Source organism: Aeromonas sp. sia0103, from assembly GCF_963895295.1.
GTDB classification, from domain to species: Bacteria; Pseudomonadota; Gammaproteobacteria; order Enterobacterales; family Aeromonadaceae; genus Aeromonas; species Aeromonas encheleia.
Window position 1 is genome coordinate 57120 of record NZ_CAWQKG010000022.1, and the last position, 226936, is coordinate 284055.

Consider the following 226936-nt stretch of genomic DNA (forward strand, 5'->3'; position numbering starts at 1 on the left):
CAGGTGACCAACCGCATGCCGGCGACGGTGCCGAGCCGCAGCAATGACGGCGGCGCCCCGGTCAGCAGCGTCAGCGGCGGATCCGGCGCCGGGGTGATCAAGCCCTATTCGGTGGCGTCCAAGGAGCCGAGCGTGCCGGTCACCAGCGCGCAGAGCAACGACAAGTCCAAGATGATCCGCCACGTGGTCACCCGTGGCCAGAGCCTCTCCCGTCTCGCCGAGAAGCACGGAGTGAGCCAGGCGAAGCTGGTCGAGATCAACAAACTCAAGTCGCGGGACATCCAGATTGGGCAGGTGATCTATATCCCCCAAGGATAAGAATCGGGAGCCAGCGATGGCGATCCCTATTTTGGCCTCCATTCTGGCCAAGCAGATTGCCACCGGCGAGGTGGTCGAGCGGCCAGCCTTCGTTGTGAAGGCGTCTGGATCCCGCAAGATGAAACGTCAGGAGTAAACGATGCCGATCCGTATTTTGCCGCCGATCCTGGCCAACCAGATTGCCGCCGGCGAGGTGGTGGAACGGCCCTCCTCCGTGGTGAAGGAGCTGGTGGAGAACAGCCTGGATGCGGGCGCCGACCGGATCGAGGTCGACATCGACAAGGGCGGCGCCAAGCTCATCCGCATCCGTGACAACGGCAGCGGTGTGCCCAAGGACGAGCTGGTGCTGGCGCTCTCCCGCCACGCCACCTCCAAGGTGGCAACCCTGGATGATCTCGAGGGGATCAACAGCCTCGGCTTTCGGGGGGAGGCGCTCGCCTCCATCAGCTCAGTCTCCCGCCTCACCCTGACTTCCCGCACCCAGGAGCAGACCGAAGCCTGGCAGGCCGAGGCGCAGGGGCGCGAGATGAACGTCACCGTCAAGCCGGCGGCCCACCCGGTGGGCACGACTGTGGAGGTGGTGGATCTCTTCTTCAACACCCCGGCCCGGCGCAAGTTCATGCGCAGCGAGAAGACCGAGTTCGCCCACATCGACGAGCTGATCCGTCGCATCGCACTCTCCCGCTTCGACTGCACCCTGATCCTGCGCCACAACGGCAAGGTGGTGCGCCAGTACAAGTCCGCCAACACGGTGGCGGAGCAGGAGCGCCGCCTCGCCGCCGTCTGTGGCACCCCCTTCATGCACCACGCCCTGGCGGTGGAGAGCGAGCACAGCGACGTGCGCCTGCGGGGCTGGCTGGCGCTGCCGGCGGGGGCCAGGCCGCAGAACGATCTGCAATACACCTACGTCAATGGCCGCATGATGCGCGACAAGCTGATCAATCACGCCATCCGCCAGGCCTATGACGAGCTGCTGCCGGCCGACCGCTTCGCCGCCTATGTGCTCTACATAGAGCTGGATCCGCACCAGGTGGATGTGAACGTCCACCCGGCCAAACACGAGGTGCGCTTCCACCAGGCCCGCCTGGTGCACGACTTCATCTTCCAGGCTCTGTTCACCGCCCTGCGCCGCGAGGCCCCGGCCGCCGAGGCGCTGGCCGAGAGTCAGGTCGAGCTGCCAGCCAGCCCGCAGATAGAGTACCCCGGCCAGGCGCCCCGCCCTGAGTGGTACGGCGCCGAGCACAGCTACCGAGCCCCAGCGCGGGAGGTGCGGGAAGGGGGCGCGGCTCGCGCCGGCAGCTATCAGCCGCCCGAACCCCCCGGCCGGGAGGCGATGCGCGGCATGGGCGCCCTGCTCACCACCCTGCCGACGGCCGGTGACGCGGCTGTGGCGACGCCGACCGCCGGCGCCACGACCAGCCCGTCGCCGCAGGGTTGCCGCGCCCTGACCCTGGTGGAGCAGGCCTACCTGCTGCTGGAACGCAACGGCCAGCTGGCGCTGCTCTCCCTGGTACGGGCCGAGCGGGTGCTGCTGCGCCACTGGCTGCTGGAGGCCTGGGGCCAGGGGCTGGCGGCGCAACCCTTGCTGCTGCCGGTCTCCTTCAAGTTGCCGAAAAACCTTATTGTGCTGGTGGAGGAGCAGGAACGTTTGCTCAAACGCATCGGGCTGGAGTTGAAAAGCGGTGGGCGCGACACCATGATCCTGACTCGGGTGCCGGCGCTGTTGCGCCAGACCGATCTGGTTAGTCTCTTACCCGAATTGCTGCAGTTAATCGAGAGCGGATCTGACAGTGATGGCAGCCAGCTGGCCGAGGTAGTATGCCAATGGCTGGTAGAGCAGGGCATAAGCTCTGAAAAAATATATGATTTTTCAACGGCCAGTCGTTTGCTGACGGAACTTGTGACCGATTTCAGTGACCAACTGGCAGACATTCGCATGGTGCGCCCCCTGTCGTTGGCGACCGTGCTGGAGGGATTTGCCCATGGCGTCTGATTCGCCACGGGCCAACGCCTTCACACAATGGCTAGTTATCGCACCCTGTGCCTGTTGTTGTGGGCAGACGTGTTAGAGGAACCTAAACGTGGCTGACTTGCCGAACGCAATTTTTCTGATGGGGCCGACGGCCTCCGGCAAGACGGATCTCGCCATCGCCCTGTGTCAGGCGCTGCCCTGCGACATCATCAGCGTGGATTCCGCGCTCATCTATCGCGGCATGGATATCGGCACCGCCAAACCGAGTGCCGCCGAGCTGGCCCAGGCGCCTCATCGGCTGATCGACATCCTGGATCCGGCCATGAGTTATTCGGCGGCGGATTTCTGCCGCGACGCCCTGCGCGAGATGGACGAGATCGCCAGGCGTGGCCGCATTCCGCTGCTGGTGGGGGGCACCATGCTCTACTTCAAGGCGCTGCTGGAGGGGCTCTCGCCACTGCCGCCTGCCGACCCGGCCATCCGCGCCGTGCTGGAAGAAGAGGCGGCCCGCCTCGGCTGGCAGGCCCTGCACGATGAGCTGGTGCGCATCGACCCGGTCGCCGGGGCGCGTATCCACCCCAATGACCCGCAGCGCCTGAGCCGGGCCCTGGAGGTCTATCGCATCAGCGGCAAGACGCTAACCGAGTTGACCCAGGTGCAGGGGGAAGGATTACCCTACCGGGTGCACCAGTTTGCCATCGCGCCCTCCGATCGCGCCGTGCTGCATCGACGTATCGAGCAACGCTTCGATCTGATGCTGCAAAACGGCCTCGAGCAAGAGGTGCGCGCCCTGTTTGAGCGGGGGGATCTCACCCCCGACCTGCCTGCTATTCGCTGCGTTGGCTACCGCCAAATGTGGGACTACCTGGCGGGGGAAGTGGGATATGATGAGATGCGTTATCGTGGCATTGTTGCCACCCGCCAATTGGCCAAGCGTCAGATGACCTGGTTGCGCGGTTGGCCCAACCTGACCTGGTTGGAATCTGGTGAGTCTGGCAATCTGGCAAGGGTCTTAGCCTGTGCTGGTGCGGCTTGACACTCCCTGTATAATCAGGTTGTTATATTGATATCCGGTGTTTAAAAACAACAAACTATAAGGAAAAGAAAGATGGCTAAGGGGCAATCTCTCCAAGACCCGTTTTTGAATGCGCTGCGCCGTGAGCGGATTCCTGTTTCTATTTATTTGGTCAACGGCATCAAACTGCAGGGTCAGATCGAATCGTTTGACCAGTTTGTCATTTTGCTGAAGAACACCGTGAGCCAGATGGTTTACAAGCACGCCATTTCCACAGTGGTGCCGGCCCGCGCCGTCAACCATCACCAGCCCGCCCCGGGCGCCGCCGGTGAAGAACAGGGTGAAGCCGAGGCGTGATATCCCGCGGCGAGCCGACTCGCCAACTCAGATTCATCATGAGACCCGTTAAGGAGCAAGCGCTTGTTTGACCGTTACGAAGCTGGTGAACAGGCCGTTCTGGTACATGTCAACTTCAGCGATGAGGGTGAGCGGGAGGATCTGGAAGAGCTCAAGATGCTGGTGAGCTCGGCCGGGGTGAATGCGCTGGGGGTGGTGACTACCAGCCGCAGCGCTCCCAGTGCCAAATTTTTTGTCGGTAGCGGCAAGGCTGAAGAGATCGCGTCCCAGGTACAGATGCTGGGTGCCGACGTGGTCATCTTCAACCATGCCCTGACCCCTGCCCAGGAGCGCAACCTGGAGCGTCTGTTCCAGTGCCGGGTGGTGGACAGAACCGGCCTGATCCTGGATATCTTCGCCCAGCGCGCCCGTACCCACGAAGGCAAGTTGCAGGTTGAACTGGCCCAATTACGTCATCTTTCTACTCGCCTGGTGCGAGGCTGGACCCACCTCGAACGTCAGAAGGGCGGGATCGGTCTGCGCGGCCCGGGTGAAACTCAGCTTGAAACCGACCGACGCCTGCTGCGGGAACGCATCAAGGCAATTCTGCGTCGACTCGACAAGGTGGCGAAGCAGCGTGAGCAGGGCCGTCGCGCCCGCAACCGCAACGAGGTGCCGACCGTTTCTCTGGTGGGCTATACCAACGCCGGAAAGTCCACTTTGTTCAACCAACTTACAGATGCCAGCGTGTATGCTGCCGACCAATTGTTCGCAACTCTGGATCCCACCCTGCGTAAATTGGTGATCCAGGATGTGGGTGATGTGATCCTGGCGGATACAGTTGGATTTATTCGACACTTGCCCCATGATCTGGTCGCGGCCTTCAAGGCGACGCTGCAGGAGACCCGCGAAGCGGACCTGCTGCTGCACGTCGTGGACTGTGCCGATGAGCAGATGCAGGAGAATGTCGATTCGGTGCAGACAGTCTTGGCCGAGATCGAGGCGGACGACCGTCCCCAGCTGATGATCTGTAACAAGATAGACAAGCTGACCGATCGTCCGGCCGGCCTGGAGCGGGATGACGAGGGTCGTCCACTGCGGGTCTGGCTGTCGGCCCAGACCGGTGAGGGGAGCGAATACCTGTTCGCGGCCCTGACCGAATTGCTGGCCGGATCCATGGTCCATCACACCCTGCAGTTGCCGCCCTCGGCCGCGAGATTGCGCAGTGCGCTCTATCGGCTGAAAGGCATCGAGCAGGAAGGTTTCAGTGAGGAGGGGGATTTTGTCCTGGAGGTGCGCTTGCAAGTGGCCGACTGGAACCGCCTCATGAAACAAGAAGGTGAGAGTTTACAACGCTTTATCAGGCATTGATGGTCGATGAAGATGAAGGCTTAGCGGCTTCGTCAACGATCGATGGCCCGGTAGAGATGATATCCATCCGCATGTATTAATGGAGACGCTGATGGCTTGGAATGAGCCTGGAAACAACGGCAAAGACCGTGACCCTTGGGGGAATAACGGCAAGAATCAGGGACCCCCTGATCTGGATGAAATGCTGCGTAAGGTGAGCCGTCGGTTCGGTGGCCTGTTCGGTGGTGGCAAATCGGGTGGTGGTGATGTAGGCAAGTTTGGCCTCTCCATCGCACTGGTTGTGGCTGTGGTGGTGTGGGTCGTCAGCGGCTTCTACACCATCCGTGAAGCCGAACGCGGGGTGGTACTGCGCTTTGGGGAGTATTCCCATAACGTGGATCCCGGTCTGCGCTGGAAGCCGACCTTCATCGATCGGGTGATCCCGGTGGACGTCGAGTCTGTACGCTCCCTGCCGGCCTCCGGCTTCATGTTGACCCAGGATGAGAACGTGGTCCGGGTCGAGATGGACGTGCAGTATCGCGTGGTCGATCCGGAGCAGTATCTGTTCAGCGTCACCAATGCCGACGAGAGTCTGAGCCAGGCCACCGACAGCGCCCTGCGCTACGTGGTGGGTCACACCAAGATGGATGACGTCCTGACCACGGGTCGGGAAAAAGTCCGTCAGGAGACCTGGCAGGTGATCGATGGCATCATCGAGCCCTACCAGATGGGTCTGCAGATCGTCGACGTCAACTTCCTGCCGGCTCGTCCGCCAGAAGAAGTGAAGGACGCCTTCGATGACGCCATCTCCGCCCAGGAAGATGAGCAGCGCTTCATTCGTGAAGCGGAAGCCTATGCCCGTGAAGTGGAGCCAAAGGCCCGCGGCTCGGTCAAGCGTCTGGAACAGGAAGCCGAAGGCTACAAGTCCCAGATCGTGCTGAAGGCCAAGGGTGAGGTCGCCCGCTTCAACGAGCTGCTGCCCCAGTATCAGTCTGCCCCCGAGCTGACTCGCGAGCGTATCTACCTGGAAACCATGGAAGAGCTCTATCAGCAAGCCAACAAGGTGCTGGTCGACATGCCTGCTGGCAACAACAGCATGATCTACCTGCCGCTCGACAAGCTGTCTGGCAAGGCGAATGCCGTGCAACCGGCACGTCCGGCGGGCACACCTGCGGTGGAGCCGGCCCAGCCGTCCAACGAAGGGGCTAATTCCACCCCGACGCCGCTGCGTGGCGGTGACCGTTTCAGCACAGGGAGAAACTAATAGATGAAAAAAATAGCTATTGGTGTCATCGCTGTGGCCGCCATGGTCTGCTTCTCTTCCGTCTTCATCGTCGATGAAGGGCAGAAAGGGATAGTCGTGCAGTTTGGCAAGGTGAAGCGGGTTGACTCTGGTGAGCCCCGCCTCTTCGAGCCGGGTCTGCACTTCAAGGTGCCGGTGATTGACCAGGTTCGCAAGATGGATGCTCGCATCCAGACTCTGGAAGGTCAGGCGGATCGCTTCGTCACCTCGGAGAAGAAAGACCTCATCATCGACTCCTACGTGAAGTGGAAGATCGAGGACTTCTCCAAGTACTATCTGGCAACAGGTGGTGGCAACAAGATCCAGGCCGAAGACCTGCTCAAGCGCAAGATCAACAACGGTCTGCGTTCCGAGATCGGTAACCGCACCATCAAGGACATCGTCTCCGGTGAGCGCAGTACCGTGATGGAAGATGCCCTGATGAAGATGGCGCGCTCCTCCGAGCTCGGTATCAAGGTGGTGGATGTGCGGATCAAGCAGATCAACCTGCCGGTGGAAGTCTCCAGCTCCATCTATCAGCGGATGCGTGCCGAACGGACCGCCGTTGCCCGTGAGCATCGCTCCCAGGGCCGCGAGCAGGCCGAGATCCTGCGTGCCGACATCGACCGCAAGGTGACCGTCATGATCGCAGACGCCGAGCGTAACGCGCGTCAGCTGCGTGGTGAAGGGGATGCCGAGGCCGCCAAGATCTATGCCGACAGCTACAAGAAAGACCCCGAGTTTTTCAGCTTCGTGCGTAGCATGGAGGCCTATCGCAAGAGCTTCGCCGGTGGCAACGACCTGATGGTCCTGAAGCCGGACAGCGAGTTCTTCCGCTACCTCAAGTCGCCTCACGGCACCAAAGAGTAAGACCAGAGGGCCTGAGCATTCAGGCCCTTTCGCATTATGGCGCCAAGCCACCTGCCGAGCGGGTGGCTTTTTTTGTGCAAGGAGAGAGGATGCTGACATCCATGCTGATGGGATTGGGGCTGCTGCTGCTGTTTGAAGGGCTGGGCCCCTTGCTGATGCCGAGGGCCTGGCAACAGATGCTGCGCCTGCTCGGCGATCAGCCGCCGGAGCAGCTGCGCCGCATCGGTGGCTGCCTGGTGGTGGCGGGGGCCGTGATCCTCTGGGCGCTGGCGCATTGAGCCGCCGAAACGGAGGCTGTGCCGAAGCGCAGCGCATAAAAAAGAGGCCGATGGCCTCTCTTTTCATTCGCTGTTGAATGCTGACTCAGGCGCTGCGCTGAACCGCCATCTGGGCCAGGGTGGCCAGCGCCTGCTTGTGCTCTGAATCCGGCAGGATGGCAAGCGCGGCTATGGCCTTGTCGGCCTCTTCCCGGGCGCGCTGGCGGGAATATTCGAGGGCGCCGGTGCTGTCCAGGATGGCCAGGATCCGGTCAAGGTGGTCCATGCCGTTGCGGTGCTCGATGGCATCGCGGATGAGTTGGCGCTCCTCGGGCGAGCCCACCGCCATGGCGCGCAGCAGCGGCAGGGTCGGTTTGCCCTCGGCCAAGTCATCGCCGACGTTCTTGCCCATCTCGTCGCTCTGGGAGCAGTAGTCCATGACGTCATCGATGATCTGGAAGGCGGTGCCCAGGTACTTGCCGTAGTCGGTCATGGCCTGCTCGACGGGCTCTGGCTGATGGGTCAGCACGGCGGCGAGGCGGGTGGCCGCCTCGAACAGCTTGGCGGTCTTGCAGTAGATGACCGTCATGTAGCTCTGTTCCGTGGTGTCCGGATCGTTGCAGTTCATCAGCTGCAACACTTCCCCCTCGGCGATGGTGTTGGTGGCATCCGACAGGATCTCCATCACCCTCAGGTTGGAGAGCTCGCTCATCATCTGGAAGGCGCGGCTGTAGAGGTAGTCGCCGACCAGCACGCTGGCGGCATTGCCAAACAGCGCGTTGGCGGTCTCCCGACCGCGGCGCAGGTCGGATTCATCGACCACGTCGTCGTGCAGCAGGGTAGAGGTGTGAATGAATTCGATGATGGCAGCGAGCTTGAGATGATCCTGACCTTGGTACCCCAGTGCGCGAGCGGCCATCACCGTCAGCATGGGGCGCATCCGTTTCCCGCCTGCACTGACAATGTAGAAACCCAGCTGGTTGATCAGGCTGACATCGGACTGAAGCCTCGCCAAGATCAGTTCATTGACCGCCGTCATGTCGGCGGCACAGAGCGCACGGATAGTCTGTTGGTCCATAAGTCTCGTAACGTGACGGCAGCAATTACTGCGTTTTTAGCAATGGCGGGGATTCTACACGATTTCACAATGGGTTACAGTTAAGCGTTTATTCACGGCGGCAGATATGCGCACAAAATAAACTTTTTGCGAAATTGGCCTTGCCTGAGCAAATCGATTTGCGTAGAATGCCGGCCCATTGTTATAGGTTTTTGCGCGTGTCTGGCCTTGAGCAAAAGACACGCCTTTACGGAGTTAATCAAATGTACGCGGTATTCCAAAGCGGCGGAAAACAACACCGTGTGGCCGAAGGTCAAATCGTTCGTCTGGAAAAGCTGAACGTTGAGACTGGCGCTACCATCGACTTCAACGAAGTTCTGATGGTTGCTGCAGGCGACACTTTTAAAGTAGGTGCTCCTTTCGTTGAAGGTGGCAAGGTTATTGCTGAAGTTGTGGCTCACGGCCGTGGCGAGAAAGTGACTATCGTCAAGTTCCGTCGTCGTAAGCACCATCGCAAGCAAGCGGGCCACCGTCAGTGGTTCACTGAAGTCAAAATCACTGGCATCAGCGCTTAATTCGAGAGGAATCTGAAAAATGGCACATAAAAAAGCTGGCGGTTCATCCCGTAACGGTCGCGACTCAGAAGCCAAACGCCTCGGCGTGAAGCGCTTCGGTGGCGAAACTGTACTGGCAGGCAGCATCATCGTTCGTCAGCGTGGCACCAAGTTCCACCCTGGCACCAACGTTGGTCTGGGCACAGATCACACCCTGTTCGCGAAAGCGACTGGCAAGATCCTGTTCGAAGTTAAAGGTCCGCTGAATCGTAAGTACGTTAGCATCGTTGCTGAGTAATTACGGACCGCAAGGATCCGAAGCCCCGCCAACAGGCGGGGCTTTTGTTTTTCTGAAGAGTTTGACGAAAAAACGGCACGCTGATGAGCCGGCGTTGACAGGCCTTATCGCCTAGATGCGTCTCGCCCCCAGGGGTCTGTACCACTATAATTGCGTATCGGTTTTTCGAATTAAGGGTGACGGTTACCTATGAAGTTTGTTGATGAAGTCCAGATTCGAGTCGATGCCGGTGACGGTGGTAACGGTTGTGTGAGCTTTCGTCGGGAATTGTACATTCCCAACGGTGGGCCGGATGGCGGTGACGGTGGTGACGGCGGTGACGTCTATCTGGTTGCCGACGAAAACCTGAATACCCTGATCGACTACCGTTTCGAGCGTTTCCACGCCGCCGAGCGCGGTGAGAACGGTCGAGGTTCCAACTGTACCGGTCGTCGCGGCAAGGACAGGGTCCTGAAGGTACCGGTTGGTACCCGTGCCAGTGATGAAGATACCGGTGAACTGCTGGGGGATCTGACCAGTCACGGCCAGAAGCTGCTGGTCGCCAAGGGCGGTTTCCACGGTCTCGGCAACACCCGTTTCAAGAGCTCGGTCAACCGTACGCCCTATCAGAAGAGCAGCGGTACGCCGGGTGAAGTGCGCACCCTGAAGCTGGAGCTGCTGCTGCTGGCCGACGTCGGAATGCTGGGTCTGCCCAACGCGGGCAAGTCTACCTTCATCCGCGCCGTGTCTGCCGCCCGTCCAAAAGTGGCCGATTACCCCTTCACCACCCTGGTACCCAACCTGGGTGTAGTGCGTGGTGAGAACTCCCGCTCCTTCGTGATCGCCGATATTCCGGGTCTGATCGAGGGTGCCGCCGAGGGTGCCGGTCTGGGTATTCGCTTCCTGAAGCACCTGGAACGCTGCCGTGTGCTGCTCCACCTGGTGGATATCTGCCCGGTCGATGACTCGGATCCTGCCGAGAATGCCGTCACCATAGTCCGCGAGCTGGAGAAATACAGCCCGGAACTCGCGGCCAAGCCGCGCTGGCTGGTGTTCAACAAGATGGATCTGATCCTGGAAGAAGATGCGGTTGAGGTGATGGAGCGGGTCAAGACCGCGCTGGCCTACGAAGGTCCTGTCTACCAGATCACCGCCATCAGCAAGGAAGGCACCAAGAAGGTGTGCTACGACATCCTGGATCTGCTGGATACCATGCCCCGTCAGCTGGAAGCCGACGCCAAGGCCGCCATCGAGAAGGTCGAGTTCAAGTGGGACGACTACCACAAGAACCAGCTGGCCCAGGCCGAGGCGGACGCCCTGGCAGCCTCTATGGCCTTTGATGATGGCCTGGAAGACGATGACGATCTGGACGATGAAGACGACGACGGCGTCGAAGTCATCTACGTCCGCGACTGATCTTCATCTGCTTCGCTGAGAAACCGGTGCCTGGCAACAGGCGCCGGTTTTTTTATGGGAGGATCGACCGGATCACTCTATAGATATATTTCTCATGCCACTTATTGCCTGCCAACCGCAACTGATTATACTGCGCACCTGAACTTAACCTGTATGAAACAATATGCTAACCAATTGAATTGAATTGATATGCATGTCTGTTTCTGGTTGTTCTTATGGACGGTTTGCCTGATAAAATACTTATGCTTGAAATAATCCATTTAAAGCTTGTTTGTGCATTTTTTTGGGTTATTCTTGCGCCCGTTTGCCGGGCGAGGGCATGAATATGCAGGTGGCCTGGCTGAAGGAAAAGTAACATTAAGGCTGTAGATCATGTTGGAAAAGACCCTGCAGGCACCGGCGATCCATACCCGCCGCAACGTGCTGATGTTCCTGGTCCCGTCACTCATCGGGATCCTGCTGTTTATGACCCCCGTCATCTATGACGGCAATGTCACCATCCCCGTCGCCGTGCTGGCGAAGCTGGTGCAGACGGTGTTCGCCGATCATCTGGTGGCCATGGTCAGTGGCATCATTACCACCACCATGCTGATGACCCTGGTCACCTGGCTGTTCAAGCCGGCGATCCTGGTGAGGCGCCCCTTCCTCAACAGCCTGTTCAACGTCTCCCCCTTCTGGGCCTGCGTACGGGTGCTCGGCGGCGTCTTCGTGCTGCTGACCTTCTTCGAGGCCGGTCCCGAGGTGCTGCGCTCCGGGGCGACCGGTGGCCTGGTGCTGCACGATCTGCTGCCGGTGCTGTTCTCGGTGTTTATCTTCGCCGGCCTGTTGTTGCCGCTGCTGTTGGACTTCGGCCTGCTGGAGTTTGTCGGCACCATGATGACCCGCATCATGCGCCCGGTGTTCCGCCTGCCGGGGCGCTCTGCGGTGGATTGCTTCGCCTCCTGGCTGGGGGACGGCAGCGTCGGCATCCTGCTGACCAGCAAGCAGTATGAAGGCAAGTTCTACACCCAGCGTGAAGCCGCCGTCATCGGCACCACCTTCTCCGCGGTCTCCATCACCTTCTGTCTGGTGGTGATCTCCCAGGTGAAGCTGGAGCACATGTTCGTGCCCTTCTACCTGACCGTCTGCCTGGCCGGCGTGGTGGCCGCCGTCGTGGTGCCGCGCCTGCCCCCGCTCTCCTGGAAGAAGGATGTCTATAGCGACGGCACTCCTCTGTGCCGCAAGCAGGAGGCGATTCCCCATCAGCACAGCGTGCTGAGCTATGGCTATCAGCGCGCGCTGACCAAGGCCGACAGCATGACGGATCTCGGCGCCGTGGCGCGGGAGGGGGTGAAGAATGCGCTGGACATGGTGTTTGGCGTACTGCCGGTGGTGATGGCGATCGGGACCTGTGCCCTGATGCTGGCCGAGCATACCCCGGTCTTCAACTGGCTGGGGGCCCCCTTCGTCCCCTTGCTGGAGCTGCTGCAACTGCCGGAGGCCGAGGCGGCCTCCAAGACCATCATGGTCGGCTTTGCCGACATGTTTATCCCGGCGGTGCTGGCCTCGACCATAGAGAGCGACATCACCCGCTTCGTGATCGCCGCCATGTCGGTCACCCAGCTCATCTATATGTCGGAAGTGGGCGCCCTGCTGCTGGGCAGCAAGATCCCGGTCAAGCTGTGGGAGTTGTTCGTCATCTTCCTGCTGCGCACCCTGGTCACCCTGCCGGTGATCGCCGGGGTGGCGCATCTGCTGTTCTAAGCCCCGCTTAGGCGATAAAACGGTCAACCTCGGTTGGCCGTTTTTTATGGGCGCTGATTAGGCCGGCTCCACCAGCAGGCTCTGGCTATTGACCTCATCCAGCTGTTCCGGTGCCAGGAAACGCTCGGCGTAGTCCCGCCAGATGCCGCTGTCGACAAACAGGGTAAACAGGGCGGGATCTATGTGTTGATCCTGTGCCATGTGCCGCATGATGGCCAAGGACTGGGACACCGTCTTGCCCGACTTATAGGGGCGATCGCTGGCGGTCAGCGCCTCGAAGATGTCGGCGATGGCCATGATGCGGGCGGGGATGCTCATCTGTGCCCCATGAAGCTGACGGGGATAGCCCTTGCCATCCATCCGCTCATGATGACCACCGGCGATCTCAGGCACCTTGCGCAGATGATGAGGGAAGGGGAGCCGCTCCAGCATGCGGATGGTCTGGATGATGTGATCGTTGATCTTGTAGCGCTCCTCCTCGGTGAGGGTGCCGCGACCGATGGCGAGGTTGTAGCGCTCCCCCCGGTTGTAGAGATAGGTGGGGACCTTGACCTTGAATCCCCAGGGGTTGTGCGCCGCAATATTGTCCTGGGTGGGGCGAGGGATGAGGTGGGTGGGCTTGTCGGCCAGCAGCGGCTCGCGGCAGGGCAGCGGCGAGGCCGGTTCGTTCTCATATCGCCTGAGCTCCTCCCGGCTGATGCCGAGCCTGTCATCCAGGGTACGCAACCAGCTGCGACTGGCGATGGCATCGAGCCGCGCCAGCTTCTCCGGCGCCATCCATTCCCCCCCCAGGTTGCACTCGGCGACGAAGGCAAACTCCTGATCCAGGATCGACCAGAGCGGTGCCACCGCTTCCCGGCTCGCCATCCTCTCCTGCTCAGGCAGGCGGGCCGCCAGCGCCTCTATATAGGCATCGCGCTTGAGCACCTCGAAGCGGGTGCGGATCTCGTGGATCCGATCGTAGATCGTCTCCAGCTTGGTGGCCTTGTCGACCACGAACTCCGGCGTGGTGACCTTGCCACAGTCGTGCAGCCAGCTCGCGATATGGATGGCTTCCCACTCCTCTTCGCTGAGTCTGAAGTCGCTGAAGGGGCCCTGCTGCTGGGCACAGGCCGCCTCGGTCAGCATGCGGGTCAGCTCGGGGACGCGCTGGCAGTGGCCACCGGTATAGGGGCTCTTGGCATCGATGGCCCCCGCGATCAGCTCGATGAAGGCCTCCAGCAGCTGTTTCTGCTCCTCCAGCAGGCGCTGGTTCTCGATGGCGGAGGCGGACATGCCCGCCAGCGCCTCGATCAGGCTGATGCGCGACGCCAGCTCCTGTGACGAGCAGTTCGGCAGGATCAGCAGCAGACAGCCGATCAGCTCCTGGCGATGGTTGTACAGCGGCTCCGCCAGCAGCTGGCGGGGGCCCGGAAAGGGGCCCCAGTCGGCCAGATATTGCTGCCAGTGGTCTTCATCGAGCGGCAGGCTGAGGCGCTCGGTGTGATAGAGGCCGCCGAGCAGCTCCTCCTGCCAGTGCACCTGTTCGCAGGCCAGGGGCTGTTGCCGCCAGATGGCCTGTACCGCCGTCATGTGCTTGTCCTGCGCCAGGTAGAGACAGCCCCCTTCCGCCTGCGCGGCCGCGACCGTCTCGTGCAAGATGCGATTGAGCAGGGAGTCGAAGCGGCGCTCGGCCGCCAGCGCCCGCCCCATGCTCATGAAATTGCCGAGGGTCTGCCGCATGCCGGACATGGTGCGGGCCAGATCGTCGATCTCGCGGATCGACGAGTCGGGCCACTCGCTCTCGTCAAAGTCGAAGTGCTGGATCCGCTCCGCCTCCCGGGTCAGCGCCAGCAAGGGGGCTGCGGTACGCCGCGCCACCAGCCAGATGACGGGCAGCAGCAACAGCAGGCCGGCCAGGGCCCAGGCAAGGTTGACCAGCGCTTCGTGACGGGCCTGTTGGGTGAGAATGTCTGCCGGCATCAGCAGGGCGATGTAGAAGGGGGAGCCTTCGTCCAGGGAGGAGAGGTTGACCAGCCAGTCGTTGCGATCCTCCGCGGTCAGGGTCAGCTCGGTCGGCCCGTGCAGCAGGGTGGGCTGGGTCGCTATCCGTTGCTGCAACTGGGTCAGTATGGGGTGCTTGAGCACCGACAGCGTGGGCAACCGGCTCAGTTGCTCGAAGCTGGGCAGCCGCTTCGGATCGGTCGCCAGCAGGGTGCCTAATTCGTCGAACAGCACCAGCTGGCAGTGGCTGGGCAGGGGCAGCTCGCCGATGAGGGCGGAGAGCCCCTCCACGCCGGCATCCAGCCCGAGCACAGCCCGGCGATCGTCGCTCTCCACCGCCAGCGTCATGCCCGGCTCCTTGGTGGTGAAGAACAGATAGGGGTGGGTCACTATGATACCCGTGCGCCAGCGCGCCTCCTTGTACCAGTCACGGCTGCGGGGATCGAACCTGTAGTCCGGCATGGGCCGGCGCTCGAGCAGATGCAGCCGCTTGTCGAAATAGAGGAACTCTCCCTGGCCCTGACTCAGGCTCTGCACCAGCAGGTGGCTGGCGGGGGGAGGGCTGTCCAGTAGCGCCTTGGCTCTGTTGGTCAGCTTGCGCACCAGGAAGAAGTCACCGTCATCGTAACCGGCATAGATGGCGCCATAGCTGGCGCTGTTGGCCAGCACCTCGGCCAGTTGGGGCAGGTAGCTGAGGCGAGCGTCCAGGCTGGTCATCGCGGCCAGCTGGCCGCTGCGCAGCAGGCTCAATGACATGCGGGCCGGGCGCTGGTTCAGCTTGAGGGCCAGTGCCAGCTGTTCCCGATACTGCAGGAAGCTCTGGCGCTCGTGTTCCAGTCCCTGCTGCATGCCCTGTTGAAACTGCAGCAGGATGAGGGCGCCCCCCAGCACGGAGAACAGCAGAATGAAGAGCGTGGCGATGTGTACGTAAAAGGGTCTACGGCTGAGGCTAGCTTTTGTCATGGACGCATCCTTGTCCCACGGGCGATCGCCGTGATGATTCCCTCTCAGTGTGCTCACAGGGCGACAAAAAGCACAATTATCCGGTCGGGATTATTAGCGAGTCAAAACAGGGCTCCTTAAGGAGCTTTATTCGCTAGGGCTGAATGGCCAAGGCGGTGTCCTGGATGATGGGGTATCGAGTGTGCCATTCAGGTATCTCATGCTACATTGCCCCCCAGGTTATTGAATTGTGAAGCAATGGAGTGTCCCATGTCCGCCATCCCCTATTCCGTCCTCGATCTGGTGCCCGTCCCCGAAGGGTCTGTACCGGCCGAGTCGTTTCGCCGCTCGCTGGATCTGGCCCAACACGCCGAGCGGTGGGGTTATCACCGCTACTGGCTGGCGGAACACCACAACATGCCGGGTATCGCCAGTGCCGCCACCTCGGTGCTGATAGGTCATCTGGCTGGCGGCACCAGCACCCTGCGGCTGGGTTCCGGCGGCATCATGCTGCCGAATCACTCCCCCCTGGTGATCGCCGAGCAGTTTGGCACCCTGGCCTCGCTCTATCCGGATCGGATCGATCTGGGGTTGGGGCGGGCGCCCGGTACCGATCAGCGCACCATGCAGGCACTGCGTCGGCAACGCAGCGGCGAGGTGGATGATTTTCCCGCCGATGTGCGCGAGCTGATGCGCTATTTCGGCGATCAGCCGGGAGCCGTGCAGGCCGTGCCTGGACAGGGACTGGAGGTGCCCGTCTGGTTGCTGGGCTCCAGCCTCTACAGCGCCCAGCTGGCGGCGGCCATGGGGTTGCCGTTTGGTTTCGCCTCCCACTTCGCGCCCGGCTTGCTGTTGCAGGCGCTGGCGCTCTATCGCAGTCAGTATCAGCCTTCAGCCCGCTGGCCCAAGCCCTATGCCGTGGTGTGCATCAACATGGTGGCGGCCGACACCGAGCGGGAGGCCCGCTTCCTGTTTACTACTGTGCAGCAGCAGTTCCTGCGGCTCTATCGGGGGGATGCGGGCAAGTTGCCGCTGCCGGTGCAGGAGCTGGGGGAGGAGTGGTCGGCGCGGGAGCTGATGGCGATGGAGCAGACCCTGGCCCGCTCCCTGGTGGGAGATCGAGACAGAGTCCGCCATGGCTTGCAGGCGCTGCTGGCCGAGACCGGGGCTGACGAGCTGATGTTCAACGGCCCCATCGTCGATCATGAGGCGCGGCTGCGCTCGTTCGAGATTGCGGCCGAGCTGATGCAAAGCCTGTGAGTCCTGGCTGCTCGGTGCATCATCGGCAGCGAGCTGTCCCTTAGCCCTGCCGGGACGGCAGCAGCAGGTTTGGATGCCGCCCTACCGATCAGGCCCCTGATGATGTTTTGCTGTTAATGCATTGATATTTAAGGAAAGTCAGGTTGATGTCAGGCCTTTGTCGTGTTGCCTTCATCCGCTCGGCCCTATGCTGGCCCTGTCCATAACCACGAGGAGCCGATGATGATAGTCAGGAAATTGAGATTGCAGCGAGGCTGGTCCCAGGAGCAGTTGGCTACCCTGTCTGGTCTGAGTGTGCGCACCATACAGCGGATCGAACAGGGGCAACCACCCGGACTGGAATCCCTCAAGGCCCTGGCCTCCGTCTTTGAGCTCGATGTGACTCAACTGCAGGAGAGCGAGATGAAAGGAAATGAGATCGACAGTCAGGGGACTGTGCATGTGGCCAGGGATGAGCGGGAGGCGATGAAGTTCGTCGAGGGGCTCAAAGGCTTCTACGGCCACCTCATCAGCTATGTGCTGGTGATCGGCGGGCTCTTCGTCATCAACTACCTGAGCAACCCGGATTACATCTGGGCCTGGTGGCCCATGCTGGGCTGGGGGTTGGGCCTGATGTCCCATGCCATCAACCTGTTCCAGCCGTTCAAGCTGTTCGGACCGGAGTGGGAGCGGCGTCAGGTCGAGAAACGGCTGGGCCGCAAGCTGTGATCTGACAGGCACCACATAAAAAACGGGCCCGGCAATATGCCGGGCCCGTCGCATTATCGATACCGCCGCTCAGCTGGCATGGGTCGGGCAGGGGGTCGCTATCAGGGCATCGTCCTCGTAGCGCCACAGGGTGAGGCTATTGCCCCACACGCAGCCGGTATCCAGCGCCTTGATATCGGCCTTGCCGGTCGCGCCCATCAGTGCCGCCCAGTGGCCGAACACCAGTATGGGGTCATCCACATGGTGCTCGCGCTGCTCGAACCAGGGGCGCAGGCCTGGAGTGGACTCCGTGGGCCCCTTCTTGCACTTGAACTCGAGCCGGCCGTCAAAGTAGCAGAAGCGCATGCGGGTGAAGCTGTTGATGATGTAGCGGTAACGCTCTATCCCCACCAGATCATCCTGCCAGCTGTCCGGTTGATCGCCGTACATGTTGTGCAGCAGCCACTGGTATTGATCGCCGCGCAGCAGGCTCTCCACCTCACGGGCACAGTTGCGGGCGGTGCGGGCGTCCCAGGCGGGGGAGAGGCCGGCGTGCACCATCATGATGGGCAGCTCCGGGTGTTCCGCCAGCAGGGGGCGCTGGCGCAACCACTCCAGCAGATCGTCCCGATCCGGGGCCTCCATCAGGGCCTGCAGCTTGTCTTTCTTCTTGAGCGGTGCGACCCCGTTGGCGACTGCCAGCAGGTGCAGGTCATGGTTGCCGAGCACGGTGACGGCACGTTGCCCCAGCGACTTGACGAAACGCAGGGTGTTGAGAGAGTCCGGGCCACGGGCGACCAGATCGCCGCACAGCCAGAGCATGTCCTTGTCGGAGTCGAATTCGGCAAGATCCAGCAGACGGCGCAGATCGTCGTAACAGCCCTGGACATCACCGACGAAACAGTTCGCCATGAAACCTCAGTTAATTATGTGGGGAACGGCCAGCGTGAAGGGGGCGATGGGGGCCTCGAACTGCTGCCCCGACTCGTCTTGCAGGGTATAGCTACCCTCCATCACGCCGAGCGGAGTGGCGAGGGGAACGCCACTCTGATAGCTGAAGGTCTCACCGGGGGCGATGAAGGGCTGCTCACCCACGACCCCGGGGCCTTCCACTTCCAGCATCTTGCCATTGGCGTCGGTGATGAGCCAGCGCCGATGCAGCAGCTGCACCGTACCCGGCCCCAGATTCTCTATCTCGATGAGATAGAGAAAATGGTAGGGATCCTGGGTGCCGGCCACATAGCTGGGGTGCGGACGGATCACTATCCGGGACGATGCCATGGGATCAGGCCTGCTGCTGGTCGGCCAGCCAGTTGGCGATCATGACAAACTGCGCGAGGGAGAGATTCTCCGGGCGCAGGCTGCCATCGATGCCAAGCTCGGTCAGCTGAGCGTCAGTGATGAAGTTGGAGAAGCTGTTGCGAATGGTCTTGCGGCGCTGGCCGAAGCCCTCGGTACAGACGCGGCTCAGGCAGCGCAGATCCTTCGCGACTATGGTCGGGTTCTGGTGGGGCACCAGTCGCACCACGGCCGAATCCACCTTGGGGGCCGGCTTGAAGGCGCCAGGGCCCACTTCCAGCACCGGGATCACCTGGCAGTAGTACTGGACCATGACGCTCAGGCGGCCATAGGCCTTGCTGCCAGGGCCAGCACACATCCGCAATACCACTTCTTTTTGCAGCATGAAGTGCATGTCTGCGACCCGGTCGGCAAACTCGCACAGGTGGAAGATCAGCGGGGTGGAGATGTTGTAGGGCAGGTTGCCGAAGATGCGCAGCGGCCCCTTGCCTTCTCCCATCAGGGTGCCGAAGTCGAAGCGCATGGCATCGGCCTCGATCACCGTCAGTTTGTCTTTGAGGGTGGGGTGCTCGCGCAGGCGTGCGGCGAGATCCCGGTCCAGTTCGACCACCGTCATCTTGTCCATCTGGGATGCGACCGGCTCGGTCAGCGCGGCCAGACCCGGCCCGATCTCCACCAGGTTCTGACCCGGTTGCGGGTTGATGGCGGCCACTATCTGATCGATCACATAACGGTCGTGCAAGAAGTTCTGACCGAAACGCTTACGGGCCGTGTGGCCCATGTGCACCTTGTTGCTCTGCACCTTACTGCTCATAGCTTTTTTTCTCTACCATCTGAATGGCGTGGTTAATCGCGGTGATCAGGCTCCCCGAGTCCGCCAGGCCTTTGCCTGCCAGATCCAGCGCGGTGCCGTGATCCACCGAAGTGCGGATGAATGGGAGTCCAAGGGTGATATTGACCGAACTGCCGAAGCCCTTGTATTTGAGCACGGGCAGCCCCTGGTCGTGGTACATGGCGAGTACCGCATCCGCATCCTTGAGGTATTTGTCCTGGAACAGGGTATCGGCCGGCAACGGGCCGACCAGATCGATCCCCTCCTGGCGCAAGCCAGCCAGGGCGGGTTCGATCACCTCGATCTCTTCCCGACCGAGATGGCCCCTTTCCCCGGCATGGGGATTGAGGCCACAGACGTAAATACGGGGCTGCTGAATGCCAAACTTGGTCCTGAGATCCGCATCCAGGATGCGGATCACCTTGCCGAGGCGGTCCTCGGTGATGGCCCCGGCCACATAGGCGAGCGGGATATGGGTGGTCGCCAGCGCCACCCGCAGCCCCTCTGTCGCCAGCAGCATCACCACGTCGGCGGTGCCTGACTGCTGGGCGAAGAATTCGGTGTGGCCGCTGAACGAGACGCCGGCCTGGTTGATGATCCCCTTGTGCACCGGGCCGGTCACCACGGCGGCAAACTCGCCGCTCAGGTTGCCGTCACAGGCCCGTTGCAGGGTGGCCAGCACATAGGCGCCGTTGTCCTCATCCAGCTCACCCGGCACCACGGGGGCGCCGAGTTCGACTGGGCAGAGGGTCAGGGTGCCGGCCCGCTGCGGGTGGGCAGGGGCGCTGGCATCATAGGGTTCCAGCACTATGGGCAGCCCCAGCAGGGCGGCCCGCGCCAGCAGCAGGGCGGGATCGGCGATCACCACCAGCTGATGGGGCCAATCCCGCTGGGCTATCTGCAGCACCAGATCCGGACCTATGCCCGCCGGTTCACCCGGCGTGATGGCGAGACGACGACAGCTCATCTGCTTTTGGACTCGATCTGGATGCTGGCTGTTCATCTGCTCATCGCCCATTAATTGGGTTCGATCTGGATGTAGGCCTCATCGCGCAGCTCATCCAGCCAGGCCTGTGACTCTTCGGTGAAGCGGCGGTTGAAGATGAGTTGGTAGGCGCGCTGCTCCTGGGCCTTGCCGGTGGCGTCCTGGCTGCGACGCTCTTCCAGCTGCACTATGTGCCAGCCGTGGCTGGTACGGAAAGGTTCGCTCAGCTCACCCGGCTGGAGGCGGTTGACCATGTCGCGGAACTCCGGCACATAGACGTTGGGGTCGGACCAGCCGAGTTCCCCGCCTTGCACCGCAGAGCCCGGATCTTCGGAGTATTTCTCTGCCATGCTGGCGAAGCTGGCCTTGCCGCTCTTGATGTCGTGCAGTATGCCGTCCAGGGTGCTCTTGGCCTTCTCCTCACTCAGGATGATGGAGGGTTTGATCAGGATGTGGCGAGCGCGCACTTCGGAGATCATGACCTGCTGCTGACCCTTGGTGTCGAAGATCTTGATGATGTGCAGGCCGGCACCGGAGCGCAGCGGGCCGACGATGTCCCCCTTGCTGGCACCCTGTACCGCCTCGGCCATGAGCGTCGGCATCTCCTGCGGGCTCATCCAGCCCCAGTCACCCCCTTCCAGCGCCTTGGGACCGTTGCTCTCGGCGATGGCCAGTTTGCGGAAGTCGGCCCCCTCTTTCAGGGCGGCCAGGATGCGCTCAATCTTGCTCTTGGCGGCATTGAGCTGCTCGGCGTTCGGGTTGTCCGGCAGGGAGACCTGAATATGGCCGACATGGAACTCGGTCTGTTGCTGGCCCTGCTTGTGCAGTGCCTCGACCACCTGCTTCACCTCCTGCTCGGAGATGTTGATACGGCGGCGAACCTGGCTGCGACGCACCTCGTTCATCAGGATCTCGCGGCGCACCTCTTCCCGGTACTGGGCATAGGAGATCCCTTCCCGGGCCAGCTGGGCACGCAGCTGATCCAGATTCATCTTGTTGTCGGCGGCGATGCTCTGGATAGCCTGCTCCAGCTGGGTATCGCTGATCTTGAGGCCCTGGCGATCCGCCAGTTGCAGCTGCAGGCTCTCCTGGATCAGTCGATCCAGCGCCTGCTTGCGCAGGGTGGCGTCATCGGGCAGGGACTGGCCGCTCTCCTGAGCGGAAGCCTTCACCTTCTGCACCAGGGCTTCCTGCTGGCTGGCCAGCACCACGTCCTTGTTGACCACGGCAAGCACCTTGTCCACCAGCTCGGGGGCGGCGAGGGCACCCTGGCTCATGACTCCAAACAGGCCTGCCGTCAGCAGGGAAATCAACGTCTTCTTCATATCCATCTCTCAAGGCGTTTGCCAGACCGGTTATTGGTCTCGCAGGTTAAACGGACGAATGTAAGGTAGTGCTTCGGTGTCAAGGGAGGTGCCCTTGGAGCCGGTACCCACGCTACCCAATCCTTTCATTTCAAACTGAATACCCAGACTGCGCTCGGAGCTGGGCTTGTAACTGACGTTATCCGGATCGTTGACCCACTCCATGTTGAAGTTGATGCTCCAGCAGCAGGAGTCGTATTTCAGTCCCACCTTGCGATCCACTTTGACCCCTTGATCGAGTTCGTAATAGTAACCGCCATAGAGGCGCCACTGAGCGTTGAGCGGAGTGGTCAACAGCATGCCGATCTGGTTGAGGTCTGTGATCTCTTGGCCCTTGCTGTCCAGGTCGTAGTTGGCATCGCGGATGAAGCGATGGCTCAGCTGGCTGATCAGCTTATCGCGGCGGTACTCCAGCGCGCTGTTGGCCGAGCTGATACGATTTTGCTCCATATCATATTGTGCCCCGGCATGGGCAAACCACTGTTCATTGATCTTGGCATCCCCTTCGAATGACAGGGGGGAGCGGGTATTGATGCTGGCTTCGTCACTGGGATAGAGAGTGACCTTGGGGGCCACGAAGTCGAATGCTTGGGCAACGGCCAGCCGAATTCGTTCATCACCGGCCGGATCGTAGATGCGGGTGGTGAGACCGAGGGAGAGCCGGTTGGAGTCGCTGATGCGGTCGAGACCGGCGTAACGACGGTCACTGAACAGGCTGTAGTAGTCCTGGCGCATGGTGGTGGAGTCGTAAATACCTATGTTGTCCTGATCCTTGTAGGGGACATAGAGGTATTGGAACTCGGGCTCCAGGGTCTGGCTGGCGCTCTCGCCAAACCAATCCTGCTGGCGATCGAAGGTGAGGCCGCCCTTGAGACGAACTGAGGGTAGTACCCGGGTGACCTGCTCATCGAGTTCGGTCAACCCTCGGTCACGGTAGTAGGCGGTGAGTTTGCTGGCATCCGGTACTTCCTGATTGTAATGGGTATACATCAGCTTGTACTGGCTATCCAGATAGTAACCGGCAGCATTGATGAGCGGCACCGTCAGAGTGGGCGCAGTGTAGAGACGGGTACCTGTGTAGACCTCACCTATGGTGGATTCGTCGTTGTCATAGCCAAACTTGGTCAGTTCGGTGTTCCAGGCCAGATCGTACCAGTTGCCCTGCTGGTAATAGTTGTGGTCGATGCGCGGCAACATGGAGTGAGGCTGTTGAGCCCCCGCCAGCAGGATCTGATAGGTTCTAACCTCAGTTTTAAGGTTCCAGTTCTGCTGGAAGTAACCGGCCGTCAGGGATTGCTGCAACTGGTTGTCGACCTGAGTGCCCACGCTGGGATCGAAGTCGTTGAAGTAGTTGTAGTCATTGTCCCGCACCTTGGTGTAGTCCACCGACACCTGCAGGGCATTGTCGATGAACATGGAGGTGTGGCGGGCATTGATCAGATAGCGATGACCGTCGGACAGGTTGTCATGCAGACTGGCCGTCTCGTCGTACTGTTTGTCGTTGTCCAGATTCTCGAAATAGAGGCTGCCGACATGGGCCGGATCCGGCATGTAGCGGAACTCGACCTGGTTCATCAGGCCCCGTCTGTCCATGAAACGGGGGGTGATGGTAGCGTCGTAGTTGGGGGCTATGTTCCAGTAAAATGGCTGGGTGATCTCCATGCCATTGTCGGAACTCTGCTTGTAATAGGGGTAAAGCAGGCCGGTCTTGCGCTCATCCTTGATAGGGAAATTGATGTAAGGGGTGTAGAAGACCGGATAGTCATAGAGCCAGAGGGTTGCGTTATAGGCCTCCCCAAACACTTCGGTCTGATCGATATCGATGCTGCCCGCTTTCAGGGTCCAGGCCTCCTGGCCAGGTGGGCAGGTGGTGTACTGAGCCCCTTCCAGGGTGATGTTCTGGTTGTTGTTGGTCATGGTCACCTTGTCGGCGAAGCCGCGCACCGGTGAGCCGTGGACCTGATACTTGCCCTCTTCCAGCTCCGAATCCTTGGTATCCAGATTGGATTTGAGGGTCTTGTCGCTGGTGACCGTGATCTGACCATCGTTGTAATAGATGTTGCCGATGGCGATCACATCCCGGCTCTTCTGATCCAGCTGGGCATAGTCGGAATCGAATTTGCGCACGCCCTGGCGAACCTTGACATCACCCTCATAGACAGCGGTGCCACCTTGCTTGGCCTCCAGGCGATCGGCATCCACCTCGACCGGCAGGGCGTTGGCATCCTGATCCGCCTTAGGTTTCTCGATCTTGGGGACATAGTCATAGCAGAGGCTGTCTAGGATCCCGGTGGCCGGTGGCGCGTTGAGTGGCGCAGCCTGCACCATGATCGGACTCAGGGCAGGAACAAGGCTGATGCTCAGGGCGATGGGATAAGAAGATCCCAGTGTCCATTTTGTCATGTGAAAGGCTCGCGCAATCCGTGGTAAAAACGGTTGATTCAGGGCATGCATTTTATGTCAGGATCCATCGAGTTGACATTGCATGTCATTGCTTTATGTTAGCCGGCAATGATAAAGCATTATTGCGGCCAGGGCTAACAGCCAAGTGCTGCTTTCCAATTTGGTCCCCGACTCATGCATGATCGCAATTCCCTGTTACTGCAATGGGCGCGCCGGATATCCGGTGATGCCAACCTTCAATTGACCCTGATCTCCGGTGACGCCAGTTTTCGCCGCTACTTCCGTGGCGGCGGCCTGGTGTGGGTGGATGCTAATCCGAAAACCGAAAAAAATCATGAATTCGTCCGCAATGCCGCCGCCCTGCACGCCATGGAACTGTTGGCCCCCGAGGTCAGGGCGGTGGACTATGAGCAGGGCCTGCTGGCGGTGACGGACCTTGGCGATACTCAGCTCATCGGCTGCCTTGACGCGCACAGCGTGCAGGCCTGGTATGGCAAGGCCATAGCGCTGCTGCCCCGGCTCTGCGCGGTCGAGCTGGCGCTTGAGCCATTCGATACCGTCTTCATGGCCCGTGAAGATGCCATCTTCCCCGAGTGGTTGCTCGGTCAGCACCTGCAACTTGTCCTGAGCGAGGACGAGCAACAGCTGCTGGACGATACCTTCGCCTGCCTCACCGCCAACAACCTGGCCCAGCCCCAGGGGGTGATGCACCGGGACTTCCACAGCCGCAACCTGATGGTCTGCGGTGAGCCGACCCCGGCTGGCAGCACGCTTGCCATCATCGATTTTCAGGACATGGTCATAGGTCCCCTCAGCTATGATCTCGTCTCGCTGCTGAAGGATTGCTACGTGCGCTGGCCCGATGAAGTGATCGAGCAGGGCATGCGCCAGGGTTACGACGTTCTGAGTCAGGCCCGGCTGCTCGGCGGGCTCGATTATGCCAGCTTCCGTCGCCATGCCGATCTCACCGGCATGCAGCGCCACCTGAAGGCGGCGGGCATCTTCACCCGGCTCTATCATCGCGATGGCAAGTCAGGTTACCTCAAGGATATCCCCCGTACTCTGGGCTATGTGGTGGAGGTGTGCGAGCTGCACGGCGCCGACTATCCGGTGCTGGCCCGCTTCGGCGCCTGGTTGCGGCAGATAGTGCTGCCGGGCCTGGCCCAAGTGGCAGAAGCACGAGCCGCCGGGGAGCAGCCATGAAGGCGATGATCCTGGCCGCGGGCCGTGGCGAGCGCATGCGCCCGCTGACCGACGCGCTGCCCAAGCCGCTGCTGGCGGTGGGGGGCAAGCCGCTCATAGTGCACCATATCGAGAGGCTCAAGGCCGCTGGCGTGACAGAGTTGGTCATCAACCACGCCTGGCTCGGCTACAAGCTGGTGGAGGCGCTGGGGGACGGTAGCCGATTCGGGGTGAGCATCCAATGGTCGGCCGAAGCGAGTGCGCTGGAGACCGCCGGTGGCATAGTGCAGGCATTGGCGCTGCTCGGCCCCGAGCCTTTTCTGGTGATCAACGGCGATACCTGGCTCGATCTGGATTATCGCACCCTGGTCAACCAACCGCTGGGGGAGGATCTGGCTCACCTCTGGCTGGTACCTAATCCAACGCAACATCCTCAGGGCGATTTCTCCCTGCAAGCCGGCCGGGTGCTGGATACACCGGCGCTGACCTTCAGCGGCGTCGGGCTCTATCGGCCCGCCGCCTTTGCCGGACTGGCAACCGGGGCGCGCAAACTGGCGCCCCTGTTGCGCGACTGGATGGCGCAAGGCCGGGTCGGCGGTGCCCTGCTGGCCGGCGAATGGCGGGATATCGGTACCGTCGATCGGTTGCGCGAGCTGGATGAACAACTGCAAGTGCAAGGACGCACTCATTAACATCATGAGGTCTTGAACCATGCGTATTTGGGGTAAGGTGCTGGGCGCCTTCTTCGGTTTTCTGCTCGGCAACATCTTCGGTGCCCTGCTTGGCCTCTGGATTGGTCATCGCTTCGATCGGGGCATGGGTATCCAGGGGGCGTTTAGGCGTGCACCCAGCCAGCAACAGCAGGCGGTGTTCTTTCACGCCACCTTCGCCGTCATGGGTCACATCGCCAAGGCGAGCGGCCAGGTCACCGAGCATGAGATCCGGGTGGCGTCCAATCTGATGGACAGGATGCGGCTCTCCGGCGAGCAACGGGTGCGGGCACAGGAGTCGTTCCGTCAGGGCAAGGAGAGCGGCTTCCCGTTGCGGGAGACCCTGGCCGAGTTTCGCCGGGCCAGCCTCGGCCAGCGCGACATACTGCGTTTCTTCCTGGAGGTGCAGCTGCAGGCCGCCTTCGCCGATGGCAGGGTCGAGGCCGATGAGCGCGCCATACTGCAGACCATCGCCGATGAGCTCGGCTTCAGCCGCATCGAGCTGGGCCGCATCCTGGCCATGGCCGAGGCGCAGATGAACTTCTTCCACCGCCAGCAGCAGGGCGGCGGGCAGCAGCAATACCGGCAGGAGGCCCCCTCGGCGGATCGTCTCAAGGATTCTTATCAGCTGCTGGGGGTGAGCGAGAGCGACAGCGATCAGGACATCAAGCGCGCCTATCGCAAGGAGATGAGCAAGCACCACCCGGACAAGCTGGCCGCCAAGGGGCTGCCGCCGGAGATGATGGAGATGGCGAAGGAGAAGACCCAGGAGATCCAGCAGGCCTGGGAGTGGATCCGCGAGGCGCGCGGCATCCGCTAACCAGCCGGGTCATTGCGCGTCAGCCATAAAAAATGCCAGTCGAGAGACTGGCATTTTTGTTTGCGTCATCGGCGCTTAGTGGGCGTCGATCCAGACGAACTTCAGCACGAACAGCAAGGCGACCACCAGCACGCATGGGTTGATCTCGCGCCAGCGACCGGTACCCGCCTTCATCACGCAGTAGGAGATGAAGCCCACGGCGATCCCCTCGGTGATGGAGAAGCTGAACGGCATCATGACAGCGGTCATGAAGGCCGGCACCGCCTCGGTCAGGTCTTCCCACTTCACCTTGGTCAGCTCGGAGCACATCAGCACGCCCACGTAGATGAGGGCGCCAGCCGCGGCATAGGCCGGCACCATGGCGGCGATGGGGGAGAAGAAGATCGCCAGCAGGAACAGCACGCCTACGACTATAGCGGTCAGGCCGGTGCGACCACCGACGGCGACGCCCGAGCTGCTCTCGATATAGGCGGTGACGGAGGAGGTGCCCATGAAGGCACCACCCACCGAGCTGATACTGTCGACCACCAGCGCCTGCTTCATGCGCGGGAAGCGGCCCTGCTCATCGGCCAGCTTGGCGCGGGTGGTGACCCCGATCAGGGTGCCGGAGGAGTCGAACAGGTTGACCAGCATGAAGGAGAAGATGATCCCCGCGAGGCTGATGTCCAGCGAGCCCATCAGATCCAGCTGACCAAACACCGGGGTGATGCTCGGCGGCATGGAGACGAAGCCCTTGAAGGTCACGTCGCCAAACAGCCAGCCCAGGGTGGTGGTGACCACGATGGCGATCAGCACGGCGGAGTGCACGCCGCGGGCGGAGAAGATGCAGATCAGGAAGAAGCCGAGAAAGCCCAGCAGGCAGGGCAGGGAGGTGAGGTTGCCCACCGTCACCATGGTGGCCGGGCTCGCCACCACTATGCCGGCGTTGTGCAGACCGAGCAGGGCGATGAGCAGGCCGATACCGGCGGTGATGCCGACCCGCAGGGTGAGCGGAATGTTGGCGATCAGCCAGTAGCGCACCCGCAGCAGGGTGAGGATCAGCAGACCCAGCGCGCCCCAGAAGATGGTGCCCATGCCGACCTGCCAGGAGTAGCCCATGCCCGCCACCACCACGAAGGCGAAGAAGGCGTTGAGGCCCATGGCGGGGGCCAGGGCGATGGGCAGGTTGGCCAGCAGGCCCATCAGGATGCTGCCGATGCCGGCGATGAGGCAGGTGGTGACGAACACCGCCTGGGTATCCATGCCCGCGTTGGAGAGGATCTGCGGGTTGACGAATACGATGTAGACCATGGTCAGGAAGGTGGTGATGCCGGCGATGACCTCGGTGCGGGCCGTGGTGCCATGGCCTCGCAGGGCAAACAGGCGCTCAAGCAATCCTTGCCCGGCGGCCTGGCTGGCAGCTTGGTGTTGTTGATTCATGTTGGATTCCAATGGGTGACGTGAAATAAGCAGCAGGCGAACGGCCAATCCCATCCATGAGGGGTAAATGGCCCTGTTTCTGGCGACTGAGTGACCAGACTCGTCCTGATACCGTGACAGCGCGCACATTTTCACACAGGCGGCGCCGTTTACAAACCCCGGATCTGCGAGACGGATCAATGAATAGAGCAAAAATTCAAACGTTTGCTATTTGAGCGAAAAAAATGGAACTCGATAGAGGCCGTTTGCCATCGGGGGAAGGTTCAGAGCGTCTTGAAGTAGCGCTCGACCAGCTGGGCCAGCATGGCATCGCTGCGCTCCTGCAGAGCGGCCAGGGTCAGGCCCATGCGCTGCAGCAGCAGGCTGGCCTGCGCCTCGCTCAGCTTGCGCCCCTCGAAGAGGAACTCCTGCTCGGGCAACTGCTTGTCATGGCGCGGCAGCAGCACCCAGCTCAGTCGCTCGGGCTCGAGGGCGGCGAAGACCCGGCCGGCGGCGGTGCAGAAGGTATCTATGTGTGCCTTGCCATCCGGCCCGAGGCAGCCGGGTTCGATCCGGATCTGGATGGTGAGTCTCTTCGCGGTAGGGCTGGTCTGGGTCATCGGTTGGCATCGGTAGGGGGAAGCGGGGAGATTGTAAGCAAAAGGCAGCAAAAAGGGGAGCCTGGGCTCCCCTTGTCACGCGTTCTGATGCACTTGTATAGCTGGAGCTGTGCGGTTGGGCCACCTCGCTCCATCACAAGGCTCACTTACTTGGTGATGCGTTTGTACTTGGCTCGGTGTGGTTGCACCGCATCGGCACCATAGGTCTTCTTCTTCCACTCTTCGTATTCGGTGAAGTTGCCTTCGAAGAAGGCAATCTTGCCCTCGTCCTGGTAGTCCAGGATGTGGGTGGCGATACGATCGAGGAACCAGCGATCGTGAGAGATGACCATGGCACAGCCCGGGAACTCCAGCAGGGCGTTCTCCAGGGCGCGCAGGGTCTCGATGTCCAGATCGTTGGTCGGTTCATCCAGCAGCAGCACGTTGCCGCCGGTCTGCAGCAGCTTGGCCAGGTGCAGACGGCCACGTTCGCCACCGGACAGCTCGCCGACCCGCTTCTGTTGATCGGCGCCCTTGAAGTTGAAGCGGCCGATATAGGCGCGGCTCGGGAACTCGTAGCTGCCGATGCGCAGGATATCCTGACCGTCGGCCACTTCCTGGAACACCGTCTTCTTGTCGTCCATGCTGTCGCGGAACTGATCCACCGAGGCCAGCACCACGGTATCACCCAGGGTGATGGTGCCGGAGTCCGGCTGCTCCTGACCCGACATCATGCGGAACAGGGTGGACTTACCGGCCCCGTTCGGGCCGATGATGCCGACGATGGCTCCCTTCGGAATGGAGAAGGAGAGATCGTCGATCAGTTGCCGATCACCGTAGGACTTGCACAGGTTCGCCACGTCCACCACCTTGTCGCCGAGGCGGGGTCCGGGCGGAATGAACAGCTCGTTGGTCTCGTTGCGCTTCTGGTAGTCGTTGGTGTTGAGTTCCTCGAAGCGCGCCATACGAGCCTTGGATTTGGCCTGGCGGCCCTTCGGATTCTGACGAACCCACTCCAGCTCTTTCTCGATGGACTTGCGACGAGCCGCCTCTGAGCTGGCTTCCTGCGCCAGACGCGCATCTTTCTGCTCCAGCCAGGAGGAGTAGTTGCCTTCCCAGGGAATGCCCTCGCCGCGGTCCAGCTCCAGGATCCAGCCCGCCACGTTGTCGAGGAAGTAGCGATCGTGGGTGATGGCCACCACGGTGCCCTCGTAGTCGTGCAGGAAGCGCTCCAGCCAGGCTACGGATTCCGCATCCAGGTGGTTGGTCGGCTCGTCCAGCAGCAGCATGTCCGGCTTCTCCAGCAGCAGGCGGCACAGGGCCACGCGGCGGCGCTCACCACCTGAGAGGTGCTGGATCTTGGCGTCCCAGGCCGGCAGGCGCAGGGCATCGGCCGCGCGCTCCAGCTGGTTTTCCATGTTGTGACCGCCCTGGGCGGCGATGATGGCCTCCAGCTCGCCCTGTTCACGGGCCAGCTTGTCAAAGTCGGCATCCGGGTCGGCGTAGGCCGCATAGACCTCGTCCAGGCGAGCCATGGCGCGTTTGACGTCGCCGACCGCCTCTTCGACCGCTTCGCGGACGGTCTGCTCCGGATCCAGCTTGGGCTCCTGGGGCAGGTAGCCGATCTTGATGCCGGGTTGCGGACGGGCTTCCCCCTCGATCTCGGTGTCGATCCCCGCCATGATGCGCAGCAGTGTTGATTTTCCAGACCCATTCAGGCCCAATACGCCAATCTTGGCGCCCGGGAAGAAGGAGAGGGAGATGTTCTTGAGAATATGACGCTTGGGCGGCACGACCTTGCCGACCCTGTTCATGGTGTAAATAAATTGAGCCATTGGCTAATTCTCTTCCTTTTCAGCAGCTTAATGTCTTGGCATTAACAGACTGATGTCGTGGTGGGGCCTGGTCGGCGCAGGCCAACCCGGTTCCAAAAAACCTGTCGATTGTAAACCAATGGGAAGGGGGCGGCAAAGTGGCCAGCCGGTTGCCCCTCCCGGGCGGGAGAGCCCGGGGCAGGGGGAGGGGGAGTGCCACTGTGGCGGGTAGCTCGCTGGGAAAGGGGTCTGGAGCACCGGCTTAATTTTTCCTTAAGCCTAGGTCGATAGGATTCGGTCTGGACTGTGGAGTCTCTCTCCGGATGGGGCTGCCCGCGCCAACGAGAGTCATCAGCGTGGCGCTCGCGCCTCCTTGGGTTGCTTGTGTCCGGAGTAATAGAGCACCCGCTGCACATACTCCTGAGTCTCCTGATAAGGGGGGACGCCACCGTAGCGGACCACGGCCTGTTCACCGGCGTTGTAGGCGGCGCTGATCCTGACCCAGTCGGGGCCGAACTGTTTCTCCAGCCATTTCAGATAGATCATGGCGCCCCGGATGTTTTGCTCCGCATCGAACGGCCGGGTCACGCCGAAGCGTTGCTGGGTCTCGGGGATGAGTTGCATGACGCCCTGCGCCCGTTTGGGTGAGACGGCGAGGCTGTTCAGATTCGATTCGGCGATGGCGATGGCCAGTGCCAGCTGGGGATTGACCTTGTGGCGGTGAGCCGCCTGACGGATGAGAACCGCCAGCCGCTGTTTGGTGATGGACTGCCTGGCCAGGTAGCTATCCTGATCGAAGGGGGTCGAGGGGCGTATCCAGGGGGCACCCCCGCCGCCACCGACGCCGCAGGTGCCGAGCGGCGCATTACCCACCCGCTCGTTGTAATAGCGGGCGGCCTGCTGGTTGCCGAGGCGCATGGCCATGGCGAGGTAGGCATTGGCGTGGCGGGTGTTGCGGATGTCCTGTGGTCCGCGGGCCAACAGGCGGCCGATGCGAAAGTAGGCTTCCGGGTTGCCGAGGCTGGCGGCGGTGCAGTAATAGGCGATGGCCTGCCGCGGGTTGCTGCGTTCCATGGCGGCGCCCTGGCGCAAGGCGCCCATCGCCTTGGGGGCCTGGCGAAACGACTCGGCATGGGGTGCTGTCGTGGTCAGCAGCATCAGGAGTCCCCAACCCCAAGTGCAGAGTCTCTGCATGATGGATACCTCGTATTGGCATCCGGAAGATATAGGTCCGATATGGGGTGACCGCCAGCCAGGGGATGGAACATGTGGTTATGTGCTCAGTCATCAGAGATGAAAACGGTATGGAACTTTTAGCTAAGAGGAAAATACCTGATCGGGTTGTGCCATGACGGGCAGCTAGGCCGGCCCGATGGTGGAAATCATGTTGCTTTATTCGAGTTGATGGATTTATCAGTTCTGGGGTAATAAACTGCCATCATTGCCCTCTAACACCTTGTATTTACATGATGTTAACTAAGCTGTTGAGACAGTTTGCACAGTGCAGGCAACAGCATGGGTTGCATCCTTTGTCATAGTCGGGAAGCTCATATGGTTGATTCAATCGATGTATCTGTAGTGGTGCCCGCCAAGGATGAGCGGGACAATCTGGCTCCCCTCATCGGTGAGATTGATGCCGCTCTGGCAGGGAAATACGACTACGAACTGATCTACGTGGATGATGGCAGCGAGGACGACAGCTATGCCGTCCTGTGTGAGCTGAAGGCGCGCTTCCCCCGGTTGCGGGTGGTTCGCCATGGCAAGGCCGTCGGCCAGAGCATGGCGGTGCTCAGTGGCGTGCGCCATGGTCGCGGTGACTGGCTGGTGGTGCTCGACGGGGACGGCCAGAATGATCCGGCCGACATCCCCGCCATGCTGGAGGAGGCCAAGCGCCGTTTCGCGGCAGACAAGAACCAGGTGGGGCTCATTGGCCACAGGGTCAATCGCCGTGATGATTGGGTCAAGCGGCTCTCCTCCAGGCTGGCCAACGGTTTTCGCGATCTGCTGCTGCGTGACGGCATCCCGGATACCGGCTGCGGTCTCAAGGTGGTGCGACTCGAGTGGTATCTGCGTCTGCCCGGCTTCAACCACATGCACCGCTACATTCCGGCCCTGATCCAGGCCCAGGGGGGCCGCATGTCACCCTGGCCGGTCAACCACAGGCCGCGCCAGGCGGGCGTCTCCAAGTATGGGGTCTGGAACCGGCTCTGGGTCGGGCTGGTGGACGTGGTCGGCGTCTGGTGGCTGCAACGCCGCTCCAAGGTGGTCGAGGTAAGGGAGATCCTCGAGTGATGGCTACCTTGTTCTTCATGTCGTTGGGCTGGTGCAATGGGTCCAGACCGCATCTGGCCGTCATCAATCATCGTGTGCAAGGGTGGCTGATATGATCGATGCCCTGCTCTCGATGCCATTGGACTGGCTGGACTGGACCGGCCTGCATGTCACCGGCTGGAAGATCATCGGCTACACGGGGGCGCTGATGTTTGGCGGCCGCTGGCTGGTGCAGTTCGTCGCCTCCAAACGTGCCGGCCGACCCGTCATCCCCCGGATGTTCTGGTACATGAGCGTGCTCGGCAGTCTGATGACCCTGAGCTACTTCGTCTTCTCGCCCAAGCAGGACTCCGTCGGCGTGTTGCAGAATCTCTTCCCCACCTTCACCGCCCTCTACAGCCTCTATCTGGATATCCAGCACCGGGGCTGGAAGCGGGACAAGCTCGTCAACGACAATGAGATCCGCCATGGTAAATGACCGCTCACTGCTCAATCAGAGCTCCCTCGGCTGGCTGCTGCTGATCGCCCTGATCGTGCTGGGGGCCGGCCTCGGCCTGCGGGACCCCTGGCCCGCCGACGAGCCGCGCTTCGCGCTGATCGCCAAGGAGATGGTGGAGAGCGGCCAATGGCTCTTCCCCATGCGTGGCGGCGAGATCTACCCGGACAAGCCCCCCATGTTCATGTGGGGGATAGCGATAGGGTATTTACTGACCGGCTCCATCAAGGTGGCGTTTCTGCTGCCCTCCCTGCTGGCGGGTCTGTTGACCATACTGCTGGTGTGGGACATGGGCCGCCGTCTGTGGAATCCGGCGACGGGCTTCATGGCCGGGCTGCTGCTGCTGTTCACCGTCCAGTTCACCCTGCAGGCCAAGACGGCCCAGATCGATGCGCTGGTGACCTTCTTCATCACCCTCGGAGTCTACGGCTTCGTCCGCTTCCTGCTCTGTGACGGCGGCTGGCGCTGGTACTGGCTCGGCTGGTTTGCCGCCGGGCTCGGCATCATAACCAAGGGGGTGGGGCTGGTGGCCCTGCTAATCCTGCTCCCGGCAATCTGGACCCACAGGGAGAAGATCCGCGCCGCCTCCCGTGCCGACTGGCTGAAGGCACTAGCGGGGCCGCTGTTCATGCTGCTGGCCATCGGCCTGTGGCTGGTACCCATGCTGCTCGCCGTGGCCCAGAGCGGGGATCCCATACTGCAGGCCTATAGGGACAACATACTGCTGCGCCAGACGGTGACCCGCTACGCGAACGCCTGGCATCACGTCAAACCCTTCTGGTACTACCTCACCTCGGTGATCCCGCCGTTCTGGTTGCCGCTCTCCCTGTTGTTGCCCTGGCTGGTGCTGGAGTGGCGCAAGGCGGTGCAGGGGCAGGACAAGCGCATCATACTGCTGCTCGGCTACCTGGTGCTGGTGGTGCTGTTCTTCTCCCTGTCGCCAGGCAAGCGTGGTGTCTACGTCACGCCGGGCACCCCGGCGCTGGCGCTGCTGACCGCCCCCTTCATCGGCACTCTGCTGACCCGGGTCTGGCCGGGTCGCCTGTTGGGCGGGCTCGGCTGGCTGCTGGGGATAGTGGGGCTGGGTGGCGCGCTGGCACTGGCCTTCAGTGACAAGCTGGCGAGCAAGCTGGGCGAACTGGGGCCCGCCCCCTGGATCCCCCTGCTGGCGCTGGGGGTGGCACTGCTGTTGATCAACGCCCTGCTGCGGCGGGCGCCGCTCAGCGCCATCCTCTGCTCGCTGGCGGTGGGTTGGCTGATCTACTCCACCTGGATCTGCGTGCGGCTCAACGACATGCGCACGCCGCAAGGGGTGATGGCACTGGCGGCCCAGAAGGTGCCGGCGGGCGACGAGCTGCTGCTGGCCGGCTTCAAGGAGCAGCACCTGCTGTTCAGCCAACAGCCGCTGCGCCACTACTCCTATCAGATGCCGGATGGGGAGCAGGCCCGCGAGGCGGCGGCCTGGGTGGCGGCCGCTCCCGGACGCTGGATATTGGGGGCCGCCGATCTGATGGTGCTGTGCTTCGAGCCCAACAAGATGGAAAACCTCGGCAATCGCCATCGCACCGATTGGCTGCTGGCGGGCGCGGACGCCATCAAGCCGGCATGCCAGGGGTTGACCCCCAAGCTGGAACCGTTCAGCTATCCCTGAGGCCGGGACCCAGCAAGAGGGGCTGCCAGTGGCAGCCCCTCTTCATTTTCAGCCCGTTGATTCGCGGTCAGACCCCATAGTAGGCCTTGTACCAGTCGACGAAGCTGGCGACCCCCTCAGGCAGTGCCACGCGGGGCCTGTAGCCGGTGGCATCGAACAACGCCTCGGTGTCGGCCCAGGTCGCCAGCACATCCCCGGGCTGCATGGGCAGCAGGTTGCGGATGGCCCGCTTGCCGAGCGCCGCCTCGATGGCCTCCACGAAGTCGATGAGCCGCACCGGGCTGCCATTGCCGATGTTGAAGAGGCGGTAGGGGGCCGGGCTGGCGTCAGCCGCCCCCTGCCAGCTCGGGTCGCCCTGGGGAGGCCTGTCCGCGACCCGGATCACCCCCTCCACTATGTCGTCGATGTGGGTGAAGTCCCGGCTAAGCGCACCCTGGTTGTAGATGTCGATGGGCTCATCGCTCAGGATGGCGCGCACGAACTTGAACAGCGCCATGTCGGGCCGTCCCCAGGGGCCGTAGACGGTGAAGAAGCGCAGGCCAGTGGTGGGCAGGCCATAGAGGTGGGAGTAGGAGTGGGCCATCAACTCGTTGGCCTTCTTGCTCGCCGCATAGAGGGAGACGGGGTGATCCACCCCGTCCGAGGTCTTGAACGGCATCTGCTCGTTGAGGCCATAGACCGAGCTGGAGGAGGCGTAGACCAGGTGCTGCACCCCGTGATGGCGGCAGCCCTCGAGGATGGTGAGGGTGCCGTTCAGATTGCTGTCGGCATAGGCAAAGGGGTTGTCCAGCGAATAGCGCACCCCGGCCTGGGCCCCCAGATGGATCACCCGATCGAATCTCTCGTGGGCACTCTCGCGGGCAAACAGGGCCGCGATGGCAGCGCGATCGGCGAGATCGCACCGCTCGAAGCGAAAACCGGGCAGTGGCAGCAGCAGTGCCAGCCGTGCCTCCTTCAGGCTCACTTCGTAGTAGTCGTTGAGGTTGTCGATGCCGACCACCTGATGGCCGTCGCGACAGAGCCGCTGCGCCACATGGAAGCCGATGAAGCCGGCGGCGCCGGTGACCAGATACTTCATCGTGTCTGCTCCAGGCTGTCGCCCCGGCCGATGGCATAGTAGGTGAAGCCGCGCTGGCGCAGGCGGGCCGGATCATAGAGGTTGCGGCCGTCGATGATGACGGCCTGCTTCAGGGTACGCTGAACAAGCTCGAAGTCCGGGGCGCGGAACTGCTGCCACTCGGTGCAGATGAGCAGGGCGTCCGCCCCCTTGAGCGCCGCCTCCTGGGTGCCGCACAGGGTCAGATCGTCGCGCAGGCCATAGAGGTGCTGGGCCTCGGTCATGGCCTGGGGATCGAACGCCTGCACCTTGCCGCCGGCGGCCCAGATCGCCTCCATCAGCACCCGGCTCGGCGCCTCCCGCATGTCGTCGGTGTTGGGCTTGAAGGCCAGTCCCCAGAGGGCGAAGGTGCGCCCCGTCAGATCGGCGCCGAAGTGCTGCTGCAGGCGCTCGATGAGCTTGTGTTTCTGGCGATCGTTGACCCGCTCCACCGAGCGCAGCAGGGGCGCATCACAGCCGATCTCGCCCGCGGTGTGGATCAGCGCCTTGACGTCCTTGGGGAAGCAGGAGCCGCCGTAGCCGCAGCCGGGATAGATGAAGTGGTAGCCGATGCGCGGATCGGCACCTATGCCCTTGCGCACCGATTCGATGTCGGCCCCCAGCTTTTCCGCCAGATTGGCCATCTCGTTCATGAAGGAGATCTTGGTGGCCAGCATGGCGTTGGCGGCGTACTTGGTCAGCTCGGCGCTGTGCAGGTCCATGTGGATGATGCGATCCCGATTGCGGTTGAAGGGGGCGTAGAGCTCTTCGAGCAGGGAGAGGGCATGGGCCGAGTCGGTGCCTATGATAATGCGATCCGGCCGCAGGCAGTCAGCCACCGCGGCCCCCTCCTTGAGGAACTCCGGGTTGGAGACCACCTCGAGCGGGAAGTCGACGGCGCGCTCACGCAGTATGCCGGCGATATGCTGGCGCACCCGGCTGGCGGTGCCGACCGGCACAGTGCTCTTGTTGACCACCACCTTGCTGCCCTGCATCAGGCGGCCTATGGTGCCGGCCACCGCCAGCACGTGCTGCAGATCGGCCGAGCCGTCCTCATCCGGCGGGGTGCCAACAGCGATGAAGATAAGCTCGGCGAAGCCCACCCCCTCGGCCACATCCGTGGTGAAGTGCAGGCGGCCGGCCTGATGGTTGGCCTGCACCATGGGGGCGAGGGCCGGCTCGAAGATGGGAATGATGCCCTCTTTGAGGCGCTCGACTTTGGCCGCGTCCACATCCACACAGGTCACCAGGTGACCCATCTCGGCCAGCACGGCGGCCTGAACCAGCCCCACATAACCTATCCCGAATACGGCGACTCTCATCTGCTGTTGCTCCTTGATGCAGGCAGTTGCAAGGCATCCATTCTAGAACGATTCGGGGCGTCGGGCAGCGGCTTGTGTCTGGTTTTTCAGGCTGGAGTCAGGCTCGGGCAGGGGAGTGGGAGATTTTGGTGCAAGGGTTGTAACGCAGCGCTGACGCGCACCACTTTGGGGCGTCCGAGCCCGCTCTTGTGATCTGGCTCACTCAAAATGGACACTGTGGCCATAACGAAGCCCTGACCACTGGGCTCGCGCCCGCCAGACAGGGCCAGAAGACACTCTTTTCACTTCGCTATTGGACACCGGTTATGGATAACACCCCCCGCTCCGTGCATCCGCTCTATGAGGATGTGCTCGCCCTGCTGACCGCGGCAGGCTTCGTCTCACTCGGCATCTTCCTGTTTCACCAGGTCGGGCTGCTCACCGGCGGCACCGCCGGCCTGGCGCTGCTGCTGCAGCAGGTCACCGGCCTCAGCTTCGGCCTGCTGTTCTTCGGCATGAACCTGCCGTTCTATGCCCTGGCCTGGCTCAGGATGGGGCCACGCTTCACCCTCAATACCTTCGCCTCGGTGGCGGCGGTCTCCTTCATGACGGATCACCTCAACGCCGTGCTGCAGATCGGCAAGATTGACCCCGCCTACGCGGCGTTGATCGGGGGTACCCTGATCGGCATGGGGCTGCTCATCATGTTCCGCCACAAGTCGAGCCTGGGTGGCTTCAACATCCTGGCGCTGTTTATCCAGGACAAGTGCGGCATCCGGGCAGGCAAGCTGCAAATGGGGCTTGATTGCACCATAGTCATCGCCTCCTTCTTCGTGGTCTCCCCCTGGCTGCTGGGGCTCTCCGTGGTCGCGGCCATCATCTGTAACCTGGTGTTGACACTCAATCACAAGCCGGGCCGCTATCAGATCGCCTGATCAGGCACCAAGGCAGCGGCACTCCGGTGCTGGCGTGTAATGACAAGCCGGGTCGTCACCAGATCGCCAGAGCGGCACCATCAGCAGAAACAAACAGAGCGCCCATGGCGCTCTGTTTGTTTCTGCATTTCGCTGGCCATTCGCGGTCACACCACCATGGGCAGGCCGGTGTCCGGGTGGTGCAGCACCTGGGCCGGGTAGCCATAGAGACGGGCGATAAGCTCGGGGGTGAGCACCTCGGTCGGGGGGCCGTCCGCCATCAGCCGCCCTTGCTCCAGCATCACCAGCCGATCGGCGTAGCGGGCCGCCAGGTTCAGATCGTGCAGCACCACCAGTACGGCGGTGTTGCGGCCGGCGAGGGCGCGCGCCATGGTGAGCAGCTGATGCTGGTACTTGAGATCGAGTGCCGAGGTGGGCTCGTCGAGCAGCAGCAGGCGGGGGGCCTGTGGCTCGTCCGGCGCTTGCCAGATCTGGGCCAGCACCCGGGCAAACTGCACCCGCTGGCGCTCCCCGCCCGACAGGCCGGGATAGAGGCGACCGGCCAGGTGTTCGACCCCCGCATGGGTCATGGCGGCCTGCACTATCTCGTCGCGACGGGCGCCGGGTTCGGCGTGGGGCAGTCGCCCCATGGCCACCACCTCCTCACACAGGAACGGGAAGCTGAGGGACGAGCTCTGGGGCAGCACCCCGAGCCGGTGGGCCAGTTCGGTGCCGGCCCAGGCCTGCCGCGCGCGGCCAAACAGGTGGATCTCGCCGTCATATTCCAGCTCGCCGGTCAGGCACTTGAGCAGCGAGCTCTTGCCCGCCCCGTTCGGGCCGAGCAGGGCGGTCAGGGTGCCGGACTGCAGCGACAGGCTGAGCCTGTCCAGGATGGGGCGCCCCCCCCGGCACAGGCTGACATCCTGGCAGTCGAGCAGGGGCGATGGGGATGATCCGGGCAAGATGACGATCTCCTGTTACAGCGTCTGGCGACTCTTGACCAAGAGCCAGATGAAGAAGGGGGCGCCGAGCAGGGCGGTGATGATACCGACCGGCAGCTCGGCCGGGGCCAGCAGGGTGCGGGCCAGCATGTCGGCCCCCAGCAGCAGGGCGGCACCGAGCAGGGCCGAGAGCGGCAGCAGCCGGACGTGGTTGGGGCCGGCCAGCAGCCGCACCAGGTGGGGAACCACCAGGCCGACGAAGCCGATCATGCCCGCCACCGCCACCGCCACGCCGACCCCGGCGGCGGTGAGCAGGATGAGCCGCCGCTTGAGGGATTGCACGTTCACTCCCAGGTGGCGCGCCTCGCCCTCGCCCAGCAGCAGGGCATTGAGGGGGTTGGCGTCGCGCATGAACAGCAGCAGCAGCGCGACCAGGGTCGCCAGTGCCAGCGCCACGTCCATCGGCTTGCCGGCGGCCAGGGAGCCCATCTGCCACAGGCTGAGGTTGCGCAGCATCTGATCGTCGGCCAGGTAGGTGAGCAGCCCGATCACAGCACCGGACAGGGCCGTGATGGCGACCCCCGCCAGCAGCATGACGGTGACCGAGGTGCCTCCCTCGCGGGTGCCCAGCAAATAGACAAGCGTGGTGGTCAGGGCGCCGCCGAGGAAGGCGAGCAGGGGCAGCAGACCGAGGCCGAGCAGGCTCTGCAGCTGTTGACCGAGGGGGGCCAGCAGCACTATGGCCAGGGCGGCGCCCAGCGCCGCACCACCGGAGACCCCTATGATGCCGGGATCGGCGAGGGGGTTGCGAAACAGCCCCTGCATCACGGCGCCACAGAGACCGAGAATGCCCCCCACCGCTATGCACAGCAGGGTGCGGGGCAGGCGGATCTCTTGCACTATCAGCAGCTTGTGCGCCTCTATCCCGCTCCCTGAGCCGGCGAACAGGGCCTGCAGGCTCTCGGCTAACGACAGGGACATGGGCCCGGTCGCCAGGGAGCCGACCAGCAGTAGCGCCAGGGCACCGCAGGTGAGGCTGAGCAGCCAGGGCAATGGCAGACGCATCATGAACCCTGCCGGATCCACTGGGCTATCTGGTTGGCCTGTTGCAGGGAGCGCAGGCTGAGGCCCCCTTGCAGGGCATGACCGTCGATGGCGTGAATGGCCCTGTTCTTGCCTGCCGGGGTGGCGGCCAGCGCCGGCACCTGGGCCAGCACGCTGTCGACATTCTGATATTGTTGCCAGTCACGGCCACTCACCAGCACCAGATCCGGCTGCAGCTCGATCAGGGATTCGGTGGAGACTGGCTTGTAGTCGTGCAGCTGGGCCACCGGGTTGACGCCGCCGGCCAGGGTCACCAGGGCGCTGGCGGTGGTGTTGCCCCCGGCTATGCTGGTGGGTTGGCCCTTGTGCAGCAGCAGGAAGGCGACCCTGAGCGGCTTGTTCTGTCTGGCCTGGGCCGCCAGCTGGTCGCTCTGGCTGGCGATGTCGGCCTTCAGCTTGGCCCCCGCGGCCGGGTTGCCCAGCAACTGGGACAGGGTATCGATCCGCTGGTTGAGGTTATCCAGCGTCGGCGCCGTGGCCATGACCTCGACCTTGACGCCGGCGCGGCGCAGCTGATCCAGTGTAGAGTTGGGGCCCATCTCGTCGCTGCCGACCAAACGGGTCGGTGCCAGACTCAGGATCCCTTCGGCGGCCAGGGCACGGTGATAGCCGACCTTCGGCAGTCCCTTGGGCTCGGGGCTGCTGACATCGGTGGCGATCAGGCTGGACTCGCCGCCCAGCGCCAGGATCAGCTCTGTGGTGGCCGGGCCGACGCTGACGATGCGCTCTTGCGCCATGGTGGACAGGGAAAGGGTGGCGCAGCTCAGCAGGCTGAGTGCGAGGGCAAGGCGACGGCCCATGCGACCTCCGAAGGGTAAATGAAGTGGAATTGCCGCCGAGAATATCAAGCCTAGATAGAAAATGCACTGATAATGAAAGCGATTATCAATTGTATTTGGGGCTCTGCTTTATTACAGTATTCGCCGCGAGACTGAGCACAAGAATCAGATCATCCAAGGGAGAACCGATGAGCATTGCACAACGCATTCATGAGCTGCTGGCACAAGATCCCGGCGCCCATCCCTCCAGCATCGCCGCCCAGCTGGCGGTCAGCGAATGGGAGGTGGTGCGCCACCTGCCCGCCGAGCTGGTGACCCTGGTACCGGGCGAGCAGGCCGAGGCCCTGCTGGCGGATCTGGCCAGCTGGGGCCAGGTGACCACCATCGTCGAGTCCGACGGCTCCATCTTCGAGGTGAAGGCGCCTTTCCCCAAGGGCAAGACGGCCCGTGGCTACTACAACCTGATGGGCCGCGATGGCGAGATGCACGGCCACCTCAAGCTCGACAACGTGGTCCAGGTGGCCCTGGTCAGCAAGCTGTTCATGGGCAAGGAGGGGCACTCCTTCCAGTTCTTCGGCCACAGCGGTCGCTGCATTTTCAAGGTCTATCTGGGACGTGACGAACAGCGCCAGCTGTTGCCGGCTCAGGTGGAGCGTTTCATGGCCCTGCGCCGCCAGTATCAAGAGGAAGTCAAAGCATGAGTGAACGTCAGGAACGTCTGCAGAACCGTCTGCAACCGGAGATCCGCGAGTTTCGTGACGGTTGCCGTACCCTGCAGCTCGCGACCGTGGACAGCGAAGGCAACCCCAATGCCAGCTACGCCCCCTTCGTGCTGCAGGAGGACGGTTACTATGTGCTGATCTCCGAGATCGCCCGCCATGCCCGCAACCTGCAACAGGTGCCCAAGGTATCGCTGATGCTGATCGAGGACGAGACTGGTGCCCGCGAGCTGTTCGCCCGCAAGCGTCTGACCTTCGATGCGGTGGCCGAGGTGGTGGCGCGGGATGACGAGCGCTGGAGCCAGGCGATTGCGGCCCTGGAGGGGCGCTTCGGCGAGATCGTCAAGGGGTTGTCCAACCTCAAAGACTTCGTGCTGTTCCGCCTCAAGCCCGAGCAGGGCCTGTTCGTCAAGGGCTTCGGCCAGGCGTTCCGGGTCTCCGGCGACGAGCTGGTGGACTTCGTACACCTGGTGGAAGGCCACAAGCGCGTCGACAACGGCGCCGAGCTGACCAGCGAGACCGACGCACCGGTCTGATGCTGGACTCACGAGATGCAAAACGGGCAGCCTGGGCTGCCCGTTTTTTTATGGGTTTGAACCGTGCTGACTCAGTCTTGCCAGGAGGCCAGATTGGGGAAGCCGAGCCGATCGGCCTGGGTGGCGGTCTCGTTGCACTCGCCCCGGATCTTCCAGGAGGTCTGGCTGAGGACTATGTAGCCACTGTGGCAATACTTGCGCTCGGCCAGCGTCTCGGTCAGCTGCTCGTCCTGCAGGGCCTCGCGGCGCTCCAGCAGGCTCTTGCTGTTGCGGCTGAGCCGGCTGTCATCGTCCTGCAACCGGCTCGGCAACTCCTCGAACGGGGCGGCCTCGAAGGTGAAGCGCTTGCTCCCCTCTTCGTTGATATGGGTGCGAAACAGGGGCGCAGGGCCATCCGGTGCCACCCCCGGCAATCCGGAGCAGGCCGTGATCGCCGGTAACAACAGCACAAGGGCAACGGCAGACAATAGACGCACACAAGACTCCAATCAGGTGATCACTTCAAGGCGGGCAGCTTAGCACGCCAGCGCAGGCTGAGCCGCCTCGAGCAACTGATCCGTGGTGAGCAGGGTCACGCTTCTGCCCTCTGGCAGGCTGAGGTGCTGCCACATCCAGTTGTGGTGCTCGATGATCTGGGCCGCGCTCAGGTGGGGACGATCGGCGGTGGTGTGACCATCGTTCAACACCAGCACCTCAAAGCCATGAGCCGCGGCACTGCGTACCGTGGTATCGACGCAAAAATCGGTGTTGCTGCCACAGAGGATCAGCCTGTCGACGGCCTGCTCGGCCAACAGGAAGGCCAACTCGGTCTCGAGGAAGCTGTCGCACGCGGTTTTGCGTACCCGGCTATCCCCCTTGGCGGGTTGCAGACCCGGGTGAAGTTGCCAGCCGGGGCTACCGGGCTCCAGCTCGTCCCCTGGCAGGTCGTCATGCTGGATGTAGATGACCCGGCCATGATGCTGTCTGACATGGGCCGCGGCCCGGTTGATGTTGGCCAGTACTTGTGGTTGCTGGTGATGGGTCGCTTTCATGACCCCTTGCTGCACATCGATGATCAGTAACACATCCATATTTTACCCGCCGTATCCTGGAAGATTAGGGTTGCAGCCATTGGCTGCAGTCACGGCTGCGGGATTGATGCAGCGCACCCATATCTTGCTTCATTTCATCGGCATTTAGCCAGCGTTCCGGCAGGGGAGAGATCTTGACCCTGATCTCGGCGCTGCGCCCGGCGGGAACCTTGTCATCCGGTTGCGATCCTGTCTCCGGCACTATGAGCGCCACCTTGAGCGCCGGGTTGCGGCTGGCGATGCGGCTCGCGATCCCGAGCCCCCCCTCCACGTGGAAGTTGCCGGCGATGTGCATGATGCGCCGACCCTGATGCTGTTTGAGGTAGTCGACCATGCTCTCGGCCATGGTGTCGTCCCAGCTGGTCTGGGCGGCGAAGCGGCGGGCGTTGCCGTCGGCATCCCCATGATGCATCGAGGCCATAAATTTCTGGCGGTAGGGATCATCGCTGAGCGTGAGCTCGCGGGCGAGCTGGCTGCGACGGTTGGCGGGGAGCTTGTCGAGCCACTGTGGCCCCTCCTGACCGACACAGCTGACCAGCGGCTTGGGGGCGTTGGCTGCGATGACGCTCAGGCGCTGCGCCTTGGCGAACTCCACCAGTGGGCGATAGTCGCTCGGGTAGTTGGGCCAGGCGTGGCCCTCGCGGATCAGCGTGGACTCACCGATGCGCCCGGCCAGATAGGCATCCAGCACGGGTTGATCGGCGCGGCTGAACTGCTCCATGGAGAGCACCAGAGCCCGACCATCGGCCCGGGATGTCTCGGCCAGACCCGCCAGCAGGTTTGCCTGCAACAGGTGCACGGCCGGGTGGGTATGCAGTTCGCCCACCAGCACTATGTCGGCGTCAGCCACCCGCTCCAGCGCCTGCGCCAGGCTGAGTGGCTGCTCGCTCTGCCCTTCGCTGAGTTGATAGTGATAGAGGGTCCGGGGCGCCTCGCTCTGCGGCGGGGTGGCGCAGGCGGCCAGCAACAGGGGCAGGGCGAGCAGGGGCAGTCGTCGAGTCATGGCAATCTCACAGTGGACGAGGCGCTGTGCCATACGATGGCAGCATGGCGAGCAGGAAAAAAGAGGGGGCCAGTGTAAAACCTAACTGAGACAAAGTGAAATGAGAATGATTCACTTTATTATTGATCTTTATCGCTGGCTGAGTAATATGCCCACGGTTGATAATAATTCTCAATAAGGACTTTGCAGTGGCGCACAACAACACCCCCTCACTAATTGCCCTCGCCGTGGCGGCCGGCCTCGTTTCCCCGGCCTTCGCCGCAGACAAGAAAGCCGATGAAGTCATGGTCGTCAGCGGCTCCAGGATGGAGCAGAAGCTGGAAGATGTCTCAGGTCCCATCGCCGTCATCACCGCCGAACAGATCGAAGAGCAGGTCGTCAGCAACGTCGCCGACTTGTTCCGCTACGAGCCGGGTGTGAGCGTGCAGGGTGGGGCGGGGGATGCCCAGACCTTCACCATCCGTGGCATGAGCGAGAACCGGGTCAAGGTAGTGCAGGATGGGGTGCGCCAGAACGACGCCTACAAGAACGGCGGGGTCGGCCAGACCTATTTCGATACCGACATGATCAAGCAGGTCGAGGTGGCCAAGGGGCCGGCCTCCGCCGCTTACGGCTCGGATGCGCTGGGTGGCGTCATCGCCATCACCACCAAGGATGCCGGCGACTTCCTCAAGGGCAGGGACAGCTATCTGGATGCCACCACTGGCTATGCCTCCAGCAGCCACCAGAACATGGCCGGCTTCACCGGTGCCCTGCGCACCGGCGAGTTCGAGAATCTGCTGCGCTACACCTGGCGTGATGGCGGTGTGACCCAGAACTATGACGGTGACAAGGACGAGTTCGACATCCTCAGCCAGGCCGTGCTGTTCAAGAGCAAGTGGAATGTCAGCGACGATCAGTTCCTGAAGCTGACCGTCGACTACTTCACCGAAGGGCAGGATCCGGATGCCGTCGACCTGACCAAGGTGGGCTCCATCTTCAAGCAGCCGATCACCGACAAGGACACCGACAACCTCTCCCTGGTGCTGGATCACGGCCTGGCCCTGAACACCGCCTGGGCCGATCGCATCGACAGCAAGCTCTATTACACCCGCACCAAGCAGACCCTGGATCAGTACGCCTCCTCCAAGTACCCGGTCAAGCCGAACAACCCCTATGTGACCAAGACCTCCCTGGATCACAACGGCTTCAAGCAGGAGAGCCTGGGTGCCCAGGTGAAGTTCAGCAAGGCGCTCGACAGCCAGCGCCTGGCCTGGGGTGTCGAGTATGAGCACACCGACAACGAGCGTACCCGCTTCAAGGCGCCGGCCACCCCGGGCGACTTCGTCGGCTACAGCGAGCTGAGCTTCCCGTCCACCACCAGCGAGCGCAGCGCGCTCTGGGCCTTCGACGAGATCAAGTTTGGCGAGCGCTGGGTGCTGACCCCGGGTGCCCGTTACGACTACTACCGGATGACCCCGGACGAGGATCCTGCCTACACCGGCGAGAACCTGCAGAAGATCTCCGAGGGAGAGTTCTCCCCCAAGCTGGGTCTGGTGTTCAAGGCGCACGAGGCGGCCAACCTGTTCGCCCAGTACAGCCACGGCTTCAAGGCGCCCATGTATGACAGCGCCTTCTCGACCCTGAACCATCAGGCGTACGGCTATCGCATCGAGCCGAACCCGAACCTGAAACCCGAGAGCAGCGACGGCATCGATCTGGGGGTGCGTGGCAGCGCCGGCGGCTTCAGCTACGAGGTGGCGACCTTCTACAACAAGTTTGACGACTTCATCGAGATGGTGCAGATCGGCTCTGAAGGCCGTACCGCCATCTACCAGTACCAGAACCTGGACAAGGCGACCACCAAGGGGGCTGAGGTCAAGGCCGATTACTGGTTGAACGACGTGGTCAACCTCTGGGGCAACCTGGCCTATATCGACGGCAAGGACGGGGATGGCAACTACATCAACAGCCTGAGCCCGCTCAACGGCAGCCTGGGTGTGCGACTGGAGCAGCCGAACTGGAACATCAACACCGCCCTGCGCTTCGCCGACGACATGGACAAGGTGCGCAAGGATGCCAGAGGCAACGACAACATCAAGAGCGCCGGCTGGGGCGTGGTGGATATCTTCGCCCAGTTCAAGCCGATGGAGGATCTGCAGCTCAACGTCGGGGTCTTCAACCTGTTTGACAAGGAGTACGCCAGCTACGAGAGCATCACCGGCCTGAGCGCCACCAGCAGCACCAGCAACCTGACCGAGCCGGGCCGCAACCTGAGCGCCCGCGTCAAGTACGTGTTCTGATACGCAAAGTGACAGTGATGAAGAAGGGGCCGGATGGCCCCTTTTTTTATGAACGAAAACGGCGCCGTGCCCGCCACAAAAAAGAAACCCGCACGAGGCGGGTAGAAGGATTGCAACACTAACCAGGAGGAGGTGTTATTCAGTAGACCGGGGTATGTGACAAAGGTTCAACTTTATTGATATTTATGATTTTTACTGCCCGCTACCCCAGGGGATCCCCGCGCCAAAATCGGTTATCATTTGTCCCCCATGCACCTTGGTCGAGTCCCTATGCCCGCCTTCTCCTGGTTAGCCCTGTTCTTCGGCGCCTTCTACTTCGTCTACGGCGCCTATCTGCCGTTCTGGTCGCTCTGGCTGGAGGGCATAGGGGTGAGCGCCGAGCAGATCGGACTGTTGCTGGGGGCCGGGATGGCGATCCGCTTCGCCGGCAACCTGCTGGTGATGGGCCAGATCAAGGGGGCCAGCCACCTGCTGCCGGTCACCCGGCTGCTCTGTCTGCTGAGCCTGCTGGCCTTCCTCGGCTTCTACCTCAGTCACAGCCTCTGGTGGCTGGTGCCGCTGACTCTGGTGGCGAACTTCATCTACCCGACCCTGATGCCGGTGGGGGAGGCGCTGGCCACCCGCATGGTGGTGCAGGCCCACCTCGACTACGGCAAGGTACGGCTGTGCGGCTCCTTTGCCTTCATCGTCGCCTCCACCCTGGTCGGCGCCCTGGTGGGCAACTTCGGCAGCGACTGGGTGTTGCACTCCATGGTGGCGGGGCTGCTGGCGATGCTGGTGCTGAGCTGGTTGCCGCTGCAGCCGTCGCCCCAGGATCGCCAGGGAGAGCGGGCCAAGGCGTCGCTGCGGGACACGCTGCGATCGGCTCCCATGCGCCGCTTCCTGCTCATCACCGCCCTGCTGCAGGGCAGCCATGCCGCCTATTACGGCTTCAGCGCCATCTACTGGAAGGCGGCGGGCTACAGCGGCACCACCATCGGCTATCTGTGGGCGCTGGGGGTGGTGGCGGAGATCGGCATGTTTGCCGCGGACAAGCGCTTCCTCAACCGCTTCGGGGCCCAGACCCTGTTCCTGGTGGGGGCCGTCGGCTGCGTGGTGCGCTGGAGCCTGCTCGGTGCCTCCAGCGAGCTGCTGGTGCTGGTGCTCGGCCAGCTGCTGCACGCGGTCACCTTCTGCGTCAGCCACCTCGGCGCCGTGCGCTTCATGACGCGCCAGTTGCCCGCCGAGCAGCTGATCCCCGCCCAGGCACTCTATGCCGCGCTCGGGCTCGGCATGACGGTGGCGGCGCTGATGACCCTGTGCGGCCTGCTGTTCGAGCCGCTGGGGGGCGGCATCTTCTTCATCATGGTGCTGGTGGTGCTGCCGGTCTTCGTCCTGCGCCTGCGCGGGCCGGCCGAGGGGACGCCGGCATGAGTGACGCTCGCCGCGGAGCATGACAGGGGCCCGCCGTCTCTCTAGACTGGCGGGGCTTTCAACACATCTGGACAAGGGAATTATGTAGATGCACCAAGGATGGCTGCTGATCGGGTTGTCGCTCGCCTATCTGGGATTGTTGTTCCTGATCGCCTTCGTGGCGGACAAGAACAAGCGCCGTCGCCTCAAGGGGCAGCCCCTGCTCTACAGCCTGTCGCTGGCGGTCTACTGCACCTCCTGGACCTTCTTCGGCACCGTCGGCCAGGCCAGCGAATCCCCCTGGTCGCCGGTGCCCATCTACCTCGGCCCCATGCTGGTGTTCCTGTTTGGCTGGCGCCTGCTGGCCCGCCTCATCCTGGTGGCCAAGCGCGAGCACATCACCTCCATCGCCGACTTCATCGCCGCCCGCTATGGCAAGTCCCAGCGCCTCGCCATGGTGATCAGCCTGATCGCCATCATGGGGATACTTCCCTACCTGGTGCTGCAGCTCAAGGCGATCGTCACCGGGCTGGATCTGCTGATGGCCAACTCTGTGCCCGTCGGTACCCTGGGGTCGACCGCCAGCAGCAGCGCCGGGCTGGCCCTCGGCGTCGCCCTGCTGCTGGCGCTGTTCAGCATCTTGTTCGGCACCCGCAACCTGGATGCCACCGAGCATCACCGCGGCATGGTGGTGGCCATCGCCTTCGAGTCCGTGGTCAAGCTGCTCGCCTTCATGGGGGTGGGGGGCTTCGCGCTCTGGCTCATCATCGCTAAGCCGAGCCCGGTCCGCAGCCAGGTGATCGACGATTTTCTCGATGCCGTGGTGGCGGTCACGCCGGGCAGCCTGCTGGAGCTCGCCATCTATACCCTGGTCGCCATGTGCGCCGTCATCTGTCTGCCGCGCCAGTTCCATGTGACTGTGGTGGAGAACAACCAGGGTCAGGATCTGCACTGGGCACGCTGGCTGTTCCCGCTCTACCTGTTCCTGATGGGGCTCTTCATCTGGCCGCTGGCGCTGGCGGGCAAGCAGTGGGTCGGGGCCGGCATGGCCTCCGATACCTATGTGATCAGCCTGCCGATGTCGCTCGGCTACGACGGCATGGCGATGCTGGCGTTTCTCGGCGGCACCTCGGCGGCCACCGGCATGGTGATCGTCTGCACCATCGCCCTGGCCATCATGGTCAGCAACGATCTGGTGCTGCCGGTGCTGCTGCGCCGCTTCTGGCAGCAGGGGCGGGACGAGCGGCTGGTGCGCCTGCTGCTGCAGGTACGCCGTGGCGCCATACTGCTGATCCTGCTGGCGGCCTGGACGCTCTACCTCTGGCTCGGGGATCTCACCAGCCTGTCGCGCATCGGCTACCTGTCGTTTGGCGCCGTGGCCCAGTTCGCCCCGGCGCTGTTGCTCGGTCTCTACTGGCGCCACGGCAACCGCAAGGGGGTCTACCTTGGCCTCGCGCTCGGGGTCAGCCTCTGGTTCATCACCCTGCTGGCGGAGAGCGGCCTGCTGGCGGGCTCACCGCTGGAGGCGCTGCTGGCGCCCCCCGATTGGCCCGCGTTCCGGGATCTGAGCCTGGGTGCCTGGTGCATCTTCCTGAGCCTGCTGCTCAACCTGCTCGGCTACGTGGCGGGCTCCCTGCTGTCGCGGGCGGCGGTGAGCGAGCGGCTGCAGGCGGCGAACTTCGTCGGCAAGCCGAGCCGGGATACCACTGCGCTCTATCAGGCGCGGGTCTCGGTCAAGGAGCTGGAGATGCTGGCGGCCCGCTTCGTCGGCTCGAGCCGGGTCAAGCGCGCCTTCGGTCGCTTCGCCGGCGAGCGCGGCGGCACCCTGGCGCCCCAGATGCAGGCGTCGGCGGAACTGATCGCCCACACCGAGCGGCTGCTGGCGGGGGTGTTCGGCACCTCGTCCGCCCGGCTGGTGCTGGCCTCGGCCCTGCAGGGGCGCAACATGCAGCTCGAGGAGATTGCCACCATAGTGGACGAGGCCTCAGACGTGTTCCGCTTCAACCGGGGGCTGCTGCAGGGGGCCATAGAGCACATGGGACAGGGCATCTCGGTGGTGGACAGGGAGCTCAAGCTGGTGGCCTGGAACCGGCGCTACATAGAGCTGTTCCACTACCCGACCGGTCTCATCCAGGTGGGGCGCTCCATCGAGGAGATCATCCGCTACAACGCCGAGCAGGGGCTGTGCGGTGCGGGCGAGATCGAGGCCCATGTGGCGCGGCGGGTCGCCTTCATGCAGCGTGGCAGCCCTCATGTCTCGGCGCGGGAGCGGCCGGATGGGCGGGTGATCGAGATGCAGGGCAACCCCATGCCGGCCGGCGGTTTCGTGATGACCTTTACCGACATCACCCCGTTCCGGGCGGCGGAACGGGTGCTGCGCGAAGCCAACGAGCACCTGGAGGCGCGGGTGGCCGAGCGTACCCACGAGCTGTCCGAGCTGAACCGCCAGCTGCTCTCGGTGAACCAGCAGGTGGAGCGGGCCAATCACTCCAAGAGCCGCTTCCTGGCGGCGGTGAGCCACGATCTGACCCAGCCGCTGAACGCCGCCAAGCTGTTCACCTCCTCCCTGCTGGAGATGCTGCCCCAGGCGGGGGAGCAGGCCCGCATCGCCCGCCACATCGACGATGCCCTGGGGGCGACCGAGGATCTCATCACCGATCTGCTCGACATCTCGCGGCTAGAGGCGGGCAAGTTCAAGGCCAGGAAGCTCGATTTCGCCCTGAGCGACGTGTTCGACAACCTCAAGGCGGAGTTCGGGGTGCTGGCCCAGGCGAGCGACATCCAGTTCTCGGTGGTGGAGAGCAGGCTGGCCGTGTACAGCGACGTGCGCCTGCTGCGGCGGGTGCTGCAGAACTTCCTCACCAATGCGTTTCGCTACAACCCGGCCGGCCGGGTGCTGCTCGGCTGTCGCCGGCTGGGGGACAAGGTGCGCATCGAGGTGTGGGACAACGGCCCCGGCATTCCCGTCGACAAGCAGGAGGCCATCTTCGACGAGTTCTCCCGCCTCGATCACTCGCGCACCGCCAGGGAGCAGGGACTGGGGCTGGGGCTCGCCATCGCCCGCGGCATCTCGCTGGTCCTGGGCCACCCGCTCTCCCTGCGCAGCTGGCCGGAGGCGGGCTCGGTGTTTGCCATCACCCTCAACCTCGCGACCCGGCCTGTGACGCCCGTGCTGGTGGCGGCGCCCGCCCCGCGCGACAGTCAGCTGGAGGGGGTCAGGATCCTCTGCATCGACAACGAGGACGATATTCTCACCGCCATGCACTCCCTGCTGGGGCGCTGGGGCTGCGAGGTGCGCTGCGCCCAGAGCCTGGTGCAGGCGGAGGCGCTCATCACCGATGGCTTCCAGCCCCAGCTGGTGCTCTCCGATTATCACCTGGATGACGGCAAGACCGGGCTGCAGGCGCTGCACATGATCCGGCTGGCCCATGGCAACGGCATCGGCGGCATCATCATCAGCGCGGATCGCAAGAGCGAGTTGCAGGCGCAGATCCGCGAGCACGGTTACGGCTATGTCAGCAAACCGGTCAAGCCGCTCAAGCTGCGGGCGCTGATGAACAGCTTGCTGTTACCTGTACGCTGATCAGATTGTCGGGGCCAGGACAGTGAGCCAACTCACAGAATTAATCGCCGACAGGCCGAGTCGGGAGTAATCACTTCATCTACTTATTGGGGGTGTTGCGGGCGGTTCTCTGCATAATCGCGGCCAACTAGCAATAGTGAGTCCCATTCACTGTCATTTTTACTAGGTGGCGCGGGTCACGCGCTCATCTATAGTCATTCGGCGATTATTTTCATCGCAAATCAAGTTGTGCAAAAAAGGCAAACCGGATGAAAGTCCGGGACGCAAAGCCTCCGGTCTAAGGGTCAGAGTACCTAGGATAGCGGGGCCACCACAGGTTGTTTCGTCCATGGGCCAAGCCATGGTGCGATGTCGTCTGCGTTACCTGGCCGGTTGCGTTGCCTTTTTTCGTTGTTTATTCCAAAAACGAAAAAGGATGTTCACCTATGTTAAGTCCAAAACCTTCCCTGCTGGCGCTCCTGGTCGGGGGGCTCTGCACCACCTCCGCCTTTGCCGCGCTCCCCGGTAAACCCACCATCGGCTGGGGCGAAACCAAGTTCGCCATCGTCGAGGTGGATCAAGCCGCCACCTCCTACAACAAGCTGGTCAAGGTCCACGCCGATGGCGCCCCGGTCAGCGTGAGCTGGAACCTCTGGTCCGGCGAGCTGGGCCAGACCGCCAAGGTGCTGCTCGATGGCTACGAGGTCTGGTCCGGCGCGGCCTCTGCCGCCGGTACCGCGAACTTCAAGGTGACCAAGGGGGGGCGTTACCAGATGCAGATCGCGCTCTGCAACGCCGAGGGTTGTACCCTCTCCGACAAGAAAGAGATCCTGGTGGCCGACACCGACGGCAGCCACCTGGTGCCGCTCAAGGCGCCGCTGCAGGAGAACAACAAGCCTTACGCCAACAAGTCCGGCAAGGTGGTCGGTGCCTACTACGTGGAGTGGGGCGTCTATGGTCGCAAGTTCACCGTGGACAAGATCCCGGCCCAGAACCTGACCCACATCCTCTACGGCTTCACCCCCATCTGCGGCGGCAATGGCATCAACGACAGCCTCAAGGAGATCTCCGGCAGCTTCGAGGCGCTGCAGCGCTCCTGTGCCGGGCGGGAGGACTTCAAGGTCTCGATCCACGATCCCTGGGCCGCCATCCAGATGCCGCAGGGCAGCCTCTCCGCCTTTGACGAGCCCTACAAGGGCAACTTCGGCAACCTGATGGCGCTCAAGAAGGCCAACCCCGATCTCAAGATCCTCCCCTCGGTGGGGGGCTGGACCCTGTCCGATCCCTTCTTCTTCTTCGGTGACAAGAGCAAGCGCGACCTCTTCGTGGCGTCCATGAAGGAGTACCTGCAAACCTGGAAGTTCTTCGACGGGGTGGATATCGACTGGGAGTTCCCGGGCGGCCAGGGGGCCAACCCCAGCCTGGGTGGCCCGAACGATGGCGCTACCTATGTGGCGCTGATGAAGGAGCTGCGCGCCATGCTCGATGAGCTGGAGGCCAGCACCGGCCGTCAGTACGAGTTGACCTCGGCCATCAGCGCCGGTGGCGACAAGATTGCCAAGGTCGATTATCAGGCGGCCCAGCAGTACATGGACCACATCTTCCTGATGAGTTACGACTTCAGCGGCGCCTTCGACCTGCAGAATCTGGCCCACCAGACCAACCTGTTCGCATCCAGCTGGGATGCCAACACCAAGTACACCACCGACAAGGGCGTCAGGGCGCTGCTCGGCCAGGGGGTCACCCCGGGCAAGATAGTGGTCGGGGCGGCCATGTATGGCCGTGGCTGGAGCGGGGTGAACGGCTACCAGGCCGGCAATCCCTTCACCGGCAGTGCCACCGGCCCCATCAAGGGCACCTGGGAGAATGGCGTGGTGGATTACCGCGACATCGTCAACAACCGCATGGGCGCCGGCTGGGAGCAGGGCTATGACGAGACGGCCGAGGCGCCTTACGTCTTCAAGGCCAGCACCGGCGAGCTCATCAGCTTCGACAACGACCGCTCGGTCAAGGCCAAGGGGCAGTATGTGCTGGCCAACCAGCTCGGCGGCCTGTTTGCCTGGGAGATCGATGCCGACAACGGCGACATCCTCAACGCCATGCACGAGGGGCTCGGCAACGGGGACGGCGGCACCCTGCCACCGGTCAACAAGCCGCCGGTGGCCAATGCCGGCAGCGATCTGAGCGCCACGGGTCCGGCCGAGGTAACGCTCAATGGCAGCGCCTCTCATGATCCGGAAAGTGGCGTGCTGACCTACAGCTGGAAACAGGTCTCGGGCCCGCAGACCAGCCTGCTCGACGCCACTCAGGCCAAGGCCCGGGTGGTGCTCGATGGGGTCAGCGCCGACATCAACCAGGTGTTCGAGCTGACCGTCACCGACGATCAGGGCCTCAAGGCCAGCGATCAGGTGGTGCTGACCAACAAGGCGCCGCAGCCGAACCTGCCACCCGTGGTAACGGTGCAGGACAAGGTCTCGGTGCAGGCGGGCAAGCAGCTGAGCATCAGCGCCAGCGCCACCGATCCCAACGGTGACAGCCTGAGCTATCAGTGGACTGTGCCGGCCGGTCTCAGCGCCAGTGGCCAGAACAGCAAGACCCTGGTGGTGACGGCCCCGAGCGTGACGGCCAACACGGATTACGAGCTGATCGTCACTGTGACCGACGGCGCCCTGGACAGCCAGGGTCAGATCCGCCTCACCGTGACCCCGGTCAGCGGGGGCGGCGAGTGCAATGCCACCGACCCGGACGCGGTCAACTGGCCCGCCTGGAAGGCCGCGACCACCTACAACGGGGGGGAGAAGGTGAGCCACAACCAGCTGGTGTGGCAGGCCAAGTACTGGACCCAGGGCAACGAACCGAGCCGCACCGCGGATCAGTGGAAGCTGATCAGCCAGGTACAGCTCGGCTGGGATGCCGGCGTGGCCTACAACGCCGGAGACCTGACCACTCACAACGGTCACAAGTGGAAGGCCCAGTACTGGACCAAAGGCAATGAGCCCGGCAAGCACGATGTCTGGCTGGATCAGGGCGCAGCCAGCTGCCCTTGATCCACAAAGGGGCGCGCGCCGCGCGCCCCTTTTTCCCATCGCAACGAGGAGGCGGTTCGCCATCGGCGGACCGGCTGCGTTGCGCCGCAGGCACCAGGGTGCGCTGCGGTCGAAATTGAAGGATGTATGCAATGATAAAAACAAGAAAAATGAACAGCCTGGCGCTCGCCATGCTGGCCGTGGGAACCGGCGCTATGGCACAACAGAATTCCATCACCGGGGAGTGGCGCATGGATCAGGCGCCACCACGGATCTACAACCAGCAGGCCTGGGTCAATAACTTCGCCCTGCAACTGCCGCTCGGGGCGACCTTCGCCCCCCACATGACCGCCTGGGACGAGAACGATGGCGATCTCAGCGCCCGTATCAAGCAGCTCGGCACAGTGAACACCCAGCAGGTCGGCAACTATCTGGCCAAGTACGAGGTGCGCGATAACGGCTTGCCCGATGGGAATGGTTATGTGGGTGTGGGGGCAGGCACCACCACGTTTTCATTGCCCGTCACCGTCTATGATCCCGCCGTGGCCATCCCGAGCGAAACCCAGCAGTTGGGTACCCTCTGGCAGGAGGCCGCCATGGCCGCGGGCATCCTGAAGTTTGGCCCCGGCCAGAGCCTGAGCCGGGACATCAAGGTGGCCTCGTCCGGGCATCCCCTGAGTGGGGGTGCGCTGGAGATCACCCTGTTCAGGGTGCAGGAGGGGCTCTGGGGCGGCAACAACCGTCAGTTCAGCCTGCGCCTCACCGACAAGGAGAGCGGTGAACTCGCCTACGAGGGCGGCATCCTGCTCGGTTCGGGCAAGCAGTTGACCCCGACCGCCCCCATCAAGCTGCGGGCCGATCGGGACTATGAGTTCCGCCTGACCTATGTCTCCGGCCCGAGCGAACAGGGCTTTCGTGCCAACGAGGAGAACGAGCTCTGGTTGACGGCCGAGGGGCAGCAGACGCGGGAGGCGAACCCCTATGCCCAGGTGCTGCCCGATCCGGCCAACAAGCTGGCCTTCGACCCGGGCTTGGGCTCTGACATGAAGCAGAAGCTGCTCAGCAGCCGGGGCGAGCCGGAGGCGCTGTTGATCGGCAAGGTGCCGGGCCCGCAGCCGGTGACCCTGAGTTATCGCATCGCCAACCTCGCGCTGGCGAGCCTGCAACTGGTGCAGGGCGAGACCCAGGATCGGCTGCAACTGCAGGGGCTGGCGGCGGGGGAGACCTGGCTCGAGATCCTGGCAGATGATCGGCTGGTGGAGCAGGTGCGGCTGTTCATCACAGCCCCCAAGGAGGTCAGCGTCTCCTACAGCTATATCGCCTTCCCCGGCGAGCGCCAGAGCCACCTGTGGGACGACGGCGCCACCATCATGGCGGACATGAGCCGCCGCTATGCCCCCTACAACATCAGCCTCAGCTGGGTAGACAACGGCGTGCTGGTGCACGAGTGGGACAAGAATGGCAATGGCCAGTCCAACGAGGCCGACCGCTCGGAGAAGGAGGCCCCATTTAATGAGGGCTGGATCCCGAATGCGGATCGGGTCTTCTCCAACCTCTATGTGCTGCGCGCCTACAAGGATGACGCCAGGGTGTGCAGCAGCATGGGAGGGGCCTCCTCCATCGGCATGGGCGCCGACAGCGGTGCGCCGCGCGCGGGCTACCGGAGCGCCTGCCCTGGCAACCATGCCGTCTATGGTCAGTCGATCACCCTGAGCCACGAGCTGGGCCACAACCTGGGGTTGTGGCACACGGGAGACGAGCCTTATCGGGAGAGCAACCTCATGACCGGAGGCCGCTTCGAGGGGGTCTTCTTCGGTTACCAGTGGCGCACCATGCACCAGACCATAGAGGCCAGGATAGCGGCCGGCGATGCCGGGGTGAGCGAGCGCAATGACGAACCCGAGCTGCCGCCACCCGCCACCAATCAGCCCCCCTTGGCCAACGCCGGTGGCGATATGAGCACCACGGGCCCAGCCGAACTGGTGCTCGACGGTGCCGCCTCCTTGGATCCGGAGAACGGTGCCCTGCGCTACCACTGGCAGCAGGTCGCCGGCCCGCAGGCATCGCTGAGGGATGCCGAGCAGGCGCAAGCCAGGCTGAGCCTGGGCACAGTCGCTCAGGATACCCAGCTGGCGTTCGAGCTGCGCGTCACCGACGAGCAGGGGCTGGCGGCCGTGGATCGCATGGTGGTGAGCCACCAGGCGCCACCGCCTAACCTGCCGCCCGTGCTGGTAGCGCTGGCACCCGCCTCGGTGCAGGCGGGCCAGCAGCTGAGCCTCACCGCCAGCGCCACAGATCCCAACGGTGATGCGCTCAGCTACCAGTGGACTGTGCCGGCCGGCCTCAGCGCCAGCGGCCAGAACAGCAAGACCCTGGTGGTCACGGCCCCGAGCCTGAGTGTGGCGACCGAGTATGAGCTGACCGTCACTGTGACCGATGGCGCCCTGGATGCCCAGGGTCAGACCCGGCTCACCGTGACGCCGCTCGGCGGTGGCGGCGAGTGCAATGCCTCCGATCCGGCCGCGGCCAACTGGCCCGCCTGGCAGAGCGGCAAGGTTTACAACGGCGGTGACAGGGTGAGCCACAACCAGCTGGTGTGGCAGGCCAAGTACTGGACTCAGGGCAACGAACCACGCCGCGCCGCCGATCAGTGGGCGCTGCTCAGCCAGGTACAGCTCGGCTGGGATGCCGGCGTGGCCTACGGCGGGGGAGAGCTCAGCACCCATAACGGCCGTAAATGGAAAGCCAGGTACTGGACCAAGGGCAACGAGCCCGGCCGGCACGCTGTCTGGCAAGATCTGGGGGCGGCCAGCTGCCCCTGATCCCCAGGGGGTGTGCGCCGCACACCCCTTTCCCCACCGTGGCATCCCGGCAAGAGCGCCCTCAGGCCGCTCCCGCACGGGGCACGGATGTGGCGGGTGACCCCTTCGCTTGCAAGATTCCTACAACAGGGCATGTGGACATGCCCCATCACCATGAGCACCACGACAATGAAAATAACCCACATAGCCAGCCTGATCATGACGACGCTGGCGAGCGGCCCCCTGCTGGCCGCGGTTCAGGCTCCTACCGTTCAGGCACCCACGGTTCAGCTATTCAATACCCAGCCCGCGCTCAACGATCTGCAAGGCACGCTGGCGGCGCAGGTGCAGTTTGCCCAGAGCCAGATCCTGCCGTCTCATGCCGTCGAGGGGGACAACCAGCCAAGGCTGACGGCCCAGCGCAAGAGCCTGCTGCTGGTCAGACCCCAGCAGGCCGAGAGCGGCGTGCCGATGACGGTGACGGCGCGAGATGGCGCGGGGCAAACGCTCGGCACCCTGGCCCTCAACCCGCCTGAGCAGTTGCCGAAGACGGCCTATTACCTCGACGGTTCGCCGGAGGAGGGGGTCGACTTCACCCCTGGGGCCGGCACCACCAATGTCATTCGCAGCAGCGCCGAGCTGGCCCGGCTGAGCGATCCGGCCGGGGCCTTGCTGCTCGAGCGGTTGGGGCAACACGCCCTGGTGGAGATCCAGACCGCCGACGGCCAGTGGGTCAAAGAGATGCGGCTGCCGAGCGGGGCGGCGCTGGAGGGCAAGATGGTGCGCACTCGCTCCAATGCCGGTTATAACTCGACCGTCTATTACAGCGGTCGCCAGGTGACGCTCTCCCGTGGCCAGACCCTGCAGTTCAAATTCGTCGGGGGCCAGTGGATCCGGGACGGGGAGCTTGAGAACAACGGCATCCGCTATGCGAGCGACGCCTGGAGCGCCGTGCTGCCCGCCGACTGGATCCGGCCAGGCCTGGCCTTGCAACTCAGCCAGGGGACTCTCAGTGGCGAGCTGACGGATCTGCAGATCGGGGCCCCGAGTGAGCTGATCATTCACACCATAGACCTCGGCATGCTGACCACACCGCGCGACCAGTTTGCCTTCGCCAAGGATCCCGAGGCCCATCGCGAGTACTTCCAGACGGTGCCCACCAGCCGGCTGATCGTCAGCCAGTATGCCCCCTTGTCGCTGCCTGAAGTCATGCTGCCGGATGGTACCCTGCTCACCGATTTCGATCCCAGTCAGGGCGGCTGGCACGAGGGCACCATGCGCCAGCGCATCGGCAAGGAGCTCATCTCTCTGGGCATCGACAACGCCAACTACGGCATCAACAGCACCGCCGGCGAGGGGGAGAGCAGTCATCCCTATGTGGTGGCGCAGCTGGCGGCCCACAACAGCCGCGGCAAGTACGCCAACGGGGTGCAGGTGCACGGTGGCTCGGGCGGGGGCGGCATAGTCACCTTGGACAGCTCGCTCGGCAACGAATTCAGCCACGAGGTAGGCCACAACTATGGCCTCGGCCACTATGTCGGCGGCTTCCTGGGCTCGGTGCACAGAAGCGCGGACGCGGTCAACTCGAGCTGGGGTTGGGATGGGGATCGCAACCGCTTCATCCCCAACTTCGGGGTCGCCCGCACCGGCCAGAGCACCTGCCTAGACGGTCAGTGCCAGGCCCCCTTCGACGAGCACCCGTTCGGCTTCGACGCCATGGCGGGTGGGGCGCCCTTCTCCAGCTTCAACCGCTTCACCCTCTACAGCCCCAACTCGGCCGCCATCATCCAGCGCTTCCTCGAGAGCAAGGCGGTGTTCGATGCGGCCTCGCCGACCGGGTTCAGCAAGTGGAATGCCGCCACGGCCAATATGGAGCCCTACCAGCACAGGGTCGATCTGCTGGAGCAGATCACCGCGCCGGTCAGCGACTTGAGCGAGGCGAAGCTGACGGCCCTGCTGGCGGAGTACGATCTGGTCAGGGTCGCCATGGGGGATGGCAACTGGACGCGCAACATCCAGATGCCGCCCGCGGCGACCGGGAATGCGGGCCGCATCCTGACCGTCGAGCACGGCGCCGCTTACAACAGCACCCTCTTCATCAACGGTCAGCAGATCACCGTCTCCCGTGGCTTCAAGAAGAGCTACACCTCGGATGGCAGCCGCTGGAACGAGGGGCCGCTGGTGGATCTGCGGGTGCCGCGCAAGCCGCAGGCATTCGGGGTGCCGGTGACCACCCTGGTGGGTTATTACGATCCTCGCGGGCTCTTGCCCAGCTATATCTACCCGGCGCTGCACGGCGCCTATGGCTTCAGTTATGGCGATGACACGGGGCGGGTGGCGGAGCGCGACTGCCAGCTGCAGGTGGAGACCCGCGATGGCCTGCTGCGCTTCCGGCTGGCCAATCACCGCCTCAATGGCGGCGTGATGAACAAGTTTCACATCAACCTGCCCACGGCCAGCGAGCCGAGCAGCGCCGCCGTGATCTGCGCCGGCCAGGTGCGGGATCAGGCGTCGATCCCGGCGGCGGGCGAGGCGCTCTCCTTCACCGTCAACGGGCGTCCTCTCGAATGAGGCGCATCTCCCTCGTTCCCGTGGGGATCTGCCTGTGTCAGCGGCGCTGTCGATGTGCATGCCCGTGAAATAAAAAAGGCCCGTCAGGGCCTTTTTTCATGGGGGAGGGGATGCGCTTAGAGCGGCTTCTGCCACAGGCCCAGCAACACATCCTGCTCCAGCTCATCCGGTCCCTGATGGGTGAAGGCGTGGCGCTGCTCACCGCCGGCCCGCCAGCCGAGGCGGCTGGTTTCCAGGATGTGGCCGCGCAGGCCCTGATCCATGGTCATGGAGAACTGGCAGCGCTGCTGCTCAACCGGGTTGAGGCCCGCCAGGGTCGGCCAGCTGAGGGGATGCTCCATGCTCACCGGGTTGAGGCTGACCCTCAGCTGCCACTGGTGGCGGGGGCCCGGCTGCAGGTAGAGCAGATAGCCGCCCGGCGCCAGCCAGCTGACCAGCTGCTCGGTCTTGACCTTGAGATCGTTGACCAGCAGCACCTGGGCCGTGCCGGCTTGCAGCGGGGCGCGGGCCGGATCGGCGATGACGAAGTGGCCGTCCGGCTGCGCCTTGTTGGCGGCGAAGATGGCGTTCTTGGCGAGATCGATCCCGCCGAAGCGCCAGCCGGGCAGGCGCTCGGCCAGGGCGCGGCAGTAATAGCCCTCGCCGCAGCCGAGGTGGATCAGCTCATGAGTGCCGAGCGGTGCCAGCAGGGCACTCATCGCCTCGATCAACGGCAGTTGGTGGCCCTGTTCCAGGAAGTGGCGCTTGGCCCGCATCAGCATGCGGCTGTCGCTGTCCTTGGGATCCTTCTTGCCGGGGATGAGGTCGAGATAACCCTCGGGCGCCGGGTCAAAATGGTGTTTGTTGTCGCAATAGACCCCGCGGGAGGCTTCGTGAAGATGCAGGGGGCTGCGGCACAGGGGGCATTGAAGATGCATAGGCGTAGGTACTCTCTTGGCGAAGGCCATGAAACGGGAGGGCGTTCGGGATTATAGGGGAAGATGATCGAAAAAGGCTGCCGTGGCAGCCTTTTATCTGACGGCTCTGGACGGAGCCTTGGATCCGATCAGCGGGTACCAAACACCACTATGGTCTTGCCGTGGGCGGAGATGAGCTCCTGCTCCTCCAGCATCTTGAGGATGCGGCCGACGGTTTCGCGAGAGCAACCGACGATCTGGCCGATCTCCTGGCGGGTGATCTTGATCTGCATGCCATCCGGGTGGGTCATGGCATCTGGCTGCTTGGCCAGGTTGAGCAGGGTCTGGGCGATCCGGCCGGTCACGTCCAGGAAGGCGAGGTTACCGACTTTCTGGCTGGTGTGCTGCAGGCGCTTGGCCATCTGGCCGGAGAGGCGCAGCAGGATATCCGGGTTGACCTGGATCAGCTGGCGGAATTTCTTGTAGGAGATCTCGGCGACTTCACAGGCTCCCTTGGCACGTACCCAGGCGGAACGTTCCGGATTCTCGTTCTCTTCGAACATCCCCATCTCGCCCAGGAAATCCCCCTGATTCAGGTAGGACAGGATCATCTCCTTGCCCTCGTCATCCTTGATCAGGACGGCGACTGTCCCCTTGACGATGTAGTAGAGGGTTTCCGCTTTCTCACCGGCGTGGATCAGGGTGCTCTTGGCGGGATACTTATGAATGTGGCAATGCGACAAGAACCACTCCAGGGTGGGATCGCTTTGCGGTTTGCCAATGATCATGAGACTTCCTCTGTAGTGTCTTTTTTATGGACTCGTGCGTCCAGGCAAGTTGCCAGTCTTGCCATTCCTTGTTTGGGTCGCAGTAGGATAAGAGCCTTTGTCTGTGCTGACAAGGCTTTGGGGACTTTTGCCCGTCGCCCTTGCTTCGTTCTGCTGCGCCATCCCGGTCATTCTAGGCAAGATGAGGGGGCTGGATGTTGATTTCGATCTATTTACGACAGGGTCTGTCGAGCTTTCGGCGCAAGCTGCGATCTGACGAGAGATCTGACCCTGTGCAAGAGAATCGACTGTGCCACTCGGACCCTGGCTGAGGTATGCTATGAGCGTTAGAACCGTTGTCATTGAGAGGAAATGTGAGATGAAAGCCAAGGTCAGCTGGGTGGAAGGCATGAAGTTTGTGGGCGAGAGCGAGTCCGGTCATCAGGTGACTCTGGACGGCGCCAACCCGGGCGAAGGTGCCAGCCCGATGGAGATGATCCTGCTGGCGGTCGGTGGTTGCAGCTCCATCGATGTGGTCTCCATTCTGGAGAAGGCCCGTCAGTCCGTGACCGCCTGCCACGTGGAGCTTGCCGGGGAGCGGGCCGAGTCAGTGCCCAGGGTATTCGAGAAGATCCATCTCAACTTCGTCGTGACCGGCAAGGGGCTGGCCGAGAAGCAGGTGGCCCGCGCGGTCGACCTGTCGATGGAAAAGTACTGCTCAGTTTCCCTGATGTTGGAAAAAGCGGTCGAAATTACTCATAGTTATCAAATTCTTGAAGCTTGATAGTTGTAGTTTGTCCCGTCGATAACGCCATGACATAAGGAAAGTGCGATGAAAAAGATGATAATGTTGCTTCCCCTGTTCGGACTGGCCGCCTGCAGCATGCCGCAGCCGACCCAGTATCAATACAGTCAGTATCAGTGTGGGGAAGAGATGTTGGCCATCACCTATGATGCCCAGGCCGACATGGTGCAGTTCCCTTACGCCGGGGTGTATCACAAGCTGGGCCGCATCGAGTCGGCCAAAGATACCGCCAGCTATTCCGATGGGGTGACCACCTTCTCCCATCAGGACAAGCATGCCACCCTGGTGCAAAAAGGCGTGACGCTGCTCAGCTGCGATCTCAAGTAACCGTCATCGGTATCAGCCAGTGTGTGCCAACAACGGCCTGCAACATGCAGGCCGTTGTGCTATGAGGCGAACAGCATCAGCGGGTGGGCAGGGCGCCCAATAATTGCTCGGCCAATTGCTGGCTCAATTGCTGGCGGGTCGCGTCGTCGATGGGGGTGTCGCTGGCGAGCTGGATGGCGCTGCTCCACAGCGTCTGCTGGGTCTGCCGATCGAGCAGCATGATGGCCAGGGTGCCCTTGTGTGCATCGGCGCCGGCCTGCAGGCCCGGTGTCATGCCGAGGCGGGAGAAGATCTCGCCATCGCTCATGTCCTTGCTGCCCGCCACCCCGATGGCGACCCAGACGTCGGCCTCATCGAGTGGCACGCTCTGCCAGCCCTTGCCGTTGAGATCCCGGCTGACGGCCTGCTGCACCGGCTCCAGCCAGCCCGCGGCACTGTTGCTCGCATACTGGAACTGCTCGGCCAGCGCATAGCGCGGCGTCGCCCCGTAGCGCCAGTTGTCCGCCGGGCGCACCACCATGGTGCCCGTCTCGACGGCGGGGGCGGCGGGGCCCGTACTGCAACCCGCCAGCAGGCTGGCCAACATGAATGAAAGAAGTGCACCGCGCATCGTAAGCTCCTTGGCTCAGGTGATCTTGCCGGTTTCTAACAGCTGCTGGATCAGGGGGCGCAGGATCAGCTCCATCGCGAAGCCCATCTTGCCCCCCGGCACCACTATGGTGTTCATCCTGGACATGAAGGCGCCATCGATCATCGACAGCAGGTAGGGGAAGTCCACCTGCTTGATGCCCCGAAACCGGATCACCAGCATACTCTCGTCCAGGCTGGGTATCACCTTGGCGCTGAAGGGGTTGGAGGTATCGACGGTCGGTACCCGCTGGAAGTTGATGTGGGTGCGAGAGAACTGCGGCGTGATGAAGTTGATGTAGTCATCCATGGAGCGGACGATGGAGTCGGTGACCGCCTCGCGGGAGTGGCCGCGCTCCGAGGTGTCGCGGATGAGCTTCTGGATCCACTCCAGGTTGACGATGGGCACCACGCCGATGAGAAAGTCCACGTGGCGTGCCACGTTGTGCTCGCCGGTGACCACGCCGCCGTGCAGGCCCTCATAGAACAGCAGATCTGTCTCCCCCGGCAAGTCCTGCCAGGGGGTGAAGGTGCCCGGCATCTGGTTGAAGGGCACCGCCTCGTCGAAGCTGTGCAGATAGCGCCGATACTGGCCGCTGCCGCTCTGGCCGTACTCCTGGAAGAAGGACTCCAGCAGGCCGAAGTCGTTGGCCTCCGGGCCGAAATAGCTGATGTGGCGCCCCTGCTCGCGCGCCTTGCGGATCGCCACGTCCATCTCGGGTCGGGTATAGCGATGAAAACTGTCCCCCTCGACCACGGCCGCCTGATAACCCAGCTGATGAAACATGGATCGGAAGGCATTGGTGGAGGTGGAGGTGCCGGCCCCGGACGAACCGGTAACCGCGATGATGGGATGCTTGGCCGACATAGCGTTCTCTCTTCCTTGGGAGTTCCGTTATAAGGGCAGGGCCGGAGTGCGGTCAAGTGCGCCTTCGATGCCCGGCCGCAGGCATTGGCCGCCCGGGGTCGCCAGTTGGTGGCTTCCTGGCCGTGGCAATGGAGTCAGGGGTTGTCGCAGCCTGCGCCGGGCATGGCCCGCTCCCGGCGTCGGCAGGGTATCATCCCCGGTTTGACATCAAGCCTCCGCTGCCTGCCTCCATCCATGTCCCGGTTGAGAACAGGATAGGCGTTATTCCGGGTAGTCTTCCCGTGGTGCACCGCTCAGGGTCGCCTTGGGCACGACGTTGACACTCTCGTGCAGCTCGCTGTAGACGAGCACGGCACTACCTTGTAGTAATTGTTGTCTGACCTCATCAACCTTGTCGGCCAGGCTGACATCTTGTTCACCGTATTCGGTGCCTTCTTGCAAGACAAAATGCTCGAGCAGGTTGTTGAGGGTATCTGGATCCAGCTCTTGCCAGGGGATAATCATGGTTTCATCTTCAGTGACGCGCGTGTGGATATTGTCTGCGTCTCACCCGCAATCGCAAGGGATTTGTGTGGCCAAAAGCGGGAGTGTCTATGCTATCTGCTGAACAGCGCCGCCTCTCCAGTCATTTCGATCAGCACCTGAACGAGGCACGTCGGCGCGCCCTGAAAGCCGGGCTGCGCTGGTACTGGGTCATCAATCTGATCGCCATCCTGTTCTTGCTGACCCGTTTCTACATTTTTCGGGATGCTCACCTGTTGCTCGTCAACGCCCTTCCCTGGTCCTATGAGTGGCAGCTCATCACCATGGCTTGCGTATGTCTGCTGCTACCAATGGGGTGGCTATGGCTCTCCCGACAACCTCATGCCGTCTGGCAACCCTCTCTGTGGGTCTGCGGCCTGTGCTGGGGTATGGCTTGGGCGTCGGTGGGGTATACCATCTCGATCGTCGACTTGAAGGGGGGCTTCAACCTTATCTTCAACATGATCAGCCTGCTGCTGCTGACTGGCCTCATCGCCTCTTATTGCGATGTGCGGCTGTTCTACACGCTGGCGGCGGCCCCCTTGTCTTTTCTGTTGGCACGAGCCTCATGGAGCCCCGAACAGTTCGTCATGCTCAACTTTATTGTGGTCGGGGTGCTGCTGATCGTGCTGGAGACCGGGCGACGGATGCTCAACAGCTGGTTCGAGCTGGCGGTGTCGCGGGAGCATGAGAATCTGGTGCTGGCGCGCAAGCTGGATGCCATGGCCAATCGGGACCCCCTGACCGGGCTCGCCAACCGCCGTCACTTCGATCGGGTCTGCAAGAACGCCATCGCACAAGGTACGACCCTGGAGACGCCGCTCACGCTGATCCTGCTCGACGTGGATTTCTTCAAACGTTACAACGATCACTACGGTCACCAGGCCGGGGATGAGTGTCTGATCCTGGTGGCCGAGTGTCTGGAAGAGAGCGCGCGGGAGTCCGGCGATCTGGTGGCCCGTTACGGCGGAGAGGAGTTTGTGGTGTTGCTGCAAGACACGGATCTGGCGGGCGGCGAGCGGGTCGCCGAGCGCATCCGCCATACCCTGGCGGCTCGCGCCCTGCCCCACGAGGGGTCAGCGGTGGCGCCCCATCTCACCCTGAGTCAGGGCATAGCCCAATGGCGCCAGGGAGAGAGCCTGGTCATGCTGCTCGAGCGGGTGGATGGCGCCCTCTATCAAGCCAAGGGGGAGGGGCGCAACCGCTACCGGCTCGCGCCCTGAGTCTGTTCCCGCAGCCACAGGCTGATCCGCTCCTCCAGCCAGAAGCGGGGACGCCAGGGGGTGCCGTGCAGGAATCCCACGTGGCCGCCGCGCCGGCTCAGCTCGTAGCGCACCATGGGGGAGAGTTGCTCAGGTTGCGGGATCACCGCCTGGGACATGAAGGGATCGTCGGCGGCATGGAGCACCAGGGTCGGGATGGGGATGCTGGCCAGCAGGCTGAGGCCGGAGCAGGTCCGGTAGTAGTGATCTGCACTGTCGAAGCCGTGCAGGGGGGCGGTGACCTGCTCGTCGAAGTCGCGCAGGGTGGCGATGCGACTCACCTGCTCAGGCTGCCAGCGGGCGCCGGCGGCGCCCTGGTGGCGGATCTTGCTCTGCAGGTTGGCGCGCATGGTGCGCAGCAAGTAGCGCTGATACACCCGTGAGAACCCCTGATTGACCCGATCGGCGCAGCTGGCCAGCTGCAGCGGCGCCGAGATCACCACAGCGGCCGTCAGCTCGCCCGGGCAGCCGCGCGCCAACAGATTGACCAGCATGTTGCCCCCCAGGGAGTAGCCGATGGCGATCATCGGCTTGCCGGGGAAGCGACGACCGAGCTCGGCGATCAGCGCCTGCGCATCCTCGATGGCACCGGAGTGATAGGCTCGCAACAGCCGGTTTGGCTCGCCGCTGCAGCCACGGAAATGCATCAGTACCGCCTCATCCCCCTGCCGCTGCAGGTGGGCAAACAGCCCCTTGGCATAGTGGGAGTGGATGCTGCCCTCCAGGCCGTGAAACAGCACCAGCAGCGGCCGGGTATCCTGGCTGATGGGGCCGCTCCAGGCGAGATCGACGAAGTCGCCATCCGCCAGCTCGAACCGCTCAGCGGTGAAGCGCGCCGGCGTGCGGCGCAGCCACTTCGGCAATATGGTCTGCAGATGGGGATTGCGGGCCCACCAGGGGGCGTGGAAGTGGCTTTCTGTCAGCATGGAACGGCTCTGGCTCTAAGTAGCGGGCGGCGAGCCTCTGCTCTCTGCTCGCCGCAGTGGTCAGGCGGGCAGGCGGTCGTGGTGTTCGGCGCCGCGCAGCATGGCCTGGATCAGTTCGTTGGCCTCAAACTTGGTCAGCGCCTCATGGGCTCCGACCTGATGGGCCCGCTCCACGCTGATCTCGCTGGAGAGGGAGGTGTGCAGGATGATGTAGGCCTCCGCCAGCTTGGCGTCGCTCTGCACCTCGAAGGCCAGCTCGTAACCGTCGAGCCCCGGCATCTCGATGTCGCTCACCAGTATGTCGATGGGGCTGCCCTGGCCGACCCTGGCCTGCATCAGGCTGAGGGCATCGCGCCCGTTGGTGCACACCTCGTAGGGAATGTTGATGTAATCGAGGGCCGCCATCAACTGGCGGCGGGCGACGGAGGAGTCGTCCACCAGCAGGATACGCATCGGCTTGAGCCGCTCACGCTGCACATCGGTCAGCACGGGATAGAGATGGCTGGGATCGTCCGGATAGACCCGGGACAAAATCAGCTCCACGTCCAGCAGCTGGATCAGCTGCTCGCCCACCTTGGTCACCCCGGTCACGAACACGTTCTGGCCGAGGGAGGGGGGCGGCGGCTCTATGTCACGCCAGTTGCACTCGGTGATCTTGTCGATGCCGCGCACCAGGAAGCCCACCAGGGTGCGGCGGCAATCGGTGATGATGATGAAGCACTGCGCCATCTCTTCCCTGGCGATGCGCCTGTAACCCACCGCCATCGCCATGTCGATCACCGGTATGGTGGTGCCGCGCATGCTGGCGGCACCCAGCACGGTCGGGTGCGAGTGCGGCATGGCAGTGAGCTGGGTGTAGGGAACTATCTCCTTCACCTTGAGGGTACCGATGGCGAAGGATTGTCGGGCAGAGAGGTGAAACAGCAACATGCCCTGGGATTGGTTGGCCTTGCTCGTCATGGCGGATGTCCTGTTGAACTAAACGGTGGCGGTCGGCTTGGCATTCAGCATAGAGGATGATGAAAGCGATGAGCTGCCTGTTATTAACGGCCGTTGGCCATGAAACTGGATCGCTTTCACCATTATTTGTTTCCTCATCCGGCTCACTGGGCGGGCTGCTGCGACAGGGTGTCGAGCGCCAGCCCGAGCCAGCGTTGGCAGGCGCCGTCCAGCGCCGTTTCATCCTCATAGCCGAGCTTGGCCAGCACCTGAGCGGGCTTGCTGCCGCTTCTGAGCAGACGCACCGCCTGCAGCAGCTGCCACTGGGGGCGCAGGGCATCGGCCGCCAGGGCCGGATCCTCAATGCCGCGCTGGGCGAGACAGGCCTGCCAGGCCGCGTCGCCGTCCGGTTGCCCACTCGCCAGCGCCCGCCAGGCGGCCTGCAGCGGCTGATCTGACTGCGACTGGATGGGGCAGTATTGCAACTCGTCGAGGATGACCTGCAGGCGATGACCGTGGGCGCCCTGCCAGTCGATGGGCCTAGACCAGCTGGCCAGGCTGTCCAGCAGGGCATCCATCAGCGGGGTAGGCTGCAACCAGCCCGCCTGGGCGGGTTGGGCCACTCGCAGGGAGCAGGTCAACCGATCGTAACGGCAGCCCGCCAGCGGCGTGAAGGCGGCGAGGGCATCGGCGCAGAGCCAGAACTGCTTGCCCGCCGTCAGCAGCAGCTCATGGGAGCCGAGTCTCAGCAGCGCCGCTCCCTGGGTGACGCGCAGAAACTGACCCAGGGGGGAACGCTTGCGGGCACCGACCTGCAGATGAGGCGTGGAAAAATGCTGATATTCGATGGCGTGATGCATGTAAAAACCCTGATATGATGCTGCCTGGAGGTAACGCAAATGGAAACCAGACGTAAAAAGCGCTTCATTGCCGGTGCAGTTTGCCCGGCGTGCGGCAAGATGGACACCATGATGCTGTATATGGAGCATGGAGTCGAGAAGGTGACCTGTGTCGACTGTGGGGATACCCAGGTGCAGACCCAGGCCGAGGTAGACAAGGCCACCCGCGAGGCCGAGCAGGTGATAGGGGTGTTCCGCCCCGAGTAAAGGCGAGCCGGATGGCCGGAGTGGCCGAGGCCATCCGCGAGGCCAAACCTGGGCTCTGGCTGTTGAGTCCCGAGTGAGGGGCTTCCTTATATACCCGGGGTGCGACGAGGCTCGTTTTGGACTGCTGACTTTTTCAGCATGCCGGAGCGGGGCAGATCATATGCTTGGCCACCTTTTTGAGGTATTCTGGGCCCGTTTTTTTCTATCCGCAGGATCCCTGACATGAAAGTAGCTCCCCTGAGCGTGGTTACGCTGGAATACACGGTCACCGACGAACACGGTGAAGTCATCGACACCACTGTCGGTAAAGAGCCTCTGGTGTATCTGCACGGTACCCGTTATCTGGTCGCCGGCCTCGAAGCCGAGCTGGAAGGTCGCAGTGTGGGCGAGGCGTTCGACGTCACCCTGACGCCGGGCCAGGCCTACGGCGAGTATGACGAGACTCTGGTGCAGGAAGTGCCCGGCGAGCTGTTCGATGGCATGGAAGTGTCTGAAGGGGATACTTTTGTTGCCGAGACCGACGATGGCCACCGTCCGGTGACCGTCATCGAGGTCTCCGAAGAGTTCATCAAGGTGGATGGCAACCATCCGCTGGCCGGTGTGACCCTGGGCTTCAAGGTCGAGATCCAGGACGTGCGTGCCGCGACCGCCGAAGAGCTGGCCCACGGCCACGTTCACGGTGCCGGTGGCTGCGGTCACGATCATGGCCATGACCACGATCACGACCACGGTGATGACCATGGCCACGGCGGTTGCTGCGGTGGTGGCCATGGCCACGATCACGGTCACGACCATGGTGAGGAGAAGGGCCACGGCGGTTGCTGCGGTGGTGGCGGTTGCGGTGGCAAGGGTCACCAGCACTGAGTTCAGCCTCTGGCTCGATAAAAAAACCCGCGTCTATCGCGGGTTTTTTTATGGGCCGGCAGCGGCTCAATAATGGGGTGGTGGCGTCTCTTCGGCCATGCTGGCGATCTGGCTGGGTTGCACGCTCTGCAGCTTGTCCACCAGCAGCTGGATCTGGTGCTTGAGCCGATCGAGTTCACGGCCCTGGGTGGTCACCTCCTCATTGAGTTGCTCCACCGTGTATTCGGCATAGGCGAGACGGCTTTCCAGGGTCTCGAGGCGATCGTTAAGTTGCTGACTCATGGGCCTTTTGGTCCTTACTTGATTGTCCAGATTTCGGCCAGGCCACTGGAACTGGCGCTGACGAGGTGACTATTGTCGCGCAAAGCCACGCCGTAGACCACAGCGCTCGGCGGTTTCACCTTGGGATGGGGGGAGACGCGCCAGCTCTGCAGCAGGCTGCCGTTGCTGACCCGCCACAGGGAGAGCTGGCGGGAGGGGGCGCCGGTGATGAGCCAGTTGCCGTCGTTGGCGAAGCGGGCGCTGGTATGGACCTCGAAGCGGTGATCGAATCTCAGCCGGCTCTGCTCCTTGCCGGTCTTGAGATCCCAGATGCTGGCCTGGCGGCTGTCGGCGGTGAAGGCGAAACGCCCGGCGGGATCTAGCCTGGCCATCACCACCCTGCCGCCGTGGTTGAAGCGCCACACTACTTGCCCGGAGCGGGTGTCCCACAGGTAGGCGCTGTAGTCGTTGCCGCCGGTGAGGGCGTAGCGGCCATTGGCGGAGAGATCCACGGTATTGACCTGCTCGGTGTGGCCGAGAAACTGGATCCTGCGCCCGCTCTGGGTATCGATCAGCTCGGCCTTGCCATCTTCGCGGCCGATCAGCACCTGGCGACCGTCCGCCGAGAGTGCCGCATCCCTCAGGTTGGATTCAGGAAGCGAATAGTAGCCTTGGGACTGGCCATCTTGCAGACGCCAGATGGCGAAGCGGTGTTGGGAGGCGGTGATGGCATGGCTGTCATCCGGTGAGAAACGGGTGAGGGTGACGAAGTCGTTCTGGTCATCGGACTGGCGCCAGCGCCAGAGTTCCTTGCCCTGTTCCAGGTCCCAGACGACGGTGCCCTGGCTCAGGCTGGAGACGATGGCCAGCTTGCCGTCAGCGGTCAGATCCGCACTCAGCAAGCCCTGGTTGGCGACGCGGATCTGCTGGCTAGGAAGGGGGCTCTGTTCGCAACCTGTCAGCATCAGACAAATAGCGATGAGATAAATGGCACTTTTGATCATTTTTCCTGTCTCATGCTTTCGTTACCTGCGATCACGGCGTTAGTATAAGGCGCTTATCACGATAAACCTCTCATTTCACGAAGGAACCGAGAGCGGTATTTAGAGTTTTGGAGAAACTGATGAACAATTTTCTGAAGGTGTCCCTGTTGGCTGCGGCCGTTGCCGTAGGTCTGACTGCTTGCCAAAAAGATGAGAAGCCCGCTGCGAACACCGCAGAGGTCAAGGCAGAAGCCAGCAAGCCGGCAGAGGCCCCCAAGGCTGAAGCCAAGAGCTTTGAAGAGCAATCCGGCTATGCAATTGGCCTCTCCATGGGTCGTTATATCGCCAATACGCTGGAGCGCCAGCAGGAGCTTGGCATCAAGCTGGACAACTCCGTCATCCTCAAGGGTGTGACCGACGGTCTGGGCAAAGACGCCAAGATGACTGACGAGGAGATCCAGAAGGTTCTGCAGCAGTACGACGCCAAGATCAACGAGTTGACCAAGGCCAAGGCTGACAAGGATGCAGTGGAAAACCAGAAGAAGGGTGAAGAGTACCTGGCCGCCAACGCCAAGAAAGAAGGCGTGAAGAGCACCGAATCCGGCCTGCAATACCTGGTCGAGAAGATGGGTGACGGCGCCAAGCCGAAGGCCACCGACATCGTCAAGGTGCACTACACAGGTACCCTGACCGATGGCACCAAGTTCGACAGCTCCGTCGACCGTGGCGAGCCGGCGACCTTCCCGCTGAACCAGGTGATCCCGGGCTGGACCGAAGGCGTGCAGCTGATGCCGGTCGGTTCCAAGTTCAAGTTCTTCCTGCCGTCCAAGCTGGCCTATGGCGAGCACGGTGCTGGTTCCATCCCGGCGAACGCCGTGCTGGTATTCGACGTCGAGCTGCTGGCCATCGAGAAGCCGGCTGCCGAAGCCGACAACACCAAGAAATAAGCAGGATACTGCACAAAAACGGCTCCTCAGGGAGCCGTTTTTACTTGTGTCGCTCGCCGTCGGCGGGAGAAAGAGGCTGGCCGCGGCTTGAGTGTGTGGCGGCTAGCCCCCAGAATAGACAACAAAATCAATCGCAAGGATGGATCCCGTGGCTGAAAGCAAACCTCGCGTCCTGCTGGTGGAAGACACCCGCAGTCTGGCTGTCGTCTATGAACAGTACCTGGCCCAGGATGGCTATGAGGTGCTGCTGGCCGACTGTGGCCAGCAGGCGCTGGCGCAGCTGCTGGCCAGCCCGCCGCCGGTGGTGCTGCTGGATCTGGAACTGCCCGACATGTCCGGCATGGAGATCCTGCAGCAGATCACCGAGCAGCAACTGCCTTGCTCGGTGGTGGTGATCACCGCCCACGGCTCGGTGGACGTGGCGGTGGAGGCGATGCGCCACGGGGCCTTCGACTTCCTGACCAAGCCGTTCGACAGCAAGCGGCTCTGTGCCACCGCCCGCAATGCCCTGACCCATCAGCAGCTGAGTTCGCTGGTGGCCCAGTACAGGGAGAACTTCGAGCGCAGCTCCTTCGCCGGCTTCATCGGTGCCTCCATGCCGATGCAGGCGGTGTATCGCATCATCGAGAGCGCGGCGCCGAGCAAGGCGACCGTGTTCATCACCGGCGAGAGCGGGACCGGCAAGGAGGTGTGTGCCGAGGCCATTCATCAATGCAGCCCGCGCCGGGAGCAACCCTTTATCGCGCTCAACTGCGCCGCCATCCCGCACGATCTGATGGAGAGCGAGATCTTCGGCCACGTGAAGGGCTCCTTCACCGGCGCCCAGGGGGATCGCAAGGGGGCGGCCAGCCTGGCCGACGGCGGCACCCTGTTCCTCGACGAGATCTGCGAGATGGATCTCGACTTGCAGAGCAAGCTGCTGCGCTTCATCCAGACCGGCACCCTGCAGCGGGTTGGCAGCGGCAAGCTGGAGACGGTGGACGTGCGTTTCGTCTGCGCCACCAACCGGGATCCCCTGGTGGAGGTGAAGGCGGGGCGTTTTCGGGAGGATCTCTACTACCGCCTGCACGTGATCCCCCTAAGCCTGCCGCCGCTGCGCGAGCGCGGCGAGGACATACTGCTGCTGGCCCGCGATCTGCTGCTGCGTTATGCCAAGGAGGAGAACAAGCGCTTCCGGGATTTCGATGGCGATGCGGTGCGGGTGCTGCTCGATTACCCCTGGCCGGGCAACGTGCGCGAGCTGCAGAACGTGGTGCGCAACATAGTGGTGCTCAACGACAGGGAGTGGGTGAGCACGGACATACTGCCGCCGCCCCTCAACGGCCGTCGGGGCGGCCCGGTGCCGCTGGTCACCGCGACCCAGGCAGACGCGAGCGTCCCCATGCCGCTCAATGCCCCCATCCGCCCGCTCTGGCTGGTGGAGAAGGAGGCCATAGAGCAGGCCATCGCCAGCTGTGATGGCAACATTCCCAAGGCCGCGGCCCTGCTGGAGATCAGTCCCTCCACCATTTATCGCAAGAAGCAGAATTGGGAAGAGGCGAGCATAGCCTGAGGCGGGGGCGGGATGGCATCCGTCATCCTGGGCAGATGCGCTTGTGTGCGGGGCGGCCAACTGACCGCCCCGCTGTGTTATTGCTAGAGCTTGGCGAGGCGCTTGAGCCTGGCCAGCCGCTCTGCCTCTTTGGCCTGCAGCCAGCCATCCTGTGACAGCAGAAACCAGGCGCGGGCAAAGTATTCGGTCACCGCAGGATCATTCAGCGCCAGCGCATTCTCCCCCAGTTCTTCAAACACATAGCCATCCTCGGGGACGCCGGCTGCGGCCATGTCGTCCCGCAGTTGCGTCAGCTCGGCCATGGCCCGCTCATGTTGGTCCTGGGCCCGACTCAGCCGCGCCAGGCTCCAGCGGGCGATGAAGGCCTTGGCCTGGTTGTTGTGCTGCTCGTGCCAGGCCAGGCATTTTTGCTGGCAGACGATGGCCTCGTCAATGCGGCCCAGCTCGAACAGGGTCCAACCCTGATTGTTGTAGAGGGTGGCGAGCCAGCCGCGCACCCGCTTGTCCTGGCTGCGCTCGGCCAATGCCATCGCCAGCTGATGCCAGCGGCTCTGTTCTTCCAGCGGGGCGGCGATGGCCACCATGTGGGCCGCATCGATGGCCAGATAGCGCTCCTCGTGCTTCACCCCCTGCTGCCAGGCCTGTTCAAACAGGGCTCTGGCACGGGCCTTGTCGCCAGCGGAGTTGAACGTCCGCCCTCGCTCCAGCAGGGTACGAAGGCGGGCCCGCGGGGTGGCATCGGTGAGGCGGGGTTCTATCTCGTCGAGCAGCCGATGGGCCTGGTCGAACTGGCGTTGCAGCGAATGGGTGCGGGCTATCTGGGTGAGCAGCTCCAGCTCGAGTTGCAGGTCGACAGCGCGCGCCGCAGGAAGAAGCGCGTGAAAACGCAGGGCGGTGGCGGCGGGATCTTGATAATCCCACTGCGCCATGAAATCGGATGCATTGTCCATCTGGCCTCCTTGCCGGTTATCCGCCCACCAAGATGCCTGCAGGCCATTGTTTGTACAAGAGGCGCCCGTCACAGGGCGCCTCTTGGTCCGTCAGATATCACCACTTTCTGCTGTCAATACACCATGGCCAGGCTCATCAGCATCAGACCGAGGGCGGCGAAGGCGCCCTCCTTGATGGCGAGGCGGGGCACCAGCGCCTTGGGCAGCGCCGGGAACAGGCAGAGCGCGAAGCCAAGCCCGGGCATCAGCCAGTGAAAGCCCGGGCTGCGCAGAGCCGGGTCGGCGGCACCATTGATGACGATGAGCAGAATGAACAGGGTGAAGGCGGGCAGGATGAACCAGCGGGCGCTGCCGGCCGCGACGGCCCGCAGCGGCGAGATGCGATAGAGCACCAGGGTCACGATAAACAGTACCAGGGGGGCCAACAGATAGAGCGGGGCCGGGTTCATGATAGAGGGTCTCCAGACGATGGATGAGTGGGGCCGAGTGCATCATCGTCCTGCCGATGGTGGCAGGCAGGCGTGGCCTCGGCGCTGCACGGGGCAGGGACAGCGTGGCCCCAGGACGATGGGAGGCGGGATTTAATCAGCCGGCGCGGGACATGACCAGCGTGCCAGCCCCAGGCTGTGAAGCCGATCCCAGGCAAACCTTTGCCTGGGGCGGGATCAGCGCAGCCAGAACCAGGCGGCGGCAAAGCCCAGCCAGCTCAGCAGCAACAGGATCCAGGGCAGGGGATGCTGGCGGGAGACCTCGATCAGCTCGATCTCATGGGTCTCTTCCTCATGCTCGCCCTGCTGCGGCTGTTTCGCCTTGGCCTGCAGCTTCTTCTGGCGGCTGGCCTCGCGGGCCCGCGCCTTCATCTGCTTCTTGTATTCGTCGACCCCCTTCTGGATCCCCTGGGCGATCAGCTGGGTCTGCTCCTTGGTCTGGCCCGGCTTCTGGTTGGCGCGGGCGATCTTCATCGCCTCCTGCTGGGTCTCGGGGGAAATCTTGTCGTACTTTGCCATTCACGGCTCTCCTTGGCATCGATTGGCGGAAAGTATGCCATAACTGCGCCGCTCAGGCTGCCATCCCGGTGCGCGACCCACGCGGCATGACGGGAAAAACGATCGAAATATCAGAATGAGAAAGCAAGTTGCGCAGATGATCACATTTAGCGGAATTTGTGAGTCACCGATGAAAAAGCGTCACATGTTGTTTGTTATATTACCGCCCGACCTAATGGCTTGGGTCGTCCAATAACAAAATAACAAGGTGATATGGAAATGAATTATAAATTTGTCAAAGGAAGTGTCGCACTGGCTGTGCTCGCCGCGCTGAGTGGCTGTAATACCTCCAGCAATGAAAGTGTCGCCCCCTGCAGCGAGAATGTCTGCAAACTCACCGTCCTGCATACCAACGATACCCATGGTCGCTTCTGGCACAATGACAAGGGTGAATATGGCATGGCGGCCCAGAAGACGCTGGTCGAGCGTCTGCGTGGCGAGGCCAAGGCGGCTGGCAGCGAGGTGCTGGTGCTCTCCGGTGGTGACGTGAACACCGGGGTGCCCGAGTCGGATCTGCAGGATGCGGAGCCGGACTTCATGGCCATGAACAGCATCCGCTACGATGCCATGGCCGTGGGCAACCACGAGTTTGACAACCCCCTGACCATCCTGGAGAAGCAGCGTCAGTGGGCCAAGTTCCCCATGATCTCCGCCAACATCTACGACAAGACCAGCGGCAAGCGCTACTTCGACCCCTACAAGGTGTTCAAGCTGGAGAATGGCCTCAAGGTCGCCGTGCTGGGGCTGACCACCGAAGACACCGCCCAGCTGGTGGATCCCAACAACGTCCAGACCCTGGAGTTCCGCGATCCGACCACGGAGGCGGCCAAGCTGGGCAAGCAGATCCGTGCCGACAAAGAGGCGAACCTGGTCTTCGCCATCACCCACATGGGTCACTACGAGGATGGTCAGCACGGCAGCAACGCCCCTGGCGATGTCGAGATGGCCCGTGCGCTGCCGGCCGGCACCCTGGACGCCATCATCGGCGGCCACTCCCAGAATCCGGTCTGCATGGAGCCGGGGACGGTGAACAAGTATGCCGACTTCAAGCCGGGTGACGACTGCCTGCCGGATCAGCAGAACGGCACCTGGATCATGCAGGCTCACGAGTGGGGCAAGTATGTGGGCCGCGCCCAGTTCGACTACCAGAATGGCAAACTGACCCTGACCAGCTATGAGCTGATCCCGGTCAATCTCAAAGACGCTGGCGGTGCCTTCATTCAGGAGGAGATCACCAAGGATCCCGAGCTGTACAACACATTGCTCACCTATCAGGAGAAGGGTCAGCAGGAGTTGGGCGTGGTGATAGGTTCCACCGACGGCCTGCTGGACGGTGAGCGTGCCAATGTGCGCAACAAGCAGACCAACCTGGGTCGCCTGATCACCACCGCCACGGCGCAGAAGCTGAGCACCGACTTTGCCATCGTCAACTCGGGTGGGGTGCGTGCCTCCATCGCCGCCGGCGACATCAGCTATCGCGACGTGCTGACCGTGCATCCGTTTGGCAACACGGTCAACAAGGCGACCATGAGCGGCAGCGAGCTGGTGACCTATCTGGGCCAGGTGGCGACCAAGACAGTCAACACCGGTGGCTATGCCCAGTTTGGTGGCATCAACATGGCGGTGGATTGCCAGGCCAAGAGCGTGACCATCACCAGCGTGGGCGGCAAGGCGTTCGATCCGGCCGCGGTCTACAGCTTTGCCATCCCGAGCTTCAGCGCGGCCGGTGGCGATGGCTATCCGAAGATCAATACCATCAACGCCGGTCTGGTGGATGCCGGGGTATTGAAGGAGTATATCGAGGCGAAGAAGACCATACTGGTGGCCGATTATCAGCCAGCCGGCGAGGTGAGCTATGTTAATTCCGCCTCGCTCGATGGCTGTAAATAACGACAGGGTCCTGTACCAATAAAGCGAAAGAGGCAGCCAAGGCTGCCTCTTTCATATTTATGATGTCACCCGGCTCGGCGGTGAGGCGATATTGGCGAGATGTCATGGTGGCGCCGAAATAACGCCTTCTATATTTAGTGCCAATAAAAAGGCGACCCTGAGGTCGCCTTTATCATGCTGGCCGGATGGGAGCGCTTACAGCTGCTCGATACCGGCGATGTGCCAGGGGGCATTGTCCTTGGCCAGGTTGCGCTCGAGGTGCCACACCTCTTTGATGTCCTCCTCGACCTGCTCCTGACGGTCCATGTAGCGACCGCTGAAGCGTACGCTGACCTGGGCCCAGTCGCTGCCGTAGTCGGCGCGCACCAGCTGGGTGTCCACATACATGACTTCGGTATGCTGCTCACCGGTCAACTTGGCACGCTCGGCCTTGAGCTGTTCGAACAGCTCCGGGCTCACGTACTCGCGTACCTTCTCCAGATCGTTCTTGTTCCAGGCCTCTTGCAGGGTGCGATAGTGATCGCGCGCGCCGGACAGGAAGCCATTCATGTCAAAGCCGGGGGGCAGACGGAAGGGCACGTCACTGTCGGCGAAGCCGGTCGCCTGGGGCGCGCCGTGGCTCTGCTCGAACTGCTGGGGCGCGACCGGGGGCTGATAACCCGCATAGGCGGCCTGTGGCTGGGCCGTCGCCGCCTTGTTCTTGCGCAGGGTGCGCAGCAGGAAGACGGCACCCAGGGCTAGCAGGGCGATCAGCAGCATGTCCATGCCCTGCAGACCTTCGAATGCGCCGCTACCCAGCAGGTAGGCGAACAGGCCGCCGGCCAGCAGGCCGCCGAGCAGGCCGCCCATCATGCCGCTCTTCTTGGGTGCCGCGGCCAGGGTCGGGTTCTTACCGTTCACCGGTGCGGCGGTTGGAGCCGGTTGGGCCGGCGCCGTCTTGTAGCTCTTGCCAAAGGATCCGCCGCCACCAAATTTCTTGGCTTCGGCGATGGGTGCCCCGAGGCCAATGGCCAGGATCACGGCAAACAGGGTCAGCATCTTTTTCATTTTGACTCTTTTCACTCTCATGTAGGTGGGGGCATGCTCTGCTTGTGCAAGCTCAGCGAGGCGCATGGCAGGCTGCCGGTCCCTTTTTGTGTTGCAGCTTGCGACTATGATTAACATGGTTGGCATGAATTATTCATGAACAGATTACCCCATCCCGGGGAGCGCAGAGGAGAATCCGCATGAGAAACAGACGGCCGAGTCGCAAGGAGCGCAAGCTGCGCAACAAGTTGAGAGCCAAGGTGCAGGATCAGACGCTGGTCTGGCCCTTCATCGTGGTGTGAGCCCGCCCGCAATCCCATCCAAGTGCCTTGACCGCAACCCAGGGGAGGAGGGTTGCCCCGATCCGAAGTGAATAGCGCGCATTAGCGCTCGCGATGGCGGGGTTTCTTTTGTAAAATTCCCGTCCCCTTCCCGCTGCGGTTTTTATGTGTATGGCAGAGCAAGTGACGGCGAAAAAAGACGCCAAGACACAACAGCTGAAAGTTCCCCCCCACTCTTTTGAGGCCGAGCAGTCCGTACTGGGCGGCCTGATGCTGGATAACGAGGCCTGGGATCGGGTGGCCGAGCGGGTGATCGACAAGGATTTCTACAGCCGTCCCCACCGCCTGATCTTCCAGGCCATGACCCGCCTCACCAACGCGGGCAACCCCATCGATCTCATCACCCTGCAGGAGGAGCTGGAGCGCTCCGAGCAGTTGGAGGAGTCCGGTGGCTTCGCCTATCTGGTGGAGATCGCCAAGAACACCCCGAGCGCCGCCAACATCAATGCCTACGCCGAAATAGTGCGTGAGCGGGCCGTGGTGCGGGAGATGATCGCGGTCGCCAACGAGATCGTCGAGGCGGGTTACGAGCCCCAGGGCCGCACCTCAGGCGATCTGCTGGATCTGGCCGAGAGCAAGGTGTTCAAGATCGCCGAGCAGCGCTCCAGCGCCAACGAGGGCCCGCAGCCCCTGAAGCTCATTCTGGAGCAGACGGTCGACAAGATTGAGGAGCTGTTCAAGACCCCTCACAACGGGGTGACCGGCGTCTCCAGCGGTTATGGCGATCTCGACAAGATGACCGCCGGCCTGCAGCGCTCGGATCTGATTATCGTGGCGGCCCGTCCCTCCATGGGCAAGACGACGTTTGCCATGAACCTGTGCGAGCACGCGGCGCTCACCGCCGACAAACCGGTGCTGATCTTCTCCCTGGAGATGCCCTCCGAGCAGATCATCATGCGTATGCTCGCCTCTGTGGGGCGCATCGATCAGACCAAGGTGCGGACCGGCCAGCTCGACGACGAAGATTGGGCGCGGCTCTCCTCCACCATGGGGCTGCTGCTGGAGAAGGGCAAGATGTACATCGATGATGCCTCCGGCCTGACCCCGACCGACGTGCGCTCCCGTGCGCGGCGCATCGCCCGCGAGCACGGCGGCCTCAGCATGATCATGATCGACTACCTGCAGCTGATGCGGGTACCGGCGCTGTCCGACAACAGAACCCTGGAGATCGGCGAGATCTCCCGCTCCCTCAAGGCGCTGGCGAAAGAGCTGCAGTGCCCCGTGGTGGCGCTCTCCCAGCTGAACCGAAGCCTGGAGCAGCGGGCCGACAAGCGTCCGGTCAACTCGGACCTGCGGGAATCTGGCTCCATCGAGCAGGATGCGGATCTGATCATGTTTATCTACCGTGATGAGGTCTATCACGATGACAGTCCCGACAAGGGGATTGCCGAGATCATCATCGGCAAGCAGCGTAACGGCCCCATAGGCCGGGTGCGCCTCACCTTCCAGGGGCAGTTCTCCCGGTTCGACAACTACGCCGGCCCGGCGTTTGATGATGACTACTAAGACGGGGTCGAGATCGCCCCGGATACCAGACACAGTTTTCCCGGTTCGACAATTCTGCCGGTCCGGCCTTAGACGATGACTATTAAGGGATGACACCACTCGGTGCCTGGCGCGCGTGCGCCATCATGCCCTCGTAAGGGAAAACAGATGAAAGCGGCTATTGCCCAAATCGATACGACGGCCCTGCGCCACAACCTCGCCGTGGTCAAACGCCACGCCCCTTCCTGCAAGATCATCGCCGTGGTCAAGGCCAACGCCTATGGTCATGGCCTGCTGCCGGTCGCCCGCACCCTGGTGGACGCGGATGCCTACGCGGTGGCCCGCATCGAGGAGGCGCTGATGCTGCGCTCCTGCGCCGTGGTCAAGCCCATAGTGCTGCTGGAAGGCTTCTTCTCGAGCGCGGATCTGCCGGTGCTGGCGGCCAACAACCTGCAGACCGCGGTGCACACCTGGGAGCAGCTCGAGGCGCTGGAGCAGGCCGAGCTGCCGGCCCCCGTGGTGGCCTGGCTCAAGCTCGACACCGGCATGCACCGGCTCGGGGTGCGCGCCGACGAGATGCCCGCCTTTATCGAGCGACTGGCCCGCTGCAAGAACGTGGTGCAGCCGTTCAACATCATGACCCACTTCAGCCGCTCCGATGAGCTGGAGCAGCCCACCACCCGCGAGCAGATCGACCTGTTCAGCCGTCTGACCGCGCCGCTTAAGGGCGAGCGTGCCATGGCGAACTCGGCGGGCATCCTGGCCTGGCCGGACTCCCACTGCGACTGGGTGCGCCCCGGCGTCATCCTGTACGGCGTCTCGCCCTTCCCGGACACGGTGGCGGCGGATTACGACCTCAAGCCCGTGATGACCCTCAAGACCCAGCTCATCGCGGTGCGGGATCACAAGGCCGGCGAGCCGGTGGGCTATGGCGCTAACTGGGTATCGACCCGTGACACCCGGCTCGGGGTCATCGCCATCGGTTATGGCGACGGCTATCCCCGCATGGCGCCCAATGGCACTTCGGTGCTGGTCAATGGCCGCATAGTGCCGCTGGTGGGTCGGGTCTCCATGGACATGACCACAGTGGATCTCGGCCCAGGCGCCACCGACAAGGCCGGTGACGAGGCCGTGCTCTGGGGCGAGGGCCTGCCGGTGGAGCGAGTCGCCGAGGAGATAGGCACCATTCCCTACGAACTGATCACCAAGCTCACCTCCCGGGTGTTTATGGAGTATGTGTAGGTCTGGGATCTCGGTTTAGAAGGCAATGAATGGCGGAGACCGGCGCGACCTTTCCCCTACGAGCCCATCACCAAGTTCAGCTCCCGGGTGTTGATGGAGTACGTGTAGGGTCGATTAGCGAAGCCTAATCGGCCGCTGCCATAACCAAGTAAGTTCCCCCGCTGAATGCACCAACAAAAAGGCCGCCCCGATAAGGGCGGCCTTTTTTAATCTCTTTTGATCGCGTGGCCGAGATAACAAGCCCCGCGTCTGCGGGGCTTGGGTCTCTGTCACTGCGCGGCGCTTAGCCTATGGTCATCAGGCTGGCGTTGCCACCGGCGGCGGCGGTGTTGACCGAGAGGGCGTGCTCGATCAGCAGGCGCTCCAGCGGGATGTCGGTCTCGCCACGGTGCAGGCCGTGCACGCCGACGATGGCACCAGGACGGGCGGCGGCGAGCTTGGCCACCTCCCGCAGCTGATCCGAGTCGCCGTGGTGCAGCAGGGCATCGAAGCCAACCTCGCCGTTGGCCCAGTCCGCCACCAGCTGGATGCGGCCCCGTGCCTCGGCCGGCAGGCCGGCTTGCAGGGTACGGTTCTGGGCGTTGTCCTGCCACAGCACTTGCGTCCCGACCGCCAGACAGGCCGCCAGCTGGGCCAGCAGATCGCCCTTATCCTCGGCCAGACAGAGCACCCGCTCCCGTGGCAGCAGGCTGTAAGTGTTGCGCTCGCCGGTGGGGCCGACCAGCACCTGGGTCAGGCCGCTCTGGGCCAGCTCGGCATACTGGTCGCACAGGGCCACCAGCGCCTTCTCCTGCTTGAGTGCCCAGTTGCGCAGGGCCTGCAGGGCGGGCTTGGTCGCCTCGCTGCGCTGGGTTGCACCCGGCTCCTGGCGCAGCTGGCTGGCCACCGCATCCCGCGGGCGGGTGGACAGCAGGCGGTACATGTAGAGCGGGCCGCCCGCCTTGGGACCTGTGCCGGAGAGACCCTCGCCACCGAACGGCTGTACCCCGACCACGGCACCCACTATGTTGCGGTTGACGTAGAGGTTGCCCACTTTGGCGGTGTTGACCACCTGGGCTATGGTCTCGTCGATCCGGGTATGCACCCCCAGCGTCAGGCCGTAGCCGCTGTCGTTGATCTGCGCGAGCAGCTCGCCGAGTTTGGCGCGCGGGTAGCGCACCAGGTGCAGCACGGGGCCGAACACCTCGCGGCCGAGTTCGTCCAGGCTGTCGAGCTCGATCAGGGTCGGCAGCACGAAGGTGCCGCGACTGTAGTCGGCACCCTGAGCGCGGGCGATCTGGTGTACCTTGCGACCCTTGTCGGTCATGGCCTTGATGTGCTGCTCGATGTTGGCCTTGGCCTCGGCGTCGATGACGGGGCCTATGTCGGTGGAGAGGTGCTCTGGGTTGCCGACCTTGTACTCGGCCATGGCCCCCTTGAGCATGCGAATCACCCGCTCCGCCACGTCGTCCTGCACGCACAGCACCCGCAGCGCGGAGCAGCGCTGGCCGGCGCTGTCGAACGCCGAGGAGATGACGTCCATCACCACCTGCTCAGTCAGGGCGGAGGAGTCGACGATCATGGCGTTCTGACCGCCGGTCTCGGCGATGAGGGGGATGGTGCGACCCTGGGCGTCGAGGCGACCGGCCAGGTTGCGAGAGATGATACCCGCCACCTCGGTGGAGCCGGTGAACATGACGCCGCGCACCCGCTCGTCGGCAATCAGCGCCGCGCCCACGGTTTCACCGCGGCCCGGCAGCAGTTGTACCGCACCGGCGGGCACGCCCGCTTCCAGCAGGATACGCACCGCCTGCGCGGCGATGAGCGGGGTCTGCTCGGCGGGTTTGGCCAGCACCGTATTGCCGGCGGCGAGCGCCGCGCACACCTGGCCGCTGAAGATGGCCAGCGGGAAGTTCCAGGGGCTGATGCAGACCACGGGGCCGAGCGGCCTGTGGCTGTCGTTGGCGAAATGATTGCGGGCCTGGGCGGCGTAGTAGCGCAGGAAGTCCACCGCCTCGCGTACCTCGGCGATGGCGTTGCTGAAGGTCTTACCGGATTCGCGCACCAGCAGGCCCATCAGGGGTTGCAGCTCAGATTCCATCAGCTCGGCGGCTCTGTCCAGCACGGCGGCGCGCTCGGCTGGCGGGGTCGCCTGCCAGATCTGGCCGCTGGCGAGGGCGCAGGTCAGCGCACTGTCGACCAGCTCAGGGGTAGCTTCGCTCACCTGACCAACAATGTCTCGGTGATCCGCCGGGTTGACCACGTTCTGGAACTCGGCCGGCGTCGCAGTCTCACAACCCAGCATAGGCACTGCCTGGTAGCGGGTATTGGTGCTGCCGAGCAGGGCGGCGGAGAGCGAACCCAGTCGGTGTTCGTTGGCGAGATCCAGGCCGGCGGAGTTGGGTCTGGCCTCGCCGTACAGCTCACGCGGCAACGGGATGCGCGGGTGGGGCAGGCCCAGGCTGCCTTCACGGGCGGCCATCTGCTCGATCTGCTGCACCGGATCCTGCACCAGATCCTGCAGCGAGATGCTGTTGTCCGCGATGCGGTTGACGAAGGAGGTGTTGGCCCCGTTCTCCAGCAGGCGGCGCACCAGGTAGGCGAGCAGGGTCTCGTGGCTGCCGACCGGTGCATAGATGCGGCAGGGGCGACCGAGCTTGCCGTCGGCGACCTTGCCGACCACCTGCTCGTAGAGCGGCTCACCCATGCCGTGCAGGCACTGGAACTCGTACTGACCCGGGTAGTAGTTCTGCCCCGCCAGCTGGTAGATGGCCGACAGGGAGTGGGCGTTGTGGGTGGCGAACTGGGGATAGATGGACTCCGGCACCGCCAGCAGCTTGCGGGCGCAGGCGAGGTAGGAGAGATCGGTATAGGGCTTGCGGGTATAGACCGGATAGCCTTCCAGGCCGTCCTGCTGGGCGCGTTTGATCTCGCTGTCCCAGTAGGCGCCCTTCACCAGCCGGATCATCAGGCGGTGACGGCTGCGTTTGGCGAGATCGATGACGTAGTCGATCACATAGGGGCAGCGCTTCTGATAGGCCTGGATGACGAAGCCGATGCCGTTCCAGTCGGCAAGGGAGGGATCGAGGCAGAGCCTCTCCAGCAGATCGAGGGAGATCTCCAGCCGATCCGCCTCCTCGGCGTCGATGTTGATGCCGATGTCATACTGCTTGGCGAGCTGGGTCAGGCCGAGCAGGGTGGGGTAGAGCTCTTCCATCACCCGATCGTACTGGGCGCGGCTGTAGCGCGGATGCAGGGCGGAGAGCTTGATGGAGATGCCCGGGCCCTCGTAGATACCGCGGCCGTGGGAGGCCTTGCCGATGGCGTGGATGGCCTGCTCGTAGGAGGCGAGATAGCGCTTGGCGTCCTCCTCGGTCAGGGCCGCCTCCCCCAGCATGTCGTAGGAGTAGCGGAAGCCCTTGCTCTCGGTGCTGCCGGCGTTGGCCAGCGCCTCGGCTATAGTCTCGCCGGTGACGAACTGCTCGCCCATCAGCCGCATCGCCATGTCGACGCCCTTGCGGATCAGCGGCTCGCCGCCCTTGCCGATCAACCCCTTGAGGGAAGTATTCAGGCCCGCCTCGTTATGGGTGGCCACCAGCTTGCCGGTGATGAGCAGGCCCCAGGAGGCGGCGTTGACGAACAAGGAGGTGCTGTTGCCCAGATGCTGGCTCCAGTTGCCGCCGCTTATCTTGTCGCGGATCAGGGCGTCACGGGTCGCCTTGTCCGGGATGCGCAGCAGCGCCTCGGCCAAGCACATCAGCGCCACCCCTTCCTGGGAGGAGAGGGAGAACTCCTGCAGCAGGCCCTGCACCAGGCCCTGACGGCCGCTGGCGCTCTTCTGGTTGCGCAGCTTCTCGGCGATGCCGAGGGCTAGCTTCTGGGTGGCCTCGGCCTTCTCTTTGGGCAGGCGTGCCTGCTCCAGCAGCATGGGCACGGCCTCTGTCTCGGGGCGGCGATAGGCGGAGGTGATGGCGGCGCGCAGCACGGACTGCGGCAAGATGCTCTCGGCAAACTCGAGGAAGACCTGGATGCCCTGTTCGGTCAGGGCCTCTACGGGCTCCTCACCCGCGGCGGCGGCCAGGCCGGACTGCTCGGGCGGGGTCAGGCCGCGCTCCAGCTGCTCCAGATAGCTGAAGATGGATTGCTTGATCAGCCAGTGCGGGGTGCGGTCCAGGGTCTGCGCCGCCTGTTTCAGCCGGTCGCGGGTCGCTTCGTCGAGTTTAACGCCAAGGGTGGTGGTGGCCATGGGACTTCCTGTGTCGGTACGGTGACAATATTGCCGAATGGTTAAATTTTGACGAGGATGGCGCAACCAGGTGCAACCTGCAAGTTAGAAATTTTAATGCTTTCGCTACATTGCTGAATTTAAAGGAGCCTATCGGGTTGGTGGCTGGACCCAGTGTGGTGCGGCCGTGGGCGCTTTTTACTGCAAGATGAACAGGTTAATGGCTTGTCTCCCGAATGTTGAAGGAGGTGCAACCCGTGCTGAAGATTGGTTGCTCTTTTCAAGGTTTGCACAGGATGCGTTCGGCGGGTGCCATCGGCCGAGGGTTTCCTTATCGGGGGGCGGGCGCACGGCGGGCGGATGAATGCCGTGCGGATCGGGACCCCATCAGCCTCAGTGCGCGTGCCGGGCGAATGCGACTGTGGCAGTTGACTCTTCTATGCTGATAGCTGGCCAGCGGGCCAGCCACATCAGTGACAAGGAGATCACCATGGCACGTGTCAGTACCTATCTCAATTTCCCTCGGGAGACGGAGGCGGCCTTCCTGTTCTACCGGGAGGTGTTTGGCGGCGACTTCAACGGCCCCATTCACCGCTTCAAGGATTCCCCCGGCTGCCCTGGCCAGCCCGCCCTGTCGAAGGAGGACGAGGAGCTGGTGATGCATGTGGAGCTGTCCATCCTCGGCGGCCATGTGCTGATGGGCACCGATGCCCCCGTCAGCATGGGGTTCAATCTGGTGCAGGGCAACAACAGCTACCTCAACCTGGAGCCGGACAGCCGCGGCGAGACCGATCGCCTGTTTGCCGCCCTGGGGGCGGGGGGCAAGGTGCAGATGGCGTTGCAGGAGATGTTCTGGGGGGACTACTTCGGCTCTCTGGTCGACAAGTTCGGCACCCACTGGATGTTCAACTGCCAGAGCAAGACTTGAGTGCTAGCTGCCGGTGCGGAACACGAAAAAGAGGCTCATGGAGCCTCTTTTTTATGCCGCCGACCCCGGCCTCAGCCCGGCTTGCGTCCCACCATCTCGGCCGGCACCACCCAGGCGTTGGACTCCAGGGGCGCTGAACTGGTCCGAGGCGATATAGCCTATGGCTTGCGTCCCACCATCTCGGCCGGTATCACCCAGGCGTCGAATTGGCCGGCGCTGACGTGACCGGAGGCGATGGCCGCCTCGCGCAGGCCTATCCCCTCGTGGTGGGCGCGCTTGGCGATCTCGGCCGCCTTGTCATAGCCGATGTGGGGATTCAGCGCGGTCACCAGCATCAGGGAGTTGGCCAGCAGCTCGTCGATGCGCGCCCGGTTTGGCGCTATGCCGATGGCGCAGTGATCGTGGAAGCTCTGCATGCCGTCGGCCAGCAGCCGCACGCTCTGCAGGAAGTTGTAGGCGATCATCGGCCTGAACACGTTGAGCTCGAAGTTGCCGCTGGCCCCGCCGATGTTGATGGCCACGTCGTTGCCCATCACCTGGGCGCAGAGCATGGTGAGCGCCTCGCTCTGGGTCGGGTTGACCTTGCCCGGCATGATGGAGGAGCCGGGCTCGTTCTCCGGGATGATCAGCTCGCCGAGCCCGCTGCGGGGGCCGCTGGCCAGCCAGCGCACGTCGTTGGCGATCTTCATGAGAGAAGCCGCGAGGGTCTTGAGGGCGCCATGGCCATGCACCAGCGCATCGCTGGCCGCCAGGGCCTCGAACTTGTTGGGGGCGCTCACCAGCGGCAGGCCGGTCTGCTCTGCGAGTGTGCTCGCCACCGCCTCGGCAAAGCCGGGCGGGCAGTTGAGGCCGGTGCCGACCGCGGTGCCCCCCAGCGCCAGCTCATACAGATGGGGCAGGGCGGTGCGCAGATGACGCTCCCCCTGCTCGAGCTGGGCGACCCAGCCGGAGAACTCCTGGCCCAGGGTGAGGGGGGTGGCATCCTGCAGGTGGGTGCGGCCAATCTTGACGATGTCATCGAAGGCGGCGGCCTTGCTGGCGAGCGCGCTCTTGAGCGTGATCAGGGCCGGCAGCAGCTGGCCCGTGATGGCGGTGACGGCCGCCAGGTTCATGGCGCTGGGGAAGACATCATTGCTCGACTGGCTCTTGTTCACCTCGTCGTTGGGGTGCACCAGCCGCGCCTCCCCGCGAGCGCCGCCGAGCAGCTCGCTGGCACGGTTCGCCAGCACCTCGTTGAGGTTCATGTTGGTCTGGGTGCCGGAGCCGGTCTGCCAGACCATCAGCGGAAACTCGGCGTCGTGCTGGCCACACAGCACCTCGTCGGCGGCGGCCATGATGGCCTGGGCCTTGCGCGCGGCGAGCAGCCCCTGGGCGTGGTTGACCCTGGCGCAGGCGGACTTGATGCGGGCGAGGGCGTGGATGAGCTCCAGCGGCTGGCGCTCACCGGAGATGTTGAAGTGGTGCAGGGAGCGCTGGGTCTGGGCGCCCCACAGCCGCTGCGCCGGGACGGCGATCTCCCCCAGACTGTCTCGTTCCATCCTGATGTCCATACCGATACTCCTGTCGATGAGGTGTCCAATCCCTAGCATGACCACAAACGGCGGCCGGGGCCAGCTTGCACATATGACAGCGGCTTGCTTATAATAAGCAAGGCTTACTATATAGGTTGCATGCTATGAACAAACAACCCGATTCCATCGGATTCCTGCTCGGCGATGTGCAGCGTCTGATGCGTCGCCAGTTTCAGCAGCAGCTGGAAGGGAGCGGCCTGACCCTGGCCCAGGCCCGTGCCCTGGTGCATATCGCCCGCAGCGAGGGGATCCGTCAGGTCGAGCTGGCCGACGGTCTGGATATCCAGCCCATCACCCTGGCCCGCCAGCTCGATCAGCTGGCCGAGAATGGCCTTGTCGAACGGCGCAGCGATCCCACCGACCGCCGGGCCTATCAGCTCTACCTGACCGAGGCCGCGACCCCTTATCTGGCGCTGATCAAGCGGGCCTCCGAGGTGGTGCATCAGCGCGCCATCGGTGAGCTGGGGGAGGAGGCGACCACTGCCCTCTGCCACTCCCTCAAGATCCTGCGTGCCAACCTTTGCCATTCCTGATTTCCCCTTTTCGACCTGATTATTAGCGGAGCGCTTTTATGACCACTGACTCACCCTCCTCCCGTCCCGCGGCCGACCGGCGTCGGACCCGTTTGCTGCTTCTGGTGGTGGTGCCGGCACTGGCCCTGCTCGGGGTCGGCGCCGTCTACCTGCAGGGCGGACGCTATATCGAGACCGACAACGCCTATGTGAAGGCGGACAAGGTGCCCATCAGTACCGAGGTGCTGGGTCGGGTGGCCAAGGTGTTCGTCGACGAGAACCAGCAGGTCAAGGCCGGCCAGCCGATATTCGAGCTGGATCCCGAGTCGTTCCAGGTCGCCGTGACCAAGGCCGAGGCCGAACTCGCCAAGGCCCGCACCGATCTGGTGGCGCTGCAGACCAGCTATCGCGGTCAGCAGGCCGAGATCGCCGTGGCCCGCACCCGCAATGCCTATGCCCTCAAGGAGGAGCGTCGGCAGGCGGATCTGGTGGCCAAGCACTTCACCTCGACCGCCAACTATGATGACGCGCGCCAGCTCACCATCCAGACCGCCCAGCAGCAGGTGGCGCTGGAGGAGGGGCTCAAGAAGATCGAGGCCTCCCTCAGCGGTGACGTGAACCTGCCGGTGGAGCAGCAGCCCGCCTATCGCGAGGCCGCCGCCGTCCTGGCCAAGGCCAAGCTGGATCTGGCCCGCACCACCATCTACGCCCCCGCCAACGGCATCGCCAGCCAGCTGCCCAAGCCGGGTCAGTACATGCTGGTGGGCATGACCGCCATGATGCTGGTGGAGACCGACAGCCCCTGGGTGGAGGCGAACTTCACCGAGACCGAGCTGACCCATGTCCAGCCGGGCCAGCGGGTGGATATCAGCGTGGACACCTACCCGGATGCCCACTGGACCGGGGTGGTGGAGAGCCTGAGCCCAGCCACCGGCTCCGAGTTTTCGGTGATCCCGGCCCAGAACGCCACCGGCAACTGGGTCAAGATAGCCCAGCGCGTCGCGGTGCGGATCCGGCTGCAGGAGGGGGCCGATCAGCCGCTGCTGCGCGCGGGTCTGAGCGCCATCGCCGAGATCGACACCGGCCACAAGCGCAGCCTGCTTGGCTGGTCATTCCGAGGTTGATATGACGACAGCAGGCACAGAGGAGGCCGATCAAGGCACCCGTCGCGTCTTCATCACCCTGTCGGTGATGTTGGCCACCATCATGCAGGCGCTGGATACCACCATCGCCAACGTGGCCCTGCCCCATATGCAGGGCGCCATGGGCGCGACCCAGGATCAGATCTCCTGGGTGCTCACCTCCTACATAGTGGCGGCCGCCATCTTCATGCCGCTGACCGGCTTCATCTCGTCGCGGATCGGCCGCAAGCGGCTGTTCATGTGGTCGGTGGTGGGCTTCACCGTCGCCTCCATGCTGTGCGGCGCGGCCCAGAGCCTGGAGCAGATAGTGCTGTTCCGGCTGCTGCAGGGGATCTTCGGCGCCAGCCTGGTGCCGCTCTCCCAGGCGGTGCTGCTCGATACCTATCCACCGGAGAAGCACGGCTCCGCCATGGCGCTCTGGGGAATCGGGGTCATGGTCGGCCCCATCCTCGGGCCCTCACTGGGGGGCTGGCTCACCGAGTACTACAACTGGCGCTGGGTGTTTTACATCAACCTGCCGTTCGGCCTGCTGGCCTGGTTCGGGCTCGCCGCCTTCATCGAGGAGACCAGGCTCGACGCCAGCCGGCGCTTCGATCTGCTCGGCTTCGCCCTGCTCAGCCTGGGGATAGGGGCGCTGCAGATGGCACTGGATCGGGGGGAGTCCCAGAACTGGTTCGCCAGCCGGGAGATAGTGATCGAGACCATCATGATGGTGCTCTGCTTCTACCTGTTCGTGGTGCACATCTTCACCCACCCTCACCCCTACATAGAGCCGGCCCTGTTCAAGGATCGCAACTTCAGCGTCGGCCTGGTGTTCATCTTCATCGTCGGCATCATCTTGCTGGCGACCATGACGCTGCTGCCGCCCTTCATGCAGGGCCTGATGGGCTACCCGGTGATCGACGTTGGCTACCTGCTGGCACCGCGCGGGGTCGGCACCATGTTCGCCATGATGCTGGTGGGACGGCTGTCGGGCCGGGTGGACGTGCGCATCCTGATCCTGCTGGGGCTGCTGCTCACCAGCTTCTCCATGTGGGAGATGACGCTGTTCAACACCGACATCAGCAGCTGGGACATAGTGCGCACCGGGATCATTCAGGGGCTCGGCCTCGGCTTCATCTTCGTGCCGCTCTCCACCATCACCTTCGCGACCCTGGCCCCGCGCTATCGCAACGAGGGCACGGCGCTGTTCAGCCTGGTGCGCAACATCGGCAGCAGCATCGGCATCTCTGTGGTCATCACCTACCTGGCCCAGCGCACCCAGATGAACCACGAGGTGTTCGCCTCCTACATCACCCCCTTCAACGCGGCCCTGAATCAGGGGATGGGCATGGTGGCGCTGATGGCGCCCAAGGGGCTCGCCATGCTCAACGGCGAGGTGACCCGTCAGGCCAGCCTGCTCGCCTATCTGCAGGACTTCCGTCTGATGATGTGGGTCAGCCTGTGCGCCATCCCGCTGGTGTTGCTGCTCAAGGCCCCAAAGCGTGGCGGCAACAAGGAGGAGATGGTGCTGCTGGATTAAGCGCCGGCTACCCTGAACACGTGCCCGCGCCGGCCGGGAGAAAGCGAGAGGGATGGCCCAGGCCATCCCTCATTTTTTATGCGTTTTATGCGCTCAGGCGTCAGATCCTGGGGATGAAGGGGGTCAGTGCGGCCAGCGGGCTGGCGTCCTGATACTCCTGGGTCGTCTCGCCGTGCTTGAAGATCTTGAAGCCCTGGCCGCGGGCGCTCCAGTATTCGATGCTCTCGCCGCTGATCTGCAGCAGGCTGGCCTCGCGCAGGGCCACCACGTGTTCGCTCGGGTTGATGGCGCAGAACTCGGCGAGGCGCTCGTCGCGGGTCTCCCCCATGTGGCCGCTGACGCTGGCGTCCAGATAGTGGGGGTTGATCTGCTGGGGGAACAGGCCGAGGGCCGGCAGCACGGCGGCGTTGCACACCGGCATGTCGTTGGTGGTGCGGATGCTCGGGGTCGCCACGTTGCAACCGGCGCTCCAGCCCACATAGGGCACGCCCCGCTCGCGCACGGCGCGCTGGATGGGCACGATCAGGCCGTACTCGTGCAGCAGCTGGTTCAGGCGCCAGGTGTTGCCGCCACTGATGAAGATGGCGTCGGCCCGGTTGATGGCATCCACAGGATCGTCGAACTGGTGAATGCTGACGGCTTCCACCCCCAGGCTCTCGCCGAGCTCATTGGCCCTGGCATCCCAGTCGCTGCGGATCACCGCGTAGGGGATGAGCAGGATGCGCTTGACCTGTTTGCGGGCGAGCAGGCTCTGCACCCGATCCCGGGCCCAGCCGAGCAGACCCGGACATTCGGTGGCTTTACCATTGCTCAGAAGAAGCAGTTCCATAGTGACTCCTCGATATGAAAGGCGCAGGGCCGCACGGGCCCCGATTAAGGCAGAGGGGCACTCTAACCCCATCGGGGCAGAAAGTGTGTGATCTCATCGCGTTTTGTGTCGCCGAGTCAGGCGTTGCGCCCGCCTTGGCCGGTATCCAGGCCTCAGGACGGTGCGGTGACATCCGCATAGAGCAACATCAGCTCGGCCAGGGAAGTGACCTCGAGCCGTTTCATCAGGCTGGCGCGGCACACCTCGACGGTGCGCACCGAGATGCAGAGATCCCGCGCTATCTGCTGGTTCTTGTGGCCCTGGGCGATGAGCTGCAACAGCTGGTGCTCGCGCGGTGGCAGGGTCTGATAGACGCGCTGGCGAGCCAGCCGCTTCGCCGCCGCCAGGGTGGCGAGATTGGCGCGCGCTATGGCCTGGAGCAGGGGCGCTAGCTGCACCGGTTTTTGCAGGAAGTCGACGGCCCCCTGCTTGAGGGACTCCACCGCCAGGGGCACCTCCCCGTGGCCGGTGAGAAACAGTATGGCGATGGGACTCTGGGCCGCCTTCAGCCGCTGCTGCAGCTCGGGCCCCGGCAGGCCCGGCATGCGGCAATCCAGGATCAGGCAGGCGGGCCGGGCCGGATCTATGTTACTCAGGAACGCCTCGCCGCCGGTGAAGCAGCTGACCCTCAGATCGCAGCTCTCCAGCATGAAGCGCAGGGAGTCGAGCACGGCCCTATCGTCGTCGACCAGGTAGAGCGGGAGTTGGGCTTGGGTCGGCATCTCAGTTCTCGCTGTTGATGGTGGGGGAGGTGGTGGCGGCCTGGCTGTGGATGGGTAGGACCACCCGGGCGAGGCAGCCGTGGGGGCTCAGGTTGCTTAAAGAGAGTTGGCCGCGATGGAACTCGACCACGTCCCGGCAGATGGCGAGCCCCAGCCCCATGCCGTCGGCCTTGTCGCTGTGAAACGCCTGCTGCAACTGCGCTTGGGGCAACCTCAGTCCGGGACCGTTGTCGCGTACCTCCAGCAGCAGCCGGGCGGGTTCGAAGGCGATCGATAGCTCGACCCGTCCCGGCTCATCCCCCTGCGCCGCCCCCTCGTTCCGCTGAGCCGCGCTCTCGGCCCCATTCTTGATAAGGTTCAGCAGCAGCTGCTCCACCCCGGTGCCATCCAGTGCCAGGAGCCGTGGCTGACCCTGCCAGCGCACCTCGAGGGCGACCCCGAGCGGCGCCAGCATCTGTTCGAGCAGGGGCAGCAGGCCGTTAACCAGGGCGACCAGATCCGTGGGTTCGGGCTGGCGCGGGCGCTTCTGCAGGCGGGATCTCAGCCGCTGGACTGTCTGGTTGATGCGCTCGACCTGCTGGCCTATCTGCTCGAGCGCCTGGATCAGCACAGGATCCGGGGTCGAGTCTTGGCCCTGTTTTGCCAAACGCAGCAGGGCCCCCTGGCTGTAGTTGGCGATGGCGGTGAGGGGCTGGTTGATCTCGTGGGCCATGTTGGCGCCGAGCTCGCCGAGCTGGGCGAGACGCCTGGCCTGCTCGAGCTGGCGCCCCTTGTCGGCCAGCTGGCGGGTCTGCTCATCGAGCCGGCGGTGGCTGGCGAGCAGTCGACGCTGGCTGCGGCTGAACAGCTGTTGCAGCAGCAGGTGGTGGCCGCCGAGCAGCAGCACCAGCAGCAGGGCGCCCCAGCCCCACTGCTGATGTTGGCGCAACCAGTGCCAGGCCTCCTGCCACCAGGGGCCCTGCAGGGGGTGGCGATCCAGCGCCTTGAGCAGGCGATCGATGCTGAGCGGGCTGGTGGGCACAGTCCAGCCGGCCGAGTCGGCGGCGATGGCCGCCGGGCTGTCGGGGGGCAGGGCAAACAGCGCGCGGGTGACCGCCAGCGCCAGCTCGGGGGAGGCCTGCTCCGTCTTGGCAAAGGACCAGTTCGGGTAAAGCCGGGTCGAGCTCTGGCAGCCGAAGCCGGCCGGCGCCTGGTTGTCCAGCACCCGAAAATCCGAGTAGGCGAGCTTGCCCTCCCGCGCCATGCGCTCCAGCTGGCAGACCGGCACTATGGCGGCGGCGACCTCATCCGCCGCCAGCTGCTCGATGAGCCTGTCGAGGGGGAAGCCGCTGAAGCGCACGGCGGAGAAGAAGCTATCCAGCCGCACTCCCTGTTCCCCCGCCTCGAAGCGGTAGGCGAGGTAGCCGCCGAAGGCGTTCTCCGACACGGCGGCGACCGGCCGCCCCTTGAGATCCTGCCAGTGCCGGTAGGGGGCATGGGCGCGCACCACCAGGGCGGCGCCGATGGCGAGGTTGTCACCGCCGGCCGGGCTCTTGAGGGTGGCGAGCCAGGCCAGCGGATACTGGCGCGACAGGCTGACCGACTGACCCGGGTTGGTGATGACGAACGCCAGCCGCTCCTTCGCGACGGCCTCGGCCAGGGCATCGAGCTCCAGCGGGACCAGCTCGAAGCGCCGCCCCGGCACGCTCTCATCCAGCCAGCGCATGAGCGGCTGCCACTGATGGCGGGCCACGGCGAGACCGCGGGTCGCCAGCACGCCTATTCGTACCGGCTCGCTCAGGGCCGGCTCAGATCCGGTCGGTGGCTGCACCGGCTCGGCCAGGGCGACGCCGAGCCAGAGCCACAGGGCCAGCAGGGGCCACAGGGCGGGCGATGACGAAGGGGCGTGACGGGACAGGGCGCTCTCCTTGGGCGGGGATGGGGGAAGCCAGTCTATCACCTGGGTATCGCCCTGGGCCCGCCTCGGCGCCATGCTGGGGCGGCGAATGGGGCTCCCGTCACAGTTCGGCGGTTATCGAGTCGATTTTATTGCGCTGGATCAACCCGGCTCCCGGTATGTGGAAAACCACAATAGAGACGGCTCTCTGGCCCGGGGACAATCGGCCCACTCCCCCACGCCAGCGTCAGCAGAAGGAAAGAAGCCATGGAGCTCAGCAAGCGCCGATTGTTATCCGGGATCGCCGCCCTCACCGCGGGGGCGGCCCTGATCCCCGTCGCCCAGGCCCAGTCCGTCCCCGTCCCCCGCAATGGGCGGGCGGCCATCGGCCGGGGGGATGGTAGCAAGCGTTACGGCATGCTGATCGATCTGCGCCGCTGCGTCGGCTGCCAGGCCTGCACCGTGGCCTGCACCATAGAGAACCAGCCCCCCCTCGGCCAGTTTCGCACCACGGTCAGCCAGTACGAGGTGAGCGATGTGGCGGCCCTCGATGCCCCCGCCTCCCTCTTCATGCTGCCCAGGCTCTGCAACCACTGCGCCGAGCCCGCCTGCCTCGACGTCTGTCCCACCGGCGCCACCTTCCAGCGCGAGGACGGCATCGTCGTGGTCAACAACGACTGGTGCGTCGCCTGCGGCTACTGCGTGCAGGCCTGCCCCTATGACGCCCGCTTCATCAACCATGAGACCAACACCGCCGACAAGTGCACCTTCTGCGCCCACCGGCTGGAGGCGGGGCTGCTGCCCGCCTGCGTGGAGAGCTGCGTCGGCGAGGCGCGCATCATAGGCGATCTCAACGATCCCAAGAGCCAGATCAGCCGGCTGCTGCGGGAATACGAGTCCGCGCTCAGGGTGCTCAAGCCGGAGGCCCATACCCAGCCGCGGGTCTTCTATCTCGGCATGGATGAGGCGTTTGTCAGCAAGATCGACGGCCACCCGGCGCAGCGCACCCTGCTTGGCGACGACGGCAAGGAGATAGCCCATGACCATTAATGAACTGCTGGCCCCGGATCAGCCCATCACCTGGCTGCCCTGGGCGGTGCAATATTTCTTCCTCATTGGCCTGGCCTATGGCGCCCTCTGGCTGGGCGCGGCCGATCTGTGGCGCAAGGCGCCGGATCGGCGGCTGCAGACCCTGGCCGCGGTGCTGATGATGGGGGCCGGCCTGGTGGCGCCCATCGCCCTGACCGCGGATCTGCACCAGCCGGCCCGGGCCTGGCACTTCTACGTCCAGACCCGCTTCGGTTCCATCATGTGGTATGGCGCCTACCTGCTGCCGCTGTTCAGCCTGCTCAGCATGGGGCTGGGCTGGCTGCTGATAAGGCCCAACCTGGCCAGGCGTGGGGAGGAGCATGACAGGGTCGCCGCCCTGGCGCGGCTGCTCTGCCTGGGAGGCTGGTCCGGCGAGCGCTGGCGCAAGCCGCTTGCCTTGATGGCGGCCTTGAGCGGGCTCAGCATAGCGCTCTACACCGGGCTCGAGACCATGGCGGTGCAGGCGCGCCCGCTCTGGCATACCCCCTGGTTGCCCTGGCTGCTGGCGCTGAGCGCCGTGCTGGCGGCCCAGAGCGCCCTGCTGCTGCTCAACCGGCTGCTGGCGGGCTGGCAGGGGCACACCGAGGCGGGGCTGCTGCGCCAGATCCGCCCGACCCTGGCCCTGCTCGCGCTCTCCCTGCTGGGCTGGGCCCTGCTCGGCGGCGCCTCGGCGGCTGAGGCTGGCGCCCTCTATCGGCTCGATCCGAGCTGGCGGCTGGCGGCCCACTGGCTGCTGCTGACCCTGGCCCTGCTCGGCCTGTTGCTGCTGGCGGGGCACCGGCTCTCCCCCCGTCTGCAATCCTGGGGCGTGGCGCTGCTGGCGCTGCACCTGGTGTGGGGCCTGCGCTGGCTGGTGCTCATTCAGGGGCAGCTGGCACCGAAATATGGCGCCGGCGTCTATGTCTACCAGATCGCCTGGGGGCCGGCCGGGGTGCTCGGCATCCTCGGCACCTTCGGCCTGCTGCTGGCCCTGCTGGTGGCGCTCTCCGAGCTGGTTCGCGCCCCGGCTCTGCCATCCGTCACCCAAGCATCCGCCACCCAGGCATCCACCACTCATTCCGCTCGCGAGGCAATCTGATGGATCACAGCAAACGCAAGTTTCTCAAGGGAGCCGCCATCGCCGGGGGCACGGGGCTGTTCGTGGCCGGTTACAGCGACACCCTCAAGCAGGTGGTGAGCGGGGTGGCCACCGGCAGCTCGGGCAAGCCGACCCGGGATCCCATCCACGGCAACTCCCTGGCGGTGGAGTACAGGGTCGATGAGCGGGGGGAGATCCACCCCAACCCGGCCCAGCGGCTGGCCAACACCATGTGCCTCGGTTGCTGGACCCTGTGCGGGGTGCGGGCCCGCATCGACAACGAGAGCGACAAGATAGTGCGGATCCTCGGCAACCCCTACCACCCGCTCTCCGCCCTGCATCACATCGACTTCAAGACGCCGGTCAAGCAGGCGCTGATCGCTACCAGCGGCTATCAGGAGGGGGGGCTGGATGGCCGCTCCACCGCCTGTGCCCGGGGCAACGCCATGCTGGAGCAGCTCGACAGCCCGCACAGGGTCACCCGCTGCCTCAAGCGGGTCGGCCCCCGTGGCAGCGGTCGCTGGCAGAGCATCCCGTTCGAGCAGCTGATCGAGGAGGTGGTGGAGGGGGGCGATCTGTTCGGGGAGGGCGGCGTCGAGGGGCTCAGGGCCATCCGCAATCTGAACGAGCCGCTCGATCCCGCCAACCCGGAATATGGCCCCAAGGCCAACCAGCTGCTGGTGAGCAACGCCTCGGACGAGGGTCGCGACGCCTTCATCAAGCGCTTCACCTTCAACGGCTTCGGCACCCGCAACTTTGCGAACCACGGCGCCTACTGCGGCCTGTCGTTCCGGGTGGGGGCCGGCGCCCTGCTGGACGATCTGGAGAAGAACGCCCACCTCAAGCCCGACTGGGACGAGAGCGACTTCCTGCTGTTCATGGGCACCTCACCCCAGCAGTCCGGCAACCCCTTCAAGCGCCAGTCCCGCCAGCTGGCGGCGAACCGGGCTAGGGAGGGCAAGCCGTTCACCTACGTGGTGGTGGCGCCCAGCCTGCCGAACACGGTGAACCTGCCGTCCGCCCCCGCCAACCGCTGGCTGCCCATCAGGCCCGCCACCGACTCGGCCCTGGCCCTGGCCATGCTGCGCTGGATCATCGACAACGATCGTTACGCCGAGCCCTTCCTGGCGGCACCTAACGCAGAAGCTGCCGAGCGGGCCGACTATCGCGGTTTCAGCAACGCTGGCCATCTGGTGATCTGCGACGAGTCGCACCCCCGCTTCGGCCAGATGCTGCACGCCAGCGATCTGGGGCTGCCCCACAGCGGTGAAGCCTATGGCGAGGGGGATGAGGTGTTGGTGGTCGAGGAGGGGAGTGACGAGCCGACACCGGCCGGCCGTTGCGAGCGGGCCCGACTCTGGGTGGCGCGCAGCATTTCGACCCCGGGCGGGGAGTTGGCGGTCAAGAGCAGCTTCCAGCTGCTGGCCGAGGCGAGCCGGGAGCATACCCTCGAGCAATACAGCGCCGAGTGCGCCGTGCCGGTGGCCGATATCGTCGAGCTGGCCCGGGAGTTCACCAGCCACGGCACCCGGGCGGCGGTGATCACCCACGGCGGCACCATGAGTGCCAACGGCTTCTACACGGCCTGGGCCATCATGATGCTCAACGCCATGATAGGAAACCTCAACGCCAAGGGCGGCGCGGTGGCGAGCGGCGGCAAGTTCAATCCCTTCGGGAGCGGGCCGCGCTACGATCTGGAGGGCTTCCCCGGCATGGTGAAACCCGCCGGCGTCTTCCTCTCCCGCTCCAAGTTCCCCTACGAGAAGACCTCCGAATATAGGCGCAAGCGCGAGGCGGGGCAGAACCCCTATCCGGCCCACGAGCCCTGGTTCCCGATCTCGGGCCCGCTGCTCGGCGAGCACCTGACCGCGGCGGTGAGCGGTTACCCCTACCGGGCCAAGGCCTGGATCAACCACATGGGCAACCCGCTCTACGGTCAGGCCGGGTTGCACCAGGCCATAGGTGAACAGCTCAAAGACCCCAGGGTGTTGCCGCTGTTCATCAGCATCGACAGCTTCATCAACGAATCCTCGGCGCTGTCTGACTACATAGTGCCTGACACCCTGACCTACGAGTCCTGGGGCTGGGCAACCGCCTGGCACGGGGTCATGACCAAGGTCTCGACCGGGCGCTGGCCTGTGGTGGAGCCTCGCGTCGTCAAGACCGCCGAGGGGGATCCCGTCTGCATGGAGTCCTTCCTCATCGCCGTGGCCAAGCGCCTCGGCCTGCCGGGCTTCGGCGAGGGGGCGATCGAGGGGGCGGATGGCAAGCTGCATGGGCTCAACAAGGCGGCGGACTTCTCCCTCTACGGGGCGGCCAACGTCGCCTACCTCGGCCAGCCGGTGCCTCCCATCGGCGCTGAAGACCTCGCCTGGTCCGGGGTGGAGCGGATCCTGCCCACCCTCAACGCCACCCTGAGCGCGGAGGAGGCGAGCCGCGCCGCCTATCTCTACGCCAGGGGCGGGCGCTTCGAGCCGGTGGCCAAGGGACGTGACGAGGCGGGGCAACCGAGCAAGCGCTGGCCCAAGCCGCTGATGCTGTGGAACCCGGTGGTGGGCAGCCGCCGTCACAGCCAGAGCGGCCAGTTCCTGAGCGGCACCCCGCGCTTCTTCCGGGCCCGGCTTGCAGACGGCACGCCGCTGAGCGAGGCATTCAAGCCGGCACAGTGGCCCCTGCTGCTCACCAGCTACAAGTCCCACACCATGAGCTCCATGAGCATCGGCTCGGATCGCCTGCGCCAGGTGCACCCCAGCAACGGGGTGCGGCTCAACGCCCAGACGGCGGCCCGCCTCGGCATAGTGAGCGGGGACAGGGTGCGGGTCAGTACCCCCAATGGCAGCGTGATCGGGCTGGCCGAGTGCGTGGCCGGGGTGCAGGCGGATGCCATCGCCATCGAGCACGGCTTCGGTCACAAGGAGCTGGGGGCGCGGGAGCACTGGATAGACGGCCAGCAGGTGGCGGCCAGTGCCCTGCGCGGCGCCGGGGTGAACCTCAACGATCTGGCGGTGTTGGATCCCAGTCGCCACGGCCGTTATCCCCTGGTGGACTGGGCCATCGGCTCCTCGGCGCGCCAGGGCTTGCCGGCCCGGGTCGAGAAGCTGGTGTAGCGCCAGATGCAAAAAAAGCGGGGCCATCATGGCCCCGCTTCATTTTGCGGTGATCCCGCGTATTAGGGGTTCAGTTCGACGTCCACCCACACCAGGCGATGGTCCGAGCTCACTCCCTTGGCGATGCCGAGCTTGGCGTCATACACCAGGTGGTAGCCCGGCTCGAAGCTGGCGGGCCAGAACACGCCTGAGGCCACCGCGTTGAGGTTGGCGGAGGGGATCAGGTGATCGAGCTGCAGGCCGCTGCTGCTGGTGATGCGCTCCGGGGTGGTGCGGCCGTTGTTGCGCTTGCACTGATCCGGCTGGCTGGCGAGGCACTCGGGGCCACCCTGGCTGACCGGGATCAGGGCGCCGTTGGTGACCGCCTGGTTGACCAGCACGTGGTTGTGCAGATCCTGGATGGCACTGAGATCCCCGTCACCCAGCTGGGGATCGGCGTTGAGATCCCCGGCGATGACGAACCTGGCACCCTGTGGCAGGCCGCCGGCCTTGCCCGCGTCGTCCACCATGTAGCTGGCGGCCTCCACATAGTCCTGCCAGAAGGCGACCTCGGCTCTGTTGTGCTTGACGTTGTGGCGCGCTGCGTTGCCGAAGATGGGCGGGGTCGGGTGGGAGAGGAGGAAGTGGACCACCTCCTCCTTGTTGCCCTGCTTGATGCGCACCGGCACGTCGGCGTGATTCTTGGAGGAGAGCGGGAACTGCTCCCAGGCCGCGGCGTCATACCAGGCATCGCCGCACTGGCGACCGGCCGGGATCGGGGCCTTGGGGTTGTTGCAGTCGTCGATGATGGGGTTGGCTTCGCCCGGCATGTCCTTCCACTTGAAGTGCTGGAAGGTGCGGATCCCTTTGGTATCGATGGGGTACTTCGACATCAGGGCGAAGGCGTACTGGCCGTGGTAGTTGCCAAAGCCCCAGGCGTCATCCGGCCCGCTGTTGCGCTTGCCGTCCAGATTGAGGTCATGACCGCTCATCAGGCCGGTGTTGGTGGCGAAATTCTGCATCACCGGGTAGCTGATAGCCTGCACCTCGCCGTGCTGGGCATGGGCCAGGTAGTTGTCGTTGAACGCCTTCAGATCGGCGGTGCTCTCGCCCTTGCCGTCGTTGTCGAATTCGTTCAGCAGGAAGACGTCCGGGCGGGTGCGCTGCACTATCTCGGCGATATTGCGGATCTGCTGCACGTCTTTCGCCTGGGTGATCTCGGCCTTGCCGAGGCTGGTGTCACCGTCCTGATAGCGGGCCAGCAGGGCATCCTGGGCGGCGCGGTCCAGGGCCAGTTCGCCGCTCAACATGCCGGGGGCGGTGCGATCGAAGGAGAGGTTGAAGGTAGCGAAGCGAACCATGGGATCGGGGGCCTTGGAGTCATTGTTGCTGTTACAGCCTGCCAGCATTCCGAGAGAAATGGCAGCGGCGAGCAGGGACTTGTTGATATTTTTCATTGTAATATTCCGTAGCATCAATATGTTATGCCTCTGTAGGGTCAAGTGAGGTGTGGCCATTATAGGGATCCCGCCCTTGGGTAGGGCGCCGGATGAGCCAAAGTGTGAGTCCATTCACAGAGCAGAACAGAGGGGAAACGAGATGAGTCGGCGGCAAACGGCCCTGGTGGTCGAGGGGGGCGCCATGCGCGGCATCTTTGCCGCCGGGGTGCTGGATGCCTTCATGGCCAGGGGAGTGACGGCGTTCGATCACTGCATCGGGGTTTCGGCAGGGGCGGTCAACCTGGCGGCCTTCCTGGCCGGCCAGCAGGGGCGCAACCACAGCGTCATCACAGATTACTCCTGTCGCCCCGAGTTCATCAGCCTGGCGAAGTTCATGCGCGGCGGTCATTGGCTGGATCTCGACTGGCTGTGGGCGATCACCATCCGCGAGTGCCGGCTCGATCTGGCGCGGTTTGCCGCTAACCCTGTGCCGCTGACGGTGGTAACCACCCGGGTCTCGGACGGGCAGGCCGCCTATCTCAAGGCGACGGCGGAGGAGCTGGAGCAGCAGATCAAGGCCTCCTGCTCGGTGCCGCTCGCCTATCGCGACTTCGTGCGGCTCGGGGGTGAGGCGATGACCGACGGCGGGGTGGCGGACTCCATCCCGGTGCGCCACGCCTATGAGCAGGGGGCGCGGGACATCACAGTGGTGCTCTCCCGCCCGCTCGGCTATCGCAAGCGGGCGCCGCGTCTGCCTGCCCTGCACCGTTACCTGCTGCGGCAGACCCCGGCGCTGGCCCGCGCCAGCCTGGCCCGCCATCACAGCTACAACGACGCCATCGACTTCATCCGCAATCCGCCGGCGGATTGCCGCATCCGGCTCATTCATCCGCCCGCGGGCTTCAGGGTCGGTCGCATGACCACGGATCCGGACAAGCTGGAGCAGGGCTATCAGATGGGCTGGCAGGCGGCGCAGGCCTACCTGGGCACGGGTTAGTGCCCGGCGGCGAGCGGCTTAACGAAGGGCGTGGTGCGACTGCGGAAGGCGGCCATCGAGCAGGGGCACGTGCTGAATGGCCTGGTCCAGCCAGGCCCAGTCCAGCGGCGGGGTGCCGGCCTTGAAGCGCTGGTAGGCGCGGCCCTCGCGGACGGTCAGGAACAGGGTCGTCGACAGGCCGAGGCGATTGAGATAGCGCACCATGACGTCGCCCTGATAGTTGTGCAGCCGTTGCTGCAGCTGGGGCAGGCTCAAGCCCTGCTCCTGACCGGTTTCATCCCAGATTGCAAACATGCGAGGCGGCTCCTGACGGTGAGGAGTCCACTGTTTCGAAAAAAGCGGGGGAGGGCAATTGTCAGATCTGACAGTGCCAAATGGTATCTAGCCATAAAAGCGAAAACCCGGCGCTGGGCCGGGTTTTCTGAAGAATGGTGGAGGGAGAAGGATTCGAACCTTCGAAGGCAGAGCCGTCAGATTTACAGTCTGATCCCTTTGGCCGCTCGGGAACCCCTCCACAGGGGTACTACTTTTTTTACAGGCCTTACTCATACAACTCAGGAAGATGGTGGAGGGAGAAGGATTCGAACCTTCGAAGGCAGAGCCGTCAGATTTACAGTCTGATCCCTTTGGCCGCTCGGGAACCCCTCCACGGGGTATTTTCCTGATTTTTCGCACTTGAATGGTGGAGGGAGAAGGATTCGAACCTTCGAAGGCAGAGCCGTCAGATTTACAGTCTGATCCCTTTGGCCGCTCGGGAACCCCTCCCCAAGTGCGAGGCCGCATACTACCAGATCCGGTAAGGTTGTGAACCCCTCAGGCCCATTCTGACGACAAAAAAATATCGTTTGGTTATTTTTTGATTTATCCAGCTCAAAATTCACGCTTTTCAATGACTTTCAGGGGGCGGTGAGCCGCCGTCTGGGCGCGGATGTGGGCGGGGTGATTGGCGGCAGGGAAGAGGGGTGGGGATAAAGATGGAGATAAAAAGAGGAGCCAGCGCTGGCTCCTCTCTCTTGTTCATGCAACTGCGCCTTATCTGTTCACGCAGTGGCGGCCTGGCTCAGGCCTCGCTGCTGGCCTGCTGGCAGCCCGCGACGGCGTGGGCGATCAGCTCCAGCGCGCTCTGCTCGCAGGGCGGCAGCTCGACATCGCAGTGGCCAAGCGGGGTGACCCTGTCGCCCCACTTGATGAGGGCGGCGCCCCAGGTCAGGCCGGCCCCGAAGGCGGCGCTGAGCAGATAGGAGTTCGGCTTGACCCGACCCTGCTCCAGCGCCTCGCACAGGGCGATGGGCACGGTGGCGGCCGAGGTGTTGCCGTAGTGCTCTATGTTGACCATCACCTTGTCCATGGGCGCATTCATGCGCTTGGCCAGGGTCTCGATGATGCGCATGTTGGCCTGGTGCGGCACGATGAGATCGACCTGCTCGGGGGTGATGCCGGCCTGGGCCAGCACGGCGCCGGTCGCCTCGCCCATGCCGCGCACGGCCCGTTTGAAGATCTCCTGCCCCTCGAAGTTGAAGGTGAAGAGGCCGTCGATGTCGGCGAAGCGTACCCGATCGGTGCCAAAGTTCGGCACGTGCAGGATCTCGCGCGCCTCGCTGTCGCAGCCGAGCTTGTTGGCGATGAGGCCGGACTCGTTGTCGCTCGCCTCGATCACCACGGCGCCGGCGCCGTCACCAAACAGCACTGCGGTGTCGCGCTTGGCCCAGTCCAGCAACTGGGTGAGACGCTCGGCTCCTATCACCAGCACCTTCTGCATCATGCCGGTCTGGACCAGAGAGGTGGCCACGGAGAGCGCATAGACGAAGCCGGTACAGGCGGCATTGAGGTCGAACACCGCCGCCTTGTGGGCGCCGAGGGCCTGCTGCACCGCTGAGGCACAATTCGGGATCAGGGTGCCCGGGGTGGCGGTGGCCAGGATGATGCCATCCAGTGCGGCGGCCTCGAGACCGGCGCAGGCCAGGGCGCGGCGACCGGCCAGGGTGGCGAGTTCGGTGTTGCTGACGTGGGAGACCCGGCGTGCCTTGATGCCGGTACGCGGATAGATCCATTCATCCGACGTTTCCATGATGGTGCTGAGCGCATCGTTGGTCAGCACTGCGGGGGGCAGGCATTTGCCCCAGCCGGTGATATTGGCGTATTTCATCTTGTTATCGCTTCTTGTTGTGGGTCGCCCGCGGGCGGAAACTCGCGCAATTATGCCGTACCGGTTTTCCAGTGTCATCTCGCGGCCCTGTTTTGGCAAATGGCAGAAGGCGGGGTGGGGGACGAATAAGCCGGTGATTTTGCTTAAAATAGCGCCCCGCCTTGCCCTAAGATAGGGGCTGGTTTCTCCCAGGGATGATCTGAGTGCACAAAGCGAATCTCAACCTGTTGCCAACCCTCAAGGTCTTGCTGGAGACCCGCAACATCAGCCGGGCGGCCGAGCTGCTGCACCTTAGTCAACCCTCCATCAGCAAGCAGCTCAATCAGCTGCGCGGCGAGTTTGGCGACGAGCTGCTGGTGCGGGAGGGGCAACGCTGGCTGCTGACCCCGCGGGCCGAGAGTCTGGCGGCGGCACTGGCCGATCCGCTCGGGGCCCTGGCGCGGCTCTACGAGGCGCCCGGCTTCGAGCCCGCCCGCTGCGAGCGGGTGTTCCGGCTCGCCTCCTCCGACTATGTGGCCCAGCACATCCTGCCCGACATCTGCGCGGCGCTGGCGAGGGCGGCGCCGCTGGCGGCGCTCGAGTACAGCCTGTGGGACAAGCGCCAGCTGCCGCAGCTGTGGCAGTCCGAGCTGGATCTGGTCTCCACCATCACGGAGCTGGTGCCGGATCAGATCCGCGGCCTGCATCAGGGGGAGGACCGGCTGGTGATGCTGATGGGGCGCCACCATCCGCTGTCCGGCACGGCGCCGACCCTGGAGGACTACCTCGCCTGGCCCCATCTGCAGGTGAGCGGCGGCGGTGACAAGGACAGCCCGGTGGAGCAGGTGCTGATGCCCCAGGGCCTCTCCCGGCGCTGGTTCGCCCGGGTGCCCTTCTTCCAGGCGGCGGTCGAGGTGCTGCTGCGCACCGATTGCCTGATGACCACCCCGGCCCACATCGCCTGGCAGCTGTCGCAGGAGCACGGCCTGAGCTTCTGCGATCTGCCCTTCGCCACCCGCACCCAGCAGTATCATCTGCTGTGGCACCAGCGCCATCATCAGGATCCGGCCCACCAGTGGTTCAGGGAGCTGGCCTATCCCTTCCTGCGAGAACATCTGCAGCGGACCCTCGGCGAGAGCCGAAAACAACTAGCCGAGAGCCGCAAGCAGCTGGACGAGAGCCACAAACCGCTCGGCAGATCCTGAGGTAGTGAGTCGTGCTGACCCATAGCCATTGGCTATGGGCTCTATTCATAACTTTCACTTCTGGCATGGTAGTGCGCCCGCTTAACCTGACGGCCGGTATTCATTTTCATTCGAGATAGAGGCAGTTATGGAATTCACGAGCTGGCTGGCGCTGGCGGCAATCTGTGTGATGGGGGCCATCAGCCCAGGGCCGAGTCTGGCGCTGATCATCCGTAATACGGTGCAGGGCGGGCAGGGCCACGGGGTGGCGACCGCGCTCGGCCATGGCCTGGGGGTCGGCATCTATGCGCTGGTCACCGCCCTGGGTCTCTCCTTGCTGATCACCCAGACCCCGCTGCTGTTCGATCTCATTCGTTACGGCGGCGCGGCCTTCCTCGCCTGGCTCGGCATCAAGGCGCTGCTGGCGAAACCCGCCAGCGGCGCGACCGAGGAGGCGGTGCATGCGCTGCGCGGTCGGCAGGGCGCGTTCGAGGGCTTTATGGTGGCCTTCCTGAACCCCCAGCTCGCCATCTTCTTCATCGCCCTGTTCAGCCAGTTCGTTCACGCCGATACCGGCTGGCGCGAGGGTGGCATCATGATGCTGACCGCCGGTGGCATCGATGCTATCTGGTACGTGCTGGTGGCCCTGGTGCTCTCCCGCGGCCCCGTGCTGACCTGGCTCAAGGCAAAGTCCTCCGTCATCGATAAAATAAGCGGTCTGGTGCTGCTGGGGCTGGCGCTGAAGGTGGTGCTTTGATGCTGCTCTCCCGCGGACATCCATGGCTGACCTGGCTCAAGGCGAAGACCTCCGTCATCGATAAAATAAGCGGCCTGGTGCAGCTGGGGCTGGTGCTGAAGGTGGTGATCTAGACCAGTGTTTGGTGCCAGTGTTGCCAGCACAATCTCTCTGCTCCCTTCTCCCCTTGTGGGAGAAGGGTTGGGGATGAGGGGTGACCACATAGGCTTTCTCGGCCCGGCGAGAGCCGCATCTCCCGTTTCGGGATAGGGGCCTGATCCAATCCTGTATCTTGCGGTGATCTTAAGCGGGATCAAGGCAGGCAATGCCGGGTCCCGCTAGAGTGACGGGCACTTGTCGTCCGCCTTCAGACCAGAGCTTATTGCACGATATGCACGATCAGACCCACCGCCTCGCACAGCATCGCCTCGAGCTGCTGGCTCCGGCCAAGAACCTTGCCTACGGCATCGAAGCCATCAACCATGGCGCCGATGCCGTTTACATGGGTGGCCCCGCGTTCGGCGCCCGCAGCGCCGCGGGCAACACCCTCGAGGATATAGAGGCGCTGGCGCGCCATGCCCACCGCTTCGGTGCACAGCTGTTTATCGCCTTCAACACCCTGCTGCACGACCACGAGCTGGAGCAGGCCCAACGCCTCGCCCACCAGATTTATGAGGCCGGCGCCGACGCGCTGATCGTGCAGGACATGGGGCTGCTGGCGCTGGACCTCCCCCCCATAGCGCTGCATGCCAGCACCCAGACCGACAACCGCACCCCAGAGAAGGTGAAGTTCCTGCAGGATGTGGGCTTCTCCCAGGTGGTGCTGGCCCGCGAGTTGTCCCTCGAGCAGGTCCGCGCCATCAGCGCCCAGACCAATGTGCAGCTGGAGTTCTTCATCCACGGCGCGCTCTGCGTCTCCTACAGCGGCCAGTGCAACATCAGCTATGCCCGCACCGGCCGCAGCGCGAACCGCGGCGAGTGCGCCCAGCTCTGCCGGCTGCCCTGCTCGCTGCAGAAGCCGGATGGGGAGGTGCTGGTGGCGGACAGTCACCTGCTCTCCCTCAAAGACATGGATCAGAGCACGAACCTGGAGGCGCTGATCGAGGCGGGTATCCGCTCCTTCAAGATCGAGGGGCGGCTCAAGGGGCTGGATTACGTGAAGAACGTCACCGCCTGGTATCGCCAGCGGCTCGACGCCATCCTGGATAAACGCCCGGATCTGGTGGCCGCCTCCGCCGGGCGTTGCAGCTACAGCTTTGTGCCGGATCCGAAGAAGAGCTTCAATCGCGGTTCGACGGACTACTTCCTGCACGAGCGCAAGGCCGATATCGGCTCCCCCAGGAGCCCGAAATACCTGGGGGAGCCGCTCGGCAAGGTCACCAGGCTAACCCGGGAGGGCATAGAGATAGATGGGCATCAGGTGACACTGAATAACGGCGACGGCCTCGGCTTCTTCAAGCCGAACGACGAGCTGGTGGGGATGCGGTTGAACAAGGTAGAAGGTAAGCAGTTACTGCTCTCCGAGCCGGTGCCCGGGCTCAAGCTGGGCACCACCATCTACCGCAACCACGACAGCGCGTTCAGCAAGCTGCTCTCGACCGCGAGTGCCGAGCGCCGCATCCGGGTCGATCTGCGGTTATCCGAGTGCGAGCAAGGCTTGCGGCTGGATCTCGCGGACGAGCAGGGCATAAGCGCCAGCGTGACCCTCGCCTGTGACAAGCAGCCGGCCGACAACCCGGCGCGGGCGCTGCAACAGGCGCGGGATCAGCTTGGCAAGCTCGGCAACACCCTGTTCGTGGCGCGCCAGATCGAGTTGGTGTTAACGATGCCGCTGTTTATTGCGGCGTCAGCGCTCAACGGGCTGCGGCGGGACGGCATAGCGGCGCTGGAGGCGGCGCGACTCGCCGCCTACCGGCGACCAGAGCGGCGCATCGCGCAGCGAGATGTGGCCTATCCCCAGCACCGTCTCTCCTACCTTGGCAACGTGCTCAACGGCGCCGCCGAGCAGTTCTTCCGCGAGCACGGGGTGGCGCGCATCGCCCCCGCTTTTGAGGCGAACAAGGAGGAGGGCGAGGTGGTGCTGATGATCACCAAGCACTGCATCCGCTACAGCCAGAACCTCTGTCACAAGCAGGTGCCCGGCCTCAAACCCGAACCGCTCGAGCTGAAGATGGGCAAGGACCTGTTCCGGCTGCGCTTCGACTGCAATCGCTGCGAGATGCAGGTGATGGGCAGTCTCAAGCGCTAGTGCCCTATCGGGGGCCAGACGGGGCATGTCACGGGGCCGGATTCGATGGCAGTATAAGGGAGGCACCATAGGGGGCGGTCGCCTGATCCTGGCCAAAAGCCTGCATGGCGGACATCGATGGGTGCTTATCGCCCCTGCTGTGGCGACGCCGATTTTTCCGACAAAGGGAGTTGTGATGGAAATCAAGAACCTGCCGTTTTGCACGACCCGCTGGGCCGAGATAGCGCCGACCGAGCATAAGGGGGAAACCGGGGTGGCCCGCTGGCACACCCAGAGCTTCGGCGATATGCGGGTGCGGATGGTGGAGTACTCCCCTGGTTATCTGGCGGATCACTGGTGCAGCAAGGGCCATGTGCTGCTGTGCATCGAGGGGGAACTGCACACCGAGTTGCAGGATGGCCGGGTCTTCACCCTGACGGCGGGCATGAGCTATCAGGTGGCCGACAACGCCGAGCCCCATAGATCCTTCACCGAGCAGGGCGCCAGGCTGTTTATAGTCGACTGAGCCCTTCACCTTCTGCCGCCTGCCACTGAGGCCAACCACCATGCTAGAACTCAGACCCAACTGTGAATGCTGTGACAAGGATCTGCCCGCCGGCAGCGAGGAGGCCTATATCTGCTCCTTCGAGTGCACCTTCTGCGCCGATTGCTGCGAGCACCATCTGCATCATCTCTGCCCCAACTGCGGCGGCGAGCTGGTCAGGCGCCCCCGTCGCCCCGCGGCGAAACTGGCGAACAACCCTGCCTCCCTCAAGCGTGTCTTCAATCCGGCCCTGAAAAACCAGCCTTAAGAAAAAGGAGTGGCAGTTCGAGCATCCGGTGCTGATGGTCGCGGCTGCATGCACGGGCCTTGTGCTTGTCCCTTCTTCCCGCATGGGAGAAGGGGGAGGGTCAATACGAAGGGAGCGGCTGGATTGTCTGCAATGTCTCTTTACGAACGCCTGATGAGGCTTGGCTAATCAAGCCTGCCTTGCTGTGCCGGTGGGCGAGTGCCCACCGGTGGGTTCGGTCGCAACCTGGGTGAGTTGCTGACGACACACTATGGCTTGGCGTACTGATCGGCGCTGAGCACCTCGATGCCAACGAAGGGTTCTTCCCCCTCGACCCAGGCGTCGTGCCCCGGCGGAATGGTGTAGGACTCGCCGGCGCTGATGGTCTTGAGGGTGCCGTCCGTCAGGCGGACCGAGATCGATCCCGAGACGGCGTAACCCACGTGCGAGAGCTGGCATTGGTCCGTCTTGACGACGGGTTTGATGCATTCGGACCAGCGCCAACCGGGGGCAAAGTTGAACCGCCCTATGGTGTAGCCATCGAGTTTAACGACCTCGACCCGAGTCTTGTCGGGTGAGCGCACCTCGTCAGGGGTGCCGTGGGACCTCACCTGGAATTGAGTGACGGTGACTGGAGTGGACATGTTTCCTCCTCGTTTCAAACGGATCGCAGCCGATGGCCGCGACCGGATCACCAGGAACACGCCGTGATCTCGACAGTCAACAAGTTGGCAACGCGCAGCGTCATTCCGGTATTCGAAGTATTCGCCCAAACTCGCGTCGGCGCAGCGCTTTGATGCCCGCCGCGGCCAAGTATTCGCCCCCTGCGCGGCGCTTCCGGCAGCTGGGTTTTTGTCCCTTTGCCAGCGGCCTCGGCATAACTCCTTGGCCTTCAATGTCTTGTCTCGTGAGGGCGGGGCGGCCTGTCGTTGGGCTGTACATACTGGATGGGGGAGTGACCAGGGGCCGGATGACCCCTGGGAGTGGTGGCGTAAGCCCGGGGATCAGATCGGGATCCCCTCGAGGCGCAGCAGCGCCTGCTTGATGGGCAGTCCCCCCGCATAGCCGGTCAGGCTGCCGTTCTGGCCGATCACGCGATGGCAGGGCACGATGATCGATAGCGGGTTGCGGCCGTTCGCGGCGCCGACGGCGCGGCTCGCACTCGGCTTGCCGATGGCGTGCGCTATCTCGCCGTAGCTGCGCGTCTCGCCATAGGGGATGTCGCACAGCGCCTGCCACACGCTGCGCTGAAACGCCGTACCCTGGGCCGCGAGCGGCAGCGTGAAGCGTTGCAGCTCGCCGGCGAAGTAGGCCCTGAACTGTGCAAGATAAGGCGCCAGCGCCTCGCTGTCTCGCCGCCAGCCGGCTTGATCCGGCAGCGTGCGCAGGCCGTCCACGAAGTCCACGTGGCGCAGACCGTGCTCGTCGATGGCGACCAGCAGCTGGCCGCAGGCGGTATCCAGCAAATCGTAACGGATCATGATGTCATCTCCTCAGGTTGTTCATTGTCCGGGGTGCCGCGCCGCGCGGGCTGCTCGCTCATGGCGTGCCACAACCAGCTCGCGGCGTAGGCGCGCCAGGGCTGCCAGCACACGCTGCGCGCCATGACCTCCCTGACCGGTAATTTGGTGCCGCCCCCGAGCGCTTTTTGCAGCACGAGATCGGCGGCGGGGAAGGCGTCCGGATCCTGCCCGGTGCGCAGCCGCCAGTACGACACCGTCCAGGGGCCTATGCCCGGCAGCGCGAGCAGTGCCTCGTCGCTCGCGGTGGCGAGGGTGATCTCCCCGCTCGCGAGCGCGGCTGCCAGCGCCTGCAGCGTGCGGATGCGGCTGCCCGGCATGCCGATGCCGTCCAGCGTGAGCGCGCACAGCTGCGTCGGGGTCGGCAGCGCCGTCACGCCAAATTGCGCCTCGGTGCGCGCCACCAGCCGCCCCATGATGGTGATGGCACCCTTGACCGACACCTGCTGGCCGACGATGGCGCGCAGCATCACCTCGTATTCGTCCCAGCCCCCCGGCAGCCGCACGCCGGGCCAGCGCCCTTGCAGCCGTGCGAGCAGCGGATCTTCTGCGAGTCTTGCGCCTATGCGCACCATGTCAGCGTCGAGATCCCACATGCGCCGCACACGATACAGCAGATCCGGCAGCGCGCTCGGCGGCAGGTCTCGCAGCGTCAGCTTGAGGCTGTGGCCCTTGCCCGGTTCGATGCGGATCCACCCCTCCCGCTCGCCGATCCGATGGCGACGCTCGTACGCATCGCCCTCGACGCGCTCCAGCCCCGGGATGGCGCGCAGCCGATAGAACGCGAGCATGGCCTGCACATCGAACGGCGGGCGATACGGCAGTTGCAATGTGAGGCTCGCCGGTGGCATGTCCGTCGCCATATCGTCAGCCGCCGTCCCCTCGCGTTGGCGCAAGGCACGCGGCGCCAGGCCATAGGCCTGTTGCCACGCATCGTTGAAGCGCCGGATGCTCGCGAAGCCCGCCGCAAACGCGATGTCGGTGATCGGCAGTGCGGTCTCCGTCAACAGTCGCTTCGCGAGCAGCAGGCGGCGCGTCTGCTCCACCTGCTTTGGCGACGCACCTAGGTGTTGCTCGAACTGGCGCCGCAGCGTGCGCTCCGTGATGCCCGCCTGCGCCGCGAATTCGCCGAGCGAATGCTCGCCGAGCTCACCGCGTTCGATGCGGCTCAACATGCGCGCGAGCAGCGGCGGCAGATCCCCGCCCTGCGACGGCGCGAGTTCGGGCCGGCAGCGCAGGCAGGGACGCAGCCCGTGCTGCTCCGCCGCGGCTGCGAAGCGAAAGTACTGCACATTGTGTTCGTGCGGCGCCCGGGCCGGGCAGATCGGCCGGCAATAGATGCCGGTGGACAGCACGCCGGTGAAGAAGCGGCCGTCGAAGCGCGCATCCCGGGCGAGTCGGGCGGCGTGGCACTGCTCGCGGGTGAGGCCGGGGATGATCTCGTCCTGATGGGGATCGGTCGGTGGCAACGGGTTCATGGCATGGGGCTCGGCACTGGGGACATGTTTCGAGAGTAAGGGGGAGGGGGCGGCCTGACTAGCCAGAAACGGACAGGGATTAAAATAAACTTTCCGTCGAAAGCGGCGAGCGGGAGAGCGCAGACGGTGAGGTGAAAACGGTCGAGTCGGGCGGCCAAATATGCGAATCTGCTGTTGACCCCCTCAAGAAGGATGACCCATGCCAGGACCCGCCCGCGCCGGTGCCCTGATCTACGCCAAGGATCTCGGACGGCTGACCCACTTCTACCGCACCCTGCTGCAGATGGAGATCCTCAGCCAGGATGAAGGTTTCGTGGTGCTGGAGAATCGCGACATCCAGCTGTTGCTGCATGCGATTCCTGACGCCATCGCCAGCGGCATCCAGATCGCGGTGCCGCCGCGGCTGCGGGAGGAGGGCGCCATCAAGCCGTTCTTCACGGTGTCGAGCCTCGCCTGGGCCGAGGCGAAGGCCGCGGATCTCGGAGGCGGTCTGCTGCCGCAACAGTGGTCAGCCCCGGGCTTCGTGCTGCGCAATGCGTTCGATCCCGAGGGCAATATACTGCAACTGCGCGAGTCGCTCACCGCGCCCGATCCGCTGTGACGGGCGACGACCAATAGAAACGGGGCAGCCTTGGCTGCCCCGTTTCGTCCTGCGGCTTGCTGACCGTTACTTCAGATAACGCTGCTCCAGGTGCTTGCGCAGCCACTGCGGATCCAGCGCCGTGCCGGTCGCGCGGCGCACCAGCTCATCCGTATTGTGCTGGCTGCCCTGGGACCAGATGTGGCGGCCGAGCCAGCCGAAGATCTCCGGCAGCCGGCCCGCCGCGATCAGCTCGCCCATGTCACCGAGATCTCTCTCGAGTGCGAAGCGCTGCTGCGCCGCATACATGGCGCCGAGCGTGTAGCTCGGGAAGTAGCCGAACGAGCCGTCCGTCCAGTGGATGTCCTGCATGCAGCCGTTCTGGTAGTTGCCCTTGGTGGACAGGCCGAGCCACTGCTGCATCTTCGCATCCCACAGCTCCGGGATGTCCGCGACCTCGATGCGTCCCTCGATGAGGTCGCGCTCCAGCTCGTAGCGCAGGATCACGTGCGCCGGGTAGGTCACCTCGTCCGCATCGACGCGGATAAGACCCGGCTCGACGCGGTTGTACAGCCGCGCCAGGTTCGCCGGTGCCAACGCCGGCTGCTCGCCGAAGTGCTGGCGAATGTGCGGCGCCAGCAGCGTCAGGAACGCGGGATGATGGCCGAGCTGCATCTCGCAGAACAGGCTCTGGCTCTCGTGAATGCCCATGGAGCGCGCCTCGGCGACCGGCTGGCCGAGCAGGTTGCGCGGCAGGCCCTGCTCGTAACGCGCGTGGCCCGTCTCGTGCACTATGCCCATCAGGCTGGAGACGAACTCCTGCTCGTTGTAGCGCGTGGTGATGCGCACATCCGTCGGCACGCCGCCGCAGAACGGGTGGCTGCTGACGTCGAGCCGGCCGTGCGCGAAGTCAAAGCCGAGCAAGCCCATCACCTGCTGGCCGAGCGCCTGCTGGGTGGCGACGGGGAAGGGGCCCTGCGGGATCAGCAAGGTGTCACGCTTCTGCAGCTCGCTCACCTGTTGGATCAGGCTGGGCAGCCAGCCGGTGAGATCGCCGAAGATCTGATCCAGCCGCTCGCTCGTCATACCGGGCTCGTACAGCGCCAGCATGGCGTCGTAGGGGCGCACCCCGAGCGCCTCGGCGCGAAGGCGTGCCACTTCCCGCGACAGCTTCACCACCTCCTCGAGATTCGGGGCGAAGCCGGCCCAGTCGTTGTGCTTGCGCTGGCTGCGCCAGGCGTGCTCGCACTTGCTGCCGGCGAGCGACAAAGCCTCGACCAGGTCACTCGGCAGCAGGATCGCATCCTGCCAGTGGCGCTTGATCTCCCGCAGGTTCGCCTGCTGGGTGGCGTCAAGCGGCTCGCTCTCGGCCCGCGCTATCCAGTCGCCGAGTTCGGGGGCGGTGCGTTTCTGGTGGATCAGCACGCCGAGTTCGGCCATGGCCTCGGCGCGTGCCTCGTTGCCGCCTTCCGGCATCATGGCGGCCCGATCCCAGCCGCAGATGGCGCTGAGATGGGAGAGCCGGTGCAGCTGTTGCTGATGTTGTTCAAGCTTTTGGTATGACATGGGATTGTCCTTGTTATCGTCCCTGAGAGTATGCACCCCGTACCTGGCATGATCGGGGCCGTTCGATGCTAACACTGCCATCGCGCGTTTTACCACCCTGGCCGAGGATGCCTGACCAGATGACAGGTGCTGACTAGCCGAGGCGCTGCTGGTGACGTTCGCGGTTCTGTGCCTGCTTGCGCTCGCTCTTTCTGAGCAGGACGTAGAGCGCGCCGCTGCCGCCGTGACGGCACTCGGCGCTGTGGATGGCCATCACCGCCGGCAGTTGCGGCAGCCAGGCGCTGACATGGGCGCGGGCTGCTGCGCTCCCCCTTGCCGTGCAGGATCAGCAGGCAGCGGATGTCGCGCAGCTCGCAATCCAGGAGGAACTGCACCAGCGCCTGGCGCGTCTCGCTCAGCGTCTTCTGGTGCAGATCCAGGCAGCCTTGCAGCTCGTATTTGCCGAGTCGCAGCTTCTTGTAGACGCCCTCCTGCACCCCGTCGCGCTTGAAGCCGATGAGGTCGTGGGGATCGAGCATGGGGGCAGCCTCCATGCTGAGGCTAGCCAGAGTGAGCCGCTCGGCGCTGGCGGCCTGGCGGCGCGCGAGCTGTGCCTCGGTCGGGGTGGGGTTGCCCGCTGGGGGCCTGAGGTGGTCGCTGCACAGTGGCCGCACGTCGGCCACTTCCTGCAGGAACAGTGAGCGTTCGTCGTCATGGGACACGGCAGGCCCTCCGCATGAGAATGAGGGCGCATTATAGCGAGCCTCGATCGTGCTTAGAATGGCGGGCCGGGCTCACCCGCTGGGATCATTGCGCCACGGTGGGCGGCGCTTGGTGCGCATCACCTCGTATGGCGGGCTCGCGTCGTTTGGCATGGCTTGCCCGCAAGCGGCGGATCCGTTTCGCCTGCCGGTTTATTGTTCCTCGGTGGGCGGCTTGGCGTGCATCACCTTGTAGATGAAGTAGGCCGCGTAGGCGCTGATCAGCAGGAAGGTGCCGATAATCACCAGCATGGACATCAGTCCCACGCTGTTGCCAAACATCAGGTTGAGCCAAAACTCCATCTCGTTCACTCCTGTCATCCTTCGATGACAGGCATGATAGATACCTCTTTGGGAGGGAGGAGATGATCTCGATCAAGTCCCTTGCTGGTTATTTAACCGCTGGCCTGTTCTGTGAGCGGCCTCGCAGTTGCGGCCGCAGCCGCTCTGAACCTAGCCCCTTATGGCGTCACGCCGCCCTGATCACTGGGCCGCCGGCGCGGTCGCGACCCTGCCCGGCTCGGTGAGCGCCGTGATGCGCCAACCCTGCTGCTCCAGCAGCGCGAGCATGCCCTGCTCGCCGTAAAGATGCAGCGCCCCTACCACGATGAAGCTCTCGTTCGGCAGGGTGGACCACTTGGCCAGCCAGTTGCGGTTGCGCTCCGCCAGCAGGGTCTGCTCCAGCCAGGCCTGCAGCTTGGGGGGCGCCATCTCCTCTTTCAACAGGTTGATCAGGGTGGCCTGATCGCCGTTCTGCCAGGCCGCCATGACCTCGGCGAATCCCTTCTCGAGCTCCGGCAACTCATCCAGGGTGCTCTCTAACATCAGGGTCTGATTGTCGCCGACGCTGGCGAGGTAGCCGAGCTGCTCGAGCAGCGTCTCGAAGCCGACGATGGGCTTGCCGCTCTCGCTCGCCCGCTTGGCGAAGTGCTGATCCACCCCGAATTCACCGCTATAGCCGGTGCGCTCCAGCGCCGCCTGGGTCAGGGTGATGGCCGCAAACCAGGGTCGCAGCGGTGCCAGCATGGTCTCGGTCAGCCCGTTCTGGCCGGCGGCGATCAGGGTGCGCCTATACAGCTCGGGCGGCACATGATCCTTGAGCGTCTTGCCGTCCACCAGTCGGGTGATGGAGCCCATCTCCTGCCACTGCTCCTGGCTGATGCTGGTCATGTTGACTTCCATCACCAGGGCGCGGCTCTGCTGCCAGGCCCGCTCGACGGGCTCGGGCAGCGGGTAGAGCGAGGGCTTGCCCGCATGAATGGAGCCCAGCAACCAGTGCTGCTCACTGCCCTTGCTGATGCGATAGAAGGCCGGATCTGCGAAGGCTTGCAGCGGCAGCAGCAGGCACAGCAGGAAGGAGAACAGCGTACGATGAAATCTCATGGGACACCTTATGTGAGGGGATGGCTTCTCTTCAAAGCAATAAGCCCTATGATAAGTCCTCATTTGTCACAGCCAAGAGGTTTCCCATGCCCCACCTTCGTTTTCGGGCAGTTTCTGTCGACACCCTGCAGCAGATAAGCCGCCCCTTGCTGGCGGATCTCTGCGCCCTGACCGGCGGCAAGCCGGAGTTTGTCACCCTTGAGTGCGTCGACTGCATCCGGGTACGCGACGGCGAGCGCGAGGTGGGTTCTCCGTTCGTGGAGCTGGTCTGGTTCGACCGCCCGCAGGAGCTGCAGGATGCCGCCGCGGCGCTCATCACCCGCCATCTGAAGGCGGTGCTGGGGGAGCAGGCCTATGTGGTGGTGCAGGTGCTGCCGATCGTCAAGAGCCACTACTACAGCGACGGCCAGCACTATTGAGGAAGAGGGTAAACCAGGTCGGCGCCTCGGGGCCGCTACGCGGCCCGGCTTGCTGGATGCCCATGGCCGCTCACGGGATCACACCGACTTGCCGAGGATCCGGTCAAGCCAGCGGCTCGGCAGCAGGCGGCGCAGCACAGTAAACAGCTTGGTCGGCAGGGTGACAGGGTAGCGATGCTTGGGGCGCTTGTTCTGCAGCGCATGCAGCAGCGGCGGTATGCAGGCCTCGCTCGACAGGGTGAAGCCGCTGGTGGCCCCCTCCTTCTCCAGCCGGGTCAGGGTCTGGCGATAGGCGCCCTGATGGCGGCTCTGGGCTGGATCGATGTGACGCACGAAGGCGTCGCGGGCATTGGCGCGAAAACGGGTGTCGATGGGGCCGGGCTCTATCAGGCTGATGTGCACGCCGCTGCCCTCGAGTTCGAGGCGCAGGGTGTCGGTGTAGCCTTCCAGCGCGAACTTGCTGGCGTTGTAGGCGCCGCGATACTTCATGGCCACCAGGCCGAGCACCGAGCTGTTCTGCACTATGCGTCCCTCGCCCGCGGCCAGCATGGCCGGCAGCACCTGACGAATGAGATGGTGCCAGCCAAACAGGTTGGTGTCGAACTGGGCGCGCAGCGCCTCGGTGGGCAGGTCTTCCAGCGCGCCGGGCTGGCCGTAGGCGCCGTTGTTGAACAGCCCGTACAGGCGACCCCCGGCCAGTGCCAGTGCCTCTGCCGCCCCCCGCTCTATGCTGGCGGTGTCCGCCAGATCCAGCTGCACCGCCAGCAGGCCCTGCTGCCGCAGCTGTGCCACATCCTCGGCCTTGCGGGCGGAGGCGATCACGGTGAAGCCGTGGGCACCGAGCGCCTTGGCGGCGGCGAGGCCGATGCCGCTGGAGCAGCCGGTGATAAGCACGAAGGGGTGGGGCATTGGGGTCATCCTGATTGGCGGCCAGCAGATGGCCGAAGCGGGCATGGTAGCCTGAGCGCCACCAAAAACAAAACCGGGCCATGTGGCCCGGTTTGCTGGCAGAACATCGTCCTGATTACAGGATGGTGAACGGCATGATGATGTGGAACTTGACGTCATGCTCGGAGCTGAACATGTTCGGGTAGTACCAGCTGCCCTTGTCGTCCTGTTCGTTGTTGTAATCGGTGTAGTGCAGCTTGAACAGCGTGCCCTTCAGCTTGCCATCCTGCACCGTGTACATGACGTCGAAGTTGAAGGCCCACTCCTTGCCCGGCTCCAGGGTACCATCGCCGTTGTTGGCATCCCAACCGTAGGCACCGGAGACACCGGCGGTCCAGCCTGGAGCACCGACCAGATCATCCAGCGTGCGGCTGGTGCCGAAGAACACGGCCTTCTCTTCGTTATGGTTCCAATCTGAGCGGGAATCCCACCAGATCTCGTTCGCACCCTGGGAGTTGCCGTAGCCGCGGGTCAGACGGGGCAGGTAGTTGCCCAGATCCCCTTCGGCCTTGGTGTACAGCCCTTCCAGGCGGAAGGAGTAAGGACCGGCGCCCCAGCTGGCGGTCATGGCTTGTTGCCAGGCCAGGCCGTCATAGTCTTCGTTCTCGGTGTCGGAACCGTAGAACTGGTAGCTGGTGTTCAGGCCACCCAGTACGTCAAACTTGTGGGCCAGCTTGAAGTGGTAGCTGTCCATGTAGCCTTCGGCCTGACCGAAGGAGCCGGTGACGGCGGTGCCATTGTCGAAGGTGTAGCGGGCCGCCAGACCGTGGATGTAGTCGATCTGGTTCTCATCGGAGAAGGGATCGCTGGCATAGGGGTTGCTCTTGGAGAAGCCGGCGGTGTTCTTGAACCAGGGCGCCTTGTATTCGTCGGCGATGGCGTAGGTCAGGTAGAGCTTGCCGAAGTTACCTTCGATCTGGCCACCACGGTAGGTACCGGGTTGATAGGACCAGTTGACGCCGATCACCCCTGGCACATACAGCTGGGTGTAACCGCCTTTGGCCGTCACGGCGCCATCCATGAACTTGAGTTTCAGGGCGGCGGTGGAGAGGCTGAAGCCATTCTCGGGAACACCGTCACCACCTGAACCCCACTGGTCGCCCCAGAAGGAGAATTCGTTCTCTTCGTTGACCGGGTTGCTCTCGTCAACGGCCAGGTCATAAGCACCGAAACCGCCCACATCCAGACCCACCATGTCCCAGGCATAACCGGAGTTGTAGTTCAGGGCGGCTTGGGTGGTGGCATGGCTCAGGTTGGAGTGGTACTTGCCATCCTGACCGGGACCGGCTTGTACGCGGTCACGCTCACGCTGGAAGTAGAACAGGCCGCCTGTCAGCTTGCCTTCATCGAGGAAGGCCTCGTAGGATTTGCCGTATTCCGGGCTCATCATGTCCTGGGCGGCCAATGCCATTCCGGGGGCGAGCAGCGCCGTAACCACAGCGGCACTCAACGCGGCGCGCTTGAAGATCACTTTTTCCATTTTGTATTGCTCCTGATTTTATGGACTTAGCTTTTTTGTCCGGCAGTCAGGCAAAGGCCCGCCGCTCGGTAATGGCATTGCAATCAAAACCCCGTAGGGCAAAAAAGAAATACTTGTCTATGTGTGCCGCCATTCCCGGGTGCCTTGGCGCCTCTCGGTGAAGGGCAGTCTGTTCTTTACAGTCTTTATTTTTTGAGTACCGACCCTTGGCGATCGGACACCACCAAGAGTACGTTCGCGGTGCGAAATATCAATGTAAAGTTCCCCCGAAGTTTCAAAAATATGACCGAGTGCAAATAATCATGATTCTTGGTGTGGGCACTCCCAGCCCTCTCATGGCGGCGATGACAGCGTTATCACGCGGGATTCCCCGTTGTCGTGCTCGGATCTCGCGCTGAAGGCAGAACTTTCTTTGTTAACCTGGTGGTAACAGATAATTTTGTGTCACAAAAAAAGATATGTCGAACGCCGGGGGCTAGCGATGGCGATCGAAGGGTGTCGTTATGCGCCCATTTAAGAGGGGAGCGGATCGGGCTCGGATGGGAGGTGCGGGCTGAGCCTGGACATGGGCGAGGGGTCTGTTTCCAGCGGGAAACCAGACCCGAGCCGCGCGGGGCGCGGCTCGGGTTGGCGCCTTAAATCAGGTCTGGATGGGCGGTTCTGGCCGGGCCTATGCCGGGCTCGGCCCAGACCCTGATGAGCCGATCAAGCCTGACCCAGGATGCGGGGGATCCGCTGGGCCTGGTGGTGAATGTGCTGCGACACCTGCACCGAGAGCTGGCTGCCCTGGCGGGCGTGCTGGCTGATGCGGCCGATCAGGGTGGCGAAGCTGGCCAGCCGGTGCTCCTGGCTCCTGGCGTTGCTGGCCCCCTGCAGGGCGATGACAGCGGTGCTGCGTGCCATCTCCCGCACCGTCTGGGTGGTCTGGCGCAGCTGCTCGGCCTGCTGGCGCTGGCCGCTGGCCTCGCTGGTGATGCGGCTCAGCACGGTCGCGAGCTGATCCCCCGCCTGAGTGAGGCGGGCCAGGATCTCGGTGATCTGGCCGAGGGAGCGCTGGGTGTCGGCCGACAGGTGGCGTACCTCGTCGGCGACCACCGCGAAACCGCGCCCCTGCTCGCCGGCGCGGGCCGCCTCGATGGCGGCGTTGAGCGCCAGCAGGTTGGTCTGCTGGGCGATGTGGCCGATGACATCGACGATGGCGGTCACGTCGTCCACCGAGCGCTTGAGCTGCACCAGGGCGCCACTGCTCTCGTCGATGGCGAGGCCGGTCTGGGCGGTGGCGGCCAGCATGCCCCCCACCAGCCGCTCGCTCTGGCTCATGGAGTGTTCGTTGTGCTGGGCGTGCTGCGCTATCTCGGCGGCCACCAGGTGTACCTCGCTGGCGAGCTGGTTCAGCTCGTTCATCATGCTGTCGCTCTCGTCCACCACCTGCTCCGTGGTGCGGGTGCTGTGATGGATCTGCTGCACCTGATCCACCATCTCCTGCAGGCTCAGGGAGACGCTCGACAGCTGGCTCGCCTTCTGTTGCTGATCCTGCTGCAGGCGCAGGATCAGGCGGTTGTAGCTCGCGACTATGTCCCCCAGCTCGTTGCGCTCGCGCCCCGCCGGCAGCAGCTGTGCCTCGCCGGTGGCATCGAGTTGCAGGAAGGCGCCGCGCAGCTGCAACAGGGGCCTGACCAGCCAGCGCCGTTGCACCAGCGCAAACAGCAGGGCCACCCCTACCAGGCAGAGCGCCAGGGAGCCGAGGATGGTGGCGAGCTCCCGGTTCACATCCTGACGGGCGGCGGCGAGCCGCTCCCCCATCTGGCTGCCGGCCTGCAGCAACTGATCTATGTCCTGCTGCACCCTCTGGCGGGCAGCCTGTTGCTGCTGCAGCGCCTTGCGGCTGTTGTCCAGCTCCTGCGGGTAGCGCTTGAGCAGGGAAACCAGCTCGCGGCGCGGCTGCTCACCAAGCTCATGGCGCACCGGTTCCCCCAGGCTGAAGTCGTCGGCCGGCGCCTCCTCAAACAGCCCGAGCGGCGGCAGCCTGGCCAGGCTGTCCGCCTGTTTTTGCAGGGCGGCCAGCTCGAATTGCAATCCGGTCAGCAGCTTGGGACTGGCCTGCGCCATGTAGTTCTGGCGCAGGTGGGCCAGTCCCGGCAGGCTCGCCAGTATGTCGGCCGCCCCCTGGCGGTATCGATCGGCGCTGGCAGGATCCGCCCCAGCCGCCCCCTGCTGGCCATAGCGCAGCAGGGCCTTGGCGTGGGCGGTCAGCTCGTTCTCGGCATTTTGCAGCAGCCACTCGCGGTTGCCGGAGAGCTTGCCCGCCGCCAGGTAATCGCCGTCGATGCGTGCCCCCATCCGCTCGAGCAGGGCGCGCAGCGGGGTGCTCGGTGACGCCTCCTGCCGCGCCAGCTGGCCGAGTGCCTGCTTGCGGATCCCCTGGGCCTCCGCCAGGCGCAGCGGATCGCCGCTGTCGAGGTAGCCGCGCAACTTGCCCTGCAGCGGGCCGGTCAGTTGCTGCTGCAGGCGCTCGTGCTGGCGCTGGGCTTGCTCGGTCTGCTGGAGTCGCTGCCAGCCATGAAACAGGGCGGCGGCCTGAACGCCGGCCACCAGCAGCAGTACCAGGGAGGAGAGGGTGGCGTAATGGGCTATTTTCACATCAGATTCCTGCTTGAACCACGCGATGGCGCGAGCTTAAGCAGGAGTGATGGCGTTTTTATGACAGGGAAGCGGGGGCCTTGCCAGCCTTGGGGGAGCGGGCCAGCAGGCCGAGCAGGGCGCCGCCCATGATGAGGGCCCCCGCCAGCAGATGGCGCGGGGTGAGCTGCTCGCCGTTGAGCCAGACCAGCAGCAGGGTGCTCAAGAGCGGCGTCAAATAGGCCAGCGCGCCGATGCGGCGCGGATCCCCGTCCCGCAGCGCCAGGTACCAGGTGACGAAGGCCGCCCCCATGGGGCCGAGCGCCAGCCCCACGATGAGCAGCCAGTCTGCCTGCGGGATCTGGCCTAGCGGCAGCGGCCCCTCCAACCCCCTGGCGAGCAGCAACGCCAGCAGCCCGGCGGGCAGGCAGGCGGCGGCCGTGACCACGGCGGGGGCGGGGGGCAGGCGACGGGAGAGCACGGAGTAGGCGCCCCAGACGATGGCGGCGCCGAGCGCCAGCAGGTAACCGGTCAGGTGAGCCTGCTGCAACTGCAGCTTGCCATCGACCATCACCAGCACGGAGCCGGCGAGGCCGAGCGCCCCGGCCAGCAGGTGACGCGGATGCAGCGGATGACCCGGCAGCAGCAGCGGTGTGAACAAAATGATGCACAGCGGCCACAGGTAGTTGATGAGGTTCGCCTCCAGCACGGGGGCGTGGCGAAAGCTCATGAACAGCAGCAGGTGGTAGAGCAGCAGGGCCGTGATGGTCACCAGCCAGGTGACGGGGCGGGCCCGCCACTGGCGCCAGAACGGCAGGGCACCCGCGCCGCAGAAGAACAGCACCAGCCCCACCAGCACCAGCGGCGACACGCTGGTGATCCGGGAGGTGAGCGCGGCGAGCGAGGCCCACAGCAGTATGGTGACCAGGGCCAGTCCGGTGGACTTGTCCCACCAGGAAACAGCAGACATCCGACACTCCTTTGCAAGATGAACGAAAAAGAGGGCCAGTCTAGCAGACTGGCCCTCCCTTGGCTGCGGCCTCTTCAGCGCGCCTTGCCGATGCCCTAGTGCTCGGCACCTATCGTCGGTCTATCCCTGACCCCAAGTGATCAGTCGCAGCTTGTTCATCTCCTCTCCTTGGCAGGCAAGGTGTCGCTCGGCCCAGCGTCCATCGTCAGGGGATCAGCTTGAGCAGGCGGCCGTTGCCGGCATCGGTCAATAGATAAAGGGCACCGTCCGGCCCCTCCTTGACGGTGCGGATCCTTTCCCCGAGATCGGTCAGCAGCCGCTCCTCCGAGAGGATCTTGTCCCCCGCCAGGCGCAGGCGCAACAGGGCCTGGCCGCGCAGGGCGCCGACGAACAGATCCCCCTGCCATGCCTTGAACAACTCGCCCCGATAGAAGGTCATGCCCGAGGGTGCGATGGAGGGAACCCAGACCCAGAGCGGTGGCACCATGCCCGCCGCCGCCGTGCCCGAGCCTATCTTGCCGCCGCCATACTCCTCGCCGAAGGTCACCTTGGGCCAGCCGTAGTTGCGGCCGGGCAGGATGAGGTTGACCTCATCCCCGCCCTGGGGGCCGTGCTCGTGGGCCCAGAACTGCTGGCTGCCGGGGCGCAGCGCCGCCCCCTGCATGTTGCGATGGCCCAGGCTCCAGATCTCGGGCAGGGCGCCCGGCTCCTTGACGAAAGGATTGTCGACGGGCACCCGGCCATCCCGGTGCAGGCGCACCGTCTTGCCGAGGTGGTTGTCCAGGCTCTGGGCCCGCACCCGCTCAGTGAAGCGATCCCCCAGGGTGATGTAGAGGTAGCCGTCATCGGTCAACAGCAGGCGGGAGCCGAAGTGGGCGCCGCCGGCGACCTTGGGCACCTGACGAAACAGCAGTTGCCAGTCGACCAGGCTGTCTTTCTGCAGCCGGGCCCTGGCCACGGCGGTGCCGGCGCCCCCCTCGCCGGGTTCGCTGTAGCTCAGATAGAGCCAGCCCTCCTGGTCCAGGGCGAGATCGAGCAGGCCGCCCTGGCCCGCGTTGGCGATGGGCGGCAGGCCGGCGATGACGTGGCGCTGGCCTTTGGCGTCGATGCGCAGCAGGCGGCCGGGGCGCTCGCTGATCAGCAGCTCCCCCCCGGGCAGGAAGGCCAGCCCCCAGGGGTGGGTCAGCCCGTCCACCAGCGGTACCAGGGTCAGCGCCCGTACCGGGGTCACCAGGCAGATCAGCAGCAGTGCAAGCAGTCGCAACAAGGGACTTCTCCTCTCTCGAATGGACCGGGGTGCCGGGCGGGCCAGCGGGGATGGTCGCTGAAGTATAGGGAGGGAGGTTGCAAAGAGTCGGAAACAACAAGCCCCTGCGCGGGCAGGGGCTTGGGCGGTGACACTGTCGGCTGACGCTTAGAGGCCGAACGTCTCCTGCAGCTCCTGCATGTCCCGCGCGCTGACCCCTTCAGGTTCGAAGCCGCTGGCGAGGCACATCAGGTGCAGCTTGGCGCCCTTGTTCGCCACGTCGACGAAGTCGAATGCCATCAGCGCATCGATGCCGGTGGCCACGGCGCCGTGCTTCTCCCAGATCGCCACGTCATGCTGACGCAGGGCGGCGGTGGTGCCGTCCGCCATGGTCTGGCTGCCGGGCATGCAGTAGGGCACCACTGCGATGCCGCGGGGAACGAAGGCGCGCACTTCCGGCAGCATCTTCCAGCAGGCATGGGTGTAGGACGCGCTGTCGCGGGCGTAACGCGGATGGTGGGAGAGGGCGATCAGCTCCAGCGGGTGGGTGTGTACCACGCAGCGGTCGGCGGCGCCCCGGCGTTGCTTGTCCATGATGATCTCCACGTGGGAGATGAACTCGCTGGTCGGCCGGTAGTCGTGCAGGCCGCGGCCGCCCCACAGGATGTGATAGCCGCGGGCCTCGTCATCGATCCGCAAGACACAGCCCGCGAGATCCGGGTTGCGCAGCTCGCGGATCCGCTCGCCGGTGCCCTTGACGAAGAACAGGTGACCGGCGCTGTCGGCCGGGAAGGCCCCCTCGCCGCCCACCATGGAGAGCGGGCAGTGGGGATAGCCGCTCAGATCGGTCGGCGCCGGCCCGAAGATGTCGGTGAGATCGACCGAGATGTTGCCGCCATTGCGCTCGGCCCACTCCCGTTGCCACAGGTAGGCGGACACCTCGACCACCTTCTCGATTTCAGCCAGCACGGCCGCATTGAATTCAATCTGCTGCATCATTCCCTCTACTCGCATTGTGAAGCTGGAGCCACTGTATCGGGGGCTGGTGGGGCGGGCCTCAACGAGGCAGCCAAGGCCGGGGAGGAGTTGGCCGGATTTTCAAGAAGCGGGAAATAGGCTGTAAAAACGCCGCCCTGGGCAGGCGGCGTAGCGAGTGAGATTGGCTAGGGGCCTGGCTCAGAAGGCGGCCTGATAGAGCGCCAGCAGCTCGGCCTTGCTGGCCGGTCTCGGCGCGCAGCCGGAGCAGGGGTCGGCTTCGGCTGCATCGACCCAGCCCGGCAGATCCTCTGGCCGGATGCCGAGCTCACGCAGGCCGGAGGGGATGCCGACCCGGCTGGAGAGCGCCCTTATGGCCTCGATGGCGGCGTGGGCGGCGGCCTCCTCGCTCAGGGCGCCGGTGTCGACTCCCATGGCGGCCGCTATCTCGGCGAAGCGCGCCGTCCTGACCTGCAGGTTGAACGCGCAGACCACCGGCAGCAGTATGGCATTGCAGACGCCGTGGGGCAGGTTATGGGTGGCGCCCGGCTGGTGGGCCAACGAGTGCACATAGCCTAGCCCGGCGCTGTTGAACGCCATGCCGGCGAGGAACTGGCCGTGCGCCATCATCTCGCGGGCGGTCAGATCCTGGCCGTCTGCCACCGCCTGTGGCAGGTATTCGGCGATCAGCCGGATGGCGGCAAGGGCCGGGTGATCGGTCAGCACGTGGGCACCGATGGAGACATAGGCCTCGATGGCATGGGTCAGTGCGTCCATGCCGGTGGCGGCGGTCACGGCGGCCGGCAGCCCTGTCATCAGGGTAGGATCGTTGACCGCCACCTCGGGGATCAGGGCCGGATCTATGATGACCATCTTCACCTTGCGCCCGGTGTCGGTGATCACCGCGTTGCTGGTTACCTCGGCGGCCGTGCCAGAGGTGGTGCTGACGCACGCCATGAAGGGGCCGCGGTGGATGACCTTGCCGATCCCCTCGAACGCATGGATCGGCTTGCCGGGGTTGGCCACCAGGGCGCGGATCGCCTTGGCGGTATCCATGGCGCTGCCGCCGCCAAAGCCGATGAGGGCATCACAATCTCCCTCCTGCCAGCTCGCCAGCGCCGCCTCGACGACCCTGTCGGTCGGGTTGGCCAGGACGCCGTCGAAGATCACCGGGTTGAACCCCTGATCGCGCAAGGCGGCGAGCAGACCATCCAGCAGGCCGAACGTCAGCAGCGCCTGCTCGGTCACTATCAGTGGTCGGCGGGCGGGTTGCTGGCTCATCAGCACGACCAGATCCTGGATGGCGCCGCGGCCCGAGAGGCTGAGTTGGGGCAAACAGAGTGTGAAGCTCATGATCAATATCTCCTTGGGAATGAAATTAGGGAGATATTAAGCCTGTCAGGGCGGATGACCTTGAAGAGACAGCCAGCATAAATAATATATTGGCAGTGAGTTGAAGATTATTTATAGCGCTTTCGATATTGCAGTGGGGTCGCTTCAAATACATGATTAAACTTGCTGGAAAAATAATTCCCATCATTGAATCCGCTTTCGAACGCGATCTCGGTCACGGATTTTTCGGTATGACTGAGCAACCAGGAGGCGCGGCATAATCTGAGCCGGCCAAGATAGTTATTGGGCGTCAAACCCGTGTGTTCCTGTATTTTCCGATTCAGGGTGCGCAGCGGAATGGTGAAGCGCTCGGATAATTCACTCCAGTCGATCTCTTCCCGATAATTTTCATCGAGATAGCTGATGAGGGACGATAGCCGCGCCTGATCGGCCTCCCCCTGCTCGCCGGTCAGGGCGCGCTGCTGGGTGCGCCAGAGCAGCACCGCCAGCTGGCTGAACAGGGCCTCGATCATTACCGGAGAGCAGGCATCCCGCCGATCGCTCTCCTGCGCTATCTGGCCCAGCAGGGTCTCGCTATGGGCCTGCAGATGGGCGGGCAGGCGCAGCACCCCGCTCCCCGGGTGGCAGCTGGTCTGCAGCATCTGCTCCAGATCGCCGGCAAGGTGGAATCCTTCTGGCCGGAACAGCACATTGGTCAGGCAGAGATCCTTCATCTGATCGAACATGTGGGCATCGTCCTCCCGCAGGTAGAACACGCTGCCCCGGCTGATGTGTACCGCACTGCCGTCCGTGATGTGGATGGCGCAGCCAGACTTGATCAGCACCAATTCATGAAACGAATGGCAGTGCTCCGGGAAGGGCTCCTGAGGGGCACGCGGTAACACGCTGATGATCCGGTTCTGGTCAAAGAAGTCGGTCTGCTGCAGACGAAACATGATCGGACTCTTCATGAAGGGATGCTCAGTGAATACGCGCATAGAGGGCGCAGGGTCAAATTGGCAGAGTGTTTTCCGTGAGGCCTTTCACAGTTATCCGTTATTTATTTAACGGCCAGCTTCAATTGTTTCCTGCCATGGAAATTAAATTTGAACTGACTCACAGTTTTATATCGGCAACGGACTTTCTCGATTTTTATGCCAGTCGTTCCTTTTTTATGGCCTTGGGAGAAAGGTGGTGAATAATTCAGAAACATAAAGTGACGACATCGAGAATTATGGAGTCGATTCGATGTCAGTCAATATTGCAGCAGTGGATTTGGGTGCCTCCAGCGGGCGAGTAATATGGGCCCGCTATGATCCGGTCACACAAGATATCGCCATGCAGGAGATGCACCGCTTCGCCAACGGCATGGTGCAGATCGACGGGCAGGATTGCTGGGAGCCGGAGCGCCTCTTCTCCAACATTCTGCACGGGCTGGAAAAAATCGATACCGCCGGTGTGCGACTCGACGCGGTCGGCATCGACGCCTGGGGCGTCGACTTCGTGCTGCTGGATGCGGCCGGCAAGATGCTCGGCGAGGCGGTGGCCTATCGCGACGATCGCACCGACGGCGTGCCGGAGCGGCTGTGGCAGCAGTTGCCACGGGAGGCCATCTACCGCCGCAGCGGCATCCAGTTTCTGAAGTTCAACAGCCTGTACCAGATCCGGGCGCTGCTTGACGAGCAGCCGGCCTGGCTGGCCCAGGCCGCCCGCCTGCTGCTGATCCCGGATTACCTGCACTACCGCCTGAGCGGCGAGCTGAGTTGCGAATTCACCAATGCCTCCACCAGTCAGCTGGTCAACGCCCGCAGCCGTGACTGGGATCCCGAGCTGCTGGCGCTGATCGGGGAGGGGGCCAACTGGCTGCAACCCATCACGGCCCCCGGCACCCGGCTGGGGCACTGGACCAGCCCCTCCGGCCATCAGGTCAGCGTCATCCTGCCCGCGACCCACGATACCGGCTCGGCCATAGTCGCCACCCCGCTGGCCGGGAGTGGGGCCGCCTACATCAGCTCCGGCACCTGGTCACTGGTCGGGGTCGAGCGTCAGGCCCCTATCACCGACGAGGCCGCAGAGGCGGCCAACCTGACCAACGAAGGAGGGGTGGAGGGCACCTGGCGCCTGCTCAAGAACGTCATGGGGCTCTGGCTGGTGCAGCGGCTGCAGGCGCTGTGGCCCAGCCAGAGCTTCGCCGCCCTGGTGGCACAGGCCGAACAGGCCAGGCCCTTCGCCTACCTCATCCACCCCAACGATGAGCGTTTCCTCAATCCCCCCTGCATGCGCACGGCGATCCAGCAGTTCTGTCAGGAGACGGGACAAGGCAGGCCGCAGACGGCGGGGGAGCTGGTGCGCTGCGTGCTGGACAGCCTGGCGCTCTGCTATGACCGGGTGCTTGGCGAGCTGGAGGCCGTCACCGGCGAGCCCATCACCAGACTGCACATCGTCGGGGGGGGCTCCCAGAATCAACTGCTCAACCGCCTCTGCGCCGACATCTGCCAGCGCACCGTGCTGACCGGGCCGGTGGAGGCCTCGGCGCTCGGCAACATCGGCTGGCAGCTCAAGGGGCTGGGCCTCTTGCTGGATCTGGCGGACGTGCGCCGGCTGATCCGCCACAACACCCGCATCGAAACCCTGGAACCCCGTGAGGTCCCGCAGCTGGATCGCCACCGGAAACACTTTGCCGCGCTCTGTGCGCACAGCCATTCAGATACCTTAATCGAGGAAGTTGTATGAACCCGAACATTGAAACCGCCTTCGCCCTGGCCAAACAGCAATATGCCGCGCTCGGCGTCGACGTCAACCAGGCGCTGGCGACCCTGGCCACCATTCCCGTCTCCATGCACTGCTGGCAGGGGGATGACGTCGGCGGCTTCGAGGCCGAGGCCGGCGATCTGACCGGCGGCATCCAGGCGACCGGCAACTACCCGGGCAAGGCCCGCAACGCCACCGAGCTGCGACGGGATCTCGACCTGGCGATGTCGCTTATCCCCGGGGCCAAACGCCTCAACCTGCACGCCATCTACCTGGAGTCCGAGGTCCCGGTGGCGCGCGACCAGATAGAGCCGAAGCACTTCGCCAACTGGGTGAACTGGGCCAAGGCGAAGGGGATTGGGCTCGATTTCAACCCCAGCTGCTTTTCTCACCCGCTGAGCGCCGATGGCATGACACTGGCGCACCCGGACCCCGAGATCCGCCGCTTCTGGATCGATCACTGCAAGGCCAGCCGCCGCGTCTCCGCCTCCTTCGGCCAGGCGCTGGGTACTCCCTCGGTGATGAATATCTGGATCCCGGACGGCATGAAGGATCTGCCCGCCGACCGGCTGGGGCCCCGCCAACGCCTGATGGCCGCCCTGGACGAGGTGCTGGCCGAGCCGCTGGACGAGGCCCATCACATCGATGCGGTGGAGAGCAAGCTATTCGGCATAGGTGCCGAGTCCTACACCGTCGGCTCGAACGAGTTCTACCTGGGCTATGCCAGCTCCCGCGACATCGCGCTCTGCCTGGATGCCGGCCACTTCCACCCCACCGAGGTCATCAGCGACAAGATCAGCGCGGCCTCCCTGTTCGTTCGCCACCTGCTGCTGCACGTCAGCCGCCCGGTGCGCTGGGACAGCGACCACGTGGTGCTGCTGGACGACGAGACCCAGGCCATCGCCAACGAGATAGTGCGCAACGATCTGCTGGCGCGAGTGCATGTCGGGCTCGACTTCTTCGATGCCTCCATCAACCGCATCGCGGCCTGGGTCATCGGCACCCGCAACATGAAGAAGGCGCTGGTGCGCGCCCTGATCGAACCCATAGCCCTGCTGCGTCAGGCCGAGCAGCAGGGGGATTACGCCACCCGTCTCGCCCTGATGGAAGAGACCCGCAGCCTGCCCTGGCAGGCGGTCTGGGACTATGCCTGTGCCCAGGAAGGGGTACCGGTCGGTACCGACTGGCTGGCGGTGGTCAAGGGTTATGAGACCGAGGTGCTGTCGGCGCGTCGCTGATGAGGCATCAGGCACCCGGCCTGTGCCGGGTGTCATAAAAACAACAAAAACAGCTCGGTGGCCCGCCGGAACGCTTTCCCCCGGCGGTCAGCCGCAACACAATCGTACCCATACAAGGAAGATCTTATGTCTGCTATCGCATCAGGAATCGGTTGGCACCTGGTTGGCGCCGCCTCCGCCGCCTCCTTCTATGCCCCCCTCAGCAAGGTCAAGAAATGGTCGTGGGAGACGACCTGGGCCCTGGCCGGCCTCTTCTCCTGGATCCTGCTGCCCTGGTTCGTCACCTCCCTGCTGATCGAGGACTTCGCTTCCTTCTACAGCGTGGTGGACAGCAAGGCGTTCTGGGGCATGTTCCTGTTCGGCGCCATGTGGGGCGTCGGCAACGTCAACTATGGCCTCACCATGCGCTACCTCGGCATGTCCCTCGGCATCGGCATCGCCATCGGGGTCACCCTGGTGGTCGGCACCCTGATGCCCCCCATTCTGCGCGGCGAGTTTGGCACCCTGATCGGCACCTCCAGCGGCCAGATCACCCTGTTGGGAGTGCTGGTCGCCCTGGTCGGCATCGGCATCGTCACCTGGGCCGGTCACCAGAAGGAGCAGAGCCTGGGCACGGCGACCAAGGAGTTCAACCTGAGGAAGGGGCTCGGTCTCGCGGTCATGTGCGGCATCTTCTCGTCGGGCTTCGCCTTCGGGCTGGAGGCGGCGGCCCCCATCAAGCAGGCCTCGCTGGCGCTGGGTATTGACCCGCTCTATGCCATGCTGCCGAGCTACGGCATCATCATGGGTGGCGGTGCCATAGTGAACATGGCCTTCTGCTTCATCCGCCTGGCCACCCGCCCCGAGCTGTCGCTGCGCAAGGATCTGGCCCAGCCGCTGCCTAGCCTGCTGATCAACGGCCTGCTGGCCGCCACCGGTGGCATCATGTGGTACCTGCAGTTCTTCTTCTATGCCTGGGGTGAGGCCAGCATTCCCGAGCACCTCTCCTTCGTGAACTGGATGCTGCACATGAGCGGCTACGTGCTCTGCGGCGGGATCGTGGGGCTGCTGATGGCGGAATGGAAAGGGGTAGGGACGCGCCCGGTGCGCATTCTCTGCATCGGCATGCTGGTGATCGTCGGGGCCGCCAACCTGGTTGGCATGGGCATGGCGTGAGGAGCGACAAGATGATCCGCAAGGCATTTATGATGTCGGTTCACCCCGGCTGCGAGACGGAATACCGCCGTCGTCACGATGAGATCTGGCCAGCCCTGGCCGAGACCCTGAAGGCACACGGGGCCAGCAACTACAGCATCTTTCTCGACTCCAAGAGCTGCCAGCTGTTTGCCTACGTCGAGATAGAGGACGAGGCGCGCTGGGAGGCGGTGGCGGACACCGCCATCTGCCGGGAGTGGTGGGGCTACATGAAGAGCCTCATGCCCTCCCACCCGGATGACAGCCCGATCAGCCGGGAGCTGGTCTCGGTCTTCTGCCTGCCGTGACGCGGCGGGAGCAGGGTTCATCCTGATTGGAACGGGACGCGCGAGCGTCCCGTGTTTCGTTGTGGCGGCTCCTGCTTCGCGCGCCCGTCCCCTATCTCGAGGCATTCAGCCCGGCGCAAGGCGGGGCGCGTACACTTCATGGTATGACGAGACATAGTCGGCACGCCCAGGCGAGCGGCTATGGCCGTCGGTTGGCAACGGGCCTCTTTGAGCGCCGGTTGCAACATCAGGGCCCGCTCAGGCCAGCGATCATGGAGGATAAGATGTCATCACCCGCGTCGGCGCCAAGGCGCTCCCTGTCCGACCTGCTGGCCGGCGTCACCGCGTCGGCGGTCGTGCTGCCCAAGGCCATGGCCTATGCCACCGTGGCCGGTCTGCCGGTGGCGATCGGTCTCTACACCGCCTTCGTTCCCATGTTGCTCTACGCCCTGCTGGGCTCCTCCCGGGTGCTCAGCGTCAGCTCCACCAGCACCCTGGCGATCCTGACCGCGACCCAGCTCGGGGTGGTGGTGCCGGATGGCGATCCCGGCCAGCTGCTCATGGTGACGGCCACCCTGACCCTGCTGGTGGGGGCCATGCTGATGCTGGCGGCGGTGCTGCGGCTCGGCTTCGTGGCGAACTTCATCTCCCTGCCGGTGCTGGTGGGGTTCAAGAGCGGCATCGGGCTGGTCATCATCCTCGATCAGCTGCCCAAGTTGTTCGGGCTGCACATCCAGAAGGAGAACTTCTTCATGGATCTCTACCACCTGGGGCAGGCGTTGCCCGAGACCTCCTGGCTGACGCTGGGGGTCGCCCTCGTCACCCTGGTGGTGCTGGTGTTCATGGAGTGGCGTTTCCCGCACTCCCCGGCTCCCTTGCTGGGGGTGGGCATCGGCATAGCGCTGGTGTGGGGCTGGGGCTTGAACGAGGCGGGGGTCGCCATCGTCGGGGCCATTCCCACCGGCCTGCCCAGCCTGACGATGCCGGATCTGGAGCTGGTGCTGCAGCTGCTGCCGGGGGCGGCGGGGATAGCGCTGATGAGCTTCACCGAGACCATAGCCGCTGGCCGTGCCTTCGTGGGGGAGGGGGAGCCCGAGATCAATCCGAACCGCGAGCTGGTGGCCACCGGTCTTGCCAACCTGGGCGGCGCCTTCTGCGGCAGCATGCCGGCGGGGGGCGGCACCTCCCAGACCGCGGTGGTCCGCTCCGTCGGGGGTCTGAGCCAGTGGGCCTCCGCCGTCACGGCCGCGATGGCGCTGGCCACCATGATCTTCCTCGCCCCCCTGCTGTCCTGGTTGCCGAACGCCACCCTGGCGGTGGTGGTCATCGTCTACTCGGTGGGCCTCATCCAGCCGGGGGAGTTTCGCAAGATAGGGCAGATCCGCATGATGGAGTTCCGCTGGGCCGCCATCGCCTGCCTGGGGGTGCTGCTGTTTGGCACCCTGCAGGGGATAGTGGTGGCGATCCTGGCCTCCCTGCTGGGGCTTGCCAGCCAGACGGCGCAGCCCCAGGTCTATGTGATTGGCCGCAAGCCGGGGGAGGATGTGCTGCGTCCGCTCGCCGAGCGCCACCCCGATGACGAGACGATCCCGGGCCTGCTGATCCTGCGGCCGGAGGGGCGCCTCTTCTTCATCAATGTGCAGTATGTGGCCGCCCAGATCCGCCAGCTGATCGACACCCACCAGCCCGAGGTGGTGGTGCTGGACATGAGCCGGGTGCAGGATGTGGAGTACTCGGCGCTGATGATGCTGATGGAGGGGGAGCAACATGCGCGCGCCAGGGGGGTCAACCTCTGGCTGGCCGGGCTCAATCCCGGGGTGCTGGAGAACGTGCGCCGCTGCGGTCTGGCCAGCCAGCTGGGGGCCGGCCGCATGCTGTTCAACGCCAGGGCGGCGATCCGCCAATATCAACAGGGCAAGGGGTGAGCCTGCGGCTCGCCCCTTGCGGCTGATCAGAAGGGTTCTGGGATGAAGCGGAACGGGTGGTCGGTGGGCTTGACCTTGCCGATCTTGCGCTTGGGCAGCTTGACCGGTTCGGCCGGCAGCTCCTCGTAGGGGATATGGGTCAGCAGGTGGGAGATGATGTTGAGTCGCACCCGTTTCTTGTCCTCGGAGCGGGCCACGAACCAGGGGGCCCAGGTGGTGTCGGTGGCGGCAAACATGGCATCCCGCGCCTGGGTGTAGTCATCCCAGCGATCGAATGACTTGATGTCCATCGGCGAGAGTTTCCAGGTCTTGCGACCATCGTCGATGCGATCCCGCAACCGGCGCTCCTGCTCCTCCGGGCTCACCTCCAGCCAGTACTTCAGCAGGATGATGCCCGAATCGACCATGGACCACTCCATCTGCGGCGTGCTGGCCAGGAACTTGTCACTCGCCTCCGGGGTGCAGAAGCCCATGATCCGCTCCACCCCCGCCCTGTTGTACCAGCTGCGATCGAAGATGACGACCTCGCCGGCGGCGGGCAGATGGGGGACGTAACGCTGGACATAGAGCTGGCTCTTCTCCCGCTCGGTGGGGGCGGGCAGGGCCACGACCCTGAACACCCGCGGGCTGACCCGCTCGGTGATGGCCTTGATGGTGCCGCCCTTGCCGGCGCCGTCGCGCCCCTCGAATACGATGCACACCTTGAGCCCCTTGTGCACCACCCACTGCTGCAGCTTCACCAGCTCCACGTGCAGGCGCCGCAGCTCCTTCTCGTACTCCTTGGTGCCGAGCGCCTTGAGCTCCTCGGCCAGTGCCGGCTGTTCAGGTTTGGATTTTTTTTTGCTAGCCATGATTCCCTTCTCTTGATGCGAGCCAATGAAGAATGGTCGTCTCGTCATCGACGACTCACTCCAAGAGTGTACATGACTGAATCCGCCGTGACAGGCCTGGCCGTTGAGCGTCAATCTTGTCCCTTATGGCATAGCCCCGGGATGACTAGCCGAGGCTAGTGCGGGTCAGCGCGAGGGATCCCGGGTGGGTGGCGCCAGGATAGGTGTGGGGGGGAACCACCAGCGATAGAGATCGAACCAGCCGTCGCGCTGGGCAATCACCACATCGTGCACCGGATCCCGCTGGAACAGGGCTATCTTGTTCTCGGTGAGGGGCACCCAGGCGTAGTTGACCAGCGCGTATTCTGACTGCAACTGGTTGTATTCGTTGAGGTAGGAATCCTTCTTGCCGGAGGCGTGCAGCTGGGTACGGCTGTCGATCAGGTAGATCAGCTGATTGAGGAAGGTGAGCTGGAAGCCGGTGACGCGCCACACCTCACCGCTGGCCAGCTCCTCCTGGATGACGGTCATCTTGCCCCAGCGACAGATGCCATGATAGTTGACGCCGTTGGCCGACATCTTCAGATCGTAGTGGCAGCCGAAGCTGTTGATGACGAGCCCGCCCGTGCAGAGCAGGAGCAGCAGCAGGGGCGACAGCAGCAGGGCATTGCGCAGCGTGCGTCTCATGGTTCCACCCGGGGCATCAGAACTCCTTGTTCAGTTCATGGTATGAGAGTGTCAGCACCCGGTGACCCGAGATCAGGATCAGGGTGCCGGGGGACATGGCCGCAGGGCTGGCCTTGGCCTCCATCTGGCAGAGGCTGTGGCCGGCGGCCTGCTCGCAGCGCACTCCCAGCCACTCGAAGCGCAACAGGCCCGCGGCCAGCAGGAGGCACAGCAGCAGGGCCAGATTGACATAGCACAGGGTCCTCGTTTGCAGCAGCCGATCGAGGCAGCTCAGCCAGATCCGCTTGCCGCGTTGCCAGAGGGATCGGGCAGAGGGGGAGTGCCACGCCGGCTCCGCCGGTTGGTGCGGTACCTGGGACCCGGCTAGCTCGGGCTGCGGCACCTGGGCCGGATCCTGCTTGCCGCCGATGCGGCTCAGCGGGCCGCCAAGGTGCAGCGCATAGCCCTTGCGCGCCGTGCTTCGGATCTCGGCGCAGTGGGGCGAGGGGAGCAGGTGGCGCCTGATGTTGGCGATGGCGACGTTCAGGGAGTTGGGGCTGATGGGGCGTCCCTGCCAGCCGGCGGCGAGCAGGGTCTCCTTGTCACAGATCTCGTCGTGGTGATCCAGCAGGTACGCCAGGATCAGGGCCTCGGCGCAGGAGAGCCGGGCTGAACTCAGGGGTTGGGGAGAGGCCGGATCGGCGCACAGGCTGAGTTCCCGCCTGTTCACATCGAAGCGATAGTTGCCGAACTGGTAGGCAGAGATGCTGCCTGCCTCCGTCTCATCCTGCATATCAACGACTCCTGTCGGGTGGCCATCTCAGCTCGCGGGCCATGGCGTGTGGTGAGCATGTCATTTGAACATGGTTTTGGAAATAGCCGCCCGGTTTGGCGGCGCTAGACGCCGGCGCCAAACCATTCCCGCAGACGGCACGGCGTGCGCCATGCCGATCGGGGCGAGGCAGATTACCCGTAGGGTCCGGGGGCGTCGTTGACCGAAATCAGGGAATGGGCGAGCGGGCACCCGGATGGCCGTGGGGGAGTCACGCCCGCCACCGCCGGCAGGCCTGGCCAATCCCCGGGGCTGGGTACAGAGTGGGTGTTAAAAACGACAAGGGGTTGGCATCTGATGATGTCAACCCCTTGTCTTGTATGGTGTTCCCGACTGGAGTCGAACCAGTGGCCTGTCCCTTAGGAGGGGACCGCTCTATCCAACTGAGCTACGGGAACCTTGTGGCGGGCATTATACAAGAAGCCGCACTCTTTTAAACCCTTGATTCCTATTCCAATAGGGCCAGATCGCCGACTTGGACGTTAAACGGCGAATATTTGTTCTGGCTGCTGATGACGGCGCCATCCTCGAACACCTGCACCACCTCGAACAGGCCGTCGGCCGGGTTGCGCATCATGCGAGACTTGCCATAGGGGTCGACGAAGTCGGCGCTGTGCTGGATGCGGAACTGATCCCCGAGCCGGACGCCGTTGCGGCGACCCAGGTTGATATGGGGGCCGCGTTCTTGCTGGCCCACCACCCTGGCGGTGACCGGGGCGCAGCTCAGCTGGGAGACGATCTCCTGCGCCGCCTCCTGCAGTTGGTAGTTCACCTCCTGGCCGTAGCTGGACTGCCAGAATTGGCCGCTGTTGCTGCCTACCTGCTCCCGCTTGGAGAAGGTCCAGTTGGCGCGCCCCTGGTACTCCTTGCGGCTGAGCAGGCTGCCGTTGATGCCGTCGAACAGGTAGAGCTGCATGCGAAAATTGCGGATGGGATCCTGGTACCAGCTGGTCAGCTGATTGCCCTGGGGTTCGAGGGAGAGGTCATCTATGCTGCCGAGCACCAGATACTGGCTATCGGTGCGCAGGCTGAGTGCCTTGATCTCCTCCAGGGCGCTGCGATCCCCCTGCTGCAGATGGAGCGGATCGATACGCAGATTCTCGTCCAGCCACTGACGGGCAACCACTCCCTGCGGCGTGCCGGCCAGGGTCTCGAACAGGTGACGGGAGAGATCGGCCGGCATGTCATCGAGGGCGCCGGTGCTGGCCTGATCCGGATAGCGCAGCCGCAGCCTGACCAGCGTCAAATCCTTGGCGTAGTGCTGGGTCTGGCAGATCTGGCGTTCCGCCTGGATGTCAGCCTTGATCGTGATGTACATGCGGCCGTTGCGCACCTCTTCCCGTTTGAGCCGATACTGACGGATGTCGCCGCCGGATCGGATCTGGATCTGCTCCGAGCGCAGGCTGCCATTTTCCAGGCGCTGGATGCTGGAGACGGCCGCGCCGCTCGCCAGCAGGGCCTGGCGCAGCGCATCCCGGGTCGCCTGCTCGCGAGCATAGGCCTCGTCGCCACCGAGAATGGCGGCGCTGCCCTGGGCCTCGATGATCTCGGCCCGGGCCGACAGGCTGACCAGCAGCAGGGTTAACAGCAGCGGAACTTTCATAACAGACACCTTGAATAGACGGACCGGCAAAGGCCGCCGAGTTGACGCCAGCGGCCGATACGCAGCATGACACTGGTCGGTTTGCACCCATGGTGCAAATAAAAGCAAGATCCATGCCTCATTCCAGCTCTCCGCCGTTCCTGTCCGTGCCGGTGAATGAGATGCGGCAGGATCCCGGGCATTCCGGCGGCTAGCAGGCTCTCATCACGGGCTGGGGAGGGGCGGCCAGCGGGGCACATTCAGGCTGGCGGCAGCGTGATGGCGGGCTACCTGGCGCATTCCTGCCTCAAGTGTTGGCCGCCGCGACCGATAACAGGTCAGGTGTAGATACAGGATAGGTATCCATGAACAGATTCATCACGGCGCTCGTGCTCGCGCTGGCCCTGGCCGGCTGCGGCTCCGCCGACCCCATCAAGCGGGATCAAGGGGATCCCCGCCAGGCCGAGAAGGGGATGGAGCTCAACTGGCTGGTGGCCCGCATGACCGATCAGCTGATGGAGCGCAAGTCTTCCACGACGGTGACCGAGCCCATCGCCGTCGCCTCCTTCGTCGATCTCGATACCCTGAAGGACACGAACTGGATGGGGCTGCAGATCGAGGAGAGCTTTATCTACGAGCTCAACCGGCGCGGGGAAGTGGTGGTGGACTTCAAGACCACGGGCAACATTCAGGTGACGCCGCAGGGTGACTTCGTGATGAGCCGCAACTACCGGGATCTCTCCTCCCGTTTGCCCATATCCCGCATCCTGACCGGCACTTTCAGCCGCAACTCGCAGGGGATCCTGGTCAACGCCCGCATCATCGATCTGCGCACCAAGATGGTGGAGACCACGGCCCAGAGCCTGATCCCGCAACAATATCTGTCCGGCGCCAGCAATTCGTTCGGCCGGGCCTCGGTCAACCGGGGCTACCTGATGCGCGGCAGCCAGGCCGGCACCAGCGGTCACCTGGTCAATCTGACCCCCTGACAAGGAGTGAATCCCATGAAGATCCTGTTTGGTTGCCTGCTTGCCCTGCTGCTGACGGCGTGCAGCGGGAATCGGGTCGTGGACTACGACGTGGCCGAGAAGCCGGATGACTTCCCGGTGCTCAAGGCGGTCGGCTATGCGGTGATCAATATCCAGCCGGGGCCGTCCCAGTCGGAGAAGATGCTGCAGGCCATTCGAGCCTCCAAGATGGATGCCTACCGTGAGCTGGCCGAGCAGCTCAATGGCCAGCAGGTGCGGGCCCACAGCAGCTACAAGGACCTGACCCAGACGTCCAACGCGCTGGATGTGTCGGTGGCCGGCATGGTGCGCGGCGCACGGGTGGTGGCGACCTATCCCCGTGGCAATACCTATGCCACCGAGATGGAGCTCGACACCCGTTCGCTCTACAACCTCAATCAGCTGATGGCTGGCCAGTTTTGAGATGAGTGGCCGGACGCGGCCCGCAGCGTGACAGCAAAAAGGCGAACCCAGGGTTCGCCTTTTGTCTATCTCGGGGGCGAGGGGCCTCAGCCGCGCATCACTGGTTGCCCAGCAGCACCGGTGGCACCGTGGTCGGCTTGACGTCTTCGCTCGGATAGCAGCCCAGCACCTTGATGTAGCGGGTGATCTTGGTCAGCTCCACCAGGGCCGCCTGCATGTCGGGGGTCTGCAGGTTGGCGGAGACATCCAGATAGAACATCTCCTCCCAGGGATTGCCCTGGACCGGACGGGATTCCAGCTTGGTCATGTTGATGTCGTGGCTGCGCAGCACCAGCAGCGCCTCCACCAGGGAACCCGGCTTCTGGGAGGTGGACATGATCAGGGTGGTCTTGGCCGGGATCTGGGGCGCCACGTCGATGGGCTTGCGCGCCACCACGATGAAGCGGCTGTAGTTCTCCTTCTGGTTGGCGAGCTGCTCGGCCAGCACATTCAGCCCGTAGAGTTCACCGCCGGCGGCGCTGCCGATGGCGGCGGCCTCCGGGCTCGCCAGCTCCTTGACCTTCATCATGGCGCTGGAGGAGGAGTCGCAGATCTCGTGGCGGGCACCTTCCAGCTTGCTCAGGTAGTGGGAGCACTGCTGGAACACCTGCGGGTGGGCGTAGAAGGTCTTGATGCGGGCGAGTTCGGTCGGGACCGCGGTGAGGATGCAGTGCTCTATGGGGTAGGTCAGCTCACCGACGATGGAGAGGGTGGTGTGCTGCATCACGTCATACACCTCGTTGATGGAGCCCGAGCTGGTGTTCTCGATGGGCAGCACCCCGAAGGCGGCGCGGCCAGATTCCACCGAATCCAGCACCTCGCGGAAGTTCTGGCAGTTTACCTCTATCACCTGATCCTTGTAGCGGGCCAGGTACTTGCGCGCCGCCAGGCTGGAGTAGGAACCGCGCGGGCCCAGGTAGGCGACGCTGGTCATGGGCTCCTGCTGCTCGGGGTTGAGCAGGCTCTGCAGATAAGCCTGCTGGGAGAGCACAGAGTCTTCGATGATGGTGTGATAGAGGCGGGTGATGTACTGGGCATCCAGCCCCAGGGGCCGGCCCTGCTGGATCAGGGCGACCAGCAGATCCTGCTCACGCTGGGTGTCGCGGATGGGACGCGGGTTGGCCTGCTTGGCGCGGGCGACCTCGATGCTGAGGGTCTTGCGTTTGGCCAGCAGGGCGAGCAGCTCCTGATCCAACTGGGTAATGTCGTGTCTGATCTCGTCGAGCGTTGCCATTGTGGTTCCCTATCCAAGTAATCTGTGGTGGTAGCTGCAAAAAAAAGCCTCCGCTAGGGGAGGCTCGATTCGTCTTTGGTTTCTGTTGATGCGACGACAGGGCCTTCCCTCAAGTGGGCCGGATAAACGAGAAAACAAAGAAGAATGGTGTGTGCATGATCTTGTCCTGAATGTAACGTCATAACCATTAAGGGATTTGGCTGCCGGATGCAAGTAAAACTTGCCCGGGGGCGGCGAACGGGGCAGGGTAATTGGCTCGGGCCAGAGGCGGTGATCAGCGTCATGTTGGTCCTGTCTATGGTGAGGACTGATATCAGGAGCGGGTGACGATGGCGATTATCTTCGATCTGGGACGGGTGGTGGTGAGCTGGGATCCGGTGGGCATAGTGCGCAGGGTGAGAGGGCCCGACGATGCCGAGGCGCTGGCCGATCGGCTGTTCAATCATCCCGACTGGCTGGAGGTGGACAGGGGGACCCTCTCCCTGCACGCCATGGCGCGTCAGGCCGAGACGCGCACCGGCCTGTCGACCGCCGACAACCTCGCCATCTTGCAGGCGGTGCCCGCCTCCCTACTGCCGGATCCCGCCATGCTGACGCTGATCGAGGAGCTGCACGCCGCCGGTCAGGTGCTCTATGCGCTCTCCAACATGGGCCATGCCAGCATCGACTGGCTGGAGCAGCACGCGTTCTGGCGCTGCTTCAGCGGCAAGGTGGTGTCGGCGCGGGTGCGGATGATGAAGCCCGAGCCGGACATCTACCGCTACCTGCTGGTGTCGTTCGACTTGCAGGCAGGGGACTGCCTGTTTATCGATGACAGCCCGGCCAACGTGGCCGCCGCCGAGGCGCTCGGCATCCGGGGCCTGGTATTTCTCGACGCAGCCCAGTGCCGCCGGACGCTGGTCGAGCAGGGATGGCTGCCCGGCTGAGCCGGGTAGCGCGTGGGGATCCGCGCTCGACTCAGGCAGGCTCCGTTAGAGGCCCGATGAAATAAAACACGGTTTTATCCGCATCCTTTAAGGGTCTATTCAGCTTTAAAACGACAAAATGGCAGCCAATTCACCATCCGGAGCTGTTGTCATGGATGCCAATGTTGTCGTGCTGAATCGGGGATACGATCAGACCTTTCAGGCCAGGGAACAGCTGCTCATCGAGACCCTGGCCGGTCATGGCGAACTGATCGTCTCCTTCTCCGGCCGGCTGGCGTCCTGTTACAGCATGGATCTGTGCCGCGCCAGCGGGGCCAGGATCCGGGCCATCACCCTGGACAGCCCGACCCTCAGCCGCCAGGCGGTCGCCCGGGCCAAGCGCTACTGCCGCCATTACGGCATAGAGCACAAGGTGCTCAAGACCGACGAGATCCTCATCTGCAACGCCCCCGGCCGTTCTGGCAAGGCGATCGATCCCATCCGTTACGTCTGTCAGCTGACGGCGCTGGAGAGCAACTGGGGTCATCAGCCGATCCTGTTGCCCGCCTCTGCCGAGGAGCAGTTGCGCTATCTGCACCACTTCGGCAGCCTGCCGGCCAACACGCTCTGGTGTTTCGCCGAGCAGGGCATGACGGATCGCGATTTTCGCTACGGCTTCAACAAGCGGCGGCTGGATCTCTGGGGTCATGGCGGCAACGGCTGCCTGAGCAGCCGCTTCGCCGATCCCGACTCCCTCGACCGGGATCACCTGCGGATGGTGGACATGGCCGAGGAGATGCTGGCCGACATGGGGCTGGACGGGGTGCAGGTGTTCTTCCACACCCTGGCGGATCGGGTGACCACCCTGGCCAGGGTGCGGGTCCCCCAGCGCATGCGGGCGCGGGCCTTCGACATGCAGGCCAGCATCCTCAAGGCCCTGCAGAGCACCGAGTTCGATCTGGTGACTCTGGACATGGTGCCGGGCGAGGATCCGCAAGAGCTGGCCGTCTGAGTCCAGGGAGGGAGAGCGCCGTTACGTGAGTCGGGTCATAGGCAAGCGGGTCCCGACTCTTTATACTGACGCCCTCCTGCATCTCTATCGAGTCACTAGCCTATGAAGCCCCTGTCCCGACTGCTGGTCGCCCTCTGTCTCTCTCCCCTGCTGGCCCAGGCCGCCCCCCTCAGCCAGGTCACCCTGCCGGATGGTCGTCAGGTTCAGCTCAACGATGACTTCACCTGGGAATATCTGCTGGTCAAGCCGGCGGCGACGACCGGGGTGGCGACAGGAGCCGTGGCGGCGCCGGTGCTGACCGAGCAGGCGCTGACCAATCCGGACATGCTCTCCCAGGCGAGCAAGGATGGTATAGGCGTCAAGCTGACCCAGATCGATGGCGACGATCCGCTGCAACTGCAATTCATGCTGAACAATAGCGGCAGTCGCAACGTGGTGCGGGTCAGCGGCAGCGTCACCCTGTTCACCGAGCAGGGCGTCCAGCTGACGAGCCAGGAGGTCAGGTTCTGGGCCGGCGAGAACCGCCTGCCCGACTCCTATCTGCGCAAGGGCGAGCAGCGTCCCTCGCGGGCCATCGAGCTGGCTCGCCCCGCGGGCCTCGGCGGCAAGCCGCTGGTGCGAGTGCAGATCGACGAAGTGGAATTTCGCTGACTCTGCGCCACTCGGCCACCACCTGAAAACAGGCTCCATCACGGAGCCTGTTTTCGTTCAATTGTTAACCCGGTCACTGCCAGCAATATTTGCTTACATCTGCAATGGTTTGGCAACAGCTTGCCGCTCGGCACCGTCCCCGCTAGCCGTCACAATGGCTCCATTCCAGCTAGGTCCTCACTAGCTCTACCTATGGAGTCAACAAAATGCAAAAAGTCGCACTGTCTATTCTGGTACTGGCCGGCCTCTCTTCCTCCTCCGTCATGGCGCAGGATGCCTTCAGCTACGTCAAGGGCTCCGCTACCTGGGCTCACAGCAAGTCTGACTACGTCGGTGGCAAGGACAGCAACAACCGTGACTTTGGCGGTCTGAGCCTGGATCTGTCCAAGAGCTTCGGTTCCAACTTCTATGGCCGTCTGGGCACCGAATACACCTCGCGCAACAGCGGCAACGACAGCATGGCCATCACCAATCTGGGGATGGGGGTGTTCACCCCGCTCAGCTCCGGTCTGAACCTGTACGGTGAAGCGGGCCTGATGGGCTACAGCATGGAGCGTGAGCTGGCCGCCGACGTGAACGACTCCGGCTGGGACAACATCACCCGCAAGGAGAGCGGCAGCCTGTACGGCGAAGTGGGTCTGCGTTACGACCTGGGAGTGATGGAACTCTCCACCGGCTATCGTTACGCCAACATGACCGATGACATGCACGATTTCAAAGTGGGCGCCGCCTACAAGGTGAGCCAGAACCTGGCCCTCACCGCCGACTACACCTATCGCAAGTGGGACCTGCAACAGGGCTCCATCTCCAGCGTGGGTGTGAAGTACAGCTTCTAATTTTTCCATCCTGTCGTGTCTTTGCCCATGGCCCTGGTCATGGGCTTTTTCATTTTCCGGTGATCCTGTTTTCGCCCTTGTGTCGTATCGGTCCTTAATCGTTATACAACTTCCATTCCTTTGTATAACTGCTATAACTGATTCAATACTTATACAAGGGTAGAAATCATGTACAAGATCAAGGTCGGTATCAGTGCCTGCCTGCTGGGGCAGGCGGTGCGGTTTGACGGGGGCCACAAGCGCTCCAGCTTCTGCGAACGGGATCTTGGCGCTCATTTCGACTATCACCCCGTCTGCCCCGAGATGGCCATCGGCCTCGGTGCGCCGCGCGCCGCCATCCGCCTGGTCAAGCGCCATGGGGAGGTGCGTGCCGAGGCGAGCAACGGCAGCTTCGACGTCACCGAGCGGCTCATCGCCTTCAGCGAGCAAAAAGCCCGTCAGCTCGATTTCCTCTCCGGTTACATCCTCTGCGCCAAGTCCCCCAGCTGCGGCATGGAGCGGGTGCGCATCTATGGTGCCAACAACGAGGGGAGCGCCAAGGAGGGGATAGGCCTCTTTGCCAAGGCGTTGATGGCGGCCAACCCATTGCTGCCGGTGGAGGAGGATGGCCGCCTGTGCGATCCCATACTGCGGGAGAACTTCGTGCTGCGGGTCTTCGCCTATCACGACTGGCAGCAGCTCTGCGCCCGCGGGATCACCGCCGCCGCCCTCATTCGCTTTCACTCCCGCTACAAGTATCTGGTGCTCTCCCACGCCAGCACCCACTACCGCACCCTCGGCAAGCTGCTCGGCAACCTCGGCAAGGCCAACCTGCAGGAGGTTGCAGACAGCTACATAAGGGGCTTGATGGCGGCGCTGACCCTGCGCGCCAATCGCCGCAGCCACACCAATGTGTTGATGCACCTGCAGGGCTACTTCAAGCGGGTGCTGAGCTCGTCCCAGAAGCAGGAGCTGGCCGAGACCATCGACAAGTACCGCACCGGCATATTTCCGTTGCTGGTGCCGCTCACCCTGATCCGCCACCATCTGCGGGAATATCCCAATGCCTATCTCGCCGAGCAGGTCTATCTCAACCCGCACCCCGATACGCTCAAGCTGCGCTACGGGCTTTGAATTCGCTTGTTACCCCGGCGCAGGCCCTGCGTCGGGGAGCTTCACTCCTCTGTTTGATGGACGTTGCCATGTCTGATTTACCGCAAGAAGTTGCTCCTCTGCCTGATGAGGGGATCTACCCCATCCGCGAGGTCTCTCGCCTCACCGGAGTCAATGCCGTCACCCTGCGGGCCTGGCAGCGGCGCTACGGGCTGGTGCAGCCCGCCCGCACCGAGAAGGGCCACCGTCTCTACAGCGAGCAGGATATCCGCCAGATAGGCGAGATCCTGAGCTGGCTGGAGCGGGGGGTGAGCATAGGCCAGGTCAAGGGGCTGCTGAGCGAGCCCCAGCCCCAGCCGGTGAGCGATCACTGGCAGCAGACCTTGGATCGGGTCAGCCAGGCGTTGCTCGCCTTCAACCAGCGCAAGGCGGAGGCCGAGCTTAACGATCTGCTGGCGAGCTACCCCTTCGAGCTGGTGCGCAGCCGGGTGCTGCAACCGCTGGTGGAGCGGCTGCTGGGCCTCTGGCGCGAGCGGCCGGACGGCGAGCTGCTGCAACAGGTGTGGCTGGGCTGGCTTCACACCCGCTTCGCCCGCCACCTTATCGAGCAGGAGAAGGGCCTGCCCGTCACCCTGGCGAGCTGGGGTCAGGTCGGCCCTCTCGATCTGGTCTGGGCGGCCTACGAGCTGATAGGTCAAGGCTATGAGGTGCAACTGCTGGGGGCAGTGGAGCCGCGCCACGTCGCTCTGCTGGAGGGGCGGGCGACCACCCCCTGGCGGGTGCTGCTGGGGGCCGGGCTGGGCAAGCCGGCGCTGGCCGCCGACTGGCCCGCCGGTACCCGCCTCTTTGGCGAGCTGGGGCGACTCTATGACGCGGATTGGTTGGCCGCCCACGGCTGGCGGGCGACCCTGGCCGAGGTGATGGCAGACAAGCCTGCCGCGCGCGGCTTGGGCGGGCGCGGGAGCAAGAAATCATGAGACTGGTCTGGTTTCGCAATGACTTGCGTCTGGCCGACAACCCGGCGCTGCGCTCGTGCTGCGGCAATGCCGGCGCCGATGAGGAGCCGGTAGCGGCCCTCTTTGTCATCTCGCCGAGCCAGTGGCGGCAGCACAAGATGGCCCCTATCCGTCAGCGCTTCATTCTGGCTCGGGTCGATGCGCTGGGCCTTGAGCTGGCGGCCCTCGGCATTCCGCTTCATCTACTGCGGGTCGAGACCTTTGCCGAGCTGCCGGCGGCGCTGGCCGAGCTGACCCGCGAGCTTGGCGTCACCCGGCTCTACGCCCATCAGGCCATCGAGCTCGACGAGCAGCGCCGCGACCGCGCCGTCGACACGGCCTTGGCGAAGCAGGGGACGAGTTGCCACTGGCTCAATGGCTGCTGCGTGCTGCCGCCGGGGCGGGTGCTGACCGGCTCGGGGGAGATGTTCAAGGTGTTCACCCCCTTCAGCCGCGCCTGGCTCAAGGCGCTGGACGAGGATGGCTTCGTCATTCACCGGGCCCCGGCGCCGCGGGGCGACGCCCTGCCCTGGCAGCCGCTGGCCGAGAGGGCCTTTGTCGATGAGGCGATCGGGGAGACGACACCGGATCCCCGCTGGCCCGTGGGGGAAGCCGAGGCAAGTCGCCGTCTGAATGATTTTCTGGAGCAGGCGGTGCTGGACTACGGCGAGACTCGGGACTTTCCGGCCCTGGCGGGTACCTCCATCCTCTCTCCCTATCTGGCGGCGGGCATCATAAGCCCGCGCCAGTGCGTGGCGGCCTTGCAGCAGCGGCTCGGCTGCCGGCCCCAGTCCAAGGCGCAGCCCGGTTTCGTCTGGCTCAATGAACTCATCTGGCGCGAGTTCTATCGCCACCTGCTGGTGCTGGTGCCAAGCCTCTCCATGAACCTGCCCTTCAAGCCCGAGACCGGGGCCCTGCCCTGGGGCTGGGACCCGGATGCCTTCGCCGCCTGGTGCGAGGGGCGTACCGGTTACCCCATAGTCGACGCCGCCATGCGCTGCCTCAACGCCACCGGCTGGATGCACAACCGGCTGCGGATGATAGTGGCGAGTTTCCTCACCAAGGATCTGCACATTCACTGGCGGCTCGGGGAGGATTACTTCATGAGCAAGCTGATTGACGGGGACCTGGCGGCCAACAACGGCGGCTGGCAGTGGGCGGCGGGCACAGGCGCCGATGCGGCCCCCTACTTTCGGGTGTTCAACCCGACCACTCAGGGGCAACGATTTGATCCACAAGGGGACTTTATCCGTACCTGGGTATCTGAGCTTGCCGATCTGCCTGCCACCTGTGTGCACCAGCCCCACGACTGGTTGCGGCTCAAGGGGCGGCAGTATTACCCGGCGCCCATGGTGGATCATGCCGTTGCACGGGTGAGGGCCATCGCGATGTTCCGTGACCTGGAGAAGAAATAACATGAACGACGCGCTGGCCCATTTCATCGTCCTCTACCTGCAACTGGACAAGCATCAGTTGCATCGCCTGCCGGAGATCTATGCCGATCAGGTGGTGTTCATCGATCCGGCCCACCGCATCGAGGGGCTGGCCGCGCTCACCCGCTATTTTTCTTCCCTCTACGGGCGGCTCAAGGAGTGCCGCTTCGAGATCACCAGCCAGCAGCAGCAGGGCAACGAAGCCTGGCTCAGCTGGGTCATGGTCTTCGCCCATCCCAGGATCGCCGGTGGTCGGCCCGTGCGGGTCGAGGGCGCCACCCGGCTGCAGTTCGATGCCTGGGGCAAGGTCTGCCTGCACCGGGACTACTTCGATCTCGGCGCCATGCTCTACGAGCAGTTGCCACTGCTCGGGCCCGTGGTGCGCGCCATCAAGGGGAGGCTGGGAGCATGAGCGGACGTGTGCTGATCACCGGAGCCACCTCCGGCATAGGTCGCCAGCTGGCGCTTGACTACCGACGCTCTGGCTGGCAGGTGTGGGGCTGTGGCCGCGACGGCGAGCGGTTGCAGGCATTGGCTCATGAGGGGATCACCCCCCTGCAGTTCGATGCACGGGACAGCGCCGCCATGGCAGAGGTTGCCGCCGGCCTGCCCAGGCTGGATCTGCTGATCCTTAACGCCGGCAACTGCGAGTACATGGATGTAGCGGAGGGCTTCGATAGCGCGCTGTTTGCCCGGGTGATAGAGACCAACCTCGTCGCCACCGGTCACACCCTGGCCGCCTTCCTGCCGCGGCTGGCGGCAGGATCACGGCTCGCCATCGTCAGTTCCTCTGTCAGCTGGCTACCCCTGCCAAGGGCCGAGGCCTATGGCGCCTCCAAGGCCGCCCTCGACTATCTGGCCGCTACCCTGCGCCTCGATCTCGCGGCCCGGGGCATAGGGGTGACCCTGATCCGCCCGGGCTTCGTGCAGACGCCGCTCACCGCGAAGAATGATTTTCCCATGCCCTGTCTGGTGACGGTGGAGCAGGCTTCCCGCGCCATCATGAGCGGGCTGGCCGCCGGTCGTCACCAGATCCACTTCCCCCGTCGCTTCATCTGGCTGCTGCGCCTGCTGGGGGCGCTGCCGACGGGGCTCTGGCTGCGCCTCGGTCGCGCCCTCATCTCGAAAGGATCCCCTTCATGAAGAAAAAGATCGCCATCATAGGCTCCGGGATCTCGGGGCTCAGCGCCGGTTATCTGCTCCACAAGCTGCACGACATCACCCTGTTCGAGGCGGCCCCCCTGCTCGGCGGCCATACCGCCACAGTAGATGTCAGCCTGGCCGGTCGCAGCTATGCCATCGACACCGGCTTTATCGTCTTCAACGATCGCACCTACCCGAATTTCCTGAAATTGCTGGAGCGGATCGGGGTGGCGCGCCAGCCCACCGAGATGAGCTTCTCGGTCAAGAGCCCAGAGGGGCTGGAGTACAACGGCCACAACCTGGATACCCTGTTTGCCCAGCGCAGCAACCTGCTGAGCCCGCATTTTTACCGCTTCGTCGCCGAGATCCTGCGCTTCAACCGGGAGGCCCGCGCCTGGCTGGCCGACGGCCAACGACATGGCGAGTGTCCCGCACTGACCCTGGGGGACTTCTTGCAGGTGGGGAACTTTAGCGATTACTTCGCCCGCCACTACATTCTGCCCATGGGGGCAGCCATCTGGTCCTCCACCCTGGCGGACATGCGCGCCTTTCCCCTCGGCTTCTTCCTGCGTTTCTTTGCCAACCACGGGCTGCTCGATGTGGCCAACCGTCCCCAGTGGTACGTGATCCCGGGCGGCTCGCGGGAATACATAGGCCCGCTCACCGCAGGCTGGCAGCCGCGGATCCGGCTGGCCTGTCCGGTGCAGGGGATACGGCGCACGGCCGAGGGGGCGCGGGTCCTAAGCGGCTACGGGGAGGAGCGTTTTGACGAGGTGATCCTCGCCTGTCACAGCGATCAGGCGCTGGCCCTGCTGACGGATGCGAGCGAAGGGGAGCAGGCCATTCTCGGGGACATGGCCTATCAGGCCAACGACGTCTGGCTGCATACCGATGCCAGCTGCCTGCCTGCGCGGCAAAAGGCCTGGGCCAGCTGGAACTATCAGCTTGGGGATGACGACGAGGCGCGCCCCCTGGTGAGCTACAACATGAACATCTTGCAGGGGATAAACTCGCCGCAACCCTTCTGCGTCAGCCTCAATCCCCAGGGCCGGGTCGACGAGAGCAAGGTGCTGCGCCGCTTCGTCTATCATCATCCGGTCTTCAATCAGGCTTCCATCGCCGCCCAGCAGCGGCGAGCGGAGATCTGTGGCCGGCAGCACACCCATTTCTGCGGTGCCTACTGGTACAACGGCTTTCACGAGGACGGGGTGCGCAGCGCCCTGGACGTGGCCGGTCGCTTCGGAGCCAGCCTATGAAGGCCGCCGGCGACACCATGGACACCATCAGCGCCATCTGGCAGGGCTCGGTGCGCCACCGCCGCTTTGCGCCGCGCCGCCACGCCTTCTCTTACGGCCTCTTCATGCTGGGGCTGGATCTGGACGAACTGCCGGGGCTCAGCCAGGGGCGCTGGTTTGGCGTGGAGCGGGCGGGGCTGCTCTCCTTTCGCCGAAGCGACTATCTGAGTGGCAGCGAGGGCAGTCTCAAGCAGGCGGTGTGGGACAAGGTGACCGCCCTTGGCGGCAGTGCCGAGCCGGACGGCCGGGTGCTGCTGCTCGGCAACGTGCGCTGCCTGGGCTTCTACTTCAGCCCGGTCAACTTCTACTTCTGCTACCGGCAGGGGGAGGCGCGCTATCTGCTGGCGGAAGTGTCGAACACCCCCTGGAACGAGCGCCACTACTACCTGCTGGATCTGGCGGCCCTGGCGCCCCATGACAAGGCGTTTCACGTCTCCCCCTTCATGGGGCTGGCCATGCGCTACCACTGGCGCATCCGGGCGCCGGCGCAGGAGACGCTGATCCATATCGAGAGTCATCCGACGTCCGGCGAGGCCAAGCTGTTCGACGCCACCCTGGCGCTGCGCCGCGAACCGCTGTCGCGCCAGGGGCTGGCGGCCCTGCTGGCCCGCTGGCCCTGGATGACCCTCAAGGTGCTGCTCGGTATCTACTGGCAGGCCCTGCGTCTTTTTATCAAACGCACCCCGATCTTCAACCACCCGGAGAGCCGCTAATGGAACTTGCTCAATCAACCCTCTCTGCCTCCTTCCTCGACAAGGGGGCCAGGCAACTGCTGCTCACTCTGCTGGGACGCCTCGAACAGGGGCAACTGCTGCTGCGGGACGGCAACGAGCGCCACAGCTTCGGGGTGGCGGGCACCGATCTCCATGCCGAGGTGATAGTGCAGGATCCGGCCTTCTATCGCCGCCTGCTGCTGGGGGGCAGCATAGCCGCCGGTGAGACCTGGGTGGAGGGGCTCTGGACCAGCCCGGATCCGGTGGCGCTGGTGCGGCTGCTGGCCCGCAACCTGACGCTGCTCGACAGCCTGGAGCGGCGTTTGGGCTGGCTCAGCTTCCCCTTCAACAAGGTGCGTCACTGGCGGAGCCGCAACACGCTGACCGGCTCGAGATCCAACATCGCCGCTCACTATGATCTCGGCAATACCCTCTATCAGGGCTTCCTCGACAGTCACATGCAGTACTCGAGCGCCATCTACCCGAGCGCCGAGGCCACCCTGGAGCAGGGGCAGCAGGCCAAGCTGCGCACCATCTGCGAGCGGCTCGAGCTGGGGCCGGACGATCACCTGCTGGAGATAGGCACCGGCTGGGGTGGCCTGGCGGTCTATGCTGCTCGCCACCATGGCTGCCGGGTGACCACCACGACTATCTCCCAGGCCCAGCATGACTACGCAAAAGAGTGGATTGCCCGGGAGGGGCTGGGGGATCGCATCACCCTGCTGCTGGAGGATTACCGCAAACTGGAGGGGAGCTTCGACAAGCTGGTCTCCATCGAGATGATAGAGGCGGTGGGGCACGCCTTCCTGCCGGACTACTTCCGCCAGCTGTCGCGCCTGCTCAGACCTGGCGGCCGCCTGCTCATTCAGGCCATCACCATAGCCGATCAGCGCCACGCCCAGTATCTGCGCGGTGTCGACTTCATCCAGCGCTATATCTTCCCCGGCGGCTGTCTGCCGAGCGTCTCCCAGATGGCGGGGCTGCTCGCCCGGGAGACCGACATGCAGCTGGTGCGGCTGCACGATCACGGCCACCACTACGCCCGCACCCTGGCCCACTGGTGTGAACGCTTCCTGGCGCTGGCCCCGGAGTTGCCAAGGCTCGGCTACAGCCAGGACTTCATCCGGCTGTGGCACTTCTATTTCGCCTACTGCGAGGGGGGCTTCTGGGAGCGGGCCATCAGCCTGGTGCAGCTGGAGGCGGCCAAGCCGGGCCCGCTCGGCTGGTCCGGTGATCTGCCAGTGAGCAGTCACTGACCATGTGGCAGTGGGCCCAGCTGCTGGGGTTCAACCTCTATTGGCTGCTGGCGGTGAAATGGCAGCAACCTGGCCCGCTGCTGCTGATGCTGTTGCTCCATTTCCTCTTCTCCCCCAGCCGCAGGCGCGATCTGCGGTTATTGCCGGTGGCCCTGGCCGGCTGCCTGCTCGACGGCCTGCTCTGGCGGCTCGGCCTGTTTCAGTTTCCGGCCGGTTTCCCCCTCTGGCTGGGGCTGCTTTGGCTCGGCTTTGCCCTCACCCTGGCCCATGGCATGGGCTGGCTGCAGCGGTTGTCCCGCTGGCAGCAGGCGCTCTTTGGCATGGTGGGGGGCGCCAGCTCCTATGTGGCGGGGGCTGCCATGGGGGCCGTACACTTACCCTGGGGCATCTGGATCAGCACGGCGCTGCTGGCGGTGATCTGGATGTGGTGGTTACCCGTACTGCTGTGGGTAACGGTGACGCTGGAGGGTGAGCCGAGATGAACGCCTTTTCGACCGATGCCTTGTTGTTTTCCAAATGGACCAAGGAGAGCCAGTACGAGCTGGCCGATCGCTTCTACCTGGTGGTGTCATGCCAGCGGGATGCGCGAGGTCAACTGGCGAGCGTGGTGATGCAGGATATCAATACCCTGCAGGAACAGGAGATGGACTGGCATGAACTGGAAGATCCTGCCCATTGGCACATGGGGTGGAATTAGTGCCTTGCTGGCGGCGCTGACGCTACTCGTTGCTACTGCCGTGCAGGCCTCTGCCGTACCCTGGCAACAGCTACGCCCGGTCGGGCAGGGGCAGATGAGCTGGCTCTGGTTCAAGCTCTATGACGCCACCCTCTACAGCGCGAGCGGCCGCTACGAGCCCGGTCGCTATCCGCAGGCGCTCACCCTGACCTATGCCAGAGCCATAGAGCAGGAGGATCTGCTGAGCGCCACCGCCGCCGAGTGGCAGCGGCTCGGGCTTGGCAGCGAGACGGATCGCGAGCGCTGGCTCGGCCGGCTTGCCGCCCTCTGGCCCGATGTCGGGGCGGGGGACAGACTGACCTTCTATGTGGACAGTGCGGGTGCCGGTCACTTCTGGTGGCAGGACAAGCCCCTGGGTTCCCTCGCCGATCCGCAGTTTTCCGCCGCCTTTCTGGCCATCTGGCTCGCCGACAACAGTCGCGATCCCGCCCTTACCCGCCGCCTGCGCGGCCAACCCTGATGCTGGAGTCCCTCATGCCTCTCTACCGCACATGGCGCATGCTGCTGCTGTGGCCACTTCTGCTGCTGGCAGGTTGTGGCACCAGCCTCGATGACTATAGAGGGCAGGGTCCGAACTGGGATCTCGCCCATTTCTTCAATGGCAAGCTGGTGGCCCATGGCCTGGTGACCGACCGCAGCGGCGAAGTGACCAGTCGCTTTCGGGTCGAAATGCTGGGGCGCTGGCGAGAGGGTAAGGGGGAGCTGTTCGAGCAGTTCTATTTCGATGACGGCCGCCGGCAGACCCGCACCTGGTTTTTGCACAAGGGGGCGGATGGGCACTGGCGCGGCACCGCATCGGACGTGGTGGGGGAGGCGGTGGGCAAGACGGCAGGCTTTGCCCTGAACTGGCGTTATCAACTCGATCTGGCACTGCCGGACGGGGAGGTGGTGCGGGTGAGCTTCGATGACTGGATGTATCTGCTGGATGAAGATCGCCTGATCAATCGCGCCGAGATCAGCAAGTTCGGCATTCACCTGGGGGAGGTGATCCTCTACATCGAGCGGCTCGGGGCATGAGTCAGGAGCTGGAGCCCGCTGGGCGATAGCCATTCGCTATCAATCGGCAAGGCAGGGGCGATTGTCCTTTGAGTCTGCGCGGGGATATGCTGACTCCGTTCCCAATAATGTTTCCCCACCTGGAGGTGAATGATGAAGAGCCCCATTGGTCTTGATACCGTTCAATCACAAGCCCTGGCCGCAGAGCTGAACAAGTTGCTGGCCAGCTACCAGATCCTCTACATGAACGTTCGTGGCTTCCACTGGAACATCCGTGGCAACCAGTTCTTCGAGCTGCACCTGAAATTTGAAGAGATCTACAACGACCTGCTGCTCAAGGTCGATGCCCTGGCCGAGCGCATCCTCACCCTGGATGGGGTGCCCATGCACAGCTTCAGCGACTATCTCAAGGTCTCCGCCATCCCCGAGCAGAAGGGGCTGCACGACGGCCGTGCCTGTGTCGAGTCGCTGCTGGAGAGCTTCCGCGAGCTGCTGGTGGCCCAGCGCCGCATCCTGGGGCAGGCCGCTGAGGCCGGTGACGAGGGCACGGCGTCCATCCTCTCCGACTATGTGCAGCAGCAGGAAAAACTGGTCTGGATGCTGCGCGCCTATCTGGCCTGATCCTTTGTTGAAGCGAGTTTTGTTGTAAACCTTTGTTGTAAACCCGAGTTGTCTCTCCTTTTATCCACCCGCTTGCCGCCCTGTCTGGGCGGCTTTTTTGTTTTTGATCTGCATCAATGAAAACTTAATTGGCAAATTGAATGCCTATTAAGTTTTTCGCGAGGGGCATAGAATCGCCACAAAACAAGTAACTGAAATGTCCAATTAGGAGAGGCATGATGTTTTGTGTGCAATGTGAACAGACAATTCGTACCCCGGCAGGCAATGGCTGCGCTTACGCACAGGGCATGTGCGGCAAGACGGCCGAGACCTCGGATCTGCAGGATGTGCTGATCTATGCGCTGCAGGGCCTCAGCGCCTGGGCGCTGGCCGCCCGCGAGCACGGTGTCATCGACAACGAGATCGATGCCTTCGTGCCCAAGGCCTTCTTCGCCACCCTCACCAACGTCAACTTCGACTCCGCCCGCATCGTTGCCTATGTCAACCAGGCGCTGGCTCATCGTCAGCAACTGGCCGGCCGTCTGGCCGCGCTGGCGGTGCAGGTTACCGGTTTGCCCGAGGCCGCCGGCTTCGAGCCGGGTGCCGAGCTGCTGGAGCAGCTGGCCCATGCGCCGCAGACCGCGGTCAACCGCGGCAAGAGCGAGGTGCACGAAGACATCATGGGGCTGCGTCTGCTCTGCCTCTATGGCCTCAAGGGCGCCGCCGCCTACATGGAGCACGCCCGGGTGCTGGGTCAGCAGGACAGCGAGGTGGCCGCCGAGTTCCATCGCATCATGAGCTGGCTCAGCACGGACCCGAGCGAGCTGGATCCCCTGTTCAAGTGCGCCATGGAGATAGGCCTGCTCAACTTCCGTGTCATGGAGATGCTGGATCTCGGCGAGACCAGCGCCTTCGGCCACCCGGAACCGACTCAAGCAAGGGTCACCCCGATCCCGGGCAAGTGCATCCTGGTCTCCGGCCACGACATGGTGGATCTCAAGCTGATCCTTGAGCAGACCATGGGCACCGGCATCAATGTCTACACCCACGGCGAGATGCTGCCGGCGCTGGCCTATCCCTTCTTCAAGCAGTATCCCCATCTGGTGGGCAACTATGGCTCCGCCTGGCAGAACCAGCAGAAGGAGTTCGCGAACTTCCCCGGCGCCGTGGTGATGACCTCCAACTGCATCATCGACCCCAACGTGGGCGACTACAGCGATCGCATCTTCACCCGCTCCATCGTCGGCTGGCCGGGCGTGACCCATCTGGAGGGGGAAGACTTTTCCGCCGTGGTGGCGAAGGCGCAGGCGCTGGAAGGTTTCAAGCACACCGAGCTCGAGCACTTCATCACCATCGGCTTCGCCCGCAACGCCCTGATGCAGGCCGCCCCCGCGGTGATCGACAAGGTCAAGGCCGGCGAGATCAGTCATTTCTTCCTGGTGGGCGGTTGTGACGGCGACAAGGCCGAGCGCGCCTACTTCACCGAGTTTGCCAAGGCCGCCCCCCAAGACAGCCTGTTGCTCACCCTGGGCTGCGGCAAGTACAAGTTCAACAAACTCGACTTCGGCAACATTGGTGGCATTCCCCGTCTGCTGGACGTGGGCCAGTGCAACGACGCCTACTCCGCCATCCAGCTGGCACTGGCGCTGTCCGAGGCGTTCGAGTGCGGCGTCAACGATCTGCCGCTGACCCTGGTGCTCTCCTGGTTCGAGCAGAAGGCCATCGTCATCCTGCTCACCCTGCTGGCGCTCGGGGTGAAGGATATCCGCACCGGCCCGACCACCCCGGCCTTCCTGACCCCGGCCCTGCTCAAGGTGCTGGAGGAGCAGTTCGGCCTGAAAGGCACCACCACGGCCGAAGCGGATCTGGCCGAGATCCTGGCGGCCTGACGCCGCAGGCTGTGCCAGCCTGATCATCTCAGCGTGTTGTAAGCCTTTGGCGAGCCCCCCGGCTCGCCTTTTTTCGAATCAGACCTTTTCATCAGACCGAGGAGCCTTGTGATGACCTCTCTCACCCTGCGCTGCATTGGCCGCCGTGCCGACACCCATGATGTGGTGAGCTGGCAGTTCGCCGCCGTCGATGGCGCCTTGCCCCCGGTGCTGGCCGGCCAGTGCCTGACCCTGCACACCGAGGTAGGCGGCGAGCCCAAGTGCCGCGCCTACACCCTCTCCTCCAGCCCGCAAGATCCTTTCTGGCAGGTCACCATCAAGGATGTGGGGCTGGTGTCCCATCATCTGCACCAGAGCCTGCAGCCGGGGGATGAGATCCGGGCCGACGGCCCCTTCGGCGACTTCAACCTGAGCGCCTTGCCCTGCGAGCGACCGCTGCTGCTGAGCGCGGGCTCCGGCATCACCCCCATGTGGGCCATGCTGCGCGACGAGCTGGCCAAACGCCCTGAGGCGGACATTCGTTTCATCCACAGCGCCCGCTCCCCCGAGGATGTGATCTTCGCCAGCGAACTGGCGGCCCTGGCCGAGGCTCATGCCGGGCTGCGCCATGCTTTAGTGCTGGAGAAAGTGCTGGAGCAGGACCAGACCACTCACCCCTGGCTCGGCCGGCTCGACCCCGCCATGCTGAGGGAACTGGCGCCTGACCTGCTCAGCCGTCACGTCTATCTGTGTGGGCCCGCGCCCTACATGGCCGCGGTGAGCACCATGCTGGCGGAGCTGGGCCTGCCGATCGATCAACTGCATCAGGAGTCATTCGGCCTGCCCGAGGCGGCGCCGGTGGCCACCGATGGCGACCATTTCTGGCTGACCCTGAAAAAAAGCGGCAAGAAGGTGAAGATACTGCCGGGCCAGACCCTGCTGGCCGCCCTCGAGGGTGCCGGCGAGACCATGGCGGCCGCCTGCCGCGCCGGGGTCTGTGGCGCCTGCCGCTGCACCACGACCGGCGAGATCGAGCGCCAGAGCGTGGTGACGCTCAGCGCGCAGGATCTCGAGAGCGGGGTGGCGCTGGCCTGCTCCTGCACCGCCAGGGGGGACGTCGGCTTGGAGTATTAATGGCTCCATTAGTAGCCCAGCCTTTTCCTGCTCTGGCGGTGCGGGTACACTCTGCCCCAGTTTCAGCAGAACACGGGATGATAAAATGACAATACTGGTCACGGGCGGCGCCGGCTATATCGGCTCCCATACTCTGGTCGAGCTGCTCAATGCGGGGCAGCGGGTGGTGGTGCTGGATAACCTGTCTAACGCATCGCCCGAGTCGCTCAAGCGGGTCGAGCGGATCACCGGCCAGGCGGTCACCTTCGTCGAGGGCGACATTCTCGACCGGGCCTGCCTGCAGCGGCTGTTCGCCGCCCACAAGATTGAATCTGTGATCCACTTCGCCGGCCTCAAGGCGGTGGGGGAGTCAGGCCAGATACCGCTCACCTATTATCAGAACAACGTGACCGGCACCCTGGTGCTGTGCGAGGAGATGGCCAGGGCCGGCGTGTTCCGGCTGGTGTTCAGCTCCTCGGCTACCGTCTATGGCGATCCCGCCTCTGTGCCGCTGCGGGAAGATTTTCCCACCAGCACGACCAACCCCTATGGCCGCTCCAAGCTGATGGTGGAAGAGATACTGCGGGATCTCGCCAAGTCCGATCCGCGCTGGGCCATAGTGCTGCTGCGCTACTTCAACCCGGTCGGCGCCCACGAGAGCGGCCTCATCGGCGAAGATCCCAACGGCATTCCCAACAACCTGCTGCCCTACATCAGCCAGGTCGGGGTGGGCAAGCTCAAGGAGCTGGGGGTGTTTGGCAACGACTACCCGACGCCGGATGGCACCGGGGTGCGCGACTACATCCACGTGGTGGATCTCGCCATCGGTCACCTCAAGGCGCTGGCCCGCATCGCGAGCGACACCGGGGTCTTCACCTACAACCTGGGCACCGGCCAGGGTTACTCTGTGCTGGAGATGATAGCCGCGTTCGAGGCGGCCAGCGGTCGCCCCATTCCCTACCAGGTCAAGCCCCGCCGCCCCGGCGACATCGCCGAGTGCTGGGCCGAGCCGCACAAGGCCAGCACCGAGCTGGGCTGGCGCGCGGAGCGCGGGCTCGAGCAGATGATGGTCGACACCTGGCGCTGGCAAAGCCAGAACCCGAACGGCTATCAGGCCTGAGGGGCTGAAGCCCGAATAGCAAAACGCCCCGGCATGGCCGGGGCGTTTTTTTATCACAGCGTGGCGAGCTTACTGGATGCTCTTGCCCGCGCGCACATCCTTGACGATGGCCTGCAGGCTCGCCAGATCCCGCGGTGCACCGCGCAGGATCTGGTCACCGATGATGAAGGCCGGGGTGCCCGAGATGCTCATGGCTTCGGCCAGGGCACGGTTGGTGCCGAGGTTCTGATCGATGCTGCCGTCCTTGAACTTGGCCTCGACCTTGCTCCAATCCACCCCGGCGGCCGTGGCGATCGCTTTCACCTGGGCTTCGTCGGCCAGCGGACCCTGATGGGCATAGAGCTTGTCGTGGAAGGTCTGGTACTTGTCAGGCTGACCCAGCTGCACCGCCAGGGCGGCGCGGGCGGCATAGTAGGAGGTCTCGCTCAGGATGGGGAACTGCTTGTAGATGTAGCGGATCTCCTTGTCTTCACCGAGCAGCTGCTTGACGAGCGGGTGGGCGCGCTTGCAGTAGCCGCAGTTGTAGTCGAAGAACTCGACCACGGTCAGGCTGCCCTTGGGGTTGCCGCTCTCGGGATCCTGGTTGGAATAGAGCTGTTTGGCATGCGCCTCGATCAGGGATTTGTCGCTGGCGGCCTGCTGGCTCTCCTGCTTGGCGCGCAGGGCATTGGACATCTCGACCAGTATTTCAGGATTCTTGACCAGGTAGTCGCGCACGATCTGCTCGACATCCGTTTTGGTCAGCTCGCTCGCCTGCACCGGCGCCGCAAGCAGGGTCGCGCCAGTCAAGGCTGCGATCAGGGCATGTTTGATTCTCATAAGTCCATCTTGCTGGAATATCGTGGTGGCCACTATAGTGGGTGAGTCTGTTTTCAAGTCAAGTTATCCGGGCTAAAAAGCGCGGCTCATGCCCTGTTTGTGGGCTTTTTGCGTAGTTTAGCCCAATAAATCGGCAAACGAACGGGGCGGGGATTTACAAGCCGGATCGGCATGGGTAATATTCGGCGCACTGCTGCGGAGGGGTGGCAGAGCGGCTGAATGCACCGGTCTTGAAAACCGGCGATGGGCGACCATCCGTGGGTTCAAATCCCACCTCCTCCGCCATTCATTCAGAGCCCAAGCGATTCAATCGCTTGGGCTTTTTCATATCAGCACGCCACTGAGTACGCTCATAAATGTGGGCGCCCAGGCTAGCCGAGGGAACTTCTCTGGTCCTCGATGGCTTGGCTGTTCAGGGCACAGCCATTTCCTATCTTGTCTTCGCCTTGCCTGAGGAGTTGCTTTGGTGAAAAGCCAAACAGCTTGCGAAACGCCGTAATGAAGTTCGAGACATGGCTGTAGCCAGCGTGCTCCGCGGCTTCCTGCAGGGACAGGCTTCGCGCTTCTAGCTTCACCTTCGCCTCCTGCAACTTTCGCTCGCGCAGATAACGCTGCAGGCTCATGCCCAGCTCTTTCTTTGCCGCTCGCTGCAAGGTAGACACACTCATTCCCAACCTATCGGCAATGTCGGCAAGTGCCATCTCGTCCACCCTTTCATCCATCAGCAACATTTTCAGACGGGTCGGTTGTTCGTTGTGGCGCTGGCCACAGGCAAAGGCGATCTGCTGGATGTTGGTCATCAGGCTCTCCCATACGGTGAGGGCGAATGCCTCTCTCATCAGCATCTCGGGGGCATTCTGACTGCTGGTGAGGTTCAAGGCTTCCGCTATCTGGCCAAGGTGCGGCGGCAGCGACCAGTCGAAGCGACTCAAGTGATGGTTGAATATGCGTTCGAACAGCGCGCGGTGTTTGCCGATCAGGTGGCGCTCAAGCCAGGGCAGGCTGAGCGACAAGACGATGCTGCGGCTGCGCACATGGGCCTTGGCGGCGCCTTGCACCATGTCAGGTTCGGCATAGAAGATGGCGGTGGCCACAATGGGATCGGACTTGTGAAAGCGGCAACCTCTGAGCCTGTGGGTGGCGCCATAGGTCATCAGCGCCTTGCTCTCGAGCGGGATGGCGATGATCAGCTGTGGCGGCAGCTCTCGCTGGGTGGCGAAATCGGCCTTGTGAACGATGTCCTTGTTGTGGAAGAGGATGCCGTCCTGAATCATCAGGTTCTCTACTCTTCCGGTAAACAGGCCGCGTTTACGAACGCTGGTATCTCTTGCCACTGTGTCAGTCATGCTCACTTTGACCATTTCGAAATATTAAATGACCGCACCGCAAAACTACTGCGGATTCTTGGATGCTATATTAGCCCCCACAAAATCAAATGAAAATGATTATCATCTCTGTTTGGGGTCACTCTCTCTATGGTTGTCTTTAAGGATAAAGCGCTCAGCCCGCTTGCTCTGGCCGTCTCTGCCGCCCTGGCTGTCACTGTTGCTTCCCCGGCTCTGGCGGAAGAGCAGAACGTCGTCCCGGATGAAACCCTCGTTGTCTACGGCAACCCGCTTTACGGGATGGCGCCGTCGGAGGAGACCGGGGGTTACAGCGTCGACTCGGCCACCGTGGGTACCAAGACCCCGGCAGCCCTGAAAGACATCCCCCAGTCGATCACGGTGTTGACCAATGACTACATCAAAGAGCGCAACTTCGTGGCGGTGGACGATCTGGCCAAATACACGCCGGGTCTGCGCACCATGGTCAACGACAGCGGCCGCTCCTCCATCTTCTCGCGCGGCTATGAATACGATGAAGTGAGCCTCAACGGCTTGCCATCGCCCATGCAGAGCAAATTCGGCACCCTGCCGTCGCTGGCCGCCGTCGACCGCGTGGAGATCATGCGCGGCCCCTCCGGCTTGTTTAACAGCACCAGCGAACTGGGTGGCGTGATCAACATGGTGCTGAAGCGCCCGACCGACGAATTCAAGGGATCGGTCACGGCGCGCTATGGCAGCTGGGATCGGCACTATCTGGAAGCGGACATGGGAGGGGCGCTCAACGAGGAGGGCTCGGTGCTCGGCCGCTTCGTGGTGAGCAACGCCGACATCAAGAACCAGGTTGACTACAACAACAACGATAACGGGACCTACTACGGCACCCTGGAGTTCGAGCTGTCTGATCGCACCCTGCTGTCGGTCTATGCCCTGCATCAAACCAAGGACATACTGCCCACCAATGGCCTGCCGGCGTACAGCGATGGCAGCATGCTCGACATCAGTCGCAGCACCTACCTCGGTTCTGACGAAGACTTCTTCGACGCGAACACCACCGATGTGGGCGCTTCCCTCCAGCATGCCTTTGCCAACGGTGGTGTCGGCCAGGTCTCGGCCCGTTACATGGATCACGACATGCGTCTGGAGCAGACCTACACCAACGGTCCGGTGGATGCCGCGGGGAACACCGGGCTGATGTTCAATGCCCAGGCGAACCAGCAGCAGAACGTCGCGCTGGATGCCAACTACAGCCAGATGTTTGGCCTGCTTGGGCACAAGAGCGAGTTCGTGCTGGGGTCTGACTACAAGCACTATGAATCCGATATTCAGACCTACACCAACCGCAATATCGGCAAGATCAATGTGTTCAATTTCGATCCGACCACGGTCGCCAAGCCAAACTACCAGTACACCAAGAACGACCACGAAGAGAAGTCAGAACTGGGTCTGTATGGCAAGGTGACCTGGCGCTTGATGGAGCCGCTGGCCGTGATCACCGGGGCCCGTGTCTCCTGGTATGACACCGAGGTCGTCAGCACGACCCTCAGCTCGGGGGCGCAGAACAGCGAGTCGGGTGATTTCAATGGGAAATTCACTCCCTATGCGGGGGCCGTCTATGACCTGACCGATGAACACACCCTGTATGCCAGCTATTCAAAGGTATTCAAGCCGCAGACCAGTCAGGATGAAAATGGTGACATGTTGGCGCCTCGTGAGGGCAGCCAGTGGGAAACCGGCATCAAGTCATCCCTGCTGGATGGCCAGCTCAACACCCGAGCGACCGCCTTCCTGATGAAGGACAATAACATCGCGGCCCAGGCCTATGACGAGCAGGGGATCGCCATTTCCAATACCTACTGGGCGACCGGCAAGGTCGACACCCAAGGGGTGGAGCTGGAGGCGACCGGCTATCTAAGCCAGAACTGGATGGTCATGACGGGTTATACCTTTACCGATATCGAGGAGAAATCCGGTGATCACAACCCGAAATTCGATGCGATCCCGCGCCACTCCCTGTCTCTCTGGACCGACTACCATCTGGCGGATTGGGTGCAGGGCCTGCACCTGGGTGGCGGGATGACGGCGGTCAGCGACTACTCCTTCAACCAGAATGGGGTCACGACCCATCAGGGGGGCTATGCCCTGTTTGATGCGGCCGTGCGCTACGACATCACGGACAAGATGCAGGCGACCCTGAATGTCTACAACATCTTCGATCGCGAGTACTTCTATCGTGTCGGCTCGACGACCACCTTCAACATGTACGGCGAACCGGCCAATTTGATGGCGGGCTTTACCTACAAGCTGTAACGGCAATCGGCAACAGGGCCCGATGGCGCTGTTGCCGATTATCTGTGCCGCCCGGCGAACCCTGCGCCAGAGGCTTATCCATGACGCTCAACTCTGGTATGACTCAATGAAACCACTCATCACCCTGCTACTCACTATGCTCAGTCTCTCTTCTGCCCAGGCAGACATGCTCCACTATGCCCAGCGCTTTACTCATCACTCGACCCTGCTCAATGAGGCGCGGCAATACAGCGTCTATCTGCCAGAGGACTATGAACGGCAGCCGCAGCAGCGCTTTCCCGTGCTCTATCTGCTCGATGGAGAGAAATTTCTGTTGCAGGTCGCGGGCATCACCCAGGCGCTGCGTGCCGGACTGAATCCGGCGATCCCGTCTCTCATCATCGTGGCCGTTCACAACACGGACAGGATGCGGGATTACACCCCGAGCCATACCATGGTGCTGCCCAATGGCGAGCCAGCGGGGGCCGGTTATGCCAAGACGGGTGGCGGCCCGGCGTTCATGCAATACCTGGCTCGGGAGCTGCGTCCGCTCATCGAGGGCCGGTATCGCACCGCCTCGCCGGCCCTGCTGGTGGGTCACTCGCTCGGCGGCTTGCTGGCCCTGGATACGGTGGCAAACGACAGCGGCCTGTTTCAGGGATACATCGCCCTGGATGCCAGCCTGTGGTTCGACTATCCGCACAATTACCAGCGCATCGAGCGGGCCCTGACCCATCCGCTCAAGCACGCTTCATCGCTGTTTATCGCGGTGGCCAACAACCCGTTCACGCCGGGATTCGGTCGCTCCGAGTTTCACCGGGACCACCTGCGGCAGTTTGCCCGGAGCGTGGCGGCGCAACCCGCCGAAAACCTGAACGTCACCAGCCGATACTACGAGGAGGAAGATCATCATTCGGTTTATCACCTGGCGGTCTATCAGGGGCTGCAGTGGCTGTTTCGAGGCTACCGGCTGGATCTGACGCCGGGTGCCTTCAGCCGGCAGGCGGTCATAGCCCGTTACGAGTCCCTGAACCGGCAGCTCGGCAGCCAGCTTCGCCCCGAGCAGGAGAACCTGTTGGATATCAGGGACAAGGCCACCCGCTGGCCCCAGATGCAGATCTCCCCGGCGGAGGCCAGCGCCCTGCTTGACCACTACTACGGGCAATGATGAAGATGAGGGGCCTGCCCTGACAGGCGCCGCCGTTTGCCAACCTCGGACTGTCGGGGCGGCCAGTCCTCGCTCCATGCTTCGGATGGACGAGGGGAGCTGTTGGACCTGATACCGGCTGGTTAGGGGGATAATGCCTATTTATCCGCCTTGCCGGCGGCATCGGCCAGGCTGGCCAGCCGCTTGTCGAGCCAGCGCACGGCCCGTCCCTCATCTTCCGCCCGCTCCTTGCGCCGGATGGCGTTGCGCACCAGCATGGCCCCCAGCCAGCGGATGGGTTCCGGCGGGAAGTAGCCGCGCGGGCCGCCGACCAGGGCGCAGTGGCGCCAGGGGGCATCCTCTTCCCGTTTATCCTCCCTGACCAGGGCCGCCAGGATGCGGCCGCCGATCCAGCTCTGGGCCACGCCATTGCCCGAATAACCGAGGCCGTAGACGATGTTGGCAGAGTGGCGCCAGTGGCCGAAGAAGGGCAGGCCATCCACCGAGCGATCCGAGGCGCCGCACCAGCTGGCGGCGATGGGCACCTGCGCCAGCGCGGGGAAGAAGCGGTGCAGCGCCAGGGTCAGCGGGGCCAGATAGCGGCTCGGCCGATCGAAGTCGGCCAGGTAGCGGTTGGCGAAGGCGAAGCGGTTGCCCCCCTTGCCGAGCATGAGGCGGCCATCCGGGGTCGAGCGATGGTAATAGACGAAGGTGCGCCCATCCACCACGCTGCGACCGTGATCCATCCCTTGGCGGGTAAGCTGCTCCGGCGCCGGCTCCGTGATCACCATGTCCGAGGAGACCAGCACTATGCTGCGGCGAAACTCGGCGAAGTGATCCACCATGGCGCCGTTGAGGGCCAGCACCACCCGCCCGGCCTGTACTTCCCCCTGCGGGGTCAGGATGCGGGCCGGTTGCCCCGTCTCCAGGCGCAACATGGGGCTATTTTCATACACCTCCACCCCCAGCTCCCGGGCGACCCGCAGCAGCCCCCGCACCAGCAGGGCGGGCTGCACCGAGCCCCCGTGGGGGCTGAACACCCCCTCCAGGTGCGCCGACGAGCCGCACTGCCCGGCCAGATCCTGCTCCGCTATCGGCCGCCACTGGTTCAGCCCAGCCTGCTCCAGCTCGCTCATGATGGGCGTCATGCCGCCGCGCTGGGCCTCGCTGGTGGCGGTGTAGCAGCTGCCCTCCACCCGCAGTTGGGCCTCGATGCCGTGCGCCGCGCAGAAATTGGCTATCTCGTGCACCGCCTGTTCCGAGGTACGCACCAGCCAGGCGGCCTGCCGCTCGCCAAAGCGTTGGCGCAGGCTGGGGTACTTGGCCGACCAGGTGAGCAGGCAGCCGCCGTTGCGACCCGAGGCGCCGCTGCCGCACAGGCCCTTCTCCAGCACCAGGATGCGCAGACCGGGCTCCGCCTGTTTGAGGTGGATGGCGCACCAGAGCCCGGTGAAGCCACCGCCGACGATGCAGACGTCGGCCTGCTGGCTGCCCCGCAGCGGGGTGGGCTCGGGAGGGGCTTCGGCGGCGAGGGCCTCGGCCAGCCAGAAGGGGTGGGGTTGGCTCATGGATTCTCCTTGGTGGTTGCTCATGGGTGGCGCCAGCGCTGGGTGCGCTCCAGCAGGGTGCGACTGAGGTAGAGCTGCAGCAGCTTGATGCCGGCGGCGGCCAGCAGGATCAGGGTGGCCATGGCGGCGGCGGCGGCCGTGTCGCCCGAGTCTTCCATGTTGAGCACTGCGATGGAGGCCAGCACGCTGTCGCTGGAGTAGAGGAAGATCACCGCCGAGGTGGTGGTCATGGCGTTGACGAACAGATAGATGAAGATCTCCAGCAGGGCGGGCAGGCTGGCGGGCAGGGTGACGCGCCAGAAGGCCTTGAGCAGCGGGATGCGCAGTGAGATGGCGACCAGCTCCAGCTCCTTTGGCAACTGCTTGAGGCTGGTCAGCGCCGTCATGTGACCCACGGTGTAGTAGTGGATGATGCAGGAGAGCACCATCAAGGGCAGGGTGCCATACAGGCCACCCAGCAGGCTGTCGGCCCGGTTGAAGAAGAAGATGTAACCCAGCCCGAGCACCATGCCGGGCACGGCCAGGGAGAGCATGGCGAGCAGGTGCATCAGCTGGCGCAGCGGGGCGAAGTGGCGTCCCTTCTCCTGCGCCCAGGCCAGCACCACGATGAGCAGGGTGCCGGTGATGGCGGTGAGGGCACCGAGCTTGAGGGTGTTGATGAAGGGCTGCCAGCCGTAGACGCTGTTGCTGTCGAAGGCGTAGTGCTCCAGCGTCAGTGTCAGGTTGTAGGGCCAGAACTGCACCAGGGAGCCGTAGATGGCCATCCCCACCAGGGCCAGGAACAGCAAAGCCCAGAGGCCGCACCAGAGCAGCGCCAGCAGATCCCGCAGCCGATGGGGCGTGGGGCTATAGGGCACGGCCTTGCTGTTGCTCTGCTCCTGCATCTTGCTGCGCACCCTGTGCTCCAGCGCAAAGCTGAGCAGCGCCGGCAGCAGCAGGGTCACGCTGGCGACCGCCCCCAGGGAGAAGTTCTGCATGCCGATCACCTGGCGATAGATGTCGGTGGCCAGCACGCTGTACTGGCCGCCGATCACCTTGGCCACCCCGAAGTCGCAGATGGTCAGGGTGAACACGGCGATGGCCGCGCTCAGCAGGCCATAGCGGGCGGTCGGCAGGGTGACGGTGAGGAAGGTGCGCCAGGCGGGGCTGCCCAGTACCCTGGCGGCCTCGTAGAGGCGGGCATCGCTGTGACCCAGCGCCGTGACCAGGATCATCAGGGCATGGGGGAAGCACCAGAAGCCGAGGCCGATGACGATGCCGATGGGGCCATAGATGCTCTCGCCCCCCAGCAGTCCCTTGGCGACCCCCTGGTTGCCGAACCAGTAGACCAGGCTGATGGCGGGCAACAGGGAGGGCATCAACAGCGGGATGAGGCCGATCAAGCGGAACAGGGACTTGCCGGGCATGCAGGTACGGGTGAGGGCATAGGCATAGCCGAAGGCGATGCAGACCACCAGCGTAGTGATGAGCAGGCCGAGCCAGAGGGTGTTGCCTATGGTGCGGCTCAGGTTGGGGGAGAAGAAGTAGTCCCGAAAGTTCGCGAGCCCCACCCAGTTGCCGTCCATGTCTTGCAGGCTCTTTTGCAGCATGGCGAGCAGGGGCAGCAGCAGGCCGCCGACCAGTAGGGCTATGCCCAGTAACAGCAGCGCCAGCTGGATGGCCCGATCGCGGCTCCCGCCGGCGAGGGCGCGTCGCCACCAGGGATGGACGGGTCGGGGAGCGAGGAGGGGGGCGTGCAGGGGGGCTGTCATGGGGCGGCCTCCTCAAACAGCTGCATGGCGTCGGCGGGCCAGTGCAGGGTGCAGGCCATGCCGCTGCGCCAGTCGCTGCGCCCATCGTTGGGGCCTTGCACCAGCACCCGCTGGGGGCCCAGATAGGTTTGTGCCACGCAGATCAGCCGCTGGGCGGCGCCGAGAAACTCCACCTGCGCTATCTCGGCCTGCAGCCCTTGCCGCGCCGGGGGCGTCAGGCTGATGGCCTCGGGCCGGATGGCCAGCTGCAGCTTACTGCCGGCGGCCGCCCGGTTCGCCAGGGTGAGCGGCTGCTCGTTGAGCCGCACCTGCTGCGGGCTCAGTACCAGGGCATCGAGGAAGTTCATGCTGCCGACGAAGCTGGCCACGAAGCGGCTCGCTGGCTGGTGGTAGATCTGCCTTGGCGTGCCTATCTGCACTATGGTGCCCCCCTCCATCACCACTATGCGATCCGCCATGGTCAGCGCCTCCTCCTGATCGTGGGTCACCATGATGGTGGTAATGCCGAGGCGTTGCTGCAGGGCGCGGATCTCGCTGCGCAGGTGGGTGCGCACCTGGGCATCGAGCGCACTCAGGGGTTCATCGAGCAGCAGCAGGCCGGGGGAGAGCGCCAGCGCCCTGGCCAGGGCGACCCTCTGCTGCTGGCCGCCGGAGATCTGGCTCGGGTATTTGTGGGACTGGGCGGCGAGGCCGACCAGCTCCAGCCAGTGCTGGACCGTCTCCCGGATCCGCGCCTTGTCGAGGCGCTGATTCTGCAGGCCGAAGGCGATGTTGTCCGCCACCGTCAGGTTGGGGAACAGGGCATAGGACTGGAACACTATGCCGAAATCCCGCTGCTGGGGCGGCAGCAGGGAGATGTCGCGACCCCCCTGCCAGATCTCGCCACTGCCCGGCAGATCCAGCCCGGCGATCGCCCGCAGCAGGGTGGTCTTGCCGCAGCCGGAAGGGCCGAGGAAGCAGACAAACTCCCCCTGCTCGATGGCGAGGGAGATATCCTTGAGGGCCTGGAAGGCCCCGAAGTGCTTGTTGAGGTGTTTGATGTCCAGATAGGGCCGGGTCATGATCAGACTCACTGCTGGTTTGGTATATACCAGTTTGAGTTTTAAGTGTGACCGAGGGATGACGGAAAGATGACAGGGCGGTGATGGCGGGTGACTCCCGCTCAGGGGGGCTAGCAAAGAACAAGGCCGGTTGAGGCCGGCCTTGTGTGTGGGGTCACAGCGAGGGGATGCCTCGCCCTTACTGTTTGGCCTCCGACTTGCCGTCGAAGCTGGCGGTCCACTGGGTCAGGATGGCGTTGCGCTCCCGGGCAGCCCAGGCGAAGTCATTCTTGATCATCTGGCCGTTGATGTCGGCCGGGTAGCCGGCCCTGGGCTTGGCCACCTGCGGGATGGCCACCACGGCGAAGGACTGATTGTAGAGGCTGTTGGCCTGCTCGGTGGCGGCGAAGTCGAGCAGCTGTCTGGCGGCTTCCAGCCTGGTGGTGCCCTTGATGATGGCCGCGGCCTCCATGTCCCAGCCGGAGCCTTCGCTCGGGAACAGCACCTCGATGGGGGCACCCTTGCTCTTGAGGCTGGTGGCCGGGAAGTCGAACGAGATGCCGACCACCGTCTCGCCGCTGGCCGCCAGCTTGCAGGGGGCCGAGCCGGAATGGGTATAGCGATCGATGTTCTGGTGCAAGCCGCTCATGAACTGCCAGCCCTGCTGCTCACCCATGGTCTGCAGCCAGCCCGCCACGCTCAGGAAGCCGGTGCCGGAGGAGCTGGGGTTGGGCATGATCACCTTGCCCTTGTAGATGGGCTTGGTCAGATCGGCCCAGCTCCGGGGGGCCGGGATCCCCTGCTTCTCGGCCTCGACCTTGTTGAAGCAGATGGCGCTGAAGAAGGCATCCAGCCCAATCCAGTGCGGCTCGGCCCTGGGATCGCGGAAGCGGCTGTCGAGTTTGTCCAGCCCCTTGGGGGCGTAACCCGCCAGCATCTGCTGCTGATCGAGCTGCATCAGACTGGTGGCCGCCAGGCCCCAGACCACGTCGGCCTTGGGCTGGGCCTTCTCGGCCAGCAGCCGGGCCGTGACCACGCCGGTGGAGTCCCGTACCCACTTGATGTTGATGTCGGGGTGCTGGCGCTCGAAGGCGGTCTTCAGCTCACCGAGCTGCTCCGGCTCGAAGGCGGTGTAGACGGTGAGATCGGTCGCGGCCATCACCGGGGCTGTCATGGCGGCCAGCAGCGCGCTCGCCAGCAAGGGGGTTCCCTGTTTCATCCTCTTCTCCATCAAAGTTGGTATAAACCAGATTGGTCGAAGCAGAGGCTAGGCAATCTTTATGACGCTCAGGTGACGGCCGTGTGACGTTTTGATGAGCTCAATCCTGGGTGTCGACCTCGATCTCCAGGCTGTCGTGGCGCCAGTATTCCAGATCGAAGTCGAGCACCCGCCCGTGCTGATCGAAGTTGAGTCGCTCCAGGCGCAGGGCGGGCAGGCCGGCGGTGGCGCCCAGCGCTTTGGCCACCTCGTCGGGCAGGGCGGTGGGGAAGAAGCGCACCTGCATACGGGCGTAGTGCAGGCCGTAGTGCGCCTGGTAGAGCTCGGTCAGGCTGCCGGCCAAGTCCAGCTCGAGCAGGCCGGGCACCCGCTCCGGCAGGCAGTGGTTCTCGCAGTAACAGATGGCGCGCCCGTTGGCATAACGCAGCCGCTTGAGCAGGAAGAGGCTGTCAAAGGGCCTGAGCTGGAGCCGGCTCAGCAGGGCCGGCGGCACCGCCTGGCGGCTCTTCTCCAGCAGCTCGGTGCGTGGCTCACCGCCCTGCTCACGCACTATCTGGTGGAAGTTGGAGGTGCGTCTTGGGTTGAGGCGAAAGCGCGGCGGGGTGACGAACCAGCCCCGCCGATCCTCCCGATAGATGAGGCCGTTGGCCTCCAGTTGCACCAGGGCCTCGCGAATGGTGACCCGGGTGGTGCCATAGAGTTCCCCCAGCAGCCGTTCGGAGGGGAGCTTGTCGTTGGCCTGCAAGCCTCCTGCCTGGATCTGGGTGGCGAGGGCATCCTTGATCTGCAGGTACTGCGGTTTGCTCATGGTGATCCTTGTCGGTGTCAAAGTGCTTGGTAGAGACCAGTTCTGGTCACTCCGCTCGGGATGACTAGATTATCGCGATGAGGGCGCCGAAAATGAATTTTTTGTTGCACGATAGGGCACCCCTTTGACCTGGGAGGGGGAGTTATCCAGAATATGCTCAATCTGGTATATACCAAATGGAGCAAGCCATGACCCACATTCCTGCAGCCCCCGCTGCCGTCGATTACCTGCTGTTGACCCCGGGCCCCCTCTCGACGACCCCCACGGTGCGCGCCGCCATGCTGCAAGACAGCTGCACCTGGGATCCGGACTACAACCTGGGGGTGGTGGAGCCCATCCGCCGCGAGCTGGTGCGACTGGCGACCACCCCGGAACAGGCGGCCGACTACGGCGCCGTGCTGCTGCAGGGCAGTGGCAGCTATGTGGTGGAGAGCGTGCTGGGCTCGGCGCTGGGGGCCGATGATGGCCTGCTGATCGTCAATAACGGCGCCTACGGCGCCCGCATGGTAGAGATGGCGCGCTGCCTCGGCCTGCGTCACCTCGAGCTCGACTGCGGGGAGACGGCCCGGCCCGAGGTCGCGGCCATCGAGTCTCTGCTCGGCCGGCACCCGGAGATCACCCACCTGGCCATGGTGCACTGCGAGACCACCACCGGCATGCTCAACCCGCTGGAGGAGGTGGCGGCGCTGTGTCGGCGCCGTGGCATTCGCCTCATCGTCGATGCCATGAGCAGCTTTGGCGGCATCCCCATCGATCTGGGCCGCCTCGGCATCGAGTTTCTCATCAGCTCCGCCAACAAGTGCATCCAGGGGGTGCCGGGCTTTGGCTTCGTCATCGCCCGCCGCGCCGCGCTGGCGGCCTGCGCCGGACGGGCCCGCTCCGTCTCCCTCGATCTGCACGCCCAGTGGCAGACCATGGAGCAGCAGGGGGGCAAGTGGCGCTTCACCTCGCCGACCCACACCGTGCTGGCCTTCGCTCAGGCGTTGCGGGAGCTGGAGCAGGAGGGGGGGATCGCCGCCCGTCATCGGCGCTATCAGGAGAACCAGCGCACCCTGGTCGCCGGCATGGCGGCCCTGGGATTTGAGCCCCTGCTGCCCGCGCCCTGGCAATCCCCCATCATCACCGCCTTCCATTCGCCGACCCATCCCGACTACCGCTTCGCCGATTTTTATCAGCGCCTCAAGGGCCAGGGCTTCGTCATCTACCCGGGCAAGGTCTCCCAGGCGGACTGTTTCCGCATCGGCAACATCGGCGATGTGAGCCCGGCCCGGGTGCGCGAACTGCTGGCCGTCATGGCCGCAGCCTGCTACTGGCAGGAGGGCGCGCTATGAGCAGCCATGCCAGCCTGCCCGGCGGCGGCCTCGCCGATACCGAAGGGGACATCAACCTGGGGGAGGCGCGTCAGCGCTGGTGGGCGGCGCAAAGCGAGCCGGTACGGGAAGGGCTGGCCGAGGATGGCCGCTATTTTCTGCATCAGGCGCTCTCCACCCCCTGTCTTGATCTGCTGGCGGGGGCGCAGGGGACAGTGCTGACCAGCGTCTCCGGCAAGCAGTACCTCGATTTTCATGGCAACAGCGTCCATCAGCTCGGTCACGGTCACCCTAGTGTGGTGGCCCGGGTGCAGCAGCAGCTGGCGGATCTGCCCTTTGCCCCGCGCCGCTACACCCACCCGGTCGCCATCGAGTGCGCCCGCACCCTGGCGGAGCTGGCGCCGGGGGATCTCAACCGGGTGCTGTTCGCCCCAGGTGGCAGCGAGGTGGTGGGGATAGCCCTCAAGCTCGCCCGCTTCATCACCGGCAACAGCAAGGTGGTGTCGCTGTGGGATGCCTTTCACGGCGCCTCCCTCGACGCCATCTCGGTCGGCGGCGAGGCCTGTTTCCGGGCGGGGATGGGACCGCTGATGGCCGGGGTCGAGCGGATTCCGCCCCCCACTCGCTATCGCGGCGTCTGGTATCGCGGCGAGGGGGAGGATCTGCACTACGCCGACTACCTCGAATACGTGATCGAGAAGGAGGGGGGCATTGGCGCCTTCATCGCCGAGCCCATCCGCAACACCGACGTGCAGGTGCCGTCGCGGGCCTACTGGCAGCGGATCCGCGAGATCTGCGATCGCCACAAGGTGCTGCTGATCGTCGACGAGATCCCCAACGCCCTCGGTCGCACCGGCCACTGGTTCAGCTTCGAGCAGTTCGGCATCGAGCCCGACATCATCTGCCTCGGCAAGGGCTTGGGGGGCGGCGTGGTGCCGTTTGCCGCCCTCATCACCCGGGATCGCTTCAATCAGGCGGCCGCCATCTCCCTCGGCCACTACACCCACGAGAAGAGCCCCATCGGCTGCGCGGCGGCGCTTGCCACCATAGCGGTGATCCGGGAGGAGGGGCTGCTGGCCAAGGTGCGGGAGGATGCGCTCTTTATGGAGCGAGAGTTGACGGCACTGATCGACCGCCATCCGCTGATCGGCCAGGTACGGGGAACCGGCCTGCTGTGGGCGCTGGATCTGGTGGAAGATCACCAGAGCCGGACCCGGGCCAGCCAGGCGGCGGAGCAGGTGCTCTACCGCTGTTTGGCACTCGGCCTGAGTTTCAAGGTATCCCAGGGCAATGTCATCCAACTCTCTCCTCCACTCACGGTCAGTCGTGCCGAACTCGCGCACGCCATCGTCATTCTCGATCTGGCGCTCGGCCAGGTCGAAGCCTCACTGGAACAGGAAAACCCCCATGTCTGCCAAACAACTGTCTGTTAAACCAGAGTCTGATGTACAAGCGCTGATCCTCGACTGGGCCGGCACAGTGGTCGATTTCGGCTCCTTCGCGCCGACCTCCATCTTCGTGGAGGCCTTCGCCCGGGCCTACGACTTCCCCGTCACCCTGGACGAGGCGCGCCAGCCCATGGGCCTTGGCAAGTGGGATCACATCGCCACTCTGGGTCGCCTGCCCTCGGTGGATGCCCGCTGGCAGGCCCGCTTCGGCCATCCCATGAGTCGGGAGGAGGTGGATCACCTCTACCACACCTTCATGCCGCTGCAGATCGCCGCCGTGGCCCACTTTGCCGCCCCCATCCCCGGCGTCTTGCCGGTGCTGGCGCGCCTGCGCGAACAGGGGCTGCGCATCGGCTCCTGCTCCGGCTATCCCCGCCCGGTGATGGAGGCCCTGGTGCCGGCGGCGGCTGAGCACGGTTATCGCCCGGATCACTGGGTGGCCACCGACGATCTCAAGGCCGGCGGTCGCCCCGGCCCCTGGATGGCGCTGGCCAACGTGATTGAACTGGGGATCGATGCCGTGCATCGCGCCATCAAGGTGGACGATGCGGTGCCCGGCATTGCCGAGGGGCTGAACGCCGGCATGTGGACCGTGGGGCTGGCGGTCTCCGGCAACGAATTTGGCGCCACCTGGGAGGAGTTTTCGGCCATGAGCGACGACGAGATCGCTGCGCGGCGCACCCCGGCCGAGGCCAAGCTGCGGCAGGCGGGCGCCCACTATGTGATAGCCACCCTGGCCGATATCGAGCCGGTGATTGCCGATATCAACCGCCGTCTGGCGAGGGGGGAGTGCCCCGCCTGACACGACCATGAGGGGCGCGATGAACTCGCTGCGCCGAGTGATGATGAAGCAAGGCGCCCACCCGGGCGCCTTGCTTCATTATTTGTCTGACTCTAGGCCAGACAGACCCTGCCAAGCTACGTGGCCCTCCTTCAGCGAGGGTGATTGCACCGCTCGGGGGACCATGGATAGGGTGATGCAGGTTTAATGTAGTGATGTTTCCGTGGTTTTTAAGTTCATTTGGTGTGAATTAAACATAAACATCCATACAATATATTGTAAAAATTAATTTTTCTGAATTTTTATAGAATCTGTCAGATCTGATTGCCGGTGGTGCCCTCCACCTATCCCTACAATCCAAGTGACTCAAGCACCTGGTTTTTTCGTTTTTGTAGCGCACATGTTTCGCGTTATTAACATGTGATTCAGCACCCATTGGGGTTCATGCTGAACAATATGGCTACCGTTTGAAAGCAGCATCATGACATGGATACATCTGACGCATTAGATTTCATCTCCCGGTTCGATCAAGCCGGCGATGAACGCACCATAGTGGCGCTGTTGCGCCAATTGACGGTACAAATGGGGTTTGATCATTTCCGGCTGGCCCTTATTTTTCCCAATACCATACAGCGACCGGATGTCACCATCTTCAACGGCTGCCCGCCTGCCTGGGTGGAGGCCTATACCAAGGCAAATTTTTTTGCGATAGATCCGGTCGTGCTACGCGGCATGGTGCAGAGCACCCCCATCCTGTGGGCGGATCTCATGGAGGAAGGGGCCTGTGATGAGCAGAGCCTGGCGGTCATGAGGCTGGCACAGGAGGCAGGGCTACGCGACGGCATCACCTTCCCCTGGCATGGTGCAAACGGCCATGTCGGCCTGCTCTCCCTGATCACCCGTGAACCCCGTACCGAGCAGCAGTGGCTGGCCGCCGTGCCGGCGCTGACCTGGCTCTCCATGCATATCTTCGAAGCCGTGGCGCGGGTGTGTCTGGTGGGCTTGTCTCCCCATGATGCCCTGAGCCTGCGTGAGCTGGAGGTGTGCCGCTGGGCGGCCGAGGGCAAACAGAGCAGTGACATCGCGCAGATACTCGGCATTACCCCGCGCACTGTGACATTCCATCTGAACAATGTGGTCGCCAAGCTGGGGGCAAGCAGCAAGTGTCAGGCGATTTCCTGGGCGCTCAAGCAGGGGGTCGTCAGGCTGAATGTCGAGCTGGCCTCGGTCGCCAATGTGGATGAGCGGTAGTGATTTAGTCTGCATGGCGCAACTGATTGCGCGATGTGCGAGATATTGCACTGGTCAGGCAACGGGTGGTGGTTTAAAGAATGGAAAACCACAACTTGTTGCGCCGCGAGGCTGGGCGCTTGAAGTGCTTTTTCTATAACATGTTGAAATATTTGAATTAAATGGAGTGGCATGGTCGCTGCTAATGGTTCGGTCGAGTGTCATTACCGTTCAACCAATCAGGAGCATACTCATGCCAACTCCATGTTATATCAGCATCGAAGGTAAAACCCAGGGCAACATCACCGCCGGTGCCTTCACCTCCGACTCCGTCGGCAACATCTTCGTGCAGGGCCATGAAGACGAGATGCTGGTGCAAGAGTTCCAGCACGTCGTTACCGTGCCGACCGATCCGCAATCCGGTCAGCCGGCTGGTCAGCGTGTCCACAAGCCGTTCAAATTCACCGTCGCGCTGAACAAGGCCGTGCCGCTGATGTACAACTCCCTGGCCTCCGGTGAGATGTTGCCGAAAGTGACCCTGAAGTGGTATCGCACCTCGGTCGAAGGCAAGCAGGAGCACTTCTTCTCTACCGTGCTGACCGATGCCACCATCGTCGACATCGACTGCCAGATGCCCCACTGCCAGGATCCGGCGAAGTCTGACTTCACCCAGCTGATCCAGGTCTCCCTGGCCTACCGCAAGATCGACTGGGAACACACCGTTGCCGGTACCTCGGGTGCCGATGACTGGCGCGCCCCGATCGAGGCTTGATCCTAGATTTTGTAGCAGGTTCTTCCTTGTAGTGCATTTCTGGTCCTGGTTGTCGCAGTGTCAGCGATGGCCAGGCCTGTGCAAGCTTTCTCCAGCCTGTCTCAGGGATTTGGCTGGAGCTTTTGTATTTTGCCATATGACCGCTGGCATCGGTCTTATTGCAAAGCACAACAGAGGTCAGTCGTGATGTGTCCCACTATTGCATTGCTCGGTGACATCGGCACCGACCACGAGGGGTTTCACCCCTCTTCGGTGATTGCCGCGAGCCCGAATGTCTTCCTCGACGGCAAGCCGGTGGCCCGTCAGGGCGACCCGCTGGCACCCCACGACAAACCCAACAATCCTCCCCATCCGCGCAGCATCTCGGGCGGCGTCGGCTCAGTGCTGGTGAACGGCAAGCCCATCGCGGTGACCGGTACCGCCATCGGTTGCGGCGGCGTGGTGATTGGCTCGGGCAGTGGACAGGCAGGATAAGGAACCCTTCATGGCAGACAGCACAGGATTACAATTTACCGTCAAGGTGGGGGCCTTGCCCGAGAGCACCTTCGTGGTGGCCGAGTTTGCACTGGAAGAGGCGCTGAACGGGCCGTTCCAGTTGCGATTGGAATTGGCCAGCCCCCAGCCTGACATCGACTTTGGCGCCGTGCTGGACCAGCCCTGCGAGCTGCTGGTGTGGTACCTGGGCGAGCTGCAACGGCGGGTGTGCGGGGTGGTGAGCGACCTGGCGCAGGGGGACAGCGGCTTTCGCCGCACCCGCTATCAGCTCATGGTGCAGCCGGCGCTGTGGCGACTCTCCTTGCGCCAGAACTCCCGCATGTTCCAGGCGCAGAAGCCTGACGAAATCCTCAGCATCTTGCTGCAAGAGCACGGCATCACCGACTACGCCTTCGCGCTGAAAAACGAGCACGCTCAGCGGGAGTACTGCGTGCAGTACCGGGAGACGGACCTCGCGTTCGTCAACCGGCTGGCCGCCGAAGAGGGGTTGTTCTACTTCCACGAGTTCGAGCAGGGCAAGCACCGCATCGTCTTTGCCGACGATGCGGCGGCCCTGACCGCCGGCCCCGAGCTGTTCTTCAATCTGGGCAACCGTTCGCTGGAGCAGGGGCCCTACGTGCGCCAGTTCCACTACCGGGAGGCGGTGCGCCCCTCGGACGTGGAGCTGAAAGACTACAGCTTCAAGACCCCGGCCTATGGCTTGTCCCACAAGAAGCTGGGGGCCGAGCTTGAGCACCAGCGGGGCAGCTACCAGCACTTCGACTACCCGGGCCGCTACAAGCTGGACCCGAGCGGCAAGGCCTTTGCTCAGCACCGGCTGGATGCGCTGCGCAATGACGCGGTGACCGGCAGCGGCAAGTCCAACTGCGCGGCCCTGCTGCCGGGCCAGACGTTTTCGCTGACCGAACACCCGAACGGCGGCTTGAACACCGATTGGCAAGTGGTGCGCATCAGCCACACCGGATTACAGCCCCAGGCGCTGGAGGAAGAGGGCGGCAGCGGCCCGACCGTCTACCACAACGAATTTGCGGTGGTGAAGGCGAGTACCAGCTGGCGCGCCCGCATCGGCAGCCCAGAGGCGCCTCACAAGCCGATGGTGGACGGCCCGCAAATCGCCACCGTGGTGGGGCCGGAGGGGGAGGAGATTTACTGCGACGAGCATGGCCGGGTGAAGCTGCAGTTCCCCTGGGACCGTTACGGTTCCAGTAACGACCAGAGCTCCTGCTGGGTGCGGGTGAGCCAGGGCTGGGCCGGTGGCCAATACGGCATGCTGGCCATCCCGCGCATCGGCCACGAGGTGATTGTCTCCTTCCTGGAAGGGGACCCGGACCAGCCCATAGTCACAGGCCGGACCTTCCACGCCACCAACCGGCCGCCCTACGAGTTGCCGGCGCACAAGACCCGCACCGTGCTGCGCACCGAGACTCACCAGGGGGAGGGGTTCAACGAGCTGCGCTTCGAAGACCAGGCGGGGCAGGAAGAGATTTACCTTCACGGTCAGAAAGACCTGAACGTGCTGATTGAGAACGATGCGGCCTGGCACATCAAGCACGACCAGCACACCGACATTGACAATGAGCGGGTGACCCGCATCAAGGCCAATGACCATCTCACCGTGAATGGCGAGAAGCGGGACCAGGTCAAGGCCGACTATTCGCTGACCGTGGATGCGTCTATGCATCAGAAGCTGGGCCAGTCCCTGCTGGTGGAGGTGGGCAGTGAGGCGCATCACAAGGCGGGCATGAAAATCGTGATGGAGGCGGGATCCGAGCTGACGCTCAAAGTGGGCGGCAGCTTCGTCAAGATTGACCCCAGCGGCGTCACCCTCAGCGGCGGCTCCATCAAGATGAACTCTGGCGGCAGCCCGGGATCCGGTTCCGGCTGGGCTGGGCAGATGCCGATCCAGCCGGGTGAAGTAACAGCCCCTGCTTATGTACCGCCACCACTATTTAAGGGGGGGGAGACATGTCCTTTGTTGGCGAGTCAAGATGCAGCAATGGCCATTAATGAGTGTGAATAAGGGGGCTATATGACATTGTCTGTCGTTGATGATTGGAATGTTTTTCTCACACCTTCAGTTGAGCAGAGCATCTACTTTGTGTTGGATCCTGTTGTAAGCCCTGATGCAATAAGCTCTTGGTCCGAGTTGGAGTTGGCTTCAGAATCAATTCCACTTTATATTCAAACTCCAATGGAAAGTATGTTAAAAGCGAGCCCCTGGCTTATGAAGGTCAAACCAGAAAAGAGTAATTCCATTATTCAGTGGTTACATGAGCATGAAGGTATCCCATGGGGGTGGGCTTACGCTAGTCCATTTTGCTGGTTTGAGCAATGTATTCATTGGCGACAATATTTACGTATCTTGATTGAAAATGATCTAAAGGTGGTGCGTTTTCAGGACCCACGGGTTCTTGGTATATGGCTCGCACTCCAACGCGCTGAGCTATGGCATGGCTTGTTAGCAACAGTTACAATGGTAAAATTATTTAACTCAGATATTTATTATAGGATGGTTGAATTAGCGTCTGCTAATGATAGATTTCCTTGGTCATTGCCTAGAGAATTTAGCGATGCGTGGTATAGCTCAGAGTTTGGTATCAAGGTGCAGGCGAGCAATTTTGAAATATTACTCTGGGAGGAGCATGCAGATCTTGCTGAGGCCGCATACCAACAGGGAGGCGATCTAATGAGACAATTAGAAATTTGGTTGGCTGATCTAGCACAGAAAGGGGGGGGGTCTCAACAGACAGAATTTTATCAAGTGACTGAGTGGTTACAGAGTATGCATCAGCAGGTGACTGTATGACATATGTTAAAAAACAAACCTGCACAGATTGTAATAAGCTCAATTACGATTACGATATAGTATTAGTTGATGAACAAAGCAATCCTGTTGCTGGTGTTCCTTATACCTTTCGTGTTTCAGATATGATTCGTTCAGGCGTGACTAGTGACAACGGTGAAATTATAGAGAAAGGGTTAAAACCTGGTATTGCTAATTTGACGTTAGAAGCTGAAAAGCTGGCTGAAGTTTTACAGGAACCTGAGCGGATACTAAGACTATCAAGGAATTGGAAAGATTCCTCTGTGAGAAAACAATCCCTATCAGAGGGGCGTGACTACGCCTACCTTAAAATGGGTGAGCTAGTATCTAAAGTGCCAAATATTGTTGGCTGGGCAGATAAAGAACCACCAACGTATCACTTTCCATCGTATCACCTAGGATTAAAAGGTTATTTTATTAGCTTTAAGGGAAAGGATAATAAGAAACAAAAAATCACATTGGAAGTATGCCCTTTTCGGGCCTGGGTATTAGACCTGACTCATAAGCCTGATTATGATTTGATCAATGCTTATAATCTAGCGCTTATGTCAGTATTAGCCTATGCCTATTTGGATAGTAATGAGTCTGCTATGAAGGCGACAAACATTGGCATTGGTTCGAAGATAGGCTCTATCAAACATTTTTTCATTAACCAAATGCAAGACCTATCCAAACTACCTCATCGGTTGAACGATCTCAGTGCAAATCCTATAGTGAAGGACGTCCCTTTCAGGGAGCGTTACATGATCCCCGCATTCATCAATACAGAAAATTCAGCATCAAATGTATCAACACCAGATACCCAATTTTTCTATGTTGAACGAGTAGATGAGTTATTGATAAGTTGGCGAGGAACCGCATCCATCAGAGACTGGTTAACTGATGCTAACTTTAAGCCTCATAGGTTCGATTGCCAAGTATCTTGCACGGATATACTTTCTAATGGGAAAATTCATGAGGGATTTTACAATGCATTTAATGCAGTTAATGATACTGTTGACTCTGATTTAAATGATGCCTTTGAAAAAATAAAGGAGCTTGCTGACTCTAGAAAAGTATTCATTTGTGGTCATAGCCTTGGTGGCGCATTGGCAATTATCCACTCAACAGTATTGCAGCATCAAGATCCCTGTCTTTATACTTATGGCATGCCAAGAACTTTTACAAAAAAAGCTATAGAGAATATAAAGTTTACTCATTATCGTCATGTTAATGAAAATGATACGGTGACATCTGTACCCGCAGATAAAAATCTTGATAATTTTGGGTATGGTATATTTGAACCATTAGGGTATACATTTTCTTTGGTGCAAATGATGAATCCATTTGATAGTGACGATGGGTACTTTCATCACGGTAAATTAGCTCATTTTTACCAGACTAATACGTGGTATAGTCAAAAAATTAGCGAAAACAATCGAGATCGATATATTCGTCGTCGTTTACCATCACAGACGAAGCTTTATCTTATTCCGACTCTATCCTCATCGGAAACCAACGCTGCAGCACATAGTCAGGAGGAAATTGATAAATTATTTCCGGTTGGAGGCAACCCTGACTATAAAGGTGGGGTTGGATTGTCCGAACATAGCAGTCTTGAATATGCTGGCTATATCAATAAGAGACTAACTGGTTTATTGGATAAGATCCTTGGTGAAGTAAGTTATGATGCTTATGATCAACAGCAGTTAGATTATCTTATTTCGATGAAATCTTATAGTAATAATATTCCTGTATCCTTGCAGAATAGAGAGAATAGGTTGTTGAGAATAGATGGTTACCTAAGTGATACATTACAAGTTTCATCACGCCATCGCATAGTGGAAAATGGTTTGATACGGTACTGGGAAATTAATACAAGGCTAGCGTTGAAATAGAAGGATATATATGATGAACAGAGTTGTAATTTTTATTTTGGGTATGGTATCCAGTGCTTGTGCGAGTGTTGCTGAAAATTTCGTATCACCGCCTGAAAAAAACATGTGGGTTAAAGTTCATGGTGTCATGCCATATAATACTCAACCAAAAATATACCCTCAATATACATCAAGCAGATGTACCAAGAGAAAAATGATGTCGGACGCGACATTTTATAATGCAGATGGCTGGAAAACATACCCCATTGAAATTAATTTCGACAAGAGTACTGGTAAATATAATGTAAACATACCTCTTGATGGTGGAACATCCTGCGAGTGGTCTTTGAAACGAATAATAATGCGCGTATCTCCCGATAGTGCAGTCCCCTATTTGAAATTTTTTGATGAGTTAAAACATTTATCTTCTTTTAAAATAACTGGACAAGGAGTAAGTGTAGATATTAGCACCTCAGGTGATAGTGACTTAACTATTGAGCCAGAGTATTATCCCAGGTTGAGTGTTAGAAGTAACACAAACGATAATGTTCTCTTTTTGGAACCAGTAGAAAAAGGAGAGTTAAATAACGCCCTTTTTGTGCGAGATAATGTAAATGCAGGGGAAATCATCTTCTCTCCAAAGATAGATGAAAAATATGTAGTTTACTATAAAATATCTGGTTCTAAGTTGGATGGGACATTGAAGCAAGAGATGCATTATCCTAATGGAGATGTGGAGTTAAAAACCGATCGTGTCAGACCATACAAGTACTATGAAAATAGTAATTTTAATTACTAATTAAAATAATTGGTTGGATGAAACACATTGCTTACTTTGACTTGCGTATTCTTTTAACCTTAGTGGCTTACACATTGGTGTGTTGCTTTTATATGAATACTATAAATGTACTCTATCGAAATTATACCGATGAGAATATATTCAGGGGTAGTTCATCGACGATGAAAAACTTCGATCTTATAAATATCAATACCTAGTCCTTCGGAACGACCGGGGTTGCTGTGGCCACCCGCGCCGAGGTTCTGTTATTGGCGGGAGGGCATCACAGGTCATGGCATGACAGAGGGGGGCATCAGCATAGGGCCGGCGACTGCGTGGGCGGCCTCGTCGCCGCGTAGCACTCGGACTATCTCGAGGGCAAACTCGATGGCGGTGCCGGGTCCCTGGCTGGTGATGAGACGATGGGCATCATCCCGCACGACCCGCGCCGTGCTGAGCTGGCCGGCGGGCAGGCTTGCTTGAAAAGCCGGGTGACAGGTGACGCTGGCGTCCCCCAGCAGATGGTGATGTTGCAGCACCACCACGGGGGCGGCACAAATGGCCGCCCGCCAGCGGCCGAGCGCCGCCTGCTCCCTGAGCAGGTCGATAGCGAGCGGCGTATCGCGGATCGCCTCGCTGCCGGGCAGGCCGCCCGGCACGACCATGGCCTCGAAGTCACGGCTGGCCAGCTCGTCGATATGGCAGTCGGCGACCAGTTGCACCCCGCGGGAGGCGCGGATCTGGCGCAGACCCGCCGGGCAGCAGGAGGCGAGCAACACCTCGATGCGGGCCCGCACCAGGGTGTCGACGATGGCGACGGTCTCGATCTCTTCCGAACCCGGGGCTACCAATACCAGTACGCTCATCTATTACTCCTTCTGCCGGCTATCCAGCCGGGCTCAGCTCTTCTCTTTGATGGCCTGATAGAGGCCCTGATTGACCGGCACCGCGATGCCGTGTCTGGCGGCGCAGGCCAGCAGGAAGCCGGTGATGGCCTCGATCTCGGTCTCGCGACCCAGTTCCATGTCCTGATACATGGAAGAGTAATTGTCGGCGGTGAGCTCCACCACCATCATGGCGCGGCGCAATAGTTCTTCGGCACTGGTCGGCTGGCCTTCGGCCTGCATCACGTCCGCCACTTCCACGCAGATCTGCTGCAGGGCGTCGGCGAAGCGGGGGCCGGTCAGATCGCCATTCTTGAGTCTATACAGTGCGGTCAGCGGATTGATGGCGCAGTTGATGGCGAGCTTCTGCCACTGGCGGGCCAGGATATGCTCATCCCAACCGGCCTGGCCGAGGGCGGCGGCGAGCTCGTCCGCCAGGCCGGCGTGGGCCTTGGCGGCCTCGTTGACCGGGCCTAACCAGGTCTCGCCCTTGCCGGTATGGCGGAACACGAAGTGACCGTTCTGCATGGCGCCGTGGCTGGTGACGCCAGCGATCACCGGGTTGTGCGGGAACAGCTGTACCACCTGCTCGGCGATGCCCATGCCATTGTGCAGCAAGATGATGGGGATGCCTGCCGCCAGCTTGCCCACCAGCGGGGTCAGGGCCGACACCACCTGACCGGCCTTGGTCATCACCAGCAGCCGCTTGATCTGGCCGGGCTGGCTGACGAAGCCCCGCTCGATGGCGATCAACTGGGTATGGCCTTCCAGCGAGGTGAAATCGATGCCGGGGTGCAGGGTCGAGCGGTGCCGATCGCGCAGCAAGACGCGGGTCGATTGGCCGCTCAGGGTCAACAGGGATGCGAACACGCCACCCAGGGCACCACAGCCCAGCAGTGACCATTGAGGGGAGGAGGGCTGTCGGCTGTTTTTAAGGTTTAAATCGCGTAATCCGCTTGGCATGGAGAGGCTCAATCAAGGTAGGGGCTGCGTTCCGAACAACCACCTGCCGGGGATAAGTGAAGATGTCGCATGGCGGACACTAACGGGTCTCGCCATTCCTGTGCGCAGGGGATTCTAGCAGAGCAGCCCCATCGAAATCAGCAAATTTGCCGGTTTTCTGGTAGATTTGCCCCCCTATAAGCGCAACTTGAGGAGCCCTGACATGCCGTCATTCGATATTGTCTCTGAAGTCAAAATGAACGAGGTGTTGAACGCCGTCGATAACGCCAATCGTGAACTGGCGACCCGTTTCGATTTTCGTGGTGTTGAAGCCAGCTTCGAATTGAACAAAGAAGAAGTCAAGCTGGAGGCCGATGCCGATTTCCAGCTCAAGCAGATGGTCGAGATCCTGCGCGGAGCCCTGCTCAAGCGCAACATCGAAGGCAATTCCATCGACGTGGGTGACAGCGTCCACTCCGGCAAACGCTTCCACCTGAACGTCAAGTTCAAGCAGGGGATCGAGAAGGAGATCGCCAAGAAGCTGGTGAAGCTGATCAAGGATTCCAAGATCAAGGTGCAGGTCGCCATCCAGGGTGACGAGGTGCGTGTCACCGGCAAGAAGCGTGATGATCTGCAGGAGGCCATGGCACTGGTACGCGGGGCCGAGCTGGGTCAGCCGATGCAGTTCCAGAATTTCCGCGATTGATCGCAGGCGGGGAGGGTTCGGCCCTCCCCCCTGTTCGATGGCAAGACCGTCGATGGTCGAGCCATAAAAAAACCGGAGCAGCTGCTCCGGTTTTTTGTGTCCGCGATACGAGTTCGATTAGAACTTGTAGGTAACGGAGAAGTAGTGACCGAAACCAGTGGTCTTCAGGCCGTAGGAGCCGTTCTGGATGCCATAGATGTCGTTGAAGTACTTCAGGCCGTAACCGACGGCGTAGCGGTCGGAGTGCCAGTACAGGCCGTTGAACATGGCGGTACCGTCGGTGGAGGTGTCCTTGGCATCAAACAGGTGATCCAGGTAACCCTGATACGCGATGAAGCTGCCGTTGGAGAAGGTGTAGAAAGGCTTGAACCAGTTCATGGAGAACTGATAGCCGTTCCAGCCCTGCTCGCCGCTGCCTTCGTTGACGTGACGGGCATACAGGTTCATGCCAACCTTGCCGAACCAAGGCACCTGTACGTCAGCACCCAGACCGGTCATGGCTTCAAACAGACCATCCGGACCACCCACGTTGATCAGGTTGGCGATGTACAGTTCTTGCACCGGGCCGAAGGAGAGATCTTTGCCGGTCATGCCGTCGATGGAGATACGCGGTGCAAACTTGATGAACAGGTTGTCTTGGTTGTGCTTGTCGTCGCTGTTGTTCTGGAAGATGTCGAACACGTCGACATAACCGTACAGATCGAAGATACCAGAGCGGCCACCAAACTCCATTTCGAAGTAGGTATCGTTGTAACCACCTTCAGATTCGCTGTAGGGCATCTGATCGATGGTGTGCATTACGTTGAACTGGAACCACTTGTAGTCGTTCTTATGGATGTCACCGCTGTAATCGGCAGCAAAAGCCGGGGTGGCGGAGGCAGCCAGCAGACCGGCAGCGATCAGAGTCTTGGTAAATTTGGCCATTTTATTGGTCTCTTGTGTATTTAGTTGAGGTTTTCCGTAGCCTGCCCACAAGGAGCGGGAGGGATTCTAGCCAAATAAATTCAGCGGATAAACAAGAGCCAGGGAACTTTGTCAGGAATTGTGAATCTAATCACCCCCTCATTGGCGCAAACGCTTGCTATTTGTTCGCTTTCGATGACAAATGTTTGTTTCGTTTGGCTACCATAATGATCAGCACCATCACCGGGATGCCGAGCAGGCTGGTGCCGATGAAGAAGCTGCTGTAGCCAAACAGCTCGACGAAGTGGCCGGAGAAACCGGCGAGCAGCTTGGGCAGCAGCAACATGATGGAGCTGAACAGCGCATACTGGGTCGCCGAGAAGGCGACATTGGTCAGGCTCGACAGGTAGGTCACGAAGGCCGCCGTGGCTATCCCGGCGCTGAGGTTGTCCAGCGAGATGATCAGGGTCAGCAGCTCCAGGTTGTGGCCGACCTGATTGAGCAGCGCAAACAGCAGGTTGGTGCTGGCGGTGAGCACGGCGCCTAGAAACAGGATGCGCAGGGTACCGAAGCGCATCACCAGCACGCCCCCCAGCGCGGCGCCCACCAGCGTCATGATGACGCCATACACCTTGGTGATGGTGGCCACCTCCGTCTTGCTGAACTGCAGATCCACGTAGAAGCTGTTGGACATCACCCCCATCACTACATCCGAGATGCGATAACAGGCGATGAGCCCGAGGATCAGCAGGGCGGAGCCGCCGTAACGGCGGAAGAAATCGGCGAAGGGGCACCAGATAGCCTCGTAGATCCAGGCCCCCAGCCCCGCCAACGGACGCGGCCAGCCCTGGCCGAGTAGCAGCGTCTTGCGCATCGCCTGCTGTTCATCCTGACGCTTCACATCGATATCGGGCTCATGACTGAGCAGGGTGGTGATGATGCCAAGGGACATCATTCCCGCCATCAGCAGGTAGGTGAGCTGCCAGCCGCGGTAGTCGTAGCCGCTGTTGCTGCCGAGCCAGGCCGCCAGCGCCAGCGCGCCGGCTCCCGCCATGATCATCGCCAGCCGATACCCCGTCATGTAGGAGGCCGCCATGGCCGCCTGCAACCGCTCAGGGGCCGACTCGATACGATAGGCATCGATGACGATGTCCTGGGTGGCGGAGCAAAACGCCACCAGCAGGGCAAACAGGGCGAGCTGGGCGAGCTGGGTCTTGGGATCGCAGTAGGCCATGCCCACCAGGGAGAGGGCGATCAGCAGTTGGGAGAGCAGCATCCAGCTGCGCCGCCGCCCCAGCAATCGGGAGAGCAGCGGCAGCGGCAGCCGGTCGACCAGCGGTGACCACATCCATTTAAAGCCGTAGGCCAGCGCGACCCAGCTCATGTAACCGATGTCGGTCAGGCTGACATCGGCCTCACGCAGCCAGAAGGAGAGGGTGCCAAACACCAGCAACAATGGCAGGCCGGAGGAGAAGCCCATGGCAAACAGGGTGAGAACCCGCCTCTCCAGATAGACGACGAGAGAGTCGCGCCAGCTTGTTGTGCGGCTCGGGGGGCGAACAGTGTTCAAATGCCTGACTCCTCTGGGAAAAGGGGGTCATTTTGTCAGGTTCGGGAGGGATAGCCAAGGCAAGCCCGACAGGCGGCAGACAAAAGGCCCACCCCAAGCGGGGTGGGCCTTCAGCCGGACGGCAATCTCTGTCACTGCATGGCGACAGGGATGAGCCGGGGTTACTTGCTCGCTTTCTTGTCGGTGCTGCTCTCGGCCAGCAACACCACCTTTTTCAGGATGATGGGGCTGGTCGGCACGTCGTTGGCGCGCAGGATCGAGCTGTAGCCCGTCTGCACCTGGGCCAGCTTGTCCAGCACCTCCATGCCTTCGACGACCTGGCCGAACACGGTATAACCGGCGCCGGCATTGGCGTTGAGGTTATCGTTGTCGGTCAGGTTGAAATAGAACTGGCGGGTGGCGCTGTCCACCGCCTGGGTGCGTGCCATGGCGATGCTGCCACGCTTGTTGGGCAGGCCGCCCTTGGACTCGTTGACCACGGGCTCGAAGGTCGGCAGTTGCTGGAACTGCTGGTTGTAACCGCCGCCCTGCACCACGAAGTTCTGGATCACGCGGTGGAACAGGCTGCCGTCATAGCTGCCGTCCGCCACGTAGCGCAGGAAGTTCTTCACCGTCTGCGGCGCCTGCTTGGAGGCCAGCTCGATCACGATATTGCCGTGGTTGGTCTCCATCCTGACCTTGGGGCCTGCGAACGCCAGCGGGGCGATCAGCATGGCCAGTAACCAGAGTTTTTTCATCTAACTATCCTCGCTCAGCTCGTCGGCTGGCCCTTGAGATAACCGCGCAGCGCCTCGTCTGCCATGATCTGCTGCAATAAACTGCCAAGCTGCTGGTTCAGGATGGACTCCAGCTCGGCCATGCTCGGTTCACCCGGCTCTTCCTTGCTGGAAGACATGTTGAACTGTTTGGTCAGCTTGCTGCCCTGGAAGTCGGCGATCACCTGCAGACTGACCTTGGACTTGGTGACATAGGTGAAGGTCTTCTCTTCCACATTGACCGCGGCGGTGGAGATGGCCAGGGTCAGGTTGGTGGTGCCGCTGTTGCCCACTTCCAGGCCCTGGCTGCGCAGCCCCTCGGCCAGTTTTTCGGCCAGCAGGTTGTTGAGCGGCTGCTCGCTGTTGACCAGCACGGCGGCCTTCTCTTTCTTCTTGATGGAGAAGACATAGGCGGCCTCGCGCTTGTCCACCCCTTCCATGGTGATCCGGTTGCCCGCGTAATACTGCTGATTGGAGGGGATGACCTGCGGGTTGAGCAGCGCGGTCTCCGGCCAGTGAGTGGCGCAGCCACCCAGCATCAGGGCGGCCAGCAGCAAGAGTGACTTTTTCATCATGGGTTTCCTTTAGCGTTTGATGGCTTTCAAAATAACGAATTTGCTGTTCGATGCAACGACTTGTGCGTTGGCAAACAGGCGCTTGAGTTTGTTGTGATAGTCCAGATGACGGTTGCCAACTATCCAGAGTTCCCCCCCCTGAGGCAATACCCGGTGCGCGTCGCTGAACATCTGCCAGGCGATATGATCGGTGATCGCCTGCAACTGATGGAAGGGGGGGTTGCAGAGGATCCGATCCGCCGTGCCGACCGCGACGCCGTCGAGACAGTTGTTGACCATGAAGTGGGCGCGGGGCAGGGCATCCGGCAGATTGTGCTCGACGTTCAGCCGCGCCGAGGCGACCGCCATATAGGATTCGTCGATGAAGGTCACCTCCACCTCGGCATCCCGCGCCAGCAGCGCCAGCCCCAGTACCCCGTTGCCGCAACCCAGATCGATCACCTTGCGTGCACTGTGCACAGGCAAATTATCCAGCATGAAGCGGGCGCCGATATCCAGGCTGGTGCGCGAAAACACGTTGGCATGGTTGTGGATCAGCAGGTTGCTGCCCTCCAGCGGCCAAGTGGTCGGGAAGGGGTCGGCCAGGGTCGGGCGCTCGGCGGCCGGCGTGTCATCGACCGTGCAGTGGATCAGGCGCGCCTTCTTCCAGGCCAGGGAGGTCTGGGTCGGCCCCAGGTATCTTTCAAACAGCTTGAGGGTCGAGCTGTGGATGTCTTTCGCCTTGCCCGCGGCCAGGATACGGGTGGCCGGGGTCACCACCTGGCGCAGGGCCAGCAACTGTTGCTCCAGCAAGGCCTGGTACTTGGAGACCTTGATCACCACCAGCGCGGGGGCCGCGGGCAGTGGCGCCAGCGCATCCTGCAGGGTGACCTGCGCGGGATCCAGCTCGTTTTCGCTCAGATTGGCCAGGGTGGCCTTCTCGCTGATATAGGAGTCGCTCACACAGACCGGGGCATGGCCATGCAGGTAGGCGGTCAGGGCGCCGAAGCCGTCGTTCATGATGATGACGGGGCCGTCCGCCGCGAGGGGGGTCTCGGCGAGCTGGTTGATCAGGTACTCGTCCGCCGCATCCCAGGCCTGCAGGGGATCCTGGCTCTGCCGCGGGTAACGATACAGGGTCAGGCGACAATGGGCCGTGTCGAGAAGGGTTTGCATAAGAAAGCGTCCAAGATGATGCATATAGATGACAACTGCCCGCAGAGTGCTGCCCGGCAGGCGTGTGAAGTGGCGCTATTCTAGCGGGGGCGGAGAATTTCACCAGCCCGGTGCGACGCGCGGTGGCGGCCCTATTTCCCGCCGGCCTGATGCATCGGGGGCACAACCCTGGCTACAATGGCCAGACATCCATCTTGGGAGTCTTTGTCGTGAGCATGCAACAACAGATCGAGGCCAAACTGGCCGCAGCCTTGTCCCCCAGTCACCTTGAGGTGATCAATGAGAGCTACATGCACAGGGTGGAGCCGGGCTCCGAGAGCCACTTCAAGGTGATAGTGGTGAGCCAGGCGTTCGAGGGGCAGCGCCTGCTGGGGCGTCATCGTCAGGTCAATGCCGTGCTGGCGGACGAGTTGGCCCATGCCATCCATGCGCTGGCGCTGCATACCTATACCGAGGCGGAGTGGCAATTGCGGGAGCAGGCCCCCAAAACCCCGGGCTGTGTCAGCAAGTCCCCCTTTGCCTGAGTCGTTGACCTTTTCATTACTCAACTGTCGATTAATTAACAAAATCATCACAACTCGCTCGTGGCGCTAGCCCCCGGCCCCGAGCGCATCGCCCGCGAGTGAGGATTACTTTTTCTAATCAACCTTTGGGATACGTAAAATTACCCCTAACTGGGTAGTAAAACAAAAAATCCTTTAAAACCACGGGTTGCGGGGGCGGCAGGGAATTATTCATTAGAGGTTAATTTTGTGATAGCGCGGGGATTTTCCCCATTTGGCGTGGCGACTGACTTGTCTAAGGTGGTAAACTCAGTCGCTTTTGAATGAACCTGTATGTTGCTGATTTGTTTGTTTTATCGACAATTTGCCGCGATATTGACGGGCTCATTCAACAACTCGTCGTGATGTATTTCTCGGCGCTAACCAACCTGTCTTCCCTTAACGGTAGTGCAAGTGAGTATGATTACAATTAAAAGAGGACTGGACATCCCCGTGCTGGGTGCTCCGGAGCAAGTAATCTACGATGGCCCGGCCATCACCCGTGTTGCTACACTCGGCGAAGAGTTCGTGGGGATGCGTCCTACTATGTTCGTCAAAGTAGGTGATCGCGTCATTAAAGGTCAGGAGCTCTTCGAAGATAAGAAGAATCCCGGCGTTAAATTCACGGCCCCTGCCACCGGTGTGGTTTCTGAGATCAACCGTGGTGCCAAGCGTGTTCTGCAATCTGTCGTCATCGACATCGATGGCTCTGACGAGCAGGTGACCTTTGAACACTTTGCGTCTGCCGAGCTTGCACAGCTCGAGCGCAGCAAGGTGCAGGAGATCCTGGTCGTATCAGGCCAGTGGACCGCATTGCGTACCCGTCCATTCAGCAAGGTGCCGGCAGTGGGCTCTGCCCCGCGTGCCATCTTCGTCACCGCGATGGACTCCAACCCGCTGGCTGCCAATGCCGAGCTCATCATCAAGGAACAGGCCCAGGCCTTCCTCGATGGCCTGAGCGTGCTGAGCCGCCTGACCGATGGCAGCGTCCACGTCTGCAAGGGTGAAGGCAGTCTGCCGCACTCCAACCTGGCGCAAGTCAAGGAAGCCGTGTTTGTTGGCCCGCATCCCGCCGGTCTGCCTGGCACCCATATCCACTTCCTGGATCCGGTCGGCAGCAAGAAGGTGCAGTGGCACATCAACTATCAGGATGTGATCGCCTACGGCAAGCTGTTCACCACGGGTCAGATCTTCACCGACAAGGTGATCGCCCTGGCCGGTCCGAACGTGGTCAAGCCACGCCTGCTGCGCACCCGCATGGGCGCCTGCATCAGCCAGCTGACCAACAACGAGCTGCGCGCGGATGAAAACCGTGTCATCTCCGGTTCCATCCTGAGTGGTGCCAAGGCCGAAGGGGTCCATGACTACCTGGGTCGTTACCACAATCAGGTGAGCGTGCTGGGCGAAGGCCGTGAGAAAGAGTTCCTGGGTTGGGTCAATCCCAGCGCCGACAAGTTCTCCATCACCCGTACCACCCTCTCTCATCTGATGAAGGGCAAACTCATCAACTTCACTACCACCACCAACGGTAGTGATCGCTCCATGGTGCCTATCGGCAACTATGAGCGCGTGATGCCGCTCGACATCCTGCCGACCCTGCTGCTGCGGGATCTGGTCTCCGGCGACACCGACAGCGCACAGTCGCTCGGCTGCCTGGAGCTGGATGAGGAAGATCTGGCGCTCTGTACCTTCGTCTGCCCCGGCAAGACAGAGTACGGCCCGATCTTGCGTGAGTGCCTGGCCAAGATAGAACTGGAAGGTTAAGCGATGAGTTTCAAGCAACTTCTTGAAAATTTGGAACATCACTTCGAGCCGGGCGGCAAGTACTCCAAGTACTATGCCCTGTTCGAGGCGGCGTATACCCTGTTTTATACCCCCGGGTCCGTGACCCGCAATGCTGCCCACGTCCGTGATGCGATCGATCTGAAACGCATGATGATCATGGTGTGGCTGGCCGTGTTCCCGGCCATGTTCTGGGGCATGTTCAACGTCGGTAATCAGTCCATCGCCGCCATCGCCCATCTGGGCAGCGCGGCCGGTGCCGATACCTGGCAATACACCATCGCGACCCTGCTGGGTGCCTCGCTGGATCCGGCCGTGGCCGGCATCGGCAGCAAGATGCTGATCGGTGCGGCCCACTTCCTGCCCATCTACCTGACCGTGTTCCTGGTCGGTGGCTTCTGGGAAGTGCTGTTCGCCATGGTGCGCAAGCACGAGATCAACGAAGGCTTCTTCGTGACCTCCATCCTGTTCGCCCTGATAGTGCCGCCCGAGCTGCCCCTGTGGCAAGCCGCGCTCGGCATCACCTTCGGTGTGGTGCTGGCCAAGGAAGTGTTCGGTGGTACTGGCAAGAACTTCCTGAACCCGGCCCTGGCGGGTCGTGCGTTCCTGTTCTTCGCCTACCCCGGTCAGATCTCCGGCGATGCCGTCTGGGTGGCCGTTGACGGCTATTCAGGCGCGACCGCGCTGAGCCAGTGGGCCCAGGGCGGCCAGATGGCGCTGATCAACGGTGCCACCGGCGAAGCCATCAGCTGGATGGATGCCTTCCTGGGGAACCTGCCGGGTTCCATCGGTGAAGTCTCCACCCTGATGATCCTCATCGGTGCGGCCATGATCGTCTACATGCGGATCGCCTCCTGGCGCATCATCGCCGGTGTGATGATCGGCATGGTGGCCACCTCCCTGCTGTTCAACGTCATAGGTTCCGACACCAACCCCATGTTCAACATGCCGTGGCACTGGCATCTGGTGCTGGGCGGCTTCGCCTTTGGTATGGCCTTCATGGCGACCGATCCGGTCTCCGCCGCCTTTACCAACAAGGGCAAGTGGTGGTACGGCGCCCTCATCGGCGTCATGGTAGTGCTGATCCGGGTAGTGAACCCCGCGTTCCCGGAAGGCATGATGTTGGCCATTCTGTTTGCTAACCTGTTTGCCCCCTTGTTTGACCATTTCGTGGCGCAGGCGAACATCAAGCGGAGGATCGCACGTGGCGTTTAATAAAGACTCAACCATCGGCACCCTCACCGTGGTGACCGGTCTGTGTCTGGTGTGTTCCATCGTGGTCTCCGTGGCCGCCGTGGGGCTGCGCCCGGCTCAGCTGGAAAACAGGGCGCTGGACAAGCAAAGCAACATCCTGTCCGTTGCCGGTGTCGATGTCAGCTCCGTGGCCAAGCGTGATCTGGCCCAGCTGTATGGCAACAAGATTGAAGCGCGCCTGGTCGATCTGACCACGGGTGAGTTCGTTGACGGCGATGCCGACAACTTCGACACCAAGCTGGCGGCGAAGGATCCGGCCAAGAACATCCGTCTGGCCCCGGCCGACGACAAGGCTGGCCTGCGTCAGATCTCCAAGCTGGTGCCGGTGTTCTTCGCGAAGGACGCAGAAGGCAAGGTCGACAACATCATACTGCCGGTCTACGGCCAGGGTCTGTGGTCCACCATGTACGCCTTCGTGGCGGTCGCGGCCGATGGTCAAACCATCAAGGGCATCACCTACTATGATCACGGCGAAACACCGGGTCTGGGCGGCGAGATCGAGAATCCGGCCTGGCGTGAACTCTTCGTCGGCAAGAAGCTGTTCGATCAAGACGGTCAGCCCGCACTGCGGGTGATCAAGGGGCATGCTCCGGCTGGTTCCGAGCATGACATCGATGGCCTGTCCGGCGCGACCCTGACCGGCAATGGCGTACAGCACACGTTTGACTTCTGGATGGGACCCAAGGGCTTTGGTCCTTTCCTGGCCAAGGTTCGTGCAGGAGAAATCAACAATGGCTGACAAGAGCGAAATGAAAAAATTGCTGTTGACGCCTGTGCTCGGCAACAACCCCATCGCCTTGCAGGTGCTGGGTGTCTGTTCCGCGCTGGCCGTTACCAGCCAGATGAAGACGGCGTTCGTGATGACGCTGGCCGTTACCGCGGTCACCGCCTTCTCCAACCTGTTCATCTCCCTGATCCGCAATCAGATCCCGAACAGCGTGCGGATCATCGCCCAGATGGCGGTGATTGCCTCGCTGGTTATCGTGGTTGACCAGGTGCTCAAGGCCTATGCCTATGACATCTCCAAGCAACTGTCGGTATTCGTGGGTCTGATCATCACCAACTGCATCGTGATGGGTCGTGCCGAAGCCTATGCCATGAAGAGCGCCCCGCTGCCCTCCTTCCTGGACGGTATCGGCAACGGTCTGGGTTACGGCGCCGTGCTGCTGGCCGTGGCCACAGTGCGTGAAATCCTGGGCTCCGGCACCTGGTTCGGTATCGAGCTGCTGCCGCTGGTGAACAATGGTGGCTGGTATGTGCCTAACGGCCTGCTGCTGCTGCCGCCGAGTGCATTCTTCATCATTGGTCTGATCATCTGGGGCGTTCGCACCAAGGATCCCAAGCAGGTGGAGGCAAAGGATTAAGGTATGGAACACTATCTGAGTCTGTTGATTCGTTCGATCTTCATCGAAAACCTGGCGCTCTCCTTCTTCCTGGGGATGTGTACCTTCCTGGCGGTGTCCAAGAAGGTCAAGACGGCCATGGGTCTGGGTATCGCCGTCATTGTGGTACAGACCGTGGCCGTGCCGGCCAACAACCTGATCTACAACTACGTCCTGAAAGATGGCGCCCTGGTATCCGGCCTGGATCTGAGCTTCCTGAGCTTCATCACCTTCATCGGGGTGATCGCGGCGCTGGTGCAGATCCTGGAGATGGCGCTGGACAAGTATTTCCCTGCGCTCTACAACGCCCTGGGTATCTTCCTGCCGCTCATCACCGTGAACTGCGCCATCTTCGGTGGCGTCTCCTTCATGGTGCAGCGTGACTACAACTTCGTGGAGTCTGTGGTCTATGGCGTGGGCTCGGGTGCCGGTTGGATGCTGGCCATCGTGGCGATGGCGGGGATCCGCGAGAAGATGAAGTACTCCGATGTTCCGGAAGGCCTGCGTGGCCTCGGCATCACCTTCATCACCGCGGGTCTGATGGCGCTGGGCTTCATGTCCTTCTCTGGTATTTCCCTGTAATCGGAAAGGAAATATAGATGGAAATTATTCTGGGTGTGGTCATGTTCACCGTGATCCTGCTGGCCCTGGTGGCAGTCATTCTGTTCGCCAAGTCCAAGCTGGTGACCGCCGGTGACGTGACAATCAGCATCAACGGCGACCCGGCCAAGGCTGTCACCAGCCCGGCGGGTGGCAAGCTGCTCGGCGTGTTGGCCGGCAGCGGTATCTTCGTCTCCTCCGCCTGTGGCGGCGGTGGCTCCTGTGGTCAGTGCAAGGTGCGGGTGAAAGCCGGCGGCGGCGATATTCTGCCGACCGAGCTGGATCACATCAGCAAGGGCGAAGCCCGTCATGGCGAGCGTCTGGCCTGTCAGGTCACCGTCCGTTCCGACATGGACATCGAGCTGCCGGAAGAGATCTTCGGGGTGAAGAAGTGGGATTGCACCGTTATCTCCAACGATAACAAGGCCACCTTCATCAAGGAGCTCAAGCTGCAGATCCCGGACGGCGAGAGCGTGCCGTTCCGCGCCGGTGGTTATATCCAGATCGAAGCCCCTGCCCACCACGTGCAGTACAAGAACTTCGATATTCCCGAGGAGTATCGCGGGGACTGGGATCGCTTCAAGATCTTCGAGCTGGAGTCCAAGGTCAATGAGCCGATCATCCGTGCTTATTCCATGGCCAACTATCCGGAAGAGTTCGGCATCATCATGCTGAACGTGCGGATCGCGACCCCGCCGCCCAGCAACTGGACCGCGCCTCCCGGCCAGATGTCCTCCTATATCTTCAGCTTGAAAGCTGGTGACAAGGTGACCATCTCGGGTCCGTTCGGTGAGTTCTTCGCCAAGGACACCGACGCCGAGATGGTGTTCGTCGGCGGTGGTGCGGGCATGGCGCCGATGCGCTCCCACATCTTCGATCAGCTGCGTCGCCTGAAGACCAAGCGCAAGATGAGCTTCTGGTACGGTGCCCGTTCCAAGCGCGAGATGTTCTATGTCGAAGACTTCGACATGCTGGCCGCCGAGAACGACAACTTCCAGTGGCACGTCGCGCTGTCCGATCCGCAACCGGAAGACAACTGGGATGGCTACACTGGCTTCATCCACAACGTCTTGTTCGAGAACTATCTCAAGAACCACGAGGCGCCGGAAGATTGCGAGTTCTACATGTGCGGGCCTCCCGTCATGAACGCTGCCGTCATCAACATGCTGAAAAACCTCGGTGTTGAAGACGAAAACATCCTGTTGGATGACTTTGGTGGTTAATCCATGCACAGTGTTGTAAAGACCTGGCTAGCCTTCGGGCTAGCCTTTTTCTTGACGGGGTGCGGTCAGGAAACGGTCCAATCCAAGCCGGAGATCCACATCACCGGCAGCACCATGGGTACCTATTATTCCATCAAGGTGGCGGATGGCAGCGTCACAGACGCGGCCAAGCTGCAGGCCGAAGTCGATGTCCTGCTGGAGCGGGTCAATGATCAGATGTCGACCTACCGCCCCGATTCCGAGCTGTCGCGCTTCAACCAGCACAAGGGCTCGACCCCGCTGGTGGTGTCCCGCGACACAGCACGGGTGGTGACCGAGGCCATTCACATTGGCCGCGAGAGCCGCGGCGCACTGGATGTGACCGTGGGTCCCCTGGTCAATCTGTGGGGCTTTGGCCCGGACAAGCGGCCGACCAAGGTGCCGTCCGACGAGCTGATCAGCCAGACCCGCCAGAAGACGGGGCTGGGCAACCTGCACGTGATCACCTCCGCCGATGCCGATACCCTGCAAAAAGACATTCCGGATCTCTACGTGGATCTCTCCGCCATCGCCAAGGGTTTCGGGGTGGACAAGGTCGCCGAGTATCTGGAATCCCTGGGGTCGCGCAACTACCTGGTGGAGATCGGCGGTGAGCTGCGCATCAATGGCGTCAACGGCAAGGGACACCCCTGGCGCGTCGCCATCGAGAAGCCGACCGCCAATGCCGGCTCGGTGCAGGAGGTGATCCTGCCGGGGGACAACGGCGTAGCCACCTCGGGTGAGTATCGCAACTACTACGAGATGGATGGCAAGCGCTTCTCCCACACCATAGATCCGGTGACGGGCAAGCCCATCCAGCATCGCATGGTATCGGTGACGGTGATCCACCCCTCCTGCATGACCGCAGACGGGTTGGCGACCGTGTTCATGGTGATGGGGCCTCAGAAGAGCCTGGCCTATGCCAAGGAGCGGGGTCTGGCGATCTTCATCATCACCAAGACGGACGACGGCTTCGAAGAGGCCTATTCGGATGCCTTCAAGCCCTATCTGGTTAAGAAGTAAGGGGTAACAACATGCAGATTTTTCTGATTACCTTCGGGGTGTTTCTGGCGGTAGTGGTGGCCATGGCCATCGGCTACATCTTCCAGAAGAAGACCATTTCCGGTTCCTGTGGAGGGCTCGGCACTATAGGGATCGAAAAGGAGTGTGATTGCCCGGAGCCCTGCGACAACCGCAAGAAGAAGATGGCCAAGGAAGAGGCCCGTCGCAAGATGCTGGTCGATAACCGGATCATCTGACTCGCGGCCCCGGTCGCAACAGCTCTCGAATGCCAGCGAGCCGACCCATGGTCGGCTCGCTTTTTTATGGCGCTCAGTAGTCGTACTGGCGACAGCGCTTCTTGTTGAACTCCGCCTGCCAGCGCGCCAGCTCCTCCCGGGTGCCGAGCTCGTCCCCCTGTTTGATGGCCTTCTCCAGCAGCTCGATGCGCTCGAACAGCCAGCTGCACTCCGCGGTCGGTTGATCCTTGGCCATGCCAAGCAGCGGCAGCAGGCAGAGTCCCAGCCAGAATTTTCTCATCTCTCTCCTCCTTGAGTCTCAGATTGAACGGTGCCTTAAGAGTCTATTCTCTCTCCTCCGCTCGCGTGCTGGCAGAAATGACAGTGCTGGGGTAGCATGGGAATATTGCCTGTCTATTTATACAGTGGTATGCGCAAGATCATTCACATCGACATGGACTGCTTCTTCGCCGCGGTGGAGATGCGGGACAACCCGGCCCTGCGCGAGGTGCCGCTGGCCATCGGCGGTTCCGCCGATCGGCGCGGCGTCATCTCGACCTGCAACTATGTGGCGCGCCGCTTCGGGGTGCGCTCCGCCATGCCGAGCGGCCTGGCCATGAAGCTCTGCCCGCCACTGGTCCTCATCCCTGGCCGGATGGCGCTCTACAAGGAGGTCTCCCGCCAGCTGCGCGCCATCTTCCTGCGCTACACCGAGCTGGTGGAGCCGCTCTCTCTGGACGAGGCCTACCTCGACGTCACCGACAGCCCCAACTGCGGCGGCAGCGCCACCCTGATGGCGGCCGAGATCCGCGCCGCCATCGTCAGCGAACTGGGGCTGACCGCCTCGGCCGGGGTCGCGCCGAACAAGTTTCTGGCCAAGCTCGCCTCCGAGCAGCGCAAGCCGGACGGCCTGTTCGTGATAAGGCCGCAGGAGGTGGACGAGTTTGTGCGCCAGCTGCCCCTCGGCAAGTTGCCCGGCATAGGGCGCAAGACCGCGGATCGGCTGGAGTCCCAGGGGCTCTACTCCTGCGAGGACGCCAGGGCCCTCTCTGCCGAGGAGCTCTGTGCCCGCTTCGGCAAGCTGGGAGAGATGCTGACGGGGCGGATCTGGGGCCAGGACGATCAGCCGGTGCAGGCCCAACGGGTGCGCAAGAGCATAGGGGTGGAGACCACGCTCGCCAGCGATGTGCTGGACGAGGCGGCCTGCTGGCAGGTGTTGAGCCAGCTCATCCCCGAGCTGGAGCTGCGCTTCGCCCGGGCCTGCCCCGCCGAGGCGCTGATGGGGCAGGGGATCAAGCTCAAGTTTGCCGACTTTCAGCAGACCACCGTCTACCGCCGCGGGGGTTATCAGGCCGCCCTGTTCCACGACCTGCTGCACGAGGGGCTGCAAAGGGCTCAAGGAAAACCCATTCGCCTGCTCGGCCTGGTGGTGGGTCTGCCCGGTGCCGGGGAAATCAACCAACTCAGCCTGGATCTGAGTTGATATGGTTAAGTTTTTGTTTCCTAAACCGATACAGTACTTACACCTTTAGAAGTCAGGAAATGTGGCATGAGTTCTCTTTCTGTTCAGGGCCGGATCACCCTGATCGCCGGCTGTTGTTTACTGGCCAGTGCCGCGGCACTGGTGGCGTCCTCCCTCTTCAATGCCGCTCGCATGCAGGAGCAGGTACTCACTTCCACCACCCTGGAGGCGCAACATGCGGCGGAGAACTGGATGCAGGCCATGGGTGCTACCCAGGCGGCCAGGGTGACCAGCTATCTCGATGAAGCCTATTTCCGGGCCACCCTGCTGGCCGAGAGCGTACTGTTCCAGCGCAAGAACGCGGCCGACAACTTCGTCCACTCGGAGGCGCTGCGCGGCGCGGTGAACCAGCAGCTGCAGGATGCGGCAGAATCGTCCGCCAACCTGCTCGGGGTCTATGGGGTCTTCGAGCCCAATCAGCTCGATGGCGAGGACGCCAACTACCAGGGCTCGACAGCGCTGGGGGCCAATGACAAGGGGCGTTTCTCCAGTTACTGGGCCAGGGTCGATGGCAAGGTGACGCTGGAGGTCATGGATGAGGCAGTGCTGGCCGACGACAAGCCGACCGCCAACGGCGGGGTGGAAAATGGCTGGTACAGCTGCAGCATCCGCTCGCGGGCCCTCTGCCTGCTCGAGCCTTATCTCGACGAGGTCGGCACCCAGGAGGTGCTGATGACCTCGGTGACGGCGCCCCTGCTGGAGCAGGGGACCCTGCTCGGCATGGTCGGGGTGGATATCTCCTTGACCAGGCTGCAGAGCCTGGTGGAGGAGATGGACAAGACCCTCTATGAGGGGCAGGGCAAGGTGCTGCTGCTCAGCCACGAGGGCCGAGTGGCCGGGGTGGAGGGATTCGAGGTCAGGCTCGGCAACCTCCTTGGCCAGCAGGATCAGGGGCTGGCGACGGATCTGAAGGGCTGGCTCGGCCAGGGCGAGGTGGTTACCCGCTGGAGCCCGGATGGCGCCTTGTTGCAGACCTTCGTGCCGGTCAGGATGCGTGGCACCGATCGCAAGTGGGGCATCTACATCGAGCTGCCCCGCGCCGTGGTGCTCTCCTCTGCCCTGCAGTTGCAGGGGGAACTCGAAGGCCAGGCCCAGCGCAGCGTGGTCGCACAGCTGCTGATCGGGGGCGTGATCTCGCTGCTCGCCCTGCTCTGCATCTGGCTGATGGCGCAGCGGATAGTCGCCCCCATTCGCATCGTGGTGGCCCGTCTCAAGGACATCGCCAGCGGCGAGGGGGATCTGACCCAGCGTATCGAGCTGCAGCGCGATGACGAGATCGGCGAGCTGGCCAGGTGGTTCAACAACTTCCTCGACAAGCTGCAATCCACCATCAGTCAGGTGATCGATACGGTCGCCGGCACCCGGGCCAGCGCGACCCAGGCGGCGCAGGGGGCCGAGCGCACCAGCGCCGGCATGCAGGCCCAGTATCAGGAGGTGGATCTGGTCGCCACCGCGTTCGAGGAGCTGAGCGCCACCGCCTTGCAGGTGGCGGGCAATGCGAATTCGGCGGTGGATGCGGCCAATCAGGCCGACACGGCGGCGCAGGAGGGCAAGTCCGTGGTGGCCGACACCCAGCAGGCCATGTCCAGGTTGATGACGGTGATCAGCGACGCCAAGCCGGTGGTGGAGCGGCTGGCGGCCAACAGCGACAACATCAACGACATCCTCATCGTCATTCAGGGGATCGCCGAGCAGACCAACCTGCTGGCGCTCAATGCCGCCATCGAGGCCGCCCGGGCCGGCGAGCAGGGGCGTGGCTTCGCGGTGGTGGCCGACGAGGTGCGCAACCTGGCCGGCCGCACCCAGAATGCCATCGTCGAGATCCAGACCCTGATCAGCCAGCTGCAGTCGGGCACCGAGGCGGTGGTCAAGGCGATCATGACGGGCCACAGCCAGGCGGATGTGACGCTCGGCAAGGTGGAGCTGTCGGTCAGCGTGCTGGAGCAGATCATCCAGGCGGTCGGCACCATCCACCAGATGAACGAGCAGATTGCCCGTGCGGCCCAGGAGCAGAGCGGGGTGGCGGACGAGATCAACCGCAACGTCAGCAACATCCGCGATGTGAGCCACACCATCAGGGCAGAGGCGGCCACCTCGGCCGACAACGGACGCGAGTTGTCGCAACTGGCGGACAAACAGCAGCAGCTGGTGGGGCAGTTCAAGGTATAGGGATAAGAAAAAAGGCGCCATCCAACCGGAGGCGCCAAACACATTCAGATGACAGACTGGGTTAAATCGGTCCGATTTAAGCCCTTCTTCCCGCAGAGGAAGAAACACAACACCACAATCTTTGCCGGCCCACTCACAAAAACCACATGTAAACCAACATGGAAGAGAAGGTGTGAGCCATATGGCAACGGATTGCGTGGCGAATTATGTTTATTCACTGGTCGGCCCGCAACCGACAATTTATAATGCGCACCATTAGAAAAACTCATCGTCGGTCATCTCATGTCTCGTCGTTTACCCCCGCTCAATGCACTGAAAGCGTTTGAAGCCGCCGCCCGTCACTTAAGCTTTACCCGGGCAGCGGAAGAGCTGTTCGTGACGCAGGCCGCCATCAGCCACCAGATCAAGGCGCTGGAAGAGTACCTCGGCATCAAGCTGTTTCGCCGCAAGAACCGCTCCCTGCTGTTGACCGAGGAGGGGCAGAGTTACTTCCTCGACATCAAGGACATCTTCGCCTCCATCTCCGAGGCGACCGACAAGCTGCTGGCCCGCAGCGCCAAGGGCGCGCTCACCGTCAGCCTGCAGCCGAGCTTTGCCATCCAGTGGCTGGTGCCCAGGCTGGTGAAGTTCAGCGAACGCCATCCGGACATAGACGTGCGGATCAAGGCGGTGGACATGGACGAAGGCTCGCTCACCGATGACGTGGACGTGGCCATCTACTATGGTCGCGGCAACTGGCCGGGACTGCGCTGTGACAAGCTGCACACCGAATACCTGATCCCGGTCTGCTCGCCGCTGCTGCTGACCGGCCCCAAGCCGCTGCGCACCCCGGAGGATCTGGTCCGGCACACCCTGCTGCACGACACCTCCCGTCGCGACTGGAAGGCCTGGTTCCGCCAGCTCGACATCGATGCGCCGAACGTCAACCAGGGGCCCATCTTCAGCCACTCCACCATGGTGATCCAGGCGGCGATCCACGGCCAGGGGGTGGCGCTCGGCCACAGCGTGCTGGCCCAGCCCGAGATCGAAGCGGGTCGTCTCATCTGCCCGTTCGAGCAGGTGCTGGTCAGCAAGAACGCCTTCTACCTGGTGTGCCAAGAGCAGCAGTCTGATCAGGGCAAGATAGTGGCCTTCCGCGACTGGATGCTGGAGCTGGTGGAGCAGGAGGAGGCCCGTCGCCGGGCGCGTCTCGCCGATGCCTGAGGTGATGAGGGAAGGGGCGGTGGACGCCCCCGTTCGCATTCTGCTGGCCCACGGTGCCGGTGCCGGCATGGAGCACGACTTCCTCGCCCGGCTCTCTGCCTTGCTGGCGGGGCCGGACATCGAGTTGATCCGCTTCAACTTCCCCTACATGAGCAAGCGGGCCCTGGATGGCAAGCGCAGGCCGCCAGACCGGCAGCCGGTCCTGCTCGCCCACTGGCACGAGATGGTGCACCAGTTTGCCCATCCCCGGCTGTTTCTGGCGGGCAAGTCCATGGGGGGACGGATGGCGGCCGAGATCTGCGACGAGATGAATGCTGCAGGATTGCTCATTCTCGGGTATCCTTTCCACCCCCCGGCCAAGCCCGACAGCTGGCGGGGCGAGGTGCTCAAGCAGATCAAGACGCCGACCCTGTTGTTGCAGGGGGAGCGCGACACCTTCGGTAGCCGTGCCGAACTGGCCGATTTCCCCTTCTCACCCGCCGTATCGGTCCACTGGCTGACCGATGGTGATCATGGCTTCAAGCCGAGAAAAGCCAGCGGGGTGAGCGAGCAGGAGAACCTGCAACAGGCGGCGGATCAGATGAGGCGCTTTATCGACGCGACCTCGGCAACGCGCTGAGTGCCTTGAAGAGCAAGGAGAGTGGGATGCAAATCCATCGACATTGGCTGGTGCTGGCCGGCCTGTTCGGCCTGACGGCCACCATGCTGGGGGCCTATGGCGCCCACGGACTGGCGGCGACCGGCATCGATGCCGGCCGTCTGGCGGCGTTCAACACCGCCGTGCAGTATCAGTTTTTTCACGCACTGGCCCTGTTGATCCTGGGTTGGTGCGGTGTGCGCAGCAAGGTGATCACCTTCGCTGGCACCGCCTTTGTGCTGGGGATCCTGGGATTCTCCGGCAGTATTTATGCCATGGTGCTGCTTGGCAGCAAGGGGCTGGGGCTCATCACCCCGGCCGGTGGCCTCTGTTTTATGTTGGGATGGACGGCTCTGATATGGGCTGGCTGTCGTCTTGGAGGAAAGAATGAATAATCTGCTGCTTTATTGCCGCCCCGGTTTTGAGAAAGAGGCGGCGGCAGAGATCACCGAACGTGCCAGTAGCATGCAGTGTTACGGTTTCGCCCGGGTCAAGGACGACAGCGGCTATGTGATTTTCGAGTTGTATGACGAGGAGCAGGCCGATCTGCTGGCCCGCAAACTGCCGTTCAAGGAGCTTATCTTCATCCGCCAGATGCTGGTGGTGACCCATGAGCTGAAGGATCTGGATCTGTCCGATCGGATCTCGCCCATCATAGAGGCGGCCAGCGGCTACACCATCTGCGGCGATCTGCGGGTCGAGACCGCCGACACCAACGAAGCGAAAGAGCTGTCGGCCTTCTGCCGCAAGTTCACAGTGCCGCTGCGCCAGGCGCTGCGCAGCAACGAGTTGCTGACCAAGAAGGAGACGCCGCACCGTCCGGTGTTCCACGCCTTCTTCATGGCCAACGATCACCTGCTGATCGGTTACTCCTACTCGTTCAACAACTCCGAATTCCACATGGGGATCCCGCGTCTGCGCTGCCCGCCGGACGCACCGAGCCGCTCCAGCCTCAAGCTGGAAGAGGCCTTCTATGTGTTCGTGCCCAAGGAAGAGTGGGATCTGCGCCTCACCTCCGGCATGAAGGCCGTCGATCTGGGCGCCTGCCCGGGTGGCTGGACTTATCAGCTGGTGCGTCGCGGCATGATGGTGACTGCGGTGGATAACGGCACCATGGCCCCGTCCCTGATGGACACCGGTCAGGTCAAACACCTGCGCGATGACGGCTTCGTCTGGCGTCCCAGCAAGAAGAACATCTACTGGCTGGTGTGCGACATGGTGGAGAAGCCGGCACGGGTGACCCACATGATCGCCGACTGGTTCCGCGAGAACGACTGCCAGGAGGCCATGTTCAACCTCAAGCTGCCGATGAAGAAGCGCTATGCCGAGGCGGTGCACAACATAGAGGTGTTGCGTGGCCTGCTCAAGGAGATCGACAATGCGTTCGTGATCCAGGCCAAGCAGCTCTATCACGATCGGGAAGAGATCACGGTGCACGTCTACAACAAGTACTGGGTTTCCAAGCTGGAGCCCAAGGTCTGACCTCGGGATAGCACCCTCGCAGTCATCGTGACGGCAAAACAGAACCGGACGGGTATACCCGTCCGGTTTTTTGCTATGGGATGCTCTTAGAAACGGTAGTCGAAGCGCATCATGGATTCGTCATCCGTGATCTTGAGCTCTACCTGCAGCGGTATGGTCTTGTCGGTCGGGTTGAACTGCATCTTGACCCCATCCCCCCTCAGCTTGACCGCCGTGTTGATGCCGCCGGCGTTGAACTTGATCCTGGGTTTGTGCTTTTCGAAAGAGAGACTCACGCTCTTCTCGGCCGTCAGGTTCAGTTTCTGGTAGGGGGTGATCTGCTGGGCACCATTGCTGTCGGTCATGATGTCCACGCCAAACGAGAGCTGTTTGGGAGCCTTGAGCAGGTCGTTGGTATCGATAGTGGACTGCCAGACTTGCGCGGCCGGTTGAGCGCTCTGGGGCGGTGGCGTCAACCAGGCGTTGTCGATGGGTCTGTCTAATGCCATGGCACTGCTGCTGAAGATCAGCAAGATGAACGTAGCACGCATAGTGGATCTCCTTATCCCTCATATGAACATAGTATTCATCTGACGAGGGAGGTAGGGGGATCCGGTATAAAACAAAGGGAGCCGAGGCTCCCTTTTAAAATCATATGGTTAGGCGCATTTACAGACGGTCGATGATGGCCTGGGTAAATTCGCTGGTGGAGGCGCTGCCCCCCAGATCCCGCGTCACCCGATCACCGGACTCTATGGTCGAGCGCACCGCCTCGCGGATGCGCTCGGCCTTGTCCTGCATGCCCAGGTATTCAAGCATCTGGATGGAGGCGAGGATCACCGAGGTCGGGTTGGCGATGTTCTTGCCGGCGATATCCGGCGCCGAGCCGTGTACCGCTTCGAAGATGGCGGCACCCTCACCGATGTTGGCACCAGGGGCCATGCCCAGCCCGCCGACCAGACCGGCACAGAGATCCGAGAGGATGTCGCCGAACAGGTTGGTGGTGACCATCACATCGAACCGTTCCGGGTACATCACCAGGTTCATGCAGGCGGCGTCGACGATCATCTCCTCGTTCTGGATATCTGGATAACGGGCGGCGACCTCGCGCGCCACTTCCAGGAACAGGCCAGAGGTGGACTTGAGGATGTTGGCCTTGTGGATGATGGTGACCTTCTTGCGCCCTTCCTGGCGGGCCAGTTCGAAGGCGAAGGTGACGATGCGCTCGGCGCCGTCACGGGTGATGATGCTCATCGCCTCGGCGCTGTTGTTGTCATCGCTGCGCTTCTGGCCCGCACCCGAGTACATGCCCTCGGTGTTTTCACGCACCGTGATGATGTCGATGTTGTCGTAACGGCTGCGGGTGCCCTTGAAGGAGATGACAGGGCGCACGTTGGCGTAGAGGTTGAACTTCTTGCGCAGGGAGACGTTGATGGAGGTAAAACCACCGCCGACCGGAGTGGTGAGCGGGCCCTTCAGGCTGACCTTGTTCTTCTCGATCAGATCCAGCGTGGCCTGGGGCAGCAGCTCGCCGTGCTTCTCCAGCGCGACCAGGCCGGCATCGGCGTAGTCGTAGTCAAAGTCACAACCGGCGTGAGTCAGGATCTGGATGGCGGATTCGATGATGCTGGGGCCTATGCCGTCGCCCGGAATGACGGTAATTTTTCTTTTTGACATGAGAGGTATCCACTTCTAGGGAACAGAGGGGGAGGATTCGGCTGTTTTATACCATTTTTGCACCACATCCTCCATGTTTCTTTACATTCATCCCACTTATGTCAACAGGAGCCGCACCATCGGATGCTGTGCTGACGGGCCTGGTCTCATTCACCGGCTTGCGGCGGGTAGCGTATCTCCCGCAGGTTGAAGCCGAGCGGAATATCCCGCTGCAGGCGCACCAGCCGCTGGGCCAGCAGCGCCTCAGCCTGATGCTGGCGCAGCTTGAGCAGGGGCTTGCCGGCCCCTTCCTGCTGGCAGGCGCTGAGCAGGGCGGCCAGGTTGCCATGTTGCAGCAATAGCGCGGTGGCGGTCTTGGGGCCTATGCCCGGCACCCCCTTGATGTTGGAGCCGCCGATGCCGGTCAGGGCCCAGAAGTCCACCAGCTGGTCGGGGGTAACGCCATATTGCTGCTGCACGAAGGCCGCATCCAGCCAGCGCTTGTTGAAATGGTCCCGGATCTGGATCTGCGGGCAGATGAGCTGGCAGAACCCCTTGTCGGTGGAGATGATGGTGGCCCTGGCTCCGTGCTGGGCAACGGCGCAGGCTAAGGTGGCGATAAGATCGTCCGCCTCGTCGGTCTGGGAGAGCAGGGCATCCACGCCGCACTCCCAGAAGGCATCCTGCAGGTCGGCCAGCCCGTCGCGCAGCTCGGCTGGCATGGGAGTGCGCCCCTCCTTGTAGGCCGGATAGATCTCCTTGCGCCAGCTGTGCACCTCGCCGTCAAACACCGCGATGACGTGGGTCGGCTCGCTGCTGGCCAGCAGCCTCTTGCAGGTGTTGATGAGATTGGCGCGGGTGGCGAGCAAGGCCTGGGCCGGGGTCAGCGCCTGCTGGGCCTGAACCGCATGCAGACGACGGATGAGGTTGAGGGCATCGATGATGAGCAGGTGTGGCCTGAGGTTTGACATGGGGCGCTCTTGGAAGTCGGGACGGCCCATTGTAACAAGGGACGGGTGTCATGGTAGCCCTTCATGTGCTGGGGTCTTGCTGTCAACGAGAGAGGGGCACTCCAGTGCCCCTCCTGTCATGATCGGCGCAGTACCGTCAGCTCGCCGCTTACTTCACTATCTCGTAGCAGGGGATGTATTGGCTGCCGGGCAGCTTCATCCGTTGCTGTCTGACGAAACTCTCCAGCAGCCGGTCCATCAGGTGCATCAGCTCCTTGTCACCGTGCAGCTTGAAGGGCCCCTTCTTCTCGATGGCGCGGATGCCTCCTTCCTTCACGTTGCCGGCGACTATGCCGGAGAAGGCGCGGCGCAGGTTGGCGGCCAGCAGCTGGGGCGGCTGGTTGCGGTGCAGATCCAGGCTGGCCATGTTGGCGTGATCCGGCTCGAATGGCAGCTGGAACTCCGGCTCGATCCGCAAGGACCAGTTGAAGGAGTAGGCATCCCCCACCGACTTGCGGTATTCGCGGATCTTGGGCATGGCCTCCTTCATGACCCGGGCCACCTCGGGCGCATCGCCGATGATGATCCGGTAGAGGCGGGTGGCAGGTTCCCCCAGGGTCGCCTTGACGAAGTCGTCGATGGCGCGGAAGTAGTCGGCACTCTCCTTGGGACCGGTCAGGATGATGGGGATGGGTTGGCGCTCGTTGGCCGGGTGCATCATGATGCCGAGCAGGTAGAGCAGCTCCTCGGCGGTGCCGACCCCACCGGGGAAGATGATGATGCCGTGACCGAGGCGCACGAAGGCCTCCAGCCGCTTCTCGATGTCCGGCAGGATCACCAGCTCGTTGACGATGGGGTTGGGCGGCTCGGCGGCGATGATGGACGGCTCGGTGAGGCCGACATAGCGGCCGTTGCGTACCCGCTGCTTGGCGTGGCCGACGGCGGCGCCCTTCATGGGCCCCTCCATGGCACCCGGGCCGCAGCCGGTGCAGATGTTCAGCTCGCGCAGCCCCAGCTCACTGCCCACCGAGCGGGTGTACTGGTATTCGATCTCATTGATGGAATGACCGCCCCAGCACACCACCAGGTTGGGATCCGCCCCCGGCAGGATCGCCTTGGCGTTGCGCAGTATGGCGAACACCAGGTTGGAGAGGTGGGTGGCGTTGGTCAGATTGACCTGGCGGTTCGACTCCAGCTGGGCCGAGACGTAGAGGATGTCCCGCAGCACAGAGAAGAGGTGCTCCTGGATGCCGCGGATGATCTCGCCATCGACGAAGGCGTGCTCGGGTGCATTGAACAGCTCGAGTTTGACCCCGCGCTCGCGCCGGATCACATGAATGTCGAAAGACTTGAAGCGCTCCAGTATCTCTTTGGAGCTGTCGGTGTGGCTGCCGGAGTTGAGCACCGCCAGCGAGCAGTTGCGAAACAGTTGATAGATATCGCTGGAGGCGGTCTGCTTGAGGCGGTCCACCTCGAGTTGGGACAGCAAGTCCATGCTGCCGACAGGATTGATGTGCGTAATCATAAGTTCCCCTTCACTCGTCTTGTTATCGTTGTGCTTTCCCTGGGGAGAAAACGGGATGCCGTGACATCCCTCGATTTCGATAGTAGAGGCAAGCGGTGGGGCAGGGGAATAGGGCGGGAGTGCGTTTGCCGGTTTTTTAGCCAGCGGTCAGGCCGGGTTCAGGCCAGATTGACCTGATCCCGCCCCAGATTTTTGGAGCTGTAGAGCGCCTTGTCGGCCCGCTCGAACGCATCAGTGGTGTGATCCCCCTCGCGAAACAGGGTGGCGCCGATGGAGATGGTGATCTCGACCCTGGCGTCCCTGAACCGGAACGGGATGCTCTTGATGGTCTGACGCAGGTTTTCCAGCGGCTTCTGGTACTTGTCCGGGTTGATGTTCGGCAGCAGCACCACGAACTCCTCTCCGCCGAAGCGAGCGATGAAATCGGTATCACGCAAGGCGCTCTGCAGGGCCTTGGCGACCACCTTCAGCGCCTTGTCACCGGCCATGTGGCCGTAGTTGTCGTTGATGTTCTTGAAGTGGTCGATGTCGATGATGGCCAGGCACAGCGGGGTGCTGTAACGCAGCCAGCGCTTGTATTCCAGTTCGAGCCGCTCGTCGAGCGCCGCCCGATTGTGGACCTGGGTCAGGCTGTCGAGGAACAGCTTGTGCTTCTGGATGGTGAGCCGCTTCTTGTACTCGGCGGTCTCCTCCTTCATCAGCCGCAGCTTGGCTTCCATGTTGGACAGGTGGGTGAGCAGATGGCGCTCACGGCTGGCCATGGTTTCCCTGTCCTGCTGCAGGTGGCGAATGGTGTCCAGGTGGCCGGCGATGGCGCCCTTGAGCTCCATGGGGGAGTCGTGCCTGGCCAGGGTGTGATCGATGGCCTCCAGCTCCCGATCGAGCGCCTGGCCGCTGAGCAGGGTGGCATTTTGCAGCGCCCGACCCTCGTCGAGGGATTCGGTGAAGCTGAAATGGACCGCCGACAGGCTCTCGTTGAGGGTGCTGAGGAAGGCCTGGGAGGACTTACGCTCCTCCCGGGTGCCCTCGATGATGAGCTCGATGATCTGCAGGCAGATCTCGGCCAGCAGCGGCGGCGTGATGCCCCCCAGCAGCTGGCGGCGGATGTCCGCCAGGCTCTCGCCCACGGCACCGGCGAAGTCGAGCTCGGTGATGAGTCGCTGCAACTCGTCGGCAATCTGGGCGTGCGCCTTCACATCGAAGGGATCCATGGGGCCGGGCGCCGCCAGATCGGTGGCCGCCCCCTGAGTGGGGGTGAGCAGCGGCTGGGTCGGCAGCAGCTGGATCTTGATGGCCTGCTGGTAGAACTCCAGCAGACGGACCACCTTCTTCTGGTGATCGCCGATGCCATAGCCTTCGGGGCTCGCCAGGAACTCCTTGAGCGAGCGGCGGGTCTCTTCCGGGAAGCCCTTGATGGACTTGAGCTGCTTGCTGCCCAGTTCTATGGTGGCCTGGGTCAGGCTGATGGACTCCTCCAGCGCGCTGCCGTGTTGCTGCAGCAGCTTCTCGATGGCGGCCAGATCCCCATCCAGCGACGAGAGCGGGGGATTGCCATCGAGTTTCTGCTTGAGCTTGGCGAGCCGGTTGTCCAGTTCACGATCGTGACCGCGGCAGGCCTGCATCAGCTTGCCGATGAACTGGATGCTGCGGGTGCGCTCGGCATCGGAGAACGTGGCCATGCCATCGAGCTCCTGCTGTTTCTGCTGGAGGGATTCCCTGAGTCTTGCCAGTTGTCCTGTTACGGCAGCGATGTCATTCATTATTCAGGTCGCCCTGTTCATTATCGTTTTTGTATCGTCCAGCAACAGTAAGCCAGTGAAAGACCCCGTTGAGTACCTAATGTCATGGGTTGTCCGGCACTTTCATCCGTGAAAGCTGAAGCCAATTAACCCATTGCTTTTCATGAGAAGAATTTACTTTTACCAGTCCCTTGTCAATTGCCATCAAGCAGCATTGCCACACATCGCCATTAAAAAACGCGGCCTGTTGGCAATCGATGGCGGCCAGCTCCAACCAGACGCTTTGGCGGTGTTTTTCACTGAGCTGCATGGCCCCTGACAGCGCCAGATAGCAGAGGTCGAACAGGCCATGGTGGTCGAGGGCGGTTGCCGCCTTAGGCAGGAAGGGGTGGCTGACGATGCCGAGGCTGATGTGGCGATCCAGCGGGTAGTCACAGGGGAAGGCGGCCAGGGTATCGAGCAGCTCCTGCGCCAGCTGATGCAGCTGGGCCACGTGGCGCTGCGGCACCACATACAGCAGATGACCCTCGCGCAGATCGTAGATGCGGCCATCCTGGGGGGTCAGCCGGTTGATGTAGTGGCCGAAGGCCTGCTCTATCTCGCGGCTGACCTGGTAGCCGTGCCGCTCCAGGCTGTTGACCAGGAAGGGCACCCGAAACAGCAGGTAGTGCAGCTTGTCGTCAAACTCGCTGGTGGGCTGCTCGCTCAGATACCAGCGCTCGGATTTCTGCTGGCGCTTGGCCATCTCCCGCGGCCAGCGGCTCATCAGCCGCTGCCAGTTGGCCAGGCCGCTGCGCGGCTCGATCAGCAGAGCCTCTCCCAGTTGCCTGGCATTGAGGCGGGCGACCCGCAGCTTGAGCCAGAGCGTGAAGAACAGGTAGATAAACAGGGCCAGCAGCAGGCCGGTGCTGACGCTGGACCAGAGATAGCGCTCCTGCTGATGCTGGCTGACGTCGAGGCGCTGCTCCAGCTCCTTGACCTGCTGTACGCGCTCCACCTGGGCATAGTTGTCACGGACCGCTTCCTGCTCCAGATCGAGCTGCTGCTGGCGCACCAGCTCGCTGCGCTGGTGGTAATTCTTGTAGCTGTCGAGGGCCTGCTTGAGGTAGCCCTTCTGCTCGTAGGCGATGGAGAGCAGGCGGAAGATCTCGAACTGACGGCGGATGTCCCCGAGCCGGTTGGCAAGGGTCAGGGCGTTTTCCAGCTGCAGTATGGCGATCCCCGCCTCCTTCTGCTTGAGGTGCAGCTCCCCGAGCAGCAGCAGGGTGTCGATCAGCGACTCCTTGTCGTCCCCCATCTCGTGGGACTGGCGCGCCGCGTTGAGGTAGTTGCGGGCCAGCGTCAGGTTGCCGGTCTGCAGATAGGTCTTGCCGATCTCGAACTTGAGGTGGGCGATGCGGGTGCGGCTGTTGTTCTCGTCGAGCAGGTCCAGCGCGTTGAAGAAATAGACCAGCGCCATGTTCATCTCGCCCTGATCGCGGTTGAGGCGGGCGAGCACGATCAGCGCATCGCTCAGCAGGGATGGGTTGCCGAGCGCGTGGAAGTAGTTGGCTGCCTCATTGGCATATTGCAGCGCCTTCTGCGGCTCCTGCTCCTCCTGATAGAGGTTGACGATCTGGTTCGACAGCAGGCCGAGGAACAGCGGATCCTGCAGGCTCTTGGCCTGCTGCTGGGCATCGATGTAGTCGCCGAGGGCCAGCTGGGGTTGTCCGAGTGCGTGGTAGAGATCCCCCCCCACGGCACTGACCCAGGCCATGGCCAGGGGATTCTTGGCCTGTTCCGCCCATTGGTGGGCCTCGCTCAGCTGGCGCTTGGCCAGATCGAACTGCTGCCCTTCTATGCTGGCGTTGACGTGCAGCAGCCGGCTATAGACCTGCAGCTGGCTCTCCTTGAGGCCGGGGTTGGCCAGCAGCTTGTCCAGTTCATCGAGCAGGATGGCGCCGGCGCCATGGGATCTCTCCTGCTGGTTCCGGCTGCGGACCTTGAGGTAGAGACCGTGGGCCTGCAGCTCGAACTGCTGCTCCTTCTCGGCCATGGCGATGGCCTGATCGAGGGATTCCTGGGCCAGCCTGAACTGCCCCAGTTGCTGCAGGCACTCGCCCTTGAGCAGATGGGCTCCGGTGGCCTGGGTGGCCGTGCCATAGCTCAGCATCGGCTCCCGATAGCCGTATTCCTGGCGATTGCTGATGATTTGCTTGGGATTATTGGCTGTGCGTTCGAGGAAGGAGGAGGCAATCTGGACACATCTGGCGGGATCGGTCAGCACCAGGGTCTGGGCCTGTTGCAGATCGATAGACAACTGCTCCTTGGCCAGATCCAGATCCGGAGCCGACAGGGAGGACATCATCATTGCCAGAAAAAACAGTTGATTCATTGGATTGAGAGCAGCACAGGGGTGCAGGCATGTTATCCAAGCCCCCCCTGTGCGTCCAGAGTTTACTGATGGCTTGCGCGACGGGCCGCCGGGCCCCGCCCGTCAGCCGCGTCCCGCGGTTACTGGCGGATGAGGCGCAGGTTGGCGGGCACCCGCTCCCAGTCGCTGCGGAAGGGGTTGATGTCCAGCCCGCCGCGGCGGGTATAGCGGGCATAGACGGTCAGCTGGCTCGGGCCGCAGAAGTGCTTGAGATCGATGAAGATGCGCTCGATGCACTGCTCGTGGAACTCGTTGTGCTGGCGGAACGAGATGAGATAGCGCAAGAGTTTTTCCCGATCGAGGCGCGGGCCGCGGTAGTGGATCACCAGGGATCCCCAGTCTGGCTGGCGGGTGACCAGGCAGTTGGACTTGAGCAGATGGCTGTGCAGCGTCTCTTCGACGATGTCAGTGCCCGCCGCGCCCTGCAGCAGGGTCTGGTCGAACTCGTAGCCGTCGATCTCGATGTCCTGCTCGTCGATACACTCCCCCGGCAGCGCCGCTATCTGATGGGGCGCCTGATCGAGCGGGAACAGGGTGACGCTCACCTCGCTGCCGGCGCAGGCGCTCAGATCCTTGACCAGCAGGGCCTGCACCGCCGCCAGCGAGTCGCAGCGGGTCTGGTTGAAGGAGTTGAGGTAGAGCTTGAACGACTTGGATTCGATGAGGTTCGGGCTGGTGGCGGGCACGGCCACCTCGCCGAGCGCCACCATGGGCTTGCCTTTGGCATTGAGCCAGGAGAGCTCGTACAGGGTCCAGACGTCGCAACCCTGGAAGGGCAGGGTCTCGCCCAGGCCCAGGTCGTCGCGGTTCAGGCTGCGTGGCACGGGTTGCAACAGCTCAGGGGCGTACTGGCTGATGTAGGCCGACTGCTGGCCCAGGCTCAGGCCCTGCAGCGCGCTGGCGCCCGCGTATCTCTCTTGTTTGCTCATGCTTGTTTGCTCAACGGTTTGATGGTGCAATGACCGGCTTTTGCGGTCATTTTATTGCGGCTATCTTTGGCCGCTATTGTGGGGAATATCGATGTCGGATCAAGTCTTGTCTGCCCTGGAGCAGTTTTTTTTACGCTGGCAGCGCGATGGCGAGGCGAGGCGGGGCCTGCCCCTGTGCGAGTGGGAGCCGCAATGGCGCTCGCCCTGTGAGCTGGATGAACCCAAGGAGGGGAGGGTGGCCTGGCGCCCGGTGCAACGCGACACACCGGCGGATTTCACCGCCATGAGCGAGGCGCTGGAGCTGGTGCTGCACCCCGCTGCCCTCGCCCTGTTCGGCCACTGGTTCAGCCGCCCCATCCCCTGCTCCTACAAGGGGCTGCACATCGAGTTGATCCTGCCCTGGAACGAGGCGGATCTGGACTTGCTCAGGGAGAACCTCATCGGTCACCTGCTGATGCTGCGCAAGTTGAAACGCTCGCCGTCGCTGTTCATCGCCACCACCCGCAACGAGATGACGCTGATCTCGCTGGATAACGAGAGCGGCCAGGTCTGGCTGGAGTGGCTCGATTCCGGTCGCCGCCTGTCGTTGGCCCCCTCGCTGCCGGCGTTCCTCGCCCGGCTGGAGACCCTGCCGTACTAAAGGTGGTCTGAGGGCGTGCAATGCTCGACCCCAAGCCCTGAGCCGGCGTGAATGAGAAGGGCCTTGCCAGCTGGCAAGGCCCTTCTTTGTGTGCGGCGTTTGGTGCGGCGCGGGTTTTTCCTGCTGGCCGGCGCCCCTAATCCTTGAAGTCCCAGGAGAGGTTGGAGACCAGCCGGCAGGTATCGCACCTGAAATCGAAGATCTCGTGCAGCGGGGCCTCGAGTGCCCAGTCACCGCCACAGCCGGGGCAGGGGCGTGCCTGTTCCGCGGCCTTGCTCAGGCCGCCGACCCGATAGAGGTAGTAGTAGGTCGGGATCCCGCTCGAGCCCTCCAGCCGTTTGGCGAGATCGCTGCCCCGGCGCTGCAGGCGACTGCCCACCTCGCCTATCTCGTGCAGCGCCGCGTGTTCGGCGATGGAGCCGTTCATCTGCAGCTGATCGCAGGCCTCCCAGTCCTCCTGCCACTTGATGATCTGCTTGTGGTCGCCGTTGGCGATGGCGGGCAGGCGGTAGAGCGGGATGGGGGCGAAATGATCGCCGCAGCGCAGCGGCGAGCAGCTGTGCAGGAAGCTGGTGTAGAGCAGCATCCAGCTCGGTCGCTCATCGCTCTGGCCGCAGGGATCCGTGCTGTCGGAGAGCAGATCCATGCCTTGCAGATGCGTCTTTGAGGCGAGCAGATGGCCCTGGCCGCAGGGATCCGTACTGTCGGACAGCAGATCCATGCCTTGCTGATGCGTCTTTGAGGCGAGCAGATGGCCCTGGCCGCAGGGATCCGTGCTGTCGGACAGCAGATCCATCCCTTGCAGATGCAGCTTGGGGGCCAGCAGACCGGCCTGGTGCAGGCCCTGTTCGGCCAGCGCGACCTGCTCGCTCTGATTATCCGGGTGCAGGCTGTCTTGCTCGGGGCAGACGACCCGGCTGACGAAGTGACCATCCTGCATGCTGGTGGGAAACTCCCGCCCCAGGATCTGACCCTGATAGCGCAGCATGTCCAGGTAGTTGACGATGGCCTGCTCGGCTTCGCCGAGGGAGGTGTCGCGGTAGCATTCAAAGCTGAGTTCGAGGATATACATGGCGGCGTTCAGTCCGGCTGCTTGAGCAGCAGGGCGGTCAGGCGATCGACCTTCTGCTCGAGCCGATCGAGTTGCTCGCTCAGCTGTTGCAGGCTGACCACCTCAGCCGGGGACGCTGCGACCACCGGGGGCGTGGCCGCAATCGGCTCGGCCAGCTGGGGTTGCTGCTTCCATTGGCTCAACACCTTGAGCAGCTCGGCCATGGGCACGGGGTGACTGAGGCGGGCCTTGACCATGGCGGTCGAGGGGGTGATCCCCCTGGCACTCAGTTCGTTGGCGATCTTGATGATCTCTTGGGCTGACATCTGGGCTTCTCACTGCGACCTGACTGGCGGCCGTCTTGCTGCTTGCGGATGGAGGCACAGATCTTAATCAAAGCCTGCCCTTCAGGAAAGCAGAGCGAAGGGCGCCGGCTCAGTTTGTTGGGGGCGGGGGGAAGCCAGGGCGATTGAGAGGTGATTGGGGCACAGAGCTCAAACCCCATCCGTCAGGCAAGCGGGCCGACGCTGGCCCGCTCAGTTTGCCTGGCGCAGCATCACGTCCAGCTGGTCGATGGCTTCCGACCAGTCGGAGTCATTCCAGAGCGCGTCGCGCAGAAACACCGCCTGGGAAGGATTCCAGAAAGTGGCCTCGGGCAGCAGGGTCTGGTTGTCCAGGTGGTGTTCGCGGATGAAGCGGTGCAGGCTTATTTCGTCATTGGCCAGGCCCAATTGGGCAAACAGGGCGGACATGTCGTGGGTCAGCAATTCCATCTCGTATCTCCTTGAGGGCGATTGTCGAGAATTATAGCCAGCCTCGTCACCATTGCTCCCAACCGCCGCTACGAAGGCAGGCGATGAGGGGGCAGCTCGACCCCGGCGACATGCAAGCCCTGCATGCAGAGCTGGCCCTGGTAATGGCTCTCCCCATCGCTGGAGAACTCGAACTGGTAATAGGTCAGCAGGCGCAGAGGCTTGTGCCCCAGGGCGCGGTGGGTGCGGGCCAGCGACAGCAGTTGCAGATCGTGATGCTGGCAGTAACGCCGCATGTATTGCCAGGCCAGCTCCGCCTGACGACGCTGTTGCCAGAAGGCCCCACCGACGAAAATCAGCAGCAAGATTCCAAGCATTTCTCCCATCAGCGGGTTCCTTCTGTGAGGTATGAATGAGGGCCCTGGCCCGCCCTTGAACGAGGCGGGTCAAGGCCGTCGCGCCGAATATGGCTATGCCGAGGCGAACAACCGGCCTATGGCCTGGCCGAGGGCATCGCTGCGCTCGGGATCTCGCAATCTCGCCAGCATATCATTGCGCAGGGCCGGCAGGGTCACCAGCTCGGCAAACAGCTGGTTGAAGAACTGGGTCTGTTGCAGCGCCAGCTGCTCCAGAAACAGGCTGAGCAGCGCAGGGGACTGCAGATCGGGCCAGAGGCGGCCGGCGATGGCGAGCAGCAGGGCCGGGCTCGGCTGGGTTTGCAGCAGGGTCAGCAGCTTGTTGCTGCGCAGCTTGTTGCCGGGGCAGGAGGCCAGCGCCCGGCACAGATAGGCCAGGGTCTCGGCATTGGGGGCCGCGCACTCCTGTTCCTTGCCGATGCGCTCCAGCAGTGCGCCTTGCAGCGCCGGCGGCAGCGGGGCGTTCTCCAGGCTCTGGCACAGGGCATAGAGCGGGGCCTGGGGCAGTCGCGGCAGCGCCTTGCACACCAGCGCCAGATTGCGCTCGTCCTGCAGCCGCTCGGCCAGATCGGCGAAGCCTTGCAGCCCCAGGCTCTGCCAGCCCTCTTCACCCGGTGCCGCCAGATAGTGACAGAGAGCGTCGTAGTAGGCGGAAGGGGCCTGCCCCAACTGGCGGGCCAGCTTGGCGTGCAGGCTGGCCATCTTGGCCTCGGCCGGGCGGAAGGTGTAGGGATTGTCGGCCAGTCGCTGGGCCTTATCCTCATCCAGCTCGCCGGTCAGCTTGTAACCCAGCGTCTCGATCACCTGATCCATGAAGTGCTTGGGGCCGCTGCCGATGAGCAGACCGCGTTCATCGAGCGCGAACTTGAGGAACCAGAGGTAGTGTCTGGATTCGGCCGGCTGGAAGAAGTGCACGCCGAGCCAGGCGTGCTGCTGCAGCGGCCAGGGGTAGGGCTCCTGCTGCTGTTCGATGCGCACGAAGAGATCGCTCGCCAGCGGGCGCACCTGGCGACCCATGTCAAACAGCTGGAACTCGGTATCGGCCTGGGTCAGGAATTCGGTCAGGGTATTGATGTCAGACATGTGATGGTCCGGCTTAAAGAGGATGTCGGCGATTATAAGGAGGCTGCATCAGATAGCCAGTGGTGGCGTGCGAGGGCGCGGCCGTGATGGCAACATGGCAGCAGCCGGGGGGGCGGTGTATAGTAGCGCCCCTTTTTGATGAGCTCGGCCATCTCCCTCTGTCATGCAGTGGGTGGGCCGTTAATGTGATGATGAGGAAGAGAGCGAGATGAATCAATATTTGCTGGTAGCCAACCTGCTGGGTGAACTCACCGCCGAGTTGCAACGCCTCGATCGCTGGCAAGCCGACCATCCGGGGGCCGAGGCGCTGGCGAGCGAGCTGCCATTTTGCGTCGATACCCTGAGCTTCGATCAATGGCTGCAGTTCGTTCTGATCCCGCGCATGGAGCAGCTGGTGATGTTGCAGGCGCCGCTGCCAACCAGCGTCTCCCTCTATCCCATGGCGAGCGAAGTCTACAAGGAAGAGCTGGCCGAGGTCGCCGATCTGCTGCGGCTGATCGGCCGCTTCGATCTGCTGCTGAGTGGCAAGGTGGTAGAGCAATAATGAAGCTGACTCGGCTCTATCAGAAGGAAGCGCTGGCTGGGGTCATGGGGCCTCTGCGTCTCATCGGAAGTTGTTACGACCTGCTGTCAGGTGGCAAGGCGGTGGAGCAATGAAACTGACCCTGCTCTATCAGGATGACTGGCTGGTGGCGGTCAACAAGCCGTCCGGTCTGCTGGTGCACCGCAGCTGGCTCGACAAGGCCGAGACCCGCTTCGCCATGCAGATGACCCGGGATCTCATCGGCGGTCGCCACGTCTACCCCGTGCACCGGCTCGATCGCCCCACCTCGGGGGTGCTGCTGTTTGCACTGGACCCGGCGGTGGCGCGCACCCTGACCGAGGCGTTTGCCGCCCGCAAGGTGCACAAGGAGTATCTGGCGCTGGTGCGGGGCTGGGCGCCCGAGCAGGGGCTGATCGACCATCCGCTGAAAGAGCAGCTGGACAAGATCGCCGATGCCATGAGCAACCCCGATCGTCCCGCCCAGGAGGCGGTGACCACGTTTCGCAGCCTGCACCGGGTCGAGTTGCCCCATGCGGTCTCCAAGAAGCATCCCTCCAGCCGTTACAGCCTGGTCCGGCTCTTCCCCAAGACGGGCCGCAAGCATCAGCTGCGTCGCCACCTGGATCACCTGTTCCACCCCATCGTCGGTGATACCACCCACGGTGATGGTCGTCATAATCGCTTCTTTCGCGAGCATTATGGCTGCGAGCGGCTGCTGCTGGTCGCCCACAAGTTGAGCTTCGAGCACCCGGTGCTCAAGGTGCCGATGCGGATCCAGGCTCCGCTCGGACCAGAGGTGCTGGGTCTGTTTGCCCGGCTGGGCTGGCCTGCCAGCGAGAGCGACTACGCGGTCTAGCCATCCCCACGGTCTGTTGCCTCTGACCGGGCTGTGGCATGCTATAGGCCACGTCAGTCAGAGGAACAGGTTATGGTTCAGAGAGATACCCCGTTAGCCACCCCGTGTGCCCCGCACCTGCCGGGGGCCGAGACCCAGAACATCCTGCGAGATCCAGGCCCTCTCCTTCGCCAGAGGAGCCGCTGATGGCCGAGATAGATATCCTGGTCGGCACCGTCTACGGCTCGGCCATGCTGGTGGCCGAGACCCTGAGCGATCATCTGCAAGCCGAGGGCCATGTCTGCCGGATCTTCGACGAAGCCGAGCTGGAGGACATAGACGCCTCCCGTTTCTTGCTGCTGATCAGTGCGACCACCGGGCAGGGCGACATTCCCCCCAACCTGCTGCCCTTTGCCAGCGCCCTGGCCGATCGAGCGCCCTACATGAAAGGGTGGCGTTATGCCCTCATCGCCATGGGGGACAGCAGTTACGAACACTTCTGCGGGGCTGGCCGCCAGTTGGATGGATTGTTGCAGGAGCTGGCCGCCGAGGCCCTGGTACCGCGTCTGGAGATAGACGCGACTGTGGAAGATGAGCCCGAAGTTGCGGCCATGGCCTGGCTGAAAACCTGGGAAAATAAACTGTAATCCTCTTGGCCCAATATTCTTATTTTATCCCCCATCGGCTTGCCGCTGGGGGATAGTTATTTTGGGGGGCAGCCAAGCTTTCTCTTAAATATATCCTGTACTTTGTCAGGTTATTTTCTGTACCTGCACTCTGCTAAAAAAGCCGTTATTCATCAGAACTGCGACAAGTTACAAAATTAAAAGTTCCGCATTGAAAGCGATTTCAGTCATGTTTTCGTCATGGAATTGAGGGTTTTCATCTTATTCTTCATCGCGAATTAATAGTTGAAAGCGATTTCATTGGTGATTTATTGCTTCATTATTGGGTGTGCTGATGAATTGGTTGCTGCCATTGCCAATTTTCCATCCTTCATTCACTCGTCAGGGTTGTGGTGCGCGATTTGTCGCCGTTTTGTGAATCAGCTCATGTTTGTCGCGAAATTCGCTACTTATAATCGACCCCGGTTATCACCGAAATGATTTCTGGTGATAAGAACTTGAATATCAGGATCACACTCCCAGCGGGAATAAGGAAAAATGAAAATGAAAGCAAAGTGGCTCCCGATTGCAGCAGCAGTAACCGCTGCCCTGGCTTCCCAAGCCGCCTTCGCCGTTGATTTCCACGGCTACTTCCGTTCAGGTGTTGGTGTTTCCGGCGACGGGGACATGGTGAAATACAACGTCAACAAGGTTGGCCGTCTGGGTAACGAAAACGATACCTATGGCGAAGTGCAACTGGGTCAGGAAGTTTTCAACAAGGACGGCAAAACTTTCTATGTAGACTCCATGTTTGCCATGGCTTCCAACGGTTCCAATGACTGGGAAGGGACCGGCACCGTCTGTAACTTCGATGCCAAACAGTGCAACGGCGACTCCGATTTTGCGCTGCGTCAGTTCAACGTCCAGGCCAAGGGCCTGCTGGGCTTTGCACCGGAAGCGACTCTGTGGGCTGGTAAGCGTTACTACCAACGTCACGACATCCATATCTCCGACTTCTACTACTGGAACATCTCCGGTGCCGGTGCCGGTATCGAAGGCATCCAGGCCGGTCCTGGCAAGATCTCCTTCGCCTGGGTCCGCAACGACCGCAGCGCCGCCGACGTATTCGGTCAGTACACCGAAACCAGCCCGGGCGTGTTCCAGAAGAATGAAGATCTGAACGTCAACACCCTGGATCTGCGTTATGCCGGCATCCCGCTGTGGCAGGATGGTTCTCTGGAGCTGGGCGTTGACTATGCCATCGTCAACGAGACCGAAGCCCAGAAAGATCTGAAAAACGACAACATGAAAGACGGCGTCATGCTGACTGCCGAACTGACCCAAGGCATCCTGGGTGGCTTCAACAAGACCGTGCTGCAGTATGGTAGCGAAGGCTACTCCAAGACCATGGCCTTCTACGGTGACGGCTCCTGGTACGGCGCCGAAGCGAAAAGCGGTGCCGATGGCTACCGTATCATCAACCACGGTGTGATCCCGATGGGTAACTCCTGGGAGATGGGTCACCAGCTGGTGTACGGGGTAGGCAACGAGATGTGGGATGGTCACGACCAGACTGAAACCTTCTCTGCCGTCGTCCGTCCTATGTACAAGTGGGATGATTTCAACAAGACCATCTTTGAAGGCGGTGTCTTCAAGGACAAGACCAGCTACACCAGCGGTGGCAGCGACAAGGATGGTGGCTACAAGCTGACCCTGGCGCAGGCCTGGTCCGCCGGCCCCAGCTTCTGGGCCCGTCCGGAAATCCGTGTGTTCGCCTCCTACCTGGCTGATACCGAAGCGGATAGCAGCGGCAGCAAGAATTCCTTCGAAGGCGGCACTTCCAAGGACACCTATCAGGTTGGTGTGCAAGCGGAAGCTTGGTGGTAAGCAGTATCTTCAGTTAAGTTAGTCACTGCCCCCTCTTGGGGGCAGTTTTGTTTCACAGGATTTGGCAACCGGGTTATGGAGATAAGAAGAATGAAACTGGTAAAGATGTCTATCGCGGCCGTGGTTACCGCGCTGTTGGCCGGTTGTTCCGGTAGCATGGTGGTGCCCATAGAGGAGCACGCCTCCATCCTGAGCAATGCCGATCAAGCCAAGCAGGCGCTCTCTCAGACCACCAGCTGCTGCAAGGGCTTCAACGAATTCAACTATGTTTCTCTGCCGGAAGGCGACACGCTGCTGGTCATCGATGGCAAGCAGCCCAGTTATCAGTTTGACGAGGGGATGAGCTACTTTGCCGCCTATCGTCTACCGGCCAACACCGGCAACCTGGCCATCACCGTGGCTTCTCAGGTGAGCAAGACGGTGCTGGTGCCCAAGGTGATCATGCTGGATGCCCAGTTTAAGGTCACCCGCGTGCTGGGTGAGTCGGCATTCACTTACCAGCCGGCCTATCTGCTCAACAACGATCGGATTGAAGGCAAGCTGCATGTCAATCGCAGCACGCCAGGCAACCCGGCGACCGAAACCTATATGGTGGTCTACGCGCCGGCCGATGAGCTGGCGGGCAGCACCACCATATTGCACCCGGCCAAGGCCTTTGCCCGTGCGAACGGAACTGTCGAGCCGGACATCAAGGATCCCGTCATCCCGCACTCTCCCTGGGGGCTGGTGCAGATCGAGGTGGTTGATACCGCCAAGGGGCAGGGCCTAGAGGCCGTGTTCAAGCCCGAGTACTCGGACAAGGTGGCGATGAGCCAGGCCCAGCCTGCCATAGCTGCAACGGCAGCCACCACAGCCGTGGTCGCAGCGACCCCCAGCAAGCCGGCTCCCGCCATGCTGACCGAGACCGAAACCTTCTATAACAGCCAGATCGAGAAGGCGGTCAAGGCCGGTGACATCGACAAGGCGATGCAGTTGGTGAGCGAGGCAGAACGTGCTGGCTCGACCAAGGCCAAGTCGGTCTTTATTGATGCGGTGAAACGCTCACAGAAGAATTAAATAGCCGCGTTTAAATCGGCTAATATTTATTTGAGGCCTCCCTTGTTGGAGGCCTCTTTAATCGGTAGACTAGATAATAGAAAACAGCAATAAGTTACATTGAGTTACAATATGTTTCCTTAAGAATTGTTGAGACGTATAAAAATACAATGTGAAACAGCACTTTTCATCTCGCTGTAATAATATGAGGGTGCGAAGTAATATTCCGATTGCCCCCTGCAAACCCCCTTTATTTATCTTGTGATCTCTCCTCCAAATTTATTATTACCTTCGGCGCGACGGAGGCATTTCCCGCGGCGCTGGGTTATATTCTGTTGGTCAAAATAAGTAAACCCGAGTCGTATTCAGTACAAGCGCGGATGACGAACGCTGTCATCTATAAATTGCACTGAGTCGCTGACGGAAAAAAATCCATTCAGGAGCGCACACATGTTAAAAAATGCTTTCTCTAATCTGCAAAAGGTCGGTAAGGCGCTGATGCTGCCAGTATCGGTCTTGCCCGTTGCAGGTATTCTGCTGGGGGTGGGTGCTGCCCACTTCAGCTGGTTGCCGGAAATTGTCTCCCAGTTGATGGAGCAAGCCGGTGGTTCCGTATTCGGTCAGATGGCCCTGCTGTTCGCCGTGGGCGTGGCACTTGGCTTTACCAATAACGACGGTGTATCCGGTCTGTCTGCCATCGTAGGCTACGGCATCATGACCGCTACCTTGAGCGTGATGGCACCTGTGATGGGTGTGGAGAAGATCGATACCGGTGTACTCGGCGGTATCCTCGCCGGTGGTGTCGCCGCCTGGGCGTTCAACCGCTTCTACAAGATCCAGCTGCCAGAGTATCTGGGCTTCTTCGCCGGCAAACGCGCCGTGCCCATCATCACTGGCTTCGTTTCCATCGGTCTGGGTGTGATCCTGTCCGTGATCTGGCCGCCAGTGGGTGGCGCAATCGCCGCCTTCTCCGACTGGGCTGCCAACCAGAACCCGGTACTGGCCTTCGGTATCTACGGCGTGGTTGAACGCTCCCTGATCCCGTTCGGTCTGCACCACATCTGGAACGTACCCTTCTTCTATCAGGCTGGTACCTGTGTCAACGGTGCCGGTGAAACCGTACACGGCATCATGACCTGCTTCCTGACCGCCAACGACGCTACCCGCGCCGCCGGTAACGGCTTCGGTCAGCTGGCCGGTGGCTATCTGTTCAAGATGTTCGGTCTGCCTGCTGCCGCCTTTGCCATTGCGCATTGTGCCAAGCCGGAAAACCGCGCCAAGATCGTTGGTATCATGGCCTCTGCCGCCCTGACCTCCTTCCTGACCGGTATCACCGAGCCTATCGAGTTCTCCTTCCTGTTCGTTGCCCCGGTGCTGTATGCGATTCACGCCCTGCTGGCTGGTCTGGCCTATGTGCTGACCAACTCCCTGGGGATCGTACACGGTCACACCTTCTCCAACGGCTTCATCGACTTCGTGGTGCAGTCACCCCGTGCCGATAACATGCTGTTGCTGGTGGGCCTGGGTCTGGTCTACGCCGTCCTCTACTACGTGGTCTTCACCGTGGTGATCCGTGCCATGAACCTGAAGACTCCGGGTCGTGAAGACGAAGCGGCTGAAGAAACCGTCGCCCAGAGCAAAGACGAGATGTCTGCCGCCCTGGTCGGTGCCTTCGGTGGTAAAGACAACATCGCCTCTCTGGATGCCTGTATCACCCGTCTGCGTGTCGGTGTGAAGGATGTGTCCAAGGTTGACCAGGCTGGTCTGAAAAAACTGGGCGCTGCCGGTGTGGTCGTGGCTGGTTCTGGTGTTCAGGCCATCTTCGGTACCAAGTCCGACAACCTGAAAACCGAGATGGACATCTGGATGAAGAGCAACTAATACAGTTGCCTGAAACTCAGAGTCTGGAAAAGGGAGGCGCAAGCCTCCCTTTTTGCTGGGCGCTCGGCGGCGTATCGGAGGCTGGTGGTGTGTGAGCCCCTCAGCCGGTGACATCGACAGGGGAGGGGCTGCCAGGGTAGATGTATACCATGGGTGGATATGAGCGCCGCCAACGCTTAGCACAAAGAAAAAGGGCGCCTGAGGGGCGCCCTTTGCCGTTGCCGGGTCTGGGTTACAGCTTCTCCAGATCCCGCTCTATCTCGCTTATCTTGTTCTGCACCACTTTTTCCAGGTGGCGCAGGTCGCGCAATATCTTCTGCTTGATGTCAGGGTCAGCCTGGATGTGCACCCCCTGAGTCAGGTTGTCCAGCTCATCCACCACGTACTTGAGGTTGGCGTTGATCTCGGTGACATCCTTGTACTCATGGGTGCCCGAATCGATCAATATGGTCTTGCGCTGACGCGGATACTTGAACTTGACACTCTTGGCGAAGAACTCGCCCTTCTGCTTCTTGAAGTAGATCTTGAGGATGTCGTGATTGGCCTCCTGGCGCAGGGTGTAGCTGTCCACTGAGGTGGGTTCCTGGATCCCCAGGCTCTTTAGATTCTCGTACATCGGGCTTCCTCGATTTGAAACGATCCTGACCCATCTATCTTAACCGAGTCACCGTGGCTTGCCTGTGACAGGGGCGCCAAAATCAAAAGGGGCCCAAGGGGCCCTTGCTGTGGGGTCGCCGGCGGGGCAGGCGTCGATGGTTCGCAGCAGAGGGCTGATGCCAGGCATCCTGGTGGTATCTATATTCATGATGCACAGCACAATTAAAAAGGGCGCCATAAGGCGCCCTTTTTTTTGCACGGCGACATCTTACTCGTCGATGGAGCGCAACAGGGCGTTGATGCCGACCTTGGCACGGGTCTTGGCATCCACCTTCTTGACGATCACGGCGGCGTACAGACTGTACTTGCCGCACTTGGAAGGCAGGGAGCCGGAGACGACCACCGAGCCTGCCGGCACACGGCCGTAGTGGATCTCGCCGGTCTCGCGATCATAGATGCGGGTGGACTGGCCGATGAAGACCCCCATGGAGATGACGGAGCCTTCCTCCACGATCACACCCTCAACCACCTCGGAGCGGGCACCGATGAAGCAGTTGTCTTCGATGATGGTCGGGTTGGCCTGCAGCGGCTCCAGTACGCCACCGATGCCGACGCCGCCGGACAGGTGCACATTCTTGCCGATCTGGGCGCAGGAGCCGACGGTGGCCCAAGTGTCGACCATGGTGCCTTCATCGACGAAGGCGCCGATGTTGACGTAGGAGGGCATCAGCACGGTATTGGGGGCGATGAAGGAGCCTTTGCGGGCGGTCGCCGGCGGCACCACGCGCACCCCGGCAGCCTTGAACTGCTCGGCGGTATAGTCGGAAAACTTGAGGGGAACCTTGTCGTAATACTGGGCGTCGTCACCCTTGATGATGCCGTTGTCATTGATGCGGAAGTAGAGCAGTACCGCCTTCTTCAACCACTGGTGTACCACCCACTCGCCGGCAATCTTCTCGGCGACACGGGCCTTGCCGGAATCCAGCAGTTCGATGACTTGCAGGATGGCGGTCTTGGTGGCGGCATCGACGGAGCCGGGAGTGATGGAATCACGGCGCTCGAAGGCCGCTTCGATGATCTGTTGCAACTCGGTCATGACAGGTTTCCTTTAAATAATTCCGTTTGTTGTATCACACTTTTCCAATTGTTTTTAAGGGCCCGGGCCGATTTCTTCGGGAGAATGGCGACTTATTGTTCGTTGGTTGCTCAAGCGCTTGTTCTGATTGATAAATCAGCATGAAAAATGGCGTCCAGTGGAGCCGCCTCCCGATCGATCCGCGTCCTCTTCCTGCGGATTGAGCTGATTGACCAAGCGCTCCTCCAGCGCCTGCTGCTCGGCCTGGTTCAGCGGTTCCCCCTCGAGCGTAGTGAGGCTGAAGAAATCCTCCACCCGCTCGCCTATGGTGGTGATCTTGGCCGCATGCAGGGAGAGGCCACACTGCTG

Annotated in this window: 208 protein-coding genes, 5 tRNA genes, 1 pseudogene, 1 riboswitch and 1 other annotated feature (2 of these 216 only partly in view); of the genes and pseudogenes, 118 read left to right on the forward strand and 96 right to left on the reverse strand. The window is 62.8% G+C overall.

Annotated elements, in window-relative coordinates:
* The 8 genes from AACW18_RS08710 to AACW18_RS08745 all read left to right on the forward strand — a co-directional run.
* Positions 1-318, forward strand: partial view of an N-acetylmuramoyl-L-alanine amidase gene (locus AACW18_RS08710; RefSeq protein ID WP_256351823.1) — the 3' end only. The gene continues 1185 nt to the left of window position 1, outside the view; 318 of the gene's 1503 nt are visible here — the last part of the coding sequence; its start codon lies beyond the left edge, outside the window; it ends in the stop codon at positions 316-318.
* A 139-nt stretch (positions 319-457) separates the two neighbouring features.
* Positions 458-2311 (forward strand): DNA mismatch repair endonuclease MutL, encoded by a 1854-nt coding sequence (gene mutL, locus AACW18_RS08715; RefSeq protein ID WP_218388403.1) that lies wholly within the window; start codon positions 458-460, stop codon positions 2309-2311.
* Between the two features lie 118 nt (positions 2312-2429).
* Positions 2430-3326 (forward strand): tRNA (adenosine(37)-N6)-dimethylallyltransferase MiaA, encoded by an 897-nt coding sequence (gene miaA, locus AACW18_RS08720; protein ID WP_218388688.1) that lies wholly within the window; start codon positions 2430-2432, stop codon positions 3324-3326.
* 72 nt (positions 3327-3398) lie between these two features.
* On the forward strand, positions 3399-3662 hold the full coding sequence (gene hfq / locus AACW18_RS08725; protein WP_033128769.1) for an RNA chaperone Hfq: 264 nt from the start codon (positions 3399-3401) through the stop codon (positions 3660-3662).
* Between the two features lie 63 nt (positions 3663-3725).
* Complete coding sequence (hflX, locus tag AACW18_RS08730) at positions 3726-5012, forward strand: ribosome rescue GTPase HflX (RefSeq protein ID WP_042654248.1); 1287 nt, start codon at positions 3726-3728, stop codon at positions 5010-5012.
* 91 nt (positions 5013-5103) lie between these two features.
* Complete coding sequence (gene hflK, locus AACW18_RS08735) at positions 5104-6255, forward strand: FtsH protease activity modulator HflK (protein ID WP_042654328.1); 1152 nt, start codon at positions 5104-5106, stop codon at positions 6253-6255.
* A 3-nt stretch (positions 6256-6258) separates the two neighbouring features.
* Positions 6259-7143 carry a protease modulator HflC gene (gene hflC, locus AACW18_RS08740; RefSeq protein WP_042654247.1) on the forward strand — a complete coding sequence of 295 codons (885 nt, stop codon included), beginning with the start codon at positions 6259-6261 and terminating at the stop codon, positions 7141-7143.
* Between the two features lie 89 nt (positions 7144-7232).
* Positions 7233-7421, forward strand: a complete 189-nt coding sequence (locus AACW18_RS08745; RefSeq protein WP_218388404.1) for a DUF2065 domain-containing protein — start codon at positions 7233-7235, stop codon at positions 7419-7421.
* Positions 7422-7506: 85 nt separating this feature from the next.
* Here the strand turns inward: AACW18_RS08745 and ispB are convergent, their stop codons facing one another.
* Positions 7507-8478, reverse strand: coding sequence for an octaprenyl diphosphate synthase (ispB, locus tag AACW18_RS08750; protein WP_218388405.1), 972 nt, complete (start codon positions 8476-8478; stop codon positions 7507-7509).
* 242 nt (positions 8479-8720) lie between these two features.
* Here ispB and rplU point away from each other — a divergent pair, with 242 nt between their 5' ends.
* The 4 genes from rplU to AACW18_RS08770 all read left to right on the forward strand — a co-directional run bounded on the left by rplU (position 8721) and on the right by AACW18_RS08770 (position 12447).
* Positions 8721-9032: a 50S ribosomal protein L21 gene (gene rplU, locus AACW18_RS08755; RefSeq protein WP_033130528.1), complete on the forward strand. Its 312-nt coding sequence runs from the start codon at positions 8721-8723 to the stop codon at positions 9030-9032.
* 19 nt (positions 9033-9051) lie between these two features.
* Positions 9052-9309, forward strand: coding sequence for a 50S ribosomal protein L27 (gene rpmA, locus AACW18_RS08760; RefSeq protein ID WP_042654244.1), 258 nt, complete (start codon positions 9052-9054; stop codon positions 9307-9309).
* 189 nt (positions 9310-9498) lie between these two features.
* Positions 9499-10704, forward strand: a complete 1206-nt coding sequence (gene cgtA / locus AACW18_RS08765) for an Obg family GTPase CgtA (RefSeq protein ID WP_218291741.1) — start codon at positions 9499-9501, stop codon at positions 10702-10704.
* 372 nt (positions 10705-11076) lie between these two features.
* Positions 11077-12447: a YjiH family protein gene (locus AACW18_RS08770; RefSeq protein WP_218291742.1), complete on the forward strand. Its 1371-nt coding sequence runs from the start codon at positions 11077-11079 to the stop codon at positions 12445-12447.
* Positions 12448-12504: 57 nt separating this feature from the next.
* On the opposite strand, the gene AACW18_RS08775 is transcribed toward AACW18_RS08770, so the two are convergent.
* Positions 12505-15393 carry an HD domain-containing phosphohydrolase gene (locus tag AACW18_RS08775; RefSeq protein ID WP_256351824.1) on the reverse strand — a complete coding sequence of 963 codons (2889 nt, stop codon included), beginning with the start codon at positions 15391-15393 and terminating at the stop codon, positions 12505-12507.
* A 249-nt stretch (positions 15394-15642) separates the two neighbouring features.
* Here AACW18_RS08775 and AACW18_RS08780 point away from each other — a divergent pair, with 249 nt between their 5' ends.
* Positions 15643-16632 (forward strand): luciferase-like monooxygenase, encoded by a 990-nt coding sequence (locus AACW18_RS08780; protein WP_218388407.1) that lies wholly within the window; start codon positions 15643-15645, stop codon positions 16630-16632.
* A gap of 222 nt (positions 16633-16854) precedes the next feature.
* The gene (locus AACW18_RS08785) at positions 16855-17340 is read left to right on the forward strand and encodes a 2TM domain-containing protein (protein ID WP_218388408.1); all 486 of its coding nucleotides are present in this window, start codon (positions 16855-16857) and stop codon (positions 17338-17340) included.
* Positions 17341-17409: 69 nt separating this feature from the next.
* Here AACW18_RS08785 and AACW18_RS08790 read toward each other — a convergent pair whose 3' ends face one another.
* From AACW18_RS08790 to lptD, 6 genes are read right to left on the reverse strand one after another with little or no spacing between them, the layout of a single operon-like run.
* On the reverse strand, positions 17410-18231 hold the full coding sequence (locus AACW18_RS08790) for a symmetrical bis(5'-nucleosyl)-tetraphosphatase (protein WP_218329754.1): 822 nt from the start codon (positions 18229-18231) through the stop codon (positions 17410-17412).
* 6 nt (positions 18232-18237) lie between these two features.
* Complete coding sequence (apaG, locus tag AACW18_RS08795) at positions 18238-18600, reverse strand: Co2+/Mg2+ efflux protein ApaG (RefSeq protein WP_218388409.1); 363 nt, start codon at positions 18598-18600, stop codon at positions 18238-18240.
* A gap of 4 nt (positions 18601-18604) precedes the next feature.
* Entirely contained in the window at positions 18605-19432 is an 828-nt protein-coding gene (rsmA, locus tag AACW18_RS08800) for a 16S rRNA (adenine(1518)-N(6)/adenine(1519)-N(6))-dimethyltransferase RsmA (protein ID WP_042654236.1), read from the reverse strand.
* A complete protein-coding gene (gene pdxA, locus AACW18_RS08805; RefSeq protein ID WP_218388410.1) occupies positions 19422-20417 on the reverse strand; it encodes a 4-hydroxythreonine-4-phosphate dehydrogenase PdxA in 996 nt (331 codons plus the stop codon). Before pdxA ends, rsmA begins: the two co-directional genes overlap by 11 nt.
* A 50-nt stretch (positions 20418-20467) precedes the next feature.
* A complete protein-coding gene (gene surA, locus AACW18_RS08810) occupies positions 20468-21760 on the reverse strand; it encodes a peptidylprolyl isomerase SurA (protein WP_042654235.1) in 1293 nt (430 codons plus the stop codon).
* 30 nt (positions 21761-21790) lie between these two features.
* Positions 21791-24202: an LPS assembly protein LptD gene (lptD, locus tag AACW18_RS08815; RefSeq protein ID WP_218388411.1), complete on the reverse strand. Its 2412-nt coding sequence runs from the start codon at positions 24200-24202 to the stop codon at positions 21791-21793.
* A 174-nt stretch (positions 24203-24376) separates the two neighbouring features.
* On the opposite strand from lptD, the gene AACW18_RS08820 reads away from it, so the two are divergent.
* The 3 genes from AACW18_RS08820 to djlA are packed head-to-tail and all read left to right on the forward strand — an operon-like array spanning position 24377 to position 26914.
* Entirely contained in the window at positions 24377-25405 is a 1029-nt protein-coding gene (locus AACW18_RS08820) for an aminoglycoside phosphotransferase family protein (protein ID WP_218388412.1), read from the forward strand.
* A complete protein-coding gene (murU, locus tag AACW18_RS08825; protein WP_218388413.1) occupies positions 25402-26076 on the forward strand; it encodes an N-acetylmuramate alpha-1-phosphate uridylyltransferase MurU in 675 nt (224 codons plus the stop codon). Before AACW18_RS08820 ends, murU begins: the two co-directional genes overlap by 4 nt.
* Before the next feature lie 19 nt (positions 26077-26095).
* Positions 26096-26914 (forward strand): co-chaperone DjlA, encoded by an 819-nt coding sequence (gene djlA, locus AACW18_RS08830; RefSeq protein WP_218388414.1) that lies wholly within the window; start codon positions 26096-26098, stop codon positions 26912-26914.
* Positions 26915-26989: 75 nt separating this feature from the next.
* Here the strand turns inward: djlA and AACW18_RS08835 are convergent, their stop codons facing one another.
* The 4 genes from AACW18_RS08835 to AACW18_RS08850 all read right to left on the reverse strand — a co-directional run bounded on the left by AACW18_RS08835 (position 26990) and on the right by AACW18_RS08850 (position 31883).
* On the reverse strand, positions 26990-28333 hold the full coding sequence (locus AACW18_RS08835) for an NCS2 family permease (RefSeq protein ID WP_218329749.1): 1344 nt from the start codon (positions 28331-28333) through the stop codon (positions 26990-26992).
* Positions 28334-28596: 263 nt separating this feature from the next.
* On the reverse strand, positions 28597-28932 hold the full coding sequence (locus AACW18_RS08840) for a hypothetical protein (RefSeq protein WP_218388415.1): 336 nt from the start codon (positions 28930-28932) through the stop codon (positions 28597-28599).
* Positions 28933-29078: 146 nt separating this feature from the next.
* Complete coding sequence (gene ettA / locus AACW18_RS08845) at positions 29079-30746, reverse strand: energy-dependent translational throttle protein EttA (protein WP_218291754.1); 1668 nt, start codon at positions 30744-30746, stop codon at positions 29079-29081.
* Positions 30747-31076: 330 nt separating this feature from the next.
* Positions 31077-31883, reverse strand: coding sequence for a lytic transglycosylase domain-containing protein (locus AACW18_RS08850; protein WP_218388416.1), 807 nt, complete (start codon positions 31881-31883; stop codon positions 31077-31079).
* A gap of 393 nt (positions 31884-32276) precedes the next feature.
* Here AACW18_RS08850 and AACW18_RS08855 point away from each other — a divergent pair, with 393 nt between their 5' ends.
* The 3 genes from AACW18_RS08855 to AACW18_RS08865 all read left to right on the forward strand — a co-directional run bounded on the left by AACW18_RS08855 (position 32277) and on the right by AACW18_RS08865 (position 35143).
* A complete protein-coding gene (locus AACW18_RS08855) occupies positions 32277-33017 on the forward strand; it encodes a glycosyltransferase (RefSeq protein ID WP_218388417.1) in 741 nt (246 codons plus the stop codon).
* A 91-nt stretch (positions 33018-33108) separates the two neighbouring features.
* On the forward strand, positions 33109-33474 hold the full coding sequence (locus tag AACW18_RS08860; RefSeq protein ID WP_042654225.1) for a lipid-A-disaccharide synthase N-terminal domain-containing protein: 366 nt from the start codon (positions 33109-33111) through the stop codon (positions 33472-33474).
* The gene (locus AACW18_RS08865) at positions 33464-35143 is read left to right on the forward strand and encodes an ArnT family glycosyltransferase (protein ID WP_252994957.1); all 1680 of its coding nucleotides are present in this window, start codon (positions 33464-33466) and stop codon (positions 35141-35143) included. The genes AACW18_RS08860 and AACW18_RS08865 overlap by 11 nt, the downstream gene beginning before the upstream one ends.
* A gap of 67 nt (positions 35144-35210) precedes the next feature.
* Here AACW18_RS08865 and AACW18_RS08870 read toward each other — a convergent pair whose 3' ends face one another.
* Both AACW18_RS08870 and AACW18_RS08875 read right to left on the reverse strand, forming a co-directional pair.
* Positions 35211-36221 (reverse strand): NAD-dependent epimerase, encoded by a 1011-nt coding sequence (locus tag AACW18_RS08870; protein WP_218388419.1) that lies wholly within the window; start codon positions 36219-36221, stop codon positions 35211-35213.
* Positions 36218-37561, reverse strand: a complete 1344-nt coding sequence (locus tag AACW18_RS08875; protein WP_218388420.1) for a UDP-glucose dehydrogenase family protein — start codon at positions 37559-37561, stop codon at positions 36218-36220. Before AACW18_RS08875 ends, AACW18_RS08870 begins: the two co-directional genes overlap by 4 nt.
* 305 nt (positions 37562-37866) lie before the next feature.
* Between AACW18_RS08875 and AACW18_RS08880 the strand changes: the two genes are divergently transcribed.
* A complete protein-coding gene (locus tag AACW18_RS08880) occupies positions 37867-38475 on the forward strand; it encodes a YitT family protein (RefSeq protein WP_042654221.1) in 609 nt (202 codons plus the stop codon).
* Between the two features lie 146 nt (positions 38476-38621).
* Here the strand turns inward: AACW18_RS08880 and AACW18_RS08885 are convergent, their stop codons facing one another.
* Genes AACW18_RS08885 through AACW18_RS08895 form a run of 3 tightly spaced genes read right to left on the reverse strand, consistent with a single transcriptional unit; the run spans position 38622 to position 41299 of the window.
* On the reverse strand, positions 38622-39416 hold the full coding sequence (locus AACW18_RS08885) for a heme ABC transporter ATP-binding protein (RefSeq protein WP_218388421.1): 795 nt from the start codon (positions 39414-39416) through the stop codon (positions 38622-38624).
* A 15-nt stretch (positions 39417-39431) separates the two neighbouring features.
* A complete protein-coding gene (locus AACW18_RS08890; RefSeq protein ID WP_218388422.1) occupies positions 39432-40463 on the reverse strand; it encodes a FecCD family ABC transporter permease in 1032 nt (343 codons plus the stop codon).
* Positions 40460-41299: a heme/hemin ABC transporter substrate-binding protein gene (locus tag AACW18_RS08895; protein WP_218388423.1), complete on the reverse strand. Its 840-nt coding sequence runs from the start codon at positions 41297-41299 to the stop codon at positions 40460-40462. The genes AACW18_RS08890 and AACW18_RS08895 overlap by 4 nt, the downstream gene beginning before the upstream one ends.
* Positions 41300-41466: 167 nt before the next feature.
* Here AACW18_RS08895 and hutX point away from each other — a divergent pair, with 167 nt between their 5' ends.
* The gene (gene hutX / locus AACW18_RS08900) at positions 41467-41979 is read left to right on the forward strand and encodes a heme utilization cystosolic carrier protein HutX (RefSeq protein ID WP_218291762.1); all 513 of its coding nucleotides are present in this window, start codon (positions 41467-41469) and stop codon (positions 41977-41979) included.
* Positions 41976-42533: a heme utilization protein HutZ gene (gene hutZ / locus AACW18_RS08905; RefSeq protein WP_042654216.1), complete on the forward strand. Its 558-nt coding sequence runs from the start codon at positions 41976-41978 to the stop codon at positions 42531-42533. The genes hutX and hutZ overlap by 4 nt, the downstream gene beginning before the upstream one ends.
* A 71-nt stretch (positions 42534-42604) precedes the next feature.
* Here hutZ and AACW18_RS08910 read toward each other — a convergent pair whose 3' ends face one another.
* The 3 genes from AACW18_RS08910 to AACW18_RS08920 are packed head-to-tail and all read right to left on the reverse strand — an operon-like array spanning position 42605 to position 44606.
* Entirely contained in the window at positions 42605-43009 is a 405-nt protein-coding gene (locus AACW18_RS08910; protein ID WP_042654215.1) for a hypothetical protein, read from the reverse strand.
* A gap of 39 nt (positions 43010-43048) precedes the next feature.
* A complete protein-coding gene (locus tag AACW18_RS08915) occupies positions 43049-43603 on the reverse strand; it encodes a cysteine hydrolase family protein (protein WP_163137114.1) in 555 nt (184 codons plus the stop codon).
* Positions 43604-43628: 25 nt separating this feature from the next.
* Entirely contained in the window at positions 43629-44606 is a 978-nt protein-coding gene (locus AACW18_RS08920) for a ChaN family lipoprotein (protein ID WP_218388424.1), read from the reverse strand.
* Positions 44607-44794: 188 nt separating this feature from the next.
* Here AACW18_RS08920 and AACW18_RS08925 point away from each other — a divergent pair, with 188 nt between their 5' ends.
* The 6 genes from AACW18_RS08925 to AACW18_RS08950 all read left to right on the forward strand — a co-directional run bounded on the left by AACW18_RS08925 (position 44795) and on the right by AACW18_RS08950 (position 60240).
* Entirely contained in the window at positions 44795-46888 is a 2094-nt protein-coding gene (locus AACW18_RS08925; protein WP_218329738.1) for a TonB-dependent hemoglobin/transferrin/lactoferrin family receptor, read from the forward strand.
* Positions 46889-47158: 270 nt separating this feature from the next.
* Positions 47159-48301, forward strand: a complete 1143-nt coding sequence (locus AACW18_RS08930) for a 3-phenylpropionate MFS transporter (protein WP_218388425.1) — start codon at positions 47159-47161, stop codon at positions 48299-48301.
* A gap of 88 nt (positions 48302-48389) precedes the next feature.
* Positions 48390-51863 (forward strand): hybrid sensor histidine kinase/response regulator, encoded by a 3474-nt coding sequence (locus AACW18_RS08935; RefSeq protein WP_218388426.1) that lies wholly within the window; start codon positions 48390-48392, stop codon positions 51861-51863.
* A gap of 228 nt (positions 51864-52091) precedes the next feature.
* A riboswitch (cyclic di-GMP riboswitch) is annotated at positions 52092-52178 on the forward strand.
* A gap of 110 nt (positions 52179-52288) precedes the next feature.
* Positions 52289-54889, forward strand: a complete 2601-nt coding sequence (locus tag AACW18_RS08940; protein WP_218388427.1) for a glycosyl hydrolase family 18 protein — start codon at positions 52289-52291, stop codon at positions 54887-54889.
* A 131-nt stretch (positions 54890-55020) separates the two neighbouring features.
* Positions 55021-57690: a PKD domain-containing protein gene (locus AACW18_RS08945; RefSeq protein WP_256351826.1), complete on the forward strand. Its 2670-nt coding sequence runs from the start codon at positions 55021-55023 to the stop codon at positions 57688-57690.
* A gap of 168 nt (positions 57691-57858) precedes the next feature.
* The gene (locus AACW18_RS08950) at positions 57859-60240 is read left to right on the forward strand and encodes a M66 family metalloprotease (RefSeq protein ID WP_371317028.1); all 2382 of its coding nucleotides are present in this window, start codon (positions 57859-57861) and stop codon (positions 60238-60240) included.
* Positions 60241-60356: 116 nt separating this feature from the next.
* On the opposite strand, the gene AACW18_RS08955 is transcribed toward AACW18_RS08950, so the two are convergent.
* On the reverse strand, positions 60357-61157 hold the full coding sequence (locus AACW18_RS08955; RefSeq protein ID WP_218291769.1) for a putative RNA methyltransferase: 801 nt from the start codon (positions 61155-61157) through the stop codon (positions 60357-60359).
* 128 nt (positions 61158-61285) lie between these two features.
* Positions 61286-61924, reverse strand: a complete 639-nt coding sequence (gene crp, locus AACW18_RS08960) for a cAMP-activated global transcriptional regulator CRP (protein WP_025328082.1) — start codon at positions 61922-61924, stop codon at positions 61286-61288.
* 358 nt (positions 61925-62282) lie between these two features.
* On the opposite strand from crp, the gene AACW18_RS08965 reads away from it, so the two are divergent.
* Genes AACW18_RS08965 through AACW18_RS21495 form a run of 3 tightly spaced genes read left to right on the forward strand, consistent with a single transcriptional unit; the run spans position 62283 to position 63138 of the window.
* The gene (locus AACW18_RS08965; protein ID WP_042654207.1) at positions 62283-62687 is read left to right on the forward strand and encodes an OsmC family protein; all 405 of its coding nucleotides are present in this window, start codon (positions 62283-62285) and stop codon (positions 62685-62687) included.
* A gap of 48 nt (positions 62688-62735) precedes the next feature.
* On the forward strand, positions 62736-63035 hold the full coding sequence (locus AACW18_RS08970) for a hypothetical protein (protein WP_042654206.1): 300 nt from the start codon (positions 62736-62738) through the stop codon (positions 63033-63035).
* A 19-nt stretch (positions 63036-63054) separates the two neighbouring features.
* Complete coding sequence (locus AACW18_RS21495) at positions 63055-63138, forward strand: hypothetical protein (protein WP_370302257.1); 84 nt, start codon at positions 63055-63057, stop codon at positions 63136-63138.
* Here AACW18_RS21495 and AACW18_RS08975 read toward each other — a convergent pair.
* The 3 genes from AACW18_RS08975 to AACW18_RS08985 all read right to left on the reverse strand — a co-directional run bounded on the left by AACW18_RS08975 (position 63112) and on the right by AACW18_RS08985 (position 65034).
* Positions 63112-63645, reverse strand: a complete 534-nt coding sequence (locus AACW18_RS08975) for a DUF4136 domain-containing protein (RefSeq protein WP_218388429.1) — start codon at positions 63643-63645, stop codon at positions 63112-63114. The genes AACW18_RS21495 and AACW18_RS08975 overlap by 27 nt on opposite strands.
* 15 nt (positions 63646-63660) lie before the next feature.
* Complete coding sequence (locus AACW18_RS08980; protein WP_042654204.1) at positions 63661-64530, reverse strand: phosphoribulokinase; 870 nt, start codon at positions 64528-64530, stop codon at positions 63661-63663.
* 261 nt (positions 64531-64791) lie between these two features.
* Positions 64792-65034, reverse strand: coding sequence for a YheU family protein (locus AACW18_RS08985; protein ID WP_042654203.1), 243 nt, complete (start codon positions 65032-65034; stop codon positions 64792-64794).
* An 89-nt stretch (positions 65035-65123) separates the two neighbouring features.
* On the opposite strand from AACW18_RS08985, the gene AACW18_RS08990 reads away from it, so the two are divergent.
* Positions 65124-66275 (forward strand): GGDEF domain-containing protein, encoded by a 1152-nt coding sequence (locus tag AACW18_RS08990; RefSeq protein WP_218388430.1) that lies wholly within the window; start codon positions 65124-65126, stop codon positions 66273-66275.
* On the opposite strand, the gene AACW18_RS08995 is transcribed toward AACW18_RS08990, so the two are convergent.
* The 3 genes from AACW18_RS08995 to AACW18_RS09005 all read right to left on the reverse strand — a co-directional run bounded on the left by AACW18_RS08995 (position 66257) and on the right by AACW18_RS09005 (position 69039).
* The gene (locus tag AACW18_RS08995; RefSeq protein WP_218388431.1) at positions 66257-67240 is read right to left on the reverse strand and encodes a hydrolase; all 984 of its coding nucleotides are present in this window, start codon (positions 67238-67240) and stop codon (positions 66257-66259) included. The genes AACW18_RS08990 and AACW18_RS08995 overlap by 19 nt on opposite strands.
* 60 nt (positions 67241-67300) lie before the next feature.
* Entirely contained in the window at positions 67301-68200 is a 900-nt protein-coding gene (locus tag AACW18_RS09000; protein WP_042654200.1) for a chemotaxis protein, read from the reverse strand.
* A 143-nt stretch (positions 68201-68343) separates the two neighbouring features.
* The gene (locus AACW18_RS09005) at positions 68344-69039 is read right to left on the reverse strand and encodes a hypothetical protein (RefSeq protein WP_218388432.1); all 696 of its coding nucleotides are present in this window, start codon (positions 69037-69039) and stop codon (positions 68344-68346) included.
* A 39-nt stretch (positions 69040-69078) separates the two neighbouring features.
* Between AACW18_RS09005 and AACW18_RS09010 the strand changes: the two genes are divergently transcribed.
* Together AACW18_RS09010 and AACW18_RS09015 are read left to right on the forward strand one after the other, a co-directional pair.
* Complete coding sequence (locus AACW18_RS09010; protein ID WP_033130616.1) at positions 69079-69285, forward strand: YheV family putative zinc ribbon protein; 207 nt, start codon at positions 69079-69081, stop codon at positions 69283-69285.
* A gap of 222 nt (positions 69286-69507) precedes the next feature.
* On the forward strand, positions 69508-70149 hold the full coding sequence (locus AACW18_RS09015; RefSeq protein WP_042654199.1) for an FKBP-type peptidyl-prolyl cis-trans isomerase: 642 nt from the start codon (positions 69508-69510) through the stop codon (positions 70147-70149).
* Positions 70150-70215: 66 nt separating this feature from the next.
* Here the strand turns inward: AACW18_RS09015 and AACW18_RS09020 are convergent, their stop codons facing one another.
* Together AACW18_RS09020 and AACW18_RS09025 are read right to left on the reverse strand one after the other, a co-directional pair.
* Positions 70216-70431: a SlyX family protein gene (locus AACW18_RS09020; RefSeq protein WP_025328072.1), complete on the reverse strand. Its 216-nt coding sequence runs from the start codon at positions 70429-70431 to the stop codon at positions 70216-70218.
* 14 nt (positions 70432-70445) lie between these two features.
* Positions 70446-71414, reverse strand: coding sequence for a WD40 repeat domain-containing protein (locus AACW18_RS09025; protein WP_218388433.1), 969 nt, complete (start codon positions 71412-71414; stop codon positions 70446-70448).
* Between the two features lie 119 nt (positions 71415-71533).
* On the opposite strand from AACW18_RS09025, the gene fkpA reads away from it, so the two are divergent.
* Together fkpA and AACW18_RS09035 are read left to right on the forward strand one after the other, a co-directional pair.
* Positions 71534-72340, forward strand: a complete 807-nt coding sequence (gene fkpA / locus AACW18_RS09030; RefSeq protein ID WP_042654197.1) for an FKBP-type peptidyl-prolyl cis-trans isomerase — start codon at positions 71534-71536, stop codon at positions 72338-72340.
* Positions 72341-72488: 148 nt separating this feature from the next.
* Complete coding sequence (locus AACW18_RS09035) at positions 72489-73892, forward strand: sigma-54-dependent transcriptional regulator (RefSeq protein WP_218388434.1); 1404 nt, start codon at positions 72489-72491, stop codon at positions 73890-73892.
* An 83-nt stretch (positions 73893-73975) separates the two neighbouring features.
* Here the strand turns inward: AACW18_RS09035 and AACW18_RS09040 are convergent, their stop codons facing one another.
* The 3 genes from AACW18_RS09040 to AACW18_RS09050 form a co-directional block, all read right to left on the reverse strand.
* Positions 73976-74842, reverse strand: a complete 867-nt coding sequence (locus AACW18_RS09040) for a tetratricopeptide repeat protein (RefSeq protein WP_218388435.1) — start codon at positions 74840-74842, stop codon at positions 73976-73978.
* A 113-nt stretch (positions 74843-74955) separates the two neighbouring features.
* Positions 74956-75291, reverse strand: a complete 336-nt coding sequence (locus AACW18_RS09045; RefSeq protein WP_042654195.1) for a hypothetical protein — start codon at positions 75289-75291, stop codon at positions 74956-74958.
* A gap of 216 nt (positions 75292-75507) precedes the next feature.
* The gene (locus tag AACW18_RS09050) at positions 75508-75849 is read right to left on the reverse strand and encodes a DUF2956 domain-containing protein (RefSeq protein ID WP_042654194.1); all 342 of its coding nucleotides are present in this window, start codon (positions 75847-75849) and stop codon (positions 75508-75510) included.
* A 258-nt stretch (positions 75850-76107) separates the two neighbouring features.
* On the opposite strand from AACW18_RS09050, the gene ushA reads away from it, so the two are divergent.
* Positions 76108-77778: a bifunctional UDP-sugar hydrolase/5'-nucleotidase UshA gene (gene ushA / locus AACW18_RS09055; protein ID WP_218388436.1), complete on the forward strand. Its 1671-nt coding sequence runs from the start codon at positions 76108-76110 to the stop codon at positions 77776-77778.
* Between the two features lie 195 nt (positions 77779-77973).
* Here ushA and AACW18_RS09060 read toward each other — a convergent pair whose 3' ends face one another.
* Positions 77974-78825, reverse strand: a complete 852-nt coding sequence (locus AACW18_RS09060) for a Tim44 domain-containing protein (RefSeq protein WP_218291777.1) — start codon at positions 78823-78825, stop codon at positions 77974-77976.
* A 431-nt stretch (positions 78826-79256) separates the two neighbouring features.
* Between AACW18_RS09060 and dnaB the strand changes: the two genes are divergently transcribed.
* Positions 79257-80651 (forward strand): replicative DNA helicase, encoded by a 1395-nt coding sequence (gene dnaB / locus AACW18_RS09065; RefSeq protein ID WP_042654191.1) that lies wholly within the window; start codon positions 79257-79259, stop codon positions 80649-80651.
* Between the two features lie 147 nt (positions 80652-80798).
* Positions 80799-81872 carry an alanine racemase gene (alr, locus tag AACW18_RS09070; RefSeq protein WP_042654190.1) on the forward strand — a complete coding sequence of 358 codons (1074 nt, stop codon included), beginning with the start codon at positions 80799-80801 and terminating at the stop codon, positions 81870-81872.
* A 283-nt stretch (positions 81873-82155) separates the two neighbouring features.
* Here the strand turns inward: alr and putA are convergent, their stop codons facing one another.
* The gene (gene putA / locus AACW18_RS09075; RefSeq protein ID WP_218388437.1) at positions 82156-86097 is read right to left on the reverse strand and encodes a trifunctional transcriptional regulator/proline dehydrogenase/L-glutamate gamma-semialdehyde dehydrogenase; all 3942 of its coding nucleotides are present in this window, start codon (positions 86095-86097) and stop codon (positions 82156-82158) included.
* A 469-nt stretch (positions 86098-86566) separates the two neighbouring features.
* On the opposite strand from putA, the gene AACW18_RS09080 reads away from it, so the two are divergent.
* Positions 86567-87004, forward strand: coding sequence for a VOC family protein (locus AACW18_RS09080; RefSeq protein WP_218388438.1), 438 nt, complete (start codon positions 86567-86569; stop codon positions 87002-87004).
* 158 nt (positions 87005-87162) lie between these two features.
* Here the strand turns inward: AACW18_RS09080 and fumC are convergent, their stop codons facing one another.
* Positions 87163-88554: a class II fumarate hydratase gene (gene fumC, locus AACW18_RS09085; protein WP_218388439.1), complete on the reverse strand. Its 1392-nt coding sequence runs from the start codon at positions 88552-88554 to the stop codon at positions 87163-87165.
* Positions 88555-88679: 125 nt separating this feature from the next.
* On the opposite strand from fumC, the gene AACW18_RS09090 reads away from it, so the two are divergent.
* From AACW18_RS09090 to AACW18_RS09100, 3 genes are read left to right on the forward strand one after another with little or no spacing between them, the layout of a single operon-like run.
* A complete protein-coding gene (locus AACW18_RS09090; RefSeq protein WP_042654187.1) occupies positions 88680-89108 on the forward strand; it encodes a MarR family winged helix-turn-helix transcriptional regulator in 429 nt (142 codons plus the stop codon).
* A 38-nt stretch (positions 89109-89146) separates the two neighbouring features.
* Positions 89147-90211 carry an HlyD family secretion protein gene (locus AACW18_RS09095; RefSeq protein WP_218388440.1) on the forward strand — a complete coding sequence of 355 codons (1065 nt, stop codon included), beginning with the start codon at positions 89147-89149 and terminating at the stop codon, positions 90209-90211.
* 1 nt (position 90212) lies between these two features.
* Complete coding sequence (locus AACW18_RS09100) at positions 90213-91751, forward strand: DHA2 family efflux MFS transporter permease subunit (RefSeq protein WP_218291782.1); 1539 nt, start codon at positions 90213-90215, stop codon at positions 91749-91751.
* Positions 91752-91851: 100 nt separating this feature from the next.
* Here the strand turns inward: AACW18_RS09100 and pepE are convergent, their stop codons facing one another.
* The 3 genes from pepE to AACW18_RS09115 all read right to left on the reverse strand — a co-directional run bounded on the left by pepE (position 91852) and on the right by AACW18_RS09115 (position 95280).
* Positions 91852-92580, reverse strand: coding sequence for a dipeptidase PepE (gene pepE / locus AACW18_RS09105; protein WP_218388441.1), 729 nt, complete (start codon positions 92578-92580; stop codon positions 91852-91854).
* A gap of 152 nt (positions 92581-92732) precedes the next feature.
* Positions 92733-93341: a response regulator transcription factor gene (locus tag AACW18_RS09110; protein ID WP_218388442.1), complete on the reverse strand. Its 609-nt coding sequence runs from the start codon at positions 93339-93341 to the stop codon at positions 92733-92735.
* 1 nt (position 93342) lies between these two features.
* Positions 93343-95280: a sensor histidine kinase gene (locus tag AACW18_RS09115; protein ID WP_371317029.1), complete on the reverse strand. Its 1938-nt coding sequence runs from the start codon at positions 95278-95280 to the stop codon at positions 93343-93345.
* A 204-nt stretch (positions 95281-95484) separates the two neighbouring features.
* Here AACW18_RS09115 and dsrO point away from each other — a divergent pair, with 204 nt between their 5' ends.
* The 3 genes from dsrO to AACW18_RS09130 are packed head-to-tail and all read left to right on the forward strand — an operon-like array spanning position 95485 to position 100491.
* Positions 95485-96267: a sulfate reduction electron transfer complex DsrMKJOP subunit DsrO gene (dsrO, locus tag AACW18_RS09120; RefSeq protein WP_218291785.1), complete on the forward strand. Its 783-nt coding sequence runs from the start codon at positions 95485-95487 to the stop codon at positions 96265-96267.
* Positions 96257-97384, forward strand: coding sequence for an NrfD/PsrC family molybdoenzyme membrane anchor subunit (gene nrfD / locus AACW18_RS09125; protein WP_218388444.1), 1128 nt, complete (start codon positions 96257-96259; stop codon positions 97382-97384). The genes dsrO and nrfD overlap by 11 nt, the downstream gene beginning before the upstream one ends.
* Positions 97384-100491 carry a tetrathionate reductase subunit A gene (locus tag AACW18_RS09130; RefSeq protein WP_218388445.1) on the forward strand — a complete coding sequence of 1036 codons (3108 nt, stop codon included), beginning with the start codon at positions 97384-97386 and terminating at the stop codon, positions 100489-100491. The genes nrfD and AACW18_RS09130 overlap by 1 nt, the downstream gene beginning before the upstream one ends.
* A 62-nt stretch (positions 100492-100553) precedes the next feature.
* On the opposite strand, the gene AACW18_RS09135 is transcribed toward AACW18_RS09130, so the two are convergent.
* Positions 100554-101927, reverse strand: a complete 1374-nt coding sequence (locus AACW18_RS09135) for an endonuclease/exonuclease/phosphatase family protein (protein ID WP_218388446.1) — start codon at positions 101925-101927, stop codon at positions 100554-100556.
* A gap of 142 nt (positions 101928-102069) precedes the next feature.
* Between AACW18_RS09135 and AACW18_RS09140 the strand changes: the two genes are divergently transcribed.
* Positions 102070-102906, forward strand: coding sequence for a patatin-like phospholipase family protein (locus AACW18_RS09140; RefSeq protein ID WP_218388447.1), 837 nt, complete (start codon positions 102070-102072; stop codon positions 102904-102906).
* Positions 102907-102924: 18 nt separating this feature from the next.
* Here the strand turns inward: AACW18_RS09140 and AACW18_RS09145 are convergent, their stop codons facing one another.
* From AACW18_RS09145 to AACW18_RS09165, 5 genes are all read right to left on the reverse strand, one after another.
* The gene (locus AACW18_RS09145) at positions 102925-103200 is read right to left on the reverse strand and encodes a hypothetical protein (protein WP_163156237.1); all 276 of its coding nucleotides are present in this window, start codon (positions 103198-103200) and stop codon (positions 102925-102927) included.
* 135 nt (positions 103201-103335) lie between these two features.
* Positions 103336-103420 (reverse strand) — tRNA-Tyr (locus AACW18_RS09150).
* A gap of 49 nt (positions 103421-103469) precedes the next feature.
* Positions 103470-103554, reverse strand: a tRNA-Tyr gene (locus AACW18_RS09155).
* Between the two features lie 32 nt (positions 103555-103586).
* Positions 103587-103671: transfer RNA gene (locus AACW18_RS09160), tRNA-Tyr, on the reverse strand.
* A 295-nt stretch (positions 103672-103966) separates the two neighbouring features.
* Positions 103967-105052, reverse strand: coding sequence for a ketoacyl-ACP synthase III (locus AACW18_RS09165; RefSeq protein ID WP_218388448.1), 1086 nt, complete (start codon positions 105050-105052; stop codon positions 103967-103969).
* Positions 105053-105255: 203 nt separating this feature from the next.
* Here AACW18_RS09165 and AACW18_RS09170 point away from each other — a divergent pair, with 203 nt between their 5' ends.
* From AACW18_RS09170 to AACW18_RS09195, 5 genes are all read left to right on the forward strand, one after another.
* Complete coding sequence (locus AACW18_RS09170; RefSeq protein WP_218388449.1) at positions 105256-106236, forward strand: LysR family transcriptional regulator; 981 nt, start codon at positions 105256-105258, stop codon at positions 106234-106236.
* A 127-nt stretch (positions 106237-106363) separates the two neighbouring features.
* Complete coding sequence (locus AACW18_RS09175; RefSeq protein WP_218388450.1) at positions 106364-106972, forward strand: LysE family translocator; 609 nt, start codon at positions 106364-106366, stop codon at positions 106970-106972.
* A gap of 370 nt (positions 106973-107342) precedes the next feature.
* Complete coding sequence (locus AACW18_RS09185; protein WP_218388451.1) at positions 107343-109199, forward strand: peptidase U32 family protein; 1857 nt, start codon at positions 107343-107345, stop codon at positions 109197-109199.
* A gap of 175 nt (positions 109200-109374) precedes the next feature.
* Positions 109375-109704: a DHCW motif cupin fold protein gene (locus tag AACW18_RS09190; protein ID WP_218388452.1), complete on the forward strand. Its 330-nt coding sequence runs from the start codon at positions 109375-109377 to the stop codon at positions 109702-109704.
* Between the two features lie 40 nt (positions 109705-109744).
* Positions 109745-109990 carry a DUF1272 domain-containing protein gene (locus tag AACW18_RS09195; protein WP_218388453.1) on the forward strand — a complete coding sequence of 82 codons (246 nt, stop codon included), beginning with the start codon at positions 109745-109747 and terminating at the stop codon, positions 109988-109990.
* A 248-nt stretch (positions 109991-110238) separates the two neighbouring features.
* Here the strand turns inward: AACW18_RS09195 and AACW18_RS09200 are convergent, their stop codons facing one another.
* From AACW18_RS09200 to AACW18_RS09210, 3 genes are all read right to left on the reverse strand, one after another.
* Positions 110239-110613, reverse strand: coding sequence for a cupin domain-containing protein (locus AACW18_RS09200; RefSeq protein WP_042654167.1), 375 nt, complete (start codon positions 110611-110613; stop codon positions 110239-110241).
* Between the two features lie 360 nt (positions 110614-110973).
* Positions 110974-111450 (reverse strand): methylated-DNA--[protein]-cysteine S-methyltransferase, encoded by a 477-nt coding sequence (locus AACW18_RS09205; RefSeq protein WP_218329703.1) that lies wholly within the window; start codon positions 111448-111450, stop codon positions 110974-110976.
* Positions 111447-112967, reverse strand: a complete 1521-nt coding sequence (locus AACW18_RS09210; protein ID WP_218388454.1) for an AlkA N-terminal domain-containing protein — start codon at positions 112965-112967, stop codon at positions 111447-111449. The genes AACW18_RS09205 and AACW18_RS09210 overlap by 4 nt, the downstream gene beginning before the upstream one ends.
* A 199-nt stretch (positions 112968-113166) precedes the next feature.
* Here AACW18_RS09210 and AACW18_RS09215 point away from each other — a divergent pair, with 199 nt between their 5' ends.
* A complete protein-coding gene (locus AACW18_RS09215; protein WP_042654164.1) occupies positions 113167-113568 on the forward strand; it encodes a glyoxalase/bleomycin resistance/dioxygenase family protein in 402 nt (133 codons plus the stop codon).
* A 66-nt stretch (positions 113569-113634) separates the two neighbouring features.
* Here the strand turns inward: AACW18_RS09215 and AACW18_RS09220 are convergent, their stop codons facing one another.
* The 4 genes and pseudogenes from AACW18_RS09220 to AACW18_RS09235 all read right to left on the reverse strand — a co-directional run bounded on the left by AACW18_RS09220 (position 113635) and on the right by AACW18_RS09235 (position 117236).
* Positions 113635-115113 (reverse strand): carboxypeptidase M32, encoded by a 1479-nt coding sequence (locus AACW18_RS09220; RefSeq protein WP_218388455.1) that lies wholly within the window; start codon positions 115111-115113, stop codon positions 113635-113637.
* Positions 115114-115246: 133 nt separating this feature from the next.
* A pseudogene (smrA, locus tag AACW18_RS09225) lies at positions 115247-115814 on the reverse strand (DNA endonuclease SmrA).
* A gap of 192 nt (positions 115815-116006) precedes the next feature.
* Positions 116007-116156 (reverse strand): DUF3149 domain-containing protein, encoded by a 150-nt coding sequence (locus AACW18_RS09230; protein ID WP_084228384.1) that lies wholly within the window; start codon positions 116154-116156, stop codon positions 116007-116009.
* 180 nt (positions 116157-116336) lie between these two features.
* On the reverse strand, positions 116337-117236 hold the full coding sequence (locus AACW18_RS09235; RefSeq protein WP_218388456.1) for a TraB/GumN family protein: 900 nt from the start codon (positions 117234-117236) through the stop codon (positions 116337-116339).
* An 86-nt stretch (positions 117237-117322) separates the two neighbouring features.
* Here AACW18_RS09235 and AACW18_RS09240 point away from each other — a divergent pair, with 86 nt between their 5' ends.
* On the forward strand, positions 117323-117655 hold the full coding sequence (locus AACW18_RS09240; RefSeq protein ID WP_218388457.1) for a DUF1904 family protein: 333 nt from the start codon (positions 117323-117325) through the stop codon (positions 117653-117655).
* A gap of 78 nt (positions 117656-117733) precedes the next feature.
* Here AACW18_RS09240 and AACW18_RS09245 read toward each other — a convergent pair whose 3' ends face one another.
* From AACW18_RS09245 to AACW18_RS09280, 8 genes are all read right to left on the reverse strand, one after another.
* Entirely contained in the window at positions 117734-118564 is an 831-nt protein-coding gene (locus AACW18_RS09245) for an SDR family oxidoreductase (RefSeq protein WP_218388458.1), read from the reverse strand.
* Between the two features lie 115 nt (positions 118565-118679).
* Positions 118680-120083, reverse strand: a complete 1404-nt coding sequence (locus tag AACW18_RS09250) for an OprD family outer membrane porin (RefSeq protein ID WP_218388459.1) — start codon at positions 120081-120083, stop codon at positions 118680-118682.
* Positions 120084-120788: 705 nt separating this feature from the next.
* Complete coding sequence (locus AACW18_RS09255) at positions 120789-122723, reverse strand: methyl-accepting chemotaxis protein (protein WP_218388460.1); 1935 nt, start codon at positions 122721-122723, stop codon at positions 120789-120791.
* Positions 122724-122781: 58 nt separating this feature from the next.
* A complete protein-coding gene (locus tag AACW18_RS09260) occupies positions 122782-123672 on the reverse strand; it encodes a DMT family transporter (RefSeq protein ID WP_218388461.1) in 891 nt (296 codons plus the stop codon).
* Positions 123673-123877: 205 nt separating this feature from the next.
* Positions 123878-124939 (reverse strand): PQQ-dependent sugar dehydrogenase, encoded by a 1062-nt coding sequence (locus AACW18_RS09265; protein WP_218388462.1) that lies wholly within the window; start codon positions 124937-124939, stop codon positions 123878-123880.
* Positions 124940-125086: 147 nt separating this feature from the next.
* Positions 125087-125914, reverse strand: coding sequence for a rhamnulose-1-phosphate aldolase (gene rhaD, locus AACW18_RS09270; RefSeq protein ID WP_033130217.1), 828 nt, complete (start codon positions 125912-125914; stop codon positions 125087-125089).
* Positions 125915-126094: 180 nt separating this feature from the next.
* Positions 126095-127246, reverse strand: coding sequence for an iron-containing alcohol dehydrogenase (locus AACW18_RS09275; protein WP_218388463.1), 1152 nt, complete (start codon positions 127244-127246; stop codon positions 126095-126097).
* Between the two features lie 107 nt (positions 127247-127353).
* Complete coding sequence (locus tag AACW18_RS09280; RefSeq protein WP_256351829.1) at positions 127354-128196, reverse strand: helix-turn-helix domain-containing protein; 843 nt, start codon at positions 128194-128196, stop codon at positions 127354-127356.
* 277 nt (positions 128197-128473) lie between these two features.
* On the opposite strand from AACW18_RS09280, the gene rhaB reads away from it, so the two are divergent.
* The 5 genes from rhaB (at position 128474) to AACW18_RS09305 (ending at position 134599) form a co-directional block, all read left to right on the forward strand.
* Positions 128474-129958, forward strand: coding sequence for a rhamnulokinase (rhaB, locus tag AACW18_RS09285; protein ID WP_218388464.1), 1485 nt, complete (start codon positions 128474-128476; stop codon positions 129956-129958).
* Complete coding sequence (locus tag AACW18_RS09290; RefSeq protein WP_218388465.1) at positions 129955-131214, forward strand: L-rhamnose isomerase; 1260 nt, start codon at positions 129955-129957, stop codon at positions 131212-131214. Before rhaB ends, AACW18_RS09290 begins: the two co-directional genes overlap by 4 nt.
* A gap of 126 nt (positions 131215-131340) precedes the next feature.
* Complete coding sequence (rhaT, locus tag AACW18_RS09295) at positions 131341-132369, forward strand: L-rhamnose/proton symporter RhaT (RefSeq protein WP_033130189.1); 1029 nt, start codon at positions 131341-131343, stop codon at positions 132367-132369.
* Positions 132370-132380: 11 nt separating this feature from the next.
* A complete protein-coding gene (rhaM, locus tag AACW18_RS09300; protein WP_218388466.1) occupies positions 132381-132695 on the forward strand; it encodes an L-rhamnose mutarotase in 315 nt (104 codons plus the stop codon).
* A 263-nt stretch (positions 132696-132958) separates the two neighbouring features.
* Positions 132959-134599, forward strand: a complete 1641-nt coding sequence (locus AACW18_RS09305; RefSeq protein ID WP_256351830.1) for a SulP family inorganic anion transporter — start codon at positions 132959-132961, stop codon at positions 134597-134599.
* A gap of 26 nt (positions 134600-134625) precedes the next feature.
* Here AACW18_RS09305 and ppk2 read toward each other — a convergent pair whose 3' ends face one another.
* The 5 genes from ppk2 to AACW18_RS09330 all read right to left on the reverse strand — a co-directional run bounded on the left by ppk2 (position 134626) and on the right by AACW18_RS09330 (position 138530).
* Complete coding sequence (gene ppk2 / locus AACW18_RS09310) at positions 134626-135450, reverse strand: polyphosphate kinase 2 (protein ID WP_218388467.1); 825 nt, start codon at positions 135448-135450, stop codon at positions 134626-134628.
* Positions 135451-135615: 165 nt separating this feature from the next.
* Positions 135616-136116 carry a hypothetical protein gene (locus tag AACW18_RS09315; protein WP_218388468.1) on the reverse strand — a complete coding sequence of 167 codons (501 nt, stop codon included), beginning with the start codon at positions 136114-136116 and terminating at the stop codon, positions 135616-135618.
* Between the two features lie 16 nt (positions 136117-136132).
* Positions 136133-136888, reverse strand: a complete 756-nt coding sequence (locus tag AACW18_RS09320; protein ID WP_218388469.1) for a winged helix-turn-helix domain-containing protein — start codon at positions 136886-136888, stop codon at positions 136133-136135.
* 360 nt (positions 136889-137248) lie between these two features.
* Positions 137249-137325, reverse strand: a tRNA-Arg gene (locus AACW18_RS09325).
* Between the two features lie 50 nt (positions 137326-137375).
* Positions 137376-138530 carry a flagellar assembly protein FlgT gene (locus AACW18_RS09330; RefSeq protein ID WP_218388470.1) on the reverse strand — a complete coding sequence of 385 codons (1155 nt, stop codon included), beginning with the start codon at positions 138528-138530 and terminating at the stop codon, positions 137376-137378.
* Between the two features lie 344 nt (positions 138531-138874).
* Between AACW18_RS09330 and AACW18_RS09335 the strand changes: the two genes are divergently transcribed.
* Complete coding sequence (locus AACW18_RS09335) at positions 138875-139498, forward strand: FlgO family outer membrane protein (protein ID WP_218388471.1); 624 nt, start codon at positions 138875-138877, stop codon at positions 139496-139498.
* Positions 139499-139513: 15 nt separating this feature from the next.
* Positions 139514-139939 (forward strand): LPP20 family lipoprotein, encoded by a 426-nt coding sequence (locus AACW18_RS09340; RefSeq protein WP_218388472.1) that lies wholly within the window; start codon positions 139514-139516, stop codon positions 139937-139939.
* 97 nt (positions 139940-140036) lie between these two features.
* Here the strand turns inward: AACW18_RS09340 and pheA are convergent, their stop codons facing one another.
* Positions 140037-141212: a prephenate dehydratase gene (gene pheA, locus AACW18_RS09345; protein WP_218388473.1), complete on the reverse strand. Its 1176-nt coding sequence runs from the start codon at positions 141210-141212 to the stop codon at positions 140037-140039.
* A 38-nt stretch (positions 141213-141250) separates the two neighbouring features.
* Positions 141251-141373 (reverse strand) — a sequence feature (Phe leader region).
* Between the two features lie 168 nt (positions 141374-141541).
* On the opposite strand from pheA, the gene AACW18_RS09350 reads away from it, so the two are divergent.
* From AACW18_RS09350 to galE, 20 genes are all read left to right on the forward strand, one after another.
* Entirely contained in the window at positions 141542-142138 is a 597-nt protein-coding gene (locus tag AACW18_RS09350; RefSeq protein WP_218291828.1) for an HAD family hydrolase, read from the forward strand.
* Between the two features lie 118 nt (positions 142139-142256).
* Positions 142257-143129 (forward strand): hypothetical protein, encoded by an 873-nt coding sequence (locus AACW18_RS09355; RefSeq protein WP_084228374.1) that lies wholly within the window; start codon positions 142257-142259, stop codon positions 143127-143129.
* A 102-nt stretch (positions 143130-143231) separates the two neighbouring features.
* Positions 143232-143780: a DUF3157 family protein gene (locus AACW18_RS09360; RefSeq protein ID WP_218291829.1), complete on the forward strand. Its 549-nt coding sequence runs from the start codon at positions 143232-143234 to the stop codon at positions 143778-143780.
* A 206-nt stretch (positions 143781-143986) separates the two neighbouring features.
* Positions 143987-144616, forward strand: a complete 630-nt coding sequence (locus AACW18_RS09365; protein ID WP_218291830.1) for an outer membrane beta-barrel protein — start codon at positions 143987-143989, stop codon at positions 144614-144616.
* A 168-nt stretch (positions 144617-144784) separates the two neighbouring features.
* Complete coding sequence (locus AACW18_RS09370; RefSeq protein WP_042654139.1) at positions 144785-145729, forward strand: YbgA family protein; 945 nt, start codon at positions 144785-144787, stop codon at positions 145727-145729.
* A 68-nt stretch (positions 145730-145797) separates the two neighbouring features.
* Positions 145798-146685: a MerR family transcriptional regulator gene (locus AACW18_RS09375; protein ID WP_218388474.1), complete on the forward strand. Its 888-nt coding sequence runs from the start codon at positions 145798-145800 to the stop codon at positions 146683-146685.
* Positions 146682-148118 carry a deoxyribodipyrimidine photo-lyase gene (phrB, locus tag AACW18_RS09380; RefSeq protein ID WP_218388475.1) on the forward strand — a complete coding sequence of 479 codons (1437 nt, stop codon included), beginning with the start codon at positions 146682-146684 and terminating at the stop codon, positions 148116-148118. The genes AACW18_RS09375 and phrB overlap by 4 nt, the downstream gene beginning before the upstream one ends.
* 1 nt (position 148119) lies before the next feature.
* Positions 148120-148548 carry a nuclear transport factor 2 family protein gene (locus AACW18_RS09385; RefSeq protein ID WP_218388476.1) on the forward strand — a complete coding sequence of 143 codons (429 nt, stop codon included), beginning with the start codon at positions 148120-148122 and terminating at the stop codon, positions 148546-148548.
* Positions 148545-149279, forward strand: coding sequence for an SDR family NAD(P)-dependent oxidoreductase (locus AACW18_RS09390; protein WP_218388477.1), 735 nt, complete (start codon positions 148545-148547; stop codon positions 149277-149279). Before AACW18_RS09385 ends, AACW18_RS09390 begins: the two co-directional genes overlap by 4 nt.
* Positions 149276-150535: an NAD(P)/FAD-dependent oxidoreductase gene (locus AACW18_RS09395; protein ID WP_218388478.1), complete on the forward strand. Its 1260-nt coding sequence runs from the start codon at positions 149276-149278 to the stop codon at positions 150533-150535. Before AACW18_RS09390 ends, AACW18_RS09395 begins: the two co-directional genes overlap by 4 nt.
* Entirely contained in the window at positions 150532-151287 is a 756-nt protein-coding gene (locus tag AACW18_RS09400) for a DUF1365 domain-containing protein (RefSeq protein WP_218388479.1), read from the forward strand. Before AACW18_RS09395 ends, AACW18_RS09400 begins: the two co-directional genes overlap by 4 nt.
* Complete coding sequence (locus AACW18_RS09405) at positions 151287-152543, forward strand: SAM-dependent methyltransferase (protein WP_218388480.1); 1257 nt, start codon at positions 151287-151289, stop codon at positions 152541-152543. The genes AACW18_RS09400 and AACW18_RS09405 overlap by 1 nt, the downstream gene beginning before the upstream one ends.
* A 2-nt stretch (positions 152544-152545) precedes the next feature.
* Entirely contained in the window at positions 152546-153025 is a 480-nt protein-coding gene (locus AACW18_RS09410; protein ID WP_218388481.1) for a DUF2878 domain-containing protein, read from the forward strand.
* Positions 153022-153240 (forward strand): TIGR02450 family Trp-rich protein, encoded by a 219-nt coding sequence (locus AACW18_RS09415; protein ID WP_218388482.1) that lies wholly within the window; start codon positions 153022-153024, stop codon positions 153238-153240. Before AACW18_RS09410 ends, AACW18_RS09415 begins: the two co-directional genes overlap by 4 nt.
* Positions 153197-153739, forward strand: a complete 543-nt coding sequence (locus tag AACW18_RS09420) for a chalcone isomerase family protein (RefSeq protein WP_218388483.1) — start codon at positions 153197-153199, stop codon at positions 153737-153739. Before AACW18_RS09415 ends, AACW18_RS09420 begins: the two co-directional genes overlap by 44 nt.
* A 14-nt stretch (positions 153740-153753) precedes the next feature.
* A complete protein-coding gene (locus AACW18_RS09425) occupies positions 153754-154296 on the forward strand; it encodes a DUF3833 domain-containing protein (RefSeq protein ID WP_218388484.1) in 543 nt (180 codons plus the stop codon).
* Positions 154297-154428: 132 nt separating this feature from the next.
* Entirely contained in the window at positions 154429-154896 is a 468-nt protein-coding gene (locus tag AACW18_RS09430; protein WP_021140949.1) for a Dps family protein, read from the forward strand.
* A gap of 218 nt (positions 154897-155114) precedes the next feature.
* Positions 155115-156764: a hydroxylamine reductase gene (gene hcp / locus AACW18_RS09435; RefSeq protein WP_218388485.1), complete on the forward strand. Its 1650-nt coding sequence runs from the start codon at positions 155115-155117 to the stop codon at positions 156762-156764.
* A 111-nt stretch (positions 156765-156875) separates the two neighbouring features.
* Positions 156876-157877, forward strand: a complete 1002-nt coding sequence (locus AACW18_RS09440; protein WP_218388486.1) for a hybrid-cluster NAD(P)-dependent oxidoreductase — start codon at positions 156876-156878, stop codon at positions 157875-157877.
* A gap of 85 nt (positions 157878-157962) precedes the next feature.
* A complete protein-coding gene (gene galE, locus AACW18_RS09445) occupies positions 157963-158976 on the forward strand; it encodes a UDP-glucose 4-epimerase GalE (RefSeq protein ID WP_218388487.1) in 1014 nt (337 codons plus the stop codon).
* 69 nt (positions 158977-159045) lie between these two features.
* On the opposite strand, the gene AACW18_RS09450 is transcribed toward galE, so the two are convergent.
* Positions 159046-159795 carry a DsbA family protein gene (locus tag AACW18_RS09450; protein WP_042654124.1) on the reverse strand — a complete coding sequence of 250 codons (750 nt, stop codon included), beginning with the start codon at positions 159793-159795 and terminating at the stop codon, positions 159046-159048.
* A gap of 197 nt (positions 159796-159992) precedes the next feature.
* On the opposite strand from AACW18_RS09450, the gene AACW18_RS09455 reads away from it, so the two are divergent.
* A tRNA-Ser gene (locus AACW18_RS09455) sits at positions 159993-160080 on the forward strand.
* 86 nt (positions 160081-160166) lie between these two features.
* Here the strand turns inward: AACW18_RS09455 and AACW18_RS09460 are convergent.
* Positions 160167-161141, reverse strand: coding sequence for a helix-turn-helix transcriptional regulator (locus AACW18_RS09460; protein WP_256351832.1), 975 nt, complete (start codon positions 161139-161141; stop codon positions 160167-160169).
* A gap of 129 nt (positions 161142-161270) precedes the next feature.
* On the opposite strand from AACW18_RS09460, the gene AACW18_RS09465 reads away from it, so the two are divergent.
* Positions 161271-163427: a TonB-dependent siderophore receptor gene (locus AACW18_RS09465; protein ID WP_218388488.1), complete on the forward strand. Its 2157-nt coding sequence runs from the start codon at positions 161271-161273 to the stop codon at positions 163425-163427.
* Between the two features lie 106 nt (positions 163428-163533).
* A complete protein-coding gene (locus tag AACW18_RS09470) occupies positions 163534-164574 on the forward strand; it encodes an alpha/beta hydrolase (RefSeq protein ID WP_218388489.1) in 1041 nt (346 codons plus the stop codon).
* 137 nt (positions 164575-164711) lie between these two features.
* On the opposite strand, the gene AACW18_RS09475 is transcribed toward AACW18_RS09470, so the two are convergent.
* The 5 genes from AACW18_RS09475 to phnR form a co-directional block, all read right to left on the reverse strand.
* Positions 164712-166121: an FAD-dependent oxidoreductase gene (locus AACW18_RS09475; RefSeq protein WP_218388490.1), complete on the reverse strand. Its 1410-nt coding sequence runs from the start codon at positions 166119-166121 to the stop codon at positions 164712-164714.
* 20 nt (positions 166122-166141) lie between these two features.
* Entirely contained in the window at positions 166142-167872 is a 1731-nt protein-coding gene (locus AACW18_RS09480) for a putative 2-aminoethylphosphonate ABC transporter permease subunit (protein WP_218388491.1), read from the reverse strand.
* Entirely contained in the window at positions 167869-168933 is a 1065-nt protein-coding gene (locus AACW18_RS09485) for a putative 2-aminoethylphosphonate ABC transporter ATP-binding protein (protein WP_218388492.1), read from the reverse strand. The genes AACW18_RS09480 and AACW18_RS09485 overlap by 4 nt, the downstream gene beginning before the upstream one ends.
* Before the next feature lie 178 nt (positions 168934-169111).
* A complete protein-coding gene (locus tag AACW18_RS09490) occupies positions 169112-170131 on the reverse strand; it encodes a putative 2-aminoethylphosphonate ABC transporter substrate-binding protein (protein WP_218388493.1) in 1020 nt (339 codons plus the stop codon).
* Positions 170132-170231: 100 nt separating this feature from the next.
* A complete protein-coding gene (gene phnR / locus AACW18_RS09495) occupies positions 170232-170939 on the reverse strand; it encodes a phosphonate utilization transcriptional regulator PhnR (protein ID WP_218388494.1) in 708 nt (235 codons plus the stop codon).
* A gap of 188 nt (positions 170940-171127) precedes the next feature.
* Between phnR and phnW the strand changes: the two genes are divergently transcribed.
* From phnW to AACW18_RS09545, 10 genes are all read left to right on the forward strand, one after another.
* Complete coding sequence (phnW, locus tag AACW18_RS09500; protein WP_218388495.1) at positions 171128-172270, forward strand: 2-aminoethylphosphonate--pyruvate transaminase; 1143 nt, start codon at positions 171128-171130, stop codon at positions 172268-172270.
* Positions 172267-173682, forward strand: a complete 1416-nt coding sequence (locus AACW18_RS09505) for an aspartate aminotransferase family protein (RefSeq protein ID WP_218388496.1) — start codon at positions 172267-172269, stop codon at positions 173680-173682. The genes phnW and AACW18_RS09505 overlap by 4 nt, the downstream gene beginning before the upstream one ends.
* Complete coding sequence (gene phnX, locus AACW18_RS09510) at positions 173657-174499, forward strand: phosphonoacetaldehyde hydrolase (RefSeq protein WP_218388497.1); 843 nt, start codon at positions 173657-173659, stop codon at positions 174497-174499. Before AACW18_RS09505 ends, phnX begins: the two co-directional genes overlap by 26 nt.
* Positions 174500-174964: 465 nt before the next feature.
* Complete coding sequence (locus tag AACW18_RS09515) at positions 174965-175729, forward strand: LuxR family transcriptional regulator (protein WP_042654113.1); 765 nt, start codon at positions 174965-174967, stop codon at positions 175727-175729.
* A 232-nt stretch (positions 175730-175961) separates the two neighbouring features.
* A complete protein-coding gene (hcp1, locus tag AACW18_RS09520) occupies positions 175962-176480 on the forward strand; it encodes a type VI secretion system effector Hcp1 (RefSeq protein WP_010634822.1) in 519 nt (172 codons plus the stop codon).
* A gap of 186 nt (positions 176481-176666) precedes the next feature.
* Entirely contained in the window at positions 176667-176954 is a 288-nt protein-coding gene (locus AACW18_RS09525) for a type VI secretion system PAAR protein (protein WP_218388498.1), read from the forward strand.
* A 10-nt stretch (positions 176955-176964) separates the two neighbouring features.
* Positions 176965-178995 (forward strand): type VI secretion system Vgr family protein, encoded by a 2031-nt coding sequence (locus AACW18_RS09530; RefSeq protein ID WP_218388499.1) that lies wholly within the window; start codon positions 176965-176967, stop codon positions 178993-178995.
* 9 nt (positions 178996-179004) lie between these two features.
* A complete protein-coding gene (locus AACW18_RS09535; RefSeq protein WP_218388500.1) occupies positions 179005-179781 on the forward strand; it encodes a DUF4123 domain-containing protein in 777 nt (258 codons plus the stop codon).
* Entirely contained in the window at positions 179778-181676 is a 1899-nt protein-coding gene (locus AACW18_RS09540; RefSeq protein WP_218388501.1) for a lipase family protein, read from the forward strand. The genes AACW18_RS09535 and AACW18_RS09540 overlap by 4 nt, the downstream gene beginning before the upstream one ends.
* A gap of 13 nt (positions 181677-181689) precedes the next feature.
* Complete coding sequence (locus tag AACW18_RS09545) at positions 181690-182454, forward strand: hypothetical protein (RefSeq protein ID WP_218388502.1); 765 nt, start codon at positions 181690-181692, stop codon at positions 182452-182454.
* 269 nt (positions 182455-182723) lie between these two features.
* On the opposite strand, the gene AACW18_RS09550 is transcribed toward AACW18_RS09545, so the two are convergent.
* Positions 182724-183299, reverse strand: a complete 576-nt coding sequence (locus AACW18_RS09550; protein ID WP_218388503.1) for a DJ-1 family glyoxalase III — start codon at positions 183297-183299, stop codon at positions 182724-182726.
* Positions 183300-183332: 33 nt separating this feature from the next.
* A complete protein-coding gene (locus tag AACW18_RS09555; RefSeq protein WP_218388504.1) occupies positions 183333-184280 on the reverse strand; it encodes a ketopantoate reductase family protein in 948 nt (315 codons plus the stop codon).
* 202 nt (positions 184281-184482) lie between these two features.
* Between AACW18_RS09555 and AACW18_RS09560 the strand changes: the two genes are divergently transcribed.
* The gene (locus tag AACW18_RS09560; RefSeq protein WP_033132093.1) at positions 184483-184965 is read left to right on the forward strand and encodes a YajQ family cyclic di-GMP-binding protein; all 483 of its coding nucleotides are present in this window, start codon (positions 184483-184485) and stop codon (positions 184963-184965) included.
* A 117-nt stretch (positions 184966-185082) separates the two neighbouring features.
* On the opposite strand, the gene AACW18_RS09565 is transcribed toward AACW18_RS09560, so the two are convergent.
* The 5 genes from AACW18_RS09565 to AACW18_RS09585 form a co-directional block, all read right to left on the reverse strand.
* Positions 185083-185889: a nucleoside-specific channel-forming Tsx family protein gene (locus AACW18_RS09565; RefSeq protein ID WP_033132094.1), complete on the reverse strand. Its 807-nt coding sequence runs from the start codon at positions 185887-185889 to the stop codon at positions 185083-185085.
* A gap of 157 nt (positions 185890-186046) precedes the next feature.
* The gene (locus AACW18_RS09570) at positions 186047-187438 is read right to left on the reverse strand and encodes an AmpG family muropeptide MFS transporter (protein WP_218289819.1); all 1392 of its coding nucleotides are present in this window, start codon (positions 187436-187438) and stop codon (positions 186047-186049) included.
* Between the two features lie 161 nt (positions 187439-187599).
* Positions 187600-188175 (reverse strand): peptidylprolyl isomerase, encoded by a 576-nt coding sequence (locus AACW18_RS09575; protein WP_218289820.1) that lies wholly within the window; start codon positions 188173-188175, stop codon positions 187600-187602.
* A 14-nt stretch (positions 188176-188189) separates the two neighbouring features.
* Positions 188190-188765: a YajG family lipoprotein gene (locus AACW18_RS09580; protein WP_218289821.1), complete on the reverse strand. Its 576-nt coding sequence runs from the start codon at positions 188763-188765 to the stop codon at positions 188190-188192.
* A 12-nt stretch (positions 188766-188777) separates the two neighbouring features.
* Positions 188778-189923 (reverse strand): methyltransferase, encoded by a 1146-nt coding sequence (locus tag AACW18_RS09585; protein WP_218388505.1) that lies wholly within the window; start codon positions 189921-189923, stop codon positions 188778-188780.
* Positions 189924-190138: 215 nt separating this feature from the next.
* On the opposite strand from AACW18_RS09585, the gene AACW18_RS09590 reads away from it, so the two are divergent.
* From AACW18_RS09590 to nqrM, 9 genes are all read left to right on the forward strand, one after another.
* Entirely contained in the window at positions 190139-190447 is a 309-nt protein-coding gene (locus AACW18_RS09590) for a BolA family protein (protein WP_042654102.1), read from the forward strand.
* A gap of 438 nt (positions 190448-190885) precedes the next feature.
* Positions 190886-192229 (forward strand): Na(+)-translocating NADH-quinone reductase subunit A, encoded by a 1344-nt coding sequence (locus tag AACW18_RS09595; RefSeq protein WP_218388506.1) that lies wholly within the window; start codon positions 190886-190888, stop codon positions 192227-192229.
* 3 nt (positions 192230-192232) lie between these two features.
* The gene (locus AACW18_RS09600) at positions 192233-193462 is read left to right on the forward strand and encodes an NADH:ubiquinone reductase (Na(+)-transporting) subunit B (RefSeq protein ID WP_042654100.1); all 1230 of its coding nucleotides are present in this window, start codon (positions 192233-192235) and stop codon (positions 193460-193462) included.
* Positions 193452-194240, forward strand: coding sequence for a Na(+)-translocating NADH-quinone reductase subunit C (locus AACW18_RS09605; protein ID WP_042654099.1), 789 nt, complete (start codon positions 193452-193454; stop codon positions 194238-194240). Before AACW18_RS09600 ends, AACW18_RS09605 begins: the two co-directional genes overlap by 11 nt.
* Positions 194233-194865, forward strand: coding sequence for an NADH:ubiquinone reductase (Na(+)-transporting) subunit D (locus AACW18_RS09610; protein ID WP_042654098.1), 633 nt, complete (start codon positions 194233-194235; stop codon positions 194863-194865). Before AACW18_RS09605 ends, AACW18_RS09610 begins: the two co-directional genes overlap by 8 nt.
* A gap of 3 nt (positions 194866-194868) precedes the next feature.
* Positions 194869-195465 (forward strand): NADH:ubiquinone reductase (Na(+)-transporting) subunit E, encoded by a 597-nt coding sequence (nqrE, locus tag AACW18_RS09615; RefSeq protein ID WP_005330713.1) that lies wholly within the window; start codon positions 194869-194871, stop codon positions 195463-195465.
* A 17-nt stretch (positions 195466-195482) separates the two neighbouring features.
* Positions 195483-196706: an NADH:ubiquinone reductase (Na(+)-transporting) subunit F gene (gene nqrF, locus AACW18_RS09620; RefSeq protein WP_042654097.1), complete on the forward strand. Its 1224-nt coding sequence runs from the start codon at positions 195483-195485 to the stop codon at positions 196704-196706.
* A 3-nt stretch (positions 196707-196709) separates the two neighbouring features.
* Positions 196710-197747, forward strand: coding sequence for an FAD:protein FMN transferase (locus AACW18_RS09625; protein WP_042654096.1), 1038 nt, complete (start codon positions 196710-196712; stop codon positions 197745-197747).
* Between the two features lie 11 nt (positions 197748-197758).
* Positions 197759-197983: a (Na+)-NQR maturation NqrM gene (nqrM, locus tag AACW18_RS09630; protein WP_042654095.1), complete on the forward strand. Its 225-nt coding sequence runs from the start codon at positions 197759-197761 to the stop codon at positions 197981-197983.
* A gap of 73 nt (positions 197984-198056) precedes the next feature.
* Here the strand turns inward: nqrM and AACW18_RS09635 are convergent, their stop codons facing one another.
* Positions 198057-198263, reverse strand: a complete 207-nt coding sequence (locus AACW18_RS09635; RefSeq protein ID WP_042654094.1) for a hypothetical protein — start codon at positions 198261-198263, stop codon at positions 198057-198059.
* 129 nt (positions 198264-198392) lie between these two features.
* Here AACW18_RS09635 and dinB point away from each other — a divergent pair, with 129 nt between their 5' ends.
* The 6 genes from dinB (at position 198393) to rlmM (ending at position 204975) form a co-directional block, all read left to right on the forward strand.
* Positions 198393-199445 carry a DNA polymerase IV gene (dinB, locus tag AACW18_RS09640; protein WP_042654093.1) on the forward strand — a complete coding sequence of 351 codons (1053 nt, stop codon included), beginning with the start codon at positions 198393-198395 and terminating at the stop codon, positions 199443-199445.
* 66 nt (positions 199446-199511) lie between these two features.
* Complete coding sequence (locus AACW18_RS09645; protein ID WP_218388507.1) at positions 199512-201653, forward strand: methyl-accepting chemotaxis protein; 2142 nt, start codon at positions 199512-199514, stop codon at positions 201651-201653.
* Between the two features lie 282 nt (positions 201654-201935).
* Positions 201936-202856 (forward strand): transcriptional regulator GcvA, encoded by a 921-nt coding sequence (locus tag AACW18_RS09650; RefSeq protein WP_042654091.1) that lies wholly within the window; start codon positions 201936-201938, stop codon positions 202854-202856.
* A complete protein-coding gene (locus AACW18_RS09655; protein WP_218388508.1) occupies positions 202849-203475 on the forward strand; it encodes an alpha/beta fold hydrolase in 627 nt (208 codons plus the stop codon). The genes AACW18_RS09650 and AACW18_RS09655 overlap by 8 nt, the downstream gene beginning before the upstream one ends.
* 26 nt (positions 203476-203501) lie before the next feature.
* Positions 203502-203888, forward strand: coding sequence for a DUF423 domain-containing protein (locus AACW18_RS09660; protein WP_042654089.1), 387 nt, complete (start codon positions 203502-203504; stop codon positions 203886-203888).
* Positions 203881-204975 (forward strand): 23S rRNA (cytidine(2498)-2'-O)-methyltransferase RlmM, encoded by a 1095-nt coding sequence (rlmM, locus tag AACW18_RS09665; RefSeq protein ID WP_042654088.1) that lies wholly within the window; start codon positions 203881-203883, stop codon positions 204973-204975. Before AACW18_RS09660 ends, rlmM begins: the two co-directional genes overlap by 8 nt.
* 86 nt (positions 204976-205061) lie before the next feature.
* On the opposite strand, the gene AACW18_RS09670 is transcribed toward rlmM, so the two are convergent.
* The 7 genes from AACW18_RS09670 to queF all read right to left on the reverse strand — a co-directional run bounded on the left by AACW18_RS09670 (position 205062) and on the right by queF (position 214166).
* Positions 205062-205505 (reverse strand): hypothetical protein, encoded by a 444-nt coding sequence (locus tag AACW18_RS09670; protein WP_042654087.1) that lies wholly within the window; start codon positions 205503-205505, stop codon positions 205062-205064.
* A 118-nt stretch (positions 205506-205623) separates the two neighbouring features.
* Positions 205624-206631, reverse strand: coding sequence for an isocitrate dehydrogenase (locus tag AACW18_RS09675; protein WP_218388509.1), 1008 nt, complete (start codon positions 206629-206631; stop codon positions 205624-205626).
* Between the two features lie 146 nt (positions 206632-206777).
* Positions 206778-207581 carry a flap endonuclease Xni gene (gene xni, locus AACW18_RS09680; RefSeq protein ID WP_218388510.1) on the reverse strand — a complete coding sequence of 268 codons (804 nt, stop codon included), beginning with the start codon at positions 207579-207581 and terminating at the stop codon, positions 206778-206780.
* A 148-nt stretch (positions 207582-207729) separates the two neighbouring features.
* On the reverse strand, positions 207730-209085 hold the full coding sequence (gene ppnN / locus AACW18_RS09685) for a nucleotide 5'-monophosphate nucleosidase PpnN (RefSeq protein ID WP_218388511.1): 1356 nt from the start codon (positions 209083-209085) through the stop codon (positions 207730-207732).
* Positions 209086-209243: 158 nt separating this feature from the next.
* On the reverse strand, positions 209244-210845 hold the full coding sequence (locus AACW18_RS09690; RefSeq protein WP_218328962.1) for a GGDEF domain-containing protein: 1602 nt from the start codon (positions 210843-210845) through the stop codon (positions 209244-209246).
* An 82-nt stretch (positions 210846-210927) separates the two neighbouring features.
* A complete protein-coding gene (locus tag AACW18_RS09695) occupies positions 210928-213198 on the reverse strand; it encodes a hypothetical protein (protein WP_218388512.1) in 2271 nt (756 codons plus the stop codon).
* 119 nt (positions 213199-213317) lie between these two features.
* Entirely contained in the window at positions 213318-214166 is an 849-nt protein-coding gene (gene queF, locus AACW18_RS09700) for an NADPH-dependent 7-cyano-7-deazaguanine reductase QueF (RefSeq protein ID WP_218289833.1), read from the reverse strand.
* A gap of 91 nt (positions 214167-214257) precedes the next feature.
* Here queF and syd point away from each other — a divergent pair, with 91 nt between their 5' ends.
* Positions 214258-214806 carry a SecY-interacting protein gene (gene syd / locus AACW18_RS09705; RefSeq protein ID WP_218388513.1) on the forward strand — a complete coding sequence of 183 codons (549 nt, stop codon included), beginning with the start codon at positions 214258-214260 and terminating at the stop codon, positions 214804-214806.
* Positions 214807-214942: 136 nt separating this feature from the next.
* Here syd and AACW18_RS09710 read toward each other — a convergent pair whose 3' ends face one another.
* The 5 genes from AACW18_RS09710 to AACW18_RS09730 form a co-directional block, all read right to left on the reverse strand.
* Positions 214943-215878 (reverse strand): Zn-ribbon-containing protein, encoded by a 936-nt coding sequence (locus AACW18_RS09710; protein ID WP_218388514.1) that lies wholly within the window; start codon positions 215876-215878, stop codon positions 214943-214945.
* An 8-nt stretch (positions 215879-215886) separates the two neighbouring features.
* The gene (locus AACW18_RS09715) at positions 215887-216183 is read right to left on the reverse strand and encodes a hypothetical protein (protein ID WP_218388515.1); all 297 of its coding nucleotides are present in this window, start codon (positions 216181-216183) and stop codon (positions 215887-215889) included.
* Positions 216184-216393: 210 nt separating this feature from the next.
* Positions 216394-216630, reverse strand: coding sequence for a DUF2789 domain-containing protein (locus AACW18_RS09720; RefSeq protein WP_042654078.1), 237 nt, complete (start codon positions 216628-216630; stop codon positions 216394-216396).
* Between the two features lie 68 nt (positions 216631-216698).
* Positions 216699-216995, reverse strand: a complete 297-nt coding sequence (locus tag AACW18_RS09725) for a DUF3301 domain-containing protein (protein ID WP_218388516.1) — start codon at positions 216993-216995, stop codon at positions 216699-216701.
* An 84-nt stretch (positions 216996-217079) separates the two neighbouring features.
* Positions 217080-218108 (reverse strand): DUF3549 family protein, encoded by a 1029-nt coding sequence (locus AACW18_RS09730; protein ID WP_218388517.1) that lies wholly within the window; start codon positions 218106-218108, stop codon positions 217080-217082.
* A 208-nt stretch (positions 218109-218316) separates the two neighbouring features.
* Between AACW18_RS09730 and AACW18_RS09735 the strand changes: the two genes are divergently transcribed.
* From AACW18_RS09735 to ptsG, 6 genes are all read left to right on the forward strand, one after another.
* Entirely contained in the window at positions 218317-218652 is a 336-nt protein-coding gene (locus tag AACW18_RS09735) for a YqcC family protein (RefSeq protein WP_218388518.1), read from the forward strand.
* 109 nt (positions 218653-218761) lie between these two features.
* Positions 218762-219508, forward strand: a complete 747-nt coding sequence (gene truC / locus AACW18_RS09740) for a tRNA pseudouridine(65) synthase TruC (protein WP_218388519.1) — start codon at positions 218762-218764, stop codon at positions 219506-219508.
* A 185-nt stretch (positions 219509-219693) separates the two neighbouring features.
* A complete protein-coding gene (locus AACW18_RS09745) occupies positions 219694-220134 on the forward strand; it encodes a flavodoxin (RefSeq protein ID WP_218388520.1) in 441 nt (146 codons plus the stop codon).
* 522 nt (positions 220135-220656) lie between these two features.
* Positions 220657-221979: a maltoporin gene (locus AACW18_RS09750; RefSeq protein WP_305729931.1), complete on the forward strand. Its 1323-nt coding sequence runs from the start codon at positions 220657-220659 to the stop codon at positions 221977-221979.
* A gap of 90 nt (positions 221980-222069) precedes the next feature.
* The gene (locus AACW18_RS09755; RefSeq protein WP_218388521.1) at positions 222070-223035 is read left to right on the forward strand and encodes a MalM family protein; all 966 of its coding nucleotides are present in this window, start codon (positions 222070-222072) and stop codon (positions 223033-223035) included.
* Between the two features lie 429 nt (positions 223036-223464).
* A complete protein-coding gene (gene ptsG / locus AACW18_RS09760) occupies positions 223465-224895 on the forward strand; it encodes a PTS glucose transporter subunit IIBC (protein WP_042654071.1) in 1431 nt (476 codons plus the stop codon).
* A gap of 232 nt (positions 224896-225127) precedes the next feature.
* Here the strand turns inward: ptsG and AACW18_RS09765 are convergent, their stop codons facing one another.
* The 3 genes from AACW18_RS09765 to glnD all read right to left on the reverse strand — a co-directional run.
* Complete coding sequence (locus AACW18_RS09765; RefSeq protein ID WP_218388522.1) at positions 225128-225511, reverse strand: DUF3461 family protein; 384 nt, start codon at positions 225509-225511, stop codon at positions 225128-225130.
* Between the two features lie 249 nt (positions 225512-225760).
* Positions 225761-226588, reverse strand: a complete 828-nt coding sequence (dapD, locus tag AACW18_RS09770) for a 2,3,4,5-tetrahydropyridine-2,6-dicarboxylate N-succinyltransferase (RefSeq protein WP_042654069.1) — start codon at positions 226586-226588, stop codon at positions 225761-225763.
* Between the two features lie 135 nt (positions 226589-226723).
* Positions 226724-226936: the final stretch of a bifunctional uridylyltransferase/uridylyl-removing protein GlnD gene (glnD, locus tag AACW18_RS09775; protein WP_218388523.1), read on the reverse strand. It continues 2475 nt past the right edge of the window; 213 of the gene's 2688 nt are visible here — the last part of the coding sequence; its start codon lies off the right edge, out of view; the stop codon is at positions 226724-226726.

What these genes read in the sequence shown, in the direction of transcription:
- mutL (WP_218388403.1), top strand. Translation starts at nt 458, where the DNA reads ATGCCGATCCGTATTTTGCCGCCGATCCTGGCCAACCAGATTGCCGCC.
- miaA (WP_218388688.1), top strand. Translation starts at nt 2,430, where the DNA reads ATGGGGCCGACGGCCTCCGGCAAGACGGATCTCGCCATCGCCCTGTGT.
- hfq (WP_033128769.1), top strand. Translation starts at nt 3,399, where the DNA reads ATGGCTAAGGGGCAATCTCTCCAAGACCCGTTTTTGAATGCGCTGCGC.
- hflK (WP_042654328.1), top strand. Translation starts at nt 5,104, where the DNA reads ATGGCTTGGAATGAGCCTGGAAACAACGGCAAAGACCGTGACCCTTGG.
- hflC (WP_042654247.1), top strand. Translation starts at nt 6,259, where the DNA reads ATGAAAAAAATAGCTATTGGTGTCATCGCTGTGGCCGCCATGGTCTGC.
- AACW18_RS08745 (WP_218388404.1), top strand. Translation starts at nt 7,233, where the DNA reads ATGCTGACATCCATGCTGATGGGATTGGGGCTGCTGCTGCTGTTTGAA.
- ispB (WP_218388405.1), bottom strand. Translation starts at nt 8,478, where the DNA reads ATGGACCAACAGACTATCCGTGCGCTCTGTGCCGCCGACATGACGGCG.
- rplU (WP_033130528.1), top strand. Translation starts at nt 8,721, where the DNA reads ATGTACGCGGTATTCCAAAGCGGCGGAAAACAACACCGTGTGGCCGAA.
- rpmA (WP_042654244.1), top strand. Translation starts at nt 9,052, where the DNA reads ATGGCACATAAAAAAGCTGGCGGTTCATCCCGTAACGGTCGCGACTCA.
- cgtA (WP_218291741.1), top strand. Translation starts at nt 9,499, where the DNA reads ATGAAGTTTGTTGATGAAGTCCAGATTCGAGTCGATGCCGGTGACGGT.
- AACW18_RS08770 (WP_218291742.1), top strand. Translation starts at nt 11,077, where the DNA reads ATGTTGGAAAAGACCCTGCAGGCACCGGCGATCCATACCCGCCGCAAC.
- AACW18_RS08775 (WP_256351824.1), bottom strand. Translation starts at nt 15,393, where the DNA reads ATGACAAAAGCTAGCCTCAGCCGTAGACCCTTTTACGTACACATCGCC.
- AACW18_RS08780 (WP_218388407.1), top strand. Translation starts at nt 15,643, where the DNA reads ATGTCCGCCATCCCCTATTCCGTCCTCGATCTGGTGCCCGTCCCCGAA.
- AACW18_RS08785 (WP_218388408.1), top strand. Translation starts at nt 16,855, where the DNA reads ATGATAGTCAGGAAATTGAGATTGCAGCGAGGCTGGTCCCAGGAGCAG.
- AACW18_RS08790 (WP_218329754.1), bottom strand. Translation starts at nt 18,231, where the DNA reads ATGGCGAACTGTTTCGTCGGTGATGTCCAGGGCTGTTACGACGATCTG.
- apaG (WP_218388409.1), bottom strand. Translation starts at nt 18,600, where the DNA reads ATGGCATCGTCCCGGATAGTGATCCGTCCGCACCCCAGCTATGTGGCC.
- rsmA (WP_042654236.1), bottom strand. Translation starts at nt 19,432, where the DNA reads ATGAGCAGTAAGGTGCAGAGCAACAAGGTGCACATGGGCCACACGGCC.
- pdxA (WP_218388410.1), bottom strand. Translation starts at nt 20,417, where the DNA reads ATGAGCTGTCGTCGTCTCGCCATCACGCCGGGTGAACCGGCGGGCATA.
- surA (WP_042654235.1), bottom strand. Translation starts at nt 21,760, where the DNA reads ATGAAGAAGACGTTGATTTCCCTGCTGACGGCAGGCCTGTTTGGAGTC.
- lptD (WP_218388411.1), bottom strand. Translation starts at nt 24,202, where the DNA reads ATGACAAAATGGACACTGGGATCTTCTTATCCCATCGCCCTGAGCATC.
- AACW18_RS08820 (WP_218388412.1), top strand. Translation starts at nt 24,377, where the DNA reads ATGCATGATCGCAATTCCCTGTTACTGCAATGGGCGCGCCGGATATCC.
- murU (WP_218388413.1), top strand. Translation starts at nt 25,402, where the DNA reads ATGAAGGCGATGATCCTGGCCGCGGGCCGTGGCGAGCGCATGCGCCCG.
- djlA (WP_218388414.1), top strand. Translation starts at nt 26,096, where the DNA reads ATGCGTATTTGGGGTAAGGTGCTGGGCGCCTTCTTCGGTTTTCTGCTC.
- AACW18_RS08835 (WP_218329749.1), bottom strand. Translation starts at nt 28,333, where the DNA reads ATGAATCAACAACACCAAGCTGCCAGCCAGGCCGCCGGGCAAGGATTG.
- AACW18_RS08840 (WP_218388415.1), bottom strand. Translation starts at nt 28,932, where the DNA reads ATGACCCAGACCAGCCCTACCGCGAAGAGACTCACCATCCAGATCCGG.
- ettA (WP_218291754.1), bottom strand. Translation starts at nt 30,746, where the DNA reads ATGGCTCAATTTATTTACACCATGAACAGGGTCGGCAAGGTCGTGCCG.
- AACW18_RS08850 (WP_218388416.1), bottom strand. Translation starts at nt 31,883, where the DNA reads ATGCTGCTGACCACGACAGCACCCCATGCCGAGTCGTTTCGCCAGGCC.
- AACW18_RS08855 (WP_218388417.1), top strand. Translation starts at nt 32,277, where the DNA reads ATGGTTGATTCAATCGATGTATCTGTAGTGGTGCCCGCCAAGGATGAG.
- AACW18_RS08860 (WP_042654225.1), top strand. Translation starts at nt 33,109, where the DNA reads ATGATCGATGCCCTGCTCTCGATGCCATTGGACTGGCTGGACTGGACC.
- AACW18_RS08865 (WP_252994957.1), top strand. Translation starts at nt 33,464, where the DNA reads ATGGTAAATGACCGCTCACTGCTCAATCAGAGCTCCCTCGGCTGGCTG.
- AACW18_RS08870 (WP_218388419.1), bottom strand. Translation starts at nt 36,221, where the DNA reads ATGAAGTATCTGGTCACCGGCGCCGCCGGCTTCATCGGCTTCCATGTG.
- AACW18_RS08875 (WP_218388420.1), bottom strand. Translation starts at nt 37,561, where the DNA reads ATGAGAGTCGCCGTATTCGGGATAGGTTATGTGGGGCTGGTTCAGGCC.
- AACW18_RS08880 (WP_042654221.1), top strand. Translation starts at nt 37,867, where the DNA reads ATGGATAACACCCCCCGCTCCGTGCATCCGCTCTATGAGGATGTGCTC.
- AACW18_RS08890 (WP_218388422.1), bottom strand. Translation starts at nt 40,463, where the DNA reads ATGATGCGTCTGCCATTGCCCTGGCTGCTCAGCCTCACCTGCGGTGCC.
- AACW18_RS08895 (WP_218388423.1), bottom strand. Translation starts at nt 41,299, where the DNA reads ATGGGCCGTCGCCTTGCCCTCGCACTCAGCCTGCTGAGCTGCGCCACC.
- hutX (WP_218291762.1), top strand. Translation starts at nt 41,467, where the DNA reads ATGAGCATTGCACAACGCATTCATGAGCTGCTGGCACAAGATCCCGGC.
- hutZ (WP_042654216.1), top strand. Translation starts at nt 41,976, where the DNA reads ATGAGTGAACGTCAGGAACGTCTGCAGAACCGTCTGCAACCGGAGATC.
- AACW18_RS08915 (WP_163137114.1), bottom strand. Translation starts at nt 43,603, where the DNA reads ATGGATGTGTTACTGATCATCGATGTGCAGCAAGGGGTCATGAAAGCG.
- AACW18_RS08920 (WP_218388424.1), bottom strand. Translation starts at nt 44,606, where the DNA reads ATGACTCGACGACTGCCCCTGCTCGCCCTGCCCCTGTTGCTGGCCGCC.
- AACW18_RS08930 (WP_218388425.1), top strand. Translation starts at nt 47,159, where the DNA reads ATGCCCGCCTTCTCCTGGTTAGCCCTGTTCTTCGGCGCCTTCTACTTC.
- AACW18_RS08935 (WP_218388426.1), top strand. Translation starts at nt 48,390, where the DNA reads ATGCACCAAGGATGGCTGCTGATCGGGTTGTCGCTCGCCTATCTGGGA.
- AACW18_RS08940 (WP_218388427.1), top strand. Translation starts at nt 52,289, where the DNA reads ATGTTAAGTCCAAAACCTTCCCTGCTGGCGCTCCTGGTCGGGGGGCTC.
- AACW18_RS08945 (WP_256351826.1), top strand. Translation starts at nt 55,021, where the DNA reads ATGATAAAAACAAGAAAAATGAACAGCCTGGCGCTCGCCATGCTGGCC.
- AACW18_RS08950 (WP_371317028.1), top strand. Translation starts at nt 57,859, where the DNA reads ATGAAAATAACCCACATAGCCAGCCTGATCATGACGACGCTGGCGAGC.
- AACW18_RS08955 (WP_218291769.1), bottom strand. Translation starts at nt 61,157, where the DNA reads ATGCATCTTCAATGCCCCCTGTGCCGCAGCCCCCTGCATCTTCACGAA.
- crp (WP_025328082.1), bottom strand. Translation starts at nt 61,924, where the DNA reads ATGATCATTGGCAAACCGCAAAGCGATCCCACCCTGGAGTGGTTCTTG.
- AACW18_RS08965 (WP_042654207.1), top strand. Translation starts at nt 62,283, where the DNA reads ATGAAAGCCAAGGTCAGCTGGGTGGAAGGCATGAAGTTTGTGGGCGAG.
- AACW18_RS08970 (WP_042654206.1), top strand. Translation starts at nt 62,736, where the DNA reads ATGAAAAAGATGATAATGTTGCTTCCCCTGTTCGGACTGGCCGCCTGC.
- AACW18_RS08975 (WP_218388429.1), bottom strand. Translation starts at nt 63,645, where the DNA reads ATGCGCGGTGCACTTCTTTCATTCATGTTGGCCAGCCTGCTGGCGGGT.
- AACW18_RS08980 (WP_042654204.1), bottom strand. Translation starts at nt 64,530, where the DNA reads ATGTCGGCCAAGCATCCCATCATCGCGGTTACCGGTTCGTCCGGGGCC.
- AACW18_RS08985 (WP_042654203.1), bottom strand. Translation starts at nt 65,034, where the DNA reads ATGATTATCCCCTGGCAAGAGCTGGATCCAGATACCCTCAACAACCTG.
- AACW18_RS08990 (WP_218388430.1), top strand. Translation starts at nt 65,124, where the DNA reads ATGCTATCTGCTGAACAGCGCCGCCTCTCCAGTCATTTCGATCAGCAC.
- AACW18_RS08995 (WP_218388431.1), bottom strand. Translation starts at nt 67,240, where the DNA reads ATGCTGACAGAAAGCCACTTCCACGCCCCCTGGTGGGCCCGCAATCCC.
- AACW18_RS09000 (WP_042654200.1), bottom strand. Translation starts at nt 68,200, where the DNA reads ATGACGAGCAAGGCCAACCAATCCCAGGGCATGTTGCTGTTTCACCTC.
- AACW18_RS09005 (WP_218388432.1), bottom strand. Translation starts at nt 69,039, where the DNA reads ATGCATCACGCCATCGAATATCAGCATTTTTCCACGCCTCATCTGCAG.
- AACW18_RS09010 (WP_033130616.1), top strand. Translation starts at nt 69,079, where the DNA reads ATGGAAACCAGACGTAAAAAGCGCTTCATTGCCGGTGCAGTTTGCCCG.
- AACW18_RS09015 (WP_042654199.1), top strand. Translation starts at nt 69,508, where the DNA reads ATGAAAGTAGCTCCCCTGAGCGTGGTTACGCTGGAATACACGGTCACC.
- AACW18_RS09020 (WP_025328072.1), bottom strand. Translation starts at nt 70,431, where the DNA reads ATGAGTCAGCAACTTAACGATCGCCTCGAGACCCTGGAAAGCCGTCTC.
- AACW18_RS09025 (WP_218388433.1), bottom strand. Translation starts at nt 71,414, where the DNA reads ATGATCAAAAGTGCCATTTATCTCATCGCTATTTGTCTGATGCTGACA.
- fkpA (WP_042654197.1), top strand. Translation starts at nt 71,534, where the DNA reads ATGAACAATTTTCTGAAGGTGTCCCTGTTGGCTGCGGCCGTTGCCGTA.
- AACW18_RS09040 (WP_218388435.1), bottom strand. Translation starts at nt 74,842, where the DNA reads ATGGACAATGCATCCGATTTCATGGCGCAGTGGGATTATCAAGATCCC.
- AACW18_RS09045 (WP_042654195.1), bottom strand. Translation starts at nt 75,291, where the DNA reads ATGAACCCGGCCCCGCTCTATCTGTTGGCCCCCCTGGTACTGTTTATC.
- AACW18_RS09050 (WP_042654194.1), bottom strand. Translation starts at nt 75,849, where the DNA reads ATGGCAAAGTACGACAAGATTTCCCCCGAGACCCAGCAGGAGGCGATG.
- ushA (WP_218388436.1), top strand. Translation starts at nt 76,108, where the DNA reads ATGAATTATAAATTTGTCAAAGGAAGTGTCGCACTGGCTGTGCTCGCC.
- AACW18_RS09060 (WP_218291777.1), bottom strand. Translation starts at nt 78,825, where the DNA reads ATGAAAAAGATGCTGACCCTGTTTGCCGTGATCCTGGCCATTGGCCTC.
- dnaB (WP_042654191.1), top strand. Translation starts at nt 79,257, where the DNA reads ATGGCAGAGCAAGTGACGGCGAAAAAAGACGCCAAGACACAACAGCTG.
- alr (WP_042654190.1), top strand. Translation starts at nt 80,799, where the DNA reads ATGAAAGCGGCTATTGCCCAAATCGATACGACGGCCCTGCGCCACAAC.
- putA (WP_218388437.1), bottom strand. Translation starts at nt 86,097, where the DNA reads ATGGCCACCACCACCCTTGGCGTTAAACTCGACGAAGCGACCCGCGAC.
- AACW18_RS09080 (WP_218388438.1), top strand. Translation starts at nt 86,567, where the DNA reads ATGGCACGTGTCAGTACCTATCTCAATTTCCCTCGGGAGACGGAGGCG.
- fumC (WP_218388439.1), bottom strand. Translation starts at nt 88,554, where the DNA reads ATGGACATCAGGATGGAACGAGACAGTCTGGGGGAGATCGCCGTCCCG.
- AACW18_RS09090 (WP_042654187.1), top strand. Translation starts at nt 88,680, where the DNA reads ATGAACAAACAACCCGATTCCATCGGATTCCTGCTCGGCGATGTGCAG.
- AACW18_RS09095 (WP_218388440.1), top strand. Translation starts at nt 89,147, where the DNA reads ATGACCACTGACTCACCCTCCTCCCGTCCCGCGGCCGACCGGCGTCGG.
- AACW18_RS09100 (WP_218291782.1), top strand. Translation starts at nt 90,213, where the DNA reads ATGACGACAGCAGGCACAGAGGAGGCCGATCAAGGCACCCGTCGCGTC.
- pepE (WP_218388441.1), bottom strand. Translation starts at nt 92,580, where the DNA reads ATGGAACTGCTTCTTCTGAGCAATGGTAAAGCCACCGAATGTCCGGGT.
- AACW18_RS09110 (WP_218388442.1), bottom strand. Translation starts at nt 93,341, where the DNA reads ATGCCGACCCAAGCCCAACTCCCGCTCTACCTGGTCGACGACGATAGG.
- dsrO (WP_218291785.1), top strand. Translation starts at nt 95,485, where the DNA reads ATGGAGCTCAGCAAGCGCCGATTGTTATCCGGGATCGCCGCCCTCACC.
- nrfD (WP_218388444.1), top strand. Translation starts at nt 96,257, where the DNA reads ATGACCATTAATGAACTGCTGGCCCCGGATCAGCCCATCACCTGGCTG.
- AACW18_RS09130 (WP_218388445.1), top strand. Translation starts at nt 97,384, where the DNA reads ATGGATCACAGCAAACGCAAGTTTCTCAAGGGAGCCGCCATCGCCGGG.
- AACW18_RS09135 (WP_218388446.1), bottom strand. Translation starts at nt 101,927, where the DNA reads ATGAAAAATATCAACAAGTCCCTGCTCGCCGCTGCCATTTCTCTCGGA.
- AACW18_RS09140 (WP_218388447.1), top strand. Translation starts at nt 102,070, where the DNA reads ATGAGTCGGCGGCAAACGGCCCTGGTGGTCGAGGGGGGCGCCATGCGC.
- AACW18_RS09145 (WP_163156237.1), bottom strand. Translation starts at nt 103,200, where the DNA reads ATGTTTGCAATCTGGGATGAAACCGGTCAGGAGCAGGGCTTGAGCCTG.
- AACW18_RS09165 (WP_218388448.1), bottom strand. Translation starts at nt 105,052, where the DNA reads ATGAAATACGCCAATATCACCGGCTGGGGCAAATGCCTGCCCCCCGCA.
- AACW18_RS09175 (WP_218388450.1), top strand. Translation starts at nt 106,364, where the DNA reads ATGGAATTCACGAGCTGGCTGGCGCTGGCGGCAATCTGTGTGATGGGG.
- AACW18_RS09185 (WP_218388451.1), top strand. Translation starts at nt 107,343, where the DNA reads ATGCACGATCAGACCCACCGCCTCGCACAGCATCGCCTCGAGCTGCTG.
- AACW18_RS09190 (WP_218388452.1), top strand. Translation starts at nt 109,375, where the DNA reads ATGGAAATCAAGAACCTGCCGTTTTGCACGACCCGCTGGGCCGAGATA.
- AACW18_RS09195 (WP_218388453.1), top strand. Translation starts at nt 109,745, where the DNA reads ATGCTAGAACTCAGACCCAACTGTGAATGCTGTGACAAGGATCTGCCC.
- AACW18_RS09200 (WP_042654167.1), bottom strand. Translation starts at nt 110,613, where the DNA reads ATGTCCACTCCAGTCACCGTCACTCAATTCCAGGTGAGGTCCCACGGC.
- AACW18_RS09205 (WP_218329703.1), bottom strand. Translation starts at nt 111,450, where the DNA reads ATGATCCGTTACGATTTGCTGGATACCGCCTGCGGCCAGCTGCTGGTC.
- AACW18_RS09210 (WP_218388454.1), bottom strand. Translation starts at nt 112,967, where the DNA reads ATGAACCCGTTGCCACCGACCGATCCCCATCAGGACGAGATCATCCCC.
- AACW18_RS09215 (WP_042654164.1), top strand. Translation starts at nt 113,167, where the DNA reads ATGCCAGGACCCGCCCGCGCCGGTGCCCTGATCTACGCCAAGGATCTC.
- AACW18_RS09220 (WP_218388455.1), bottom strand. Translation starts at nt 115,113, where the DNA reads ATGTCATACCAAAAGCTTGAACAACATCAGCAACAGCTGCACCGGCTC.
- AACW18_RS09230 (WP_084228384.1), bottom strand. Translation starts at nt 116,156, where the DNA reads ATGGAGTTTTGGCTCAACCTGATGTTTGGCAACAGCGTGGGACTGATG.
- AACW18_RS09235 (WP_218388456.1), bottom strand. Translation starts at nt 117,236, where the DNA reads ATGAGATTTCATCGTACGCTGTTCTCCTTCCTGCTGTGCCTGCTGCTG.
- AACW18_RS09240 (WP_218388457.1), top strand. Translation starts at nt 117,323, where the DNA reads ATGCCCCACCTTCGTTTTCGGGCAGTTTCTGTCGACACCCTGCAGCAG.
- AACW18_RS09245 (WP_218388458.1), bottom strand. Translation starts at nt 118,564, where the DNA reads ATGCCCCACCCCTTCGTGCTTATCACCGGCTGCTCCAGCGGCATCGGC.
- AACW18_RS09250 (WP_218388459.1), bottom strand. Translation starts at nt 120,083, where the DNA reads ATGGAAAAAGTGATCTTCAAGCGCGCCGCGTTGAGTGCCGCTGTGGTT.
- AACW18_RS09260 (WP_218388461.1), bottom strand. Translation starts at nt 123,672, where the DNA reads ATGTCTGCTGTTTCCTGGTGGGACAAGTCCACCGGACTGGCCCTGGTC.
- rhaD (WP_033130217.1), bottom strand. Translation starts at nt 125,914, where the DNA reads ATGCAGCAGATTGAATTCAATGCGGCCGTGCTGGCTGAAATCGAGAAG.
- AACW18_RS09275 (WP_218388463.1), bottom strand. Translation starts at nt 127,246, where the DNA reads ATGAGCTTCACACTCTGTTTGCCCCAACTCAGCCTCTCGGGCCGCGGC.
- AACW18_RS09280 (WP_256351829.1), bottom strand. Translation starts at nt 128,196, where the DNA reads ATGAAGAGTCCGATCATGTTTCGTCTGCAGCAGACCGACTTCTTTGAC.
- rhaB (WP_218388464.1), top strand. Translation starts at nt 128,474, where the DNA reads ATGTCAGTCAATATTGCAGCAGTGGATTTGGGTGCCTCCAGCGGGCGA.
- AACW18_RS09290 (WP_218388465.1), top strand. Translation starts at nt 129,955, where the DNA reads ATGAACCCGAACATTGAAACCGCCTTCGCCCTGGCCAAACAGCAATAT.
- rhaT (WP_033130189.1), top strand. Translation starts at nt 131,341, where the DNA reads ATGTCTGCTATCGCATCAGGAATCGGTTGGCACCTGGTTGGCGCCGCC.
- rhaM (WP_218388466.1), top strand. Translation starts at nt 132,381, where the DNA reads ATGATCCGCAAGGCATTTATGATGTCGGTTCACCCCGGCTGCGAGACG.
- AACW18_RS09305 (WP_256351830.1), top strand. Translation starts at nt 132,959, where the DNA reads ATGTCATCACCCGCGTCGGCGCCAAGGCGCTCCCTGTCCGACCTGCTG.
- ppk2 (WP_218388467.1), bottom strand. Translation starts at nt 135,450, where the DNA reads ATGGCTAGCAAAAAAAAATCCAAACCTGAACAGCCGGCACTGGCCGAG.
- AACW18_RS09315 (WP_218388468.1), bottom strand. Translation starts at nt 136,116, where the DNA reads ATGAGACGCACGCTGCGCAATGCCCTGCTGCTGTCGCCCCTGCTGCTG.
- AACW18_RS09320 (WP_218388469.1), bottom strand. Translation starts at nt 136,888, where the DNA reads ATGCAGGATGAGACGGAGGCAGGCAGCATCTCTGCCTACCAGTTCGGC.
- AACW18_RS09330 (WP_218388470.1), bottom strand. Translation starts at nt 138,530, where the DNA reads ATGAAAGTTCCGCTGCTGTTAACCCTGCTGCTGGTCAGCCTGTCGGCC.
- AACW18_RS09335 (WP_218388471.1), top strand. Translation starts at nt 138,875, where the DNA reads ATGAACAGATTCATCACGGCGCTCGTGCTCGCGCTGGCCCTGGCCGGC.
- AACW18_RS09340 (WP_218388472.1), top strand. Translation starts at nt 139,514, where the DNA reads ATGAAGATCCTGTTTGGTTGCCTGCTTGCCCTGCTGCTGACGGCGTGC.
- pheA (WP_218388473.1), bottom strand. Translation starts at nt 141,212, where the DNA reads ATGGCAACGCTCGACGAGATCAGACACGACATTACCCAGTTGGATCAG.
- AACW18_RS09350 (WP_218291828.1), top strand. Translation starts at nt 141,542, where the DNA reads ATGGCGATTATCTTCGATCTGGGACGGGTGGTGGTGAGCTGGGATCCG.
- AACW18_RS09355 (WP_084228374.1), top strand. Translation starts at nt 142,257, where the DNA reads ATGGCAGCCAATTCACCATCCGGAGCTGTTGTCATGGATGCCAATGTT.
- AACW18_RS09360 (WP_218291829.1), top strand. Translation starts at nt 143,232, where the DNA reads ATGAAGCCCCTGTCCCGACTGCTGGTCGCCCTCTGTCTCTCTCCCCTG.
- AACW18_RS09365 (WP_218291830.1), top strand. Translation starts at nt 143,987, where the DNA reads ATGCAAAAAGTCGCACTGTCTATTCTGGTACTGGCCGGCCTCTCTTCC.
- AACW18_RS09370 (WP_042654139.1), top strand. Translation starts at nt 144,785, where the DNA reads ATGTACAAGATCAAGGTCGGTATCAGTGCCTGCCTGCTGGGGCAGGCG.
- AACW18_RS09375 (WP_218388474.1), top strand. Translation starts at nt 145,798, where the DNA reads ATGTCTGATTTACCGCAAGAAGTTGCTCCTCTGCCTGATGAGGGGATC.
- phrB (WP_218388475.1), top strand. Translation starts at nt 146,682, where the DNA reads ATGAGACTGGTCTGGTTTCGCAATGACTTGCGTCTGGCCGACAACCCG.
- AACW18_RS09385 (WP_218388476.1), top strand. Translation starts at nt 148,120, where the DNA reads ATGAACGACGCGCTGGCCCATTTCATCGTCCTCTACCTGCAACTGGAC.
- AACW18_RS09390 (WP_218388477.1), top strand. Translation starts at nt 148,545, where the DNA reads ATGAGCGGACGTGTGCTGATCACCGGAGCCACCTCCGGCATAGGTCGC.
- AACW18_RS09395 (WP_218388478.1), top strand. Translation starts at nt 149,276, where the DNA reads ATGAAGAAAAAGATCGCCATCATAGGCTCCGGGATCTCGGGGCTCAGC.
- AACW18_RS09400 (WP_218388479.1), top strand. Translation starts at nt 150,532, where the DNA reads ATGAAGGCCGCCGGCGACACCATGGACACCATCAGCGCCATCTGGCAG.
- AACW18_RS09405 (WP_218388480.1), top strand. Translation starts at nt 151,287, where the DNA reads ATGGAACTTGCTCAATCAACCCTCTCTGCCTCCTTCCTCGACAAGGGG.
- AACW18_RS09410 (WP_218388481.1), top strand. Translation starts at nt 152,546, where the DNA reads ATGTGGCAGTGGGCCCAGCTGCTGGGGTTCAACCTCTATTGGCTGCTG.
- AACW18_RS09415 (WP_218388482.1), top strand. Translation starts at nt 153,022, where the DNA reads ATGAACGCCTTTTCGACCGATGCCTTGTTGTTTTCCAAATGGACCAAG.
- AACW18_RS09420 (WP_218388483.1), top strand. Translation starts at nt 153,197, where the DNA reads ATGAACTGGAAGATCCTGCCCATTGGCACATGGGGTGGAATTAGTGCC.
- AACW18_RS09425 (WP_218388484.1), top strand. Translation starts at nt 153,754, where the DNA reads ATGCCTCTCTACCGCACATGGCGCATGCTGCTGCTGTGGCCACTTCTG.
- AACW18_RS09430 (WP_021140949.1), top strand. Translation starts at nt 154,429, where the DNA reads ATGAAGAGCCCCATTGGTCTTGATACCGTTCAATCACAAGCCCTGGCC.
- hcp (WP_218388485.1), top strand. Translation starts at nt 155,115, where the DNA reads ATGTTTTGTGTGCAATGTGAACAGACAATTCGTACCCCGGCAGGCAAT.
- AACW18_RS09440 (WP_218388486.1), top strand. Translation starts at nt 156,876, where the DNA reads ATGACCTCTCTCACCCTGCGCTGCATTGGCCGCCGTGCCGACACCCAT.
- galE (WP_218388487.1), top strand. Translation starts at nt 157,963, where the DNA reads ATGACAATACTGGTCACGGGCGGCGCCGGCTATATCGGCTCCCATACT.
- AACW18_RS09450 (WP_042654124.1), bottom strand. Translation starts at nt 159,795, where the DNA reads ATGAGAATCAAACATGCCCTGATCGCAGCCTTGACTGGCGCGACCCTG.
- AACW18_RS09460 (WP_256351832.1), bottom strand. Translation starts at nt 161,141, where the DNA reads ATGACTGACACAGTGGCAAGAGATACCAGCGTTCGTAAACGCGGCCTG.
- AACW18_RS09465 (WP_218388488.1), top strand. Translation starts at nt 161,271, where the DNA reads ATGGTTGTCTTTAAGGATAAAGCGCTCAGCCCGCTTGCTCTGGCCGTC.
- AACW18_RS09470 (WP_218388489.1), top strand. Translation starts at nt 163,534, where the DNA reads ATGAAACCACTCATCACCCTGCTACTCACTATGCTCAGTCTCTCTTCT.
- AACW18_RS09475 (WP_218388490.1), bottom strand. Translation starts at nt 166,121, where the DNA reads ATGAGCCAACCCCACCCCTTCTGGCTGGCCGAGGCCCTCGCCGCCGAA.
- AACW18_RS09480 (WP_218388491.1), bottom strand. Translation starts at nt 167,872, where the DNA reads ATGACAGCCCCCCTGCACGCCCCCCTCCTCGCTCCCCGACCCGTCCAT.
- AACW18_RS09485 (WP_218388492.1), bottom strand. Translation starts at nt 168,933, where the DNA reads ATGACCCGGCCCTATCTGGACATCAAACACCTCAACAAGCACTTCGGG.
- AACW18_RS09490 (WP_218388493.1), bottom strand. Translation starts at nt 170,131, where the DNA reads ATGAAACAGGGAACCCCCTTGCTGGCGAGCGCGCTGCTGGCCGCCATG.
- phnR (WP_218388494.1), bottom strand. Translation starts at nt 170,939, where the DNA reads ATGAGCAAACCGCAGTACCTGCAGATCAAGGATGCCCTCGCCACCCAG.
- phnW (WP_218388495.1), top strand. Translation starts at nt 171,128, where the DNA reads ATGACCCACATTCCTGCAGCCCCCGCTGCCGTCGATTACCTGCTGTTG.
- AACW18_RS09505 (WP_218388496.1), top strand. Translation starts at nt 172,267, where the DNA reads ATGAGCAGCCATGCCAGCCTGCCCGGCGGCGGCCTCGCCGATACCGAA.
- phnX (WP_218388497.1), top strand. Translation starts at nt 173,657, where the DNA reads ATGTCTGCCAAACAACTGTCTGTTAAACCAGAGTCTGATGTACAAGCG.
- AACW18_RS09515 (WP_042654113.1), top strand. Translation starts at nt 174,965, where the DNA reads ATGGATACATCTGACGCATTAGATTTCATCTCCCGGTTCGATCAAGCC.
- hcp1 (WP_010634822.1), top strand. Translation starts at nt 175,962, where the DNA reads ATGCCAACTCCATGTTATATCAGCATCGAAGGTAAAACCCAGGGCAAC.
- AACW18_RS09525 (WP_218388498.1), top strand. Translation starts at nt 176,667, where the DNA reads ATGTGTCCCACTATTGCATTGCTCGGTGACATCGGCACCGACCACGAG.
- AACW18_RS09530 (WP_218388499.1), top strand. Translation starts at nt 176,965, where the DNA reads ATGGCAGACAGCACAGGATTACAATTTACCGTCAAGGTGGGGGCCTTG.
- AACW18_RS09535 (WP_218388500.1), top strand. Translation starts at nt 179,005, where the DNA reads ATGACATTGTCTGTCGTTGATGATTGGAATGTTTTTCTCACACCTTCA.
- AACW18_RS09540 (WP_218388501.1), top strand. Translation starts at nt 179,778, where the DNA reads ATGACATATGTTAAAAAACAAACCTGCACAGATTGTAATAAGCTCAAT.
- AACW18_RS09545 (WP_218388502.1), top strand. Translation starts at nt 181,690, where the DNA reads ATGAACAGAGTTGTAATTTTTATTTTGGGTATGGTATCCAGTGCTTGT.
- AACW18_RS09550 (WP_218388503.1), bottom strand. Translation starts at nt 183,299, where the DNA reads ATGAGCGTACTGGTATTGGTAGCCCCGGGTTCGGAAGAGATCGAGACC.
- AACW18_RS09555 (WP_218388504.1), bottom strand. Translation starts at nt 184,280, where the DNA reads ATGCCAAGCGGATTACGCGATTTAAACCTTAAAAACAGCCGACAGCCC.
- AACW18_RS09560 (WP_033132093.1), top strand. Translation starts at nt 184,483, where the DNA reads ATGCCGTCATTCGATATTGTCTCTGAAGTCAAAATGAACGAGGTGTTG.
- AACW18_RS09565 (WP_033132094.1), bottom strand. Translation starts at nt 185,889, where the DNA reads ATGGCCAAATTTACCAAGACTCTGATCGCTGCCGGTCTGCTGGCTGCC.
- AACW18_RS09575 (WP_218289820.1), bottom strand. Translation starts at nt 188,175, where the DNA reads ATGAAAAAACTCTGGTTACTGGCCATGCTGATCGCCCCGCTGGCGTTC.
- AACW18_RS09580 (WP_218289821.1), bottom strand. Translation starts at nt 188,765, where the DNA reads ATGAAAAAGTCACTCTTGCTGCTGGCCGCCCTGATGCTGGGTGGCTGC.
- AACW18_RS09585 (WP_218388505.1), bottom strand. Translation starts at nt 189,923, where the DNA reads ATGCAAACCCTTCTCGACACGGCCCATTGTCGCCTGACCCTGTATCGT.
- AACW18_RS09590 (WP_042654102.1), top strand. Translation starts at nt 190,139, where the DNA reads ATGCAACAACAGATCGAGGCCAAACTGGCCGCAGCCTTGTCCCCCAGT.
- AACW18_RS09595 (WP_218388506.1), top strand. Translation starts at nt 190,886, where the DNA reads ATGATTACAATTAAAAGAGGACTGGACATCCCCGTGCTGGGTGCTCCG.
- AACW18_RS09600 (WP_042654100.1), top strand. Translation starts at nt 192,233, where the DNA reads ATGAGTTTCAAGCAACTTCTTGAAAATTTGGAACATCACTTCGAGCCG.
- AACW18_RS09610 (WP_042654098.1), top strand. Translation starts at nt 194,233, where the DNA reads ATGGCTGACAAGAGCGAAATGAAAAAATTGCTGTTGACGCCTGTGCTC.
- nqrE (WP_005330713.1), top strand. Translation starts at nt 194,869, where the DNA reads ATGGAACACTATCTGAGTCTGTTGATTCGTTCGATCTTCATCGAAAAC.
- nqrF (WP_042654097.1), top strand. Translation starts at nt 195,483, where the DNA reads ATGGAAATTATTCTGGGTGTGGTCATGTTCACCGTGATCCTGCTGGCC.
- AACW18_RS09625 (WP_042654096.1), top strand. Translation starts at nt 196,710, where the DNA reads ATGCACAGTGTTGTAAAGACCTGGCTAGCCTTCGGGCTAGCCTTTTTC.
- nqrM (WP_042654095.1), top strand. Translation starts at nt 197,759, where the DNA reads ATGCAGATTTTTCTGATTACCTTCGGGGTGTTTCTGGCGGTAGTGGTG.
- AACW18_RS09635 (WP_042654094.1), bottom strand. Translation starts at nt 198,263, where the DNA reads ATGAGAAAATTCTGGCTGGGACTCTGCCTGCTGCCGCTGCTTGGCATG.
- dinB (WP_042654093.1), top strand. Translation starts at nt 198,393, where the DNA reads ATGCGCAAGATCATTCACATCGACATGGACTGCTTCTTCGCCGCGGTG.
- AACW18_RS09645 (WP_218388507.1), top strand. Translation starts at nt 199,512, where the DNA reads ATGAGTTCTCTTTCTGTTCAGGGCCGGATCACCCTGATCGCCGGCTGT.
- AACW18_RS09650 (WP_042654091.1), top strand. Translation starts at nt 201,936, where the DNA reads ATGTCTCGTCGTTTACCCCCGCTCAATGCACTGAAAGCGTTTGAAGCC.
- AACW18_RS09655 (WP_218388508.1), top strand. Translation starts at nt 202,849, where the DNA reads ATGCCTGAGGTGATGAGGGAAGGGGCGGTGGACGCCCCCGTTCGCATT.
- AACW18_RS09660 (WP_042654089.1), top strand. Translation starts at nt 203,502, where the DNA reads ATGCAAATCCATCGACATTGGCTGGTGCTGGCCGGCCTGTTCGGCCTG.
- rlmM (WP_042654088.1), top strand. Translation starts at nt 203,881, where the DNA reads ATGAATAATCTGCTGCTTTATTGCCGCCCCGGTTTTGAGAAAGAGGCG.
- AACW18_RS09670 (WP_042654087.1), bottom strand. Translation starts at nt 205,505, where the DNA reads ATGCGTGCTACGTTCATCTTGCTGATCTTCAGCAGCAGTGCCATGGCA.
- AACW18_RS09675 (WP_218388509.1), bottom strand. Translation starts at nt 206,631, where the DNA reads ATGTCAAAAAGAAAAATTACCGTCATTCCGGGCGACGGCATAGGCCCC.
- xni (WP_218388510.1), bottom strand. Translation starts at nt 207,581, where the DNA reads ATGTCAAACCTCAGGCCACACCTGCTCATCATCGATGCCCTCAACCTC.
- ppnN (WP_218388511.1), bottom strand. Translation starts at nt 209,085, where the DNA reads ATGATTACGCACATCAATCCTGTCGGCAGCATGGACTTGCTGTCCCAA.
- AACW18_RS09690 (WP_218328962.1), bottom strand. Translation starts at nt 210,845, where the DNA reads ATGAATGACATCGCTGCCGTAACAGGACAACTGGCAAGACTCAGGGAA.
- AACW18_RS09695 (WP_218388512.1), bottom strand. Translation starts at nt 213,198, where the DNA reads ATGAATCAACTGTTTTTTCTGGCAATGATGATGTCCTCCCTGTCGGCT.
- queF (WP_218289833.1), bottom strand. Translation starts at nt 214,166, where the DNA reads ATGAGCAAACAAGAGAGATACGCGGGCGCCAGCGCGCTGCAGGGCCTG.
- syd (WP_218388513.1), top strand. Translation starts at nt 214,258, where the DNA reads ATGTCGGATCAAGTCTTGTCTGCCCTGGAGCAGTTTTTTTTACGCTGG.
- AACW18_RS09710 (WP_218388514.1), bottom strand. Translation starts at nt 215,878, where the DNA reads ATGTATATCCTCGAACTCAGCTTTGAATGCTACCGCGACACCTCCCTC.
- AACW18_RS09715 (WP_218388515.1), bottom strand. Translation starts at nt 216,183, where the DNA reads ATGTCAGCCCAAGAGATCATCAAGATCGCCAACGAACTGAGTGCCAGG.
- AACW18_RS09720 (WP_042654078.1), bottom strand. Translation starts at nt 216,630, where the DNA reads ATGGAATTGCTGACCCACGACATGTCCGCCCTGTTTGCCCAATTGGGC.
- AACW18_RS09725 (WP_218388516.1), bottom strand. Translation starts at nt 216,995, where the DNA reads ATGGGAGAAATGCTTGGAATCTTGCTGCTGATTTTCGTCGGTGGGGCC.
- AACW18_RS09730 (WP_218388517.1), bottom strand. Translation starts at nt 218,108, where the DNA reads ATGTCTGACATCAATACCCTGACCGAATTCCTGACCCAGGCCGATACC.
- AACW18_RS09735 (WP_218388518.1), top strand. Translation starts at nt 218,317, where the DNA reads ATGAATCAATATTTGCTGGTAGCCAACCTGCTGGGTGAACTCACCGCC.
- truC (WP_218388519.1), top strand. Translation starts at nt 218,762, where the DNA reads ATGAAACTGACCCTGCTCTATCAGGATGACTGGCTGGTGGCGGTCAAC.
- AACW18_RS09745 (WP_218388520.1), top strand. Translation starts at nt 219,694, where the DNA reads ATGGCCGAGATAGATATCCTGGTCGGCACCGTCTACGGCTCGGCCATG.
- AACW18_RS09750 (WP_305729931.1), top strand. Translation starts at nt 220,657, where the DNA reads ATGAAAGCAAAGTGGCTCCCGATTGCAGCAGCAGTAACCGCTGCCCTG.
- AACW18_RS09755 (WP_218388521.1), top strand. Translation starts at nt 222,070, where the DNA reads ATGAAACTGGTAAAGATGTCTATCGCGGCCGTGGTTACCGCGCTGTTG.
- ptsG (WP_042654071.1), top strand. Translation starts at nt 223,465, where the DNA reads ATGTTAAAAAATGCTTTCTCTAATCTGCAAAAGGTCGGTAAGGCGCTG.
- AACW18_RS09765 (WP_218388522.1), bottom strand. Translation starts at nt 225,511, where the DNA reads ATGTACGAGAATCTAAAGAGCCTGGGGATCCAGGAACCCACCTCAGTG.
- dapD (WP_042654069.1), bottom strand. Translation starts at nt 226,588, where the DNA reads ATGACCGAGTTGCAACAGATCATCGAAGCGGCCTTCGAGCGCCGTGAT.